General features: G+C 64.7%; 203 protein-coding genes, 1 tRNA gene and 2 pseudogenes (1 of these 206 cut by a window edge). 69 read left to right on the forward strand and 137 right to left on the reverse strand.

The features are described 5' to 3' along the window. A partial coding sequence (locus K323_RS24190) for a cation-translocating P-type ATPase (RefSeq protein WP_022884064.1) occupies positions 1 to 2,578 on the forward strand: 2,578 nt, incomplete at its 5' end. 244 nt (positions 2,579 to 2,822) lie between these two features. On the opposite strand, the gene K323_RS0104350 is transcribed toward K323_RS24190, so the two are convergent. Beyond that, positions 2,823 to 3,173: a carboxymuconolactone decarboxylase family protein gene (locus K323_RS0104350; protein WP_022884065.1), complete on the reverse strand. Its 351-nt coding sequence runs from the start codon at positions 3,171 to 3,173 to the stop codon at positions 2,823 to 2,825. Positions 3,174 to 3,338: 165 nt separating this feature from the next. Between K323_RS0104350 and K323_RS0104355 the strand changes: the two genes are divergently transcribed. Continuing rightward, a complete protein-coding gene (locus tag K323_RS0104355; RefSeq protein WP_022884066.1) occupies positions 3,339 to 3,662 on the forward strand; it encodes a nuclear transport factor 2 family protein in 324 nt (107 codons plus the stop codon). A 326-nt stretch (positions 3,663 to 3,988) separates the two neighbouring features. On the opposite strand, the gene K323_RS0104365 is transcribed toward K323_RS0104355, so the two are convergent. Then, positions 3,989 to 4,885 carry an alpha/beta fold hydrolase gene (locus K323_RS0104365; RefSeq protein ID WP_245570921.1) on the reverse strand — a complete coding sequence of 299 codons (897 nt, stop codon included), beginning with the start codon at positions 4,883 to 4,885 and terminating at the stop codon, positions 3,989 to 3,991. A 272-nt stretch (positions 4,886 to 5,157) separates the two neighbouring features. Between K323_RS0104365 and acnA the strand changes: the two genes are divergently transcribed. The 4 genes from acnA to K323_RS24200 all read left to right on the forward strand — a co-directional run bounded on the left by acnA (position 5,158) and on the right by K323_RS24200 (position 10,201). Beyond that, positions 5,158 to 7,947 carry an aconitate hydratase gene (gene acnA / locus K323_RS0104370; protein WP_022884069.1) on the forward strand — a complete coding sequence of 930 codons (2,790 nt, stop codon included), beginning with the start codon at positions 5,158 to 5,160 and terminating at the stop codon, positions 7,945 to 7,947. A 79-nt stretch (positions 7,948 to 8,026) separates the two neighbouring features. Beyond that, positions 8,027 to 8,662, forward strand: coding sequence for a molybdenum cofactor guanylyltransferase (gene mobA, locus K323_RS24195; RefSeq protein ID WP_022884070.1), 636 nt, complete (start codon positions 8,027 to 8,029; stop codon positions 8,660 to 8,662). A 43-nt stretch (positions 8,663 to 8,705) separates the two neighbouring features. Continuing rightward, positions 8,706 to 9,020 (forward strand): DUF6457 domain-containing protein, encoded by a 315-nt coding sequence (locus tag K323_RS0104380; RefSeq protein WP_022884071.1) that lies wholly within the window; start codon positions 8,706 to 8,708, stop codon positions 9,018 to 9,020. Further along, positions 9,017 to 10,201 carry a molybdopterin molybdotransferase MoeA gene (locus K323_RS24200; RefSeq protein WP_033372459.1) on the forward strand — a complete coding sequence of 395 codons (1,185 nt, stop codon included), beginning with the start codon at positions 9,017 to 9,019 and terminating at the stop codon, positions 10,199 to 10,201. The genes K323_RS0104380 and K323_RS24200 overlap by 4 nt, the downstream gene beginning before the upstream one ends. Positions 10,202 to 10,272: 71 nt before the next feature. Here the strand turns inward: K323_RS24200 and K323_RS28380 are convergent, their stop codons facing one another. After that, positions 10,273 to 11,091, reverse strand: a complete 819-nt coding sequence (locus K323_RS28380) for an MFS transporter (RefSeq protein ID WP_022884073.1) — start codon at positions 11,089 to 11,091, stop codon at positions 10,273 to 10,275. 169 nt (positions 11,092 to 11,260) lie between these two features. Next, entirely contained in the window at positions 11,261 to 11,404 is a 144-nt protein-coding gene (locus K323_RS30185; protein ID WP_157509347.1) for a hypothetical protein, read from the reverse strand. 397 nt (positions 11,405 to 11,801) lie between these two features. On the opposite strand from K323_RS30185, the gene fdhA reads away from it, so the two are divergent. Next, positions 11,802 to 13,016, forward strand: coding sequence for a formaldehyde dehydrogenase, glutathione-independent (gene fdhA / locus K323_RS0104400; protein WP_022884075.1), 1,215 nt, complete (start codon positions 11,802 to 11,804; stop codon positions 13,014 to 13,016). Positions 13,017 to 13,241: 225 nt separating this feature from the next. Here the strand turns inward: fdhA and K323_RS0104405 are convergent, their stop codons facing one another. Beyond that, complete coding sequence (locus tag K323_RS0104405; protein WP_022884076.1) at positions 13,242 to 15,584, reverse strand: FdhF/YdeP family oxidoreductase; 2,343 nt, start codon at positions 15,582 to 15,584, stop codon at positions 13,242 to 13,244. After that, the gene (fdhD, locus tag K323_RS0104410; RefSeq protein ID WP_022884077.1) at positions 15,581 to 16,444 is read right to left on the reverse strand and encodes a formate dehydrogenase accessory sulfurtransferase FdhD; all 864 of its coding nucleotides are present in this window, start codon (positions 16,442 to 16,444) and stop codon (positions 15,581 to 15,583) included. Before fdhD ends, K323_RS0104405 begins: the two co-directional genes overlap by 4 nt. 251 nt (positions 16,445 to 16,695) lie before the next feature. Between fdhD and K323_RS29300 the strand changes: the two genes are divergently transcribed. From K323_RS29300 to K323_RS0104430, 4 genes are all read left to right on the forward strand, one after another. After that, on the forward strand, positions 16,696 to 16,986 hold the full coding sequence (locus K323_RS29300) for an FmdB family zinc ribbon protein (protein WP_084697019.1): 291 nt from the start codon (positions 16,696 to 16,698) through the stop codon (positions 16,984 to 16,986). Positions 16,987 to 17,019: 33 nt separating this feature from the next. Next, complete coding sequence (gene fmdA, locus K323_RS0104420) at positions 17,020 to 18,276, forward strand: formamidase (RefSeq protein ID WP_022884079.1); 1,257 nt, start codon at positions 17,020 to 17,022, stop codon at positions 18,274 to 18,276. A 192-nt stretch (positions 18,277 to 18,468) separates the two neighbouring features. Beyond that, positions 18,469 to 19,656: a ThiF family adenylyltransferase gene (locus K323_RS0104425; protein WP_022884080.1), complete on the forward strand. Its 1,188-nt coding sequence runs from the start codon at positions 18,469 to 18,471 to the stop codon at positions 19,654 to 19,656. A 36-nt stretch (positions 19,657 to 19,692) separates the two neighbouring features. After that, a complete protein-coding gene (locus tag K323_RS0104430) occupies positions 19,693 to 20,169 on the forward strand; it encodes a molybdenum cofactor biosynthesis protein MoaE (protein WP_022884081.1) in 477 nt (158 codons plus the stop codon). A 49-nt stretch (positions 20,170 to 20,218) separates the two neighbouring features. On the opposite strand, the gene K323_RS0104435 is transcribed toward K323_RS0104430, so the two are convergent. The 6 genes from K323_RS0104435 to K323_RS0104460 form a co-directional block, all read right to left on the reverse strand. Further along, positions 20,219 to 20,467 (reverse strand): MoaD/ThiS family protein, encoded by a 249-nt coding sequence (locus K323_RS0104435; RefSeq protein WP_211219817.1) that lies wholly within the window; start codon positions 20,465 to 20,467, stop codon positions 20,219 to 20,221. Positions 20,468 to 20,492: 25 nt separating this feature from the next. Next, the gene (moaA, locus tag K323_RS0104440) at positions 20,493 to 21,611 is read right to left on the reverse strand and encodes a GTP 3',8-cyclase MoaA (protein WP_022884083.1); all 1,119 of its coding nucleotides are present in this window, start codon (positions 21,609 to 21,611) and stop codon (positions 20,493 to 20,495) included. A 57-nt stretch (positions 21,612 to 21,668) separates the two neighbouring features. Further along, complete coding sequence (locus tag K323_RS0104445; protein WP_022884084.1) at positions 21,669 to 22,892, reverse strand: sulfate/molybdate ABC transporter ATP-binding protein; 1,224 nt, start codon at positions 22,890 to 22,892, stop codon at positions 21,669 to 21,671. Continuing rightward, positions 22,889 to 23,722: an ABC transporter permease gene (locus K323_RS0104450; protein ID WP_022884085.1), complete on the reverse strand. Its 834-nt coding sequence runs from the start codon at positions 23,720 to 23,722 to the stop codon at positions 22,889 to 22,891. The genes K323_RS0104445 and K323_RS0104450 overlap by 4 nt, the downstream gene beginning before the upstream one ends. A gap of 62 nt (positions 23,723 to 23,784) precedes the next feature. Next, positions 23,785 to 24,585, reverse strand: a complete 801-nt coding sequence (modA, locus tag K323_RS0104455; protein ID WP_051147214.1) for a molybdate ABC transporter substrate-binding protein — start codon at positions 24,583 to 24,585, stop codon at positions 23,785 to 23,787. A gap of 11 nt (positions 24,586 to 24,596) precedes the next feature. After that, on the reverse strand, positions 24,597 to 25,001 hold the full coding sequence (locus tag K323_RS0104460; protein WP_022884087.1) for a TOBE domain-containing protein: 405 nt from the start codon (positions 24,999 to 25,001) through the stop codon (positions 24,597 to 24,599). 246 nt (positions 25,002 to 25,247) lie between these two features. On the opposite strand from K323_RS0104460, the gene K323_RS0104465 reads away from it, so the two are divergent. Both K323_RS0104465 and moaC read left to right on the forward strand, forming a co-directional pair. Continuing rightward, the gene (locus K323_RS0104465) at positions 25,248 to 26,525 is read left to right on the forward strand and encodes a molybdopterin molybdotransferase MoeA (protein WP_022884088.1); all 1,278 of its coding nucleotides are present in this window, start codon (positions 25,248 to 25,250) and stop codon (positions 26,523 to 26,525) included. Further along, the gene (moaC, locus tag K323_RS0104470) at positions 26,522 to 27,016 is read left to right on the forward strand and encodes a cyclic pyranopterin monophosphate synthase MoaC (protein ID WP_022884089.1); all 495 of its coding nucleotides are present in this window, start codon (positions 26,522 to 26,524) and stop codon (positions 27,014 to 27,016) included. Before K323_RS0104465 ends, moaC begins: the two co-directional genes overlap by 4 nt. 54 nt (positions 27,017 to 27,070) lie before the next feature. On the opposite strand, the gene K323_RS0104475 is transcribed toward moaC, so the two are convergent. From K323_RS0104475 to gdhA, 10 genes are all read right to left on the reverse strand, one after another. After that, a complete protein-coding gene (locus K323_RS0104475) occupies positions 27,071 to 27,577 on the reverse strand; it encodes a MogA/MoaB family molybdenum cofactor biosynthesis protein (protein WP_022884090.1) in 507 nt (168 codons plus the stop codon). 55 nt (positions 27,578 to 27,632) lie between these two features. Then, on the reverse strand, positions 27,633 to 28,406 hold the full coding sequence (locus K323_RS0104480; RefSeq protein ID WP_022884091.1) for an ABC transporter ATP-binding protein: 774 nt from the start codon (positions 28,404 to 28,406) through the stop codon (positions 27,633 to 27,635). Further along, a complete protein-coding gene (locus K323_RS24210) occupies positions 28,403 to 30,205 on the reverse strand; it encodes a branched-chain amino acid ABC transporter ATP-binding protein/permease (protein WP_022884092.1) in 1,803 nt (600 codons plus the stop codon). The genes K323_RS0104480 and K323_RS24210 overlap by 4 nt, the downstream gene beginning before the upstream one ends. Before the next feature lie 2 nt (positions 30,206 to 30,207). Further along, positions 30,208 to 31,083 (reverse strand): branched-chain amino acid ABC transporter permease, encoded by an 876-nt coding sequence (locus K323_RS0104490; protein WP_022884093.1) that lies wholly within the window; start codon positions 31,081 to 31,083, stop codon positions 30,208 to 30,210. An 88-nt stretch (positions 31,084 to 31,171) separates the two neighbouring features. After that, positions 31,172 to 32,350 carry an ABC transporter substrate-binding protein gene (locus tag K323_RS0104495; RefSeq protein WP_026851220.1) on the reverse strand — a complete coding sequence of 393 codons (1,179 nt, stop codon included), beginning with the start codon at positions 32,348 to 32,350 and terminating at the stop codon, positions 31,172 to 31,174. A 199-nt stretch (positions 32,351 to 32,549) separates the two neighbouring features. Next, entirely contained in the window at positions 32,550 to 32,891 is a 342-nt protein-coding gene (locus K323_RS0104500; RefSeq protein WP_342662998.1) for a hypothetical protein, read from the reverse strand. 130 nt (positions 32,892 to 33,021) lie between these two features. Beyond that, a complete protein-coding gene (locus tag K323_RS0104505) occupies positions 33,022 to 33,393 on the reverse strand; it encodes an FKBP-type peptidyl-prolyl cis-trans isomerase (RefSeq protein ID WP_022884096.1) in 372 nt (123 codons plus the stop codon). Positions 33,394 to 33,627: 234 nt separating this feature from the next. Further along, positions 33,628 to 34,836 (reverse strand): PrsW family intramembrane metalloprotease, encoded by a 1,209-nt coding sequence (locus K323_RS24215; protein ID WP_022884097.1) that lies wholly within the window; start codon positions 34,834 to 34,836, stop codon positions 33,628 to 33,630. Positions 34,837 to 34,853: 17 nt separating this feature from the next. After that, positions 34,854 to 36,248, reverse strand: coding sequence for an FAD-binding oxidoreductase (locus K323_RS0104515; RefSeq protein ID WP_022884098.1), 1,395 nt, complete (start codon positions 36,246 to 36,248; stop codon positions 34,854 to 34,856). Positions 36,249 to 36,265: 17 nt separating this feature from the next. Further along, a complete protein-coding gene (gene gdhA, locus K323_RS0104520; RefSeq protein WP_022884099.1) occupies positions 36,266 to 37,627 on the reverse strand; it encodes an NADP-specific glutamate dehydrogenase in 1,362 nt (453 codons plus the stop codon). 99 nt (positions 37,628 to 37,726) lie between these two features. Here gdhA and K323_RS0104525 point away from each other — a divergent pair, with 99 nt between their 5' ends. Both K323_RS0104525 and K323_RS0104530 read left to right on the forward strand, forming a co-directional pair. Beyond that, on the forward strand, positions 37,727 to 39,373 hold the full coding sequence (locus tag K323_RS0104525) for a DNA-3-methyladenine glycosylase 2 family protein (RefSeq protein ID WP_022884100.1): 1,647 nt from the start codon (positions 37,727 to 37,729) through the stop codon (positions 39,371 to 39,373). A gap of 67 nt (positions 39,374 to 39,440) precedes the next feature. Continuing rightward, a complete protein-coding gene (locus K323_RS0104530; protein ID WP_022884101.1) occupies positions 39,441 to 40,316 on the forward strand; it encodes a fumarylacetoacetate hydrolase family protein in 876 nt (291 codons plus the stop codon). Between the two features lie 50 nt (positions 40,317 to 40,366). Here the strand turns inward: K323_RS0104530 and K323_RS0104535 are convergent, their stop codons facing one another. After that, positions 40,367 to 41,803, reverse strand: a complete 1,437-nt coding sequence (locus tag K323_RS0104535; RefSeq protein WP_026851221.1) for an aspartate ammonia-lyase — start codon at positions 41,801 to 41,803, stop codon at positions 40,367 to 40,369. 357 nt (positions 41,804 to 42,160) lie between these two features. Between K323_RS0104535 and K323_RS0104540 the strand changes: the two genes are divergently transcribed. Both K323_RS0104540 and K323_RS0104545 read left to right on the forward strand, forming a co-directional pair. Beyond that, positions 42,161 to 43,147: a LacI family DNA-binding transcriptional regulator gene (locus K323_RS0104540; protein WP_026851222.1), complete on the forward strand. Its 987-nt coding sequence runs from the start codon at positions 42,161 to 42,163 to the stop codon at positions 43,145 to 43,147. Positions 43,148 to 43,232: 85 nt separating this feature from the next. Further along, entirely contained in the window at positions 43,233 to 44,873 is a 1,641-nt protein-coding gene (locus K323_RS0104545) for a fucose isomerase (protein ID WP_022884104.1), read from the forward strand. A gap of 55 nt (positions 44,874 to 44,928) precedes the next feature. Here K323_RS0104545 and K323_RS24220 read toward each other — a convergent pair whose 3' ends face one another. The 4 genes from K323_RS24220 to K323_RS0104565 form a co-directional block, all read right to left on the reverse strand. Continuing rightward, positions 44,929 to 46,722, reverse strand: coding sequence for an aminotransferase class V-fold PLP-dependent enzyme (locus K323_RS24220; protein ID WP_051147215.1), 1,794 nt, complete (start codon positions 46,720 to 46,722; stop codon positions 44,929 to 44,931). 91 nt (positions 46,723 to 46,813) lie between these two features. Then, positions 46,814 to 47,029 carry a hypothetical protein gene (locus K323_RS24225; protein WP_022884106.1) on the reverse strand — a complete coding sequence of 72 codons (216 nt, stop codon included), beginning with the start codon at positions 47,027 to 47,029 and terminating at the stop codon, positions 46,814 to 46,816. A gap of 261 nt (positions 47,030 to 47,290) precedes the next feature. Beyond that, a complete protein-coding gene (locus tag K323_RS0104560) occupies positions 47,291 to 48,772 on the reverse strand; it encodes an NCS2 family permease (protein ID WP_425402262.1) in 1,482 nt (493 codons plus the stop codon). Between the two features lie 91 nt (positions 48,773 to 48,863). After that, positions 48,864 to 50,447, reverse strand: coding sequence for a carboxylesterase/lipase family protein (locus K323_RS0104565; RefSeq protein ID WP_022884108.1), 1,584 nt, complete (start codon positions 50,445 to 50,447; stop codon positions 48,864 to 48,866). 243 nt (positions 50,448 to 50,690) lie between these two features. Here K323_RS0104565 and K323_RS24230 point away from each other — a divergent pair, with 243 nt between their 5' ends. Continuing rightward, on the forward strand, positions 50,691 to 51,209 hold the full coding sequence (locus tag K323_RS24230) for a YdcF family protein (protein WP_245570928.1): 519 nt from the start codon (positions 50,691 to 50,693) through the stop codon (positions 51,207 to 51,209). A 14-nt stretch (positions 51,210 to 51,223) separates the two neighbouring features. On the opposite strand, the gene K323_RS0104575 is transcribed toward K323_RS24230, so the two are convergent. From K323_RS0104575 to K323_RS24240, 5 genes are all read right to left on the reverse strand, one after another. Further along, entirely contained in the window at positions 51,224 to 51,832 is a 609-nt protein-coding gene (locus tag K323_RS0104575) for a class I SAM-dependent methyltransferase (RefSeq protein WP_026851227.1), read from the reverse strand. A 101-nt stretch (positions 51,833 to 51,933) separates the two neighbouring features. Beyond that, positions 51,934 to 53,385, reverse strand: a complete 1,452-nt coding sequence (locus tag K323_RS24235) for an HNH endonuclease signature motif containing protein (RefSeq protein WP_022884111.1) — start codon at positions 53,383 to 53,385, stop codon at positions 51,934 to 51,936. Between the two features lie 67 nt (positions 53,386 to 53,452). Further along, entirely contained in the window at positions 53,453 to 53,791 is a 339-nt protein-coding gene (locus K323_RS0104585; protein WP_022884112.1) for a hypothetical protein, read from the reverse strand. Beyond that, the gene (locus tag K323_RS0104590) at positions 53,788 to 54,993 is read right to left on the reverse strand and encodes an inorganic phosphate transporter (protein ID WP_022884113.1); all 1,206 of its coding nucleotides are present in this window, start codon (positions 54,991 to 54,993) and stop codon (positions 53,788 to 53,790) included. The genes K323_RS0104585 and K323_RS0104590 overlap by 4 nt, the downstream gene beginning before the upstream one ends. 133 nt (positions 54,994 to 55,126) lie before the next feature. Then, positions 55,127 to 55,600 carry an 8-oxo-dGTP diphosphatase gene (locus tag K323_RS24240; protein ID WP_022884114.1) on the reverse strand — a complete coding sequence of 158 codons (474 nt, stop codon included), beginning with the start codon at positions 55,598 to 55,600 and terminating at the stop codon, positions 55,127 to 55,129. A 60-nt stretch (positions 55,601 to 55,660) separates the two neighbouring features. On the opposite strand from K323_RS24240, the gene K323_RS0104600 reads away from it, so the two are divergent. Next, positions 55,661 to 55,915: a mycoredoxin gene (locus tag K323_RS0104600; RefSeq protein ID WP_022884115.1), complete on the forward strand. Its 255-nt coding sequence runs from the start codon at positions 55,661 to 55,663 to the stop codon at positions 55,913 to 55,915. A gap of 35 nt (positions 55,916 to 55,950) precedes the next feature. Here the strand turns inward: K323_RS0104600 and K323_RS0104605 are convergent, their stop codons facing one another. The 7 genes from K323_RS0104605 to K323_RS0104635 all read right to left on the reverse strand — a co-directional run bounded on the left by K323_RS0104605 (position 55,951) and on the right by K323_RS0104635 (position 63,547). Next, positions 55,951 to 56,979: a 6-phosphofructokinase gene (locus K323_RS0104605; protein WP_022884116.1), complete on the reverse strand. Its 1,029-nt coding sequence runs from the start codon at positions 56,977 to 56,979 to the stop codon at positions 55,951 to 55,953. Between the two features lie 93 nt (positions 56,980 to 57,072). Then, positions 57,073 to 59,256, reverse strand: a complete 2,184-nt coding sequence (locus K323_RS0104610; protein WP_022884117.1) for a DEAD/DEAH box helicase — start codon at positions 59,254 to 59,256, stop codon at positions 57,073 to 57,075. 310 nt (positions 59,257 to 59,566) lie between these two features. After that, complete coding sequence (locus tag K323_RS0104615) at positions 59,567 to 59,929, reverse strand: DUF6804 family protein (protein WP_022884118.1); 363 nt, start codon at positions 59,927 to 59,929, stop codon at positions 59,567 to 59,569. Beyond that, complete coding sequence (locus tag K323_RS0104620) at positions 59,929 to 61,797, reverse strand: DUF2207 domain-containing protein (RefSeq protein ID WP_022884119.1); 1,869 nt, start codon at positions 61,795 to 61,797, stop codon at positions 59,929 to 59,931. Before K323_RS0104620 ends, K323_RS0104615 begins: the two co-directional genes overlap by 1 nt. Before the next feature lie 77 nt (positions 61,798 to 61,874). Beyond that, a complete protein-coding gene (locus K323_RS0104625) occupies positions 61,875 to 62,183 on the reverse strand; it encodes a hypothetical protein (RefSeq protein WP_022884120.1) in 309 nt (102 codons plus the stop codon). Positions 62,184 to 62,186: 3 nt separating this feature from the next. Continuing rightward, positions 62,187 to 63,185 carry a cation diffusion facilitator family transporter gene (locus tag K323_RS0104630; protein WP_022884121.1) on the reverse strand — a complete coding sequence of 333 codons (999 nt, stop codon included), beginning with the start codon at positions 63,183 to 63,185 and terminating at the stop codon, positions 62,187 to 62,189. After that, entirely contained in the window at positions 63,182 to 63,547 is a 366-nt protein-coding gene (locus K323_RS0104635) for an ArsR/SmtB family transcription factor (RefSeq protein ID WP_022884122.1), read from the reverse strand. The genes K323_RS0104630 and K323_RS0104635 overlap by 4 nt, the downstream gene beginning before the upstream one ends. Before the next feature lie 260 nt (positions 63,548 to 63,807). Here K323_RS0104635 and K323_RS28385 point away from each other — a divergent pair, with 260 nt between their 5' ends. Beyond that, on the forward strand, positions 63,808 to 64,455 hold the full coding sequence (locus K323_RS28385) for a molybdopterin-dependent oxidoreductase (protein ID WP_022884123.1): 648 nt from the start codon (positions 63,808 to 63,810) through the stop codon (positions 64,453 to 64,455). Continuing rightward, complete coding sequence (locus K323_RS24250) at positions 64,452 to 66,608, forward strand: heavy metal translocating P-type ATPase (protein ID WP_022884124.1); 2,157 nt, start codon at positions 64,452 to 64,454, stop codon at positions 66,606 to 66,608. Before K323_RS28385 ends, K323_RS24250 begins: the two co-directional genes overlap by 4 nt. 33 nt (positions 66,609 to 66,641) lie before the next feature. On the opposite strand, the gene K323_RS0104650 is transcribed toward K323_RS24250, so the two are convergent. From K323_RS0104650 to K323_RS24265, 8 genes are all read right to left on the reverse strand, one after another. After that, positions 66,642 to 67,601, reverse strand: coding sequence for a F510_1955 family glycosylhydrolase (locus K323_RS0104650; RefSeq protein ID WP_022884125.1), 960 nt, complete (start codon positions 67,599 to 67,601; stop codon positions 66,642 to 66,644). Further along, entirely contained in the window at positions 67,594 to 68,856 is a 1,263-nt protein-coding gene (locus K323_RS0104655; RefSeq protein WP_022884126.1) for a peptidoglycan DD-metalloendopeptidase family protein, read from the reverse strand. The genes K323_RS0104650 and K323_RS0104655 overlap by 8 nt, the downstream gene beginning before the upstream one ends. Next, on the reverse strand, positions 68,853 to 69,512 hold the full coding sequence (locus K323_RS30650) for a M23 family metallopeptidase (protein ID WP_211219818.1): 660 nt from the start codon (positions 69,510 to 69,512) through the stop codon (positions 68,853 to 68,855). Before K323_RS30650 ends, K323_RS0104655 begins: the two co-directional genes overlap by 4 nt. A 370-nt stretch (positions 69,513 to 69,882) precedes the next feature. After that, entirely contained in the window at positions 69,883 to 70,443 is a 561-nt protein-coding gene (locus K323_RS0104665) for a DUF305 domain-containing protein (protein ID WP_425402259.1), read from the reverse strand. A gap of 919 nt (positions 70,444 to 71,362) precedes the next feature. Then, entirely contained in the window at positions 71,363 to 71,926 is a 564-nt protein-coding gene (locus K323_RS0104680; protein WP_022884131.1) for a hypothetical protein, read from the reverse strand. Positions 71,927 to 72,033: 107 nt separating this feature from the next. Next, positions 72,034 to 72,630 (reverse strand): DUF305 domain-containing protein, encoded by a 597-nt coding sequence (locus tag K323_RS0104685; protein WP_051147218.1) that lies wholly within the window; start codon positions 72,628 to 72,630, stop codon positions 72,034 to 72,036. Positions 72,631 to 72,684: 54 nt separating this feature from the next. After that, on the reverse strand, positions 72,685 to 74,985 hold the full coding sequence (locus K323_RS0104690) for a heavy metal translocating P-type ATPase (protein ID WP_022884133.1): 2,301 nt from the start codon (positions 74,983 to 74,985) through the stop codon (positions 72,685 to 72,687). Beyond that, on the reverse strand, positions 74,982 to 75,305 hold the full coding sequence (locus tag K323_RS24265; protein ID WP_022884134.1) for a heavy-metal-associated domain-containing protein: 324 nt from the start codon (positions 75,303 to 75,305) through the stop codon (positions 74,982 to 74,984). Before K323_RS24265 ends, K323_RS0104690 begins: the two co-directional genes overlap by 4 nt. 145 nt (positions 75,306 to 75,450) lie before the next feature. Between K323_RS24265 and K323_RS0104700 the strand changes: the two genes are divergently transcribed. Then, a complete protein-coding gene (locus K323_RS0104700; RefSeq protein WP_022884135.1) occupies positions 75,451 to 75,771 on the forward strand; it encodes a metal-sensitive transcriptional regulator in 321 nt (106 codons plus the stop codon). A 189-nt stretch (positions 75,772 to 75,960) separates the two neighbouring features. Here K323_RS0104700 and K323_RS0104705 read toward each other — a convergent pair whose 3' ends face one another. The 7 genes from K323_RS0104705 to K323_RS0104735 form a co-directional block, all read right to left on the reverse strand. Continuing rightward, on the reverse strand, positions 75,961 to 76,497 hold the full coding sequence (locus K323_RS0104705) for a DinB family protein (protein ID WP_169515604.1): 537 nt from the start codon (positions 76,495 to 76,497) through the stop codon (positions 75,961 to 75,963). 94 nt (positions 76,498 to 76,591) lie between these two features. Beyond that, positions 76,592 to 77,194 (reverse strand): P-loop NTPase family protein, encoded by a 603-nt coding sequence (locus K323_RS0104710; protein ID WP_022884137.1) that lies wholly within the window; start codon positions 77,192 to 77,194, stop codon positions 76,592 to 76,594. Between the two features lie 98 nt (positions 77,195 to 77,292). Then, positions 77,293 to 77,853, reverse strand: a complete 561-nt coding sequence (locus K323_RS0104715; RefSeq protein WP_022884138.1) for a GDSL-type esterase/lipase family protein — start codon at positions 77,851 to 77,853, stop codon at positions 77,293 to 77,295. A gap of 85 nt (positions 77,854 to 77,938) precedes the next feature. Further along, positions 77,939 to 78,802, reverse strand: coding sequence for an aldehyde dehydrogenase family protein (locus tag K323_RS0104720; RefSeq protein ID WP_022884139.1), 864 nt, complete (start codon positions 78,800 to 78,802; stop codon positions 77,939 to 77,941). Beyond that, a complete protein-coding gene (locus K323_RS24270) occupies positions 78,799 to 80,343 on the reverse strand; it encodes an aldehyde dehydrogenase family protein (protein WP_022884140.1) in 1,545 nt (514 codons plus the stop codon). The genes K323_RS0104720 and K323_RS24270 overlap by 4 nt, the downstream gene beginning before the upstream one ends. 9 nt (positions 80,344 to 80,352) lie before the next feature. Beyond that, positions 80,353 to 81,360, reverse strand: a complete 1,008-nt coding sequence (deoC, locus tag K323_RS0104730; RefSeq protein ID WP_022884141.1) for a deoxyribose-phosphate aldolase — start codon at positions 81,358 to 81,360, stop codon at positions 80,353 to 80,355. 25 nt (positions 81,361 to 81,385) lie between these two features. Continuing rightward, positions 81,386 to 82,336, reverse strand: a complete 951-nt coding sequence (locus K323_RS0104735) for a sugar-binding transcriptional regulator (RefSeq protein ID WP_022884142.1) — start codon at positions 82,334 to 82,336, stop codon at positions 81,386 to 81,388. A gap of 124 nt (positions 82,337 to 82,460) precedes the next feature. Here K323_RS0104735 and K323_RS0104740 point away from each other — a divergent pair, with 124 nt between their 5' ends. Continuing rightward, positions 82,461 to 83,435 (forward strand): ROK family protein, encoded by a 975-nt coding sequence (locus K323_RS0104740; protein WP_022884143.1) that lies wholly within the window; start codon positions 82,461 to 82,463, stop codon positions 83,433 to 83,435. Between the two features lie 31 nt (positions 83,436 to 83,466). Here K323_RS0104740 and K323_RS0104745 read toward each other — a convergent pair whose 3' ends face one another. Continuing rightward, positions 83,467 to 84,690: an MFS transporter gene (locus tag K323_RS0104745; protein ID WP_022884144.1), complete on the reverse strand. Its 1,224-nt coding sequence runs from the start codon at positions 84,688 to 84,690 to the stop codon at positions 83,467 to 83,469. Positions 84,691 to 84,713: 23 nt separating this feature from the next. Between K323_RS0104745 and K323_RS0104750 the strand changes: the two genes are divergently transcribed. Beyond that, positions 84,714 to 85,385 (forward strand): maleylpyruvate isomerase family mycothiol-dependent enzyme, encoded by a 672-nt coding sequence (locus tag K323_RS0104750; protein WP_022884145.1) that lies wholly within the window; start codon positions 84,714 to 84,716, stop codon positions 85,383 to 85,385. A gap of 50 nt (positions 85,386 to 85,435) precedes the next feature. On the opposite strand, the gene K323_RS24275 is transcribed toward K323_RS0104750, so the two are convergent. From K323_RS24275 to K323_RS0104780, 6 genes are all read right to left on the reverse strand, one after another. Further along, complete coding sequence (locus K323_RS24275) at positions 85,436 to 87,640, reverse strand: transglycosylase domain-containing protein (RefSeq protein ID WP_022884146.1); 2,205 nt, start codon at positions 87,638 to 87,640, stop codon at positions 85,436 to 85,438. 111 nt (positions 87,641 to 87,751) lie between these two features. Continuing rightward, positions 87,752 to 88,681: a bifunctional riboflavin kinase/FAD synthetase gene (locus K323_RS0104760; RefSeq protein WP_026851235.1), complete on the reverse strand. Its 930-nt coding sequence runs from the start codon at positions 88,679 to 88,681 to the stop codon at positions 87,752 to 87,754. Further along, a complete protein-coding gene (locus K323_RS0104765) occupies positions 88,678 to 89,130 on the reverse strand; it encodes a hypothetical protein (protein ID WP_022884148.1) in 453 nt (150 codons plus the stop codon). The genes K323_RS0104760 and K323_RS0104765 overlap by 4 nt, the downstream gene beginning before the upstream one ends. A 60-nt stretch (positions 89,131 to 89,190) precedes the next feature. Continuing rightward, the gene (locus K323_RS0104770; RefSeq protein ID WP_022884149.1) at positions 89,191 to 89,559 is read right to left on the reverse strand and encodes a hypothetical protein; all 369 of its coding nucleotides are present in this window, start codon (positions 89,557 to 89,559) and stop codon (positions 89,191 to 89,193) included. Continuing rightward, entirely contained in the window at positions 89,556 to 90,569 is a 1,014-nt protein-coding gene (gene truB / locus K323_RS24280) for a tRNA pseudouridine(55) synthase TruB (protein ID WP_022884150.1), read from the reverse strand. The genes K323_RS0104770 and truB overlap by 4 nt, the downstream gene beginning before the upstream one ends. Beyond that, entirely contained in the window at positions 90,566 to 91,207 is a 642-nt protein-coding gene (locus tag K323_RS0104780) for a TetR/AcrR family transcriptional regulator (protein WP_022884151.1), read from the reverse strand. Before K323_RS0104780 ends, truB begins: the two co-directional genes overlap by 4 nt. 71 nt (positions 91,208 to 91,278) lie before the next feature. Here K323_RS0104780 and K323_RS0104785 point away from each other — a divergent pair, with 71 nt between their 5' ends. Together K323_RS0104785 and K323_RS0104790 are read left to right on the forward strand one after the other, a co-directional pair. Continuing rightward, complete coding sequence (locus tag K323_RS0104785) at positions 91,279 to 92,739, forward strand: DHA2 family efflux MFS transporter permease subunit (RefSeq protein ID WP_026851238.1); 1,461 nt, start codon at positions 91,279 to 91,281, stop codon at positions 92,737 to 92,739. A 46-nt stretch (positions 92,740 to 92,785) separates the two neighbouring features. Then, positions 92,786 to 93,787 carry a ketopantoate reductase family protein gene (locus K323_RS0104790; protein WP_022884153.1) on the forward strand — a complete coding sequence of 334 codons (1,002 nt, stop codon included), beginning with the start codon at positions 92,786 to 92,788 and terminating at the stop codon, positions 93,785 to 93,787. Between the two features lie 40 nt (positions 93,788 to 93,827). Here K323_RS0104790 and K323_RS0104795 read toward each other — a convergent pair whose 3' ends face one another. Further along, positions 93,828 to 94,052 carry a dihydrofolate reductase family protein gene (locus tag K323_RS0104795; RefSeq protein WP_022884154.1) on the reverse strand — a complete coding sequence of 75 codons (225 nt, stop codon included), beginning with the start codon at positions 94,050 to 94,052 and terminating at the stop codon, positions 93,828 to 93,830. Next, positions 94,053 to 94,655 carry a nucleoside/nucleotide kinase family protein gene (locus K323_RS0104800; RefSeq protein ID WP_022884155.1) on the reverse strand — a complete coding sequence of 201 codons (603 nt, stop codon included), beginning with the start codon at positions 94,653 to 94,655 and terminating at the stop codon, positions 94,053 to 94,055. A 92-nt stretch (positions 94,656 to 94,747) separates the two neighbouring features. Here K323_RS0104800 and K323_RS0104805 point away from each other — a divergent pair, with 92 nt between their 5' ends. Both K323_RS0104805 and K323_RS0104810 read left to right on the forward strand, forming a co-directional pair. Continuing rightward, complete coding sequence (locus K323_RS0104805; RefSeq protein ID WP_022884156.1) at positions 94,748 to 95,647, forward strand: HhH-GPD family protein; 900 nt, start codon at positions 94,748 to 94,750, stop codon at positions 95,645 to 95,647. 65 nt (positions 95,648 to 95,712) lie between these two features. Further along, entirely contained in the window at positions 95,713 to 96,975 is a 1,263-nt protein-coding gene (locus K323_RS0104810; RefSeq protein WP_022884157.1) for an FAD-binding protein, read from the forward strand. Between the two features lie 7 nt (positions 96,976 to 96,982). Here the strand turns inward: K323_RS0104810 and K323_RS30190 are convergent, their stop codons facing one another. After that, positions 96,983 to 97,756 (reverse strand): aggregation-promoting factor C-terminal-like domain-containing protein, encoded by a 774-nt coding sequence (locus K323_RS30190; RefSeq protein WP_022884158.1) that lies wholly within the window; start codon positions 97,754 to 97,756, stop codon positions 96,983 to 96,985. A gap of 307 nt (positions 97,757 to 98,063) precedes the next feature. On the opposite strand from K323_RS30190, the gene K323_RS0104820 reads away from it, so the two are divergent. Then, positions 98,064 to 99,074: an LLM class flavin-dependent oxidoreductase gene (locus tag K323_RS0104820; RefSeq protein ID WP_026851240.1), complete on the forward strand. Its 1,011-nt coding sequence runs from the start codon at positions 98,064 to 98,066 to the stop codon at positions 99,072 to 99,074. A gap of 13 nt (positions 99,075 to 99,087) precedes the next feature. Here the strand turns inward: K323_RS0104820 and K323_RS28750 are convergent, their stop codons facing one another. The 4 genes from K323_RS28750 to K323_RS24290 form a co-directional block, all read right to left on the reverse strand. After that, the gene (locus K323_RS28750) at positions 99,088 to 99,459 is read right to left on the reverse strand and encodes a hypothetical protein (RefSeq protein WP_051147203.1); all 372 of its coding nucleotides are present in this window, start codon (positions 99,457 to 99,459) and stop codon (positions 99,088 to 99,090) included. Between the two features lie 255 nt (positions 99,460 to 99,714). Beyond that, positions 99,715 to 101,178: an adenylate/guanylate cyclase domain-containing protein gene (locus K323_RS0104830; RefSeq protein ID WP_084697021.1), complete on the reverse strand. Its 1,464-nt coding sequence runs from the start codon at positions 101,176 to 101,178 to the stop codon at positions 99,715 to 99,717. After that, complete coding sequence (locus tag K323_RS0104835; protein WP_022884161.1) at positions 101,162 to 102,862, reverse strand: NAD(P)/FAD-dependent oxidoreductase; 1,701 nt, start codon at positions 102,860 to 102,862, stop codon at positions 101,162 to 101,164. The genes K323_RS0104830 and K323_RS0104835 overlap by 17 nt, the downstream gene beginning before the upstream one ends. A 395-nt stretch (positions 102,863 to 103,257) precedes the next feature. Next, complete coding sequence (locus K323_RS24290) at positions 103,258 to 104,334, reverse strand: medium chain dehydrogenase/reductase family protein (protein ID WP_022884162.1); 1,077 nt, start codon at positions 104,332 to 104,334, stop codon at positions 103,258 to 103,260. Positions 104,335 to 104,446: 112 nt separating this feature from the next. Here K323_RS24290 and K323_RS0104850 point away from each other — a divergent pair, with 112 nt between their 5' ends. Together K323_RS0104850 and K323_RS30655 are read left to right on the forward strand one after the other, a co-directional pair. Further along, positions 104,447 to 105,100, forward strand: coding sequence for a TetR/AcrR family transcriptional regulator (locus K323_RS0104850; RefSeq protein WP_026851242.1), 654 nt, complete (start codon positions 104,447 to 104,449; stop codon positions 105,098 to 105,100). After that, on the forward strand, positions 105,034 to 105,339 hold the full coding sequence (locus tag K323_RS30655) for a type II toxin-antitoxin system prevent-host-death family antitoxin (protein WP_022884164.1): 306 nt from the start codon (positions 105,034 to 105,036) through the stop codon (positions 105,337 to 105,339). The genes K323_RS0104850 and K323_RS30655 overlap by 67 nt, the downstream gene beginning before the upstream one ends. 107 nt (positions 105,340 to 105,446) lie before the next feature. Here the strand turns inward: K323_RS30655 and K323_RS0104860 are convergent, their stop codons facing one another. Continuing rightward, positions 105,447 to 106,418 carry an HNH endonuclease signature motif containing protein gene (locus K323_RS0104860; RefSeq protein WP_022884165.1) on the reverse strand — a complete coding sequence of 324 codons (972 nt, stop codon included), beginning with the start codon at positions 106,416 to 106,418 and terminating at the stop codon, positions 105,447 to 105,449. A 1,194-nt stretch (positions 106,419 to 107,612) separates the two neighbouring features. Here K323_RS0104860 and K323_RS28390 point away from each other — a divergent pair. Both K323_RS28390 and K323_RS30735 read left to right on the forward strand, forming a co-directional pair. Then, a pseudogene (locus K323_RS28390) lies at positions 107,613 to 108,622 on the forward strand (RNB domain-containing ribonuclease); the annotation flags it as partial. A 150-nt stretch (positions 108,623 to 108,772) separates the two neighbouring features. Next, positions 108,773 to 109,069, forward strand: coding sequence for a hypothetical protein (locus K323_RS30735; protein WP_342662999.1), 297 nt, complete (start codon positions 108,773 to 108,775; stop codon positions 109,067 to 109,069). A gap of 40 nt (positions 109,070 to 109,109) precedes the next feature. Here the strand turns inward: K323_RS30735 and rbfA are convergent, their stop codons facing one another. From rbfA to nusA, 4 genes are all read right to left on the reverse strand, one after another. After that, entirely contained in the window at positions 109,110 to 109,613 is a 504-nt protein-coding gene (gene rbfA, locus K323_RS0104875; RefSeq protein ID WP_022884167.1) for a 30S ribosome-binding factor RbfA, read from the reverse strand. Positions 109,614 to 109,706: 93 nt separating this feature from the next. Further along, positions 109,707 to 112,595: a translation initiation factor IF-2 gene (gene infB / locus K323_RS0104880; protein ID WP_022884168.1), complete on the reverse strand. Its 2,889-nt coding sequence runs from the start codon at positions 112,593 to 112,595 to the stop codon at positions 109,707 to 109,709. A gap of 76 nt (positions 112,596 to 112,671) precedes the next feature. Next, positions 112,672 to 112,941, reverse strand: coding sequence for a YlxR family protein (locus tag K323_RS29310; RefSeq protein WP_084697024.1), 270 nt, complete (start codon positions 112,939 to 112,941; stop codon positions 112,672 to 112,674). Positions 112,942 to 112,948: 7 nt separating this feature from the next. Then, positions 112,949 to 113,959: a transcription termination factor NusA gene (gene nusA / locus K323_RS0104885; protein WP_022884169.1), complete on the reverse strand. Its 1,011-nt coding sequence runs from the start codon at positions 113,957 to 113,959 to the stop codon at positions 112,949 to 112,951. Between the two features lie 111 nt (positions 113,960 to 114,070). On the opposite strand from nusA, the gene K323_RS24305 reads away from it, so the two are divergent. Beyond that, complete coding sequence (locus K323_RS24305; protein WP_022884170.1) at positions 114,071 to 114,913, forward strand: DUF1206 domain-containing protein; 843 nt, start codon at positions 114,071 to 114,073, stop codon at positions 114,911 to 114,913. A gap of 191 nt (positions 114,914 to 115,104) precedes the next feature. Further along, positions 115,105 to 117,621: a LamG-like jellyroll fold domain-containing protein gene (locus K323_RS24310; RefSeq protein ID WP_022884171.1), complete on the forward strand. Its 2,517-nt coding sequence runs from the start codon at positions 115,105 to 115,107 to the stop codon at positions 117,619 to 117,621. 124 nt (positions 117,622 to 117,745) lie between these two features. Here K323_RS24310 and K323_RS0104900 read toward each other — a convergent pair whose 3' ends face one another. The 4 genes from K323_RS0104900 to ispG all read right to left on the reverse strand — a co-directional run bounded on the left by K323_RS0104900 (position 117,746) and on the right by ispG (position 122,200). Further along, positions 117,746 to 119,509 carry a proline--tRNA ligase gene (locus tag K323_RS0104900; RefSeq protein WP_022884172.1) on the reverse strand — a complete coding sequence of 588 codons (1,764 nt, stop codon included), beginning with the start codon at positions 119,507 to 119,509 and terminating at the stop codon, positions 117,746 to 117,748. Between the two features lie 9 nt (positions 119,510 to 119,518). Beyond that, positions 119,519 to 119,983 (reverse strand): SRPBCC family protein, encoded by a 465-nt coding sequence (locus K323_RS0104905; RefSeq protein ID WP_022884173.1) that lies wholly within the window; start codon positions 119,981 to 119,983, stop codon positions 119,519 to 119,521. Positions 119,984 to 120,047: 64 nt separating this feature from the next. Beyond that, positions 120,048 to 120,923 (reverse strand): helix-turn-helix domain-containing protein, encoded by an 876-nt coding sequence (locus K323_RS28755; RefSeq protein ID WP_022884174.1) that lies wholly within the window; start codon positions 120,921 to 120,923, stop codon positions 120,048 to 120,050. Positions 120,924 to 121,039: 116 nt separating this feature from the next. Continuing rightward, positions 121,040 to 122,200 (reverse strand): flavodoxin-dependent (E)-4-hydroxy-3-methylbut-2-enyl-diphosphate synthase, encoded by a 1,161-nt coding sequence (gene ispG / locus K323_RS0104915; RefSeq protein WP_022884175.1) that lies wholly within the window; start codon positions 122,198 to 122,200, stop codon positions 121,040 to 121,042. Between the two features lie 242 nt (positions 122,201 to 122,442). On the opposite strand from ispG, the gene K323_RS0104920 reads away from it, so the two are divergent. Next, positions 122,443 to 123,627 (forward strand): acetyl-CoA C-acetyltransferase, encoded by a 1,185-nt coding sequence (locus K323_RS0104920; protein WP_026851243.1) that lies wholly within the window; start codon positions 122,443 to 122,445, stop codon positions 123,625 to 123,627. Positions 123,628 to 123,780: 153 nt separating this feature from the next. Here K323_RS0104920 and K323_RS0104925 read toward each other — a convergent pair whose 3' ends face one another. Then, positions 123,781 to 124,509, reverse strand: coding sequence for a hypothetical protein (locus K323_RS0104925; RefSeq protein WP_022884177.1), 729 nt, complete (start codon positions 124,507 to 124,509; stop codon positions 123,781 to 123,783). 265 nt (positions 124,510 to 124,774) lie between these two features. Between K323_RS0104925 and K323_RS0104935 the strand changes: the two genes are divergently transcribed. Continuing rightward, entirely contained in the window at positions 124,775 to 127,528 is a 2,754-nt protein-coding gene (locus K323_RS0104935; protein ID WP_084697027.1) for a helix-turn-helix transcriptional regulator, read from the forward strand. Positions 127,529 to 127,664: 136 nt separating this feature from the next. Continuing rightward, complete coding sequence (locus K323_RS0104940; RefSeq protein WP_157509348.1) at positions 127,665 to 128,261, forward strand: hypothetical protein; 597 nt, start codon at positions 127,665 to 127,667, stop codon at positions 128,259 to 128,261. 189 nt (positions 128,262 to 128,450) lie between these two features. Here the strand turns inward: K323_RS0104940 and K323_RS0104945 are convergent, their stop codons facing one another. From K323_RS0104945 to K323_RS0104960, 4 genes are all read right to left on the reverse strand, one after another. Continuing rightward, a complete protein-coding gene (locus tag K323_RS0104945; RefSeq protein ID WP_022884180.1) occupies positions 128,451 to 128,807 on the reverse strand; it encodes an SHOCT domain-containing protein in 357 nt (118 codons plus the stop codon). Between the two features lie 157 nt (positions 128,808 to 128,964). Continuing rightward, positions 128,965 to 129,639 carry a response regulator transcription factor gene (locus tag K323_RS0104950; protein ID WP_022884181.1) on the reverse strand — a complete coding sequence of 225 codons (675 nt, stop codon included), beginning with the start codon at positions 129,637 to 129,639 and terminating at the stop codon, positions 128,965 to 128,967. 10 nt (positions 129,640 to 129,649) lie between these two features. After that, the gene (locus K323_RS24320) at positions 129,650 to 130,936 is read right to left on the reverse strand and encodes a sensor histidine kinase (RefSeq protein ID WP_022884182.1); all 1,287 of its coding nucleotides are present in this window, start codon (positions 130,934 to 130,936) and stop codon (positions 129,650 to 129,652) included. Positions 130,937 to 131,018: 82 nt separating this feature from the next. Beyond that, positions 131,019 to 132,398: a M50 family metallopeptidase gene (locus K323_RS0104960; RefSeq protein WP_022884183.1), complete on the reverse strand. Its 1,380-nt coding sequence runs from the start codon at positions 132,396 to 132,398 to the stop codon at positions 131,019 to 131,021. Between the two features lie 134 nt (positions 132,399 to 132,532). Here K323_RS0104960 and K323_RS0104965 point away from each other — a divergent pair, with 134 nt between their 5' ends. Together K323_RS0104965 and K323_RS0104970 are read left to right on the forward strand one after the other, a co-directional pair. After that, entirely contained in the window at positions 132,533 to 133,900 is a 1,368-nt protein-coding gene (locus tag K323_RS0104965; protein WP_425402263.1) for a serine/threonine-protein kinase, read from the forward strand. After that, positions 133,897 to 134,439: a hypothetical protein gene (locus K323_RS0104970; protein ID WP_022884185.1), complete on the forward strand. Its 543-nt coding sequence runs from the start codon at positions 133,897 to 133,899 to the stop codon at positions 134,437 to 134,439. The genes K323_RS0104965 and K323_RS0104970 overlap by 4 nt, the downstream gene beginning before the upstream one ends. 142 nt (positions 134,440 to 134,581) lie before the next feature. Here the strand turns inward: K323_RS0104970 and dxr are convergent, their stop codons facing one another. Further along, positions 134,582 to 135,661: a 1-deoxy-D-xylulose-5-phosphate reductoisomerase gene (gene dxr / locus K323_RS0104975; protein ID WP_022884186.1), complete on the reverse strand. Its 1,080-nt coding sequence runs from the start codon at positions 135,659 to 135,661 to the stop codon at positions 134,582 to 134,584. 103 nt (positions 135,662 to 135,764) lie between these two features. On the opposite strand from dxr, the gene K323_RS0104980 reads away from it, so the two are divergent. Together K323_RS0104980 and K323_RS0104985 are read left to right on the forward strand one after the other, a co-directional pair. Continuing rightward, a complete protein-coding gene (locus tag K323_RS0104980; protein WP_022884187.1) occupies positions 135,765 to 139,727 on the forward strand; it encodes a Pls/PosA family non-ribosomal peptide synthetase in 3,963 nt (1,320 codons plus the stop codon). Then, positions 139,724 to 141,067, forward strand: a complete 1,344-nt coding sequence (locus K323_RS0104985) for a M1 family metallopeptidase (RefSeq protein ID WP_084697044.1) — start codon at positions 139,724 to 139,726, stop codon at positions 141,065 to 141,067. The genes K323_RS0104980 and K323_RS0104985 overlap by 4 nt, the downstream gene beginning before the upstream one ends. Positions 141,068 to 141,121: 54 nt before the next feature. On the opposite strand, the gene K323_RS28760 is transcribed toward K323_RS0104985, so the two are convergent. After that, positions 141,122 to 141,772 carry a 4'-phosphopantetheinyl transferase family protein gene (locus tag K323_RS28760; protein ID WP_022884189.1) on the reverse strand — a complete coding sequence of 217 codons (651 nt, stop codon included), beginning with the start codon at positions 141,770 to 141,772 and terminating at the stop codon, positions 141,122 to 141,124. A gap of 178 nt (positions 141,773 to 141,950) precedes the next feature. On the opposite strand from K323_RS28760, the gene K323_RS0104995 reads away from it, so the two are divergent. Further along, positions 141,951 to 142,634, forward strand: coding sequence for a lysophospholipid acyltransferase family protein (locus K323_RS0104995; protein WP_245570930.1), 684 nt, complete (start codon positions 141,951 to 141,953; stop codon positions 142,632 to 142,634). A gap of 52 nt (positions 142,635 to 142,686) precedes the next feature. Beyond that, positions 142,687 to 144,015 (forward strand): 4-aminobutyrate--2-oxoglutarate transaminase, encoded by a 1,329-nt coding sequence (gene gabT / locus K323_RS0105000; RefSeq protein WP_022884191.1) that lies wholly within the window; start codon positions 142,687 to 142,689, stop codon positions 144,013 to 144,015. Positions 144,016 to 144,097: 82 nt separating this feature from the next. Here gabT (K323_RS0105000) and K323_RS0105005 read toward each other — a convergent pair whose 3' ends face one another. Then, positions 144,098 to 144,592 carry a CGNR zinc finger domain-containing protein gene (locus K323_RS0105005; RefSeq protein ID WP_245570923.1) on the reverse strand — a complete coding sequence of 165 codons (495 nt, stop codon included), beginning with the start codon at positions 144,590 to 144,592 and terminating at the stop codon, positions 144,098 to 144,100. A 113-nt stretch (positions 144,593 to 144,705) separates the two neighbouring features. Between K323_RS0105005 and K323_RS29735 the strand changes: the two genes are divergently transcribed. Continuing rightward, on the forward strand, positions 144,706 to 144,957 hold the full coding sequence (locus K323_RS29735) for a hypothetical protein (protein ID WP_022884193.1): 252 nt from the start codon (positions 144,706 to 144,708) through the stop codon (positions 144,955 to 144,957). Between the two features lie 190 nt (positions 144,958 to 145,147). Beyond that, the gene (locus K323_RS29740) at positions 145,148 to 145,576 is read left to right on the forward strand and encodes a DapH/DapD/GlmU-related protein (protein ID WP_022884194.1); all 429 of its coding nucleotides are present in this window, start codon (positions 145,148 to 145,150) and stop codon (positions 145,574 to 145,576) included. A gap of 4 nt (positions 145,577 to 145,580) precedes the next feature. On the opposite strand, the gene K323_RS0105020 is transcribed toward K323_RS29740, so the two are convergent. Next, positions 145,581 to 146,054 (reverse strand): OsmC family protein, encoded by a 474-nt coding sequence (locus K323_RS0105020; RefSeq protein WP_022884195.1) that lies wholly within the window; start codon positions 146,052 to 146,054, stop codon positions 145,581 to 145,583. A gap of 92 nt (positions 146,055 to 146,146) precedes the next feature. Here K323_RS0105020 and gabT (K323_RS0105025) point away from each other — a divergent pair, with 92 nt between their 5' ends. Then, positions 146,147 to 147,562, forward strand: coding sequence for a 4-aminobutyrate--2-oxoglutarate transaminase (gabT, locus tag K323_RS0105025; RefSeq protein WP_022884196.1), 1,416 nt, complete (start codon positions 146,147 to 146,149; stop codon positions 147,560 to 147,562). 9 nt (positions 147,563 to 147,571) lie between these two features. Continuing rightward, entirely contained in the window at positions 147,572 to 148,618 is a 1,047-nt protein-coding gene (locus K323_RS0105030; protein ID WP_425402260.1) for an asparaginase, read from the forward strand. 15 nt (positions 148,619 to 148,633) lie between these two features. Here K323_RS0105030 and K323_RS0105035 read toward each other — a convergent pair whose 3' ends face one another. The 4 genes from K323_RS0105035 to K323_RS0105050 all read right to left on the reverse strand — a co-directional run bounded on the left by K323_RS0105035 (position 148,634) and on the right by K323_RS0105050 (position 152,859). Beyond that, positions 148,634 to 149,413: an ABC transporter permease gene (locus K323_RS0105035; protein WP_026851250.1), complete on the reverse strand. Its 780-nt coding sequence runs from the start codon at positions 149,411 to 149,413 to the stop codon at positions 148,634 to 148,636. A gap of 104 nt (positions 149,414 to 149,517) precedes the next feature. Continuing rightward, positions 149,518 to 150,432, reverse strand: coding sequence for an ABC transporter permease (locus K323_RS0105040; protein WP_022884199.1), 915 nt, complete (start codon positions 150,430 to 150,432; stop codon positions 149,518 to 149,520). 1 nt (position 150,433) lies between these two features. After that, complete coding sequence (locus tag K323_RS0105045) at positions 150,434 to 151,645, reverse strand: ABC transporter ATP-binding protein (protein ID WP_026851251.1); 1,212 nt, start codon at positions 151,643 to 151,645, stop codon at positions 150,434 to 150,436. Between the two features lie 2 nt (positions 151,646 to 151,647). Next, positions 151,648 to 152,859, reverse strand: a complete 1,212-nt coding sequence (locus tag K323_RS0105050; protein WP_022884201.1) for an ABC transporter substrate-binding protein — start codon at positions 152,857 to 152,859, stop codon at positions 151,648 to 151,650. 248 nt (positions 152,860 to 153,107) lie between these two features. Here K323_RS0105050 and ald point away from each other — a divergent pair, with 248 nt between their 5' ends. Beyond that, a complete protein-coding gene (gene ald / locus K323_RS0105055) occupies positions 153,108 to 154,223 on the forward strand; it encodes an alanine dehydrogenase (protein WP_022884202.1) in 1,116 nt (371 codons plus the stop codon). Between the two features lie 50 nt (positions 154,224 to 154,273). On the opposite strand, the gene K323_RS0105060 is transcribed toward ald, so the two are convergent. From K323_RS0105060 to K323_RS28770, 9 genes are all read right to left on the reverse strand, one after another. After that, positions 154,274 to 157,192, reverse strand: coding sequence for an FtsK/SpoIIIE domain-containing protein (locus K323_RS0105060; protein ID WP_022884203.1), 2,919 nt, complete (start codon positions 157,190 to 157,192; stop codon positions 154,274 to 154,276). Between the two features lie 429 nt (positions 157,193 to 157,621). Further along, complete coding sequence (locus K323_RS28765; protein WP_026851252.1) at positions 157,622 to 158,299, reverse strand: FHA domain-containing protein; 678 nt, start codon at positions 158,297 to 158,299, stop codon at positions 157,622 to 157,624. Next, positions 158,296 to 160,716 carry a transglutaminase-like domain-containing protein gene (locus K323_RS24340; protein WP_022884205.1) on the reverse strand — a complete coding sequence of 807 codons (2,421 nt, stop codon included), beginning with the start codon at positions 160,714 to 160,716 and terminating at the stop codon, positions 158,296 to 158,298. Before K323_RS24340 ends, K323_RS28765 begins: the two co-directional genes overlap by 4 nt. Further along, on the reverse strand, positions 160,713 to 162,017 hold the full coding sequence (locus tag K323_RS0105075) for a DUF58 domain-containing protein (RefSeq protein WP_022884206.1): 1,305 nt from the start codon (positions 162,015 to 162,017) through the stop codon (positions 160,713 to 160,715). Before K323_RS0105075 ends, K323_RS24340 begins: the two co-directional genes overlap by 4 nt. Further along, entirely contained in the window at positions 162,014 to 162,985 is a 972-nt protein-coding gene (locus K323_RS0105080) for an AAA family ATPase (RefSeq protein WP_022884207.1), read from the reverse strand. The genes K323_RS0105075 and K323_RS0105080 overlap by 4 nt, the downstream gene beginning before the upstream one ends. A gap of 53 nt (positions 162,986 to 163,038) precedes the next feature. Next, the gene (locus tag K323_RS24345; RefSeq protein ID WP_022884208.1) at positions 163,039 to 168,924 is read right to left on the reverse strand and encodes an Ig-like domain-containing protein; all 5,886 of its coding nucleotides are present in this window, start codon (positions 168,922 to 168,924) and stop codon (positions 163,039 to 163,041) included. Continuing rightward, positions 168,921 to 170,354 carry a serine/threonine-protein kinase gene (locus K323_RS0105090; RefSeq protein ID WP_022884209.1) on the reverse strand — a complete coding sequence of 478 codons (1,434 nt, stop codon included), beginning with the start codon at positions 170,352 to 170,354 and terminating at the stop codon, positions 168,921 to 168,923. Before K323_RS0105090 ends, K323_RS24345 begins: the two co-directional genes overlap by 4 nt. 124 nt (positions 170,355 to 170,478) lie before the next feature. Beyond that, complete coding sequence (locus K323_RS24350) at positions 170,479 to 171,300, reverse strand: PP2C family protein-serine/threonine phosphatase (protein ID WP_022884210.1); 822 nt, start codon at positions 171,298 to 171,300, stop codon at positions 170,479 to 170,481. Continuing rightward, a complete protein-coding gene (locus K323_RS28770) occupies positions 171,297 to 172,388 on the reverse strand; it encodes an FHA domain-containing protein (RefSeq protein WP_022884211.1) in 1,092 nt (363 codons plus the stop codon). Before K323_RS28770 ends, K323_RS24350 begins: the two co-directional genes overlap by 4 nt. Positions 172,389 to 172,629: 241 nt before the next feature. On the opposite strand from K323_RS28770, the gene K323_RS0105105 reads away from it, so the two are divergent. Together K323_RS0105105 and K323_RS0105110 are read left to right on the forward strand one after the other, a co-directional pair. Beyond that, entirely contained in the window at positions 172,630 to 173,109 is a 480-nt protein-coding gene (locus tag K323_RS0105105; RefSeq protein ID WP_022884212.1) for an Lrp/AsnC family transcriptional regulator, read from the forward strand. Positions 173,110 to 173,111: 2 nt separating this feature from the next. Continuing rightward, the gene (locus tag K323_RS0105110; protein WP_022884213.1) at positions 173,112 to 174,575 is read left to right on the forward strand and encodes an aspartate aminotransferase family protein; all 1,464 of its coding nucleotides are present in this window, start codon (positions 173,112 to 173,114) and stop codon (positions 174,573 to 174,575) included. 95 nt (positions 174,576 to 174,670) lie between these two features. Here K323_RS0105110 and K323_RS0105115 read toward each other — a convergent pair whose 3' ends face one another. The 6 genes from K323_RS0105115 to K323_RS0105140 form a co-directional block, all read right to left on the reverse strand. After that, positions 174,671 to 175,873 (reverse strand): DUF4192 domain-containing protein, encoded by a 1,203-nt coding sequence (locus tag K323_RS0105115; RefSeq protein WP_022884214.1) that lies wholly within the window; start codon positions 175,871 to 175,873, stop codon positions 174,671 to 174,673. A gap of 246 nt (positions 175,874 to 176,119) precedes the next feature. After that, positions 176,120 to 178,096 (reverse strand): ABC transporter ATP-binding protein, encoded by a 1,977-nt coding sequence (locus K323_RS24360; RefSeq protein WP_022884215.1) that lies wholly within the window; start codon positions 178,094 to 178,096, stop codon positions 176,120 to 176,122. Next, positions 178,093 to 179,826 carry an ABC transporter ATP-binding protein gene (locus K323_RS0105125; protein ID WP_022884216.1) on the reverse strand — a complete coding sequence of 578 codons (1,734 nt, stop codon included), beginning with the start codon at positions 179,824 to 179,826 and terminating at the stop codon, positions 178,093 to 178,095. Before K323_RS0105125 ends, K323_RS24360 begins: the two co-directional genes overlap by 4 nt. Positions 179,827 to 179,835: 9 nt before the next feature. Beyond that, positions 179,836 to 180,459, reverse strand: coding sequence for a TetR/AcrR family transcriptional regulator (locus K323_RS24365; RefSeq protein ID WP_022884217.1), 624 nt, complete (start codon positions 180,457 to 180,459; stop codon positions 179,836 to 179,838). A gap of 54 nt (positions 180,460 to 180,513) precedes the next feature. Then, positions 180,514 to 181,476, reverse strand: coding sequence for an aldo/keto reductase (locus K323_RS0105135; protein WP_026851255.1), 963 nt, complete (start codon positions 181,474 to 181,476; stop codon positions 180,514 to 180,516). A 49-nt stretch (positions 181,477 to 181,525) separates the two neighbouring features. Beyond that, positions 181,526 to 182,524: a malate dehydrogenase gene (locus K323_RS0105140; protein WP_022884219.1), complete on the reverse strand. Its 999-nt coding sequence runs from the start codon at positions 182,522 to 182,524 to the stop codon at positions 181,526 to 181,528. 246 nt (positions 182,525 to 182,770) lie between these two features. Here K323_RS0105140 and K323_RS0105145 point away from each other — a divergent pair, with 246 nt between their 5' ends. Continuing rightward, positions 182,771 to 183,268 carry a methylated-DNA--[protein]-cysteine S-methyltransferase gene (locus tag K323_RS0105145; protein ID WP_026851256.1) on the forward strand — a complete coding sequence of 166 codons (498 nt, stop codon included), beginning with the start codon at positions 182,771 to 182,773 and terminating at the stop codon, positions 183,266 to 183,268. 126 nt (positions 183,269 to 183,394) lie between these two features. Here the strand turns inward: K323_RS0105145 and K323_RS0105150 are convergent, their stop codons facing one another. From K323_RS0105150 to K323_RS0105210, 13 genes are all read right to left on the reverse strand, one after another. After that, a complete protein-coding gene (locus tag K323_RS0105150) occupies positions 183,395 to 184,159 on the reverse strand; it encodes a YaaA family protein (protein WP_022884221.1) in 765 nt (254 codons plus the stop codon). A 19-nt stretch (positions 184,160 to 184,178) separates the two neighbouring features. Beyond that, positions 184,179 to 184,442 carry a F0F1 ATP synthase subunit epsilon gene (locus K323_RS0105155; protein WP_022884222.1) on the reverse strand — a complete coding sequence of 88 codons (264 nt, stop codon included), beginning with the start codon at positions 184,440 to 184,442 and terminating at the stop codon, positions 184,179 to 184,181. 2 nt (positions 184,443 to 184,444) lie between these two features. Beyond that, positions 184,445 to 185,908 carry a F0F1 ATP synthase subunit beta gene (gene atpD, locus K323_RS0105160; RefSeq protein WP_022884223.1) on the reverse strand — a complete coding sequence of 488 codons (1,464 nt, stop codon included), beginning with the start codon at positions 185,906 to 185,908 and terminating at the stop codon, positions 184,445 to 184,447. Positions 185,909 to 185,925: 17 nt separating this feature from the next. Further along, positions 185,926 to 186,828 carry a F0F1 ATP synthase subunit gamma gene (locus K323_RS0105165; protein ID WP_022884224.1) on the reverse strand — a complete coding sequence of 301 codons (903 nt, stop codon included), beginning with the start codon at positions 186,826 to 186,828 and terminating at the stop codon, positions 185,926 to 185,928. 74 nt (positions 186,829 to 186,902) lie between these two features. Beyond that, positions 186,903 to 188,540, reverse strand: coding sequence for a F0F1 ATP synthase subunit alpha (gene atpA, locus K323_RS0105170; protein ID WP_026851257.1), 1,638 nt, complete (start codon positions 188,538 to 188,540; stop codon positions 186,903 to 186,905). 78 nt (positions 188,541 to 188,618) lie between these two features. Then, positions 188,619 to 189,416: a F0F1 ATP synthase subunit delta gene (locus tag K323_RS0105175; protein WP_022884226.1), complete on the reverse strand. Its 798-nt coding sequence runs from the start codon at positions 189,414 to 189,416 to the stop codon at positions 188,619 to 188,621. 6 nt (positions 189,417 to 189,422) lie between these two features. Beyond that, a complete protein-coding gene (locus K323_RS0105180) occupies positions 189,423 to 189,986 on the reverse strand; it encodes a F0F1 ATP synthase subunit B (RefSeq protein WP_022884227.1) in 564 nt (187 codons plus the stop codon). A gap of 32 nt (positions 189,987 to 190,018) precedes the next feature. Further along, complete coding sequence (gene atpE / locus K323_RS0105185; RefSeq protein WP_022884228.1) at positions 190,019 to 190,252, reverse strand: ATP synthase F0 subunit C; 234 nt, start codon at positions 190,250 to 190,252, stop codon at positions 190,019 to 190,021. A gap of 50 nt (positions 190,253 to 190,302) precedes the next feature. Beyond that, positions 190,303 to 191,100, reverse strand: coding sequence for a F0F1 ATP synthase subunit A (gene atpB, locus K323_RS0105190; RefSeq protein ID WP_022884229.1), 798 nt, complete (start codon positions 191,098 to 191,100; stop codon positions 190,303 to 190,305). 166 nt (positions 191,101 to 191,266) lie between these two features. Then, complete coding sequence (locus tag K323_RS24370) at positions 191,267 to 191,767, reverse strand: Cg1360 family ATP-synthase-associated protein (RefSeq protein WP_051147206.1); 501 nt, start codon at positions 191,765 to 191,767, stop codon at positions 191,267 to 191,269. Then, positions 191,764 to 193,017, reverse strand: coding sequence for an MraY family glycosyltransferase (locus K323_RS0105200; protein WP_022884230.1), 1,254 nt, complete (start codon positions 193,015 to 193,017; stop codon positions 191,764 to 191,766). The genes K323_RS24370 and K323_RS0105200 overlap by 4 nt, the downstream gene beginning before the upstream one ends. Then, a complete protein-coding gene (locus K323_RS24375) occupies positions 193,014 to 193,832 on the reverse strand; it encodes an L-threonylcarbamoyladenylate synthase (protein WP_022884231.1) in 819 nt (272 codons plus the stop codon). The genes K323_RS0105200 and K323_RS24375 overlap by 4 nt, the downstream gene beginning before the upstream one ends. A gap of 56 nt (positions 193,833 to 193,888) precedes the next feature. After that, on the reverse strand, positions 193,889 to 194,845 hold the full coding sequence (locus K323_RS0105210) for a TetR/AcrR family transcriptional regulator (protein ID WP_022884232.1): 957 nt from the start codon (positions 194,843 to 194,845) through the stop codon (positions 193,889 to 193,891). 189 nt (positions 194,846 to 195,034) lie between these two features. Between K323_RS0105210 and K323_RS0105215 the strand changes: the two genes are divergently transcribed. Beyond that, positions 195,035 to 195,937 carry an ATP-binding cassette domain-containing protein gene (locus K323_RS0105215; RefSeq protein ID WP_022884233.1) on the forward strand — a complete coding sequence of 301 codons (903 nt, stop codon included), beginning with the start codon at positions 195,035 to 195,037 and terminating at the stop codon, positions 195,935 to 195,937. Beyond that, a complete protein-coding gene (locus tag K323_RS0105220) occupies positions 195,934 to 196,722 on the forward strand; it encodes an ABC transporter permease (protein WP_022884234.1) in 789 nt (262 codons plus the stop codon). The genes K323_RS0105215 and K323_RS0105220 overlap by 4 nt, the downstream gene beginning before the upstream one ends. A gap of 183 nt (positions 196,723 to 196,905) precedes the next feature. Here K323_RS0105220 and prmC read toward each other — a convergent pair whose 3' ends face one another. Continuing rightward, positions 196,906 to 197,823, reverse strand: a complete 918-nt coding sequence (gene prmC / locus K323_RS0105225) for a peptide chain release factor N(5)-glutamine methyltransferase (protein WP_425402261.1) — start codon at positions 197,821 to 197,823, stop codon at positions 196,906 to 196,908. Positions 197,824 to 197,908: 85 nt separating this feature from the next. On the opposite strand from prmC, the gene cysK reads away from it, so the two are divergent. The 4 genes from cysK to K323_RS0105245 all read left to right on the forward strand — a co-directional run bounded on the left by cysK (position 197,909) and on the right by K323_RS0105245 (position 200,452). Next, the gene (gene cysK, locus K323_RS0105230) at positions 197,909 to 198,847 is read left to right on the forward strand and encodes a cysteine synthase A (RefSeq protein ID WP_022884236.1); all 939 of its coding nucleotides are present in this window, start codon (positions 197,909 to 197,911) and stop codon (positions 198,845 to 198,847) included. A gap of 30 nt (positions 198,848 to 198,877) precedes the next feature. Then, entirely contained in the window at positions 198,878 to 199,495 is a 618-nt protein-coding gene (gene epsC, locus K323_RS24380; RefSeq protein ID WP_022884237.1) for a serine O-acetyltransferase EpsC, read from the forward strand. 217 nt (positions 199,496 to 199,712) lie between these two features. Continuing rightward, complete coding sequence (gene clpS / locus K323_RS0105240) at positions 199,713 to 199,937, forward strand: ATP-dependent Clp protease adapter ClpS (protein WP_157509357.1); 225 nt, start codon at positions 199,713 to 199,715, stop codon at positions 199,935 to 199,937. Continuing rightward, positions 199,934 to 200,452, forward strand: coding sequence for a DUF2017 domain-containing protein (locus K323_RS0105245; protein ID WP_022884239.1), 519 nt, complete (start codon positions 199,934 to 199,936; stop codon positions 200,450 to 200,452). The genes clpS and K323_RS0105245 overlap by 4 nt, the downstream gene beginning before the upstream one ends. A 157-nt stretch (positions 200,453 to 200,609) precedes the next feature. On the opposite strand, the gene prfA is transcribed toward K323_RS0105245, so the two are convergent. The 7 genes from prfA to K323_RS0105280 all read right to left on the reverse strand — a co-directional run bounded on the left by prfA (position 200,610) and on the right by K323_RS0105280 (position 210,172). Then, the gene (gene prfA / locus K323_RS0105250) at positions 200,610 to 201,689 is read right to left on the reverse strand and encodes a peptide chain release factor 1 (protein ID WP_022884240.1); all 1,080 of its coding nucleotides are present in this window, start codon (positions 201,687 to 201,689) and stop codon (positions 200,610 to 200,612) included. After that, the gene (rho, locus tag K323_RS0105255; RefSeq protein ID WP_026851261.1) at positions 201,689 to 204,115 is read right to left on the reverse strand and encodes a transcription termination factor Rho; all 2,427 of its coding nucleotides are present in this window, start codon (positions 204,113 to 204,115) and stop codon (positions 201,689 to 201,691) included. Before rho ends, prfA begins: the two co-directional genes overlap by 1 nt. A 178-nt stretch (positions 204,116 to 204,293) precedes the next feature. Continuing rightward, the gene (thrB, locus tag K323_RS0105260; protein WP_022884242.1) at positions 204,294 to 205,256 is read right to left on the reverse strand and encodes a homoserine kinase; all 963 of its coding nucleotides are present in this window, start codon (positions 205,254 to 205,256) and stop codon (positions 204,294 to 204,296) included. After that, the gene (gene thrC / locus K323_RS0105265) at positions 205,253 to 206,371 is read right to left on the reverse strand and encodes a threonine synthase (protein WP_022884243.1); all 1,119 of its coding nucleotides are present in this window, start codon (positions 206,369 to 206,371) and stop codon (positions 205,253 to 205,255) included. The genes thrB and thrC overlap by 4 nt, the downstream gene beginning before the upstream one ends. Next, positions 206,371 to 207,708 carry a homoserine dehydrogenase gene (locus K323_RS0105270; protein ID WP_022884244.1) on the reverse strand — a complete coding sequence of 446 codons (1,338 nt, stop codon included), beginning with the start codon at positions 207,706 to 207,708 and terminating at the stop codon, positions 206,371 to 206,373. Before K323_RS0105270 ends, thrC begins: the two co-directional genes overlap by 1 nt. After that, the gene (gene lysA / locus K323_RS24385) at positions 207,705 to 209,147 is read right to left on the reverse strand and encodes a diaminopimelate decarboxylase (RefSeq protein ID WP_051147223.1); all 1,443 of its coding nucleotides are present in this window, start codon (positions 209,145 to 209,147) and stop codon (positions 207,705 to 207,707) included. The genes K323_RS0105270 and lysA overlap by 4 nt, the downstream gene beginning before the upstream one ends. Before the next feature lie 335 nt (positions 209,148 to 209,482). Further along, on the reverse strand, positions 209,483 to 210,172 hold the full coding sequence (locus K323_RS0105280) for a FadR/GntR family transcriptional regulator (RefSeq protein WP_022884246.1): 690 nt from the start codon (positions 210,170 to 210,172) through the stop codon (positions 209,483 to 209,485). Between the two features lie 201 nt (positions 210,173 to 210,373). On the opposite strand from K323_RS0105280, the gene K323_RS0105290 reads away from it, so the two are divergent. From K323_RS0105290 to K323_RS0105305, 4 genes are read left to right on the forward strand one after another with little or no spacing between them, the layout of a single operon-like run. Further along, the gene (locus tag K323_RS0105290) at positions 210,374 to 211,603 is read left to right on the forward strand and encodes an aminotransferase class V-fold PLP-dependent enzyme (RefSeq protein WP_022884248.1); all 1,230 of its coding nucleotides are present in this window, start codon (positions 210,374 to 210,376) and stop codon (positions 211,601 to 211,603) included. Positions 211,604 to 211,644: 41 nt separating this feature from the next. Further along, positions 211,645 to 212,943, forward strand: a complete 1,299-nt coding sequence (locus tag K323_RS0105295) for an ABC transporter substrate-binding protein (RefSeq protein ID WP_022884249.1) — start codon at positions 211,645 to 211,647, stop codon at positions 212,941 to 212,943. Between the two features lie 12 nt (positions 212,944 to 212,955). Beyond that, positions 212,956 to 213,936 (forward strand): carbohydrate ABC transporter permease, encoded by a 981-nt coding sequence (locus K323_RS24390; RefSeq protein WP_022884250.1) that lies wholly within the window; start codon positions 212,956 to 212,958, stop codon positions 213,934 to 213,936. After that, positions 213,933 to 214,769: a carbohydrate ABC transporter permease gene (locus K323_RS0105305; RefSeq protein WP_022884251.1), complete on the forward strand. Its 837-nt coding sequence runs from the start codon at positions 213,933 to 213,935 to the stop codon at positions 214,767 to 214,769. The genes K323_RS24390 and K323_RS0105305 overlap by 4 nt, the downstream gene beginning before the upstream one ends. A 41-nt stretch (positions 214,770 to 214,810) precedes the next feature. Here the strand turns inward: K323_RS0105305 and K323_RS0105310 are convergent, their stop codons facing one another. The 3 genes from K323_RS0105310 to argS form a co-directional block, all read right to left on the reverse strand. Beyond that, entirely contained in the window at positions 214,811 to 215,116 is a 306-nt protein-coding gene (locus K323_RS0105310; protein ID WP_026851265.1) for a hypothetical protein, read from the reverse strand. Between the two features lie 70 nt (positions 215,117 to 215,186). Continuing rightward, positions 215,187 to 215,939 carry an LmeA family phospholipid-binding protein gene (locus K323_RS24395; protein ID WP_022884253.1) on the reverse strand — a complete coding sequence of 251 codons (753 nt, stop codon included), beginning with the start codon at positions 215,937 to 215,939 and terminating at the stop codon, positions 215,187 to 215,189. A gap of 1 nt (position 215,940) precedes the next feature. Then, entirely contained in the window at positions 215,941 to 217,617 is a 1,677-nt protein-coding gene (gene argS / locus K323_RS0105320; protein ID WP_022884254.1) for an arginine--tRNA ligase, read from the reverse strand. Positions 217,618 to 217,660: 43 nt separating this feature from the next. Between argS and K323_RS29745 the strand changes: the two genes are divergently transcribed. The 3 genes from K323_RS29745 (at position 217,661) to K323_RS0105335 (ending at position 219,721) form a co-directional block, all read left to right on the forward strand. Further along, a complete protein-coding gene (locus tag K323_RS29745) occupies positions 217,661 to 218,278 on the forward strand; it encodes an iron ABC transporter ATP-binding protein (protein WP_157509349.1) in 618 nt (205 codons plus the stop codon). Positions 218,279 to 218,415: 137 nt separating this feature from the next. After that, positions 218,416 to 218,487, forward strand: a tRNA-Arg gene (locus K323_RS0105330). A gap of 136 nt (positions 218,488 to 218,623) precedes the next feature. Beyond that, positions 218,624 to 219,721: a GntR family transcriptional regulator gene (locus tag K323_RS0105335; protein ID WP_022884257.1), complete on the forward strand. Its 1,098-nt coding sequence runs from the start codon at positions 218,624 to 218,626 to the stop codon at positions 219,719 to 219,721. Positions 219,722 to 219,770: 49 nt separating this feature from the next. Here the strand turns inward: K323_RS0105335 and K323_RS0105340 are convergent, their stop codons facing one another. The 6 genes from K323_RS0105340 to K323_RS29750 form a co-directional block, all read right to left on the reverse strand. Next, a complete protein-coding gene (locus K323_RS0105340) occupies positions 219,771 to 220,829 on the reverse strand; it encodes a glycoside hydrolase family 76 protein (protein WP_022884258.1) in 1,059 nt (352 codons plus the stop codon). A gap of 85 nt (positions 220,830 to 220,914) precedes the next feature. Next, positions 220,915 to 222,180 (reverse strand): ABC transporter substrate-binding protein, encoded by a 1,266-nt coding sequence (locus K323_RS0105345; RefSeq protein WP_026851268.1) that lies wholly within the window; start codon positions 222,178 to 222,180, stop codon positions 220,915 to 220,917. Positions 222,181 to 222,266: 86 nt separating this feature from the next. Beyond that, positions 222,267 to 223,133 (reverse strand): carbohydrate ABC transporter permease, encoded by an 867-nt coding sequence (locus tag K323_RS0105350; RefSeq protein ID WP_026851269.1) that lies wholly within the window; start codon positions 223,131 to 223,133, stop codon positions 222,267 to 222,269. A gap of 41 nt (positions 223,134 to 223,174) precedes the next feature. Beyond that, positions 223,175 to 224,164, reverse strand: coding sequence for a carbohydrate ABC transporter permease (locus tag K323_RS0105355; protein WP_022884261.1), 990 nt, complete (start codon positions 224,162 to 224,164; stop codon positions 223,175 to 223,177). After that, a complete protein-coding gene (locus tag K323_RS30660; RefSeq protein WP_022884262.1) occupies positions 224,161 to 224,514 on the reverse strand; it encodes a glycoside hydrolase family 125 protein in 354 nt (117 codons plus the stop codon). Before K323_RS30660 ends, K323_RS0105355 begins: the two co-directional genes overlap by 4 nt. Positions 224,515 to 224,723: 209 nt before the next feature. Continuing rightward, entirely contained in the window at positions 224,724 to 225,602 is an 879-nt protein-coding gene (locus K323_RS29750) for a helix-turn-helix transcriptional regulator (RefSeq protein WP_022884263.1), read from the reverse strand. A gap of 111 nt (positions 225,603 to 225,713) precedes the next feature. On the opposite strand from K323_RS29750, the gene K323_RS24405 reads away from it, so the two are divergent. From K323_RS24405 to K323_RS0105380, 4 genes and pseudogenes are all read left to right on the forward strand, one after another. Then, positions 225,714 to 228,365 (forward strand): alpha-L-rhamnosidase, encoded by a 2,652-nt coding sequence (locus K323_RS24405; protein WP_022884264.1) that lies wholly within the window; start codon positions 225,714 to 225,716, stop codon positions 228,363 to 228,365. 83 nt (positions 228,366 to 228,448) lie between these two features. Next, a complete protein-coding gene (locus tag K323_RS30825) occupies positions 228,449 to 228,661 on the forward strand; it encodes a type 2 periplasmic-binding domain-containing protein (protein ID WP_425402264.1) in 213 nt (70 codons plus the stop codon). Continuing rightward, positions 228,654 to 228,770: pseudogene (locus K323_RS29320) on the forward strand (CGNR zinc finger domain-containing protein); the annotation flags it as partial. The gene K323_RS30825 and the pseudogene K323_RS29320, both read left to right, overlap by 8 nt. A 30-nt stretch (positions 228,771 to 228,800) precedes the next feature. Continuing rightward, entirely contained in the window at positions 228,801 to 229,196 is a 396-nt protein-coding gene (locus K323_RS0105380) for a RidA family protein (RefSeq protein ID WP_022884266.1), read from the forward strand. A 163-nt stretch (positions 229,197 to 229,359) separates the two neighbouring features. Here K323_RS0105380 and zapE read toward each other — a convergent pair whose 3' ends face one another. Further along, positions 229,360 to 229,863 carry an AFG1/ZapE family ATPase gene (gene zapE, locus K323_RS24410; protein WP_022884267.1) on the reverse strand — a complete coding sequence of 168 codons (504 nt, stop codon included), beginning with the start codon at positions 229,861 to 229,863 and terminating at the stop codon, positions 229,360 to 229,362. 68 nt (positions 229,864 to 229,931) lie between these two features. Beyond that, positions 229,932 to 230,686, reverse strand: partial view of a D-alanyl-D-alanine carboxypeptidase/D-alanyl-D-alanine endopeptidase gene (gene dacB, locus K323_RS24415; RefSeq protein ID WP_022884268.1) — the final stretch only. 877 nt of this gene lie beyond the right edge of the window; 755 of the gene's 1,632 nt are visible here — the last part of the coding sequence; its start codon lies off the right edge, out of view — the gene reads right to left on this strand; the stop codon is at positions 229,932 to 229,934.

The following is a 230,686-nucleotide window of genomic DNA, read 5'->3' on the forward strand; positions in this document are numbered from 1 at the left end:
TGTCTCTCTCGTCGCGTGGGTCGTCGAAGGGGCAGAGGGTGCGCCCGTCGACGCCATCGTGATCGCCGCGATCGTCGTCCTCAATGGGATTCTTGGCTACACACAGGAGGCGAAGGCCGAAGATGCCGTAGTCGCGCTCGGCACGATGTCCGCCGCGGCATCAACCGTCTTGCGAAGCGGCGAGCTGAAGACCGTGCCGTCCGCCCAGTTGGTGCGAGGCGACGTGCTCGTCCTCGGCGAAGGCGACGCCGTCGGTGCGGATGCCCGACTGCTCACTGCGAGTGCACTGCGCATCCAGGAGGCATCGCTGACCGGTGAGAGCGAGGCGGTCACCAAGAATCCAGCGACGCTGACGGAGCCGGCGCCGCTCGGCGACCGGGTGAACATGGTCTACAAGGCCACCTCCGTCGCCCAGGGCGTCGGGCGTGCGGCCATCACGGGGGTCGGGATGTCGACCGAGGTGGGGGCGATCGCCGAGATGCTCGACGCGACCGTCGAAGAGCCCACTCCGCTGCAGAACGAGATCAACCGCATCGGCAAGATGCTCGGCGTCATCGTCGTGATCGTCGCTCTGGTGGTGATGATCACCATCATCCTGGTCGAGGGCATCACGGCGCCGAGCGATCTGGTCGTCGTGCTACTGCTCGGAGTCTCACTCGCCGTGGCCGCGGTGCCAGAGGGGCTCCCCACGATGCTCTCGGTCGTACTCGCGATCGGCGTGCAGCGCATGGCGAAACGCAACGCCGTCGTGAAGAAGCTCAGCTCGGTGGAGGCGCTCGGCTCCGCATCGGTGATCTGTACCGACAAGACCGGCACCCTGACCCGCAATGAGATGACGATCGAACGCGTGGTTACCTCCTCCGGGCGAGCCGACGTCACCGGTGTCGGATACCGTCCCACGGGTTCGGTGCTGAGCGATGGTGAGGAGCTCCCCGGCGACCAGCGCTATGAGGTGCAACTGGTGCTCGGCGCGGGATCTCTCGCGAACAATGCCCAGCTCACCGAACACGACGGCGAGTGGCACATCCAGGGGGATCCGACGGAGGCCGCGTTCCTCGTGGCGGCCCGCAAGCTCGAGGGCACGACGGGACACATCGACCGTTTCGAGCGGCGGGCCGAGATCCCGTTCACCTCTGAGCGGAAGATGATGTCGACGCTGCATCAGGAGAAGACCGACCGAAGCCTCCTCCTGTTCAGTAAGGGCGCCCCCGACGTGCTGCTGAGCAGCTGCACCCTGCTTCAGGTGGGCGAGAAAACGGTTCCGCTCACCGAAAGGCTCCGGCAGCAGGCGATCGATGAGGTGGAGGCCCTGTCGGCGGAGGCCTTCCGCACGCTCGGTGTCGCATACCGGGTGCAGAACACCGCCGACTCCTCGGCCGACGTCGACGAGTCGCTCGAGCACGACCTGGTGTACGCCGGTGTCGTCGGAATCATCGATCCGCCGAGAGCTGAGGCCGCCGAGGCGATCTCCGAAGCGCACCGCGCGGGCATCCGCGTCATCATGATCACCGGTGACCATCCGGCCACCGCCGCAAGGATCGCCGCCGACCTCGGGATTATCGGGCCGTCGGCACGTGCGGTGACCGGAGCCGAACTCGACACGCTCGATGACCACCAACTGCGGAACGTCACGCGTGAGGTATCCGTGTACGCCCGCGTGTCGCCCCGGCACAAGCTGCGTCTCGTCGACGCGCTGCAGGCCGACCAGCAGATCGTGTCGATGACCGGTGACGGGGTGAACGACGCTCCCGCACTCAGGTCCGCCGACATCGGCGTCGCGATGGGCATCACCGGCACCGAGGTCACCAAAGAGGCCGCGCGCATGATCCTCGCCGATGACAACTTCGCCACCATCGTCGCGGCGGTCCGTCAAGGCCGGGTGATCTTCGACAACATCAAAAAGTTTCTGCGCTACCTGCTGTCATCGAATGTCGGCGAGGTGCTCACGGTGTTCCTGGGCGTCGTTTTCGCCGGTGTGATCGGCCTCACGGACGCGAGCAGCGACGCGCTCGTCCTGCCGCTGCTCGCGACCCAGATCCTGTGGATCAATCTGATCACCGACTCCACCCCCGCGCTCGCGATGGGCGTCGACCCCGAGGTTGACGACGTGATGGCGCGGAAGCCGCGCAAACTGACCGACCGGGCGATCGACGCGCGCATGTGGGGCGGGATCCTCTCCATCGGCCTCGTGATGGCATTGGCGACGCTGTTCACCATCGATCTGTTCCTCCCCGGCGGTCTCGTCGAGGGCAACGACACGCTCGAAGTTGCACGCACGGCCGGATTCACCACCCTCGTCTTCGCCCAGCTGTTCAACGCGCTGAATGCCCGTTCGGAGACGACCAGCGCGTTCCGGATGCTGTTCGCGAACAAGTGGCTCTGGGGCGCCATCGCGCTGGGTGTCCTGCTGCAGATCGCCGTCGTCGAGGTGCCGTTCCTGCAGGTGGCCTTCGGAACCACGTCCATGGATCTCGCCCACTGGGGCACATGCGTGGCACTCGGATCAGTCGTGCTCTGGTACGACGAGATCCGCAAGGTCCTTCTGCGCGCACTCGCGAGGCGCCGCGGGGAGGTATAACGGTGCTAGTCGGTGGGTGGAGGTGTCCCCGGGGCGATCGGACCCTTCACCGGCTCGTCCCGGATTAGTCCGGGGAGCCGTCCGGAGTCCAGCCGCGGCCGGGCGAGTAACGGGCTGGCTTCATGTTCCGGATGAAGGCGTGAGCGCACAATGGGCTATGCATGTGAGCGAATGCGGCAGGCGGCAGGCGGCGGACGGCGGACGGCGGACGGCGGACGGCGGACGATCTCACCGAGCGGGAGACTCACGTCGTCGGGTGCTGGTGCTCACCCTCGCCCAGAGCATGCAGGGCCAGGATCGAGTGGGCATACGCGCCACCGGCGCGCATCTCTGCCGCAACCCAGATGGCCTCCATGATTTCCTCTGGGCTGGCACCCTTTCGCGTGGCCTGCTTGGTGTGGCCATCGATGCAGTACGGGCACTGGGTCACGTGGGCAACGGCAACGGCAATCAGCTGCTTCGTCTTCTGGTCGAGTGCGCCCTCCGCGAAGACTTGGCGGCTGAAATGCTCGAAAGCTTCATGGGTTTCAGGAGCGAGCTCTTTGCGTCGTCTGGTCAGGTCTGGCGTTCGTGAGGGATAAACGGATTCAGGCAACGAAGACCTCCTTGACGGATGCGGCAGCTCCAGCGCCGACCTCTCCACCATAGGCCCGCAAGGGAGGGCAACCAGGAACGTTTCCGCATGGCTGCGAACTATCGTGGTGCTCACGAGGGCGGTCTACGCCCACCGTTCCCATGACAGGTCAGGAGAAATCACGACATGGATACGCCGATTCCCACTCCCGTATCGGAACTTCTCGACGCGAGCAACGCCGGTGACATCGAGCGATTTCTGAAGTCGTTCACCGACGACGGGTTTGTCGACGACTGGGGACGAGTGTTCTCTGGTCACGAGGGGATTCGCGGCTGGTCTGACGCCGAGTTCATCGGCAAGAGCGTCACGCTGCAGGTGACAAATGTGACGACAAACGCAGACACGACAATCGTCAGCGCTGAGGTCGGCGGCTCAGGGTTCAACGGCCCGAGCACTTTCACCTTCGTCGCTGCCGACGACGGCGTCCGCAGCATGTCGATCACCGCCTGATATCGCAAACGGGATCCTGCTCTGCAAACGAGACCACCTCCGGTTACACAACCAAGGCTGGACCATCGAACGACGAGGCAACAACGAATACCAGCTCATCCCACCCAAAGAAATCGACCCCGACCAGACACCGATCCGGCTCCGGAGCAAAGCAGGCCGTAATCTCGGCAACCCGATCAAACCGCGAGATCCCGAAGCACAGGAGAACTCCGCCTAAAACGGGTTTCGCAGGCACCCTCAGCCGATTTCGAGACGCGGCCTCGTTCCTCGGTCGCTCCTCAATCAGCGGGATTGACCGCTGTTCCAGGTGGACTGATGAGGGTGTGTCAACTGGTGTGTGAGCGGAGAGTGCATATCGCGTCGACAAACTCTGCGGGCGCTTCTTGCGGAACGTTGTGGCCGGCGTCAACGAGGCGATGCTCGATCAGATGAGGGAAGTGCTGTCGGTGGGCTTCCAACGTCTGTGGTTCGTCAAGCGGGTCGGCGGTTGCGTCGAGGATGACGGTGGGAACGATGATTGGCGGCTGTCCGGCGATCACACGTTCGTTCGCCTCGTGCGCCGGATCACCCGCAACCAGACCGTACCTATGCCGGTATGAGTGCACGACGGTAGCCGCGAAGTCGGGATTGTCGAAGGACGCAGCGGTGCGTTCGAATGTCTCATCGGAAACTGCCCAGGTAGGAGACCATTCATCCCACAACTGCCTCGTGAGTTCGCGCCGGAAACGACTCAATCCTGCGCGACCCCGCTCGCTGTGAAAATACCACTGATACCAGTTGCGACTCTCACTAGAGGGCTCATCTGGGGTGCTGGACATCACGGCGATGTCGTGAACGTTGTAGCCGACAACGGAGACGAGTCCCGATACAAGCTCTGGCCAGAGCATCGAAGTCACACATGCCGCGCGACCACCCCAGTCGTATCCCGCCACGATAGGCCGTTCGAGTTTTAGCCCACCGATAAGGTCTCTGAGGTCCTGAGCGAACGCGGCCTGCTGCCCCGAGCGGAAGGTCTCCTCTGTCAGATAGCGAGTGCTGCCGAAACCGCGCATGTACGGAACCACCACGTCAGCTCCGGCTTCTGCGAGACTAACCGCGACATCCTCATAGCACCGGGGATCGTAGGGAAACCCATGGAGAAGTACGACAGGCCATCCCTCGGTCGCTCCATATCGCTCATAGGCGATATCGAGCTGACCACTGCGAACTGTTCCGAGTTCCACCACCCGCTCACTCTACCGGCGCAGTAGCTATGGGAATCCGGCGTTGCAGTCGGTCCAGCGGACTTCGAGACGCGGCCTCGTGCCTCGGTCGATCCCTAACCAACGGAGGGAGGGAGCGGTGCGCCCCACAACTCCGATGATTGACGTTGCGCTTTTGACCCCCACCTCTACCAATGCGATGGGAATGTTTGACAGTCCTGGGTTTCCGGCAGACGATGGGCTTGTACCTGATCTTGCGGTACCTGATCCGGCGTGTCCGGTGGAGGTAAACCATGTTGAACAGTTTCGGTGCTCGCGATTCACTCACAGTCGGCCGAGACAGGTATGAAATCTTTCGACTCGATAGGGTGCCCGGCTCCAGTCGGTTGCCGTACAGCCTGAAGATCTTGCTCGAGAATCTGCTCCGCAAGGAAGATGGCACCTTGGTGACCGCCGACCAGGTGCGCGCTGTCGCGAACTGGGATCCGGCCGCAGAGCACGGCGCAGAGATCCAGTACACGCCGGCACGCGTGCTCTTGCAGGACTTCACGGGCGTTCCCTGTGTCGTCGACCTCGTCGCCATGCGTGATGCGATGGTCTCCTTCGGCGGCGACCCCCAGAAGATCAATCCGTTGATCCCGTCTGAACTTGTCATCGACCACTCCGTGATCGCCGACGAGTTCGGCACCCCGCGCGCATTCCGCGTCAACGCCGAACTGGAATTCAGTCGCAACCAGGAGCGCTATCAACTGCTGCGCTGGGGCCAGCAGGCATTCGACGACTTCCTCGTCGTTCCGCCTGACACCGGCATCTGCCACCAGGTCAATCTCGAATATCTGGCCAGGGTCGTCTTCACCCGCGAGCACGACGGAGCCACCCAGGCGTATCCAGACACACTCGTCGGCACCGACTCCCACACTCCGATGGTCAATGGGCTCGGAGTGCTCGGCTGGGGCGTCGGCGGCATCGAAGCAGAAGCCGCCATGCTCGGGCAACCGATGAGCATGCTGGTTCCGCCGGTGCTCGGCATGAAACTTACCGGCGAGCTCCGGGAAGGAGTAACCGCGACCGACCTCGTCCTCACCGTCGCACAACTCCTCCGCCAGACCGGCGTCGTCGGCAAGTTCGTCGAGTTCTACGGACCCGGAGTCGGCAACGTCCCGTTGGCCAACCGCGCCACGCTCGGCAATATGAGCCCCGAGTACGGCTCCACCTGCGCGATCTTCCCCATCGACGACGAGACCCTTCGGTACCTGCGGCTCACCGGTCGCGAGGAGAAGCAGGTGCAACTCGTCGAGGCCTACGCGAAAGAACAGGGCCTCTGGCACGATCCAGACCACGAACCGGACTATTCGCAAACCCTGGAACTCGACCTGGCATCCGTCGTGCCCTCGATCGCCGGCCCGAAACGACCACAGGATCGGATCCCGTTGTCCCATGCCCGCAGCGTCATCGGGTCAATCCTCACCGATGGTTCGCTGGCTCCGGACGAACTCATCGGTCTCGATGAAGCCTCTGCGGAATCCTTCCCGGCCAGCGACCCGATCGCGTTTGGGAAAGTCGGCGTCAGCGAGAAACCGATCGACCGCTCGGAAAGCGAGCCAGACCGCGTCTGGCCTTCGAACCCGGCGGAGGTGACCCTCGCCGACGGACGCACCACCACTGTCGACAACGGAGACGTTGTCATCGCTGCCATCACCTCGTGCACAAACACGTCTAACCCTTCTGTCATGATCGGTGCCGGCCTGATGGCAAAGAAGGCCATCGAGCGCGGCCTGATGTCCCAGCCCTGGGTGAAGACCTCGCTTGCACCCGGCTCTCGTGTGGTGACGGACTACTACGATCGGGCCGGCCTCACCCCCTACCTCAACCAGCTCGGTTTCGACCTCGTCGGCTACGGCTGCACCACCTGCATCGGCAACTCCGGCCCTCTGATCGGGCCGGTCAGTACCGCCGTCACCGAACACAACCTCACCGTCTGCTCTGTGCTCAGTGGCAACCGCAATTTCGAGGGCCGCATCCACGCCGAGACCGAGATGAACTTCCTCGCCTCTCCCCCGCTGGTCATCGCCTACGCGCTCACTGGCACGATGAACACCGACCTGATGACGGATGCCCTGGGTCACGATCCGGCCGGACTTCCGGTGTACCTCCGCGACATCTGGCCGAGCACAGAAGAAGTGGAACGGGTGATCAGCGAAGTCCTCGAAGCCGAGATGTTCGAGGACGGGTACGCCAACGTCTTCGACGGCGACGACAACTGGCGCGGCCTGGACATTCCAAGCGGTGACATCTTCGCCTGGGACGACAACTCCACCTATATCCGTCGGGCACCGTACTTCGAGGGCATGCCGCGGGATCCAGAACCGCTCAAGGACATCTCCGGCGCCCGCGTGCTCGCGCTACTCGGCGACTCTGTCACCACCGACCACATTTCGCCCGCCGGAGCGATCAAGCGTGACTCACCCGCCGGGCGCTATCTCGTCGACCATGGCGTCGAACCGGCCGACTTCAACTCCTACGGATCCAGGCGAGGAAACCACGAGGTGATGATCCGTGGCACGTTTGCCAACATCCGCCTGCGTAACCAGCTGGTTCCCGGCATCGAGGGAGGGTTCACCCGTCACCTGCCGGGCGGCGAGCAGATGACGATCTTCGACGCGTCGAATGCCTACGCGGTCGACGACGTTCCCCTCCTGGTCATCGCCGGTGCAGAGTACGGCTCCGGTTCGTCACGCGACTGGGCGGCCAAAGGCACACTGCTGCTCGGCGTGAAGGCGGTGCTCGCAACCTCCTTTGAACGCATCCACCGTTCCAACCTGATCGGAATGGGTGTGCTGCCAATCCAGTTTCCTGCCGGCCAGTCGGCCGAATCGCTCGGCCTGACCGGCGAGGAGGTGTACTCGGTGACCGGCCTCGAAGGCACAGCCGATATCCCCGACCGCGTCACAGTGACGGCGGAGCACGAGGGGCGCACCCAGCAGTTCGACGCGATCGTTCGGATCGATACCCCGGCGGAGGCTGCCTACTTCCGCCACGGCGGCATCCTGCAATACGTGCTGCGCCAGCTCCTGGAACGTTGACCTTTCTCGTGGGGGTTGAAGACTCGGGATTGCGGGGCGAGGGAGCGCCGGTGAGGGGCGTGCTCAGTAGGATGAAAGAGTGCTGATAGACGCGATCGTCCTGGCTGGAGGACGATCGTCGAGGCTCGGATCGGTACCCAAGGCAGGGTTGATTTACCAGGAGCAGTCGCTTCTCAGCCGAACGGTGGCGGCAACGGCAGGAGCGGCACGGCAGACCGTGGTGGTCGGCGACGTCGGCCCCGTTGACCTCCCGCTAGGGGTTCTCGTCACCCGGGAGAACCCGCCGTTCAGCGGCCCTGTGTCCGGCATTGGAGCCGGACTGGACGCGCTCGCCACGCATGACGCCCGGCCGAGCGATTACCTGCTGGTCCTTGCGTGCGACATGCCCGCCGTCGAGTCGGCAGTGCGATGCCTGTTTGAGAACCTGACCGGCGACGCCGACGGATTCATTGCGATCGACGAAAACCAGCGGCTGCAGCCGCTGGCGGCGGTGTATCGCACCGAATCACTCGCCGGGGCGCTTGTGAGCAGCCGCCGATCCGGGGGACTGGGCGGCCTGCCGGTCTTCCGGCTGATCGCCGACCTCAGACTGACACCAGTCGACGTACCCGCCGGGTCAACGGATGACGTGGATACCTGGGCAGACGCGGAGCGATTCGGCATCCGGTCGCCACACGTCCACACACTGGTCGACGTTGAGCCAGTGAATGAATGAACCACTCAGTGAATCCACTCAGTGATTTGAATAAGGAGAGAAAATGACCGAACGCGAAGAAGAGGACCAGATTCTGACTGAGTGGGTTCGTCGACTCGTCGACGCGCTCCAGATCCTGGAGCTGGATGTGGACCAGAAGGCGATCCTCGGACTCGCCGGAAAGGCGGCCCACTCCGTTCTCCGACCTGCCGCGCCACTCACGACATTCGTCGTGGGCTACGCTGCCGGCATCGCAGCGGGCGGAGGGACCGACCCTCAGGCTGCCGTGCGCAAGGCGACCGATACGGCACTCCAGTTGGTCAAGGACGGGGCGGAGAATACCCCGAGCGACAAGGGATGGACGAGCACCGGGCAGTGAATGAACACCCCATCACCCTGATCGCCGCCGACTGGCACCAGGCGCACCTCCTCTGTCACGAGATCGCGACCGCACTCCCCTCAGAACAGGTGACCCTCGACAAAGCGGTCGGGCGAACACTCGCCACTGATCTCGTTGCCCTGTGCGATGTGCCGCACTATGCCTCGTCCGCCATGGACGGATGGGCGGTGGCCGGGCCAGGTCCGTGGCGTCTGGTCGACGCGCCAACACTGGCCAACGGTCAGGCATCACCGATCGTGACCGGCGGCCTCGTTCCCCGCGGGGCATACTCCATTGTGCGGAGCGAGCACGGCACCATCACGGACGGGCCATCACCGACACTGGACCTCCTACCCGATGCTCCGCCCGGCACTCCGTTCGCAGGCCGCAACATCCGCACCGTCGGAGAGGAAGTCGAGCGGTTAGACGTCGTAATCCGGGCCGGCACCGTGTTGAACCCCGCCCACATCGCCGTGGCCGCCGTCTGCGGCCACAACGTCTTGGCGGTACGGCGTGTTCCCCAGGTCAGGCTGGTGCTCACCGGCGATGAGGTCGTCACCTCCGGCGTGCCTGCGCCCGGTTTTGTTCGCGACACCTTCGGACCGCAACTGCCTGCCCTGATTGCGCTGCTTGGCGGAGAAGTGACGTCGACCAGGCGAATCGGCGACGACCTGCAGGCATCCCTCGATGCGATCGGAGACGACGCTGATAGTGCAGACCTCATCATCACAACGGGTGGAACCAGCCGTTCTCGGGTCGATCATTTGCACCCGACCCTGGCAGCGTTGGGAGCGACCCTTCTCGTCGATGGCGTCAACATGCGACCTGGGGGTCCCAGTCTGGTCGCACGGCTGCCGGATGGTCGGTTCCTTATCGGGCTACCGGGCAATCCCCTGTCCGCGATGACCGGGATGCTGTCGCTCGTCCGGCCCCTGCTGGCCGGACTTCTCGGGCGAGTTGCGCCGGAACTCGGCCGGTCGACCCTCGGTCACGAATTGTCCCCGGCCAGCGGTCGCAGCCGCCTGATTCCGTACCGGAACGTCGACGGTCTCGCCGTGCAAAGCGAGTGGCTCGGGTCCGGCATGTTGCGAGGACTGGCCGAGGCCGACGGCATCCTGATCTGCCCACCGGCCGGTGCACACACCGGGGACGAACTCGAGACCCTTCCGCTCGCCTGGTAGGACAAGCACACGCCGAGAGGGCGGTGGAATCCGGAGTTCCGGATCCCACCGCACTCTCTTGGTTGTGAAAGTCAGCTCACCGTGTCGCCGACGGCAACGTCGCCGACCGCATCCCGGCTTGTTGCTGTGGTGGCGCCTGCCTTCGGACGAGGCATCCTGGTGATCACCGGCAGTATCAGCGCAACGAGTGCGATGATTCCGACAACGGTGTAGCCGAGCGTGTACGACTTGTCAGGCCCGATCAGCGCAGCGATGATCGGTGGTCCGATCAGCCCGCCGAGGCTCCAGCCGATGATCATGAGGCCGTAGATCGCACCGGCGTGCTTCACCCCGAAGAAGTCGCCCGCGGTCGCCCGCATGGTGCCGAACCCGACACCGTAGCAGAGGTAGATCACTGCCGCGAGGATGAAGAACAGGATGGCGTTACTGGCGTGAGGGATGATCAGCAGGCAGACGCCCTGCAGGCCGAGCATCAGGCCGAAAGCCGTCATCCTCCCAGTCTTTCCCGACACCCAGGCCCAGAAGATGCGTCCGCCGCCATTGAACAGTGCCAGAACGCCGACGAGCGCTGCGGCACCCGCCACACTGTAGCCGGCGATGTCGATGGCGCTGGAGTTCGCCTGGGCAATCAGCGCAATGCCGACCGTCACATTGAGTGTCATGATGCCCGCCAACAGGTACCACTGCGGTGTGCGCAGCGCCTCCTTCTCGGTGAACTGCTTGTAACTGTCCTGAGCGCGCCCGCTGGTCGCCGGTACCCAGCCCGGAACACTGTACCCGGCGGGTGGGTTCCGGAAGAACGCGGCACCGATCAGCGACAGCACCAGATAACCGATGCCGAAGGGCAGGAACGCGCGGTTCGGCTCCGTCGGTGTTCCCCGATCAGCCACTGCGCGACCGGTGCCGTCAAAACCGCACCGAATCCGAAGCCAGAACCCGCAAGTCCGGTGATAAGACCGCGCTTGTCTGGGAACGTTGATCGCAACATATTGGACATCGTGCACATGATTTTCGGGAATGCCGACCTTTCGAGGACGCGCAGACACTTCTTGTCGCCGATCAGTACGGCGTCATCGCCCCGACCAGTTGCGTCGCACGGTCCACGATTGCTCTCGCGGCAGGAATCGCCTGATCCACCTCATCGACGCTAGCCGAGGGGCGGTCGATGTCGGGGTACTGGGTATCGTTTCGGAGTCGGCGCATCCAATCGAATTCGCGGATTTCTGTCTGGATTGGTGGTGGCCGCGACGGGCGCGACGGATGCCGCGGAGGCAGCGCGGCGGCTGGCTCGAGCGGCCGCAGGCGCCCTGCGACCGACCGAACGACCGACCGCGGGGCCCTGAGCGTCGTGGTGCGCCTCGGCCAGGACGAATGCCTCGTGCGGCCCCCGGCGGCGAACCGACGCCCGTTCCCGGCGACGTCCCCCACCCAGACGGAGGTGGCCGAACTGCTGATATCGGTGGCCGAGGTGACCGACGCAGGTCTCGGCCCCCACACATGATTGTTATCCAATCGTAATGGTGCTAGCGTCCAGCTAAAGGGTCGTTCCACGTGCTACCTCTCTGTTGCCAGGCTGCGGCCAAAGGAAAGAGGAAGAATAATGCCAGGAAACAAAGCGGTTGCCTACAAGGGTCCGGGGAAAGTCGCAATCGTCGACATCGACTACCCCACCTTCGAACTGAAAGACGGCCCGGGTGTTGATCCCGCGAATATCGGCCGCAAGGTACCGCACGGGGTCATCCTCAAAACGGTCGCGACGAATATTTGCGGATCCGACCAGCACATGGTGCGCGGCCGCACCACCGCCCCGGTCGACCTTGTCCTGGGTCATGAGATCACCGGTGAGGTCGTCGAGGTGGGCTCGGATGTGGAATTCATCAAGGTCGGGGATCTCGTCTCGGTCCCGTTCAACATCTCATGTGGCCGGTGCCGCAATTGCAAGGAACGCAAGACCGGAATCTGCCTGAACGTCAACCCCGCGGGCTACGGCAGCGCGTTCGGGTATGTCGACATGGGCGGCTGGGTGGGTGGTCAGGCCGAATACGTCCTCGCGCCCTACGCGGACTGGAACCTGCTAAAGTTCCCGGACAAGGATCAGGCGCTGGAGAAGATCATGGATCTGACCATGCTCTCCGACATCTTCCCCACCGGATTCCACGGCTGTGTTTCCGCCGGGGTGACGGTCGGCTCCACCGTCTACATCGCCGGCGCCGGCCCGGTCGGGTTGGCAGCGGCGACGAGTGCGCAATTGCTCGGCGCCTCGGCGGTCATCGTCGGTGACATGAACGAGAAGCGCCTAGCGCAGGCTCGCAGCTTCGGCTGCGAGACGATTGACCTCACCAAGGGCGGCCCCGGAGAACAAATCGAGCAGATCCTCGGATCGCCAACCGTTGACTGCGCGGTGGATGCCGTCGGCTTCGAAGCGAAGGGACACGGCGCAGGTGCCGCCGAAGCACCGGCGACGGTCCTCAACTCAATAATGGATATCACCAACGCGGGCGGCTCCTTGGGAATCATCGGCCTCTACGTCACGGGTGACCCGGGCGCTGCCGACGAAGCCGCGAAGAAGGGCTCGCTCTCACTGAGTCTGGGCACCGGCTGGGCAAAGTCGCTGGCCTTCACGACCGGACAATGCCCGGTAATGAAGTACCACCGCGGACTGATGAATGCGATCCTGCGGGACAAGGTACACATTTCGGACAATGTGAATGGGCAGGCGATTCCGCTGGAGGAGGCGCCGAACGGCTACGCCGATTTCGACTCCGGCGCTTCGGTCAAGTACGTGCTGAACCCGAACGGGTACATCGCGGCCTGACTCGGTGGCTCGCGGGTGACAGTGGCAGCGCGGGACTCCGTCGCGCCACTGTCACCTTCGCCGGGCGGTCATTACTGAAAATGACATCCTGTGGCTTTCGCCAAAAGATGGCCATGTCCTTTCGTCTTTCGATAGCGGTGCCGCCGCCGACCGGCATGTCATAAGGGGAAGGCCTTGCGGGCGCGGGCGAGTGTTTATCGTCGTCACGCTCGTGTTCTGAAACGCTCAGACGAGCACGGCGGCTCCTGCCTCGTCGGAAACGGGCGCATTCCGGGCAACCCGCGACGGTTCAAGCCTGATCACGACAGACTTCGACGCCGGGGTGTTGCTGCCTTCCGCGGTGGAGTCGAGCGCCACCAGCTCGTTCGCTTCCGGGAAGTACGCGGCGGCGCATCCCCTGGCCGTCGGATACGACACGACGCGCCACTTTCTCAAAACACGTTCAATTCCGTCCGTGAACTCGCTGTGCACATCGACCAGCTCCCCGTCGACAAGACCGAGTTCGACGAGGTCATCTGGGTTGACGAAGATCACTTCGCGACCCTTCTTGATGCCGCGGTAGCGGTCGTTCAGGCTGTAGATGGTGGTGTTGAACTGATCGTGCGAGCGCAAGGTCTGCAAGAGCAGCCGTCCCTCTGGGCGCTCGATGTACTCAAGGTCGTTCACGGTGAGCATGGCCTTGCCTGTCGCCGTCGGGAACGTGCGGGAGTCACGGGGACCATTCGCCAATACGAACCCACCGTCCTGGCGGACTCGCACGTTGAAGTCCGTGAACCCCTCGACGACATGCTCGATGTGGTCACGGATGAGGTCGTAATTGCGCTCGAAACCTGTCCAGTCCACAGCCACCTTGTCACCGAGCACCGCCCGCGCAAGCCGTGTGACGATCGCGATCTCTGACAAAAGGTTGGGAGCGACAGGGGGAATCCGGCCGTGCGAGGCGTGCACCGCACAGACGGAGTCCTCAACGGAGACGAACTGCTCTCCAGTGACCTGCAGATCGATCTCGCTCCGCCCCATGGTGGGCAGGATCAGTGCCTCCTCACCCACAACTGCATGAGATCGGTTCAGCTTGGTGGAGATCTGCACGGTCATCTCGGTGGTCTGCATCGCGGCTTCGGCGACGGCGGTGTCGGAGATCGCCGCAACCAGATTGCCACCGAGGGCGATCCAGACCTTGATCCTCCCGTCCCGCATGCCACGGATGCCGTCAACACTGTCAACGCCGTCCTTCCGAGGCGGGTCGAAGCCGAACTCGGCCTGCAGTGCGTCGAGGAACGCCGGCGGCATCTTCTCCCAGACACCCATGGTTCGGTCGCCCTGCACGTTGCTGTGGCCGCGGATCGGGGACGCTCCCGCTCCCGGTCGGCCGATGTTGCCACGCAACAGGAGCAGGTTGATGATCTCCTTGATCGTCGGCACAGCCTTCTTGTGCTGCGTCAGGCCCATCGCCCAGGTGATGATGACTTTGTCCGCTTTCAGGTACCTGCTGGCCAGCTCGTCGATCTCAGCAGTCGTCAATCCCGTTGCCTCGAGCACGGTGCTCTCTTCGAGGCTCGAAAGATGCACCTTCAGCTCTTCGAGGCCCTGGCAATGTTCATCGAGGAACGTGTGGTCCAGCACCGTTCCCTGGTTCGCCGCCTCTGCCTCCAACACCCGCTTCGAGAGTGCCTGCATGAGTGCCATGTCGCCACCGAGGCGGATCTGCAGGTACTGGTCGGCCAGCCCGGTGCCGTTGCCGATGATTCCGCGCACACGCTGCGGGTTCTTGTATCGCAGCAGGCCGGCCTCCGGCAGCGGGTTGACAGCGACGATCTCGGTGCCGGCATCCTTCGCCTCCTCCAGTGCGGTCAGCATCCGCGGGTGGTTGGTACCCGGGTTCTGACCCATGATGATGATCAGGTCGGCCTTGGCGAAGTCCTTGTATGCGATGGTGCTCTTGCCGATGCCGAGGGTCTGGCCCATCGCAAGGCCAGTCGACTCGTGGCACATATTGGAGCAGTCAGGCAGGTTGTTTGTGCCGAACGCCCGCACGAACAATTGGTAGATGAACGCCGTCTCGTTGGCGGTGCGCCCGCTGGTGTAGAACGCCGCTTCATCTGGCGAGGCCAGGCCATTCAGCTTCGCAGCGATGATCCCGAACGCCCGCTCCCAGCTGACCGGCTGGTAGTAGTTCTCGCCGGGCGCCTTCCACACCGGTTCGGTGAGACGACCCTGCATGCCGAGCCAATACTCGGACTTCTTCAGCAGATCGTTGATCGAGTGCGATGCCCAGAAACTCGTCGGGACCGTGAGCTGGGTCGCTTCCCAGGTCAGCGCCTTGGCGCCGTTCTCGCAGAACTCGAGCGCCTTGCGATGGTCGGGGTCCGGCCATGCACAGCTCATGCAGTCGAAGCCGTCTTTCTGGTTCATCGCAGTGAGGGTCTTCAGCGATCTGCTGATGCCCATCTCTTTGAATGCCGGACCCATCGAATGGAGGATCCCCGGAATGCCTGCCGCCGAGGTCTGCGGCTTCGTGATCTCTATTTCGCTGTCATCAACATCCTGAATCGGGGCCTTGCTGGTCATGCTGCACTGCCTTCCTTAACCCGTTCCTTCGTTCCGGTGACGCGTTCGTCACCGGCATAGATCACCATCGAAGACCCGCGGAGAAAACCAACGAGGGTCATTCCGGCGTCGGTCGCCAGCTCTGCAGCCAGTGATGACGGCGCCGAGACTGCCGCCAGCATCGGGATGCCCGCCATAATCGCCTTCTGGGTGAGCTCAAAGCTCGCCCGGCCGGAGACCATCAGAACCGTGCCACGAAGTGGCAGCCGGTTCTCCTTGAGCGCCCAGCCGACAACTTTGTCAACTGCGTTGTGACGGCCGACGTCTTCCCTGAGAACAAACATTTCTCCGGTTTCGCCGTCGAACAGGGCAGCGGCGTGCAGGCCACCGGTCTTCTCGAATACAGCCTGTTCCTCGCGAAGACGGTCGGGCAACCCGGTGAGCAGAGCCGGATCGATGCGAAGCGGATCATCGCGAACCTCGTAGACGGACTGGGTTCGAACTGCGTCGATGCTGGCCTTGCCACACAGCCCGCACGAGCTCGTGGTGTAGAACGAACGCTCCAGGCTGGGGTCGGGAGCTGCGACCCCTGGAGCGAGGGTCACATCGAGCACATTATAGGTGTTCAACCCTTCGGCTGTGGCCCCGGCGCAGTATCTGGCGGCGGCAAAATCGGACCCACGACTGATCACTCCCTCTGACACCAGGAACCCGGCCGCCAGGTCGAAATCATGGCCGGGAGTGCGCATCGTCACGGCCAGCGAACGGCCTCCGACCCGAATCTCCAGGGGCTCTTCCACAGTCAGGACGTCTTCTCGCACGACAGAGGAATCGCCCACTGTGAGGCGGGTGACTCTGCGCCGAGCCGTGATTCTGGTCATTTCTCAGGCCTATCAGCTGGAACTCGGCAAAGCAAGACGGTTAGGGGTTTCAGATTCCTGCTTTAGTTGACCGGTTTCGATTACCTGGGTTTCGCTTGCCCGCTCGCCGGCAGCTCAGACGTGCCTGCCTGCGCCTGCCTGCGCCTGCCTGCGCCTGCCTGTTGACACTCCCAGACGCGTCTGGCTAGTGTGTGGTTCATGTTCTTCCTGCTGGGCGAGATGGGCAAGAAAACCGTGGCCAGCTGATCGCCATGCCGACCTATTCCTTCCGGTGCGCTGATGGCGACGAGTTCGACGCCCGCTTCAGTATCGTCGACGTGCCGGCTTCCACCACCTGTCCGCACTGCGGGCAGCCAGCGAAGCGGATGCCCAGCGCGCCGTACGTGAGCAGAGCAGGCAGTTCCGCGTACGGCCTGATCGACAGGAGCGCGAGCAGCGCACACGAACCGGAGGTCGTGAGCGGCACACTGCCCGGCGCACCGCGACGCGCGGGCGGGAGGTACACCACCAACCCGCTGCACCAGAAGCTTCCCAGGACGTAACCAGCTGACCGCATTGCCATCAAAGGAGAGAACATGCCTGACGTCATCTTCCCGCTCGATTCCACGAAGAAGTTCGAAGATCAGGAGAAGCTCGGCCACAACAGGTGGCATCCCGAGATTCCTCCCGTCGCCGTCGTCAAGCCCGGCGAGTCCTTTCGCGTCGACTGCCGCGAATGGTTCGACGGCGCTATCGTCAACGACGACTCCGCCGACGACATCCTGAACGCACCGCTGCTGACCGTGCACAAGCTGAGCGGTCCGTTCGGCGTGGAAGGCGCACGCCCGGGCGACCTGCTCATCGTCGATATCCTCGATGTCGGACCGATCCCGCAGGAGGACTCCGGACCTCTTGCCGGCCAGGGCTGGGGATACACCGGAATCTTCGCCCGCAACAACGGCGGCGGGTTCCTGACCGACCAGTTCCCTGACGCCTACAAGGCGATCTGGGACTTCAACGGACAGATCGCAACCTCGCGGCACGTGCCCGGCGTCTCGTTCGCCGGACTCATCCACCCCGGGCTGATGGGCACCGCACCCTCGGCCGAGCTATTGGCGAAGTGGAACAAGCGCGAGGGCGACCTGATCGCCACGGACCCACACCGGGTACCGCCTCTGGCGTTGCCGCCGGAGCCGCAGTATGCCGTGCTCGGCGGTGTTCCCGACGCGGAATTCGACCGTGTTGCCGGCGAAGCCGCGCGCACCGCGCCCCCTCGCGAGAACGGCGGCAACCAGGACATCAAGAACCTGTCGAAGGGCAGCAGGATCTTCTATCCGGTGTTCGTCGACGGCGCCAACCTCTCGCTCGGCGACCTGCATTTCTCGCAGGGTGACGGCGAGATCACCTTCTGCGGTGCCATCGAGATGGGCGGGTTCATCGACCTGCGCGTGGACATCATCAAGGGCGGGATGGATACCTACGGCGTGCACGAGAACGCCATCTTCATGCCCGGCAATGTCGACCCGCAATTCAGTGAGTGGATCGCATTCTCGGGAACGTCGGTGACGCTGGAGGGCGAACAGCGGTACCTGGACTCGCACCTGTCGTACCAGCGCGCCTGCTTGCACGCGATCGACTACCTGACCAAGTTCGGCTACAGCCCAGAGCAGGGCTACCTGATGCTGGGCGCAGTGCCGATCGAGGGCAGGCTGTCGGGGGTGGTCGACATCCCGAACTCGTGCTCCACGGTCTACATCCCGACGTCGATCTTCGACTTCGACGTGCGCCCATCGGCGAGCGGCCCCACGCAGATCAACCCCGGGATCGGAGCACCCCACTCGGCAAACGCGTAACATTCCCCGCATGCCCGACCTGTGCGACGGTCACTTCGCGTGAGAAGTCACCGCGTCAGTCACCGCGCGATCTGACAACTCTCGCTCAATCCGGGCGCGTCTGTGATGCCCGCCCGTGGAGCCGAAAGCAGTGCCAGGTTGTGAGGATAAGCTGGCCGTACGCTCTGACACGGGGCAGCATTGGAGGGTTCGATGGAGTCGACTCGGCCCGGTCTGATCGGTGAACACGGTGCGATCGTTGGACCAGGTGCAATCGTTGGAGCGGGCTTGCCCCTCACGCCTGACCGGCTGACCCGGTACAGTCGGCAGTTGTTCCTGCCGGGTTTCGGCGTCGACGCGCAGCGTCGGCTCGCAAACGCACGAGTGCTGGTGGTGGGGGCCGGCGGGCTCGGAAGTGCGAGCATCCCGTATCTCGCGTCGGCCGGCGTCGGGACGATCGGCATCATCGACACGGATGTGGTCGAACTCTCGAACCTGCATCGTCAGATCGCCCACGGCGTTGACGATCTCGGGCGGAGCAAGGTCGATTCGATTGCGGATTCAATCGCCGCCATCGACCCCGAGATCGAGGTGGTCGCTCATCGAGTCAGGCTGGAACCCGGTAACGCGGCCGACCTGCTGGCCGGATACGACCTGGTGATGGACGGCAGCGATAATTTCCAGACCCGCTACCTGACCAACGATGCGGCGGCAGAGGCCGGAATGCCGCTGGTCTGGGGCGCGATTCTGCGTTTCGCCGGCCAGGTGGGCGTGGCGTGGGCCGGCGTCGGACCGACCTACCGCGACCTGTTCCCGGCCGAACCAGACCCGGATGACGTGCTCTCGTGCTCGGTCGGCGGAGTCCTTCCGACGGTGTGTGCGGTGATCGGATCGATCATGGCGACCGAGGCGATCAAGCTCATCACGGGAGTCGGCGAACCACTCCTCGGCCGGGTCACCACCTACGACGCGTTGAGTGGCCGGTTCCGCGAGCTGGAGTATCAGGAGATTCCCGATGAGGCACGCACCGTAGCTGAAGGCGCAACGCACGCCCCGCGTTCCGCCTCGCGCGGCCGGCCGCAACCGGGAGCGGTCACACCGGTCGAACTCGCCGATCGCTTTGCGGCCGGCGGACCGATGCAACTCATCGATGTGCGAGAACCGTTCGAAGCCGAAATCGCCAGCATCCCAGGTGCAGAGCTCATCCCGCTCGCATCGCTCGACGGATCGCTCGAGCGGATCTCCCGGGACGTTCCCGTTGTCGTCTTCTGCCACCACGGCAGCAGGGCCAACCGGGCGATGGCGGTGCTCGAACGCAACGGCTACCGAAATGCAGAGCTGCTCGAGGGAGGAATCGACGCGTATGCCCGGCTCGTCGCCCCGGCCCTGGCACGATACTGAATCATCACCTCAACACTGAAGACGACCACGCAGTTGATGACCACACCGAAGACGACCACACAGGAGCTGATCGAACTGACCGAACTCGTCCCCCGTAGTTCCGCCACCGCAACGGCGCAGGTCACTGGCGAACCGATCGATGAGGCCGCTCTCTGCCGGGCCGTTCTCACCACGGCCAGCGGTGCCCTGGTCATCTTTTCAGGAATCGTCAGGGACCACGACCAGGAGCGCAGCGTCCGGTCGCTTGACTATCAGGCACATCCAGACGCCGAACTCCTGCTCACCCAGCTCTGCGAACGGTTCGCCGCTGAGTCTGGCCTTCGGATGGCCGCAGCGCACCGGGTCGGGGCACTGCAGGTCGGCGATGTTGCACTGTACGTCGTTGTCGCATCGTCACACCGCAAGGAGGCCTTCGACACTGCTGAGCAGCTGGTCGAGGAGATCAAACACACCATTCCGATCTGGAAACGGCAGCACTTCACCGACGGCGTCTCGGAGTGGGTCGGGCTCTGAACGGGCGGAATCTGAGCGGCTCAGGCCCTGAACCGGTGGATTCTGGGCACTATCCGCCGGCGAACGGCGGGAGAACGTCGACATTTCCCGAGATCGGGAAGGCGGCATCTCGGCGAACCACCTTGTCGATGAGGAACGATCCAGAGGCCAGAACCGTCTGCATCGCCGGGCCGTAGCGTTCTTCGAGAAGCTGCTTCAGAGTGCCCAGGGTTGCCCCCGCGCCCAGTGTCAGCTGTTCCTCCTCACGACCCGCGGCATCCGCTGCCGCCGCAAAATACCTGATGCGAACGCTTGTCATTTCCGTCACCTCATCCCACGCAATCTCATCCACCAATGTATGACATCTCAATCTTCTTCCCGCCGGACTGCCGCAGCTCGCGGGTCTTCGCGCTGCGCAAATCTGAGTAACGGTCGCCGCGGTTCCGCCAGATCGCTCCCAGCGCCTGGGCGAGTTCGTCATCGGTGCAGCCGGTGCGCATCAGCGCGCGCAGGTCATTGCCCTCCGTAGCGAAGAGGCAGGTGAACAACCGTCCTTCTGTGGACACCCGCACGCGCGTGCAGGACTGGCAGAACGATCTAGTCACGCTGGAGATCACGCCGATCTCTCCGCCGCCATCGCGATAACGCCAGCGCACGGACGTCTCACCGTCATAGTTGGGCACGACCTCCTCAAGCGGAAGTTCCGCGTTGATGCGACGGATGACCTCAGAAGACGGCACCACCTCATCCATCTTCCAGCCGTTGCTCGAGCCGACGTCCATGAACTCGATGAACCGCAGGATGTATGGTGAGCCCTTGAAATGCCTGGCCATCTGAACGATGTCCTGGTCGTTCTGGCCCCGCTTGAGCACCATGTTGATCTTGATCGGGCCGAGTCCGACGGCGTGCGCGACATCAATGCCGTTCAGAACCTTCGCGACGGGGAACCGCACATCGTTCATGGCCTGGAAGGTGGCTTCGTCGAGCGAGTCGAGCGATACCGTCACCCGCTTGAGACCGGCATCCTTCAGCGCCTGCGCCTTGTATGCGAGGGCCGATCCATTCGTCGTGAGGGCGATGTCGATCTCGCGTCCGTCTGGCGTGCGCAAGTCAGCGAGCATCGATACGAGTTCTTCCAGGCCTTTTCTCAGGAGGGGTTCGCCGCCGGTCAGTCGGATTTTCTCCACGCCGTTCGCAATCGCGATCCGCGCGAGTCGGGTGATCTCTTCGAAACTGAGCAGTTCATCGCGCTGCAAGAACGCGTAGTCCCGGCCGAAGATCTCCTTTGGCATGCAGTACACGCACCGGAAGTTGCACCGGTCGGTGACTGAGATCCTCAGGTCTCGAAGCGGGCGGTTCAGCGTGTCGACGAACAGTTCCGAATCAATTCCAGCGTGGCCAGTACTGCCTGAGACCGCCGGCAGGATCGGCGGCAGCGCGGAGAGGACGTCGGACTCGGTCATGTCCTCACACTATGCCGAGCGGATGGGAAGACCAACCGGCCCGAGTCGCGAGGCAGGTTACCGGGTGCCCAGGATCGTCACGTCGGCGGGATCGACGCTGAGCCAGACCTCTGTTCCCTCCTCGAGTCCCAGTTCTGAAACACGCGCCGGGGGCAATTCAACGGTGACGCCCTGGTCATCCGCCAGACGACAGGCGATTCCGCCGGAGGACGGTTCGAGAACCGCGATCGTCGATCGCCAACAGTTCGCCGAACCTCGTTCGAGAACAGTGGCTGACGACTCGTCCGGCGGGTGTGTGGAAAGACGCACCGAAGACGGCCTGAAGATCGCTGCGGCCGGCGTTCCGCGGTCAGCAGCGTCGACGGGCGCGGCATGGGCGTGCGGCGCCTGCGTCTGGTCACCCGGGACCCGATCTTGAGGGCTCCGTTCATTCGGGTGTGAACCCTCGAACCTCCTGCCGTCTGGGAGGCGCACTCCATCGGCATCCGCAACGCCGGATACCAAATTGACGCCGGCCAGGGCAGCGGCAAAACGGTTGCGGGGTTGTCCGAGAACGCGGTCTTTCTGGCCTTCGTCGACGATCGTGCCCTCGTGCAGGATGGCGACCCGGTCGGCCAGCACGATCGCGTCGAGCACATCGTGCGTCACCAACAGTGTCGCGATTCCCTGGTCGGCAAGTCGTTCCCGCAGCAACCGTCGCATCATGGGCGCCGTCTCCACATCGAGGGCAGCCATCGGTTCGTCCAGGAGAAGCACGTCGGGTCGGGCCGCGAGTGCCCGCGCCAGCGCCACCCGTTGCTGCTGCCCGCCGGAGAGCTGAGACGGCTTCCGGCCCTCGAATCCGGCCAGGCCGACGGCACCCAGCCAGTCGGCTGCGTCACGCCGTGCCGCGGTTCGCCCGACACCGGCTGAACGGCGCCCGAACGCGATATTGTCCAGCGAGTCGAGATGCGGGAACAACAGCGGATCCTGGCCGAGCAGCCCCACTCCTCGCTTTTCCGGCACGACGGCAAGCGTTCGGGTTCCCGGTGCCACTCTGGTCAGAGTTCGACCGGCGACCGAAACTGACCCGCTGTGTGGAACGATCAACCCGGCGATCGCGGCCAGCATCGTCGACTTTCCTGAGCCGTTCGGGCCGAGCAACGCCAGCACCTCCCCCGGTTCGACGTGAACAGCGGCGTCGAGCGTGAACTCACCGCGGCGAATGAGCAGGTTCGCCTCGAGTGAGCCAGACACCAGCGAGCCAGACACCGCCGATCCAGACACAGTCCCGCCCGTCACAGCGCGACATCCGTTCGCCAGGTGCGCAGGAAAAGCAGGATGACGATGGCGACGACGATCAGGAGCAGCGAGAGGGCGATGGCCGAGTCCTGGCTCACCCCGGCGCCGTTGAACGCCGTGTAGATGGCCAGGGGCATCGTGCGGGTCACGCCGGCGGCATTGCCGGCGAACAACGCAGTGGCACCGAACTCGCCGATCGCCCTGGCAAAACAGAGCACTGTTCCGGCCAGCAACCCCGGCATCGCCAGGGGAACGGTGATGCGCCGGAACACCGTCCATCGTGAAGCACCCAGTGTTGCCGCAACCGTTTCATACTGTGTGCCTGCCGTGCGAAGCGATCCCTCGAGGGTGATCACCAGGAACGGCATCGCCACAAACGCCTGCGCGATGACAACGGCGGCCGTTGTGAACGGGATACCGAAGCCGAAGCCTACGTCGAGGACACTGCCGATGAGACCGTTGCGACCGAGCAGGTAGAGCAGGGCGATACCACCCACCAGAGGTGGAAGCACGAGCGGCAGGGTGGTCAGCGCCCGCAGAATACCGGCGATCCTGGGACGACTCCTCGCGATGAGCAACGCGAGCGGGATGCCGAGAACAAGGCAGATGATCGTTGCGGTGACCCCGGTTCGCAGCGAAAGCCACAGCGCCTGGACCGCCTCCGGCGAGGTGATCGCTGCAGGGAGCTCTGCCCAGTCCACGCGCCAGAACAGGCCGATGATCGGCAGGATCAGGAACGCGAGCCCCACGATCGCGAACACCAACAGCGGTCGGGGGATGGTGCCGGCTCGCTGGTTGGTGCCGGCTCGCTGGGTCTGGCGGGGTTCCATCGTCGTTGGCGGCGCCGACGGTGACGATGCTGTCGGTGACGATGCTGTCGGACGCGACGGGATCACGGACTTCCGAAACCGAAGCTGCCGAGGAGCTTCTGACCGGCGTCGGAGAGCACGAAGTCAACGAACGCCTGTGCCGCTTCCGGGTTTTCGGCACTGGCGGCGACGCCGATCGTGTAGTTGTTGATCGCCCTCTCTGCGCCCTCGATATCCACGCCGTCAACGGCGCCGGCAGCTGCCGAGACATCGGTCTTGTAGACAAGTCCGGCATCGGCCTCGCCCGCACCGACCTTGGTGAGCACCCCCTTCACGTTCTGTTCCTCGCTGGCCGGCGTCAACGGGATGCCGTCAAGGTCGAGCAGCTCCTGCGATGCTGCGCCACACGGGACTTCCGGTGCGCACAGCACGACGAGCAGACCGTCGCGAGTCAGGTCGGTCAGGCCGGTGATCTTTTCGGGGTTGTCTGGCGCAATCGCGATCTGGAGCGTATTAGTCACAAAGATCGAAGAATCGCCGGAGAGTTCACCGGCGCCTGCGACATCCGCCATCGTGCTCTCGTTCGCCGCGGCGAACACGTCTGCGCTCGCGCCTTCGATCAACTGAGTCGCCAGCGTGGACGAACCGTCGTAGACGATGGGGTGAACGGTCACCTTCGGATTCTCTGCGGTGAAGGCCTCGGCGAGTTCGTCGAACGACGCCGTCAGGGATGCCGCGGCGAAAATGGTCAGCTCGCCACTCACCCCGGTTGCCAGGGGCGTGGACTCCGCCAGATCAGGGTCTTCCGTGCTGCAGCCGCTGATTGCGATGACTGCCGCGACACCGACAACAGTTGCGACAACGCGAGTCAGTTTCTGCTTCACGAGACCCTTGTTCACTTGTGCTCCCTGGGTACTTCGACGACCACCATGGTGGCTTTCACCGAAGCAACAGCGAGGGAACCGACTTCGAGACGGAGGTCGCGCACCGCTTCGCTGGACATCAGCGACACGATCCTGTGCGGCCCGCACTGGATCTCGACCTGCGCCATCACGGTATCGAGCACGATGTCGGTGACCAGCCCGACAAAGCGGTTGCGCGCACTGCTTCCGACGCCAGACGGATCATCGGGCGCCACGGCGATGGATTTGGCTCGTGCAGCCAGCTCTGCACCGTCGATGACCTGTCGACCGGTGTCGTCTCGCGCCGAAGCGAGTACTCCTGATCCAACCCAGCGGCGAATCGTGTCGTCGCTGACACCCAGGAGGCTTGCTGCTTCGCTGATCCTGAATTGCGCCATGTGCAGGACTCTATCACCGCAGATGCGGTGTCAGCCTGGACTCTGCCCCGCAAATAATGGACCACGCCTGCCAGGGCATTCGCACCGACGGCAGCGGTACGCCGCTCTCGAACGTTGCCAACTCAGGAGATCCCGTGGAATGCGCGCTTCCACCCGCAGAAACATGCAGCTGAATGACGCACCGTGACGAGATCTCCTGAATAAGCCCCCAGCCAGAGCACTCATTCCGTCAGTAGAATCGGCAGCATGACAGCAGGTTCGCCGAGCATCTCAGCCGACGAGCACCTCGCCGCCATTCTCGCCGCAACCAGCATGCTTGCCCCCCAGAGCGTCCCGCTCGATCTGGCACTGGGGCGAGTTCTGGCCTCCGACGTTCTTGCTCAGGTCGATGTGCCATCCTTCGACAATTCCAGCATGGACGGCTACGCCGTACGACTGGCCGATGTGGCCACCGCGAGCACGGACAACCCGGTCACGCTCGACGTGGTCGCCGATCTGGCGGCCGGCACCCAGGACGACCCCCTGATCCGTGCAGGACAGTGCGCCCGCATCATGACCGGAGCCCCGACCCCGGGCAATGCCGAGGCGATCGTGCCGATCGAAGACACCGACAGGGGCACAGACCGCGTCGTCATTCACGTCGCGCCCGCTCCGGCCGCGTTCATCCGGCGCGCGGGCAGCGATACCCGCGCCGGTGATCCCGTGCTCACTGCAGGCATCCGTCTGACCGCTCGCCACCTCGCCGCGGCGGCGGCCAGCGGTTCAGACTCACTCACGGTGCACCTGGCTCCGCGCGTGGGAATCCTCTCGACCGGCAGTGAGCTGGCTGCCCCGGGTGGCCGGCTGCACCGTGGCCAGATCCACGATTCGAATTCCACCCTGCTCGCGGCCGCCGTCGCAGAGGCGGGCGGAATTCCTGTCGTACTCGGCCGGGTGGCAGACGACGAAGCAGAATTCCATAGTGTTCTCACCCGGCATGCAGCCGATGTCGATGCCTTCCTGCTTTCCGGTGGTGTGAGCGTCGGTGCGTACGACGTGGTCAAGGCCGTACTGTCGAAGCTGGGTTCTGTGCAGTTCAGCTCGGTGCGCATGCAGCCGGGCAAACCGCAGGGATTCGGGCGGTGGAGTGACGGAACCCCGATCTTCGCGCTCCCGGGCAATCCGGTCAGCGCATTCGTCTCGTTCGAGGTCTTCGTACGCCCGGCGCTGCGTGCCATGCAGGGATATCTGGCGCTGCAGCGACCCGTCACTGTGGCCATTGCCGAGAGTGGATGGTCGTGTCCGCCAGGACGACGCCAGTACATGCCGGTCACAGTGACCACGGTTGTGTCGCGCGCCGACCTGACGGATGCCGATGGCCCGGATGCCGACGGCCAGCTTCTGGCCCGACCCGCCGCATCAGGTGGTTCCGGCTCCCACCTCGCAACCGGGCTGGCAGCGGCAGACGGCCTCGCGATCATCGACGAAACTGTGGACGAGGTGCGCGCGGGCGAGGCGATCACTGTCATGCTGGTGGAATCATGAGCGAACAGCCTTTCACCCACCTGAACTCCGCCGGCCAGGCCCACATGGTCGATGTGACCGCCAAAGTGCCCACCGTGCGCGAAGCGACGGCCACCGGCTTCGTTCGCTGCGGCGCCGAGGTCATCGATGTGCTGCGCTCTGGCACCGCCCCCAAGGGCGATGTGCTCGCCGTTGCGAGGATCGCCGGAATCCAGGCGGCAAAGCGCACGGCAGAACTTCTCCCGCTCGCACACATCATCGGGGTGCATGGCGCCAGCGTCGACCTCGAGATCGAGAATGACGGGGTGCGCGTGGTGGCGACCGTGCGCACGGCAGACCGCACCGGCATCGAGATGGAAGCGCGCACCGCCGTTGCCGTCGCTGCACTCGCCATCGTCGACATGGTCAAGGGCATGGATCAGTCTGTCGAGATCACCGGCATCCGTCTGCTGTCGAAGTCAGGCGGTCGCTCAGGCACCTGGACTGCGGCCGACTGGCATCCCATCGACTGAGCGCAGCCACACTCGCGTCGAATTGCCTCTAGTCGAATTGCCGCTATCGGCGACTCAGTGGTCGGCGCCGTCCAACTGGTCGATGAGGTGCGGCACCAGCGGGGCGACGACGGCAAGCCCCTGCTCGACGGCCCGCACAGAGCCGGGCAGGTTGATGACCAGGGCGTTTGGCGGGTCTCCGGCGATACCCGCCAGTCCCCTGCCCAGCACGGCCATTCGGCTGTGCTTCTCACCCTCTCGCCGCAGGAGTTCCGCTATGCCAGGCAACTCCCGCACGATCAGGGGCCTGGTCGCCTCTGGGGTGAGATCCCGCGGACTGACGCCTGTTCCGCCACTCGTGATCACCAGGCGAGCCCCCGAGGCGAGAGCTTCTGTGATCGCAGTCCGCACGCTCCCGATGCCGTCGGGAACCACTGCCACCGGCCCTACCTCGAACCCCGCTTCCGCAAGCAACTGGGCGGCACGCGGACCAGACTCGTCTGGCCGTTCGCCCGTCGAGCTCCGATCGGAGACGGTGATGACGCTGGCCGGAATCCGACTGTGCGACTGCGAGTGGCTCACCGTGTCTCCTCTGCTTGAGCGGCTGATTTCTGCTTGAGCGGTTGGTTCCGTGTTCCTAGCTGATCCCGAGGTAGGCCTCGATGACCCGCTCATCGGCGAGCAGCTCTCGCGCCGGCCCCGAGTGAGTGATCGCGCCGGTCTCGACAACATAGCCGTAGTCCGCTGCGGCGAGAGCGCGCCGGGCGTTCTGCTCGACGAGGATGACCGTGGTTCCGCCAGCCCTGATCTCGGCGATGACCGCAAACACTTCATCGACGATCTTCGGCGCGAGCCCCATCGATGGCTCGTCGAGGAGCAGCACTTCCGGCTCTGCGACGAGGGCGCGGGCGATCGCCAGCATCTGCTGCTCGCCTCCCGACAACGCACCGGCCTGCAGCTTCCTTCGTTCGTGCAACACCGGGAAGCGCTCGTACACCCGCGCCACGCTCGCCGCGAGGGTGCTTCCCCTGTGCCACCCGCCCAGGCTCAGGTTCTCGGCAACACTCAGTGTTCCGAGGATCTCACGCCCCTCCGGAACCTGCACGAGTCCCGCCTTGACCAGCTTGTGCGCTGGGTCGCGCGTCACGTCCTCCCCCTTGAAACGGATGACACCGCCGCGCGGCCGAAGGAGGCCAGACACGGCATTCAGGATCGACGTCTTCCCCGCCCCGTTCGCGCCGACCAGCGTGACCAGTGCACCGGCCGGAACCTCGAACGACACATTTCGCACGGCATCCACCCGGCCATAACTGACGCTCAGGTTCTCGACGCTCAGTATCGGCTGACCCGCTATCGGCTCACTCGGTATCGGCTGACCCGCTATCGGCTCGCCCGCTATCGGCTCACTCATTTCTCGCCCTCCGTGCTGCCACCGAGACCTGTGCTGCCACCGAGATCAGCACTGCCACCAGCACCAGCGCTGCCCTCGAGATCGCCGGCCAGGTTCTGCGCCGCCTCTGAAACCGCCTCAGAAACCGACTCGCCGTCTGCAGCCGAACCGAGGTAGGCCTCGAGCACCTGGGCGTCACGCGCGATATCAGCCGGTATGCCGGATGCGATCACCTCGCCGAAGTTCAGCACCGTGATCCGGTCGCAGGTCTCCAGCATCATCCGTACGTTGTGCTCGATGACCAGCACGGCGATGCCATCGCCCGCGAGCGAGACGATGAGGTCGGAGAGCGTGCGCGCTTCGACGTGATTCATGCCGGCCGCAGGCTCGTCGAGAACGAGCAAAGTTGGATGCGACGCCAGGGCGCGAGCAATCTCCAAACGACGCTGATCACCGTACGACAGGTCGCCTGCCGCGTTGGCCGCTTTGTCGCCGAGCCCGACACGCACCAGCTGGGCAGAGGCCATCGCAACGGACTCTCGCTCCCATCGCCTGGCTGACGGAAGAAAGAGCAGTCGTCGCAGGAGCGTGTCGTGGCCGATGCGGTACCCACCGACGAGCACGTTCTCCAGGGCGGAGAGCCGGTTGAACAGCTTGATCTGCTGGAAGGTTCGCGCGACACCGTTCTGGGCAAGGCGGTGTGCCTTCGTGCGAGCAGTCAGTGGCGTTCCCAGCACCGTACCCGTGCCGCTCGTGGGGGCAGTGAGCCCGGTCACCATATTCACCAGCGTGGTCTTTCCCGCACCGTTCGGCCCGATCAGGCCCACGATCTCTCCCGCGCCGACACTCAGGTCTACGCCTTGCACCGCGTGCACGCCGCCATACGACTTCGACAGCCCACGGATGCCGACAACCTCAGTTCCCCGTGGCGGCAAGGGCGGCAGGGTCGGGAGCGCGGCCGGGTCGGTGATGAGCTTCTTCGCCGACTTCCGCCTCGGGATGAGCCCAGAGAGACCGCCGGGCAGGAACAGGATCACCACGAGCAGCAGGATGCCGGAGATGGTCGGCCGGATCCACCCGGCGTCGATGCCGAGAGAACGCTGCACCTCGGGGATCACCGACAGGAAGATCGACCCGAAGATCGGGCCGACGAACAGGTTCACGCCACCGACGACCGCGGTCACCAGCCCATCGACGGCCGCGGTGAATGAGAACTCGTTCGGGTCGGCGAAGCGGGAGAAGTAGGCGAGCAGCACCCCGTAGAGTCCGGCGACCGCACCGGCGATGACAAAGGAGGTCATGCGGTACTTGGCGACATCGATGCCCATGGTGCGGGCAGCGAGTTCGTCTTCGCGGATGGCATCGAGTGCGCGGCCGAGCCTCGAGCCCGACAGGCGCCAGAACCAGAACGCCACGATGGCGAGGGCGATCAATGCGATCTCTGGGCCGACCAGCTTGGGGAAGCTCATCCCCTGCGCCCCGTTGGTCCAGGACTGGTTGATCAGGAAGATCCGCACCATTTCCGCGAACGCGAGTGTGGCGATGGCGAGGAACACCCCGCGGAGCCGAATGACCGGCAGACCGAGAATGAACGCCGCGAGCATGCCGACACACATGCCGAACACGACTCCGACCAGAAGGGGCGGGATGAACCCGAACAGGGGCTCCTCCGGGACCACGAGGGCCGAGGTGAATGCAGCCAGTGAGGCCAGGCCGAGCTGGGCGAGGCTCAGTTGCCCGGCCAGCACGACCGCATAGAAGCTGTACGCCAGAATCGCCGTCAGCGCGACCAGGGTGATGAGGGCTGAGTATTCGAACACGTCTAGACCTCCCGCACCTTCCGGGCACCGAACAGCCCTTGTGGGCGCAGGATCAGGATCAGGAAGAGCAGGCCGAATGCCACCATGTCCCGCCAGGAACTGCCGACGGTGTTGACCGCGTAGACCTCGGCGAGGCCAAGGATCAGCCCGCCGATGAGGGCGCCTGGCAATGACCCCATGCCACCGACAATGATCACGGCGAGCGCCTTCAGCTCAACGGCGTGCCCCATGCCGAGTTGGGCCGCGTTCACGTTGAGCGTGAACAGCACGCCGGCAACCGCACCGAGCGCGGAAGAGATGGCGAAGGTGGTGCTGCTGATCCGCCCGACATTCAGACCGAGAACGGATGCCGCATGCGGGTTCTCTGCGATGGTGCGCATCCCCCGCCCCAGCTTCGATTTCGCAACCAGCCAGGTCAGCACCACCATCAATCCAACGCTGATCACCAGGATGATCACCTGCAACAGCGACACCGTCGCTCCAAGCAATTCGAACCGCGCGCTCGGGAACGCGTCTGGTGGGAACCGCCTGGTGTCCGCGCCGTACAGAGCCTGCAGCACGGAGAGGATGATGGCGCCGAACGCGATCGACGAGATCAGTCCGGCGAAGTGGGCGTCGTGCCGCCCGCCGAGCGGCCGGAAGGCGATCCGTTCGATCAGGATCCCGAGAACCGCACCCACGATCAGTACCAGCGGTATGGCCAGCCAGATCGAGATTCCGAACCTGGTGACCAGTTCAATCCCAACTAATGCACCCGCGGAGAACACGGCGGCGTGGGCAAGGTTCAACTGGTCGAGGATGCCGAATACCAGCGTGAAACCGATGGCGAACAGCGCGTAGATCGAGCCGAGGAAGATCCCGTCCATGAACAGTTGCATAGTGTCGTCTCTGAGATTGTGGCATCCGGTGTAGGAGCCGGTGCTGCACACTCGCAGCACCGGCTGGGCATGAAACGGGCCCTGCCGCCTACTTCAGGATAGTGAACTTGCCGTTCTCGACGACCTGCACCAGAGCCTCGTGCACGGCATCGCGGTTCTCGTCGATGGAGATTTCGCCGAGGACAGTCGGCAGGTCGGAGATTCCACTGAGGTTCTCCTTGATGTCGTCGCGTTCACCGGAGCAGCCGGCACGGACTGCCGAGTCGATGACCTGCATTCCGGCGTACGCCTGTGCGGCGAACTGGTCTGGTGCTGCGTCGTACTTGGCGGTATACGCGTCGATGAAGGTGACGTTCTGCTCGTTCTCGGAAGCCGAGTTCCAGGCCGCACCGACGATTACACCCTCTGATGCGTCTCCTGCACCGCTGATCAGGGCGGGCGAGTTGAACCCGTTTCCGCCGATGATCGGCGTTTCGATACCGATCTCACGGGCCTGGCTCACCAGCGGCACCGCGGCCTCGACCAGCCCGGAGACGACGATCGCATCCGCATCCGCGCCCTTGACCTTGTCGAGCAGTGCGTGGAAGTCAGTGTCCGACTTGGAGAAGGTGAGGGTGTCGACGACCTCAACGCCCTCATCATCGAGCGCGGCGGCGAAGGCCTGGTATCCCGACTCCGTGAAAGCGTCGTCGTTGCTGTACATCACGACGACCTTCTTCAAGCCGAGGCTTTCGGTGGCCGCCTTGACGGTCTGTGGGATGACAGCCTCCTCGGTGAGCGAGTCACGGAAGATGTAGTCGCCGATCTCCGTGATGCCCTCTGCGGTGTTCGAGACACCGAGCACCGGCGTCTTGCCGTCCTGTGCGACCGGGTTTGTCTGCTTGGCGGTGTTGGAGAGGGTCGGGCCGACGATGATGCTGGCCCCGTCATTGACAAACCCTTCGAAGACCTGGATGGCCTGCTTCGGATCGGTCTGGTCGTCTTCGACCGTGAGCTTGTACGTCACTCCACCGACCTCGTTCAGATCGGCGACGGCAAGCTCCAGTGCATTTTTCTGGCCTGCGCCGTACTGGGCTGCCGCCCCGGTGAGGCTGAATGCCGCGGCAATGGGGACCTCGGTGTCGATGGTGCAGTCCGCTCCAGTGCCGGTACCGGTGAGGCCACCCTCTGCGGTGTCGTCACCCGATCCGGATCCCGCGCTGCAGCCGCTCATCGCGAGCATCAATGCGGATGCGCAGACAACAGTAGAGAGTAGTTTTCGTCTCATGGGGACCTCCTGGACCGGTGCGAAGATCGCCGCACAGGATCGGTTGCGCCGGAAGCGCGCCGAATTGCTGACCACTGTTTGCTGATCAGTGTTTGCTGAACACTGTGCGGGAATGGCGCAAAGTTATCACACGGCACTCGTCTGGGGGTCACCGACAAGCTGATCGATATCGATCCGGTATGCGCGGGCCAACCCGACTTCAGCGGCCGGGGTCGTCGATCACGGATGCTGCGGAATGCGCCATCAGCGCGAGCACGGCCGCAGCGTAGGCATCCGCTGGCTCCCCTGCGGTGAACTCCGATGCGTCAATCTCCGATGCGACGAAGGGGGCGGTCGAACCACCGAATTCGCACTCAACGCTGTACTGACCGTCACCTGCCGTGGTCAGCGACCGGAACGCATCCCCCAGCAACGTGCGCAGTTGCTCCTCGCGCGGCAGCCAGAGGGCGTCTTCCAACGCCAGCGAGTCCAGCGCCCATTCGGTCGTCCCGTTGAACCCGAGGATGGTACCGGTATCGAACTCATGGGGCTCAATGGTCATGTCACTGACCGTGAACACATCGCTATCGAACCCTGGACGCTCTATCCGAAAGGCGTCTCCGGAGGCCGGTTGCCAGCGCAGGCCGGCCTCCTGGAGAGCTCTCGCGCGATCGGTGGAGATCACTGTCGGCTCAGCTGACACCGAGCAGGTCGATAACGAAGATCAGGGTCTTGCCGGAGAGGCGGTGGCCGCCACCGGCCGGTCCGTACGCCAGGTGCGGCGGCACCGTCAGTTTGCGACGGCCGCCGACCTTCATGCCGGGGATGCCCTGCTGCCAGCCCGCAATAAGCGAGCCGAGCGGGAAGTTGATCGACTGGCCACGGTTCCACGACGAGTCGAACTCTTCACCTGAGTCGTATTCAACCCCGAGGTAGTGCACGTCGACGGTGGCACCTGGTGTCGCTTCCGCTCCTTCGCCGACGACGATGTCTTCAACCTCGAGCGCCTCGGGCGCCGGGCCCTCAGGGAAGTCGAGTTCTGGCTTTGCATTCAGATCAGTCATGCGTCCATCAAAGCGGATCGGAAGCCGGAACGCACAGTTCGAGATTCCTCCTTGCGCGAACAGTGCACGCGGCGCATGCTGTTACCAGAGCAGAACTCGTCAGACCAAACTCGTCGCTCCGGGAGAGTCGTAGGCAGTGCCACACCACCGGGCGGCGGGTTTTTTTGTGCCCGCACAAGACCCGGCAACCGGTCAGCACAGCGTCGACTCACCACCGCACAACTCACCACTGCATCAACCCACCACCGCGGCACGGTCGGCCATCAGCCGAGCCAGGAGCTGCGATTCATCGGCGCGGTCGACGTGACCGGCCGAGCCGTTCAACATCCGTTGACGTGCGAACGCCAGCCGCGTGGCATCCGCGATGAACCGGCGCATCGCCGTCTTCTTCTCCCTGGACTGGGCGGATGCCCACGCCCTGGCCTGGCGCCGCCCACCCGGTGTCGCGAGCATGCCGACCTCTGCCGGGGTGAACCAGCCTGCCGCCGCATACTCACCAAGCCTGGCCGCCGTCACGCGTGCCTCCTGCCTGCGCAGCATCGTGACCACAACGATGGCACCCACGAACAGCGGAATCTGTACCACCAGGTAGTAGACGATGAGCGTCGCATCAGCGGCGAACATCGAAAAGGCACCGTTCCACAACGCGTGCAGCAGAACGGCGGGAACGAGTCCGGCCAGGAAGTAACCGACCGCTCCGAACGCGCCGGTACGTCTCGCCGCCAGCCCGAGGGCGATCCCGATGCAGGTGGTAAACATGACGTGCGCGAACGGCGAGAACACGCCACGCACCAGGAAGGTCAGGCCGAGGGTCTCAAAGCCGCCCTCGATCATTGCCACACCGAAATACTGGATGTTCTCTGTGAATGCGAACCCTGCGGCGATCGTCGCTGCGTAGACAACGCCGTCAACCGGTCCGTCGAAGTGCCTGCGTATCGCCCAGAACAGCACAAGGATGCCAAAGCCCTTCGCGCCTTCCTCGACGAGCGGCGCCTGTACGACCGCCGCGAGCAGGTCGTTGCCGGTGAAGGCTCCGCCACTCGCTGCAATCGTGAGCTGCACGCCGAGGTCGAAGATGAGCGCCGTGGCAACCGAAACGCCGGCGCCCCAGAGGAAAGCGAACCAGAGCGCGGGGCGCGGCTCAGGGTCCCAGCGGTCGATCCAGCGAACGGCCAGCAGTACAGCGGTAAGCGGGATGAGAGCGAGGAAGAGGCAGAACAGCAAGCCTCCGGCACCGAGGAAGGTGGCGAGGTAGACCAGCACAAGCAACAGCGCCAGGCTCCCGACGATGATGCCGACGATCGCGATTACCACCGCACCACCACTCGGCCGGCGCACCTGTTCGGTCCAGACCGGAGACACCGGGCGAGAGACCGGCTGGGGCTGCTGTGACTCGGGCTGCTGTGACTGGGGCTGCTGTGGCGAACCGTGTTCGATCGTCATGACCAACAGGATAAGCGTCAGGACGCGAACATCGTGCCCGGTCCGAGTATGCCCTTCGGATCGAAGACCGCTTTCAGCCTGCGCTGCAGGTCAAAACCGGTGTCGCCCAGTTCCTCGGCAAGCCAGCGCTGCTTCAGAACACCGACTCCATGTTCTCCGGTGAGGGTGCCGCCGAGCTCGAGTGCGGCGTGGAAGAGTTCGTTCGCTGCCGCCCACACCGCCTCCGGCACGATCGGATCGTCCACCGCTCGATGAGGGTCGGCCTTGATGACAAAGTTGGGGTGCAGATTGCCGTCGCCGGCGTGCGCGACCGTCGGGATGACGATGCCAGTGCGTTCGCTGATACCGGAGATGATCTCGAACATCTCCGCCATTCGCGAGCGCGGCACGCAGACATCCTCGATCAGCACCTCGCCGTGTGCGGTGAGAGCCGGGTGAAACGCGCGGCGGATCGCAAGGAGGCTCTCCCCCGATGCCGCGTCGTCAGACAGTTCGACGATGCCTCCGGCGGCACGAAGCACCTCTGCTGCTCGCTCGGCGTGCACCAGTGCCGCGTCACCGTCCAGTTGCACAAGGAGGAACGCACCCTGTGTCAGTGGCAGCGTCGACGACGCTTCTGGTCCGAGATAGTCCGCGATGATCGCGACGGAGACCGCGTCGATGAGCTCCATGACGGCGGGACGCAGCCGACCGGCGGTCACCGCAGCGGATGCTGCCGCGGCCGCCGCGATATCCGGGAACACCGCCCCGACGGTGACTGTGTCGCCCGTCGGTAGTGCGAGCGTGCGCACGGTGGCCTCGACGATGACGCCGAGCGTGCCCTCTGAGCCGGTGAGCAGCGCGGTGAGATCGTAACCGGTGACACCCTTCACCGTGCGGTGCCCGGTCTTGAGGATGCTTCCGTCTGCAAGGACCACGGTGAGCGCAAGCACGGCCTCGCGGGTCACTCCGTACTTCGCGCACAGGAGCCCGCCGGCGTTGGTGGCGATGTTTCCGCCCACCGTTGAGATTGCCTTGCTGGCCGGATCCGGGGCGAACCAGAGCCCGTGCTCCGCAAGCGCATCATTCAGGTCTTGGTTGATCACGCCCGGCTCAACGACCGCCAATTCGTCTTCTGGCCGAATCTCTAGGATGCGGTTCATGCCTGCAACGCTCAGGACAATCGAGCCGTCGCTGCCACACGCTCCCCCGGCGACTCCTGTTCCCGCACCGCGGGTCACGACCGGCACCCCGAACTCGCTCGCAATGCGCAGCGTGGCCTGCACGTCGGCAACGCCCCTCGCGCGAACGATGGCGAGCGGCGTGCCATCGGCCACCCATCCCGATCGGTCAACCCTGCTGGCCGCCAATTCGTCTGGGTCGACGCTGACGGCGGGTCCGAGTTCGGCGTGGAGACGGTTCAATGCGTTCATGGGTCCATTCCCGCGGTCTAGATGACGCCGAGCGCCAGCATCGCGTCGGCGACCCTGGTGAAGCCGGAGATGTTGGCACCGAGCACGTAGTTGCCCGGCTCGCCATACTCTTCGGCGGTCGTTGCACAGCTCTCGTGGATGCCGCGCATGATCTCAGCGAGGCGCGCCTCTGTGTGCTCGAAGCTCCAGGAGTCGCGAGAGGCATTCTGCTGCATCTCCAGCGCCGAGGTGGCGACGCCCCCCGCGTTGGCCGCCTTCCCTGGGGCGAAGAGCACGGATGCCTCGGTCAACACGCGCACCGCGTCCGGGGTGCACGGCATGTTCGCACCTTCGGCAACGGCCAGCACTCCGTTGGCGGCGAGCACCCGGGCATCCGCCTCGTGCAGTTCGTTCTGGGTGGCGCAGGGCAGAGCAACGTCGATCTTGGTCTCGGCCGCTATCGACCAGATCGACCCGCCTTCCCGGTACTCAGACTCCGCACCGCGCAGTTCTGAATACTCAGCGAGTCGGCCGCGGCGGTTCTCCTTCACCTCGCGCAGTAGCTCGATGTCGATGCCATTGGCGTCGTAGACGACGCCGGCAGAGTCTGAGCATGCGACCACGGTGCCGCCGAGTTCATGCACCTTTTCAATGGCGTAGATAGCCACGTTTCCCGACCCGGACACCAACACGCGGGCGCCGTCGAAACTGTGACCTCGTGTAGCAAGCATCTGTTCAGCGAAGAAGACGGTGCCGTATCCGGTGGCTTCCGTTCGCGCCCGCGAGCCACCCCAGCCCACGCCCTTGCCGGTCAACACACCGGACTCGTAGCGGTTGGTGATGCGCTTGTACTGCCCGAACAGGTAGCCGATCTCTCGTCCACCGACGCCGATATCGCCGGCAGGAACGTCGCGATACTCCCCGATGTGGCGGTACAACTCGGTCATGAACGACTGGCAGAACCGCATCACCTCCGCCTCGGACTTGCCCTTCGGGTCGAAGTCGCTGCCGCCCTTGCCCCCGCCGATGGGCATGCCGGTGAGCGCGTTCTTGAAGATCTGCTCGAATCCGAGGAACTTCACCGTGCCGAGCGTCACCGACGGGTGAAATCGCAGGCCGCCCTTGAATGGGCCGAGCGCAGAATTGAACTCGACCCGGAATCCGCGATTGATCTGCACGCGCCCCGCGTCATCTGTCCACGGCACCCGAAAGATGATCTGGCGCTCCGGCTCACAGATGCGCTGGAGGATCGACGCCTCCGCATATTGCGGGTGCCTGACCACAACGCGTCCGAGCGATTCGAACACCTCTCGTGCGGCCTGGTGGAACTCGATCTCGCCGGCATTCCGGCGCAGTACCTCGTCGAAAACGGGTTGGATCGCGGGGTCAAGCGTGCTCATATCGCAACTTCCTGAAGTGGTCACAAGCGTCCAGACTATCGCCCCAGTGATGTCCGATTTCCGCTATCTCCCGAGGCGTCCACATGACAGGCTGAGGTCATGAAAGCGCGACAGAATCCCCAGACGCTCCGTCGTGGAAGCGACGACCCCGTCTTCGCACAGCGCTATCTCGCCGTCTCATCCCGCGATGCCCGCTTCGACGGCCAGTTCATCACCGGGGTGCATTCGACCGGGATCTACTGCCGACCCAGCTGTCCGGCGCTCACCCCGAAACCCGACAACGTCTCGTTCTACCTCACAGCTGCAGCGGCACATGAAGCGGGGCTGCGGGCCTGCAAGCGCTGTCTTCCCGACGCCGTCCCAGGGTCGCCGGAGTGGGACATCCGTGACGACATCGTCGGCCGTGCCATGCGGTTGATCGCAGACGGGACGGTGGAACGAGTCGGTGTGGTCGGTCTCGCAAGCCGGTTGGGCTACACGCCACGGCACCTCACCCGCATCCTCGTCGCAGAACTGGGTGCCGGCCCGCTGGCCCTGGCCAGGGCACACCGGGCCCAGTCGGCCCGGACACTACTGATCGGAACGGACCTGCCAGTGGCCGACATCGCCTTCGCCGCGGGCTTCGGGAGCGTTCGGCAGTTCAATGACACGATTGCCCTGGTCTACGAACGCACTCCGTCCCAGTTGCGACGCGCTCGCTCAAGCGACCCCGCGGACAGGTCGGGAAGCGCTGGCGAGACGGGCAGATCGGCGACCAGCACCCCACCGGGTGTCGCAGGCCCCCAGGCAGCCGCATACGACGCTACGGGTGCGGGTGTGGGGACCGGCATCACCCTGCAGCTTCCGGCGCGTGCGCCTTTCGACGGGGCAGGTGTGCTGCGTTTCCTCACGACGCGCGCGATCGTCGGCGTCGAGACGGGAACGGCGACACGATACTCGCGAACACTGCGACTGCCGAACGGGGTCGCCGTGATCGACGTGAGCCTCGCGGGCACAATGGATGTCCCTTCCGTGCTCTGCACGGTGCGGCTGAGCGATCTCGGCGACCTTGCGCCGCTCGTGAGCAGGGTGCGCAGGCTGCTTGACCTCGACGCCGATGCGGCCGCGATCTCGCTCGCCCTCGGCGGCGACCCGCACCTGGCCGACTCTGTCGGCGCGAACCCCGGCATGCGCGTGCCGGGGAGCCTCGATGCGCACGAGACCCTGTTCCGGGCACTCATCGGCCAGCAAGTGTCTGTTGCGGCAGCACGCACGGCACTCGGACGCCTGGCGGCCGCTCTCGGCGATCCGCTGCTAGGAAGTCCGGTCACAGGAAGCACCGGAACGGATGCGCTGACTCTCCTGTTCCCCACCGCGGAACGCATCGCGGCCCACGGCAGGGACGTATTGCGGGGCCCGTCGGCCAGGATCAACGCCATCGTCGGGGCTGCGGAAGCACTGGCCACCGGGGCACTTGTCCTCGACGTCGGAGAATCGAGGGCGGAGCTGGAGGCGAAGCTCACCGCACTGCCGGGGATCGGACCGTGGACGGCCGGCTACGTCGCCATGCGCGTACTCGGCAGCCCCGACATTCTGCTCACCAGTGACCTCGCGCTCCGCCAGGGTGCCGGCAGGCTCGGGCTGCCCTCTGACGCAAAACTCCTGGCGGCCAGGGGAAGCGGCTGGGCTCCGTGGCGCAGCTATGCCGGGATGCACTTGTGGAGGGCGGCCGGCGCACCACGGCGCCCATCCATCGATTCCCTCTAAGAGAATACGGCGCCGGTTGTGGCCGATCGACAACCGATGGCAACCGCGCGCCGGATAGCCTAGAGAGGTGAAGTTTGCGCATCTCAGGGTCGAAGGCCAGTCCGTTGCTCGCCTTGCTCTGGTGCAGGAGGATGCGGCACTCTTTCTCGACGAGGTGATGGACGACGCGCCTCGCGACCTTCAGGACCTCATCGAAAAGGGCCAGGAGGAAGTCGACCGGGTACGGGCTTTCGGACTCGGTGCGATACAGGGCGGCGCCAGTCTCACGCAGATCGATGAGCTGCGGCACGCGTCCGCGGTCCTCCGACCACCGCAGATCATCGCGATCGGTGCCAATTACGCCGCCCACGCCTCCGAGTTGAAGCTCCGGTCAGAAACCGCAGCGACAGTGTTCTCGCTCTGGCCGAACTCGCTCACCGGGCATGGGTCAACGGTCACCTGGCCGAGCGACCTGGCAACACAGGTTGACTATGAAGCCGAGCTCGGTGTCATCATCGGTCGCCCTGCCCGCCGGGTGAGCGTCGCAAATGCACTCGACTACGTCTTTGGCTACACCATCGTGAACGACATCACCGCTCGCGACCTGCAGTTCTCAGAAGCCCAGTGGTCACGGTGTAAATCCTTCGACGGCTTCACTCCGACCGGGCCGGTGGTCGTCACTGCTGACGAGATCGGTGACCCACAGGATCTCTGGCTGACCACCCATGTTGACGGGCGCATCCTGCAGGACGCGTCGAGCGGCGACATGGTTCGCACCGTCGCCGAGATCATCGCCTTCCTCTCGACCACGTCGACGCTGCTTCCCGGAACACTGATCTCCACCGGAAGCCCGGGGGGCGCCGGCTATAGCCGCAAGCCGCAGGTCTTTCTCCGAGACGGGTCGACGGTCACCGTCTCGATCGACAAGATCGGATTCCTCACCTCAAACTGCCGCGAGATCTGACCTGCCGGGTAGAAAGCGCAAGCCAGAACCCGATCCGCTCGGAGCGTCGACTACTCGATGATCGGAATGGCGCTCGTTGCCGCGTCGACTTCCACGCCAGAGAGCCGGGCAGGCTCGAGTTCGCGCATGACGCTCTCGCGGCTCATCAGCTTTGCCTCGACGACCAGGTCCGCCACATCTCTCCCGGTCAGGAGCGCGGTTTTCGCGAGGGCAGCCGCCGCGGAATAGCCGATGTGAGGGATGAGCGCGGTGATCACCCCGACGCTCGATGAGACCATGCCGCGCAGCCTGTCTTCGTTCGCCGTGATGCCGTCGATACAGTTGACGCGCAGTGTCCACATGGCCTGGGTCATCCAGGCGAGACTCTGGAGCAGCGAGTGCGCGATCACCGGCTCGAACGCGTTGAGCTGCAGTTGCCCGCCTTCCGCGGCCATGGTGACCGTGACATCCGACCCGGCGACGGCGAACGCGACCTGGTTGACCACCTCGGGGATGACCGGGTTCACCTTGCCTGGCATGATGCTCGACCCGGCCTGCTTCGGCGGCAGGTTGATCTCGCCGAACCCCGTCTGTGGACCCGAAGAGAGCAGCCGGAGGTCGTTGCAGATCTTGGAGAGCTTGATCGCGCTGCGCTTGAGGTTCGCGCTGAACGACATGAACCCGCCGGCGTCGCTCGTCGACTCGATGAGATCTGGCGCTGTCTCCAGTTTGAGGCCGGTGATCTCATTCAGATGACGGATGGCGGCTGCCGCGTATCCGGTGTCCGCCGTGATGCCGGTGCCGATCGCGGTCGCGCCCAGGTTGATCTCTGCGAGGAGCCAGACCGTCTCGGTCAGGCGGTCGTAGTCTTCGCCGAGGGTCGTCGCGAACCCGTGGAATTCCTGGCCGAGTGTCATCGGCACGGCATCCTGCATCTGGGTTCGACCGACCTTGAGAATCTGGCGGAACTCGACGGCCTTGGCTGAGAACGAGCCCTGCAGGGCCTTGAGTTCGCGCAGCAGGTGCTGGAGTGAGAACGTCAGTGCGATCTTGATCGCGGTCGGGTAGGTGTCGTTGGTGGACTGGCTGCGGTTGACGTGGTCGAGCGGGCTCAGGATGTCGTAGCGGCCTTTTTCATAGCCGGCCTTCTCCAGCGCGAGGTTGCAGATGACCTCGTTCGCGTTCATGTTCGTGGACGTGCCTGCGCCGCCCTGAATGACGCCCACCACAAACTCGTCGTGGTACCTGCCGTCGATGATCTCCTGGCAGGCGGCATCGATCCAGCCCGCCTTTTCGCGGGAGAGTGCGCCGATTTCCTGGTTCGCCCGTGCGCAGGCCTGCTTTACAGAGGCGAGAGCCACGATGAAGTCCGGGTAAACGGAGATCGGGCGCTTGGCGATCGGGAAGTTGTCCATCGCACGCTGCGTGTGGACGCCCCAATAGGCGTTTTCGGGAACCTCGAGGGGTCCAAGTGAATCGCTCTCAGTGCGGAATCCCGGTGGAGTCACAGATTCGCCTTCCTTTCCCTGGTCGATGGTGGAGCCGTTCGGCTCGACACGCGTTGACGGGTTTTCGGACACGCTGGTTGACACTGAGGCTCCATTGCCGTGGGGAGGACGAGCTCGTGGCTCCTTACCACCCAACTCTATCGCGGAGACTGCGCACGCAACCGGGTCCCGACGCAAGGAACAAGCGCTGCCACCGGCACCGACGCAGGAAAACTGCCTCCATCGGCGTAGGACGCTCGCAGGTCGCTGACGCTACAGTGGCGAGACGGCGCGTATCGGCGCCAGGCTTGCTCCGCGCCGGTAAGGTCGCCCCATCAGCGCACGCTGACTGCCCACTGAGTGTTCGCCGAGGACAGCATGTCAACGATTTACGAGGTCGCGGCCCTGGCCGGCGTCTCCCCCGCGACCGTTTCACGAGTGTTGAACGGCGTCAACGTCTCTGCCGAGAAGTCCAGGTTGGTGCGCGATGCCGCAGGGAAGCTCGCGTTCACCCCCAACCGCACCGCCCGCTCGTTGCGGAAGCAAAGCTCTGAAGTAATCGCGCTGGTGATCCCAGACATCGAGAATCCGTTCTTCACGTCGATGGCGCGCGGCGTCGAAGACGTCGCCCAGGCAGCCGGCTACTCCGTCGTCCTGTGCAACACCGACGAAGACCCGGATAAAGAGGCCAGTTATCTGTCCATCGCCGTGTCCGAGAATATGGCCGGCATCATCCTGGCCGCGGCAAGCGACCACGTCGACCTCGCTCCGCTCTTGCGCCGGGGCCGCCCCGTGGTCGCAGTCGACCGCGGCCCGCACGGTTTCGACCTGGACGCCGTCATGGTGGACAACATCGCCGGCGGCCGCGAAGCGACGCAGGCGCTCTACGACCAGGGCTTCTCCCGGATTGCGTGCATCACCGGTCCAAGCGACGTCGAAACGGCGCAACGCCGCGAACACGGCTGGCGGCAGGTGGTCATCGCCAACGGCGGTCACGACGAGCGCTATCTCAAGCATGCCAACTTCCGCGTTGACGGCGGCCGAGCCGCAATGGACGAACTGCTCGCCCTGGAAACTCCGCCCGACGCCGTCTTCGTCGCCAACAACCTGATGAGCGTCGGCGCGCTCCAGGTGCTGTTCGAACGCGGTCTCACCACCGAGAACGTCGGAATGGCCAGCTTCGGTGACCTGCCGTTCTCCACTCTCGCTCCGCGGGGAGTGACCATCATCCACCTCCCCGCCCGCCACCTCGGCGTCACCGCCGCACGGCTCCTCATCGAACGTATCAACGGCGACGACCAACCGGCGCGCACCATTGTGCTGCGCAATGAGATCTCCGCTCCGACAAGCGTCGGCAGCGCCTGATTCCGCGCTCCTCCGCTTGAACTTGAAATCGATTTCTGGCAATCTGGACCCATATCCGGCACGCCCCATAAGGAGCAAACACCGCATGACCACCAGCTACACCCTGCCATCCACGCGCAGCGTCGTCACCGCGCCTGCGCAGACGGTATTCACTGTTGCCAGCGGCGACCTGCGCCTCCCGGCGAACGTGCAGTGCTGGCCGACCCAGCAACGGCTCGAGGCCGACCTGGGTGCGGCCGTCACGAACCTCGGCTGGCAGGTGCAGCGTGGCCACGGCGTGAACGAGACCACCGGTCACGGCTTCATCGACAGCCAGCGGGCCGGCATCGAAGTGTTCAAGCACATCCCAGCCGAGGCCCCGCTGATTGTGGTCGAGGCCGTCTGGCAGTACAGCCACCACGTGCTTGCCGGGCTCCGCACCCACAAAGGACCGATTCTCGTGGTCGCGAACTGGGCGGGTGACTTCCCCGGACTGGTTGGACTCCTGAATCTCACCGGCAGCCTGACCAAGGCCGGCGTGACGTATTCGGCTCTGTGGAGCAAGGACTTCACCGACGACTGGGCCCGCGAGAAGCTCGCCGAATGGCTGTCGACCGGCACCATCGAGCACGATGAGAGCCACGTGCGCGACCTTCCGGCGCTCGACTCGGCCAGCCCAGAGGTCGAACTCGGCGTGGCGCTCGCCCAGCAGCTCCAGCAGGACAAGGCCATCATCGGCATCTTCGACGAGGGCTGCATGGGCATGTACAACGCGATCATCGACGACGAGCTGTTGAACCCGCTCGGCATCTACAAGGAGCGCCTGTCGCAGAGCGCCCTGTACGCCGAGATGCTGAACGTGAGCGACGCAGAGGCGAACGAGGTCAGGTCCTGGCTCGACGCTGCGGGTTTCACCTTCCACTTCGGAACCGACGAGACCACAGAACTCACCGAAGACCAGGTGCACAGCCAGTTCAAGATGTACATCGCAGCGGTGCGCATCTCCGACGACTACGGACTCGACGCCGTCGGCATCCAGTACCAGCAGGGCCTGAAGAACCTGGTTCCGGCCAGCGACCTCGCCGAAGGCCTGCTGAACAACGTGCAGCGCCCGCCGGTTCTCTCCCGCGACGGCAGCCGTGAACTGTACGCCGGGCAGGCACTCCCCCACTTCAATGAGGTAGACGAAGGCGTTGCCATCGACGCGCTGGTGACCAACCGCATCTGGAACGCGATGGGACTCGACCCGGCCAACACGCTCCACGACGTGCGCTGGGGTGAAGAGTACGACGGCGAGTTCGTCTGGGTGTTCGAGATCTCAGGCTCCGTTCCCGCCTCACACAACGGTGGATACGACAAGAGCTACAGCATGCGCCAGCCGCCGATGTTCTTCCCACTCGGCGGTGGCACCCTCTCCGGCGTTTCGAAGCCGGGCGAGATCGTCTGGTCGCGCGTGTTCATCATGGACGGTGTGCTGCACGTGGACCTCGGTCGCGGCCACGTCGCCGACCTTCCAGCAGAAGAGACCCAACGCCGCCTCGATGCGACCGACCCTCAGTGGCCGATCATGCACGCGGTGCTGAACGGCGTGTCGCGTGACCAGCTGATGGCTCGCCACAAGGCGAACCACGCGCAGGTCGTCTATGCACCGGATGCCGCCACCGCCGACAAGGCACTGCTCGCGAAGGCTGCGCTGTTCAACGAGCTCGGCGTGATCGTGCACCTCTGCGGAGACGTCGCGATCTAGGCGCAATCTCGCAAGAAGCACCCGCGAGTGCGGGCGAATCGTCGGTTTGAGAGCGTCAAACCGACGATTTGGCCGCACTCGTGAGCGTCGTGGCGGCGGTCGACACGAGGCACTCCGGCGGCAGATCGAACCAGCGCAGGTGCTCGAAGTCCTCTCCGAGTTCGGCGAGAAGCCTCTGCGAATCCTGCTCCAGCTCATGTGCGCCGTCGGATGCATTCTCGAATAGGGTTCGCGCTGCCGCAATGGCGTCGGAATAGGCGGATGCCCGAGCGCGGTCGTCATGGCGCGGGAAGCGCAGCATGCCGTTCGCGTCGTACGACAGCTGGCCGAGCCGGAGTGGTGGTTCCACCGGACCTGCCCGGTGCCGCCACAAACCGGATGCCGGATCGAAGTGGTAGTCGGGCAGCAGCCGCCAGCCGTGCTCGGCGACCATCGTGACGGCCTCGACGATGTACCGGAACACCTCATCGCTGATGAAGTAGTTGAAGTTCACCCGCACCCACCCCGGCTTGATGCCCTCGCAGCCGTTCAGAATCTCACGTTCAAACTCGCGGGAACGCTCGAGGTCGATGCCGAGCAACCGGTGCCCGTATGGACCGGCGCACGAACAACCGCCCCTGCTCTGGATGCCGAACACGTCGTTCAGGATCGCGACGACGGCATTGTGGTGCAGGTAGTCGCCGTTCGGGCGCTTCACCACGAACGAGACGATCGACAACCGCTCTGCGTCAGGGTTTCCGAGCACCTGGATGGAGGGATGCGCCGACCACGCACCGACCGCGCGGCGAAGGAAATCGTTCTCGTGCTCCTGGATCGTGTGAACCGAGACGGCGTCCTTGAGCGCGAACACCAGCCCGGCCCGGATGGACTCGATGATCGCCGGGGTGCCCGCTTCTTCACGATGCTCCGGGTTGGCGAGATAACGATGGTGATCTGGGTTGACGTAACTCACCGTGCCGCCGCCGACGACATCCGGAATCGCGTTGTGCATCAGCTTGCGGCTGACCACCAGCACACCGGGTGTCCCAGGGCCCCCGATGAACTTGTGCGGGGAGAGGAAGATCGCGTCCTTGCGCTCATGCAGCGCACCATCGCGCGGGTTCATCTCCATGCCAACGTAGGGCGCCGCCGCTGCGAAGTCCCAGAACGCCAGGGCGCCGTGCTCGTGCAGCAGACGGGTGATGCCGTGCGTGTCGCTCAGGATTCCGGTGACGTTGCTCGCCGCGCTGAACGAACCGATCTTCAGCGGTCGGTCGGCATACACGCTGAGTTCATGGGCGAGCTGTGCCTGGTCGATGTGGCCGTCTGAGTCTTCGTGAATCGTCACGACGTCGGCGATCGACTCCCTCCACGGCAGCTCGTTGCTGTGGTGTTCGTACGGCCCGATGAATACCACGGGCCTTTCGCGGGTGGGGATCAGGGCATCAAGATGATACTTCTCGTCAAGCTCGCTTGGCAGCCGCAGGCCGAGGATGCCGACCAGTTTGTCGATCGCACCGGTCGAACCGCTGCCGGTGAAGATGACCATCGTGTCGTCGTCACCGTTGACCGCACGACGGATGATGTCACGCGCGTCTTCGCGCAGCCTGGTCGTCTGCAGGCCGGTTCCACTGCTCTCGGAGTGCGTGTTTGCGTAGCGCGGAAGCACCTCGTCTCGAATGAAATCCTCGATGAAGCTGAGCGCACGGCCACTCGCCGTGTAATCCGCGTAGGTGACCGGCCTCGTGCCGTACGGACCGTCCATGAGACGGTCGTCACCGATCACGCAATCCCGGATGCGCGCGAGGAGCGCCGGCTCGCCCAGCGAGGCTGCGCGGGCGGGAATCACGCACTCGGTGATCTGCCGCATGGTGCCGATGCTAGTGCATGCGAGCGACAGAAACGAGGCTGCAGGCATGGAAGTGCCCCTCCCCCAGGAGGGAGGGGCGCTTCGGTTTCTGTCACCAGAAGAAAGCGAACGGGAGGAACGGCAGTGCTGCAATACCGGCGATGACCGCGATCAGGGCGATGATGATCGATCCAGCGAGCATCACAGCGTTCAGCACGATGCCCCAGATGGCCATGGTTCGACTGTGCGGCTCGCGACCGATGGCCAGGATCCCGGTGATGAGGCCGGCAATCGGGGCGAAGAACGTCCAGCCGGCGAAGATCGACACCAGGCCGAGAACAAGACTGGTGATGCTGAGGGGGCTGCTCGGTGTTGCAGCCTGAGGGGTTGGTGGCGGTGCCGGCGCCAGTGCCTGCGCGGGGGCCGGGGCGGGGCGGTGGTTGACATGATGCGGTCTCCGTATTCATCTGGACGGCCGCGTCTGCGACCAGAATCAACGTTACGGATTGTCGCCAGCCGAGGATATGGGGATATCCCCCGGATCAGCGCGGGGGCATCCGCCCTGCCGTCTGCCCGTATGCTCGCCCGGCTAGCCGGCCAGCAGCACCTCGATCGGGCCGCGCACGAAGTAGACCAAGAATCCAGCCGCCACGATCCAGAGGAGGGGGCTGATGGCCTTCGCCTTGCCAGAGAACGACCGCACGAGCACCCAGCTGATGAAGCCGGCACCGATTCCGTTGGCGATCGAGTAGGTCAGCGGCATGATCACGATGGTGAGGAACACCGGCAGCACGATCGAGAACTCGCCGAAGTCGATGTGGCGGATCTGCGAGACCATCAGCGCACCGACGATCACGAGCGCGGAAGCCGCCACCTCGAGCGGAACGATCTGGGTGAGCGGGGTGAAGAACATCGCCGCCAGGAACAGCACACCGGTGACCACGTTCGCGAAACCGGTGCGTGCGCCCTCGCCGATTCCGGCACCGGATTCGATGAAGACGGTGTTCGATGAAGCGGATGCCGCGCCGCCGACGACCGCACCGACGCCCTCAACGATGAGCGCAGACTTCAGCCTCGGGAAATTGCCCTTCTTGTCCGAGAGTCCGGCCTCGTTCGCCAGCCCGGTCATGGTGCCCATGGCATCGAAGAAGTTCGTGAAGACCAGCGTGAATACCAGCATCACGGCCGCGAGCACGCCGATCCGTTCGAATGCGCCGAAGCTGACCTGGCCGATGAGCCCGAAGTCGGGTGCAGCGACGAGTGAGGTCGGCAGAACCGGGGCGTTGAGGTTCCAGCCTGCCGGGTTGGTGCCGAGCGACGGTCCCACCTTGAAGATGGCTTCGAGGATGACCGCGATGACGGTTGTCGCGACGATGCCGATCAGCAGTGCAGCCTTGACCTTGCGTGCGAGCAGGATGCCGGTGAGGATCAGGCCGATCACGAAGACCGTCGTCGGCAGGGTGACGACGGAACCGTTGTCACCGAGCTGTACGGGAGGGGATGCGGCACCACTCGATCGCACGAAGCCGGAATCGACGAGTCCGATGAAGGCGATGAAGAAGCCGATGCCGACGGTGATGGCGATCTTCAGCTGCTGCGGAACGGCGTCGAAGATCATGGCACGCAGTCCGGTCGACGACAGCAGCACGATGATCAGTCCGTTGATCAGCACGAGCCCCATGGCCTCTGGCCAGGTGATCTGGCCGACGACGCTGGCAGCGAGGAAGGAGTTGATTCCGAGTCCGGCAGCGAACCCGAACGGAAGCCTGGCAATGACACCGAAGAGGATCGTCATCACTCCGGCGGTCAGCGCCGTGACCGCGGCGACCTGGGCGTTGGGCAGCCAGCCTCCTGCGACATCGAGCGTTGCCTGGTCTGCGCTGAAACCGCCGAGGATGAGCGGGTTCAGAATGACGATATACGCCATCGTGACAAACGTCACCACCCCGCCGCGGATCTCGCGGGACCAGCTCGACCCTCTTCCGGTGATCTCGAAGTATCGGTCGAAACGGCCCTTCAGGCCTGACTTCGGCGAACGCGCGGACGTGGTGGTGTCTGTGCTGGAAATGATCTGCTCCCCCGGGCCGTTGGGCCGATTCTCAGGCGACCAGTCTACGGGCTGCGTGGCGGAGTCCGGCGGCGAGTTCAGTTCCGTGGCGAAGTCAGACGTGCGGAACGAAGCGACCCCACGCCCGGCGGCGGTCGCCCAGCGGGTCGGCTTCCACCCGGTCGATGACGTCGATGATGAGCGTCAGCCGCCTGGCTTCGTCGTAACGCGGCCATGCGGCATCCGGTTTCCCTTGCCTGGCGAAGTTCAGCCACCAGCGCTGCATCCTCGCGCCGACGGCCTGGAAGGCACGGCGTCCGCCGAGCAGGGTCATCCCTCGCCCGGTCACGCCGTTCAGCCGGTCGAACAACGGGAACAGTTCGATTCCGTGGGTCGCGTCCAGCCCCATCAGCCGTACCAGGAGCGGGGCGGCGTCAAAACGATAGAAGTACACCGGCGCATACCGGGAATGACGCTCACCCACCTTCACGCTCGGGTACCAGAACGAGTAGTCGCCGCCGAAATCGAGGGCGGCCTGTCGCTCCGGAATGCCCGGGTATTGCGCCTTGATCGCCTTCTTGGCCTTCTTTTTGGTGTTGGCGAAGATCGCGCGGATGCGGACGGGCGTTGTTGCCAGGATGGCGATCCGCCCATTGAACAGGGAACCCTCGCGTGCATTGGTGCCGATGATCAGTGGAACCCGGTGAGCGCGTCCGTCGCGGAACGCGTCGAGCGGACGCTCCGGCAGGAAGTCCCCGTCGATGACCGGGGACAGCGGAATGGTGCCTGGGTCGGCATCCGGAGCTCGACGGGTGAGCACGGTGGTCGCCTCGGCGAGTGTCGAAGGGGCAGCGGTCAAGAGGAGTTCGACCGGCGAACTGTGTTGTGTCCCGGTCATTTCGCCCACGATCCCGCCCAGGATTCCTGTGTACTCCGAGGCCCATTTGGCCGCGAGTTCCCTGGGGTAGACCGCGTTCGGCGGGGCGCTCTGGGCAATCGCAGCGTGGAACAGGCCAGCCGCCGCCGGAACCGTCATCAGCGTGGTGACGGCGTTGCCGCCGGCCGACTCACCAAACAGGGTGACGTCGTTCGGATTGCCACCGAATGCCCGGATGTTGTCGCGCACCCAGTGCAGGGCGGCCACTTGGTCGCGAAGTCCGAGGTTGCTCTCGAATGGGCGCTTCGGGGTCGAATACTGCGTGAAGTCGAGGTACCCGAGTGCACCGAGACGGTAGTTGATGCTGACGTAGACCACTCCGCCCGCGCGCACCAAGCCCTCGCCCTGGCGCGGGACCTCCTGGGAGGATCCGACACTGTATGCCCCACCGTGGATGAAGACCATGACCGGCCGCAGACCGTCGACATCCGTTGGCGCGGTAGTCGGTTCGGGCATCGGCTCGTCCGGTGCGATCACATTGAGGTTCAGGCAGTCTTCGCCCTGTGGAATGCGCGGGTGCGCCCCGATGAACTGGCCGCGGCGACTCTGCGGGGCGACGGTTCCAAAGCGGCTGGCGTCGTGGATTCCGTCCCATGCTTCAACGGGCGTCGGTGCCCGGAACCGGAGCGGACCAACGGGGGCCGCGGCGTATGGGATGCCCCGCCAGGCACGTATTCCACGTTCGGCAACGCCACGAACAACGCCGCCGGCCACCTGCACATCGAGGGCTTCCGGAATCGCGGTCTGGGTGAGTCGGGACACTGTTGCATCCTAATTGCTTCGATTGGGCAGAACCGGGCCGCCAACCCTGTGAGCTCTACCTCGGTGGCATTCGATCTCCAGCGGCGCGGAAAACTCTCTTCTCGCTGCTGGAACGCCATTTCGAAGGCCGCTCCCCCAGGATGTTAGTTTCGTCTGATGCGAAGACTGCTGATCTTGGTCGGGTCGATCACCGGGATTCTCCTCTGGAGTGAGTTTGTGCACTGGCGATCCTCCCGGCGACGCATGGGAGGCCTACAGGGAAGCGGCGGCCGTGAAGCGGTACTTGTGCTCGGGTATAAGAATCGTGGGACACGCGCGAACTACATCAATCGCTTCCGAGTGCGGGCTGCGCTCCGCTCACAAGATTGTGATGCCCAAGAGAGCGTTCTGGTGTTGTGCGGCGGGTCTGTGGCCGGCGAGATCGCCGAAGCGGACCTGTTGGCACGTTACGCCCGTTTTGAGTTGGGCTATACGGGGCCAATTCTCACGGAGCCGGACAGTCGCACGACGTGGGAGAACATCCAGAATGCGATCCCGTTGATTGAGGAATTCGACGTCATCAAGATTGTGTCCAACTCGCTCCACGCCGAGAAGGCGCGCGCGTACGTGTGGAAGCTTCGTCCCGACCTGGCCCAGCGGCTCGTCGCCGCGAAGGAATATCGGTTCGGCGAGATGACTTTTGTCAAACCCGTCGCGGCGCTCATCGGTCTGGAGAACCTTCGAGGCATTGAGTCCGCGCCCGAAACCGGGCCCAGAGCGTGACGATCATTGTGGGCTCACCGGGTAACAGGCTTGGACCACGTGATTGAGTAGCGCCACAGTGCATGCCGGCGAAAACGGGCACCAGGTAGCAGCTCGGCGGCCAGGCGCCGCATCGCGGTATAAGACTCGGGAGGTGGCCACACCTTCGGCGAGGGATGCTCCCAATAGCCCCGCGTCGCAGAAAGTGCGCGATGAGTGACCAGACCCGCAATCTCGAATGGCAGGTCTCGCACCGTGCCGGCGTGCGCGAGTCCAAGGATCGCCAGCGCGCCTCCGGGCCTAAGCAGGGCACGCATCCGGTTCAACGCCGCCGACGCATCCATGTGATGCAGGGTTGCCACTGAGACGACGAAGTCGAACGACTCAGGCTGGAAGGGGTATTCAAGGAAATCACCGAGTATGTACTCGACCCGCAGGGCCCCATCTTGACGCCTGGCCTCGTCGATGCTCGGCTGGTCAGAGTCGATGCCGATGACGGTGGGTACGATGCCCGCCAGAGCGCGGGTCAGTGCGCCCTCCCCGCAGCCGACGTCAAGGGCCGACCGAGCATTCGCCGGAATCGTGCGCAACAGGGCAGAGTGATAGTGGCTGTTGTGGTTCCACTGTTCAACAGTCTCGGCCATGATCACGATCTTGCCATGTGACCACTCACCGGCTGCCGGCGCGCGGGCATCCAGCGGGCGGCTCCGTATTGATAACTACGCCGCTAAATCCCTGTGGCGAACTAGAAGGGCGGGTTGTCGGGGAGGACTGCTTTCATGGGTTCGATCGCGGGTGTCGTGATCGCGGTGGCTCCCAGCGGGGATGTCCATTCGAGGATGCTGCCCGGTTTCTGGGTCAGCTTCCATGCGGTGAGGTGTTTCAGCAGATGGTGCGGGCGGCAGAGATTTGAGAGGTTGGATTCGTCGGTCGGCCCGCCGAACTGCGCATCCCTCGTGTGATCGATGTCGGTCTCCGACGCGGGTCGGCCGCAGCCGGGATACCGGCAGGTGCCATCTCGCAACGTGAGCCAGTCGCGGAGGTCTTTCGGGGGCCGGTACCTGTCTTTGCCGAAGGAGAGAACGATCCCCGTCTCCGGGTGGGTCAGGATCCGGGTGAACCACGGCGCCTTCGCCGCGAGACCCCTGGCAGTGTCTGGGTCGATGGGACCATACCCCTCCAATTGCCCGGGCTCATCGCTCTGGCCCATCAGCGTGAACACCGGGACGGTCACGAACACCGTCGGGCGGATACCCCAGTCCGGAACACCCGCCTGACGCTTCCCACCACCGTTCTTCCCGCCGGTCTTACCGTCCTTGTGCTTCCGGCCGGACTGCCGGTACGCACCATCCTTCAGTTCGCTCTCGGGGATGCCGTCCATCAACAGGGCGGCGGCAACATCCGAGCGCAACTGCGTCAACGTGCGGGCCTCACCCGGGTGCTGCATACTCGTTGCGATGCCCGTGACGCGGCGGTAGATCGCCTGCGCGTCGGTGACGGGCAGGTACTGGTGCAACCACGCCATCCCGTCGAGGTCGGGTTCGAGCACGAACCGGCGCTCGGCGGCCGCTTTCTTCGCCCGTTCCTTGATGGAGTCGGGGTGGAGGCGTTCCCTGGCTTTGACCGCCGCATGACGGAACCGTGCCACCGGCACCCGATACGCAACATCCAACACCGCATCCTCGAACTCGGCACGAGCCTCTTCCGGGAGCGTGCCGGCCTGGTCAATGATGACCTGCGCGTGCGAATACGAGATCAACCCCAACTCCAGCGCCTCCAGCGTGCGAGGCAACTCATGCACCAAAACCCGGCTCTCCGCAATACGCTTCGCCGTCGCGGTCTCCGACAGAGTCAACTGCACCGCCAATTCCGAGGCAAACACCCGCACATTCCACGCGGCACGTTCGGAATCGGTCAGCGGGGCGTTCGAGTCAACGAACACGTCAGACGTCTCAGACCACACCCTCGCCCGATCGATCTTCCGCGCCATACCGGCAGCCCGGATCGCGGCCTCCGACCAGTCCTCTACCACGTCGTCGACGAACACGCGGAGCCGGTCAGCGTACCCATCCGGGAGAACGTCCCGACGGTACGCCAACGACACCAGATCATCAAGATCACCAACATCCGGAGGCGCATCACCCCACTCCGGATGACACCCCCACGGACCCTGCACTTCCAAATCGTCTTCGTCCATGACCACAGTCAACAACACACCACCGACACTCCCGTCAGCCGCCACGGCGTGCCCGCGGCGGCGTGGGTCAGCTGCCGCCGTGGAGGGCGGGGATGACCAGGTAGACACCGTAGAGAACCGCGCCGGCACACAGCACAAAGCACACGTACGCGCTGATCAGCGCAAGTCGTTTCTGGCCCGGCGAGAGGGGGTTCGCCTTCGCGGCCTTCCGGGCCCGCTTCGCCTCCTTCTGCGCCTGCTTCTGCGTGAGGATCGTGATCGCACCGGTGAACTCAGCCGGTTCAACAACCGGGATGCGACCGGCGGTCGTCATCAGCCGCAGCCCGAACGCGTAGAGGCTCACAACAATCGCTGCAGCGACGAGCGACGCGACAGCGACAACAAGGAATGCGGCCCAGTCGATCACAGTGCCACCTTCTTACGGTCCTGGCGCGGTGGCTTCCTGGGCGTCTTCCGAATCTTGACGACGCGACCGGCGTCATCAATGTCGTTGATGTTCAGCGCGTTATGGTGCGAGACCTTCTCACGCCGCGACCACCAGAAGATACCGGCGATCACGACTGCTCCGATCACTGCGTCCAAGATGATGCCAATCGGCCCGATGTGCGCCAAACCCGCCGCGAACGCTCCCATGATCGCCGACGCAGGCAGTGTGAGAACCCAGCCGAGCGCGATCTTCCCCGCCATTCCCCAACGCACCGATGAACCGCGGCGACCGAGCCCCGAACCGATTACTGAACCTGATGCAACCTGCGTCGTAGAGAGCGCGAAGCCGAGGTGGCTCGAGGCGAGAATCGTCGCTGCTGTGCTGGTCTCCGCCGCAAAACCCTGGGCAGGTTTGACCTCGGTCAGTCCGCGGCCCATGGTACGGATGATGCGCCAGCCACCGGTGTATGTTCCGATCGCAATAGCCATGGCGCACGCCGCGATCACCCAGAACTCCGGGCCACTCCCGACGGCCTGGAAACCACCGGCGATCAGTGTCAGCGTGATAACGCCCATCGTCTTCTGAGCATCGTTGGTGCCGTGCGCGAGGGCGACGAGCGAAGACGAGAAGATCTGCGCGTAGCGGAACCCACCGCGCCCGTCTGGTTTGCCGATCTCCCTGCGCGTGATCGCGTAGGCAATCTTCGTGGCCGCGAACGCCACAATTCCAGCGATCAATGGAGCGATCAGGGCCGGAAGGATGACCTTCTCGACAACAACGCCGTAGTCAACGGCTCCGAATCCGGCACCGATGATTGCCGCACCGATCAGGCCGCCGAACAGCGCGTGGCTCGAGCTGGACGGCAACCCGCGCAGCCAGGTGATGAGGTTCCAGACGATCGCACCGATCAGGCCGGCGAAGATCAGCTCAGGAGTGATGCTGACGCTGTCTGCACCGTCGCCCTCCTTGATGATGCCGCCCGACACCGTTCTGGCGACCTCGGTCGAGAGAAAGGCGCCGACCAGGTTGAGGACCGCAGCGACAGCGACAGCGACCTTCGGACGCATGGCGCCGGTCGCGATCGGAGTTGCCATCGCATTCGCCGTGTCGTGGAATCCGTTGGTGAAGTCGAAAATGAGTGCCAGTACGATGACCAGCACGACGATGAGGGTGAAATCCACCGGCGTCTTTCTCTATGTGGTGAGCAACCGGAAGCAACCCGTCCCGGCGTTCAATCGAATTTCATGAGCCGTTAATCGGACCCGTCTGATCCTGACACCCACGGGGAGCAAGGTCAACTCAGCCGATATGAATTCAACCGCGGGCAACCACAGACCGCAGGTCTTCGCCGAAGGTGAACCTCTCGAGCACCGGACTGCCGGTCAGCACCCCTGGCAACCAGTGTTTCGCGTCGTCCCACATCTCGTCGACGGGCAGTTCTGCAACGTCAAACCACCGCGGATCCAATTCATCCGATTCGCGCGGCGTGCCCCTCCAGCGCGTGCAGACGAAGACGTTCGACACCTGACTCCAGGCCTCGCGGTGCGGAAACAGGTAGGTCAGCACACCGAGAGGCACGAGATCGGATGCCGCGACCACCAGACCGGACTCCTCCTCGATCTCGCGCACTGCAGCATCCACCGCCGTCTCTCCTCGTTCGAGCTTTCCTCCCAGACCGACGATGTTTCCTTGGCCGAGGCCCTTCTTCTTGCGCCCCAGGAGGACCTCAGATCGCCCATCGGGCGTTACGCGCATGAGATAACACACGCAGACCTGAGGCAGAACCATGTTTTCATCGTAGCCAAGCGACTGGCGAATGCGCCCACTCACCGGAGATAGTCTGAAGGTATGGACTTTGTGCCCGGCTCCGGAACCATCACCATGTTCACCACCACGTGGTGCGGCTACTGCTCGCGCCTCAAGTCCCAGCTGGACCGTGCGGGGATCGGTTACCGCGAGATCAATGTCGAGGAAGTCGACGGAACGTCTGAGCTCGTGATGAGCCTGAACAACGGCAACCGCACGGTACCCACCGTGCTGTTCCCCGACGGCTCGGCCGCCACGAACCCGTCACTCGCACAGGTGCAGGCAAAGCTCGCCTGACCCCGCGCGCGCCTGACTCAGCCGAAGAGCATGACTCAGCCGAAGAGGACAGCGGCCTCGTCGTAGCGTGCCTGTGGCACCGTCTTCAATCCACCGGTTGCGTCGGCGATGCTGACGATGTTGATGTCTGTGCCGGTGAGCGAGACCATTGAGCCCCACTGCTCTGCATAGATTGCATCGATGGCGGCCATGCCGAGGCGGGTGGCCAGCACGCGGTCGTAGGCCGACGGCGCCCCGCCACGCTGAGTGTGACCCAGAACAGTGGCCCTCGACTCGATTCCGGTACGCGCTTCGATCTCCGGTGCGATGAGCTCGCTGATGCCACCGAGCCGCGGGCGATTGAACGCGTCGAGTCCTTTGTGCGAGTGCGCCTCCTCCATGCCAGAGAGGAGAAAGCCCTCCGACACGACGATCACCGGCGCCCTTCCGCGATCCCGCACGTGCTCGACCCACTCGCAGATCTGCTCGATCGTCTTTGGCTGCTCCGGAATCAGAATGGCGTGGGCGCCGCCGGCCATGCCGGAGTGCAGGGCGATCCAGCCGACGTGGCGGCCCATGACCTCCACCACCATGCACCGACCATGCGAGTCAGCTGTGGTTCGCAACCGGTCGATGGCCTCTGTGGCGATCTCCACTGCCGTATCGAACCCGAACGAATAGTCCGTGGCGGCCAGGTCGTTGTCTATGGTCTTCGGCACACCAACGATGCGAAGTCCGGCATCCGTCAGCCGACGCGCCGCGGCGAGTGTGCCCTCGCCGCCGATCGCGATGACCGCATCGATGCCCTCGCCATCGAGTGTGCGCTGGATGTTCTCCGGGCCGCCGTTTTCGCCTTCAAACGGGTTGGTTCGTGAGCTGCCGAGGATGGTGCCGCCCTGGCGGGAGAGGCCACGAACGCTATGGCGGTCGAGCGTCATGAAGTCGCCGTCGACCAGTCCTTTCCAGCCATTATGGATGCCGACGAACTCAGCGTCGTGCACGCGCACGCCCTTGAGCACGGCGCCTCGGATCACGGCGTTCAGGCCGGGACAGTCGCCGCCGCTGGTGAGGATACCGATCTTCATCTGCTGACGCTCCTTCATGCTTACGAAACCATGACGGCGCCGTTACCGTCTACACATCATGGTGGGCAGAGGACCTCCGGCTCAAATCAACGGCTACAGTTGGCCGTCGAGTGCCTGCGTGAGCAGGTAGACCAGGGCGCTGGCCTGTACAGAATCCGCGGTACCGATCTCCTCTTCAGAACCGTCGAGGGCCCGCGCAGCGAGTCCCTGTTTACTGCCGATCAGATCGGCGATCCGAGCGTCGATGGTGTGCGCGGCGATGATGCGCCATGCCGTGACGGGCTCGTCCTGCCCAATGCGGTGCACCCGGTCGATCGCCTGCGTCTGCTCCGCTGCCGTCCAGCTGAGCTCGGCGAGCACCACGTTCGACGCGGCCTGCAGGTTGACGCCGACACCCGCTGCGGTGAGCGAGCAGACGGCGACGGCGACTTCCGGGTCGTTGTTGAAGGCGTCGATCGCGGCCTGGCGTTCGATGGCGGACTGGTCGCCGCGCAGCGAGACCGTGCGCAGCTCGCGCTTCGCGAAGGTTTCCTCCGCGGAGTCCATGACGTCGATGTGCTTCGCGAAGAACACCACCTTGCCAACCGAACGGGCGAGCTGCGCCGCGTAGTCCGCCGCCAAACCGGCCTTGGCCTGACCGATCTTCCGCACCATCGTGAAGACGTTCTCGCCGGTGGTCTGACCCTTCGACTCCTCGAGTTCGGCGTGAGCGACGGCGCGGATGAACGCAGAGCGCTGATCCTCGTCTGGCACCATCGGCGTCGAACCGGTCGAGCGGGCCGCGACGAGAGCGTTGTAGCGGGTGACCAAACGGGCGCCGAGTTCGCGCTCTGCCTGCCGGATGGAACGACCAAGGTCATCGTCGAGTTCGACCGGAAGGTCGGCGATTCGCTTGGCCGGCAGGTCGACGGCCACATCGACCTTGCGCCGGCGCACGATACCGAGGTCGATCACGGCGGCACGCGCCGCGGTGTAGAAGCCGGCGTCGGCGGGCGTGAGTCCCGTCTCCTCCAGTCGCTGCATGAGCTTCGGTGTCGGCCGGTCGCCCTCGATCCAGCCGAGGAACTGCCAGATCGCCCGGAAATCGTCGACATCGTTGATCAGTGGCGTTCCGGTGAGGGCCATCAGGAGCGGGTTGCCGCCCGGAGTGCGACGGCGGATCTGTTCGGCCAGCGACAGCACGTGCTTCGAGCGTTGCGACTGCAGGTTTTTGATAAAGTGCGCTTCGTCGACAACCATCCCCTTGAAACCGAGAGTGCCGAGCCAGGTCAGGTGGCGGTCGAGCACGTCGTAGTTCACGACCACAACGTCGGCGAAGGCATCGAGGGTTTTTCCGTCGCCGTGGATGACGGTCGCCCTGCGGTGCGGGGTCCAGAGTTCCACCTCGCGCGCCCAGTTCATCTTGACGACATTCGGCACGACAGCGAGCAGTGGGTAAGCGCCGGTGACGGATGCCGCGAGCAGGCTCTGGGCCGTCTTGCCGAGACCGGGTTCGTCTGCAAGCAGATAGCTGCGGTGGCCAAGTCTGGCACTCTCGATGAATCGCGCCTGGTGACGCATAAGATCCATGCCCGACGGAGACAACCGGTCGATGGTGGGCTCCTCCGGCAGGTCCATACTGGCCGCCTGGCCACCAGAGCCGTACTCGAAGGACTTGAACAAAGGGCCGAGCAGTTCCCAGTTGGCGAGTCGCCTGGCGGGAGCGGACTGCGGGGCGACCGCAGCGCTGAAGTCGGGCGCCAGGAAGGGGTTCGCCAACTGCCTGGCCTTGACCGACTGGGGAATGACCTGGTTCTGGGAGATCTCCAGCACCGGTTCGGGGGCACGGGTGATAATGAGTTCGTCTGGGCTGAGCTCTGCGCCGGACTCCAGCAGCCAGTCGCGGCGGAAGCGCTGCGCGACGGTTGACACCGAGGCATCCGGTTCGAGCAGGGTGATCAGGCTGGTGTCGCGCGCGGCGGTCTTCGCGAGGATCTGGGCAATGCCGTCGAGGCGCTTGAGCAGTTCGACGCGGTCGGCGTCTGGGACATCCGTGCCGGCCTTCACCCTGGCGCGCTCTTCGCGCATGAGCAGCGCGATGACCTGGAACTTGGTGCGGTTCGTCGGTCCGAGCTTGCCCTTGCCCTGTGCCTTGGCCTCGACCTCACGCACCTTGCGGGCGAGGATAGGGATAATCGGCGCATCGTCGTCGCGCGAACGCGATCGCTGACGCGTGCGATTCTTCTCCGTCGAACCCCTGCTGGCCGATCCTGACGCCTGATGGCGGGTGTATGGCATTCTTCTCCACTAGCCGCGGCCGGTTGACCGCTCTCGTCGGCGGCATCCGTGGACAGTCTCCGATGCGCCGTTTCGATCAAGACGCCGAACCCTGAATCGAGCATCGCGGATCTCAGAACGATGGAACGCTGTCCTGCGATTCACGGTCGAGACGGTGACCGGGTTCATCTGGCGCGGTACCAGTGTACTCCGCGACGGGCCAGGACAACGCCCTCCGCTCCCTCACCGGCTGGGCACCCGAAAATTCACTGGGCACCCACAATTTCAGGTGCCCAGCGCAAGACCGGGTGCCCAGGCCGGGTGACAAGATTCAGCGAGGTCGGCGCGACCCGACCGGCACCTTCGTCAGCACGCCGGTCACGACGAACAGCAGCACTGCGATGAACTGCGCGGACACCCATCCCTGGCCATGCAGCTCGATGACGAAGACCGGGTTCCACAGCACGGCGATCGGCACCATCGCGATCAGCCACCACCAGGCTTTCGCCTGAATCACAAAGACGCACATGATGACCGCGAGAATGCTGACGATGTAGCGGATGACGGTGAAACCGTCGACGTCGAGCAGCGCGAGGCCGGCCAGAAGCGCGATCGCGCCCAGTAGTCCTGGCGCGAGTGCCGGCCTGGTGAATCCTGGGTCTGTCTGCGTCTTCTTCTTCTGCGTGGCCATCATCAGACTCCGCCTCCCCCGCCGCCGCCGCCACCGCCACCGACGGATCCGCCACCGCTGAAGCCGGAGCTTGACGAGCTGGTCGCCGTACCAGACCATGAGCTCGATGTGCTGGCCGAGAACGTACTGATACCCGCGGCGAACATTCCGGCGTTGAACGCCGTCGAACCCGAGTACCACTCCGGCTCAGCACCGCTGGCGGCGTAATAGTCGCCGAGCACGCCTGCCCACTTCTTCTCCTGGCCGAACAGCACGGCGTACGGCAACACCTTCTCATAGAGTTTCAGCACCTGCACCGGGTTCTGCGTGTCGACAACGGCGGCAGGGTCCCCAGCGACGGATGCCGCAGGATCGGGCCGGTAAGGCGAACGCAGTGCGCCTTCCGGGCTCTGCAGCACGCGAATCCGATCGGCTTCCGCCAGTTCGATATACAGTTTGAGGCCCTTCAGGTAGTCGCGGAGTTCGGCCCCGGCCGCGGTCAGCGGCCGGATGCTGGCGAGCATGGACACGGCGATGCCGGCCGAGAGAATGGAGCCGATCAGCGTCAGCAGAGGCCAGACACCTCCGATCTCGTTGCCGAGCGCGATGACGCTGGCGATGAATCCGACAATGCCGGCGAAAATCGCAATCACCACTAGCAGGACGCGCAGCGCGCCGCCCTTCTTCTCCCGCAGACCGTCGGCGTACAGGCGAGACTTCGCCGCCGTCAGCTGCTTGTGGAGTGCTTTCGAGAGCGACGCATTCTTCTTCTTGAGGTCGCGCCTGGTACCCGGTTGGAGGGAGGGAAAGAGGGCGCGCAGAATCGCGAGCTCTGTCTGGTCGAGGCCGTCGTCGTGCACAAATTCGAGCAGGTAGTGGTTCTTGTCCTCGGCTTCCAGCACGCGCACGTTGCCCCGAACGGCGAAGCTGAGGAACTGGGCGGCCATCGCCTTGCCAGGCCTCGCCGAGACGTCTCCGGCCTGAAGCAGGTTGACGCCCTTCGGCGCTTGATATTCGGCGATGATGGTCGGGCGGCCTGGCTGGTTGCGCCACCTGGTGACCCTGGCGATGCCGGCGACAACTGCCGCGGCGAGCGCCGCGAGAGCTCCACCGAGCCCGATGCTCGGAAACGGGCTCGCGGCGAACGAGTCGTCACGCGGAACGAATGTGCCCTCCTCGAAACCGACCACCATGGTCAGGCCCTCGTGAGGCGCAAGATCGGTGGCGGTCGCGTCGACACGCCAGCCGTCGGCATCCGTCTCACTGTTCAGACCGTCGCACTCGGTTGCCGAGGCCTCTGTACCCTGGAAGCAGGTCACATCACCGGTGAGTTTCGGCGCGATGGCCGCGTGGACCTGCAGCGTTGCAGACACCTCGCCGAACGGCTGGTCCCAGCCGGTTCCGTTGACCTCCCAGTAGAACTCTTCATCGTCGGTGTCATCGGGGAAGAGTGTGACGTTCTCCTGCGAGTAGGTGATGACGTAGGTCTGGGCGCCGTGAACGTAGTCGTCTGCAGCAATCGTGACCAGGAGGAATCCGTCTTCCTCCTCCGTCTCGAAGCTGCGTGCTGCGCCGTTCTCGTCGGTCACGCTCTCGATATCGAGGCCGGTCGGATGGCCGTCATAGTGCGTCGGAATTGCGCGACGGATGCCGCGGTTCTGGTCGATCTCTGGGAACCGCGCGACGATGGTTTCCGTCGTTTCCATGGTCGAGCGCCCGTCGGGCGTGATCGCGAGTCGGTAGTCGGCGTGCATCGAGTCGAAGGTGAAATCGCTGGTGTCCTGCGCCACCTGAATCGGCTGGGTGGCCATGGCAGCCCCCGGCGCGGCCAGCCCGAGAACTGCGATTCCCGCGATGACCACTACGGCGAGGAGGTGAACCGGTCTGGGCATCCAACAACCCTATCGAGCGGTGACCTGTCTCGTCTTCTCGTCACATCGAATAGATCAGGAACACCATTGCGGGGCAGTCAGCCGCGGCTTTCAAAGGCCGCTGTCAACTGCTCGATTGTGGGAAGACCAGCCAGGCCACTGGGTGTCAGGTAGATTCTGCAGGCCAGGTCGTTCGTCCGCCCCTCTGTTGGAAACAGATCGATACCGTCGACGGTGATCGTGGGAGACCCTGAGAATGGAACGCCCGCCGCTTCGCCCGGCGTCCGCAGCAGCATGGCCACGACGGTCACATCGTCATGACCCGTGGCACGCAACGCCGCCGTCACTCGACGGGTTGCATCTTCCCAGTTCGGGCAGTCTTCTATGTGCAGGACTTCGACTCTCATGATTCAATTCTCCCTCGTGGTGCGACGTGCGACTAGCTGTGGACTCAGCTGCACAAGGCCGACGCTGGGTAGTGCGCTGCGGAGGGCGTCATCCGCTTCGCGCTCAAGCAGTTGGAAGCTCCCGACCGACATACTCGAATCGATCGCCACCCGGGCGCTGACCGATAGGCGATGACCGGTCCAACGAAGACGCACGACGTCAACGCGCTCCACACCGGGCCGGGTTTCGAGAGCCTTCTCCGCCGAGGCCACGAGTTCCGGGTCGACCGCATCGAGCAACCGGCGGCCGATGTCGCGAGCCGTTCCCCAGAGCAGGATCACGATCGCTGCGGTGATCACGAGTCCGACGATCGGGTCGGAAAGCGGGAATCCGAGCCAGACGCCGATGGCACCGGCGACGACAGCCAGGGACGTGAACCCGTCTGTGCGGGCGTGAATGCCATCGGCCACGAGTGCAGCAGACCCGATGCGACGCCCGACGCGGATGCGGTAGACAGCCACAAGTTCGTTTCCAGCGAAGCCGATGATCCCGGCCGCGAGTACCCAGCCCAGGTTTGTAATCGGTTGTGGGTTGATGAGCCGGGCAATCGACTCATAGCCGGCGAGGATCGCCGACAGGGCGATCATGGCGACAATAAATAGCCCGGCCAGGTCTTCAGCACGACCATAACCGTAGGTGTAACGTCGGGTAGCCGCTCGGCGCCCCAACACAAAAGCGATCCAGAGGGGTACCGCCGTGAGGGCGTCGGAGAAGTTATGGATCGTGTCCGCCAGGAGCGCCACGGAACCGCTGACGAGCACGACCAGGAGTTGGAGTGCGGCGGTCGCGCCGAGCACGACCAGGCTGATCTTGACCGCGCGAATCCCCTGTCCGCTAGATTCCATCGCGTCATCGATCGAATCCGCCGCGTCGTGGCTGTGCGGCATGAAGAGACCGTGCAAGAAACCTCTGACTCCCGTCGGATGGGAGTGGACGTGGTCGCTCTCCGCGCCCTTGCTCATGACGCGACTGCGGAGTCACCGTGGTGATGCCGCGGCAGACCTCCCAACGAGTGCTCGGCCTGGAAGATGGCGTCGGTCACCAGCTGGCTCGCGTGCTCGTTTCCCAGTCGATAGAACACGCGCGTACCTTGCTGGCGCGTGGCAACGATGCGTGCAAGCCGGAGCTTTGCCAGATGCTGAGATACGGATGCCGGCGTCTTGTCCAGGATGTCGGCCAGATGGTTCACCGAGAGTTCTTCATCACGCAGAGCAAGAACGATGCGCACGCGCGTGGCGTCGGCGAGCATCGCGAACACCTCGACGGCGAGTTCCACGTATTGGCTGTCGGGGTCTCGTCCACAAACCTGCTTATCTGCATCCATACGCAGATTATTGCATAAATCCTGCAGTTTGCGGCATGCCGATCCGCTCGTGTCATCGGTGACGAACAACTAACGGGTCGAAAAGTTCGGCGTCGGGAGAGTCTGGTCATGAATTCAAATACCGCCACCGTGCCTGCTCGAACCAAACGACCGTGCAAGCGGCTCTGGGGGCTCGCTGCCGTCGTCGGCGTCGTAAGCGCTGCGGCAGTTCTCGCGGTAGCCGAACTCGTCGCACTTGTCGTCGCAAGGATGGCAGTCCGGTGCTGGCCGTCGGATCCTTCGTCGTCGACATCGTTCCACGATGGGCTAAGGAGTTCGCCATCGCGACGTTCGGCGCAAACGACAAGGTCTTCCTCTTGGGATCCATCGGCCTCGCGGTGGTCATTGCGGCGGCCATTGCCGGAGTGTTGGAGTTCATCAAGCCACCGATTGGAGTTGTGACCCTGGTTCTGACCGGAGCGCTGTCGGTGGCGGCGATTTTTACCGTCGCCGTCGCGGTGGCGTCCGCGGTGGTGGGAATCGGGTCGCGGGTCATCTCTGCGGCAACATCGTCACCGTACGGCATCCGTGACGCACTAAGGCTTCCCGCACCGCAATCCACGGTGACGGTGCCGCCCGGCGCCGACCTGGACATCCCTGTTATCTCGTCGCTATTCACTCCGAACGCGGACTTCTACCGGGTGGACATCGCCCTCACTGTGCCGTCGATCCACCCAGCAGAGTGGAGCCTCAAGGTCAGCGGGATGGTGGATCACGAGGTGACGCTGAGTTTTCAGGATCTCCTCGATCTCGTGGTCGATGAATACGTCATCACGTCAACGTGTGTCTCCAGCGGTTGGCAGCGCGCGCTGATTCGCGTGAAATCGAACTTGACGTATACCCATAGGGGGTATACTCTAAGCGTATGAGCGAGTCACATCACAAGCACGGCACAACCCACGAGCACGAGTCGATGAATCACGCGGCGATGGGCCAGGATGGCATGGGCTCAGAGACAGATCACGCGGGTCACGGCGGTCATTCTGGTCATGAGGGTCACGGCGGTCACGGCGACCATGTTGGCCAGTTCCGCCGCCTGTTCTGGATCATGCTGGTCATCGCCGTCCCGGTCATCGTGTTCAGCGGCATGTTCGCGATGATCCTGGGCTATTCGCTCCCCGACGTTCCGCTGATCTCGTGGATTTCGCCTGTGCTCGGCACCGTTATGTACATCTGGGGAGGTCGTCCATTCCTCACCGGTGCCGTGTCCGAGTTGCGGTCCCGTAAACCGGGCATGATGCTCTTGATCGGACTCGCGATCACTGTTGCGTTCCTGGCCTCCTGGGGCGCGAACCTCGGCATCCTCGACCATGAACTCGACTTTTGGTGGGAGCTTGCGCTCCTGATCGTGATCATGCTGCTCGGCCACTGGATCGAGATGCGATCACTGGCACAGACATCCACTGCCCTGGAGTCCCTGGCGGCACTTATCCCCGACGAGGCCGAGCGCATCGACGGCAGAGAGATCGTCGTCGTCTCCCCCTCCGAACTCGCAGTCGGCGATGTTGTCATCGTGCGGCCCGGCGGACGGGTGCCGGCGGATGGCGAGGTGACCGAGGGGACAGCGGATGTCGACGAGTCGATGATCACCGGAGAATCCCGGCCGGTCAGCCGAGGTCCCGGAGACCACGTTGTCGCCGGCACCGTCGCAACCGACACCGCCATCCGCGTGCGTGTGAGCGCGGTCGGCGATGACACCGCCCTCGCCGGCATCCAGCGCCTTGTCACCGAAGCGCAGAACTCGTCATCTCGCGCGCAGCGCATCGCCGACACGGCCGCCGGTTGGCTGTTCTGGTTCGCGCTCGGCGCCGGCGTACTCACCGCGGTCGCCTGGACACTGCTCGGCAACCCGGATGACGCCGTCATCAGAACAATCACCGTGCTGGTGATCGCCTGCCCGCACGCCCTCGGCCTCGCTATCCCCCTGGTGGTCTCGATCGCGACCGAACGAGCCGCGAAGGGCGGCGTGTTGATCAAGGACCGCCTGGCGCTGGAGAGCATGCGGACCGTGGATACCGTGTTGTTCGACAAGACCGGCACCCTGACGAAGGGCGAGCCGGTTGTCTCCAGGATCACCGTTGCCGGCGCCGCTTCGGAGGAAGAGGTTCTCGCTCTGGCCGCCGCGGTCGAGGGCGACAGCGAACATCCCCTTGCCAAGGCGATCGTGGCGGCGGCGAAAGCTCGAGGCGTGACGGTCCCGAGGGCCTCCGGATTCCAGGCATCGACCGCTGTCGGCGTGACCGCCACGGTCGATGGCAAGGACGTCAGCGTCGGCGGCCCGAGCATGCTCCAAAACCACGGCGCACGCCCGCTCGAGGCGAGCGAGACGTGGAAGGAGGATGGTGCGATCATCCTGCACGTTCTGTCGAATGGCGAAGTAATCGGGGCGTTCGGCCTGGCAGACGAAGTGCGGGAGGAATCCCACCAGGCGGTCGACGCGCTACACGCGCTCGACATCCAGGTCGTGATGATCACAGGCGACGCCGAGGCCGTCGCCCAGTCGGTTGCGGCCGAGTTAGGCATCGACCGCGTCTTCGCCGGCGTGCACCCGGAGGACAAGGCCGAAAAGGTCGCGGAGTTGCAGCGCGAGGGCCGCAAGGTCGCGATGGTCGGAGACGGCGTCAATGACGCTCCTGCGTTGGCCCAGGCAGATGTCGGCATCGCGATCGGGGCGGGTACGGATGTCGCCATCGCGTCGGCGGGTGTCATCCTCGCCAGCGACGACCCACGATCCGTTCTCTCCGTGATCGAGCTCTCCCGCGCGAGCTACCGCAAGATGAAGCAGAACCTCTGGTGGGCGGCTGGATACAACCTGATCTCGGTCCCCCTCGCGGCCGGCGTGCTGGCACCGATCGGTTTCGTGCTTCCGATGGCGGTGGGGGCGCTGCTCATGTCCGCCTCGACGATCGTCGTTGCGCTCAACGCCCAACTGCTCAGGCGCCTGGACCTCCGCCCGGAGACCAGCACGAAAGCGGCACTCGCCGCCTCCCCCGCCGCGGACAGGGAGCCAGCCCGCGTGTAAGCAACTGGAATGAGTGCCTGGCCCCGAGACCGGTCACTTCGGAACGAGTACGGTGCCCGTTGCACCGAGGTCGTCGCTGGCGACGATTCCTCGCGCATCTGCGATGAGGATCCATGGTGTGCTTCCGACGACGTATCCGAGCGCCTCCGGCGTTCCTTCGGTCTGACCAGTCATCGACCAGGTGCCAGCCTCGATGCTTGTGCTCCAGATAGCCCCCTGCGTGTCGATGCCCACCATGTTCCCGCTCTCGGCGTCGCCGGCGGCGATGAGGAACAGGGCGGGAGCCGCGGACACCGGTTCAAAGGAGCGCCCGGTGTCGTTACTCACGAGGAGGCCGTCAGCTGTCGTCGCGTAGAGGCGATCCGGATTGGCACGATCGGCTGCCAGATCCCGCAATTGTATGGATGCCCGGGCCGTCCATGTCGCGCCGTCGTCGTCGCTCACCTGGATCATGCCACCAGTCGCGTCGTAGCCGTAAATGCGAAGCGCGCCATCCGGCAGAGTTACCGCGTCGAGATCGTGGAAGTCGGTTTCACCACGAAGCGAGAGTGTCCCCCAGGTTTTCGCGCCATCGGTACTGGAGATCAGTCCCAGATTCGGCGGGTTCAGGTCCGGTTGCTCGACAGGGTCGGGATGACCCGATGCCAGGAGAAGTCCGGGTGCTGCGACGGTGAATCCCATCGTGTCCTGAGCGCGACCGGCGATCTGGACCCGATTCACCCCGGAGTCACGCTCCGCGCCGTCCAGATAGTCCTCTGGCAGTTGACCGGTGGGGACGAGCCAGACACCGTTGTGCGTTGCCGCGTACGTCTCACCGGTGGTCGGGTCGGCGCCCAGGCCATGAGTGTGCCCGAAATCGGCGGCTCCGTTTGCTTCCAAAGATTCAGGAGCGCCAGGTACGGCGGCGCATCCTGCAAGAACGATCAGAACAGCTCCAGCTAGGACGATCACCATACTGCTGCGTCGGTCTTGTGCTTCTGTACTTTTAGCCAAGGGTGACTCCTCGTGCGCTCATGAACGGTTGTGGGTCGATGCGGGCGCCGTCGACCCGCACTTCGAAATGAGAATGGCAGCCGCTTGATGCGCCAGTCGTGCCGACGAGAGCAATGTTTGCGCCCGCATCGACGTATTGGCCTTCGTTGACGAGGATGCTGCTGTTGTGCGCATATCCGGTTTGGACGCCGTTTCCGTGGTCGACAAGTACCCAGTTTCCGTAGGTGCCGAGCCAGCCGGCATAGATGACGGTGCCACCCGTTGCGGCGTAGATTGCGCGGCCGCATCCGGCGGCGATATCGGTGCCGTAGTGGAAATTCCCCACCCCGGCAACAGGCTTGTCCGGGCGTGGACCGAAACGATCGCTGATCCAGCCCGACACGGGCAGCGCCCAACCCTGGTCGCTGAGCTGCCCCGAGTCCAGTCCGCCGTCTCCCCCGCCACCGCCAGCAGCGGCTGCCGCTGCAGCTTCGGCCGCGAGGCGAGCTTGTTCGCCCTTCTCGAAGTCGGCTTCCGTGGCGGCACGGTTCTCCGTGAGTACTGCCAGTTGCGCGTGCAGGGTGGTCGAGTACTGCTGCTGTTCTGCGAGCTTCGCTTCGACCGCGGCGCGGGCGGCGATCGCTTCAGTCAGGGCCGCTTCGGCCTTCTTCGCCAGCCCTCCGAGCACCTCCTTCGCCACTTTCGCCTGGTCGGTTATCGCGGTTGCCGAGTTCCGGTCGGTGGCGGCCTTTTCATAGATCAGGCTTGTGCGTTCGGTGAGCTTGCTCATGGAGCCCAGCTTGGAGAGCAGGTCGTCCGCGTTCTTTCCCTCGAGGAAAAGGGTCATCGAGAGATCGGTGCCTCCTGATCGGGCGAGCATGGATGCCAGTCGTCCGGCCTGCGCCCCAGACGCGTCGGCACGAGCTGAAGCCTCATCCGCTTGTCCCTGGAGCAGGGTGGCGCGGTAGGTGGCCTCATCGAAGGCGCCCTGCGCGCGCTCGTACTCGGAGCCTCGGCGAGCAGCGAGTGCCTGAGCGGTGGCAACCTCACCGGTCAACCCTGCGATGAGGTTTGTTAGCTCGGTGATCTGCGTCTGCTTGGACGCTTCGTTCGACCGTGCGTTCTCCACATCAGACCATGACGGATACTCCGCGGCCGCCGCAGGCTGAGTTATCCCGAGGGTGCCGATGAGAGCGAGTGCCGCGACCACGGCCCACCACACCCTCTTGTCGGCGTTCCGTGTTCCACGTTGCGATCGCGATGTGTTGCGTCTCATTCTGGGCGAACCCTTTCTGTCAGCCATACGAAGGGATCTGTGGGTGTTGTGCCGTCGAGCAGGACTTCGAAGTGGAGGTGAGGACCGGTACTTTGACCGGTGTTACCGACGTTGCCCACCACTTGTCCGACTTTGACGGGTTGGCCGACCTCGAGGGTGAGGGAGCCTTCGCTCATGTGGGCGTAGACGCTGCTGACGAGTTCGCCGTCGACCATGTGGTCGATGACGACGTAGACGCCGAGTCCGCCATCGTCGGTTTCTGATACTTCTCGCACCACTCCGTCAGCGATGGCTTGAATCGGCGAGTCCACGCCCGGGTTCATGTCGATGCCTTTATGGAACGTGGAGCACCCGCCGCACGGTGCACTGCGCGGACCGAAGTCCGTGGTGATCGGCACTCCGGTGAGGAACGGCCACTGGATCGCACCCAGATAGTTGACGTATGTGGCGGCGGTCTGGGTGTACGCGGCGCGGGTCGGCACCTTCTCGATCGTGTATCCGTCGCGCTGGACGGCCACCGATGCACCGGTGCCGACCGTCAGGGTCTGAGCCGGATCGCTGGGGGAGTCACTCGCAGTCACCATGCGGGGGGCGTCGGGGTTCACGGCCAGGGCCGGTAAGGAAACGCTGATGGTCAGGAGTGCGACGAAACTCATTGCCACGGCCGCGAATGCGCGTTGCCGCGCGTGAGGCTGCTTCGTTCTCTTGGCCATGTGTGACCGGCGTGATCGGGTTGCAGGTGCTCGCCGCGGGCGGGCGCGACGACCGTGGGTTACGGCAGCGCGTAGTTCTCGGCGGGTCGGCAGCGATGAGGCGACGCTGGCGGGGATGTTTTCATCCATTCGCGTCCTCCGCCGGTGTGCAGGGAGCGATGGAGGTTGTTGCGACGTTTCTGATGGGTCTTCCTTACGATCAGGCCAGTCATGGCCAGGGCAAGTGAGGTGGGTGGGGACGCTCTAGGCACAGAAAGGGGTCCCCACCCGGGAGCGCGGCAAATGGGGGACGCCGACTCCGGCTTGGGATGGCCTACAGGGAGGCGAGGAGATCTTTCATGACGTCAATCTCTTCGGTCTGCGTCGTGACGATCTGCTCTGCCATCACTTTCGCGTCCGAGTTCTGACCGCCGTCCAGTTCGGTCTGTGCCATGTCGATGGCGCCCTGGTGATGAACCATCATCTGCTCCAGGAACAACGTGCTCGCCTGGGCGCCCGATGCGTTATCGAGGGCTTTCATGTCGTCGTCGGACATCATGCCGTCCATGCCGTCGTCCATCCCGGACATGCCGCTGTCGTCGGACCCCCAGTCGGTGAGCCATTCCTGAAGCTGTTTGATCTCCGGTTCCTGTGCCGCCTTGATTTCGGTGGCGAGGTCGAGAACCTTCTGGTCGATTCCATCCTTGGCCAGGATGACGTCACTCATTTCGACGGCTTGTTCATGGTGCGGGATCATCATTTGCGCGAACATCACATCGGCCGCATTGAACGGAGCCGTTGCGCTCGGCGCCGTGGTTGTCTCTTCGGTACTACCGCCCATGTCCATGCCGGGCATGTTGCCGGTGCAGGCGCTGAGGGTGAGGGCTGTTGCCACTGCGGCAGTGGCCAGAAGGTATTTGCGTGGTCTGAGCATCGTTCTTTCCGTTCATCGTCAATCGTTACGAACCGATTCGCCGCTGAGCGCGACGAAGCCACGCGCGAACTGAGGCGCGTGGGCGAAGATTCGGTCTAGGTGCGACTGATGGAAAGGACGGTCAGATTCGGGCGATGAATGCCCGATGGGGTGCGAAAGAGTGAAAGGACTGTGCGACCGCCCGCGTCGAGAAGGCGACGATACAGTGCCGGTCGGCTGGCGAGGACGACTATGGAAGCGAGAACAAGCAACACGACGCACATCATCGCCATGAGAGCGCAATCTACCAGGCAGTTTTCACCGCAAGTGACCAAACCGTCGTGCGCGTGCGTTATAGCAGCCACGGTGGCAAGACCAGCGACGGCAACCGTTTCCTGAAGGCCCGGGGAGCCATCGTGGCCGCCATGAGCAGATGCGGTCGTAGCGGGAAGCGGTTCGCTGGCCGCGCTTCCTGTGCCTGCTGAATGCATGGCTAAGAGCCCGAGCAGCATGGCAACGGCAGCCACCACCGCAATGAGGGTCGAGAGGACAACATGCTTCCGGGAATGGCCCGCGAACGGGGTCCTACTCAGATTCATGTCACCTCAATTCGATGCCGGAATGGCGTACTCGCCGGGCAGATACCCCCACACAGTACCTTATTGCCCTCGACTCCGCCTGAAGAAACGCTGCCCTCGCCGTCGGAAGGACCGCAAGCCCCAGTGACTCAGTGCATCCCAGCGCTGACCTCGGCGGCTATCTCATCGACACGAACCGCGGGCTCTGGCATGCCGACCAGGTCGTCCTCGCCATAGGCCCATAACACCTTCAGCGGGCTCTTGAATGTTCGCGCGGATTCTTGACACGGAAGACGGATGCAGGGGGCGACGGCATGATGCAACTAGGGAAGGCGCAAGACTTCCCTACGCGTCTCAGCCGACGTTGAATCAATCCACATGATCTCGACCTCCTTGAGCGTCACTGTGAGGCGGTTGGAGACGTTGAACACGAACGTCGCACCTGGGGCAAGGGTCGGGTGTTCACGATGTGCGACGAGCAGATTCTGCATGCCTGCCGGATATCCATTCACCGTCACCGAGCGGGCCTCAATTGTTCCTGTGTTCCTGAGCCTGTAGCTACCGGCGACCGTTCTCTCCTCGAGCGACCAGGTCACGGCATCCGGTTCAAGCAATGACTGAAGCTCGGCCGGCAATGCAGCGGCAAGAAGCGTGTCGGGCCTCGAATCGCCACTACGTCTTGCCATGAACTCGACTGCCTCTGCAATTCGCTCCGTCGCGGATGCGCTCTTTTCAAGCGCTGCGGCGGCATCGCTTCTCGCGTCGCCGGCTGCCGCCTCGGCCTCTATTGAGCGTCGGTCGGCCGCGAGAGCCCGGATGAAACCAACGGCTCCTCCCGCAAGCCCAAGGCCGGCAATGATTACGCTCAAGATCTCGTACGACGTCATAGCCGAATCCTATTGACAGAAGCCCTGCTTGCGTACGCGCCGGTCCGGGTCGGCCCAGCCAAGCCACACCCAGGATGGTCAAGGGATACCGCGCTCTTTGAGAGCGCTCAGAGGCTGGCGAGGATATCCTTCATGACGCCGATCTCCTCGGTCTGCGTCGTAACGATGGCCGCGGCCATCGCCTTCGCGTCCTCATTCTGTCCGTCGTCAAGCTCTGTCTGCGCCATCTCGATGGCGCCCTCGTGATGCACGGTCATCTGTTCGAGGAACAGTCTGCTCGCTTCTGCTCCAGACGCTTTCTCGAGGGCGTCCATGTCGTCGTCGGACATCATGCCGTCCATTCCGTGGTCCATCCCTGACCTGCCCCCCTCGTCGGCTCCCCAGGCGGCGAGCCAATCCCTGAGCTGCACGATCTCCGGCTCCTGGGCCGCCTTGATTTCAGTAGCCAGGTCACGGATGCGCTGGTCGACGCCGTCTTTCGCCAGCAGCATGTCGCTCATTTCCACCGCCTGCTCGTGGTGGGGGATCATCATCTGCGCAAACGTGACGTCAGCGGCGTTCGACGCGACTGTGACGCTCGACTCATCGGTCGGCGAAGCTGTTTCGTCCATGTCCATGCCGGACATTCCACCGCTGCAGGCGCTGAGTGTCAGAGCTGTGGCCAGTGCCGCCACCCCGAGGAAGTGGTTACGTAGTCTTCGCATTGTTTTTTGCATTGTTTCGTCCAATCATCGATGGAATCACGTGGTGTGCCGGGGTCAGCTGACCGCCGCGACGGGCTCGGGAGCCTTGGTCGTGAACGCTTGCTCTGCTCCGGTCATGGTGAGGCTGCGGAACCGGCGCAGTCGCAGGCTGTTGCTGACCACGAAGACCGATGACAGTGCCATGGCGGCGCCGGCGATCAGAGGGTTCAGCAGCCCGAGCATCGCAAGCGGGATCGCGGCGATGTTGTAGGCGAATGCCCAGAACAGGTTGGTCTTGATCGTGGACAGGGTGCGACGGGCCAGACGGATGGCGTCGGCTGCGGCCATAAGGTCACTCCTGACCAAGGTCAGGTCGCTGGCCTCGATGGCGACATCCGTTCCGGTTCCCATCGCGATGCCGAGGTCGGCCGTGGCCAGGGCGACGGCGTCATTCACACCGTCGCCGACCATGGCAACGACGCGGCCCTCTGCCTGGAGGGCACGGATCACATCCGCTTTCTCGGCGGGCAGCACCTCGGCGCTCACATCGTCGATCCCCACCTCCGCGGCGACGGCCATCGCCGCACGCGCGTTGTCACCAGTCAGTAGCACCGGACGAAGCCCGAGCTCCCTGAAGTGCCTGACTGCTTCTGCGCTGCTGGCTTTGACGACGTCGGAGACCGCGAGAATGCCTCGCGGCTGTCCGTCCCAGGCGACCGCGACGGCGGTCTGCCCGCGCTCCTCGAGATTGACAAGTGCACTCTGCAGTTCGGCGGGCAGGCCAATGCTCCACTGCTCGGCCAGCCATCGCGCCCGTCCGACGAGCACGAGGTGCCCGTCGACGACGGCCTGCACACCGAAACCCTGCTCGGAATCGAATGACTCCAGAGGAAGAAGGGAGCCGATCCGATCCGTCGCCCCCGCAACGATCGCGGCGGCGATCGGGTGCTCAGAACCGGACTCGGCTGAACCGGCAAGTCGAAGCAGTTCCTCCTCCGCCACACCGGCGACGGGTACGACTGCGGCAAGACTCATCCGTCCCGTCGTCACGGTCCCGGTCTTGTCGAGCACGATGGTATCCACCCGACGGGTCGATTCCAGGATCTGCGGCCCTTTGATCAGGATGCCCAGCTGGGCGCCCCGTCCGGTGCCGACGAGCAGTGCGGTCGGAGTGGCGAGACCCAGGGCACACGGACAGGCGATGATGAGTGTGGCGACCGCCGCGGTGAACGCAATCTCTGGGCCGGAGCCGATGAGCAGCCATACTGCGAGTGTGGCGAGCGAGAGCCCGATCACAATCGGCACGAAGATCGCCGAAATGAGGTCGGCGAGGCGCTGCACCTCGGCCTTCCCGGTTTGCGCTTGCTCGACGAGGCGGCCCATTTGGGCGAGTTCGGTGTCAGAGCCCACTCTCATCGCCCGTACGACGAGACGCCCGCCCGAGTTAAGGGTCGCGCCGATCACCCCATCGCCCGGCCCAACTTCGACGGGAACGGATTCGCCAGTGAGCATACTCGCGTCGATGGCGGAGTTGCCTTCGACGACCTCGCCGTCGGTCGCGATCTTCTCGCCCGGGCGTACGACGAACAGGTCTCCGACGGCAAGCGACCCGATCGGAACGCGGGTTTCGACTCCGTCACGCAGTAGCGTCGCCTCTTTGGCCCCGAGCTCCAGCAGTGCTTTCAAAGCGCCGAGGGAGTGTGTCTTCGCTCGCGCTTCGAAATAGCGACCCGCCAGGATGAACACCGTGACCGCTGCTGCGACCTCAAGGTAAATCTCGTCCGCGCCGCCGCCAGGGGCGACCGTGAAGCTGAATGACATCGTCATGCCCGGCATCCCGGCCATTCCGAAGAACAGCGCGTAGAGCGACCAGCCCAGCGCAGCCAGCACCCCGACGCTGATCAGTGTGTCCATTGTCGCTGCGCCATGACGGGCGTTGACCCAGGCGACTCGGTGGAACGGCCACGCTCCCCACACCGCAACCGGCGCAGCCAGGGTGAGGGCCAGCCACTGCCAGTTCGTGAACTGCAGCACGGGAATCATCGACAGCGCGACAACGGGCACCGCCAGCACGGCGGAGACCAGAAGCCGCCGGCGAAGGCTCGACACCTCACCATCCGTCTCGTGGTTTTCATCCTCCCTCGGCTGTTCGTTCACAGCCGGCCGCGGGCGCTCCGCCGTGTACCCGGTCGCCTCGATCGTCGCGATCGTCTCGTCGATCGTGGTCCCCTCAGGGACGAACACGCTGGCCTTCTCTGTCGCGTAGTTCACCGATGCCTCAACACCTGGCATTCGATTGAGTTTCTTTTCGATCCGCGCCGCGCACGACGCGCACGTCATGCCGCCAACAACAAGCTCGACCTGTGTTCCGCTCATCGTGGCTCATCAACCAACTGGTAGCCCGCTTCGTCGATCGCCGCGGCAACCGTCTTCCGGTCAAGCAGGTCCGCACTGGACACGGTCACTCGCGAGGCGCCATCGGCCACCAGCTGTACGTCGACGGCCTTGACGCCCGCGATGCGGTTGACTTCCTCAGTGACACTGTTCACGCAGTGCGAGCAGGTCATGCCTGTCACCGTGTATGTGCTGGTGGCCAGCCCCGTTTCTGACTGGGCTGCCTCAGGGGCGGTCGAGTGGGAGTTGCAGGAGCAGGAGACGTCGTTCAGGCCGAGTTCGTTCTTTTCCGTGGTGCACATGTGTCTTGCTCTCTTTCAGGTCAACGAATGGCGGTTGCTCAGGCACACTTGTACCCTAGGGGGGTATAGTAGATAACGCAAGTCCAGGATAGGCATTCCGCCAACGGGTATCCTGAGCCTTCACGCACCAGAGAACGGAACAACGATGAGCGAGAGAACTGACGTGGCCGGCACGCACGATGGCCCGCACGGCTACATCTCGAACAAAGACGACTACCTCAAGCGCCTGCGCCGGATCGAAGGACAGGCCCGTGGCCTCCAGGGAATGGTCGACGACGAGAAGTACTGCATCGACATCCTGACCCAGGTATCGGCGATGACCAGTGCGCTGCAGTCAGTCGCACTCGGCCTCCTGAACGACCACCTAAGCCACTGTGTCGTCGATGCGGCAGCCGCCGGTGGCGCTGAAGCCGACCTCAAGATCAAGGAAGCGTCTGACGCGATCGCCCGCCTCGTTCGCTCGTGACCTCAGTTCCCAACTGTTCAGGCGCCTCGACCTCCCCCCGCTCCGGTTGACGTCGCGGAGAGGCCCGCTGACTCACTCATCGATTCAGCAATCGTGCGGCGAGCAGCACCACGGCGACTACGAGCAGCACAGTGAGCTCTGAGAACTCCTCACAATCACGTGGCCGCTTGACATTCGACGGGACGGAGGTTACTCGCTCGGCTCCTCCCCCGTGCTGCCGTCTGCCTGCTCGCGCAAGAGATCGATATGCCCGAGGTGGCGCGCGGTCTCTTCGATCAGGTGTAGAAGGATCCATCGCAGAGACAAATCGCGCTGCACCGAAACGACGTCGAGAGAGCTCGCAGCTGTCACTACCGCGTCGCACAGGCGGGATTCGGCAGCGTACTCAGCGAGCAGGCCGACCATGGTCGCGCACGCCGGCATCCTCCATTCGGCGTCGGGATCTTCCTCGGTCCAGTCGTAGACGAGTTCTTGCTGGCCGGCGAAGACGCCACGCAGCCACGAACGCTCCACGTTCGTGAGGTGGCGTACCAGACCGTGCAGACTCATGCCCGTCGCGGTCGCGACCGAGCTCAGCACCTCGTCCGGTGCGCCCCGCAATTTCCAACCGACCAGGTCACGTTGACGCTGCAGTACTCCCAGCATCGCCGTGCGCTCGTCGCCGTGGTGAGCTGCCTCGGTGATCCCGAAGCGCGTGCCGTTCGAGGTTCCGCTTCCGTCGTCCATGACACACATCATTGCAGCCGTTTCGGCGACTCGCATCTGCTTTCGATGGCCGTCGGAGCACTGCTGATGTCTGCTTCGACCATCGTTGTTGCCCTCAATGCCCAGCTGCTGAGGCGCCTCGACCTTCGCCCGTGCTCCCGCTGACGTCACGGAGGGGGCCGCCAACCCAATCGTCGATTTGCCGCTGCGTTCGCAGGCGAACGACCTGCAGATCGGGGTACGAGACCGCCGCCGCCGGAACCAGCACCCGATACTTCCGACGCGTGGAAATCGCCCAACGGATGATTCCTTCCGGTTGGGTGAGCGCGTGCCATACTCCCGGCTCCACGTTCCCGTTCCAGAGCACCGACTTCTGTCGTGCTCGTCTCACGGTCCGCCAAACGATTCTCCACAAGACGATCCGAAACGAGAGATCGAGCCATACGAGCGTGTCTGCTCGCGACGCGAGCAGATCGCGCACTGCGTGATATTGCCACTCGGTCACCCACCCGGGGGTGGAGACCAACGACTCAACCTCTGCCTCGAACGTCTCCCGCTTCGTCCAGGATGGTCCGTGGTACAGCGCGTCAAGTTCGACGTACTGCACGCCGAGTTCGTGCGCGATGCGCGCCGCAAGCGTGCTCTTCCCCGCGCCGCTGACCCCGGCGATAAGCGATCGCCGAGGATTCAGTGGGATGGCATCCTTCGAACTGAGCATCAGCCAACTGTATTACGAACCGCGCACCGGAACCGAGATCTCGCCTCTTGCTGAACATGGGGCACGCGTTCCGGTAGCTGGCACTGCCCTGCTCGCGATCAGGCGCGCTGGATGGGAATGGAACTCGACGACGGCGGCCGTTCGAAGAGCATCTCGATCGCGGTCTTGAGTTCCGTGGTCCAGGCGCCATAACCCGCATCGGTCAGATGCAGGCGGTCTTCGGTGTAGTCCGCAATAAGCTCGCCGTCGCTTTGGGCCATCGCCGGCCAGAGATCGAGGTATCGAGCTCGCTGCGTTGGCGCGAATTGCCAGAGGTGGCGGTTGATCGAACGGATCGTTTCGGCGTAGTCGCGCTCACGCGGCATCACCGATTGAATAAGGATCAGCACATCGGGCAGCTGCCTGCGCAACTCCCACAGGATGGTCTCGATGTTCCTCACGATGTATTCATCTGAGCGGTGCCGGCCGAGGTCGTTGGTTCCGATCTGCAGCGATATCGCGTCTGGTTGCAATTCGACAATCGACTCCAGACGGGCGATCACCCGATCGGACGTGTCACCGCTGACGCCGAAGTTGTGCACCCCATATTCCTGGAACCACTCTTCCCAGCGACCATTAGCAGTGAGGCCGTCCCCGACAAATGCGATTGATCCAGACATGGTGGCCTCCCTCCCCCATCATGCCTCGTAACGGGTTCATCGGCCAGTCTTCACAGGCGATGAGCAGCCGTTCCGGCAGCACGATCTAGATCAGGGCCTTGGTGTGCCACACCGTCTTGGTCTCGGTGAACCCGGTGATCCGGTCGAGAGACGGTGTGGCTGCGTCCGGACCGTTCTCCGGTGGAAATACGCGCTTGAGGGTGTCCGCCGCAATGATCTGCAAGTCGACCCAGTCGAGCGCCCCGGCCCCGACGAGGTCAAGCGCATTGACATCCGCGTGTCCGGCCAGCCAGGGCGCGATCTCAGCGGGAGAGCCGGTCAGCACGTTCACGACCCCACCGGGGACGTCACTGGTGGCCAGCACCTCAGACAGACTGATCGCCGAGAGCGGCATGGTCTCATTTGCGATGACCACCACCGTGTTGCCGGCAACGAGCGCCGGGGCGATCGCGCTCACAAAACCGACCAGCGACCCCGCGCCCTGTGGGGCGACGATGGCGACAACACCGGTCGGCTCAGGCACCGAGATGTTGAAGTAGGGCCCGGCGACGGGGTTGGCGTTGCCCGCGACCTGCACGTACTTGTCGGCCCAGCCCGCGTACCAGACCCAGCGGTCGATGGCCTCGTTCACCTGTGCGGATGCCGCCGCCGCGTTCAGGCCCTCCGACTGCACGATCTCGTCGATGAACTGCGCGCGCCGACCTTCGAGCAGCTCGGCGATGCGATAGAGCACCTGGCCGCGGTTGTATGCGGTACTGCCTGCCCAACCGCTGATCGCAGCTCTGGCAGCCACCACAGCATCGCGGGCGTCCTTGCGGGAGGCCTTGGCGGCGTTGGCAATGAAGTCGCCCCTCTTCGAGACAACCTCGTAGACGCGTCCAGACTCACTGCGCGGAAACTTTCCGCCGATGTAGAGCTTGTAGGTCTTGGGAACGGCGAGGCGGGTCACTTGGCGGCCTTCTTTCGTGCGACGGGCTTGCTCTTCGATTGTGCACGGGTGACGGATGCCTGCGGCTTGGCAGCAGGCGCCGCGACCGAACGCTGTCCTGGCCGGTTCCCCGGCTTCAGGTAGGCGGCAAGCCCCTGACGCCCGCCCTCGCGGCCGTACCCGGACTCCTTGTAGCCGCCGAAGGGGCTGGCCGGGTCGAACCGGTTGAAGGTGTTCGCCCAGATCACGCCGGCGCGCAGCTTGTCGGCGACAGCAAGGATGCGGCTTCCCTTGTCGCTCCAGATGCCGGCCGACAGCCCATATGGCGTGTTGTTCGCCTTGGCGATCGCCTCTGCCGGGGTTCGGAAAGTGAGCACGGAGAGCACAGGGCCGAAGATCTCGTCCCTGGCGATGCGGTGGCTGGTGGAGACATTGGTGAAGATCGTCGGCGCGAACCAGAACCCGTCTTCCGGGATGGCACACTCGGCAGTCCACCGTTCTGCACCCTCGTTCTCGCCGATGTCGGAGAGTTCACGAATGCGCGCCAGCTGCTCTGCGCTGTTGATCGCACCGATATCGGTGTTCTTGTCGAGCGGGTCGCCCAGACGCAGGGTGGAGAGCCGCTCCTTGAGACGGTCGACGACGTCGTCGTGGATCGATTCCTGCACCAGCAGGCGACTCCCGGCGCAGCAGACGTGGCCCTGGTTGAAGAAGATGCCGTTGACGATGCCCTCGATGGCCTGGTCGATCGGGGCGTCGTCGAAGACGATGTTCGCCGCCTTTCCGCCGAGCTCGAGGGTGACCTTCTTGTCTGTGCCCGCCACCGAACGGGCGATCGCACGCCCGACCGACGTCGAACCGGTGAACGCCACTTTGTTCACATCCGGGTGATTCACCAGCGCCTGGCCAGTGTCACCCGCGCCGGTGATGATGTTGACGACACCGGGCGGCAGGTCTGCCTGCTGCACGATCTCGGCGAACAGCAGGGCAGTGAGCGGGGTCGTCTCGGCTGGCTTCAGTACGACAGTATTGCCCGCGGCGAGCGCCGGCGCTATCTTCCAGGCCAGCATCAGCAGCGGGAAGTTCCACGGGATCACCTGCGCGGCGACGCCGAGTGAGGCGGGGCCCGGCCCGAGACCCGCGTGGTCGAGCTTGTCGGCCCAGCCCGCGTAGTAGAAGAACCAGGCGGCGACCAGCGGCACGTCGACGTCGCGGCTCTCCTTGATCGGCTTGCCGTTGTCGAGGCTTTCGGCGACCGCGAGCTCCCTGGCGCGCTCCTGTACCAGGCGGGCGATGCGGAACAGGTACTTGCCCCTGTCGCTCCCGGAGAGCCTGGACCAGGATCCGTCGTATGCACGGCGGGCGGCGGCGACCGCTGCATCGACATCCGCCTCGTTGGCGTTGCTGATCATCGCGATCTGCTTCTCGGTGGCCGGGGAGATGGTCTGGAACGGCGCGCCGCGACCGGCAGTGAATTCGCCGTCGATGAAGAGGCCGTAGTCGCTTCGCAGATTCAGGATTGCCTGAGACTCCGGCGCCGGTGCGTATTCGAGAAAGCTCATGGGGTGGTCCTAGTCAATCGTCACGTAGTCTGGGCCGGAGTATCGGCCGGTGGTCAGTTTCTGCCGCTGCAGCAACACGTCGTTCAGCAGACTCGATGCACCGAACCGGAACAGGCTCGGCACCAGCCATTCCTCGCCGACGGTCTCGGCGACGGTCACCAGGTATTTGATGGCGTCTTTCGAGGTGCGGATGCCGCCGGCCGGCTTGACGCCGATCTTCTCGCCGGTCAGGCGGTGCCAGTCGCGCACCACTTCGAGCATCGACAGGGTCACCGGCAGTGTTGCAGCCGGCGAAACCTTTCCCGTCGACGTCTTGATGAAGTCGCCCCCGGCAAGAATGGCCAGCCAGGAGGCGCGGCGCACGTTGTCGTAGGTGTTCAGCTCGCCGGTCTCGAGGATCACCTTGAGGTGAGCGACGCTGCCGTCTGGACGCACGCAGGCCGACTTCACGGCGACGATCTCGTCGAAGACCTGCCCGTACCGGCCGGATAGGAACGCCCCGCGGTCGATGACCATGTCGATCTCGTCTGCCCCGGCTGCCACGGCGTCGGCGGTGTCGGCCAGTTTGACCGCGAGCGAGGCCCGGCCACTCGGGAAGGCGGTGGCCACGGCAGCGACGTTGACGCCCTCATCCGTGCCGGCCGAATGAGCAGCACCGAGCGCGGCGACCGCGTACGGAACCATGTCGCCGTACACGCACACGGCGGCTACGCGCGGGCACTCAGGGTCGCCAGGATCTGGTGTGAGCGCTTTCGCGACCAGGGAGCGCACCTTGCCAGGCGTGTCGGCGCCCTCGAGCGTGGTGAGGTCGATGAGTCCGATGATGGTGTCGATCGCGCGAGCCTTGGAGGTGGTTTTGATCGAACGGGTGCCCAGCGCTGCGGCACGCTGCTCAAGACCGACCGCGTCGATACCGGGGATGCCGTGCAGGTAACGCCGCAGGTTCGCGTCGGTGGCTTCGCCGCCGAGGAGCGAGAGTGTGCGCTCCCTGGTAGCCAGCTGGGTGCTGATGGTCATGGGATGTCCTTGGGATCGAGGTCTGTCACGGTGAGTCGTCGAGAATGGCATTTGCGGTGTCTTCGTCTGTCACCAGGACGGTGCAGAGTCCGCTGCCGACGATTGCCCTGGCGACCGGGTGTTTGCTGCGGCCGGAAATGACGGCGATGGCCGTCGTGGCCGCACGCAACTGGTCGAGACGGATGCCGACGGTGCGCTCATCGAGGGCGGGATCGACGATGTTGCCGTTGCTGTCGATGTATCGGCCGACGATGTCGCCGACCGCGCCCTTTCGCACCAGTTCGGTGACCTGGTCTGGATGCAGATAGCCACTGTCGACGTGTGCAGAGTTCTCATCTGCCTGACCCGCGCTGTAGAGAAAGGCGGACGCGCCGGAGGCCATCTCGAGTACGGCCGCGACGGCGCGGTCGGACTCGATGGCGCGCTTGGTCTCCAGCCGCTCCAGGATGGCGGGGCTCGGGAGCAGGGTGGCTGCGCCTCCCGCCTTCTGCGCGATCGTGACGGCAGTTGTGGCCGCCGTGCCCGGGCGCTTGTTCAGGCTGACCCCTCCGTTGATCTGCACCACATTCACCCCGGACGCCCAGCCAGGGGCAAGGTGCACTGACACGTCGTGCAGCGTACGACCCCAGCTGATGCCGAGCGTGCGCGGGATCGGGCGCAAGCTGGTCAGGTAGTCGGCCGCCGCCTGCGCCGTGCGTGACTGCAGCTCGTCATCGCCTGATACGCCGGCGGTGGAGACGACAATGGCGTCGGTCAGACCGGTTGCGTCGCGCAGCCGCCGCTCGACAGGCAAACGCCTGGCGCGGGGATGCACGATCTCGATGCGGATGAAACCGTTGGCCTTGGCCTGCGCGAGCAGACGGCCGACCTTCCACCGGGTGAGTCGCAGGACCCCGCCGATCTCGTCTTGGGTCTTGTTCTCTTCGTAGTAAAGCTCGGCGGCGCGGATGGAGAGCAGTTCATCGGTTTCGATCACCGGTCGTGTCTCCTTTCCGTACCCGTCCAGCCTAGATCGCTGCGCTACGAAGTTCAACGGGTGTTGCATTTCTCGCTCATATGAGCAGTCGCAACCGGAATGCTGCGCCGAATAGGCTCGGTACATGCAGATCAGCACGACGTCCTCCACCGACCTCCCCCGATCGGGACCGGGTTCGCTCGTCCTCGCACTGGACGTCGGCGGTACAAAGGCAGAAGCCGCGCTTGTCGACGACCGGGGCACAGTACTCCCCGGCAGCAGGCACCGGGCCCCAACGGGCCGCACGGCGTCAAGCGATGACCTGGCGGCGAGCGTGACCGACGTCGTCAATCGAGCGCTGGGGGCGCTCCCCGCCGATGTCGCGCTCGCCGGTGTCGGCGTCGGCTGCGCCGGCCCGATCACCGTGGCCGCCGGCACCGTGTCGCCGCTCAATCTCGAGGTGTGGCGCCAGTACCCGCTGCTCAAGCTGGTGCAGGGCCTGGTTCCGGATGCGAGGGTGCGGCTACGCATGGACGGCCTGTGCATCACGCTGGCCGAACACTGGGTGGGTGCCGGCCAGGGCACTGACAGCATGATGGGCATGATCGTCTCCACCGGGGTCGGCGGGGGCCTCATCCTCGGCGGCCGGACCGTCTCCGGCCCGAGCGGCAATGCCGGCCACATCGGCCATGTGGAAATCGGCGGCTTTGATGATCCGTGCGCGTGCGGCGGGCGTGGCTGCCTGGAAGCCGTCGGGTCGGGTCCGAACACGGTGGCGTGGGCCAGACGGCAGGGCTTCACCGGCACGTCAGGGGAAGACCTCGCTGCCGCATACGCTTCCGGAGACGAGATCGCTCAGAGGGCAGTCGAACGCAGCGGCCGGGCGATCGGCCGCGCCATCGCATCCGCCACCAACCTGGTCGACCTCGACGTCGTTGCCATCGGCGGCGGCTTCTCGCATGTGTCACCCGACCTGTTCGATTTCATCAGGGAGAGCGTGGCAGAACGTTCGGCGTTCGAATTCGCCACCCGGGTGCGCGTTCTGCCGTCTTCGCTCTCGGGGGAAGGGCCGCTCATCGGCGCGGCCGCACTCATCCATCGCGCCGAGCTGGTGCCCTGAGGCCGGCAATTCGGCACGTTCAACCGCAGCGTCAGGGGCGCTTCGCGAGATCGTCTTCGAGCAGGTGTGGGCGCGAGATGACAAAACCAGCGATCGTCACGATGAGTGCGGTCGCGAGCAGGAACAGAAGCGGCCCCGCCCACGCACCCGTCGCTTCGTGGAGCAGTCCGACGATCAGCGGCCCGAGCGCGCCGATCGTGTAGCCGACACTCTGCACAAAACCACTCAGCGCAACAGAACCGGCGTGGGTGCGGGTGCGCAGGTTGATCAGTACCAGTGCGAGCGGGAACAAGAGCGGCCCGAGCCCGGCGAACGCCACCCAGAGCCAGGTCGCCGTGCCGGGCGCGAGGAGGAGCCCGAGGTCGCCGAGCACAAACGCGGCCACACCCACGTAGACGAGCAGGCCGATGTTCTTCATCCGCGACGCGAGCACCGGGATGATGAGGGCCGCCGGGATGCCCATCGCCGCGTACAGCGAGAGCAGGGCCCCGGCGTGGCCGGCCTCCAGGCCCGCGGTCTGGATGAGCAGCTGCGGCAGCCACGCGAACATGGCGTAGGCATTCAGCGATGACACGGAGAACACGATCGCGAGCGCCCAGGCTATGGATGAACCCCAGATCCGACCGAGGATCGCGGGTTCTGCCTCCTCCACCTTCGGCGTCGGCACGCTCGACGTTCGGTGGCGCACCAGCATCGTGACCCACGGCACCAGTGACAATACGGCCAGGACCGCCCACATTCCAAGTGCCACCCGCCATCCGCTCGCATCGGCGACGGGAACGGCCACCAGGGGCGGCACCAGGGTGCTGAACGCCAGCACGGTCGCGTAGAGCGACGTGATGAGGCCGATCCGGTCGGGGAAGTACTTCTTCACCAGCGGAGGAAGCAACACGTTGCCCGCACCGAGGCCGGCGAACGTCACAACGCTTCCAACCAGAAGCCAGATCACCGACGGTGACACTCCGCGAGTGACGTGCCCGACCAGGATGGCGACCATCGAGACAATGAGCACACTCTCCAGCCCGATGCGCCTGGTGAACACCGGTGTCAGGATTCCGAAGATCGCAAAACACACGGGTGGGAGCATGCCCAGCACGCCGAGAACGAGGGTATCGAGCGGAATGTCGACGCTGATCTCGGTGACGATCGGCGAGAGTCCGGCGACCGCCGTGCGCAGGTTGGCGGCAACGAGAATGATGCCAAGCAGGGCAAGGGTTCGTCCTGCCCAGAGTCGTTGGGCAGGGCTTGTGGTCACCGGTCAAGTCTAGGCTGGGGTACATGGCCGACTATGCCAGGCACCTCCCCCTCAGCCAGCGCCAGGAGTCCGACGAATCCGGTGTCTCCACCGACTGGCGCGAGCCTGTTTCACAGACGCTGGCCAGGGCGGCCGACCTGCTCGCCGCGCTCACGCCGGAGCAGTGGGAGTCCCCCAGCCTGTGCGCCGGTTGGAGTGTGCGCGATGTCGCCGGCCACCTGGCCTGGCGGGTCGGGAGCTCCAACCGGCAGCTGCTCGGCAGTGGCGCACGCACGTACTTCGGTTCCATCGTGACCGACGGACTGAATCCGAACCGGACCATCGACGCACTGAGCCGGGCAGCAGCAGAGGCATCGCCCGCAGAGTTGGTCGCGCGCCTTCGCCAGATCGCCGTCGACAAGGCGGCCGGTGACGGCCGGCACGGCATCGGCGAACTCACCGAAGTCGTCGTGCACGGGTATGACCTGGCCCAGCCGCTGGGCCTCGCGCTGCCGGTCGGGTGGGCCGCCTCCGGCGCCGTAGCCCTGCGACGGAGTCTCATGTCGCCCCTCACGGTCAGGGTCGTCCTCACCAAACGCACGCTGGTGGCGACGGATGCCGGCTGGCGCGTCGGCCACGGACCGGAACTCACCGGCACTGCCGAGGCGATCGTGCTCTACCTGTTCGGTCGCCGTAGCCTCGCCGACCTCGCCTGACACAGCGGATCGCCGAGCACAGACAGCGTCGCCCAGGCAGCGTCAGTCCGTCAGTCCCCGAGCGCAGTGACCGGCGGAGGAGTCGCGGGCGACGGCGCAGAGGGTGCAGCCGGCGCAATCTCCAGGAAGTCGCCTCCCCCGTACTTGGCGTTGGCCACCGACATGACGGCCGGCCACATCCGGTGCCTGGCGGTTGCGGCCTGTCCACTGTCGAAAAAAGTTCCTCGCTGGTTCTGGTCGCCGGTGACGCTGACGACGGCAATAACGGTGGCGACCTCGGTGCTCGCACCACTCATCCAGGTGTCCTTGTTTCCGTCTGTCGTTCCGGTCTTGCCGATCATCGGTACGCGAGGGTCTGTTGCACTGTTCGACTGCGAACCGGTGCCGCCGGTCATGACGCGCCGCATCCCGTAGACCATCCCGGCGGCTACCGCCGGGTCGACCGACTGGTTGCAGGTGCTCTGGGGGATGGGAAGCTCCGCCCCATCCGGCCCGACGATCTTGTCGATGGCGATCGGTGAACAGGTGACTCCCCCGTTGGCGATCCCGGCAAAGGCCACGGTCATGCTCAGCGGAGCGACTTCGTTCGTTCCAAGCACAGTCGCGGCGCTCTGCAGAAGTGGGTTGTGGTCTGCACGGTGCATCCCGAACGCCTCTGCTGTCTTTCGAATGCCGCAGAGGTCGAGTTGCTTGGCCATCCCGACGAAGCCGGTGTTGATCGAGCCGATCGTCGCCTCGAGCGCACTGTAGTTGGCTCCGGCCTCATTCGCGTCGTTCTTCGGATCCCAGCCCGGATACACCTGGGGCCCCTCGCAGCTGTCGCGGAAGACACCCCAGTTGGACTTTCTGCGTGAGTCGACGCGCTCGTTCAGCGAGTGACCTTCGTTCAGCCACTGGGCAAGAGTGAACACCTTGTAGGTGGATCCAGGCTGAAAGCCGCTCGAAAAGCCTTCGTCAAAATCGGTGTTGTAGTTGATTCCGGTGAAGTTCGCACCGGTGGCCTGAACGGTCGGATCCTGGCTGTAGTCCTTGTTCTGCACCATCGCGAGCACTCGGCCTGTACCGACCTGCACGCTCGAAATGACGCCGCCGACGTCCCAGCCGGGGAACGTCTTCGGAACGTTCTCCGCCATGGTCGACGCGGCCGCGTTCTGCACGTCGAGGTCGAGCGACGTGTACACGTCGAAACCGCCGCGCCGGAAATTCAGCATACGGGTCTGGGCATCCTCACCGAACGTCTCGTCGTTCTGCAGGATGTGGGTGACGTAGTCGCAGAAGAAGGCGTTGGCCGCGGCCGTCTGGCAGCCGGTGCTCGGCTCATGGATCACCGGCTCGACGGGAACAGCGACGGCCGCGTCGTATTCCTCCTGCAGGATCTTCCGGTTCTTGAGCATCTCGCTCAAGATGTAGTTGCGCCGCTGGGTATTGGCCGCGTAACCGTTCGCCACGCCGTTGGTTTCACTGTCTGGCTTGTCGAGCTGGAACTTGTACGGATTGTTCACGATCGCCATCAGGCTGGCGGCCTGCGGCAGGGTGAGCGCAGCCGCGCTCGTGGAGAAGTAATAGTCCGCCGCCGCTTCGATTCCGTAGACGGTGCCACCGAAACCGGTGATGTTCAGGTAGCCGCGCAGGATGTCGTCTTTGCTGAACTTCTTCTCAACGCCGATCGCGAGGCGCATCTCCTTGAGCTTGCGGTCTGGCTTGGTCTCGGTCGCGGCGTCGTAACAGTCGTCGTGCTGGTACTCATCAATGATCAGTTCGCACTTCTGCACCAGGACGTTCTTCACGTACTGCTGGGTGATCGACGACCCACCCTGCGTCTCGCCTTCCGCGACCGTCTTCAAGGTCGCTCTCAGGGTGCCCTGGAGGTCGACCCCGCCGTGTTCGTAGAATCGGGGGTCTTCGCCGGCGACGGCGGCATCCTTCACGAACTGGCTGATCTGGTTCCAGCCGACCTCCACCCGGTTCTGGTCGTAGAACGACGCGAGAAGCACCGGGCTGCCATCACTCGCAGTGGCATAGATGTTGCTCTTCTGCGAGAGCGGCTCGATCTGGAGGTAATCAGGAAGACTCTCGAACACGTGGATGGTGTTTGTCGCGGTGATTCCGGTGACGGCGAGCACCGGAGTGACCGCGACCGTCACCAGCAGGCCCGCTGCCGCGCTCGCAGCCGCAAGCCCTAACAGACTTCCGATCACTCCCCCGAATGATCGCCGCCTCGTCACCGCTGAATTTCCTGTGTCGTTGAAATCCATGACCCCCTCCTCGGTCTCGCTAACTTCGGAGCCGCGAACCGATTCCTGCCACAGAATTCAGGCTAGATCATCGTGTCGGCAGGCGCGAGTCCTGGCGCCCAATCGTGACTTTCAGAGCAGAATCGCGCGCGCTGTGACCACGTCGGCTGCAATCTGCTCGATCAGCGGGTCGATCCCGGTGAAGGCCACCATGCCCCGGATGCGCTCAGCGAACGACACATCGACGACGTGGTCGTACAGATCGATTTCGCGGTCGAGGACGTAGGCCTCCACCTGCTTGTTCGGCACCCCTTCGAAGGTGGGATTGTTGCCAACGGAAATCGCTGCCGGGTAGCGCACACCGGCATCCGTCAGCCAGCCCGCGTACACGCCGTCTGCCGGGATGAGCCCTTGGGACTCAGGAGACAGATTGGCGGTCGGGAAGCCGAGTTCACGGCCACGGGCTGCGCCGCGCACGACTACCCCGCGCACGGTGGGGATGTGGCCGAGCAGTTCGGCGGCTGCCCGCACATCGCCGGCCCCCAGCAGCTCCCTGATCCAGGTGGACGACACCCTTCTTGTGCCGTCTGGCATCACGTCGTCGACGAGAGTGACGACGAAGCCATGCCGGGATCCCAGCTGCCTGAGTACTTCAACGTCGCCCGCACCCTTGTGGCCGAAACGGAAGTCTCGTCCGACCAGGACCCGGCCGACGTGCAAGGCGTCAACCAGGATGTTCTGCACGAACTCCTCTGGCGTCAGCGATGCCAGCTCGCGGGTGAAGGCGAGCACCACTGCTGCGTCGATTCCGGTCTCGGCCAACAGCTCGGCCTTCTGTTCGATACTGACGAGCGAACTTGGGCACCGGTCGGGATTCAACAGCGCCAGCGGATTGCGATCAAACGTCACGACAACGGATGCCAGGCCGTCACGCTCGGCGAGGATGCGAAGTTCTGCGATCACCGCGCGATGCCCGGCGTGTACCCCGTCGAATTTGCCGATGGTGACGGCGGAGGGCGGCCAGTCGGCAGGAACTGCCTCGATGCCCTCGAACGTCTTCACGATGCGCTCTCGCTCGGCCCGGTTGGCCGGTGCCTCGACAACCACCACATTCCGAGGATAGGCAGCACAAGCGGGATGAACAGGTAACCACGGCCGTATACCGACCAGACCGTGTCGTGCGGGAAGAGTGCTGGGTCGACCAGGCTCAATGTGCCGATGACCAGCACTCCCAGCATCTCGAAGCCGATGGTGATCCAGGCCACCCGGTACCAGGCGGTGCTGGGCCGCATGAGCGCGACCGTCGCGACGATATAGACGACGGCGGCGAGCGCCGACAGCGTGTACGCCAGCGGTGCTTCATCGAATTTGCCGACGATCTGCACAAACGAGCGACCGGTCGCCGCAAGGGCGAGCACTCCATACACGGCAATCAGGAGTCGGCCGATGCCGGTCACCCTGGTTCCCCGGCTCTTCTTGGTTACCCGGTTCTTCTTGGTTCCCTGGCTCATTACAGTCTGTCCACTCATCGCCGTGCAATTATCGCAGTATCCGTAGGGGACGAAACACGCTCAGGCGCCCTGCACCGTCCAGATCTGCAGCATCCTGTACAGCATCACCCCGACGGACAGGCAGGCGACCCCAAGGATGACACTGCTCCATTTGCTTCGCTCGACGAGCGCCCAGAAGCCAGCGCCGACCGGCAGCAGGATCGCGCTGATCAGGTAGGTGTAGAACTCGAGCAGACTGCCGGTGGGGTGGTTTCCGACGGCCGGCGCGATCAGGGCGATGATGAGCTGCACGATGAGCAGCACCTCCACCAGCGCAGTTGCCCCCATGGTCAGGTCGCTGGGCTTCCGCCCGGCCAGTCCGAGTGCCAGACAGAGTAGCCCGCCGAGAACCGCGACGGCCAGCTGCACCCAGGTGAACCACTCGATCATGGGGTGGCTCCGGTTTCGTCTGGACTGGTGTCAACTGGGCTGATTGCATCGGGCGGGAAATTCACCAGGACCCTGCCGATGCCGCCCTTCCGCTCAATCAGTCCAACCAGCCTGCCGTCCGGGTCGATGGCGGCGATCGGGCCGGCGGAGCGTGGCTCGGCGGGGTCAGGATCCGGGCCGAACGCAAGTCGTTTGCCGTGCATGAGATCGATAGCCTGCTCCCGGCTCAGATCCAGGCGCGGGAACAACCGGTCGGCCGCATCCGCCGGGGTGATCATCGCCGCCGCAAGGCCGTCTTCCGGGAGTTCGGCAAGTGTGGCGAGCGTCGCCGCGGAATCGACCAGGAACGGACCGATCCTGGTGCGCCGAAGGCTGGTGAGGTGACCGCCGACGCCGAGCGCCGCACCGAGATCCCTGGCGAGTGCGCGAATGTAGGTTCCAGACGAGCAGACGACGCGCACCTCGAGATCGAGGTAGCCGTCGGCCTGCGCCACCGACACGAGATCGAACGCGCTCACCGTCACCCGGCGAGCGGCCAGCTCAACGTCCTCACCCGCGCGCACCCTGGCGTACGCACGCTTACCGTCGACCTTGATGGCGCTCACGGCACTGGGTCGCTGGTCGATCTCGCCGGTCAGCGCGGTGATGCCGTGCGCGATCGCCGCGGCTGAGAGGTCGGCGACGGATGCCGCGGGCGCGCGCTCAGAAAGCTCGCCCTCTGCGTCATCCGTCGTCGTCGACGCACCGAGCCGGATCGTGGCCAGATATTCCTTGTCGAGTCCGACGATGTAGGTGAGCAGCCTGGTGGAGCTATTCACACCGAGGATCAGCAGGCCGGTCGCCATCGGGTCTAGCGTGCCGGCGTGGCCGACCTTGCGGGTGCCGACGATGCGGCGGGTGCGGGCGACGACATCGTGGCTGGTCCAGCCCTGCTCCTTGTCGACAAGAACCAGGCCGCTCACGACGCCCTCGCCTGAGCCGCGGGCACCGGCGCCTTTCGCAACGCTCACGACCGGTTCTCCGGAGCCGTCGAAACATGAAGCACAAGGTCGAGTTTGGTGCCAAGGGCGGCCGTCAGCAACTCGCACGCTGCGTCGTCCTCTTGGTAAAGGTCCGGCAGTCGCAGGGCGAGGAGCGTGTTCATCAGCATCCCGTGGGCAAGGAAATCTGCTGTCTGCTCCGCTTCGAAGCCGGCCTCTTCGCGGAGGAGCCGGTAGATCGAGAGAAAACCGCTCCTCGCCTTCGCTCCGATGACCGGGTCGTGGCCCGTGATGAACGCTTGCATCAACGACATCAGGATGCCCTTGTCTTCAATCAGATCGACGTATGCGGCGCCGAGCCGAGGAGCGAGGAACTCCTCTCTCTCCAGCCCCTCGGGAACCGGCTCGGCGAGCACCGCACGAAACGAGATGTCGAGCTTGTCAAGCGCCCGCTGCAGCACCTCGAGGAAGAGATTCTCTTTCGTGCCGAACATGCGAACGACGTACGGCTGGCTGATGCCGGCTGCCTGGGCAACCTGGTCTGTTGTTGCACCGGAGTATCCGCGTTCGCCGAACACCCTGCTCGCGGCGGCGAGAATCTGCTCGCGGCGCAAAGCAGCCGGAATCCGCTCGGCGACGGCCGGCTTCTCGGGAATTTTCTCAATCACACTTGACAGGTTATCAGTCGATAACTAGTCTTTCGACTTGTAATCATTCAATTACAACCTAAGGATTTCGTGTGACCTCCCTCTCACAACGCCGCGTGCCAGTCTGGCTGGCTGTCGTCGCCGCCTCGCTCCCGATGTTCATGGCGACCCTCGACAACCTCGTCGTCACCAGCGCCCTTCCCGTCATCAGCCAGGACCTGTCGGCGTCCATCGAAGACCTGCAGTGGGTGATGAACGCCTACGCCCTGAGCTTTGCGACCTTCATGCTGATGGCCGTTGCCCTCGGCGACCGGTTCGGCCGCCGCCGCGTGTTCCTGGCCGGCATCGCCCTCTTCACGTTCGCCTCCGCCCTCTGCGCCGTCGCTGTCGAGCCCTGGATGCTCATCGGGGCCAGAGCCCTCCAGGGCGTTGGCGCCGCGGCGCTCATGCCGCTATCACTGACTCTCCTCGTCGGCTCGGTCAGTGACCGCCTGCGGCCGGCCGCCATCGGCATCTGGGGTGGCATCTCCGGTCTCGGCGTTGCACTTGGACCGCTCATCGGCGGAGCAGTGGTGGAGGGGTGGAACTGGCAGGCCATCTTCTGGCTCAATGTGCCGCTCGGCATCGTCTCGGTGCCGCTGGTCGTACTCGCCTTGCCGAACAGCTTCGGAACACGGGTTCGCGCTGACGTCGTCGGGCTCGTGCTTGCCGGCTTCGGTGTGCTCGGCCTGGTCTACGGCATCGTTCGGGGAAACGATGCAGGCTGGGACAGCGCAGAGGTTCTGGCCACCCTCGTCGGCGGCGGCATCCTGCTGGTGCTGTTTGTACTCTGGGAGATGCGCACCAGCGCTCCGTTGCTGCCCCTTCGGCTGTTCCGTGATCGAAGCTTCACCGTGGCGAACCTTGTCGGAATCACGTTCAGCTTCGGTATCTTCGGTGCCGTCTTCATCCTCATCCAGTTCCTGCAGATCGTGCAGGGGCACTCGCCACTCGAGGCCGGGCTGATGACCATGCCGTGGACGCTGGCCCCGATGGTTGTCGCGCCCCTCACCGGTTTTCTCAGCCCGCGCACTGGCACTCGCCTGCCCATCGTGGTCGGGCTGGTGTTCATGGCCGTCTCCATGGCGTGGCTTGCGCTGGTCATGACGGCGACCGTTCCGTATGCCGATCTGGTTATCCCGTTCATCCTCGCCGGTGTCGGCATGGGCATGGTGTTCGCTCCGAGTTCGACGGCGGTGCTCGTCAATATGGCCCCGGCGGACCACGCGAAGGCCTCCGGAACCAACTCCACGCTGCGAGAGATCGGTGTTGCCCTCGGTATCGCGGTACTCACGGCCGTCTTCGCCGGAGCCGGCGGTGAGTTGACTCCGACCGGCTATGTCGATGCATCGATTCCGGCGATCTTCACCGCGACCGGCATCCTGGCCGTGGCCGCCCTGATCGCACTCGCGTTGCCCTCCGGTCGACGTTCGGCCGCAATCCACGGCACGGAAGCCGAGCAGGTTGTTGCCGCCCTCGCCAACGCGGAGCCGGAACCGGTCAGTGCCCGTTAGATGCGCGGTGCACGTTCGAACGCCCGGTGCGATCTAGGCTGGAGCGATGCAGATCGCGATCATCGGGGCGGGGGCCCTCGGCGGCACCTTCGCGGCACTCCTGGAGAAGGCCGGGCACGAGATCACGGTGACTGCCCGCGGTACCGGACTGGCAGTGATTCGCGAGAACGGCATCCGTCTCACCGGCGGTTTCGGAGAGGTGCACGCCAGGCCGGCAGCGCTCGAGCGGCTGGTCGAGCGGCCGGACCTGGCCCTGGTCTGCACCAAGGCGCAGGATGCCGAAACCGCGCTGGCCGCCAACGCTCGGCTGCTCGATGGGTCACCGGTGATCGTCGTGCAGAACGGCCTCGATGGTGTGGCGACCGCTGGGCGACTCCTCCCCGCGTCAGAATGCTTCGGCGCGCTGTCGATCGTTGCTGCGAATTACACGGAGCCGGGGCAGGTCAGGGTCACGACGGCGGCGCCGACATACATCGGGCGGGGAAGCGGTGCGGTCGACGACGAGACGCTGCGCTGGCAGGCCGTGCTGGATGCCGCGCTCCCCACTGTCGCCATCGGCAACTTCGTCGGCGCCCAGTGGACCAAGCTCATCGTGAACATGCTGAACTCGCTCCCGGCCATCACCGGTCTGACGGTGCAACAGTGCGTCGATCATGCTGGACTCCGCCGGATCATGACGGCGAGCATGCGGGAAGCGGTGCGGGTCGGCGTGGCCAGGGGTGTGCGATTCGGTTCGCTGCAGGCGCTTGGCGACCGGCGGCTGCGGTCTTTCGCCCACTTGCCGCTCTGGGCAGGCCAGGTGTTGCCTGGGCTGATGCGGGTACGCATGGGCAACGTGCCGAACCTCGGCTCGACCCTGCAGAGCGTGAAGCGCGGTCAACTGACAGAGGTCGACTTCCTGAACGGCGCGATCGTGCGCGAGGCCACCCTGGCCGGCTTCGGTGCGCCGGTGAACGCACTGCTGGTCGAACTCGTTCACGAGGTGGAGGCTTCTGGCTTCCTCTCCCCCGGCTCAGTCATTGACCGGGCGGCCCCGGTCATCCGCTGACTGGCGAGAGTGACACGCCGGCGAATGTGGCATACCTGCCTCAGGAAGCCTGCGGGATCGGTTGGTATGTCGCCATCAGCACTCCAGTCGCGGTTGACGTGCTGCCAACCAGCTGCAATCGGTGCGCCTCGTCGTCCGGACCGAACAATCGGTGACCCGAGCCGAGCACAAGCGGATGAATCATGAGGAACAGCTCGTCCACGAGGCCGTATGGCAGCAGGGAGCGGATGAGCTGACCGCTGCCCATGATGACGAGGTTCCGCATTCAGCAACTGTCGGTGAACAGGCGGTGCGGGGCATCCGGATCTGAGTTGTCGATGAGCGCAGAGACCAGCGCGTTCGGGGTCTCTTCCGCGAGATACAGGCGGTCGGCCTCCGACTCGGCTTCCGCCGCCAGGAGGATGCTGTATGACCACAGGCCGCGCAATTCGCGCCGGTTGGCGAATTCGCCATCGACGATGAGCGTGGCAGCGTCTGGCGCGGTGAGCCAGGTCGGTTCGATCCAGGTATCGCTGTCTGGGTTGAAGACCTTCATGACAAAACCGGTGCTGCCGCCCATCCGGAACGGTTCGACCAGCACCCTGCGTAGTGCCGAATAGTCGTAGCCGTGGCGAAACAGGCGCTCCTCGGATTCCGGACCGAACTTGGCCTGCTCGGCACGCGACCGTTGAAAATAGCGCAACGATGCGCGGAACTCTGGGTGCTCCCGCTCGTCGAAGACAGCGGCCAGATCATCGGCGAACTCTGCACGGCCGGCAGAATCCGGCCCGTCGACAGAGACGATGGCGCGACCGCGCCCGTAGTTGTGGAGGATCTCCGTGGCGAGGGAGCGAAGAAATTCGATGCGCGGGGTCGAGACGAGCTTCATGAATCGAGACTAGTCCGCATGCCCACATCACGGAGCGGGCGACCGCCCCTTAACGACGCGAGCACACCGCGCGAACGCCTAGGTTGGACAGGATGACTGCCATAGCTCCTCCAGCCGATACTGCCGGCATTGCGCCCGCGATCACCGCCTGGTTCCGTGCGAACGGGCGCGACCTGCCCTGGCGACGGGACGGCTTTTCCGCCTGGGGAACCCTGGTCAGCGAGTTCATGCTCCAGCAGACTCCGGTCAGCCGAGTGGTGCCACGACTGGAGGAGTGGCTGGAGCGCTGGCCGACTCCTGTGGCCCTCGCCGCGGTCCCGGCCGGTGAAGCGGTGCGGGCCTGGGCGAGCCTTGGCTACCCGAGGCGTGCGCTCTGGCTGCACGCCGCTGCGGTGGAGATCACCGAGCGACACGGCGGGGTCGTGCCGGAAGACGTCGACGCGCTCCTCGCGCTGTCGGGGGTCGGGGACTACACCGCGCGTGCGGTGGCGGTCTTCGCCTACGGCCGCCGGCATCCGGTGGTCGACACCAACACCAGGCGGGTCATCGCGCGCGCAGTCGCCGGCCAGGCCGACCCCGCACCGCCCGGCCGTGTGCGGGACCTCGAAGCGATGAGCACGCTCCTGCCAGTTGACGCGACTGAGGCAGCCGCGTTCAACGCGGGAATCATGGAGCTGGGAGCCCTGGTCTGTGTCGCACGGAACCCCCGCTGCGCTGAGTGCCCCATCCGGAATGTGTGCGCCTGGCGCACGGCGGGTTACCCGGCGTATTCCGGGCCGCGGAAGAAAGTGCAAAAGAAGTACGCGGGCAGCGACCGCCAGGTGCGCGGACTCATCCTCGCCGAGCTACGGTCAACGCATCATCCGGTGACGGATCTCGAGATCGCCGGTTTGTGGCAGGATGCCGCGCAGCTGGGTCGCGCAATGACCGGGCTCCTGGCCGACGGCCTGGCCGTGATGGTCGAACCGGGTTCATACACGCTGCCAGACTGAATCTGGCGAAATATCATCCGCCGGAAGGCCAACGCGGCCGAGGCCAACAACGGGAGAACGGGCACATGAAGAACTGGGCAGGCAACCTCGAGTACACGGCGGCCGAACATCGCCAGCCGCGCACGATAGACGAACTGGCGGAGATCGTCGTGTCGAGCCCGAGGGTGAAGGCGCTGGGTTCCCGGCACTCCTTTAACGATGCGGCCGACACGAGTGGCGTTCTCGTTTCCCTCGGCAATCTTCCCGGTGAAGTCGAGATCGACGAATCGAACGGCGTGGTGCGTGTCCCAGCGGGTCACACCTACGCCGACGTCGGTTCGGCACTGCAGTCGAACGGCTTCGCCCTCCATAACCTGGCATCGCTCCCGCACATCTCCGTCGCCGGCGCCGTGCAGACCGGGACCCACGGTTCCGGGGTGGCGAACGGGTCGCTGGCATCTGCAGTTCGAGCGTTCGACATCGTTCGGGCCTCCGGTGAGACAGAGACGCTGCAGGCCGGAGGCCGGGACTTCGACGCATCCGTCGTCGGACTCGGTGCACTCGGAATCGTCACCAGCGTGACACTCGCCATCGAACCGACCTTTGAGGTCGCCCAGCACGTGCACGAGGGCATGCCGTGGGATGCCGCGCTCGCAAACTGGCCTGCCGTCACCGGAAGCGCATACAGCGTGAGCGTGTTCACCACCTTCCAGGGCGAGAACACCCACCAGATCTGGGTGAAACACCGGGTCGACGACGAGGCTCACTTCGACCTTGCAACTCTGGGCGGGCGCGAGTCGCTGGTTCCGCTGCATCCGTTGCCCGATGTGCTTCCTGATGCCCTGACCGGCGAGCACAGCACCACCGTGCAGCTCAGGCAGCCTGGACCGTGGAATGAGCGATTGCCGCACTTCAGGTCGGAGTTCCAACCAAGCCACGGCGACGAGATCCAGTCGGAATACTTGGTTCCGGCCGATCAGGCGGTTCACGCGATCGAAGCGCTCCGCGGGATCAGTGACCTGATTGCACCGCTGCTCTACATTTCAGAACTGCGCACGGTCGCCGCCGATGCGGCGTGGCTCAGCCCGAGCCAGGGCCGCGACAGCCTCGCGATCCACTTCACCTGGCAGCAGCGGCCCGCCGAGATCTTTGCGGTGCTCCCCCGAATCGAGGAAGCGCTTGCGCCGTTCGATCCGAGGCCGCACTGGGGCAAGGTGTCGGTGATGCCGCGCGAGCGTCTACGCCTCGCCTACCCGCGCCTCGACGACTTCGCGGCCCTGGCCGGCAGGGTCGACCCGCTCGGCAAGTTTCGCAATGCGTTCCTGGAGCGGTCGGTTTTCGCGGCGTGAGCGCCCGTCAGTACCAGTTCATCGAGCTGGAGTGACCCCACGCTGAACACGGGGTTCCGTAGCCGCCTGCGATGTACCCGAGGCCCCAGCTGATCTGCGTTGCTGCGCTGGTCGCCCAGTCTGGGCCGGCGCTGGCCATCTTGCTGCCCGGAAGTGCCTGCGGGATTCCCGTTGCACCGCTCGACGCGTTCATCGCCGACACCGACCAGCCGGATTCCTTCTGCCACAGCTGGTCGAGGCAGGAGAATTCGCTCTCACCCCAGCCGTACTGCGAAGCGGCCATCTCCCTGGCGATCGCGCGAGCGCCGTCTGGCGTGTTCGCTGCCCGCAGCGCTTCGGCGGCTGCTGCCGCAGCTTCTGCCGCGAGGCGGTCGGTCTCGGCAGCCGCCACCTGGGTGTCGCGAGTTGCCGCTTCAGTCTCTACAGTGAGGGAGCGCACTTCAAAGGCGCTGAGGCTCGAGTAGTGAGCGAGCGAGGCAACGGATGTCTGAAGTCGCGTTGCGTCGACCTTGTTCGCCACCGCCGCGAGCACCTGGTTCGCCTCACCGAGGGTTCGCTCGGCACGGTGATCTGCGCGCGCCTTGGCGATCACCGGGTATGCGGTGAGCTGTTCGCGATTGAAACTGCCGGCCTGGGAGAGCTCATCGGTGGCGGCAACGCTCTCGGCACGAGAGGCGTTGGCCTGCACGATGAAGACGGTCGCGACCAGCATTGCGGCTACGGCAACAGCCACGACGGCAATCAGTCGAGCGCGCGTGAAGATTCGTGATGCGGTGGGCATGCGTGGATTCCTTTGGGTAAGCGGAGTCGTCATGCCGCCGGCACAGGCCCGCTCCGGGCACGGTGGTTCTCAGTGCTGATGAGACCCTGGGAATGAGACACACGGGAGCATGACGGTGACAGTCAATGTCGGTGTGCGGCAACCTGGCCGCACCGGCGGATCCGAGGGCGCGATGCCCGACCGAATAATCCGCAGCGACCAGCATCCCCCGCCAACCTGAGCGAAGCATCCGTTTTCTCTGTGCAGCGCGTGTGTACTGCTTTCTGGTGCCGGGAATACCGTCGAGCGGATCGGCGCTGACTCTGGCATGAAACGAATCGGCTTTCTCAGCTTCGGCCACTGGCAGGAAGTGCCGGGTTCGCTCGTTCGAAGCGGTGCCGATGCCCTGCTGCAGAGCGTCGAACTGGCCGTGAGCGCTGAGGAGGTCGGCGTTGACGGCGCCTACTTCAGGGTGCATCACTTTGCCAGGCAGCTGGCTTCCCCCTTCCCGCTCCTGGCCGCGATCGCGGCTCGCACCAGCAGGATCGAGATCGGTACCGGCGTCATCGACATGCGCTACGAGAATCCGCTGTATATGGCGGAAGAAGCGGCCGCAACGGACCTCCTCAGCGGTGGCAGGTTGCAGCTCGGTGTGAGTCGCGGATCACCCGAGACCGCCCTGCGTGGCTTCGAATCGTTCGGCCACGTGCCGGAGGACGGCACGACGGATGCCGACATGGCGCGAGCACACACCGAGTTGTTCCGGGCCGCAATCAGCGGCGCCGGCGTCGCGCAGGCCGACCCGAAGATGACCGGTTCGACCGGAGCATTGATGATCCAGCCGCAGTCCCCCGGCTTGACAGACCGGATCTGGTGGGGCGCAGGCAGCCGTGCGACCGCCGTGTGGACAGCTGAGCAGGGTATGAACCTGATGAGTTCCACCCTCCTCACCGAAGACACCGGCGTGCCCTTTGATGAGTTGCAGGCCGAGCAGATCGCGATGTTCCGCGAGGCGTGGACGACGGCTGGTCACCAGCGCGAGCCGCGTGTTTCGGTGAGCCGCAGCATCCTGCCGATCATCGACGACGAGACTCGGCACTATTTCGGCCTGCGCGCCCAGGCCGATGCACAGGACCAGGTCGGCTTCCTCGACGGTGGCCTGGCGCGGTTCGGACGAAGCTACATCGGCGAACCAGACGTAATCGCCGCCGAACTCGCCCAGGATGCCGCGATTCGGGCTGCTGACACCGTGCTCGTCACCGTGCCGAACCAGCTCGGTGTCGACTTCAACACCCGCGTTCTCGAATCGATCGTGCGCGACATCGCGCCGTCCCTGTGATGGAAACCGAACTTCAAAACAGGCCTCCGTCCACGCTATCGAATCCAGTTGCCAGAATGTCAGGTGTATCGTCAAGCGAACCTGCTTCAAGGCCCGTTCCCGTCAGATAGATGAGCGAAAGCTCGCAGCCGATCGCGTAACCGGCGAACACCGCGAAGAGGGTACTGCCGGCATCAAGGTTGGAGTTCCTGTCCGCGAATGCGCGTGCAAGTCGCCCCTGGCCCCGCAGACTGATCGTGGTCGCGACCTTCGCGAGCTCTACCGGGGTGTCATCGACTGGACGCTCAGACGCGTCCGCCGCCCGCCCCACCAGCGCGCCGAACGCACTGACACGTTGCGCTGGGGTGAGCTTCTCGAAAGCATCTTGATGGATCTCGTCGATCACCTCAGGCGGGGCGCTTTGCAACAACAGCTCGTACTCTTCGCCGTCTGATCGATCAGGAGAGGGCTCGGTCGTAGCTGTAGAACGCGGTTGGGGCACATTGCGGCCAAATATTTGCATAGAACAACCATGCGCGAGGCCGGAGAATCGCGACCCAGTGGAGCACCCCGGTTCGTACACGGGTGTTATGCGCAACACTCACTCGTCGTATCTCGCAACCTCAGGGCAGGATCTGCGCCCCCGTCGCTTTTCGGCGATTCACGTCCGCTGCGGGAAGCGGGCATCGGGTGGCGCTTCAATCGCCAACAGCTGGTGAGCATCGACCGGCTCGACACGGCCCTTCACCGGCAGCGAGCCGAGCGGCCTGGTGATGGCTCCCAGCACACCATCCAGCGCCGCGTCGCTGATGGCCACGCCGCCGACCGGAGCGAGCCCTTCGAGCCGAGAGGCCACGTTCACGACATCGCCGATCGCGGTATAGGTGCGACCACCACCGGTGCCGAGGATGCCGACTGCCGCGATTCCGGAATTGATCCCGGCGCGGAACCGCGGCCAGTCCGGGTGCGCATCGGCAACGGCGGTTGTCGCCGCCTGGAGTGCGAGCGCCGCACCCGCCGCTCTTCGTGGATGATCTGGCTGGTCACCACGCGTGTTGAAGGTGACCATCACCGCATCGCCGACGATCCGGTCGATCTCACCGCCGAAGCGTTCAACGACCGGCGGGATGGCTTCGGAGAAATAGACGTTGAGCATGTCGGTCACCTGCTGGGGGCCGTGCTTCTCCGAGAACGCGGTAAACCCCTCAAGGTCCGCGAAGACCACAGAGATCTGGCGCTCTGCGGATGCCGTCTCCGGCAGGTACAGCCCTGCCCAGCGCTCTTCGCGCCACGACCGCTGGGCGAACACGGCAATCACAACAAACGCGGCCAGCATCAGGAGATGCCACTCCCACCACGAGGCGTGCCAGTTCCGTCCCCAGATGATCGCGATCTCCGCCTCCGCGAGCAGGGTGAAAGCGGCGGCCATGGCGAGAGGGAGGGGCGACGCTGGATTCCGCGGCTGCCGCAGGTAGCGCAGCACCGCAAAGGCATAGAGCAGCAGCCCGGCAACGGATGGAACGATCAACGGCCCTGACGCGCGTTCCACGACAGTGTCCCTATCCAATGGTCCGATCCGCAGGAGTGAGAGCACACCCCACGCGACCATAACGGCGACCAGTCCCCACAGCAGCCATGCACCGTGCCGTACGACCGCCCTCGCGCGCCGTTCACGGAGCCTGAGACTCGACAGTGCGGCGAAAACAGCGGCGACGAACAGCCCGAGGGGGGTGGCCAGCACAAAGCCGGGGTTGGGCGAGTCGAGCAGCACGTGCGGGGTTGCCAGGGCGTGCAGCGCGAGGAAGCCCGCGGCGGCCAGGAAGGACAGCGAGACCAGGAAGAGTCTGGCGTCGCCGCGTCGCCTGGCAGCTGCGCCCGTCGTCCAGGCGAGGACGGCATTGATTGCGCCGATGGCGAGCACCAGCCAGAAGTGCGACGGATGGTGCTCCCACGCTCCGTCGAGGTCGGGCTGGACGATGAGGAGGATAAACCCGGCAAGCGGGGCGAGCAGCAGCGCGGCCACGATGGCGAGCCGGCCGCGACTGATGCGCCCGGCACTCGGACCGGTGTCGGTTTCCCACGTCGCCCCGGCATCCGTCATTGCAGTGTCACCTGTGCGCCGCATTCAGGAAGGAATGCACTGCCGACACGACAACGGAACCTTCCCCAACCGCTGAGGCCACCCGCTTCACTGACCCGCGACGCACGTCTCCGACCGCGAAGATGCCGGCCACCGATGTTTCCAGCGCGCCGGGCAGGCGCTCGTGCGGCCAGGCGCGGTGACCCCCTTCCTCGAGTACGTCGTTCCCGGTGAGGATGTATCCCCAGCGGTCGCGCAGCACCGACTCCGGCAGCCACTCCGTGTGCGGGGCTGCCCCGATCAACACGAAGAGCGCATCGCTCTGTTCGTTCCGCTCTGCCTCTGTGCTGTGATCGCGAAGCACCAGGTGATCGAGGTGATCCCCATGACCGCCGCCGACAACTTCGACGCTCGTCACAACGCGAACGCCTGCGGCCTCCAGCTGGTCGATGAGGTACTTCGACATGCTGTCCGCCAGCGTCTTGCCACGCACCAGCAGGCTGACCCGCTCCGCATAGCGTGCGAGATGGAGCGCCGCCTGGCCCGCAGAGTTCCCACCGCCAACAACGTGCACGGTCCGCCCGGCCTGTGCAGCTGCCTCGACCGCAGATGCGCCGTAGAAGACGAATACGCCGACATACGCCGCAAGATCGGCCACGGTGAGCCTGCGATACGAGACCCCGACGGCAATCACGACGGATCTGGCCCGTACCTGTTCTCCCGGGGCGACGGTGAGGAGGAATCCGCCGTCGGAGGACTGGATGCCGACGGCCTCTCGCGAATGAACGAAGCCCGCGCCGAACACCCAGGCCTGCTGATAGGCGCGTGCAGCCAGTTCCGAGCCCGATATGCCGCGGGAAAAGCCGAGATAATTGCGGATCAGCGAACTGGAACCCGCCTGACCGCCGATCGATTCGCGTTCCACGACGAGCGAGCGGAGCCCTTCAGATGCTGCATAGACGGCTGCTGCGAGGCCGGCCGGCCCTGCGCCGACGATCGCGACGTCCACCTCTTCGTCGGCTGGGAGCTCAGTGGTCAAGCCGTATGCCCTGGCGAGCTCGGCGTCTCTCGGGTCACTGATGATTCGCCCGTCGAGGAGTCGCACCAGTGGAACCCCCGCATAGGCGACTCCCGACTCGGCAAGCATCCGCCGGCCCCCTTCGGTCTCCGGGGAAGCGTATGCGTGCGGGACTCCTCCCCTGGCCAGGCGGCTTCGCAGCTCGTGCGTGCGCGGCTGGGTATCGTCGCCGATGACGGTGACCTCGCGCGGGCGGTCTCCGATTGCGCGCTCCCATTCGAGAAGGAACTCAGTCACCGTGCGGTGGAAGTATTCGTCTGGCGAGTGCCATGGGCGGATGACGTAGTAGTCGATGCGACCAGCAGCCATCAGTTGCAGCACGCTGCCGGTTGTTGCCCGATCCCCCCAGAAGCCCCATTCGATCAAGGCCCCGCGTCGCACGTCGGGGAACAGGCGGCGCGCTTCGGCGAAGAGTGCTCCATCGTCGCTCATGCCGGTTGGCTGGTCGGCCAGGAGCAATGCGACCTTCTCGCCATGCTCTGCCGAGTCCCGCAGCGCCGTGGTCGCCTGCAGGGCGCTGCCGGCACTGGCGATGCGGTAGTCGGCGGAATAACGCCGCTCCAGTTCCTCCGCGACGCTGTTCCTCGCATCCGCGATGGCGCAGCAGACGAGGATGACGGGTCGTTGTCCCGATTGCTCCGCCGCATCCATACCGGCCTCCGTACTGCACGTACACCGCGCACACGGAACACAGACCGCGTACGCCAGGGTAAGCCTGCCGGCCACCCCCACAACCGGGCCGTTCAGGCCATGAGTGTACTCCTCGCCGCGCACGGAGGCCAGAAAGGCGAGCGCATCGCACGCTGGTGCAATGGCGATTCCCGCGGCAAGCGTTCAGACCACATCGGCAATCGACGCGCTTTCGGTCGCACTGGCCGCGATACCCGATCTGACCTGAGAATGAAACGAATGTGATTATTCCTCACCGGCGGTGTCGTCGCGGTGTTCATCTGATCGGCGTTCAACACGACGGCGGTCGGTCTCGTGTGCGTCGCGCAGGAAGCCAAAGCAATCACATGCCCTGCTCAGCGCGGGCACTGACGTCGTCACCCTGGTTCCGAGCTAGACCTGTAGCGCGCGTTCGGCGCATGAGGCGGTGGGACAAGGATGACCTTGCCGACGACTGTGCGAGACTCCGCAAGCGCCAACGCCGTCGCCGCATCGGTGAGCGGGATCTCCGCGGCGATCTGCGGCGTGAGATGGCCGTCGGCCAGCAAGCGCAGCACCCGCGTGAGGTCCTCGCTGAGCCGCCGCTGCCGCGCCACCAGCCGGTGGCGGCCGGCCCAGAAGTTGTAGAAGTGGGCGCTCTTGCCGTTGGGCAGGAAATTCCACGCCGTGATCTGCGCGAACAGCTTGAGCAGGGGCATCCTTGAGTTGCCCACATCGTTCTTCGTCGCCGCGCTGCCGTACGAGACCAGGGTGCCGCCTCGGCGCAGGAGCCGCCACGACTGCGTCAGACCAGCGCCGCCGACGTGGTCGAACACCGCGTCAACGCCATCCGGCGCGATCTCGCGGATCCGGGCGTACATGTTCGGGTCTCGGTAGTCGACAGGCTGTGCACCCAGTTCACGCACGGCCGCGTGGTGCTGCGACGACGCCGTGCCGATCACGGAGATTCCGGCATGCCTGGCCAGCTGAACGAGCGTGGAGCCGACACCACCGTTAGCGCCAAGCACCACGATGATCCCTCCAGAACGCACCCCTGCCATGCGATGCAGCATCTGCCAGGCGGTGATCCCGTTGACGACCACGGTCGCCGCAGCTGCCGCGTCAGTCCCGTCCGGCACTGGCAGCAATTCTGCGGCATCGACCAGCAGATGGCTTGCCCACGCACCGGTCTTGGTCACCGCGGCAAACTGGCGTCCTGTCGTTCCGCTATCCACATCGCTACCGATTGCGACCACCGTACCCACCAGGTCGTAACCCGGCACGAAGGGGAACGCCGGCTGGTCGTAGTACTTGCCGCGGCGCATCTGTTGCTCGGCGAACGAGACACCGGTGGCATCCATCCGCAGGACAACCTGCCCCGCGGCAGGCGCCGGGAGATCGCGAGTCCTAATTTGCATCCCGCTCGGCTCAACAATGCCGGGTAGGACGATCTCTGTGGTGACGATGGCAGTCATTGTGGTGCATCCCTTCACGCCATACTAAATGCTTACATGCGTAACGTTACAGCCATAAGCTTATGGTAGCAAGGCCGTGGAACCAATGACCTTTGATGTGTAAGGTGAGCACATGGAGAGCACCACAGTGGCGGGATTCAAACCGGTCCGCGCACGAAATCCGCGCGGCGAAGGGGGCCGTCTGCGCGGGGAGATCATCGCTGCAGCGATCGAACTGCTCGACGAGTCCCGGGACGAACGTGCCGTCACGCTGCGTTCGGTCGCCCGGCGGATAGGGATAGCCGCCCCATCGATCTATCCCCACTTTCCTGACCAGCCGGCAATCATGCTCGCCGTGGTTCAGCAAGAGTTCACCGCGTTGGAGGCCGGCCTGCGCTCCTCCGCCGAAAGGGCCGGCGATGGTCCGAGTCAACGACTACGTGCCGTCTGCGACACGTATCTCGAGTTCGCCCAATCCCACCCGGAGCGCTACCGCACCATGTTCGGTGGCCTGTGGGTGCCGGACCTCAGCAGCAGCTCCCTCACTGAAAAGGACATGGTCACGCTCGGCGATTCGGCTATGCAGGTATTTGTTGAGGCGCTCGGTGACTGCGTCGCCGCTGGACAGTCAGCCAGCACAGAGGTTCCAGCTGACGCGGTCGCACTGTGGGTGGGTCTGCACGGGCTCGCCCATCAGCGCGCCGTGTCCCCCTCCTTCCCGTGGCCGGACGACATCGCCGATCGCATCATCAACGCTCTCGCACACCTGAACGGTGCCGACGTCTGAGTTCTCGCAGCATCCAGCAGGTCAACGATGACCACGCTCCGGTTGAGGTTGTGTCGAAGCATCACAACGCCGTCCTCATCTCCAAGGACGACTACGATGCGATCACCGAGACCGCCTACCTGTTACGGAACGCGAAGGGCCCAGAACGGCTACTCGCGGCGCTCGACGCGGCGAACCGCCTCGTCTACCTCGTGACTGACACGCACACCGTCGCGTTGCAGGCGCGCGACCACTGCTGAGCGCCGACTTACTCGCTGTTAATGCGAATCAGCCGGGATTGCGAACCGGATCACCGTTGAGCGCGCCTTCAGCACCTTTCGGCGGTGTAGTTTAAGGCGGATGTCGGTTAGAAGGGGGCCGCCTCGGTGGTGACCGTCAGGCCGGTCGGTGTCGTGATGGAGACTCGACCGTTCGGAAGACGTTCGTACTCGATTCGGCTGAGGTTCTTGCGACGGTTGCTCTTTTCGCACAGTGGGAACAGGTTGTCTTCATTGGTGGCGCCGTTCTCGCGCACCCACTCTTCGAGGTGGTCGACATCCGTGTCGTCGACGGCCCGGGTGCAGGTGGGGTCGATGCAGTTCTCGAAGCGGAACGCGATCCAGTCTTTTTGTGCCTGGGTGGGGCGGTAGCGTTCACGGTCGTAGGTGAGTTTCTCACCGGTGAACGGGTTCGTGGCCACTCGCCGGAACGAGGGTGCCTCCGCGAACAGTCGGGCTGCCGTGTCGCGATCGATGGTGCCATATCCGCGCAGTTCGATCGGGTCGTCTCCTCCGCCGATCATCGACAGCAGCGGCACAAGCAGCACGGGCCGCACTTTCGCGGCCGTTGGCGTGCCGTCACCCGCGAGCCACGCCGCGGCAAGATCTGCACGAATCTGGTCACGTGAACGCCAGTTGGAATCTCCGACGGTGGTCTTCTTCTGTTCTGCGCGGGAGGTCGCGTTGAGGCGGGACACGATACGAACAGCATCAGGCGCCGACAGAAGTGCGTGGACCCACGCCATGCCGTTTTCTGCCGGCTCCATCCACACGCCCCGACCGGCGAATGCGCGAGCGTGTCGGGCTTCGGCGGGTTCGTCGAACAGCTTCTCCTTCACCCGCCTGGCACGTGCCCGGAACGCGGCCGGAGTGAGGGGTCCGGCCGGGTCGGTGAGTTGCTCGGCGAGCTGCTCATCGAAGAGTCGCACTGCGGTGTCGTCGTCCCAGCCGCTCAGCAGGTCGAGCGCTGCGCCGATATGCGCCGTCGTGGTCTCACCCGCCGCGAATACGGCGCGCAGCCGGGGCAGCCGGTCTTCGAGCAACTGCGCCCGGTGGGCCACCGTCGCACCTGACCTGCGGAGAGCTGAAGCCGCAGGCCCGCATCGAACGCCGCGGATTCCTCGGCCAGTTCAAGGGCATCCCGTTGACTGAGACTCCGCGGTCGCAGATACACGTGCGGGTTCGCCCGCGCGAGCCGCATCAGCTCAGCCAGCGAAGCCCACAACCGTGCCTGTGCCCGACTGGTCTCGGTCTGCGCAACCTTGGCTTCATCGAGGCGATCGAGGATCAAATCGAACCCGGTCGCTACGGTCTTGCCGGGGGTCAACATGGCGGGACGCTCTCATACAGACACTTCTCGTGCAGGGATTGCGAATGCATCCTGACTCCAGATCTCATCTCGGCACGAGTGATTCTGATATGCCCACACTAGCACACCCATTCGATTTCCATCTATACTTTCAGAGCAAACACCCGAAGATACGTGACCAGTACAGCGCAGTGCTCCAGAATACGCAGCGGATCGATGCGGTCGCCCTGCGCCGGCGACCGCTCACCGCGCGAGCCGCACTGTAAAGCTCCGATCCATTTCGAGGAGAACTCCGAACCAGCTCGGTGTCGACTTCAACACCCGCGTTCTCGAATCGATCGTGCGCGACATCGCTCCTGCGCTGGGTGGCTTCGGAGCGCACGACTAACGACTCGAACGCGGGCGAGCGGACAACACAGCCCGAAGTGTCTTCACCCACCATGTCCGTCGTGCCCGAACGCTCCGAGGAGCTTCGGTCGCCCGCTCTGCCTGATCGAAGCACTCCTCGATGAGCGCGTCGTGCAAAGGACGGAAAACCAGAGGCCACGACACGATTGCCCATCCTCTCGGCATCATTCTCAGCTCGTGGCGCAGGAGTGTCGAACCAGAGGAACAGACCTCGGCGTAGAAAGAGTGATAGCCGTCGAATCCACTGGGACCGGTAAAGCGGAATTGTACGTATCGCGACGGTCGATATGCCACAACAACATAGCGAATCGGCCCGTGACCACCGGCGGCGCCGATGCCGAGGGGACCATTTAAGCGCATTGCCGGCCACGTACTCCGTGGCCAGAGCCGATCGTTGCCGGCTGACAAGGAGTCGATCAGTGCTCCGATTTCATCAACCGTGGCCCCGATCTGCCGCGTGTGCACGTTATGAACCACATCGCCACCCTACTTGTGCTCGAGGGTCGGCCCGAAAGCGAGCGCGCCGTACGCTGGGGGAATGGCGAATCCCACGGTGAGCGTTCAGACCGAATCGGCAGGCGACACTCTTGCGCTCGCACTGGCAGCGATACCAGAGAAGTATTCGCTCTCCCGTGAGTTTCCGCCTGAAGTCCTGAACGAGGCCGAATCGACTGCGGCCGACGTTCAGCTGCCGGAGACGGATCGCACGGACCTCCCGTTTCTGACCATCGACCCACCGGGGTCGACCGACCTCGACCAGGCCATGTACATCGAGAAGCACGAAGGCGGCTTCCTGGTCTACTACGCCATCGCGGATGTCCCTTCCTTCGTCACGCCTGGCGGCGCCCTGGACGTCGAGGCGCGTCAGCGCGGGCAGACGATCTACGCGCCAGACGAACGCATCCGCTTCATCCACCGGTGATCAGCGAGGGAGCCGGATCGCTCCTGCCTGGCGAGTTACGAGGTGCGTTTGTCTGGGAGCTCACCCTCGACGCGTCCGGCACCGTGACCCGGAAGACCGTTGCCCGCGCACGCATGCGCAGTACACAACGCCTCGACTACGAGACCGCTGGGCGTTCGATCGATGACGGCACCGCAGACCAGACCCTGATGCTGCTGAAAGAGGTAGGGCTGGCCCGTATCGAACTCGAGAGAGAACGCGGCGGGGCAAGTCTGAACATTCCGAGCGTCGAGATTGAAGAGGAAGGCGACAGCTACAGGCTGGTTCGGCGACGCCCGCTCCCCGTCGAGGACTGGAACGCCCAGATCTCCCTGATGACCGGGATGGCCGCTGCCGACATGATGCTCGGTGCCAAAGTCGGAATCCTGCGCACGATGCCGGCACCAGACGAGAAGACGCTCAAGCGCTTCCGTCGCCAGGCGACCGCGCTCGGCCACGAGTGGCCGAATGGCCTCGCTTACGGCGAATACCTCCGCAGCCTCGACGTCACCAATCCCCGCGAGCTGGCCATCATGCACGCTGCAGGCTCCCTGTTCCGCGGTGCCGGGTACACGGCATTCGACGGCTCGGTGCCGGAGGAATCCGTGCAGGCTGCCGTCGCGGCACCATACGCGCACGTGACAGCGCCGCTCCGGCGGCTTGTCGACCGTTTCACGCTCGTCGCCTGCGAGGCGATCGCGGCCGGATCATCCGTTCCCGACTGGGTACGCCAGGCGCTGCCGGAGCTACCTTCGATCATGGCAACGTCAGACCAGACAGCGGGAAACGTCGAGCGCGCTGCGCTGAACACCGTCGAAGCCGCCGTTCTCAGCACACGCGTCGGCGATGTATTCGATGCGACAGTGATCTCGGCGGGAGACGAGAAGGGTCAGATCCAGCTGACCGATCCGGCCGTTTCCGCTTCGTGCGACGGTGTTCTTGAAGCAGGAGCACACGTGCACGCCCGCCTGGTCGAAGCGGATATCGCCACGGCCACCGTGCGTTTCGAACTCGCAGGATTCGAACAGACAGGCGCCAGGCCGCCGTCGGAGTGACCAGGCCGCCGTCGGAGTGACCTGGCCGCCGGCTGGGCTGTCAGTGCCTTTTGGTGCGACCGTCGCCCGTGTCGTCGAAGCCCGCTGCGTCTTCTTCTGCTGCCAGATCGTCGTCGTCACCAAACTCGCGCGGCTTGACGTACGGGTCGGCATCGCCCGCGTACACTGCCGTGCTCGCCAGGGTTCCCACTGCGGTGTCGCGCTCGTGCGCCTCGCGCAGAAGTTCCTCGATGTGCTTCGCGTTCTCGGGGATGGCGTCGGCGATGAACTCGAGCGACGGCGTCAGCCTGGCGGTGATGTTCTTACCGACCTCACTGCGTAGCATCCCGGTCGCCGCCTTGAGTGCTGCAGCACTGTCATCGCGCTCCTGCTCCGATCCGTAGACCGTGTAGAAGACCGACGCATGCTGCAGGTCACCGGTGACTTTGACATCCGTTATTGTGACGAAACCGAGTCGCGGGTCGCGGAGGCCCCGCTCAAGACGCTTGGCCACGATGACCTTGATGCGGTCCGCCATCTTCCTGGCGCGTGCCGGATCCACCATGACTGAACTCCTGTTCTTGTATGTTGGTCGGGCCCGTCAAGACCCAAATGAGCGATCTCGACAGGCTCGATCAACGGTAATGCCGACCGAGAGTTAGACTCGCGGCTTTTCTTTCAGCTCGATAGTTTCGATCTCATCACCGATCTCGATGTCGTTGAACTTGCCGAGGCCGATACCGGCTTCGAAGTCCGTGCGAACCTCGGTGACGTCGTCCTTGAATCGACGCAGCGACTCGATGGCCAGGGCATCCCCCACCACAACGCCGTCGCGGATGACCCGCGCCTTGGCGTTTCTGGTGATGGTCCCAGAGCGCACGATGACACCGGCGATGTTTCCGAACTTGGAAGAACGGAACACCTCGCGGATCTCGGCGATACCGCTCTGTACCTCTTCGTACTCTGGCTTGAGCATTCCGGTGAGGGAGTTCTCAATGTCTTCGAGTGCCGAGTAGATGACGGAATAGAACCGCACGTCGACGCCTTCGCGAGCTGCGCGCTCGCGCGCCTTCGTGTCTGGCCGAACGTTGAATCCGATGATGATGGCGTTGTCGACGGTGGCGAGGTTGACGTCGCTCTCCGTGACAGCACCAACACCGCGGTGGATGATGCGCAGCTGCACCGAATCGTCGACCTCGATCTTGAGGAGCGACTCTTCCAGTGCCTCGACGGCACCGGACACGTCGCCCTTGATGATGAGGTTGAGCGATTCGACCTTGCCCTCTTCGAGGGCGCGGGTGAAGTCCTCGAGGCTGATGCGCTTGCGAGCCTTGGCCAGCAGCGCGTTACGCTCTGCGGCTTCACGCTTCTCGGCGATCTGGCGGGCGGTGCGGTCTTCCTCGATGACGAGGAAGGTGTCACCGGCGCGCGGAACGCTGGAGAGCCCCTGCACCTGAACCGGACGAGACGGAAGCGCCTCGGCGACGGCGACGCCGTTCTCGTCAGCCATGGCGCGAACGCGGCCGTACGCCGTTCCCGCAACGATGGCGTCTCCGACGCGGAGCGTTCCTGACTGGATGAGCACGGTCGCAACCGCACCACGGCCCTTGTCGAGCTTGGCCTCAATGGCAACGCCACGAGCATCCTTGTCGGGGTTCGCCCGCATGTCGAGTCCGGCGTCAGCGGTCAGCAACACGGCGTCGAGGAGTTCCTGGATGCCGACATTGTTGCGCGCGGACACGTCGACGAACATGACGTCTCCACCGTATTCTTCGGCCACAAGACCGAACTCGGTGAGCTGCTGGCGCACCCGCTGCGGGTTGGCGTCTGGCTTGTCGATCTTGTTCACCGCGACCACGATCGGCACGTTGGCCGCCTGAGCGTGGTTGAGTGCCTCAATCGTCTGCGGCATGATGCCGTCGTCTGCCGCCACCACGAGGATCGCAATGTCGGTGACCTGCGCACCACGTGCTCGCATGGCGGTGAACGCCTCGTGACCCGGTGTGTCGATGAAGGTGATGGGACGTTCAATGCCCTCATGCTCTGCGACGACCTGGTAGGCACCGATGTGCTGCGTAATGCCGCCAGCTTCGCCTTCGACCACCTTGGAATTACGGATGGCGTCGAGCAGTCGGGTCTTACCGTGGTCGACGTGACCCATGACAGTGACGACCGGCGGGCGAGCCTGAAGCTGCTCGTCGGTTTCTTCTGCAAGTTCTTCATCGATGTCGATGTCGAAGCCGAGCAGCAGTTCGCGGTCCTCGTCTTCTGGGGACACCATCTGGATCTTGTAGCCGAGTTCGTCACCGAGGATGCCGAAAGTCGCCTCGTCGAGGGACTCCGTCGCCGTCGCCATCTCACCGAGGTGGAACAGCACAGTGACGAGGTTTCCGGGGCTGGCATCGATCTTGTCGGCGAAGTCCGTGATCGAAGCACCGCGGCGCAGGGTAACGATCGTTCCGCCGTCTCCGCGGGGGACGCTGACGCCACCCAGCGACGGGGCTTCGCGCAGTTCGAATTCCTGCCTCTTCGTGCGCTTCGACTTGCGAGCCTTGCTCTTACCGCCACCGCGACCGAAAGCACCGGCTGTGCCGCCACCAGGACCGCGACCGCGACCGCCGCCGCCGGCAGGCCGGGGAGCGCCGAAGCCGGGGGTGCCGCCTGGGGCTCCCGGACGGAAGCTCGGACGTGCGCCGCCACCCTGGGTCGGGCTCGGGTTGTTTCCGGCGCCGGGGCGTTGGAATCCGCCCGGACGCTGGCCGAAGCCGTTTGGACGCTGGCCCTGGCCAGGTCCGCCCGGACGCGGGGCTCCTGGACGAGGTGCTGCGGGGCGAGGGATGTTGCTGGGGTTGGGACGCTGGCCCATGCCCTGCGCGCTGGCGAACGGGTTGTTTCCCGGACGCGGTGTCGCTGGACGCTGGCCCATGCCCTGGTTGCTGGCGAACGGGTTGTTACCTGGACGCGGTGCACCAGGTCGCGGCACACCTGCGCCCTGCTGCGCGGCGTCGGTCTTCTCCGGCGCACCTGCGGCAGGGACATCAGCGACGGGTGCGTCTGGGCCAGTGGCGGCAGTGGCGGCAGTGGCGGCAGCCTTCTCAGCTGCCGCGGCCCTTTCGTGAGCCTGTGCTTGAGCCTGGCGCTCTGCGACCGTCAGCGGCGCGGCCAGCGCGGCAGCGGCATCCGTCGCCTGATCGGTATCCGACTCCGGCTCTGCAGGCACTTCGGCCTGTACGGGCTCGTCTACCGGCTTTGCGGGGCCGGGCCTGGCACCTGGCTTGGCCGCACCGGGCTTCGCGGGGCTTGAGTTGCCAGCGCTCGCTGTGCCGGTCGGTGCCTTCTCGGCAGCCGCCGGCGCGTCGGCCTTGGCCTGCGCTGCGCTGGCACCATCTGCTTCGATGGCGGCACGGAGCCGCCTCGCAACGGGGGGCTCAACACTCGAGGACGGTCCTTTGACGAACTCGCCCATTTCTTTCAATTTCGCAAGGGCTACCTTGCTGTCTACACCGAGTTCGCTCGCGATCTCGTGTACGCGTGGTTTCGCAGCCACAATTCTCCTGTTCCGGGCCTGCACCCGGAAAGGGGCAGGCCGTTAGTAACGGACGGGTCTCATTTCGAGCCGCTCATTAGTTATCCATTAGCCAATTCAGCCTGTTCTCTAGTGGTTTCGTGTCGAGGTTTCCGGTCGCGGATCCGGTCACACGAAGTGCACGCCCGAAAGCGCGTCGCCGCACCGCGTCCTGAAAGCACGACACGGTCGGATGCAACCACGCACCTCGTCCGGGCAGAGTGGCGGTTTCATCCACCACAAGTTCTGATTCCCGGGCTACAACCCTCAGAAGTGAGGACCGCGGAGCGCGTGAACGGCATCCAATGCACGTTCTAACGGGTTCCATGGTACCCCTATTCCGCGTCCTCCAGAATGCTGTCCGGCTGGATGTCGATTTTTGCGCCGGTCAGCTTGGCGGCGAGGCGGGCATTCTGGCCCTCCTTGCCGATGGCGAGCGAAAGCTGGTAATCAGGCACGAGAGCCCGCACCGCTTTGATCGATTCGTCAATGATGTAGGCGCTGGTCACCTTCGCCGGTGACAGAGCGCTCGCAACGAAGGTCGGCAGGTCTTCCGAGAAATCGACGATGTCGATCTTCTCATTGTTGAGCTCTGCCGTGACCGAGCGAACCCGCTGGCCGAGCTCGCCGATGCACGCACCCTTGGCGTTCACCCCCGGTTCCGTCGCACGCACGGCGATCTTCGTGCGGTGGCCGGCCTCGCGGGCAAGCGACACGATCTCGACGACGCCGCTTGCGATCTCGGGAACCTCGAGGGCGAACAGCTTGCGAACCAGCGACGGGTGGGTACGGGACACCGTGATCTGCGGGCCCTTCAGGCCCTTGCTCACGCTGGTCACATACACCCGAATGCGCGAGCCGTGATCATAGCTCTCGCCTGGAACCTGCTCTTCTGGGGGAAGGATCGCTTCGATCGTGCCGAGGTCGACGTGGATCATCCGCGGGTTCGGCCCTTGCTGAATGACGCCGGCGACGATGTCGCCCTCACGGCTGCGGAACTCGCCGAGCACCGCGTCGTCAGCGAGGTCGCGCAGGCGCTGGTTGATGACCTGCTTTGCGGCAAAGGCGGCGATGCGGCCGAAGTCGCTCGGCTCGTCAATGGCTTCGCCGATGACGTTGCCGTCTTCGTCGTGCTCTGGAACGTAGATGGAGACGTGACCGGTCTTGCGGTCGAGTTCCACCCGTGCGTCTGGATCTTCGTCAACGGCCTGCTTCATGTGCTCGCCCGGGTGGGTGTGCTTGAGATAGGCGGTCAGGATTGCCTGCTCGATGATCTGCGCGAGTTCCTCGAACGGGATCTCTTTCTCGCGCTCCATCAGCCGCAACATACTGAGGTCGATGTCCATGGCCGGCCTCCTCTATTCAGATAGTGCCGCCGCGAAAATCACGCGACGGGCTCAATCTCTCAAGATACCCGAATACGGACGATCCGGCTGCACCCGGGATACGCTGAGGCCGTGAATGCCCAATCACCGAACGACAGTGCAGAGTCGGCAAAGGAGTCGGCAAAGGATGCCGCCAGGAGCGCCGAGCGCTCCGCTCCGGTGCGTGCGCTGGCCAGGGGCGGCGTGGCGGTGGTCGGTCTCCTGCACATCATCATCGGTGCGATCGCGATCAGCGTCGCGACCGGGGCTGGCGGCGGGGAAGCAGATCAGTCCGGCGCGTTGCACCAATTGGCCAAGACCCCTGGCGGAACCATCGTGCTCTGGAGCGTGGTGATCGGCATGCTGGCCCTCATCGTGTGGCAGCTGCTCGAGGTGTTCCTCATGCCGATCACGGATGAGAAACGCAAGTGGGCCAAGCGTGTCGTCGAATTCGGCAAGGCCGTCGCTTACGTCATCATCGGATTCACCGCGTTCACGTTCGCGCGCGGTTCGTATGCCAGTTCGGAGGATGCCACCCAGGCGGCCAGCGCTCTGCTGCTCTCTGCGCCTGGTGGTGTGATCCTCCTCGCCGTCATCGGTGTGGTCGTGATCATCACCGGCGGCAGTTTTGTGTTCCGCGGCATCTCTACCAACTTCACCAGCGACATCCGGGTTCCCCCATCGCCTTACGGAGCCGTGGTCGTCACACTCGGTGTGATCGGTTATGTCGCGAAGGGGCTCATCATCGGGGTGGCCGGAGCAATGGTCGTGTATGCCGCGTTCACCACAGATTCGGACAAAGCTGCCGGACTCGACGGCGCCATCAAGTCGATAGCCGGATTGCCGTTCGGCAACGTGATCCTCTTCGCGACCGGCGTCGGGCTGATCGCGTACGGCGTGTTTTTCCTCGTTCGCGCGCGGCTCGTGCGGCTCTGACCCTGCGCTGGCATTCTTCAGCGCGGCACCGCGCGGCACCGCGCAGCACCGCAGCACGCCGGTGTTGGTCTGCCGTTGGCCGTGCCGTAACCGTTCGTTAGCGGAGTTTCCTCCTGGCCATCACGAGCCACTGCCAGCGTCAGCGGTACGTCCACTCGAACAGAATCGACTCGAACAGAATGGGAAGCCCAGTGCCTCGAAGACTCATCCGGACATCCGCCATCGTTATCACCTGCGCCTCGCTCTCCCTCGGGATCACTGTGCCAGGCGCGCAGGCCGTTCCGGTGGCGACCGGAGCCGACGCGGCCGATCTTGCCTCGCGATTCACGCTTGCGGTACTCCCCGATACGCAGTTCTACTCCCGGTATGCGACAGAGGAGACCGGAAACCAGTTCGGGAGTCAGTTCGGATCTGAACCCTTCTCCAGCCAGACCCGCTGGCTCGCTGATCACGACGACGACCTGAAGATCCCGTTTGTCACCCACCTCGGCGACGTGGTCGACCAGGTCGACCACCCACAGCAATGGGCGATCGCCGATACCGCGATGAGCAAGCTTGAAGACGGCGGAGTGCCGTACTCGATCCTTGCAGGCAACCACGATGTGCTGGACAGCAACGATTACCTCTACGACGACCAGTATGACCTCGCGAACGAGCCATACCTGCAGACCTTCAGCGCAGAGCGAGCGGCGGCGCAGTCCACCTTCGGCGGACGCGATGCAACCGGAATGAACGAATTCCACATCTTCGAAGCGGAGGGACAGCAGTACCTCGTACTCGCGCTGGCCTGGCGTGCGTCTGACGCCACCCTCGCGTGGGCGAACCAGGTACTGGCCGACCACCCGACGCTGCCGGCCATCCTCACCACTCACCAGGTCATCGACATCGAGCCAGACGGAATCACTCCGAAGGAGACCGAGTACGGCCTGCGGCTCTGGGACGGCCTCATCCGTGGCAACGACCAGATCTTCCTCACGCTGAACGGGCACTTCCACGGCGCCTCTCGCCTCGACAAGATCAACGACGCCGGGCACACGGTGACCGAGATGGTCATCGACTACCAGATGGCATACATGGGCGGCAACGGATATCTGAGCCTGTTCGAGTTCGACCTGACCAACAACGCCATCTCCGTCGAAACGGTGTCGCCGTGGGTCATCGAGAAGCCAGTGGAGACCTTGACCTCGTACGACCAGGCAATCCTCACGGGCCCCCACCAGCAGTTCACGATGCCGATCGACTTCCAGGCGAGATTCGCAGGGTTCAACCCGGACTTCGCGGCCGGATCCGCGGATGAACCGTCGCTGTCGCAGGAAGCGCGCGACCTGATACTCGCCGATTACACCGAGCCCACCCCCGTCGAAACCGAAGCGCCGGGCAACCGGGCTGACTTCATCGAACCGGAAGGCACCCTTGCGCACTGGCGCTTCGGCGACCAGCTTGACGGCGGTGCGGTTACGACGGTCGCCGAGGGCGGCATTGTTGAAGACGTGGTGGGCGAGAACGACCTGACCCGGGCATCCGTCGCCGACTCGGGCTCCCCCACCGCAGAGGTCGGAGATGTCACCTTCTCGCCTGACCACGCGAACCTCTCGTCAGACGGAGGCAGCATCTGCTTTGCCGACTCCGACCGCAACACCGGCCGGTTCAGCTACCTGTCGACGGATCCGACAGCACCGGTCAACGACGTCTCGTTCGACGACGGCTACACCATCGAGTCGTTCCTGAAACTCGACGCTGACTGGTCGGCGGAGAACAATCAGTGGATGATGGCGCTCATCCGCGGCGGAAACCGCAACGAGATGCCCGGCGTGCCATACGACCAGTGGGGCAACGGCGGGCCGGCTGTATTGGGTGTCTCCAATCTCAAGGAGGTGCAGTTCAGCGTCATCCCGAACCAGCCCGAGCTCGGCGACCGGGTGAACTGGTCAGGCGAGATCCAGGTCGACACCTGGATCCACGTGGCGGTCGTTAACGATCCGGATGCCCGCACCACAACTCTCTATGTCGAGGGGGCGCCCGTGCTGCGGAACGCCTTCGACACCGTCGGCCAAAGCTTCGTGGAGGATGCGCCTTGGTTCCTCGGCGCAGGCATGGACAACAACGCCGTGAACGGCGGCTGGCACGGCTGCATCGGCGAGACTCGCATCGTCGACCGTCCGCTGGAGAGCACAGAGTGGATGACCGCGCGTGCAGACCTCAGCACCCTGGCGATCGATGCCCCTGCCGGGACCGTTACCGCGGACACCAGCGTGTCTGCCGTGACCGGAACGGGGCTCGCCGGTGCCGACGTGACACTGGGCGGAGCACTCTCCGGCAGCACATCTGTCGCGGAGAACGGCACCTGGAGCGTTGACCTCGGCGCACCACTGGCGGCTGGCGACTATGCCTTCACCGCACGGCAGTCGCTCGGTGAGCGGTCGGCAGAGCCGGTGACGGGAGCGTTCAGCATCCTGGCACCGACAGTGCCACCGGTACCGACCGATCCCGGCGGGCCGGGTAGCGGGTCTGGCAGCGGGGACGGCAGCGGGGGCGGCACTGATCCGGCCGGTGCCGCGCCGTCTGACGATGGCTCGCTCGCCCACACTGGCGTCGACATCGGCTTGTTTGCCCCGCTGGGCGCAGTGCTCCTGCTGATCGGCGGCGCACTTGCCCTGCTGGTGTCACGACTGACGGAGCGCCGCAGAAGGGCGCGTGCCGCGGCCTAGCGGAAGCTCCACCGGCATCCGTTCGCGGCCCGCATTGTTTCGTGGCCCGCATTGTGGAGCTGGGCCCGTGATAAAACACGGGCCCCGTTCCATTTCGCGGGCGGCGAGCGCGCGGTTGGCTCGGTTAGCCCAGACGCGCGGCGATCTCGGCGACCGGCACCTGCTCGCGTTCGCCGGTGCGGCGGTCCCAGAACTCGACGATGCCGTCGGCAGCACCGCGGCCAACAATGACGATCTTCGGCACGCCGATCAGTTCAGCGTCGCCGAACTTGACGCCCGGCGATACCTTGGGCCGGTCGTCGTAGAGCACGTCGCGCCCCGTGCCCTCAATGGCCAGGGCGACGGACTCCGCCGTGTCGAAGACAACCTGTTCGCGTCCGGTGGCGATCACGTGCACGTCGAACGGCGACACCTCAGGCGGCCAGATCAGGCCCTTCTCGTCGTTGTTCAGCTCGGCGATGATCGCGAGGATGCGCGTGACGCCAATGCCGTACGAACCCATGGTCACCGTGACCAGCTTGCCGTTCGGGTCGAGCACCTTGAGTCCGAGCGCCTCGGCGTACTTGCGCCCGAGCTGGAAGACGTGGCCGATCTCCATGCCGCGAGCCAGTTCCACCGGGCCAGAGCCGTCTGGCGCCGGGTCACCGAAACGCACTTCTGCCGCTTCAACGGTGCCGTCTGCCTGAAAGTCTCGCCCTGCGACCAGCCCGAACACGTGCCGGCCGTGCTCGTTGGCGCCCGTGATCCAGCCGGTACCGTCGACGACGCGCGGGTCGACCAGATAACGGATGCCGGTGGCCGACTTCTCGCCGAGTACCGCTCCGGCGGCGGACCACGGCCCGATGTAGCCCTTGACCAGCCCGGGGTGGCGGGCGAAGTCGGTCTCGTTCGCTGCCTCGATCTCTGCTGGGGCGAATGCCACCTCCACGCGCTTGAGGTCGACCTCGCGGTCGCCGGGGAGGCCGATGACGACCAGTTCACGGGTGCCGTCAGGCTGCATCAGTGTGAGCACCACGTTCTTGAGGGTGTCTGCAGCGGTCCACGCGCGGCCGTCTGGCCGTGGGTGGGCGCTGTTGGCGCGGTCGACGAGGGTCTGGATGGTGGGGGTGTCTGGCGTGTCGAGGACCTCGGCGCCGGTCAGGTTCGTCCAATCGCGCGCCGGGGGCGCAATCGTCGTGAACGCCTCGACGTTGGCAGCGTAGCCGCCGGCCGAGCGCACGAAGGTGTCTTCGCCGACGGGGGTCGGGTGTAGGAACTCTTCGCTCTTCGAGCCGCCCATGGCGCCGGCATCCGCCTTGACGATCACGTATTCGAGGCCGAGCCGGGTGAAGATGCGTTCGTAGGCGTCACGCTGGGCCTGGTAGCTCTCGTCGAGTCCGGCATCCGTGTAATCGAACGAGTACGCGTCTTTCATGGTGAATTCGCGACCACGCAGGAGGCCGGCGCGAGGGCGCGCTTCGTCGCGGTACTTGTCCTGGATCTGGTAGATCGACAGCGGCAGGTCTTTGTAGCTGTTGTAGAGGTCTTTCACGAGCAGCGTGAAGACCTCCTCGTGTGTCGGTGCGAGGAGCATGTCAGAGCCCTTGCGGTCCTGCAGACGGAAAAGGGCGTCTCCGTACTCGTCCCAGCGACCGGAGAGCTCATACGGTTCGCGCGGCAGCAGAGCCGGGAAGTGCACCTCGTGGGCGCCGGCGTTCGTCATCTCCTCGCGGACGACGGTCTCGATCTTCGCCTTGACCCGCAGGCCGATCGGCAGCCAGGCGAAGACGCCCGGCGCCTGGCGACGGATGTATCCGGCCCGCACGAGCAGGCGGTGGCTGGTGACCTCGGCATCTGAGGGGTCTTCGCGGAGGGTACGGAGGAAGTAGTTCGAAAGGCGTGTGGGCACTCATCTACTTTAGAGCGCGTGTGGCCGTGGCCGGTCAATCCCCTGTTCCCGTGCGCCGCGCTCAACGAATTCCTTGAAGCGGGCGAGCTGTGTGCCGTCGGCTTTGGAGATCGCCGACCGAATCACCGGGCCGAGCAATTTCATCGCGCCCGCGGTCATCACGTCCGCCGTCAGGATCACCCGGCTGGTCGCATCCGTCAGCGTTTCGACTCGATACACATAGTCGGCCGTCACGCCGCCCTGAACCGATCGCAACGTCATCGACCGGCCGGGGTCGAGCTCGGTGATCGTGCTGGTGTTCTCCTTGCCCCTGGTGTGTAAGGTCACGACCGCGCCGGGAACCAGGTCGCCGGAGAGGGTCATCGAGTCGATCCCCGGGATCCAGACCGGCGCGTTCGCCAGGTCGGTCAACGCCGCCCAGGCCTTTTCGCCGGCCACCGAAACGGTCTCTTCTGTCGTGAATGCTTCAGTCATGTGGGAACCGTACGCGTGGGCGAGCCCGCGCGCATTGGACGAATTTCACACGTCGCTCGAAAATTCACACGTCGGGGTGCTGGCCGTCTCGGCGACGACTGAGGTCTGGCACAAATCCGGGCTCGGCATCGCCGTGCAGGTATCCCTGCCGTTGTGCAGACAGGTATTCCGTCGGGGTCACGCCCGTGAAACGCTTGAAATCGCGAATGAGATGCGCCTGGTCGAACCAGCCGAGTTCTGCGGCGAGGCCGGTCCAGGTCACCGTGCCGAATACATCGATCGATTCGACCAGCCGACGCAGGCGCAGGATGCGGCCGAGCGTGCGCGGCCCGATGCCGACGACCCGGCCGAACTCACGATCGAGGTGGCCGTGCGAGATTCCGAGCGTCGCCGCGATATCGACGGTCGAGGTTGCCGGGTTCTCCTTGAGGGTGGTCAGCGCGAGCTCGCACCGGTCGAGCGCAGGTTCTGACTCGTTGAGATCGACGCGGAGGCGATTGTCGATCCAGTCGATGGCGCGTTCAACATCGATGGATCCCACGAGGCTGGCCCTGGCCGTCTCAAAGGCGGGCCAGACGGATGCCGCGACCACGCGACCTCGGAGGGGTGCGGGGACGAAGCCGAGTGCCGCCTTCGCGCCGATGGCCGTCGTGACGATGCCGAAGCAGCGGGTGACTCCAGACGGCGCATTGACGATCGGCTCGTCGTGTGGACCGATGACAAAGCCACGTTCCGCCTCGTACGACTCCCCCGCACCGTTTCGCGGCGTCTGCACGATGGGGTCTCCGAGCACGATGCCGAGCACCGTTGAGCCGGTCGGTGCGATTCGCTCGCTGCCGAAGTCTGACAGGCCGTTCGCGTACCAGATCGACTCGACGTAGCGGCGCAACCGTCCCGTCGGTTCTCTGTGCCGATAGTCGAATGCCGTGCGTTCAGCCACACTTCCAGTGTGGCGACCCGGCGCCAAAGTAGGAAGGGTGCGTCACAACACGTCGATTAATCCTCGTTTGGCGCGCTTCATGCCAATTGATCCTCGTTTGGCAACCGCATCGCGGCTCAGTGGGCGCCGACGGTGACCTTCGGCTCGCCGGTGCTGGTGTCGCTCGCCGGCATCTCTGCGGCGATGCGGTTCGCCTCTTCGATGAGGGTGGCCACGATCTCCGACTCCGGAACGGTCTTGATGACCTGGCCCTTGACGAAGATCTGGCCCTTGCCGTTGCCGGAGGCAACGCCGAGGTCGGCCTCCCGAGCCTCGCCTGGTCCATTGACGACACACCCCATGACGGCCACTCGCAGCGGCACCGTCATGCCCTCAAGGCCATCCGTCACGTCGTTCGCAAGCTTGTAGACGTCAACCTGCGCACGCCCGCAGCTCGGGCAGGAGACGATCTCGAGCTTGCGCTCACGCAGGTTCAGAGATTGCAGGATCTGCAGGCCGACCTTGATCTCCTCCACCGGCGGCGCAGACAACGAGACCCTGATGGTGTCGCCGATGCCCTCGGAGAGCAGGATGCCGAACGCCGTCGCGCTCTTGATGGTGCCCTGGAATGACGGACCGGCCTCCGTGACGCCCAGGTGAAGCGGCCAGTCGCCGCGTTCTGCGAGCATCCGGTAGGCCTTGACCATCACGATCGGGTCGTTGTGCTTGACCGAGATCTTGAAGTCGTGGAAGTCGTGTTCCTCGAACAGGCTGGCTTCCCAGACAGCGCTCTCGACGAGTGCCTCGGCTGTCGCCTTGCCGTACTTCTGCAGCAGGCTCGGCTCGAGCGAACCCGCGTTCACGCCGATGCGCAGCGACACGTCTGCGGCTTTGGCTGCTGCAGCGATCTTGCCGATCTGGTCGTCGAACTTGCGGATGTTGCCGGGGTTGACGCGCACTGCCGCGCAGCCGGCGTCAATCGCAGCGAACACGTAGTTTGGCTGGAAGTGGATGTCGGCGATCACCGGGATCTGGCTCTTCTTGGCGATGATCGGCAGCGCCTCAGCATCGTCCCTGCTCGGCACCGCGACGCGCACAATGTCGCATCCGGATGCCGTCAGTTCGGCGATCTGCTGAAGCGTCGCGTTGATGTTGGGAGTCGGCGTCGTCGTCATCGACTGGACACTGATCTGGGCGCCGCCGCCGACCAGGACCTTGCCGACTTTGATCTGACGGGACTTTCGTCTGGGAGCGAGTACCTCAGGTACTTTGGGCATCCCCAAGTTGATTGCAGCCACGTGGTCAGCTTACGCGCCGCGGACGAACGGATGCTGAGTGCCCCTCGCCGCCGGATGCCCCGTGACTGCCGAACACCCGCCGGTTGTCGCCGATTGCGCCCAGCGACGCCGTTCTACCGACGATTGTGGGCGCGAACGGCGATTGCGGGCAACGAAACGGCGTCGACACCGAACTAGGCTGGATGCACGATCTTCCGGCCGGACGGGCCTTCTACGGATCCACACCAGACAAAGGAGTCGCCATGAGCGCACACGACGTCGTCATCATCGCCGGTTCACGCACCCCACAGGGTCGCATCAACGGGCAGTTGTCCTCCCTCACCGCCGTTCAGCTCGGAGCGGCCGCAATCGCCGGCGCGCTTGACCGGGCCGGCGTCGCGCCAGACCAGGTGGACACCGTGCTGATGGGACAGGTACTCCAGGCAGGCTGCGGCCAGAACCCGGCCAGGCAGAGCGCGATCGCCGCAGGTATCCCGTGGAATGTTCCGGCGATGACGCTCAACAAGGTCTGCCTCTCTGGACTCGCGGCCGTGGTTGACGCAGCCAGGCTCATCCGTCTCGGTGAAGCTACCGTGGTTGTCGCCGGCGGCCAGGAGTCGATGTCGAAAGCGCCGCACCTGCTGTCGGGCTCCCGTCAGGGCTGGGCATACGGCAGCGTGACCGCGCTGGACCACGCCGCACACGACGGGCTGACGGATGCCTTCGACGGGTTGTCGATGGGCCTCTCGACCGAGCAGATCAACGGCAAGCTCGGCATCGACCGCATGAGACAGGATGAGATCGCGGCCGGGTCGCACCAGCGCGCCGCCGCTGCGCAGTCGGCTGGCCTGTTCGATGACGAGATCACACCGATCAGCGTCCCTCAGCGAAAGGGCGACCCGCTAGTGATCAGCAGCGACGAGGGGGTGCGCGGGGACAGCACAACGGACACCCTCGGGCGACTGCGCCCGGCGTTCTCGAAAGAGGGCACCATCACGGCGGGAAATTCCTCGCCGCTCTCCGATGGAGCCAGTGCGGTTGTGGTGGCGAGCCGCGCCTGGGCCGAAGAGAACGGGCTCGCCTGGCTGGCCGTCGTCGAAGCGTCAGGGCACGTGGCCGGGCCGGACAATTCCCTGCATTCTCAGCCGTCGAACGCCATCGCTGCGGCGCTCGCCAGAGCGGGCTGGCAGGCAGGCGACCTCGACCTGGTCGAGATCAACGAGGCCTTCGCCGCTGTCGCCCTGCAGTCGAGTCAGGACCTCAGCATCTCACGCGAGAAAGTGAACATCCACGGCGGTGCGATCGCGATCGGGCACCCGATCGGTGCATCCGGCGCACGACTGGCACTGCACGCCGCCCTCGAACTGGCCAGGCGCGGCAGCGGAAAGGCCGCCGTGTCGCTCTGCGGTGGCGGCGGCCAGGGTGAGGCCCTGCTTCTCTCGCGTTAGGCATCCGCTCGCCGTGGTCGTGGCGTGCAGCCCGTTGGCGCCCAAACACGCCCAGAACCGCCGTTCGTGCCGAGAATCGCTGGAACAGCGGCGATTCCCGGCATTTGCGGCGATCCTCGGCACAGCGGCCGCTGTACGTCTGCCTCTGTCGTCTCAGACGCCGTAGTTCTTTGCCGGCGCGAGGATGACGACGACGGTGGCCGGCGAACCCTCCAGCCGAACGAACACCGAATGCGTCAGGTCCGTCCCCTCGCTGCTCGTCGCCACCGAGAGCTCATCGTAGGTTCCGTCCAGCACAGGGGCACCGGAGACCGTGAACGACTGGAGCGTACCTGGAACCAGTGCCTGGACCTCTGTCTCTGAGAGCCCGACCGCCACAAGTTCAGCGGTCGACACCGACAGCCCGCCGGCGCTCGGCCCCTCCACCCGCACGTACCAGTCAGGTTCGAGTGGTGCATCCACCGGAGGGTCGACGTCGTTCAGCGTGAGGCCGTCCCACACATAATTGGTACCCGGCGGGGTCTCGATACCTCCCGGGTGCCCGATCACGATGGGCGGTGCTCCTGTGGCGGTGGTGATCCTCGCAACAACGTCGGCGATCGGGTCGAAATACCCCATCGACTCGAGGATGTCTCCTGTGCCATTTGTGATCTGCAGTCCGTCGGAGCGCACCAGGATCGTCGTCGGCGCGAGCAGCGGATCCGCGGACGGGGTCGCGGTCGCCGACGATGTGCCCGGCGTCTCCGTGGGCGTCGCCGAACCGATCACCGGCTCGGCATCGATGCCGTCGGCGGAGCCCGCGGGCATGCACCCAGCGAAACTGAGCGCGATCACCACGCTAAACGCGGCAACCAGGACGAGCGGCGTTCTTCGGTTGTCCATGTGTCCCCCTTGAGTTGCCGAGCTAGGTCGATTGTGCACCCTTGCGAACGGAGGTGCGAACGGCAACACCGCCGGCAAGGATCAGACCGAGAGCGAGAGCCATCAGCCGACCGTCTTCGCCGTTACGACACGCAATTCCAGTTGAATCCTGCTCGAACGGGTGCCACCGCGGCATCCGTGGGCCACACTGGGGTGTACCGGAGGGCACGACAAGGCAGTCGGGCACAAGTCAGTCCGCAACTGGGCAAGTCTGGGGGAAGCACACGTGAGCGAACCGCGCGTCCAACTCCTGGCGCGAATGATTTCCGTGGCGGCGGGAACGCGGACGGGCGCCCCAGTCGTACTGGGGATCAGGGCTGGGATCGGATTCGGAAAGACCTGGCTTCTCGACCGGCTTGCCGAGCAGCTGCCGCCGGACACGCTGGTACTGCGCTGTGTCGGCCACCCCGCAGAGACAGAGCTGCCGTATGCCGCCGTGCATGCGCTCATCTCGCCACTGCTCGGCCGACTGGGCGAGCTTCCGGTGAGGCAGGCGGAAGCCGTCACCGCAGCCCTGGCGATTGATCCCGGTACACCAAGGGACCCACTTGCTCTGTCTGCCGGGCTCCATGGCCTCATCACGCTGGGGGCGGAATCCCGCCCGGTTATCGTCCTGGTCGACGACCTGCAATGGCTCGACGAGCCCTCACGGCTCGCGCTGACCTTCGCAGCGCGACGATTACGCGCTGACGCCGTATTCATGGTGTTCGCGGGACGCCCGGGTGACGACCGCCCATGGCCGGTCGTCGAAGAACACGTGATAAACCTTTGGCCCGTTTCTGAGAGCGAAAGTCGTGGCATCCTTGCGGCCGCATACCCTGACCTCAGTGCGGCAGCTGCCAGGGAGTTGTCCGATCGAGCGGGCGGGCTCCCTTTGGCCCTGGTCCAGCTTCCGGCCGAGTTGAACCAGGCTCAGCGAAGTGGCGAAGAACCGCTGCCGACAGCACTACGGCTTGGCACACGGCTCGAACAGTTCTATTCGACCAGGATGCGGCATATGGGCCAGGCAGGTCGCGTGGCGCTGGCACTTGCAAGCCTCGAGGAACTCGACCTGGCCAGCCTGAAGGCCGCGCTCGCTGAGCTCGGCGGCGACCTCACCCTTCTGGCCGAAGCCGAGCGCAGTGGTTTGCTGCAGATCGACGAGTCCGGCTGTCGCTTCTCCCACCCGACCGTTCGCTCCGCGGCTCAAGCGGCTGTGGGCTACTCGGATATCCAGGCCGCCCGCCGCGCAATCCTTGCTGTCCTGCCAAAGGATTCGCCCAGGCGAGCCCGACATCTGGATGCCCTGGCGGATGGAATCAATGAAGAGGCAGCTACCGCTCTCGACTCGGCCGCTGCCGACGCCTGGTCGCGCTCCGCTTTCTCCCAGGCAGCATCGGCGTGGGAGCGTTCAGCCGCTCGAACCAGCGACAGGGAGCGATCCACCCTCAGGCTCGGGCAGGCAGTCGAGGCACACCTGCGGGCAGGATCGGGCGCTCCTCTGGTGGGGCTCCTCCAGCGACTCGCTTCCGATGCAGACAGTCCGGAGGAAGAAGCAAAGTGGCTGTCGCTGCTCCAGGTGACCGGGCTGCACAGCGATCTGGCAACCGGCGCACCCGATCGGGAACGGCAGCTGGCAGCGCACCTGGCTCCGACACAACCGTCCGCCGCGTCAACCCTGCTCACAACGTGTGCGTTGACCATGGCCATATCCGGTTGGTTCGGCCTGGCCCGAGAAATGATCGACGAACTGCGAACGCTGCTGCCCGATTACGAGTTCCCGGCGGCAGAGGCGCTCGTGCACGACATCGTCGACGTACTGACCGGTCGACCTGGCTCCGGTGCGATCCTGCGATCGGACTGGTCGGATGAGTTGTCAGACGCTGAAGTGAGTTCTCCGGCAACGCCCGTTTCACCGGCGACGACGATTCTCGCCTGGATGGGTGAGAGTGATGACGCCCTCCGCATCATTGACCGAGTGCGAACGGTGCTGCACGCACGGGGACAGGTCAGCCTGCTCGGACTCTCCCTCGGCCAGCGCGCCGTCATCCTCGACGCCCGTGGAGAGTGGGCAGAGGCCGCGGCCAGCTACCAGAGTGCGGTAGAACTGATCCTGGCCGGGGATTTCACCGGACCGCTGCCGCACCTGAGGCTGCGCCATGCCTGGCTGCTCGCAGCTCGGGGTGAGCACGAACGCGCACGAGAGATTGTTTCCGAAATGAAAAGGAGCGCACAGTTCGAGCTCCCCATCCATCGGCATCTGACCCTCTGCGTGGAAGGTCAGCTCGAACTCGGAGCGGGCAACGCTGCCGCTGCGGCCGCACGATTGACAGAGGCGGCGGCGTGCGAGCGGGAGATGGGGTTGGTCGAACCGGCATTCCTGGGGAGATTCGCCGATTATTTCGATGCCATGTGGCGCCTGGATCGTCACGCTGAAGCGGTGTCGGAGCTCGACGACTTTGAGCAGCGCGCCCACAACGCCGACCGGATCTCGTCACTCGCGATCGCCGCACGGTGCAGGGCCATCGCCGGTGACGCAGCGGGCGCCGATGCCGCCTTCAGCCACGCGCTGGATCTGCACGCGGCATCCGGCGATCCGTTCCAGACCGCGAGGACGCACCTGGCCTTCGGTCAAAGCCTGCGCCGCCGCCGGCGCAAAGCGGAGGCCATTGGTGAGCTGCATTTGGCCAAGCAGATGTTCGAACGGCTCGGCGCCACCCCCTGGCTGGCCATCGTGATCGCCGAACTGACGGCATGCGGTGAGCGACGCGCGCACGATGCCGGGGCCGCTGGGCCACTCAGCGAGCTCACTCCGCGTGAACTCGAGGTCGCACTCACAGTTGCGGCCGGTGCCAGCAACCCGGAAGCGGCCGCCCGGCTGTTCATCTCACGCCGTACCGTCGAATACCATCTCGCCGGCGTGTTCCGGAAGCTCGGCGTGACCTCTCGCACCGGGCTCTCCGAGGCGGTGCGTTCCGCCGAGTCACCCGGGTCCGCCTGACCTGCGCTCGTGGAGTGCCGTCTGGTGTCCTCCTGCGCCGAAACCCCGAAGAAACGTGGCAAGCCCCACGTACTGGTGAGGGTCACGGATGACCGGAGCCGCCGCATCCGATTGGCTGGTTCAGTGGAGGGAACCGATGAAACGAACACTCGTATTTCTAGTCCTTATCGGTGTTGCATTGACCGGTTGCTCAGCCGGCGCCGGTTCCGAGAAGTCTGCGCAGACGAAACCGTCCGCCGCGTCAGATGACGGTAAGTCAGATGAGACTGAACCGGTGGAAGCCGAGCCCGCTGACGAACCGGCCGCCGAACCGGCCAAGACGGATGGGTGCCTTGGCATTTCTCCCGACGCCCTGACCCAGCTGGTCGGGTCCGATCTCGGCGAAGCACAGAAAGGGTCGACCAACGTCACCGTCAACGAGATCAAATGGACCGCCGACCGGTGCGAATGGGGCGACAGGGACACCCTGGAAGTAATTGTGAGCTCGGCAGACAAGGCCGCATTCCCTGATTCAGCCGTATTCTGTGAGCTGTCAGGGCTCGATCCTGAGCCGGTCAGTGGTATCGGCGAGGCTGCTTCGTGGGACTTCATGGAGATCAACGGCGCGTCAGGAAAACTTGTCGTATGCACCCAGGACCGCTGGGTGAGCATCCGCATGCGAGCCCCGACCGCTGATACCGCTGCGTTCCGGGACCAGTCGATAGAACTCGCCCGCCTCGCGCTCGCCGCGTGAAGCCAGTCGACGCCAGTCGACGCCACGCCGAGAATCGCCGTTCACACCGGGAATCGCTGTAGGAGCGGCGATTCGAGGCGTGAACAGCGATTCTGGGCGAGCGAGTCAGGCGGGCGGGCGGGCGGGCGAGTCAGGCTAGCGAGTCGGGCGAGCGAGCGGAGCGGGATCGCTGCCCCGTGCCCGGCGGGACTACTTGGGCGGAATCTGGGTGTCCGGGCGATTGGCCCGCAGCACCTCGAGCCTGGCACGGTACTCGACCTCGTTGATGTCGCCCTGCGCGAAGCGCTCGGCCAGGGTCTTCTCGGCGCTGCGGGAATCCGCCTGGGCCTGAGCATGCCAGCCGCCAGGGCCACCGTAGTACTCGCCCGCTACGGCACGACGGCGCCAACGGCGACCGAAGACGGCAAAGAGGGTCACGAAGACGGCGATCCAGAACAGCGGGATCAGCAGGAAGAGCCAGCCACCTCCGCCTCCGCCACCCCAGCCCCAGCCGTTGTGGGTGGCCAGGCTGGTGGTTGCGGCGGTGAGTAATGCACTGGAAATCATGGGGAGTCCAATCGTGGTGTGTCGGTTCGGCTCCGTCTGGAACCGATACCTCCACACTTCCGTCTGGCACGCCGCCGCGAATCTGCCCACGGGAGGCATTCCGCGTACTCCCCCGGGAGCAGTCTCGCCTAAGAGACGCCTCCCTACAGGCTGGCCTTCACTGGCCGGCCTTCACCAGGCCGGCCTCGTACGCAACGATGACCAGCTGCACTCGGTCCCTGGCCGAAAGCTTCGACATGATGCGCGACACGTGGGTCTTCGCGGTCAGCGGGCTCAGGAACAACCGCGCACCGATCTCGGCGTTCGTCAAGCCGCGCCCGACGAGCCCGAGCACCTCCCGTTCGCGGTCGGTGAGCGCATCGAGCGACGGCTTCCGCGCATCGTCCGCCATCCCAGACGCCATCAGTCCGCTTGCCATCCGCTCCAGCAACCGTCTGGTGACACCGGGAGAAAGCAACCCGTCGCCGGCGGCAACAACGCGCACCGCACGGATGAGTTCTGCCGGCTCCGTATCTTTCACCAGGAAGCCGCTCGCCCCCGCTCGAATCGCCCGCGCCACGTACTCGTCGAGCTCGAACGTCGTGACGATCACGATGTGCGTGCCCGACAGTCCGGGGTCGGCGACGATCTGCTCTGTCGCCCAGAGCCCGTCGCCGTCCGGCATCCGGATGTCCATCAGCACCACATCGGGCCGGTGCCTGGCAACCGCATCCACGGCTTCGCGCCCCGTCGCCGCCTGCGCGGCCACCTCGATGTCGGGCTCAGAGCCGAAGAGCGCGGCAAAACCAGCCCTGATCAGCTGCTGGTCATCAGCGATGACGATCTTGATCATGCTCTGCGCCTCATCTCGTGGCAGGCCTCAGCGGCAGGCGGGCATCCACCCGAAAGCCGTGCTCGTCAGACCGAGTGAAACGCACGCTTCCACCGAGCAGTTCTGCGCGCTCGCGCATTCCGAGCAAGCCCCCGCCGGGAACGAACTCGCCGTGTCCCGCTGACGGCAGTCCGTCATCCGTCACCGTCAACAGGTAGCTGCCCCGGTCGACGCCGAGATAAACGGATGCGGTGGCCGCCTGGGCGTGCCGCAAGACGTTGGTGAGCGCCTCCTGGCAGATCCGATAGAGCGCGAGCTGGGTGGCGGCCGGCACTGCGGCTTCTGCGTGCAGCGCATTGACGTCGTCGATGCTCAGCCCTTGGGCACGGAAGGACTCGATCAGCGCCGGCAGCCCTGCCAGGTCGGGCTCTGGCATCAGCGGAGGTGCGCCGGAGCCCCTGCCGTCAGTACTGTCCGACGTGTCGGAGCGGAGGATCCCGAGGACCATCCGCACCTCCTGCAGAGCGTTCTTACTCGTGCTTTTGATGCTCGCAAGGGCCTCTGCCGCCTTGTCTGGCTGGCTCTCGATCAGGTGCAGTCCGACTCCGGCCTGCACGTTGATCTGGGAGAGCGAGTGGGCCAGCACGTCGTGGAGCTCCCTGGCGATTCGCACGCGTTCGCGCTGTTCGGCGCTCATGCGCCGCTGGTCCATGGCACGTCGCGCTTCCTGGATGCGATCGCTGCGGCGCCGCAGCGTCTCGCCGATCCCCATCAGAATGACCAGTCCGAGGGTGGTGAGCGCGACACGAAGCGGGTGGTAGAACACTCCGTAGAGACTCGCGAGGGCGACGGTCGCCACCCAGGCGCCGGCGACGGATGCGTACACCCAGATCCGTGCGCCACGCACGATCGCGAGGACGATGGCGAACGCCGCCGCCGCGTACGGGAAGCCGATGTCGGGTTGCACCAGGAGCACGATGGCGATCAGAAGCGCGTTGACGGCCGCAACCGGGCCGGGATGGCGCCGTGCGGCGATCAGCGTGAGGGGGCCGGCGATCGCCAGCGCAAGAACGAGGATTCCCGTTCCTGACCAGTCGAATCCGGACCAGCCCTGTTCAGACCAGTCCTGTTGAAACCAGCCCTGTTCAGACCTGCCCTGTTCTGACTGGACTCGGCCGCGCCAGAGTTGGAACAGCACAGCCGGCACCTGCAGGAGGAATGAGATGGCGACGGGAAGCCACAGCCGAACCCCAGGCGGCATGCCGCGGCCGGGCACGCGCTGGCCCCATGCCGCGTCGCTTGCCCAGGGTGGTGCCATCCCTCGATGCTACTTCCCGGCCGGGCACCGCCGCGTCCACCGCCGGGAGCACGCGTCTACTCCCGAGGGAGTAGACGCTGCCTCAGCCCAAGAGGCTGATGGGCTTCACGATGTCGGCGTAGATGAGCAGCAGGCTCATGCCACCGAGCACAATCACGACGGCGAAGGTCACCGGCATCAGCTTGGCCGTGTCGACCGGCCCAGGCGAGGGCTTCTTGAACAGCTTCGCCCACGCCTTGCGGATGCCTTCCCACAGTGCCCCGGCGACATGGCCACCGTCGAGCGGCATCAGTGGAATGAGGTTGAACACGAGGAGGGCGATGTTGACAGAGGCGAGCAGGCTGAGCATGCTCGCCACCTTCTCCACCACAGGGATGGTGTCGATGCTCGCGATCTCTCCCGCCAGCCGGCCGACGCCCACCACGCTGATGGGACCGTTCGGGTCGCGTTCCCCCGGACCGAACGCCGCGTTGGCGACGTCGATCAAGCGCTGCGGCAGGTTGAGGATGATGTGGACGACCCCGACGATGTTCTCCCCCACCAACGGGAGAACAGCGGATGCCGGCTGCCGAACGAGTTCGCCAGCGGCACCGATCCCGACAAAACCGACCTCGGTAGTGACCTGGTTACCCTCAGCATCCTTCACGATCTGGCCGTCGGCATCCGTCGCGTAACGCTCACTCAGCTTCGGCGTGACGACCAGCGACAGGTCCGTGCCGCCCCGCTCCACCACAACGTCGAGCGGCGTGCCAGGCGATTCGCGGATGATCTCGGTCGACTGAGCCCAGCTGTCGATGGCCGTGCCGTTGATGCTGACCAGGCGATCGCCTGGCTTCAGGCCGGCAGCGGCCCCGGGTGATTCCTCGTCGCCGGCCGCACAGGTCTGCCGCTCACTGGTCGCCGACAGCACACATTCGTTGACGCTGCCGAGGGTCGTCGACACCTGAGCGGTGCCGAAACCCATCAGCAGGATTGCGAACAGCACCACAGCGATGACGAGGTTCATGAACGGTCCGCCGAGCATGACGATGACGCGTTTCCAGACCGGAAGCCGATAGAAGGCGCGGTGGTCTTCTCCGTGGCCGATCGTTTCTGCGCTGGCCTGGCGGGCATCCTCGACCATGGTCGCCAGGGCGCCTGGCTTCTTTTCAGGAGCCCCCTCCTGCACCAGGGTCTGGAAGAAGCCGGTGCTGGCCTCGCGCGCCGCGCCGCCCGGTTTGGCAGGCGCGAACATGCCGATCATCGAGATGTAGCCGCCGAGCGGGATGGCCTTCACGCCGTATTCGGTCTCACCCTTGTGTCGTGACCACAAGGTCGGCCCGAAGCCGATCATGTACTGCGTGACCTTCACCCCGAAGAGTTTGGCCGGAACCAGGTGTCCGATTTCGTGCAGGCCGATCGACAGGGCGAGACCGACGATGACGACGGCGACGCCCAGGATGAACAGCAGCACAGATTCCACAGGGACAGATTAGTCGCATCAAGCTGCGAACCGGCTGGCTACAGGCTATGCGCTTATGCTGGGGCCAATGCCCACTTTCCCGAGGAGGACTCGCCCTGTCAACAGCGAATGAGACCGGACCGATCGGCACTCTGCTGGCCGATCGCTTCCGTGTCGACCGGTTGGTCGGCACGGGCGGGATGGCGGCTGTCTACCAGGCAACGGATACGCTGCTTGGCCGCTCTGTCGCCGTCAAGCTGTTCCGCGCAGACTCAGGCGAAGGGGCAGACCCCGAGCGGCAGCGCGGCGAGGTCACCGTACTTGCCAGTCTCAACCACTTCGCGCTCGTCACGCTCTTCGATGCCGGAATCACCTCGATGAACGGATCGCCGCGTTCCTTCATCGTGATGGAGTACGTCGACGGGTCAGACCTCCGCAGCAAGATCGCGTCAGGCCCGCTTTCCCCAGCGGAAGTCGCGGCCATCGGTGCGGATATTTCAGAGGCCCTTCACTACGTGCATGGCAGGGAAATCATCCACCGTGACGTCAAGCCGGCGAACGTGTTGCTCGCACACGGCGGCATGCACGGCCGCACCACTCACGCCAAGCTCGCGGATTTCGGCATCGCACGCCTCGTCGACGGCAGCAGGCTGACCGCAACCGGCACGCTGCTCGGCACCGCGAACTACCTGAGCCCTGAGCAGGCGCTCGGTTCGGCGATCGGCCCGTCGTCGGATGTCTACTCACTCGGTCTGGTGCTCCTGGAGTGCCTCACCGCAGAACGCAGCTACCCGGGCACCGCAGTGGAGTCGGCGATGGCGAGGCTCCAACGCCAACCGGAGATTCCGGATTCACTCGGCTCAGGCTGGGCAGACGTGCTTGAACGGATGACGCGTCGCGAGCCAGACGAACGGCCGAGCGCCGAGGTCGCCGCGGAGATACTCCGTGGCCTGGCTGCTGGCGTACCCGTGGCGACGGCATCGCCCGGACCGATGACCGGGGCGACCAAGCCGCTTCCTGTCAGCGCAGATTCGGTCGGCGCAGATTCGGTCGGCGCAGATTCGGTCGGCGCAGATTCGGTCGGCGCAGATGTGGTCGGCGCAGGGCAGGCGCCACACTCTACTGACCCCGCTGATCCCACGGCGCCGACCGTCATGCTCGGTGCGATGGCGCCCGCGGACACCGGTATGGCGCCCGCCGCCGGACGGGGCGCCAACGGGGTAGGCGACAGTCGTGGCGGCGACTGGACCGGGACAGCAGCCACGGGAATGGTCACACCGACCTCCACTGGCACACCGATCCCCACTGGCAATACGGCCACTACTGGTCGCCGATCGGCCAGGCGCAGCACGCGCATACTCCTCTGGCTTCTTGCGCTCGTTGTCGTCGCCATTGCCGTCGTGACCGTGTTGTTCGTGCTGCGCCCGACTGCCCCAGAGACACAGCCGCCACCGAGTTATCCGGCGGTCGACGGTCCACTCGGCGAACATCTGCAACAGCTCCAGGAGAGTGTGAACCCATGAGCACGTTCCGCTACCGCATTACCGCTGTCGGCGCCGGGATCCTTCTCATCGCCGCATCCCTCACTGGCTGCGCTCCGACTCCGCCAGCGCTGCAAGCCCAGGCAGCCGAACAGCTCAGGGCCGGTGTGCTCGCGGTCACGACGGCTGCCGCTGCCGGCGATTACGCGGGCGCGCAAACGGCGCTCGGTTCTGTTCAGGCCGACCTGCTTGGGGCCGCGGCGGCCGAGGAGGTGACGTCGGCTCGATCGGCGGAAATCCAGGCCGCCATCAACCTGGTTGGTGCCGATCTGGCGGCGGCCATTGCCGCGGTCACGCCGCCTCCCGCTCCCCCGTCGGACGACGACGATTCCGAGGAGGATGAAGGGAACGGGAACAACGGCAACGGCAAGGGCAACAACGGCAACGGGAATGGCAACGGTGGAAACACGTCGACGCCTGCGCCGCCGCCTGAACCGACGGAAGAACCCACGACGGAACCCACCGAACCGCCGGCGTCCGAGAACCCGGGCGCGGAACCGACGCCCGAAAGCGACGACTGAACGCGTCGCCTGAACGCGTCGCCTGGGCACAACGGCCTCGAATTCCTCGCCGAGCCGTGAGCTGAGCACCTTCTCAGCGCTGGGAAGGTGCTCAGCTCATGGTTCGGCGCAGAGTATCGCGCGGTGCAGGGGCCGCGGGTGGTCAGGAAGCGAGCAGCGCGTCAGCCCTCGTGCGCGCCCACTCTTCGGCGGCGGCGAGCGACTCCAGGCTGAGCGCACCCTCCTGCTCGTGCGCGTCTACCACGCGCCGCACGGTGTCGACGATGGTGAGGAACGGGATGCGCCCGGCGTGGAAGGCGGCAACCGCCTGCTCGTTGGCGGCGTTGAAGACCGCCGGGTATGTGCCGCCGGCCCTTCCGACCTGCTTCGCGAGCGCGACAGCCGGGAATGCAACATCGTCGAGCGGCTCGAAGGTCCATTCCTGAGGAGTGGTCCAGTCGATCGGGTTGCCGACCGCTCCGATGCGATTCGGCCAGTCCAGCCCGAGCGAGATCGGCAGGCGCATGTCGGGCGGCGACGCCTGAGCGATGGTGGACCCGTCGATGAATTCGACCATCGAGTGCACCAGCGACTGCGGGTGCACCACCACGTCGATGCGGTCGTAATCGACGTCGAAGAGCAGGTGCGCCTCGATCACCTCGAGCCCCTTGTTCACCATGGTGGCCGAATTGGTCGTGACGACCAGCCCCATGTCCCAGGTGGGGTGCGCGAGCGCCTGCGCCGGGGTGACATCCGTCATCTGGTCACGGCTGCGCCCTCGAAACGGGCCGCCGGATGCCGTGACAACGAGGCGCCGCACTTCGCGTGGCGTACCGGAGCGCAGCGCCTGGGCGATGGCGGAGTGTTCTGAGTCGACCGGCACGATCTGCCCGGGTGCCGCCAGGGAGGTCACGAGGTCGCCGCCGACGATCAGCGATTCCTTGTTCGCCAGAGCCAGGGTGCGGCCGGCCTTCAGCGCTGCCAACGTCGGACCAAGCCCGACAGACCCGGTGATGCCGTTCAGGACGACATCGGCTTCGACGTCTCGAACCAGTTGCTCAGCCTCTTCCGCCCCGAGCGCCGTGTGCTCAACCCCGAACCGTTCAGCCTGATCGCCCAGGAGTTCGCGGTTTCGCCCTGCGGACAGGCCGACCACGTCGAAACGCGTTGGGTTGGCCCTGATCACGTCGAGGGCTTGTGTTCCGATGGAGCCGGTCGAGCCGAGAATAATGACTGTGCGCACGCTCCCATGCTAGGCGCAACGACAGAACGGCCGTCGTTCACCCGCTGTACATTGAAGCCGCGTAGGCTCCCGCGAGTCCTGCTGTCACGAGAAGATAGGCCATATGACCCCGCACGACCCCGGACTTCTCCTCGCAGGTTCGAGAGCGGCAGAGCCGCGCACCCTCGTCGACATCCTGCGCGCGAGTGCCGCGGCCGATCCGCAGGCATCCGCCTTGGCGGACACCGACGGCGCACTGAGCTATCGCGAGCTTCTTCGGCTGGTGAATTCGGCTGCAGCACAGCTCAGCCTCGCCGGTGTTCGCAGGGGCGACCGGGTGGGGATCCGAATTCCCTCTGGTACCAGGACGCTGTATATCTCGATCCTCGCCACCCTGGTCGCCGGGGCGAGCTATGTGCCCGTGGATGCAGACGATCCAGACGAACGGGCGGAGCTGGTCTTTGGAGAAGCGGATGTTGTCGGCGTGATCGGCGCAGACGGCGTATTGGTGCCACGAACCAGGGCCGATGACGGGCCGCTGGTGCAGCGGGATCCGCCCACCAGCGGCATCCCGACGCTCGGCACTCCGACCGGCACCTTTCCCGTTGTCGACCTGCCCCGGCCAGATGACGACGCCTGGGTGATCTTCACCTCAGGGTCGACGGGCACGCCAAAGGGTGTCGCGGTCACCCACCGTTCTGCGGCGGCTTTCGTCGACGCTGAAACCCGGTTGTTCCTGACAGACGATCCGATCGGCCCTGGCGACAGGGTGCTGGCGGGCCTGTCCGTCGCCTTCGACGCTTCCTGCGAGGAGATGTGGCTCGCCTGGAGGAACGGTGCCTGCCTGGTTCCTGCACCACGATCACTCGTCCACTCTGGAGTCGACCTCGGCCCGTGGCTGATCGCGCACGGCATCACGGTGGTCTCAACAGTCCCCACACTCGCCGGGCTGTGGCCCGTTGAATCGCTGGAACTCGTTCGACTTCTCATCTTCGGAGGCGAAGCCGTGCCGCCTGAGCTCGCCGAACGCCTTGCCGTCGAGGGGCGGGAGGTGTGGAACACCTACGGGCCGACAGAGGCCACCGTCGTCGCCTGCGCCGCCGTGCTCACGGGCGCGCCTCCCGTGCGCATCGGACTGCCGCTGGACGGCTGGGACCTGGCCGTCGTCGATGCGGCCGGCCAGCCGGTTGCTGAGGGCGAGGTCGGCGAGCTGATCATCGGCGGCGTCGGACTCGCCCGCTACCTCGATCCGGAGAAGGATGCCGAGAAGTACGCGGCGATGCCGACCCTCGGCTGGGACCGCGCCTATCGATCAGGTGACCTGGTGAGGTTCGAGGCCGCTGGCCTGGTTTTCATCGGGCGCGCAGACGACCAGGTCAAACTGGGCGGCCGTCGCATCGAGCTCGGTGAGATCGACGCCGCTCTCGGTGCGCTCGCCGGGGTCGGTGGCAGCGCCGCGGTTGTGCAGACCACGCCGGCCGGAAACCAGATCCTGGTCGGGTACATCGCGCCGACCGATCCTGCCGCCGAATTCGATACGGATGCCGCGATGGTCACGCTTCGCTTGGAACTCCCCGCCGCCCTGGTGCCGCTGCTTGCCGTCGTCGACACCATTCCGACACGCACCTCTGGCAAGGTCGACAGGGCTGCCCTGCCGTGGCCGCTGCCTTCCGCAGTCGCTGCCGGCGACGCCGCCGGCCTTCGTGAAAACCTCAGTGACACCGCTGCCTGGCTCGCCGAACACTGGACCGGAATCCTCGGTTCACCGGTGACCGGCGAAGACGACGATTTCTTCGCTCACGGCGGCGGTTCGCTCACGGCTGCCCAACTCGTCTCCGCCATCCGCACCAGGTTCCCTGACACCCGAGTCTCCGACATCTACGACCACCCGCGCATCGGGGCGCTGGCCACCGAGCTCGATTCCCGCGCCCCTGAACCGGAGCAGGAACCGCGCGTCGTCTCCCCCACACCGATGCGCACCCAAATCGTGCAGACCCTCCTCGGAATTCCGTTGCACATCCTGGTCGGTCTGCGCTGGACCGTGTACCTGCTCACAGCCAACAATGTGCTCTCCCTGTTCACACCGGTGCCGTGGGCGCCGACCGTGCCGTGGTGGTGGATTCTGGCGGGATTTGTTCTGTTCATCACCCCGCCCGGCCGCATGGCGGTATCCGTTGTCGCGGCGCGGCTGCTCCTCGGCGGGCTGACACCCGGTGATTACCCGCGAGGCGGGAGTGTGCACCTGCGCCTCTGGCTGGCCGAACAGGTCGCGCACCTGGTCGGCGCCACCAATCTCGCCGGCGCTCCCTGGATCAGCTACTACGCGCGTGCGCTCGGAGCCCGAATCGGCCGCGGCGTCGACCTGCATTCCCTGCCGCCGATCACCGGCATGCTCAAGATCGGAAGCGGCGCCTCGATCGAGCCTGAGGTCGATCTCGCCGGGTACTGGATCGACGGCGACGTGCTGCGCCTCGGTTCTGTGCAGATCGGCGCAGAAGCCACCGTCGGCTCGCGCAGCACCCTCCTGCCGGGAACCAGGGTGGGCAAGGGTGCGGAGATCGCTGCGGGCTCCGCCGTGCACGGACGGGTTCCGGCCGGCCAGCTCTGGGCCGGTTCGCCCGCCGAGCGCATCGGCAAAGCCAAACACGACTGGCCCCTTGAACGCCCGCCGCAGGCTTCACACTGGCTGATTGCCTACGGTGTGGGCTCTGTTGTGCTGTCGATCCTGCCGCTGATCGCTGTCCTGGCCGCTGTACTCGTCATCTGGCCGGGCCTGTCGGCAGCGTCCACACTGGGTGAAGCTGCGCTCCACGCCCTCATTTGGCTCCCCCTGGCGGTGGCGGCCGGCGGTGTGCTGTACGCGCTGCTCGTTGTGGCGTCCGTTCGCCTGCTGGGCATCGGCATCCGCCCAGGCCAGTACCCGGTTCGCAGCCGCATCGGCTGGCAGGTCTGGGCAACGGAGCGCCTGCTCGATTCCGCCCGCACGGTGCTCTTCCCGTTCTACGCCAGCCTGTTCACCCCGGTCTGGCTCCGGCTGCTCGGGGCGAAGGTCGGCAAGGGTGTCGAAGCGTCCACTGTGCTGCTGCTCCCCTCGATGACCACGATCGGCGACTACGCCTTCCTCGCAGACGACACCATGATCGGCTCGTATGAGCTTGGTCACGGGTGGCTGCGCATCGACGAGGCGAAGGTCGGGCGGCGAGCGTTCCTTGGCAACTCCGGAATGACCGGGCCGGGCCGGTCGGTGCCGAAGAACGGCCTGGTCGCGGTACTCTCCGCCACACCGCGCAAGGCGAAGTCCGGCTCGTCGTGGCTCGGAAATCCTCCGGTGCGCCTCCGCAGGGCGGTCGCGGAGTTCGACGAAACCCGAACCTTCAAGCCTCCGATCAGGCTCAAAGCAGCCCGGTTGCTCTGGGAACTGTGCCGGTTCGTTCCCGTTGTCGTCACCGCCGCCATCGGCCTCGGCGTTCTGGTCTGCCTGCAGTGGATGATCGGCGCCTGGGGGGTCGGCTGGGCGATCGCCGCCTCCGGGATCGTCCTTCTCGCGGCGGGCGCAGTGGCCGCGGGTGCGACGACCGTGATGAAGTGGACGCTGGTCGGGCGGATCGCGGTGCGCGAGCATCCGCTGTGGTCGTCGTTCGTCTGGCGAAACGAGGTATCGGATGCCTTCGTCGAGCTGGTTGCAGCGCCCTGGTTCGCCGTAGCCGCGACCGGCACACCCGCCCTCGCCTGGTGGCTGCGTTCCCTCGGCGCCCGAATCGGTCGCGGAGTGTGGAGCGAGTCATACTGGCTTCCCGAAGCCGACCTGATCACGCTCGGCGACGGCGCAACAGTGAACCGGGGCTCTGTCGTGCAGACCCATCTGTTCCACGACCGGGTCATGCAACTCGACACCGTTGAGCTGGCAGCGGGCGGAACGCTCGGCCCGCACAGCGTCATCCTTCCGGCAGCGGCCATCGGTGCGGGCGCCAGCGTCGGCCCGGCGTCGCTGGTGATGCGCGGAGAGGTGGTGCCCCCTTCGAGCCGGTGGGCAGGAAACCCGATTGCGCCGTGGAAGCACGAACCGTGGAATACAGTGGCGAGGTGAAGGCACGCGATCTCATCCCCGAATCCGGTGGAGCGAGTGCCGGCGATGACTATCTCCCCGGCAGTGGGAACAGCGGGTATTCGGTGTCGCACTACGCGCTCGAACTCGACTACCGGATGGCGAGCAACCGACTCACCGGCACGGCCGTCATCACCGCGACCGCGTCGCAGCCGCTCGGTCGGTTCAGCCTCGATCTCACCGGGCTGGTTGCAAGCAAGGTTTCCGTCGACGGGGTGCGGGTGGCGAAAGTAGTCCAGAATACGCAGAAACTCACGATCACCCCCGCCAGGCCGATCGAAGCCGGCGCGTCGTTCATCGTCTCGGTGCGGTACGGCGGCTCCCCCGGTCCGCGAAGAAGCCGGTGGGGAGAGGTCGGCTGGGAGGAACTCGCGGAGGGTGTCATCGTCGCCGGTCAGCCGTGCGGGGCGCCCACCTGGTTTCCCTGCAACGATCATCCTGGCGACAAGGCCACCATGCAGCTCGCGATGACCACCGATTCCCCCTACCGAGTTGTCGCCAACGGCACGCTGGTGTCGCGCACGGTGAGGTCGAGCCGAACCCGTTGGGTCTTCGAGACCACTGAGCCGATGGCCACCTATCTCGCGACAGTGCAGATCGGTTATTACCAGTCGTATGCCCTGCCGCCGGCGCGGATTCCGCAGTATGCGTACATCCCAGAGGATCTCGCCGCCGACTTCGGCGCCGACTTCGGCGGCCAGTCGGCGATGATCGAGGTCTTTGAGAAGCTGTTCGGCGAGTTCCCGTTCAGCGAGTACACCGTGGTGGTGACGGATGACGACCTCGAGATTCCGCTTGAGGCGCACGGTCTGTCTGTCTTCGGTCGCAACCACGTCGACGGGCACCAGGGCGAGGTGCGACTGATCGCGCATGAGCTCGCCCACTCGTGGTTCGGCAACAGCCTCACGGCGGCATCCTGGAAGCACATCTGGCTGCATGAAGGGTTCGCCTGCTACGCCGAGTGGCTGTGGTCTGAGGCGTCTGGTTCGACGAGCGCCGCGCATCTGGCCGAGCACCACTGGACACGGCTGAATGCACTCCCCCAGGACTTCGCGATTGGCGACCCGGGCCCGGATCTCATGTTCGACGACCGGCTATACAAACGAGGTGCACTCACCCTGCACGCGCTCAGGGTGACGATCCGCGACGAGGCGTTCTTCGAGTTGCTGAGAAAGTGGACATTCGAGCACCGCCATGGTTCGGTGACCACCGAGCAGTTCCTTGCCCATGTCAGCGAGTCATCCGACCGGCCAACCGGTCCCCTGCTCGCGGCGTGGCTGTTCGACACCGCGCTGCCCAAATTGCCGCCCAGACGTCGGTAACACTGCCGTCGGTGACACTGCCGTCGGTGACACTGCCGTCGGTGACACTGCCGATCACACGGTCGTGATTCGGATGCGGTACGGCCCCGCATCGAGGATGGCAAGTGCTCCGACGATCCCGCGTGGGAGGTCGAGCATTTCGATCTGCGGCGGCTGGTCAAGCTGCAACGCGACAGGCCACCTGACGAGTCGTACAACTTCGCTGTTCGCGTGCGCAGCGAAGGTGACGGCCAGTTCGGCCGGATCAATGTTCAGCCCCCAGCCAGTGGCCTTCAGTATCGCCTCCTTGACGGTCCAGAGCCTGGCAAGTCGGTCGTTCCTGGCTCCTTCGGGCAGAACGTCCAACGCGGCTTGTTCCAGCGGATGCAGGAGCGCGGCGGCCAGGGGCGCCTTGGCGACGAGGTCTGGGTGTTCGATGTCGAGGCCGATCGGGCCGGCTCTCGTGCCCCCCACCGCAACCCCCACGGCGACCAAGCCGGACGTCCGGCTGAGGCTCGTGTGAACTCCAGCACCGGATTCGACGCCGTCGGCGGTCATGATCCTGACCGACGGCTTGCCGTGTTCCTGGCTGCCGCACCGCAGACAGCGGCGAACGATCTTCACCGCGGCCGGGTCGCAGCCGGTCGCCACGGCGACGGCTTCGGCGAGCGCAGTCTCACCATCGGCAGGGCCGGCCGTCAGAACGATCAGAATGTCACCTGGCACCTGCCCATCATGCCTGCTTCGTATGCCGCGGCTGACATGCCGCCTGAACATACCAACGGATGCATATAACCGGCGCTACAGTCGTACGGTGACAGATTCCCTCGAAGACGGCAATGATGCCGGTGCGGCAGAAGCTCCAAAACGGCCGGGATTCGTCTACTTCCTGGGCTACGGGATCATGGCGCCGATTGCACGGTTGGTCTTCAGGCCAACGATCACCGGCCGGGAGAACATCCCGAAGAACGGCCCGGTCATCCTCGCGAGCAATCATCTGTCGTTCATCGACAGTCTGGTGATTCCCCTCACGGCGCCCCGTCGGGTGCAGTTCCTGGCCAAGAGCACCTACTTCACCGGAACCGGCCCACGGGGCTGGGTGTCCCGCAACTTCTTCACTGCCATCGGCGCTATCGGTGTCGAGCGCGGGGCCGGACAAGCGGCCCAGGTGGCGCTGGACGCCGGCAGACGCGTGCTCGAGTCTGACGGCGCATTCGCGATCTACCCAGAGGGCACGCGCTCGCTCGACGGTCGCCTCTACAGAGGGCGCACCGGAGTGGCCTGGCTTGCCCTCACCACGGGAGCCGTGGTCGTGCCCGTCGGACTCATCGGCACCCAGGAGATCCAGCCGGTCGGCGCGAAGGTCCCGCGCATCCGCAAGGTCACCGTGGCGTTCGGTGAGCCGATCGACGTCAGCGTGCACGGGTCGGCCGAGTCCGGGAAGGCCAGGCGCCTGGCCACGGATGAGATCATGGCCGCGATCCACGCGCTGAGCGGCCAGGAACTGGCCGGCGTCTACAACGAGGCCCCGCCGCAGGGAGCCCTGCAGAAGATCGCCGACCGGGTCTTCCCGCGCGAACGCCGCTGAGTCTGAGGGTGAGCGTGGGTGACGCTCAGGATGCGCGACGTAAGCTGAAGCCATGACTCGTGAGTTCTCCGTCCCCCAGAAGCGCAAGCTCGTCACCGAACTGCCGGGTCCGGCATCCGTCGCCCTGCAGGAGCGCCGCGTACGCGCCGTTTCGCGCGGCGCCGGCACACTGGCCAATATCTATATGGATCACGGTGCGGGCGCCATCCTGGTCGATGTCGACGGCAACCAGCTCATCGATCTCGGCTCCGGCATCGGGGTCATGACCGTCGGCCACGCGCATCCGGATGTCGCTGCCGCAGCAGCAGCGCAGGCCGCGAAGCTCACGCATACCCTGTTCACCGTCACGCCGTACGAGAACTACGTGCGAGTGGCCGAGAAGCTGGCGGAGATCACACCAGGTGACTTCGAGAAACACTCGATTCTCGTCAACTCAGGATCCGAAGCGGTGGAGAACGCGGTGAAGATCGCCCGCAAATACACCGGGCGGCGCGCCATCGTCAGCCTCGACCACGCCTTCCACGGTCGCACCAATCTGACTATGGGAATGACCTACCGGCCCTGGCCGGAGCGGGCAGGCATGGGCCCCGTGCCCGCAGAGCTGTACAGCGTCCCGATCAGCTATCCATACCGCGACGGCCTCAGCGGCGAGGAGGCGGCAGAGAAGACGATCGATTACATCAACACCCACATCGGCGCGAGCGAGATCGCCGCGTTCTTCGTTGAGCCGATCCAGGGCGACGGTGGCATCATCATCCCAGCGCCCGGCTACTTCTCGCGGCTCAGCGAATTCTGCACAGAGAACGGCATCGTCTTCGTCGCCGACGAGATCCAGGCGGGCCTCGCCCGAACGGGCGCGTGGTACTCGATAGAACACCACGGCGTGGTGCCAGACCTGGTCACCTCGGCCAAGGGCATCGCCGGCGGCTTCCCGCTCGCGGCCGTCACCGGCCGGGCGGAGATCATGGATGCCGTGCAGCCGGGAGGCATCGGCGGCACGTTCGGCGGCAACCCGGTGTCGACGGCCGCGGCCCTCGCCGTGTTCGACATCATCGAACGCGAAGGACTCATTGCCGAGGCCCAGCGCATCGAGAAGACACTCCTGGCGCGCATCGGCGACTGGCCAGACCGGTTCTCCGTCGTCGGTGACGTGCGAGGCAAGGGCGCGATGTTCGGCGTCGAGCTGGTGCAGCCTGGCACGAAGAAACCGAACCCTGAGGCTCTGAGCGCGGTGCTCAAGCACGCGACGAGCAACGGTGTCATTCCGCTTGATGCCGGCAGTTGGGACTCCGTACTGCGGATCATGCCGCCGCTCGTCATCTCGGACGAACTGATCGACGACGCGGCATCCGTCATCGAAGAGGCGCTCGCTACCTTCTGAGCGCCCAACCAGGCCGTCGAACCGTGGCAGATCGACCTTCCCGATGCCCGGGAACGTCGATTTCCCACGGTTCGGTGCAGTTTCAGGCCTGCTTGGAGCGGAAACTGCGGGCCTTCGCGCGGTTGCCGCAGACCTCCATGCTGCACCACGCGCGGGATCCGTTGCGGGACAAGTCGTAATATGCCTCGCGGCAGGTGTCGGCCTGGCAGAGCTTCACTCTGCTGATCCGGCCCTGGATGCTCAGTACGACGGTTGCGGCGAGCGCGGCCTCCGCCGCCGTCTCTGAGCTGAGGCACACTCCGCCCGAATCGCACGACGCGCGCAGGGAGACGCTGGGGAGCTGCGGCTGGCCGCCGGTCACCAGCAGCCGGAGGGCGTCGCGAGTCTTGCGCGCCTCATCGAGATCCCCGGCGCTGAGCCCGTGTCGGCTTGCCCAGGCGTCGAGCCCGGCCTGGGTCGCCAACTCGTCGGTAGCCGAGTCGGTGTCGAGGGTGTTCAGGAAGTCGACGAGGAGGTCCTCGTCGCGCTCCTGCGTCAACATCCGGCCATCGCTCGAACTCTTTCCGCCACTTTCCATATAACCATTGTAACCGCTTGAGTGGTTACGATAGGTTATAACCAGTAAAACCGATACACCAGTTACGGCGGCGACGACAAAGCAGACGTGACACCAACGCAGGTGAAGGAATCATGGAATTCTCCGACTACGCCATCCTGAAACTCAACGAAGCGCGCATTGCGGATGCAGAGCGTGCGATCTCCCGCCGCCGCTCGCGGCAGCGGGATGACCCGGCTCCGGCCAGGGCGCGTGACGGCCGCTGGGCGGCTGCCATCCATCGGCTGGCGAACAGTCCGGTTGCACCAGAACGCAGCGCACCGCCCGCCGCTGCGACGGGCAGGACCTCCACCGGCCAGGCAACACTCGGGTGCGCGCCGGCCTGAGTCGAGCCTGACTGGTGCCGGCTGGACTGATGCGGGCCGGGCTGATGTGGGCCGGGCTGATGTGGGCCGGGCTGAACCGAGCGCGATTGATGCGAGCCTCGCCAGACCGGCGCGCTGCGCTGACAGCGAAATAGTGCTGATCGTGGCTGATTTCCGGTATGGAAATCGGCCACGATACGTTTCAGGGGATATGAGCAGGATTTTCGAAGAATGGGAAGAGAGCGACGGCACTGTTGTCAAGTACCGCCGTCATTCCAACGGCAAGGGGCGGATCGCGCCGGGCGCGCAGGTCGACGAGAGCGCGTATGTGGATGCGAGCGCCTACATCGAAGCTGGCGCCAGGGTGGGAAGCCGCGCCAGAATCAGCGCTGGAAGCTGGATCGGCAATGACGTCTCACTGTCGGCCGATGTTGTCGTCGGGAGTAACGTGCGCATCGGCGACCGCACGACAGTAGGGCGCGGTGCGCAGTTCGGCAGTCACACTCGCATCGGTGAAGACTCACAGATCGGTGCGAACGCGCGAGTTCCCGGCGACGTGCAACTGCCCGCCGGCAGCATCGTCAGAGGATCGGGCCTCCAGGATCACCAGCCGGGCAGCCGGTTCGCCAAGGCCGCATAACCACTCAGTCGCTGGCGACAACGGTCTCCGGTTCGTGACCGACAGGGAAATTGACGGATGCCGCGATGAAGCAGTTGCGCTCCGCCTCCTCGTGCAGCGACTGGGCCAACGCAACCTGCGAAGCATCCGTTATCGTGACGCGTGGACGCAGGGTGGCCGACGTGAAACGCCCGCCGGAGCCCGCCTGCTCCATGACGCCCACCGCGTCATCCGTGTAGTCGGTGACCGTGATGCCGTTGGTGACGGCCGCATGCAGGTACGACAACATGTGGCACTGGCTCAGCGCCGCGAGCAGCATCTCCTCCGGGTTCCAGCGTTCTGCGTCACCGTGGAAGGTCGGATCGGCTGAGCCTTCGATGGCGGGTTTGCCCGTCGCCTCGATGCGATGTTCGCGGCCGTACTCCCGGTAGTGGCTGGTTCCGGTACCCCGGTTTCCCGTCCAGGTGACGCGGACGGCGTAATCGTGTGCAGCTTTCATGAGCTCTCCTTCACAATGCGCAGCTTTGAATACGATTCTCGCAGGAAACCGCTTCGCGTCGACCCCAGAGCGATCGGTAAACTGGGGAGACCATGACTGACACCCTCAACGCCGCTGCATCCACCAACACCGCCTCGTCCACCAACACCGCCTCCCCCGCCGCCACCCCCGCACCGGTCTACACGGTGCCCCAGGAACGGCGCGTCGTGACCAGTGTCCCAGGACCGAAGTCCGTCGAACTGCAGAAGCGACGACTGGAGAGCGTGTCGACTGGAGTGAGTTCCGTGCTGCCCGTCTACATCGCTTCGGCGAACGGGGCGATCCTGGTCGACGTCGACGGCAACCAATTCATTGACCTCGGCGCCGGAATCGGTGTGACCACGATCGGTCACACCGAGGCGAGCGTCGTCGAAGCCGCCGTCGGACAGGTGCAGGACTTCATCCACACCCTCTTCACGATCACGCCATACGAAGAGTACATCCGGGTCGCCGAGCTGCTCGCAGAGCACACCCCTGGCGATTTCCCGAAGAAGTCCGTGCTCATCAACTCGGGTGCAGAAGCCGTCGAGAACGGCGTCAAGATCGCCCGCAAATACACTGGGCGCCGTGCCGTTGCCGTGCTCGACCACGCCTACCACGGGCGCACGAACCTGACGATGGCGATGAACCACAAAGCCGCGCCATACGCGACCGGCTTCGGGCCACTCGCCGGTGACGTCTACCATGCACCGAGTTCCTACCCGTATCACGACGGACTGAGCGGTGCGGATGCCGCGCAGCGCACCATCGAGTACCTCGAGAAGTCGGTCGGAGCCACCGACCTCGCCTGCCTGGTCGTCGAGCCGATCCAGGGCGAGGGCGGCTTCATGGTTCCGGCTGAGGGCTACCTGCCCGCGCTGCAGGAGTGGTGCACGGCCAACGGCGTGGTGATGATCGCCGACGAGATCCAGAGCGGCATGGCGCGCACCGGCGCCTACTACGCCAGTGAGCACTTCGGCTGGACGCCCGACCTGGTTCTGACCGCGAAGGGCATCGCCGGCGGCCTGCCGCTTGCCGCCGTCACCGGCCGTGCCGAGATCATGGACGCAGCCCAGCCCGGTGGCCTCGGCGGAACGTTCGGCGGCAACCCAGTGGCCTGCGCGGCGGCCGTCGCCGTCTTCGAGTCGATCGAGAGCAACAACCTGCTCGTCGAGGGCCGCCGCATCGGGGACTCACTCCGCAGCGGTCTTGAGCAGCTGCAGCACAAGCACGACATCATCGGCGACATCCGCGGCATCGGCGCCATGATCGCGATCGAGCTCGTGCAGCCGGGCACCGGCGACACGTCGAAGGAACCGAACGCCGCGGCTGTCACCGCCATCGCGGAGTATGCCGCCCAGCACGGCGTGCTGTTGCTGACCGCAGGCACCTACGGCAACGTGCTTCGCTTCCTTCCGAGCCTCGCTCTCAGCGACGACCTGATCGCGGATGCGCTCTCGGTCATCGACGACGCTATCGCGGCTCTCTAGATCGTGTCGATGAACACCGGCGGGGCGAATGCCGGGTCGATGGGTAGCGCATCCGCACACGCCGTGGCGGGGACTTTCGCCGTCACTGAGGCCGTCGAACTCGCCGTCGTGGAGCGCGGCGGGTTCGTCGAATCGAGGCATTCAGGCTCCGCCGTTGTGCTCACCGGTGAAGGTGAAGTGCTGCGCACGCTCGGCAACGCAACTGCGCCGGTGTTTCCGCGCTCGGCCATGAAACCGTTCCAAGCGATCGCCGTGATGACGAGCGGTGTGACGCTGCGCGGTGAGGATGCGGCCATTGCGTCCGCGAGCCACACCGGCACGCAGAAACATGTCGCGCTCGCCCAGGGCCTCCTCGCCCGTGCGGGCATCCCGGCATCGGCCCTCGCCTGCCCAACCGACTGGCCGGGCGACCGCGCGTCCAGGGACGCACTCGTGCGCCTCGGCGCCGGCGCAGAGTCGATCTACATGAACTGCTCTGGCAAGCACGCCGCGATGCTCCTGGCGTGCGCGGCGAACGACTGGCCGCTCGAGGGATATCTCGACCCGCAGCATCCGTTGCAGAAGCGCATTCTCGACGTGCTCGAGCGATTTACCGGCGAACGTCCCTCTGCGACAGCGATCGACGGATGCGGCGCGCCGGTTCACGCGATCTCGCTCACCGGTCTCGCCAGGGGCATCGCCCGCGTCGCGATGTCGCGGTCGAACTCTCCGTTCGCGATCTACCGCGAGGCCGGCTTTCTCGCCGAGGCTGTCCGGGAGAACGGCTGGGTTGTCGCCGGGCCGGGGCAGAGCGACACGATCCTCATCGAACGCCTCGGCCTGTTCGCCAAATGTGGTGCAGAAGGCGTCATGGTCGCCTCCGCTTCAGATGGCACGACGGTCGCACTCAAGATGCTCGATGGCAACCTGCGCGCCGCCCATACTGTGGCGCTCAGCCTGCTCGCCGACGCGGGAGCCGTGCCACGTGCCGACATCGAGGCGATCGCCGGCGAACTCGACCTCGCCGTGCTCGGGGGCGGGCATCCGGTCGGACAGATCCGCGCCAGCTACATCTGACCTGCGGGGTTCCCGTCAGCGACGGGCCAGCCGCTTGGCGCGCGCAGCCGACGAGACCTGCGCGGCGACAACGATTACCAGCGCGAGGATGAATACCGCTGAGGCGACCACGTTCGCCTCGGCCGGAATGCCCCGCGACGCCGAGACGTAGACGTACTTCGGGAAGGTCATCACGGAGCCGGAGTTGAAATTCGTGATGATGAAGTCGTCAAAACTGAGTGCGAACGACAACAGGGCGGCGGCGAGCACACCCGGCAGCAGAAGCGGGAAGGTGATCCGCCAGAACACCTGCTGCGGCGCACCGTAGAGGTCCCTGCCCGCCTCTTCGAGCGCTGGATCGAGGCTGGCGACCCTCGCTTTGACGGTCACGACCACAAAACTGATGCAGAACATGGTGTGGGCGATGATGATCGTGATCATGTCCTTCGGTACCCCGACCGCCAGGAACTGTGCGGCCAGGCCGGCGCCGAGCACCACCTCTGGAGTCGCCATCGGGAGGAACAGCAGGAGACTGATCGCCGAGCGCGCCTTGAACCGGTAGCGCACCAGCGCGATGGCGATCATGGTTCCGAGAGTGGTGGCGATCACGGTCGCGACCACCCCGATCAGCATGCTGTTGCCAAACGCCTCGCAGACTGCGCCATTTTGCACGGCGCACACGTTCAGCCACTTGTCGAGGGTGAACCCGCGCCAGGCGATGTTCGACTTGATCGAATCGTTGAACGAGAACACGAAGGTGTAAATGATCGGGATGAGCAGGAAGATGAAGGCGAGAATCACATAGAGCGGCAACAGCCACGAGCCGAGCGTGACGCGTGTGCGACGTGGGCGCGGCGGCGTCGGCCGCTGTTCGGTTTCGACGAGTCCGCCGACGACGGCACCCGCCTGCGCCTCGCCGCTCACAGCAGGTCCTCCGTTCCGCTGCGTTTCACGTAGATGCTCACCATGATGAGGATCACCGCCATCAGGATGATCGACAGCGCCGCCGCCGCGGGATAGTTGAGCAGAACGAGGAAGTTCGCCTCGATCACGTTGCCCATCATCTGCGTGTCAGGCCCGCCGAGGAAGTCCCTGCTGGCGTTGATGTAGTCGCCCGCCGCCGGGATGAAGGTCAGCAGCGTACCGGCGACGATGCCCGGCATCGACAGCGGCACCGTCACTTTGCGGAAGACCGTGAACGGCCCGGCATACAGGTCGCTGCCCGCCTCGAGGTAGCGAGTGTCCAGGCGTTCGAGCGCCGAGTAGAGCGGCAGGGTCATGAACGGGATGAAGTTGTACGTGAGCCCGAAGATCACGGCAACCGGGGTCCCGGTGAAGTGGGCGTCCGGGGCCAACAGGGAGAGCGCCTTGAGGGAGGTGATCACCACCGACTCGTCGGAGAGGATCTGCTTCCAGGCGAGGGTGCGAAGGAGGAAGCTGATGAAGAACGGGGCGATCACCAGCACCAGCATCAGGCTCTGCAGCAGAGGCCAGCGGCGGGCTTTGACCCCGATGAAGTACGCCAGGGGGTAGCTGAACAGAAGAGCGAACACCGTCGCTGCCAGGGCGTACCCGAACGAGCGCAGAATGTGCGGCAGGTAGTCGTCGATCACGGTGACGTAGTTCTGCCAGTTGAACGCGTAGTCGTACTGGCCGATGTCGCCGAACTCCCGCGGCGCCTGCAGCGAGGTGAGCAGCAGCGAGATCAGCGGCGTGAGGAAAAATAACACCAGGTACAGGATGCCGGGCAGCAGCAGGAAGAGGGCCATCCGGCTGCGTCGCCGCGGTGCAGCTTCTACCGGTGCGGCCTGCGTGGCGAACGCGGCGAAGGCCATGTCAGCCTTCCTCGAGCTCCGAGATCAAGGCATCCCGTTTCTGGGCGGCGATACTCCTGGTGTCGGTGTCTGCGGGGAACTTCGGCGCCTCAGCGTTGACGTCTGCCGGGTCGTCCTCCAGCCCGAAACCGTGCTCGATGTTCCAGCTCAGCCAGACCTCTGTGCCCTCTTGAGCGACGGGGCCGAATGCCATGTTCTGGGCGAACACCACCATGGTGCCGACTCCAGGGACGGCGACGAGGTACTGGGTGCTCACGCCGCTGAACGACACGTCGATCACCCGGCCGGGCCCAACGAGGTTGCGCGCGGCATCCGTCACCGGCTTATCGAGGTGCAGGCTCACCTTTTCGGGGCGCACGCCGATCGTGACGTCGCCGGTGTGCCGATGTGCCCGTGGCAGCGCAACAATGATGGGCTGCCCATTGATGTCAACGGAGATGGCCTCGCTTGTGGTGCCGGCGACCTGGCCGGTGAAGAGGTTCGACTGGCCCAGGAAGTTCGCGACGAATGCAGTCTTCGGCAGTTCGTAGAGCTGCTCAGGCGCGCCCAGTTGCTCGATCCTGCCCTTGTTCATCACGGCGACGGTATCGGCCATGGTCATGGCTTCCTCCTGGTCGTGGGTGACGTGCAGGAAGGTGAGGCCCACCTCCTCCTGGATGGACTTCAACTCCAGCTGCATCTGTCTGCGCAGCTTCAGGTCGAGTGCCCCGAGTGGTTCATCGAGCAGCAGGAGCGCTGGACGGTTGACGATCGCCCTGGCGAGGGCGACGCGCTGTTGCTGTCCTCCTGAGAGTTGCTGCGGTTTGCGCTGGGCGAGGTGGTCGAGTTCGACCAGCCTGAGCGCTTCGTGCGCCTTGCCTGACGGATCGGGGATCCGACGTCTCCGGAGTCCGAATGCGACGTTCTCGATGATCGACATGTGCGGGAAGAGTGCGTAACTCTGGAATACGGTGTTCACCGGTCGCTGGTGCGGCTTCTGCCCGGTGACGTCTGCACCGCCGATCAGGATGCGTCCGGCCGTCGGTTCTTCGAGCCCAGCGACCAGCCGGAGCGTCGTGGTCTTTCCGCAACCGGACGGCCCGAGCAGGGCAAAGAACGATCCGGCCGGAATCGTGAGGTCAAGGTTCTCGATGGCCGTGAAACCGGGGAAGCGCTTCTGAATGCCGACCAGTTCAAGGTCGGCTCCGCGTTCCGCGAATGCACCGGCAGGCATCCTCATGCCCCCAGCAGTACGCTCTGGAACTCGGCGTTGTATTTCTGCTCCTCAGCACCGGTGAGCGCGCGGAACACGTGGGCCTGCGCGAGCGTCTCGGCGTTCGGGAAGATCAGCTGGTTCTCGGCGAGTTCGGGGTCGATGGCCATGGCCGCTTCCTTTGCGCCTTCGACGGGAGTGATGAAGTTCACCCAGGCCGCCACCTCTGCTGCGACCTCCGGCTCGTAGTAATAGTTGATCAGCGCTTCGGCGTTGGCCTTACGGGGAGACCCGATCGGCACGAGGAAGTTATCGTTCCACAAGGTTCCACCCGCGGAGGGAAGCGCGAACTGCCACTTGTCGCCAGCTTCGGCGTTCAGCACCGTGATGTCGCCAGACCAGCAGATCGCCGCCAGGGTGTCTTCGTTCTTGAGGTCTTCCAGGTAGGAGTTGCCCTTGATGTTGCGCACCTGACCGTCGTCGACCTGCTTGGCGAAGACGTCGTTCGCTGCGGTGAAGTCCTCGTCGCCCCAGTCACCGGAGATGTCAACGCCGTTCTGGAGCATGAGCAGCCCGATCGTGTCGCGCATCTCGGAGAGGACGCCGACTCTGCCTTTGAGTGCTGGGTCCCAGAGGTCGTCGACGGAGGTGATGCCGCCCGGCACCTTCTCGGTGTTCCAGCAGACACCGGCGAATCCGCCCTGCCAGGGCACCGAGTACTCTCGCCCTGGGTCGAAGTCGACGTCGACCAGACTCGGAGTGAGATTGGCCAGGTTCGGGATATTCGAGTGGTCGAGTTTCTGGGTGTAGCCGAAGCGGATCCAACGGGAGACCATCCAGTCGGTGAGACAGACGAGGTCTGCACCGATCTCCTTGCCGAGCGCCAGTTGGTCTTTCACCTTCCCGTAATAGGTGTTGTTGTCGTCGACCGCCACATCGTAGTTGACCTCGATTCCAGTCTCCTCCGTGAAGGCCACCAGTGTCGGGTATGCGCCGGCATCGTCTTCGTCGATGTATGCCGCCCAGTTGGCCCACGTCAGGGTCTTGTCGCTCTCCGACTTGTCTGTCGCAGCCACCGGTTTTGCGCTGGAGCCGGAGCCGCAGGCGGCGAGGGCAAGCGCTGCAGCGCCCGCACCGGCGCCCGCCAGAACAGAGCGACGGGCGACCTGGGCCGCTCCCGCCCGACGGATGAGCTGCAAGATCTTGGGATCTGTAGGCAGTGGCCGTGACTTCATGGGCGGGTCTCCCTGTCAATTCGTAACGGAGCGGGGCTCGGTGTCATCAATCGCCGTCGCAACTTTGTGAGTGATTGATACTTGCACAATGCTCGCCGCCAGCACACCCCCGAGTGGCCAAATCGTTAACTTTCGGTACGATTCATGTCGGAATCAGTACCTCGCCCGGGCATCGGCCTCTGAAAACAGCAGTTATCCCCCTGTAGGCTGGCCTCTTGGACAGTGTTGTCCTCGTCCGAAGGAGCCCGATGAGAATTGCAATCCCCACAGAGGTCAAGAACAACGAGTTCAGAGTGGCGATCACCCCGGCCGGCGTACACGACCTGGTAGCGAACGGGCACGAGGTTCTGGTTCAGTCCGGAGCAGGTCTCGGATCTTCCCTCACCGATGAAAGCTACGAAGCGGCCGGCGCCACGATCCTCCCCGATGCCCAGGCGATCTGGGCGAGTGCGGAGCTCCTGCTCAAGGTGAAAGAGCCCATCGAGAGCGAATACGGCTACTTTCGCGACGATCTTGTGCTCTTCACCTACCTCCACCTGGCGGCCGCGCCGAAGCTCACCACCGCGTTGACGGATGCCGGTGTCACGGCGATCGCGTATGAGACCGTTCAGCTGCCCTCACGTGCGCTCCCCCTGCTTGCCCCAATGAGCGAGGTGGCCGGTCGGCTCGCCCCTATCGTGGGCGCGAATGCGATGCTGAAGCCCAACGGTGGGCCTGGCCTGCTGGTTCCCGGCGTTCCTGGCACGCATCCGGCGAAGATCACGGTGCTCGGCGGAGGGGTGGCAGGCACTGCGGCAATGCAGGTCGCGCTTGGCCTCGGAGCAGAGGTCACCGTTCTCGACACCAATCTGTTTCGTCTCCGGGAGCTCGATGCCCTGCACTTCGGCAGGGTCAAGACGATCGCGTCGAACAGCTTCGAGATCGACAAGGCCGTCGTCGACTCCGACATGGTGATCGGCTCCGTGCTCATCCCGGGGGCAAAGGCTCCGAAACTGGTCAGCAACGAGCTGGTGTCCCGGATGCGCCCCGGCAGTGTGCTCGTGGACATCGCCGTCGACCAGGGCGGGTGCTTCGCCGATTCTCACGCCACCACGCACGCCGACCCGACGTTCACCGTGCACAGCTCGCTGTTCTATTGTGTGGCGAACATGCCGGGGGCGGTTCCGCACACCTCAACCTACGCGCTCACCAATGCGACGCTCCCGTACGTGCGCTCGGTTGCCGGGCGTGGCTGGAAAGAGGCACTCAGGGTCGACGCGTCCCTGGCGCTCGGGCTCAATACCTTCGGCGGTGACGTCGTGAACAGCGCGGTTGCCACAGCCCACGGGCTGGAACACCGCGAGCTGGCGGACATCCTGAACTAGAGCCCTCACGACATCCGGCTCCCAGTCAGCCGGTGCAGGGTTCAGCGCGGTCAGAGTTCAGCGCGAATGGCGGTCCCGTCCGGCTGCAGCAACCACACTTTGTCGCCTCCTCGAGACAGTGGTGGTGGCAGTTCTCTTCGTCTGCTGATTGATCGGTAGTCGGCGAGGCTGCACCCATCGAACACGATGCCACAGCTGCGTCGAAGCGTACCCAGCAGCGTCCAGTTCGCCTGCCAGGCATCCGGGTCGCCGAGGAAGACAGTGTCAACGGATGCCTGCGGCACGTCGATCTGCACGCGGGCGTCCCCTGGTGCGCTGAGATCGACCACGGCACGATCCGGCCAGCGAGAAGCCAGTCGATCCAGGGTGCGGACCGGAGCTGATGTCACGACGACGAGGGGTCCGGTGTCACGGGGCAGAGCGAGCTGCGCGGGCGACGCGCCGATCGACACTGGTTCGAGCTCGGGCCCCAGGAGCTGGAAGCGCAGTCCGTCCCAGCTTCCTCCGCCAGGCGGCATCGCCGGGTCGAACAGCTCTGGGAGGCCTCCCGCGGCGAGGTGTTCATCTCGGTTCGGCACACCGAGGAGCATCCGGCGGGGGAAGAGCGCTGCGATGGGCTTGACCGCGCTGGTCAGGCGCTGCACGGTGACGACCATGGCGTGGGCGCCCCTCCCCCGCAGCAGTCCAGCCAGCAGGTCGGCTGCCGCGAGCTGGTAATCGAGATCCCACTGCGCGTAGGCGGCGTCGAAGTCGTCGAGGAGCAGAAGTTCAAGCCGTGCAGAAGAACCCAAACGTGCGGATTGTGCACGAACCAGCGTGTCCCACACCTCCTCCGGGCCAGATACGATCTGCAGTCCAGACACGATCTCCGGGCCAGACACGATGCTTTCGCCGGCCTCGCCCACCGCGTGGCACTGCGACGCCAGCGAACGCACCAGTCCGCTCTTTCCGGAGCCTGCGCCACCGATGACGAGCAGGTGCCCGTCGCTGGCAGGGTCCCAACGGGCCACCCGGTAGCGCTGATGCTCTGGGTCGTCGATGATCCCGAGTCGGAAGCCGGCCTCGTCGCGATCAGCAGATCCCCCGACAGCTCCCCCGACAGTGCGCTCGACAGCATCCACGGCTGCGACGTCTGCCGCAGTGATCGTCGCGGGGAGCGGGTCAAGCCAGGGTCTGCGAACGAGTGCGCCGACCGGTGTCTGGTCAGCGACATGACGGATGTCGGCGGTCGTGCAGGTGGCGACCTGGAAGGCAGTCAGGCCACCGACTCCATTCTCGATAATGCACCGACCCGGCGTCGACGCAGAGATCGCAGCCGCGTCATCCGCACCGATGACGGCCTGGCTGTCTGCGCGGTTGTTGACCCGAAGTGAGATGCGCAGGCTGCAGTTGGCGAGCAGCGCATCGCGCACCACTCCGGCCGGTCGCTGGGTGCACAGGATCAGGTGTATCCCGAGCGATCGACCGCGTGCTGCGATATCGACGAACAGCGTATGCAGCTGGGGGAATGTGTCGAGCATTGCCTGGAATTCGTCGACTACAATTACCAGGCGCGGAAGCGCACCGGCCAACTGCGGATCACTGACATCGCGGGCGCCGGCATCCCGGAACACGCGCTCGCGGAACCGGATTTCAGCCTTCAGGCTTGCCAGCGCCCGTGCGGCCTCCCCCTCTGCGAGGTCGGTGATGAGGCCGACGCAGTGCGGAAGGACGCGCAGGGCGGAGAACGCTGCGCCGCCTTTGAAGTCGACGAGGAGGAAGGTGACCTGTGACGGCGGCAGGGTGCTCGCCAGCGCGGTGATCCAGGTCACCAGCAGCTCGCTCTTTCCGCTGCCGGTCGTGCCTCCGACGACGGCGTGTGGGCCGGAAGCTGCGAGGTCGACGGTGACAGCACCGTGCAGTCCGACTCCGATGACGCAGGCGAGCGAGGTGGCTGTCTGCCGCTGTGACCTGTCGACAGGCGGATCGACGGTCGCCGGCCGTAACGCGGCGAAGGGAATCGATGCCGGCAGTGCTTCGGCGTAGCCCAGCAACCCTGCCTCGGCGGCCTGCCGGTGCAGCCGTTCGGCAAATCGCGCAGCCTCAGCACTTCCGATCAGGTCGGGCGTGAGCCGAAGGCCGGCTTCATAATGTGGTGAGCGCACGACCTCGGCAGCCCGTGAACCGTGCAGCTGCAGTATCGTCGCGCAACCGGCCGGAAGGCCGGCGACACTGTGAGAGAGCGCGATGACGGGCTGGCCGGGCAGAAGGGGCCCGCCACCGTTCAGATCTCGTTCGACGACGGCGATCTGCTGTCCCGCCGGCTCCTGGCCGTTATAGGGAAGTGCGCCGACCCAGGCCCACGATGCCCCGTGCACCTCGAACGATAGCCGGCCAGGGGGCACGGCTCGCGCGAGTTGAATCAGGATGCCACGCGCCACTCCGCGGGTGAGCTCTGAGGGTCCGACGATTCCGATTCCTGCCCCGGCATCGGCAATGATGGGAGCATCGTTCAGCGTTGTCGCCTGCGCCCAGAGTTCCGGCTCGTCATCCGGGCGACCGCCTTCGAGTCGAATCGACGAACGGATGCTTCCGCTTCCGATCGAGACGGAGGTTCCGGAACCCGGCGGCCACGGCGGAGAATCGACGTCGGTTTCGGCCACAATCCGCGACGCTCGTGGCTGGCGTTGCCACGCGGCCGATCGCTCTGCGGAATGGCGTTCCGCCACGGATGTCCACGCTGCGTCGAGGGCGTGCTGGTACTCGGCGGCATCTTTCTTTTGGTTCCTACGGTTGGATCGACGCCCGTCGAGCAGGCTCGCGACGGCGATGACAGGGCCAAGTGCTGCAAACAGCAGGACGAACGCCGATCCGGTGATTGCCCAAATCACACCAGAGACCACCAGCGGCGCAACGCTGGCGATCACCGGGAAAGGCGCGGGAGCGGGGTCGGCTGGCCGGGTGGGCAGCCTGACCGGTTCGTCGATCATGGTCACGGTTTCGAGTAGACCAGAACTCTCACGCGGGGCGGAGCGGGAGAACTCAATCGGTGGATGAATCGTCTCGCCGCCCTTCTGTGGAGGGCGGGACGGTGCCTCGCCGCTGAGCAGGCCGCTATTCGCCCAAAAGAAGGTTGAAAGAACTAGTCGAACATACTTTCGGATGTGGGAAGCTTGCGGCATGGATCGCCGGCGAGATCGCCCGGCGGTCGTTCCGGGAGCTGGGGTATGGGCCTGGCTGCCCACTCATCACCCGAGCCCGAGGCTCCGACCGTCAGAAACAAGCCGGCTGAGTCGCCCGGGAGAACTCTGCCCAGGCCCGTGTTTTAGAGGGACTTCGGTTCCACAGGCCGGGCCGCCGGATTTCTGAGACTCTCGCTGGCGCTCGCTCCGGGGCCAGCAGAGATCCGGGCGCGTGAGTCAGGTGACGACGAAGAACTGGTCCGCGATCTCCACCCGCGAACCGCGCGGTACCAGATAGCGTCGCCCCGGCTCACACCGCAGCGACGTTCCGTCACTCCGGCGCACGACGGTGCCGTTTCCGGAAAACCGGTCGCTGACCCAGAGCTCGCCGTCGTGCTGGCCGAACTCCAGATGGCTCTTCGACACCGACATCCCGACATCGGCGACCTGGATGAGGTGATCGAAGTACTCGGTCGGCTGCGGGAGCGGACGTCGCCCGATCAGGCCAGACCCTGTCACCGACACAGTCTCGCCAGTGCTGAACTGCAGCACGAACGTCTCACCTGCCGGCCCAGACGCGACCGGCACGACGGCGGGCGTCGCCACGGGAACATCCGGCACCTGAACATCCTGTACTGGAACGCCCGCCACCTCGACGCCTGGCACTGGCGCAGCCGGAACCTGAGCGCCCGGCAGCGGCGCCTCTGATGCCGGCACATCGAACGTCGGCGTCGGCACCGGTACCTCCACTGGCACCGAGATGAAAGCCGGTGGCAGCGGCAGGATGATCGTCGTGTCAGACGGACGCGGGTCTGGGCGCTTCCTCGTCAGCGGAGTCGCCGTCGTAGAGCTGCCGCACTCGCCGCAGAACATCGCACCGACCGGTAGTTCAGACTGACAAATCCGGCACTTCACGGCCGCGCTCCTTCTCCGCCGGTACCGGCACTGTCTTCACCTGCACTGTGTTCACCGGCACCGTGTTCACCGAGTCTGCCTGCGCTCGGACTTCGGGTAACGGAACCACCGGCATCTCCAGCGTACCCACGGAACGAGCGCAGCGAGAGCCGCGCCCGGAGGCGCTGGACGCGCGTGCGTCCTTCGCCGAACGACCGGCGCAACTCGTCCACCGTGCGCCACACTTCGTCGGCGTCCGCTCCGGTTCCTCCCTCCGGCGAGAATACGGCACGATCGACAACGGATGCCAGTACCAGCGGCCGCATACCGCCGGCGGCTTCTGCAAACTCGGTTCGTGTCGCGGCGGCGGGCGCTTCGATGCCGTAGTCGACGGCGGTGTCCGCGAACTCTCTCCACCCACCGCTGATGCGACGCCCGGTGTCCGACTCCGTGGAGCGGAGTCTCCTGCGCCGCACCTTGGCGGCGATGACCGCCAGGAACGGCGCGAGCAGGATAGCCAGTGCGAGAATCGACCAGCCGGCGACGACGAGGGCTGTGCCGAGGAATGCCAGCCACGGATTCGGTGGCGCAGGCGGATCCTTCTGTGTGTTCTCCGGCGGAGTCAGGTCGCGTTCAGGGAGCGGGTCCTCGGCGGGGGGCGGCACGACAGATTGCGGCCTGGCCACAACGGTGGGGTCGTCGGGCTCCTTCGCCGGAACATCTCGCACGGGTGGTGTCGGGTCGATGGCCAGCCAGCCCGCCCCTGCGGCCTGGACTTCGATCCAGGCACTGATGTCTGCACCGGTCATCGTGACAGGGGCGTCTCCCGCTGCATCTGGTGCGAAGCCGATGACGACCCTCGCCGGAAATCCGAGCTCGCGGGCGATCAGTGCGGCGGCCACTGAATACTGTTCCTCGTCGCCGAGCATCGGCCGTTCCGCGAACAACTGGGCAATGCGGTCGGCACCGTGTCCTGATCTGCTGACCGGTTCGTGGTCACCACCGTGGCTGATGTACCCCTCGGCGCGGAGTCCGTCGATGGCGGCCTGGAGCTGAACGCCGGGAGGGTCATCGGCGTTGACGTACCGTGCCACGGCGTCACTGACGCCGGCAGGCAGGATCCCGATCTCCGGTACGGTCGCCGTCCCCGGCCGCAGGCGAGAGAGATCATCTGGCGCAGTGGGGACGACCGACTCGCTCTTGTAGCGATCCCCAGCGTGCAGTCCGCCGAGCACAGCCGCCGTGCCGCTGTTGTCGTTGTAGTAGAAGGAATCCTGTCGCGCTTCGGCGGAGTCCCCCGTGAACTCAATGCTCTGCAGCTGGCCGATGCCGGGAACCCAGGCGCCGGAGTATCCGTCGACGGTGACATCAACGCGCACCGTGATCCCGTCCACTCCGCTCTGGTCGAGTCGGTACGGCAGGCGCGTGAACGAACCGGACGCACTGTCGACCTCCTCACTGCCGACTGCGTAGACGACCCCGTCGTAGCTGTCGAGCGTCGCTATACGCAGTCGCGCTCCGGCCGGCAGCCCGTCAACCGTGAGCAGGGGCTCATCGGCAGACCCTGACTGCAGGTAGGCGCGAAAGCCGCTGAGGGGACTCGGGTAGTCTCGCGGGTCGAACGGCTGTTGAACCCTCGCACGCACCACGTCTCGCTGCGCCTGCGCCGGAAGCGCAATCGCCCCTGCAGCACCTGCCGCGAGTGCGATGGCGATGATGATGGCGGCACTGACGAGCGACCGGGCAGCGGCAAGCCGTCGATCGGCCGGCGATTCGATCGTGCCGGGAGACTGCTGCATGGTCATTCGCACTGCAATGCGCCGCTTCTGCCAGCGCAACCACAACAGCCAGGAGAGTACGCCGACGAGCAGGGCGAGGCCGACCTCCACCGGAAATGATGCCTCGGTTGGGCCGAGTGCGATGCCGGCCAGGAACACCGCGATGGGCGCCAGTACCGCCAACTCGCCGTGCTGTGAACGCACGGCGATCGACAGTCCGATCACCGTCGAAACAAGCACCAGGATGAGAAGGGGCACCAGCAGGGACTGGTAGTCACCGACCGGAAGCACGATCGTCACCAGCTGCTTCCAGCTGAGAGCGCTCGCGGCGATCAGCTCGACAATTCCGTCAGCGGACGGCAAGACCTTCCCTATCGCGAGCCCGGGGATAGCGAGCGGAACGCCCACGAGCAGGTAACCACCGACGGTCGCCGCAACGCTCGCCCACCCCGGCCAGCCCCAGGCCGCGCCGAGGATGGCAATCAGCGCGCCGAGCGCGAAAGCCGCAGCCACCACGACGACAAACTGGCTGCTCTGGTACACCGGCCAGAAGGTCCAGGCCGCGACCATTGTCGTCACGGCCAGGGCGATGGTGTTCCCCACGACCAGACCCCCGTTGTGCCTGCGCCTGGCCTTGCGTTGCGTGCGGCGTCCGGTCATGCCGCGCTCCGCCTGGCGAGACTCTTCTGGAGGTCTTCCAGGAAGCCGATGGTGAGCACGCTCAGTTCGGCGACCCGGTTCATGCGGGGAACTGCTTCCGGCTCGCAGACCACCGCAACAACCTCGACGCCCGATGGGAACCGGGTCGAGGCGGCACGGAGCTGAGTGAGGGTCGTCGCCGAACCGCACACCAGGAACGCCACGGAGATACCACCGACGCTCTCCGCCGCCACGCTCGCCAGCCCGGTGAGCGGGAGGGCAGCGTTCGAAAGGTCGACGATGCTCAGGTCGTCTAGGAGCCGAGTGCGCGTCACTGTGCTGAGCTGCTGCATCGTGTGCACCTGGCGCCTGGCGAATTCCGGAGTGAGCGCGCTGGCCACTACCGACACCGTCCTGGCATCGCGGATCGCGCGCACACCGAGCGAACCGGTGACGCTCACAGCCAACTCGAACTCGTCATCCGTCACGTAGTCAGACTCGGCCAGGCTCAGCGCAACCATCAGGTGGCTTCGACGGGACTCCTCGAACTGCCGCACCATGTACCGGCCGGTCTTCGCCGTGCTCTTCCAGTGGATCGTGCGCCGCTCATCCCCCGGCATGTACTCGCGCAGGGCGTGGAACGAGACGTCGCTCGGGGTGAGGTCCCTGGTCGGAATCCCCTCAAGGTCGCGGATGAACCCCGTGCTCATGCTCGGAATCGGAATGGTGCGCGGGTGCACGTACAACGAGATCCGCTCTGCCCAGACGCGTTCCTTGCGAAACAGCCCGATCGGGTCGCCGCGAACTGTTCGCACCGGTCCGATTCCAATCACACCGCGCCGGCGCGTCGGCACGATGAACACGTCTTCGAACTCTGCCCCGTGCCGCAGGCTCGGCATGAGGAACTCCGCAAGCCCGGTGCCGATCGGAACTTCGACCTTCACACCCGGCAGCCGGCCTTTGGTCGGGTTCACCACACTCACCTGGCCGAGAACCCTGTCGCCGACGACGGCCCTGGTCTCCGGCAGGGACAAACGGATGCTGTACGCGTTGCGCCCGATCAGGTAAAGCACCGTCGCGAGAACAAGGACCAGCCCGGCCCAGGCGATCGCAACGAGTTCGAGCCAGCCGAGCGTGTACCCGAGCACAAACGACACCACGACGGCGGCGAGCACGCTCCAGCCCATCCCCGTGACAACTGACCCGACAACGCGCGCACCGGTGGTGACCAGCGTCCTGGCTGAGCGCCAGGCTCGCACGCAACGAACGACGGCGTCGGCCAGGAAGCCGTCGCCGCCAGAGGTCGCCGCAGCCTGGCTCACACCTGGGGCCGTTCATTCGGCGGCGGGGTCTCGAGCAGGATCTGGGCGATGACACTCGATGCGGTGACCCCGTCGAACTCAGCCTCAGCGTCGAGAACCAGCCGGTGAGCGAGAACAGGCTCAGCCAACGCCTTGACGTCGTCTGGGATGACGTAGTGCCTGCCGTTTGCCGCTGCGAGCGTCTTCGCCGTCCGCACCAGGGCGAGTGCGCCGCGCACGCTGGCGCCGAGCCTCGTCTCCCGTGCAACGCGGGTTGCCTCGATGAGCCTCGACACGTAGTCGTTGATCGCGGCGTCGACGAACACCGTGCGAGCAAGCGCTGCCAGTTCGACGACCGACTCGGCGGAGATCACCGCGGGCACGACAACATCGTGGGCGCGTTGATCGGCTCCCTCGAGAATTCGGATGGTCGACGAGTGGTCAGGGTATCCGATCGAAGCCTTCATGATGAAACGGTCGAGTTGCGCCTCAGGCAGGCGGTAGGTGCCCGCCTGTTCGATCGGGTTCTGGGTGGCGATCACCATGAACGGTGCCGCCACCGGGTGAGTCACGCCATCAGCGGTGACCTGGCCCTCCTCCATCACCTCGAGTAGTGCCGCCTGGGTCTTCGGGCTCGCGCGGTTGATCTCGTCGGCGAGCACGATGTTCGCGAACACCGGTCCACGGTGAAACTCGAACGCCCCGGTCGACTGGTCGTAGATGCTCACTCCGGTGATGTCGCCAGGGAGGAGGTCAGGCGTGAACTGCACGCGGTTGCCGATCCCCCGCACGCTCTGGGCCATGGCTCTGGCCAGCGAGGTCTTCCCCGTGCCTGGCACATCTTCGAGAAGCAGGTGACCCTCGCTGAGCAGCGCGGTGAACGACAGTCGGATGACGTGCTGCTTGCCCAGCAGCACCTGGTCGACCCCGCGCACCAGCCGTTCGAAGACGTCGGCGAACTGGGTGGCCTGCTCTGGGGTCATCATCATTGCGCGGTATCTCTCGTCTCGCTGGGTCCGTCGAGTGCGTACGTCGGCCGGGGTTACTTGTCGTAGTCGAAGGACTGACCGTCGACGGTTACGCTCAGCCGTACTGTACCCGTTGTCGGGTACGGTCCTGGCACGGTGCAGGTCGTGGCGCCGTCAACGGCGGTACCGACAGCATCCGGCGCATCCAGCGCGAAGCACCGGTAGTCGGCGACCATCCCTGGATTGGCGGGCCCGTTGGTCCAGCTGACGACTCCCGTTGCAGGGTCGTACGCGACTCCGGTCACCGTCAGGTCGACTGAGGCCTCGTCTGCGGTGAACGTGGTCCAGTCCCCACAGCTTCCCCAGAAGGTGCAGCCGCGCAGTTGGAACTGGGCAGCGGCACCGAACGGCAGTCCGAGGATCTCCCGTGGCCAGCCGCTACCGCTGAACTGCGCGCCATCACCGGTGTCGGCCACCTTGCGAATGCGGTAGCTGCTGAAACCTCCGGAGACGCCGGTCACCTGGTAGTCCCACGCCTGGCCCCTGTTTGCCATGCTGCCTTCGACGCCTTCCACCGGTCCGGGCGCGGGGCGGAGGACAACCCGTTCGGTGACCGGGGAGTTCACACAGGCCGCGCCGTTGTAACCCCAGACGACGAAGTAGTAGGTGGCGCCGGTCGTCGTAAGATTCGTGAACTTGTAGCTTGTCGTATCCCCGGAGACAGTCGCCTGTTCCTCGACCGCACCACCTATGGTCGGCGCTTTCACGGTCCCAGGCGCAGGTGTGCCGACCGCGCACGCCTGCGGGCCGGTCGGCACCTGACCGCTCGACAGCCGTTGCACGTAATAGCCTCCGACGGCGTTGCCATTGGGGTCGAACCGATCCCACGACACCGTTACGGTGCCGTCGCCCGCGTTGCTGTCCGCCCAGATTCGTGCGGCGCGCGGGGCACCGTACGGTATGCCATTCGCGTCTGCGTGGTTCCAGGCGGCGAGCGCCGGGTACGCGTCGTTCATCGGTGTGACGGAAACCGGCACTTCGGTGCCGTTGGACAGTCCGCCGACATCGATGCTGCAGGATGCCGCGGTGCACGACGGGCCACTGGCGGCGACCTGCTGTTCTGCACCGTTCACGATGACCTGGTACCTGCGTACCGCAGTACCCGCCCCGGCAACCGCGACGGTGTCCCAACTCACCCGGAGCGCGCCGTCGAGTGGAGCCGCCTTCATGCCGGTGGGTGCGGCCGGCACAACGTCAGACCAAACCGGACTGCCCAGCGTCGTCGGCGCAGACAGACCGATGGCGTTGCGGGCGGCAACGGACACGGTCACGGCGTTGTCCTGGCCATTGCCCCGGGTGGTTATGGTGCAGGTCGTCGACTGGCAGACTGTGGTGCCGACCGGGTTGCCTGACATGCCCCGCAGCGTGACCTCGTACCCGCTGATCGGCGAGTTGTTGTAGGCGCCGGGGTTGAACGCCAGAGTGAGCGTGCCGTCCCCGAAGCCGGTCATTCGCAGTCCGGTCACCGGGTCCGGCTTGTCCTGCACAGAGATGCGCACCGTGCCCCATGCGTATCGGTCCGGGTCCCCGGTGGCATCTGCAACCTGGTATTGCAGGTTGGTGTCAACGGCCGGCGCGTCGTCGGCCACCCGAACGGAGAGGGTGCTGTTGTCGGCGCTCGGCGTGATCGCGACACCCGCAGGCAGCGAGGCGCTGTCAAGGCCTCGCACTGCTACCACGGAGAGAGGGACAGCTGGGAACGGGTTCGTTGCGCCGTCATTGGCGAGTACGTCAACCGGGGTGCTCTGGCCTCGCGGTGCAATGGCCGTGTCGGCCGCTGGTACTGCCAGGGGTCGCGTTGAGGCGACGACGCGCAGGTCTATGCGCCCCGCCCTGCCATCGCCTGCGTCGTCGGAAACGCCGATGGTCAGGGCGCTCTGTGACCCCTTCCGCGTTCCCGCCACTGCCTTGATGGTCAGCTTCTGCCCGTCGAGCGACCAGGTGAACCCTTCGGGCTTCGGCTCGAGAACCTGATATCGCAGGGCCGCCAGGTCGTCGGGGTACGGGTAGGTTGTGAGCTTGACCAGGTCGAGCACCCGCTCCCCGTCTGGCTGAACCTCGATGAGTGCCCCGCCGAATGCCGGGGGCTGGTTGTCGCGCGGAGTGACCTCGATCGGCAGGACGATCGTTGCCGTCCTGGCATCCTTCGCGTCGGCCGATGCGCCGTCAGTGACTTCAAACGAGATGGATGCCGGTCCGAAATACTTGTCGGCACTGGCGAAGACCAGCGTTCCGGCATCCTTCACCAGCGACGTTCCGTCTGCGTGCGTCGCCCGCACAATGCTGGCGTCGGTCAGGCGCACCTTCTTGCCAGACGCCGCAACGACAAAGTCGTTGACCGCGATGGTGAGCGTCGACCCGCTCGGAATCCGAAGATCCTTGGCATCCTTCTTCAGTTGCGGAAGGGCATCATCGAAGCCGGGAACCCAGATGAAGGCGTAGGAGACCACCGAAGCGTCGTCTGGGTGGCTGACGGCGAACGGAACGATCTGGCTCTCATCTGCGATGGTCACCCTGACCCGCCCTGCTGCCGTGATGGACGCCCGTTCGCGATATCCGGGCAGCACCGACAGTTCGAGGCTGGACGACGGGCCGTCGGCAAAGAAGACATTGGCGAGTACGTCGACGTCGATAGTCTTGCGGTCCAGGATGTCGGAGAGCCCGAGCACGGTGTCGTGGGCATCTGGCCTGGCCAACGGCGCATCCGCGCTCGCCACCACCGTGAGGAAGTTCGAACTCGTGCCTCCACGCTCGTTCTGGATCTCGTAGATGAAGCCGTAACGGCCTTCGGTTTTCGGCACGCTGACCTTGACGGCGTCGCCGTCAACCGAAGCAGTGCCATCGGAGGCAGAGCCGTCGGATCCTGCGGCTTCCACCTCCGTCACCACCAGTTCGCCGCCGTCCGGGTCTGAGTCGTTCCCGAGCACGCGCACCCAGACAGTCCCGCCTGGCCGGGCCAGAACCTCGTCTGGTGCGGCGACGGGGTTGCGTGCTCCGTCCTGCCTGGGGCTGATTCCCACCCTGACCGTACCGCTCGCCCTGGCACCGAGGCCGTCGATGACCGTGTAGGTGAACGAGTCGGTTCCTGCGGAGTACTCGCCAGGCTGGTAGGTGATCGAATCAGTACCGACCTCAGTGACAGCGCCCTTCTCCGGGTTGGTTTCCTGGCCCAGGAGCTTCACGGAGTCCCCGTCTGGATCGATCCCGGCCAACGGAATCGGAATGCGCACCTTCTCACCTGCCAGCACCCGCGCCGTCACGGCCTTCGGCGCCGGCGGATTGTTCGACGCGGCATCGATCTCCCGCACCGAGATCTGCACCTGGGCGCTGGCGAACTGGCCGTCCGGCGCATCCACGCGGTAGACGGCCGTGAAATTGCCCGGTTTGTCGGGAGCGAGATAGCGCAGCACCGTACCGGAGGTGAACAGCAGTCCGGAACCCGGTTCTGGTTCTGTCGTCAGTGTCGAGTGCAGCGACAGCGCCTCACCGTCCGGGTGCTCGTCGTTGGCCAGCACCGGGATATCAATGGCATCCCCCATTCGTACCGTCACCGTGTCAGCCGTGGCGATCGGGGCCTGGCTCTCCGGCCGCTCGGGGATCTCGATCAGGGTGACGATGCCATCCGCCTCGGCGAAGCCGTTGCTCACCCGGTACCCGAACGAGGTGGTTCCCGTCTCGAGCGGCCTCGTCAGCGTCACCCGGATCAACCGCTGGTCGAGGATCTCGACACGGATGCCGCCCGCTGCAGAGACATCGGTGGTTCCGGTGACGAGGAGAACACCACCGGCGGGGTCGAAGTCCGTAGCCAGTACGTCGACGAGCGTGGCGCGCTGGCCGCGCACGAATGCCGTGTGCGGAACGGTGATCGGGGTGCTGTTGGCGTCGGGCACAGGTGCGACATCTACCCTGACCTGGCCGGCGGCCGTGGCCTCTCCGTCCGTGACGGCGTACTCCACGTAATACACGCCTGGGGCCGGTGCAAGGAATCGGAAGGTGCCCTGGTTGAAGTTGGGGGCGATCGTGACGTCGGGCTTGGACGGGACGCTGCTGAGCTTCAGGGGGGCCGATCCGCCGTGCGCGTGTTCGAGCGGGGACACCGTCACCTCGGTTCCCGCCGTCGCGGTGGCCAGGAACGACTCCGCAATGATCGGCACGGAACCAGCAGGGCGGACGGTCACGACGAGCGACCCCGAGCCGATGTCGGTGCCGTCGGAGACGACGAGTCCCACGTGTCGTTCCTCCTCGGCGGCGCCCATGTCGGTAAAAACGACAGAGCCCTCAGGGGTGTAGACGACCTGGTCGGCGCCCGACGCCGCAGCAGACGCCAGATAGTACGGGTCGCCGTCCGGGTCGACCCAGTCTCCGAGTACATCGGTGTCGACCCGCCCATCGCTCTGCACGCTCGCGTGCGTGGCGCGAGCCTGGGCCGGCGGGGAATTCTCATCGTCTCCACGCACCGTGACGGCCACGGTTGCGGTTGCCTCCCCGCCGCGCCCGTCGGTGATGGTGTAGGTGAACGACACGATTCCGGATGCCGACGCCGGCAGTTTCAGCTGCAGCTGCTGGCCATCACCGACGACTTCAAGGCTTCCCTGTTCGGCTGGAAGAGCGTCAGTGCCGGCGATGCCCAGCACATCATTGTTCGCGTCGTAGTCGTTCAGCAGCACAGGGAGCACGGTCGACCTGCCTGGTCTGGCCCCGAATTCGTCGGCTTCGGCAACCGGCGGTTGCTGCGCCTTCTCCAGCTCTGGCGGAATGTCGTCGCGGTTCTCTTCGACCTGTTCCTCATCCTGGTCGGCGTCGATCAGCTCGGCCCAATTGTCGATGAGCTGATTGTTCTGCTGCACGGCCCAGGCATCGCCGGTATGGGCGTCGTTGAGCACCAGCGCCTCGCCGTTGACGCGGAATTCGAGTCTCGCGTCGCCCGCAACCGAATCGAGCGTCGCCACGTCGCTGCTCGACTCAGCTCCCCGGCAGGATCGCCAGGCACCGGCATCCGTCCACGCGGCGTACGAGCACTTCTCAAGCACAACAGGTGCGGCCGGTTCTCCATCTCGGTCGGAGACGATCACTTCCGGCGGCGAACCAGACAGGCTCACGTCGACCAACCCACCGCGGTGCGCGATCAACACGTGACCGACCACGCTGCTCGGCTGCTGGAGGACGGGGTCGCTTCCTGGGCCGATGAGGCCGGAGACGTCCTGGTCACCGCCCGGGTAGTACAGCATGCCGGTCGTGACGTTCAGCAGAACCCAGTCGTCTCCCGTGCTCGACAGCTGATATTCGTCGTCGGCCGAGCCGGCCTTCACGTCGGTCGTGTCGGAGACGGTGTCGCCTTCGCCCGTGTCGAAGCGCGAGAGTATCCCGGTCGACGGGGTGAACGACGAGTAAATGCCGGTCGCACCCAGACTTGCGACGGAACCACTGCCGAGGGAGAGGTCTGGTTCTGACGCGCTGTCGAAGGTCTCCAGCTGTTGCACTGGAAGGGTCCAGACGTTGCCATCTGAGGCGATGACCGCCCTGTCGTCCGCCAGCATCACCGCGGGGTCATCTGGGGGAAGGGGAACACTCGCCGCGATTTCAGCCGTGGCAGGATCAATGATGTCGATGGCGCTGTTGCCACGATCGATGACAACAACACTGTGGCCGTCCTGCACCACATCGAGTGCCGTGCTCCCGGCCGCGACGACGGTGTTGAGTTCGTTGACCTCAGTATTGGCCCGCCCAAGCACCTGGCGAACTTCGTTCGTCACCCAGACGGCGGCGTCACCCAGGTCCACCCGCTGCGCGGTGTACCCGCCGGAGGTGAGTGCAACCGAAGCGACCACCGCCACCACGGCGCTCACACTGGTCGCCGTGATGAATCCCGACCGATGGGCCCTGAACCATTGTCGGATCACTGACTGCCGGCCTCCGGCGTCTCGACACACTTCTCACCGCTCGGCGCCCCGGTCTTGCCTGCACGGTTGACGGCCACGGTGATGCAGACACGGGAAACGTCTGCGGCGTCGATGCTGAACTCGCGGGCGCGCTGGATACTGCTCGCCCCGTCTGGCAGTGTGACCACATAACTGTCGTCCGCAGCGACACCGGGGTCCGGCCAGGTGAATACAACTGTGTCACCCGATGCGACGCCCTCAATATTGTTGACGGCAGGGATCGGTCCGGCGCTGGCGCGAACAAAGAGGAACACCGCGGTCGCCGCGATGACAACAACGAGCACGGCCGCGGCAAGCAGGCTCCGGGTCGCGGCGGTGCGCCGAGGCTTCGTCCTCGTGCGAGTGAGCGAATTGCTTCCAGGCGCCGAACCGCCGAGCATGCTCCGTCCGCGCGAAGACCCTGCCCCTCCTGCTGCTTGGGCCGGTTTCCGCCTGCGTCGCTGAACATGGGGGTCAATCGAGTTCATGCCGGTGATGCGGGTCTTGTCATCCGCATCCGCTGGGGTGTGGTTCGCCCAGTCGGCCATCGCGACCTCGAGCTGCGTCTGGGGGAGATCGAGTTCCGCCTCGACGGACTGCAGCTCCCTGATCAGCTCGAGAACGCTGCGCGGACGGGCGTCCGGACGCCTGGACATCGCCCTGGTCAGGATCAGTTCGAGGCGCGCCGGCACATCCGCCCGTCCGATCGGCGGTACCCGGGCTTTGACGATGCGGGACATCAGCTCCGCAGAGGTGTTCTGGCTGCCAGCCTCCTCGAAGGGCGAACGCCCAGCGAGGAGGGAGTACAGGGTGGCGGCGATCGACCAGACTTCTGCCGCGACCGAACCGGAGACCTCTTCAAGCAGCACCTCCGGCGCCGACCAGGGTATCGACAGCCCAACCGCCTCTGCGTTGTCTGCTTCGCTGAGGGTCGCCGCGATGCCGAAGTCGGAGAGCACCGGATGCCCATAGGCCGTCACCAGGATGTTCGAGGGTTTGATGTCGCGGTGAAGCACACCGCCGCGGTGTGCCGTCTCGACCGCGCTGGCGATCCTGATCCCGATGCGGAGCACGTCCGGCACCGCGAGCGGTTCGGTGCGGTATTGCTGACTGAGCGTTGACGAGCAGTACTCCATGACCAGGTACGGCCGACCGTCCGCCGAGACACTCGCCTGGAAGACCGTCAGGATCGCCGGGTGCGAACTGAGCTGGGCCATCAGATTCGCCTCGGCCTGGAACAGCTGCCTGACCTGGTCGTTGACGACTTCGGCCAGCAGCACCTTCACCGCAACCTGCCGCCGTGGCATGTTCTGCTCGAACAGGAAGACGTCGGCGAAGCCGCCGGAACCGAGTGCCCGCACGTAGGAGAAGCCCGGCAGGTTCGGGGGCGCTGACGGCAGTCTTCTGGTCACTGCCGCCTCCCCGTTCGTCGATACAAGTGGTTCAAACGAATGCTGACGGTCCGTAACGGGTGCACCGAACGCGTCCCGACAATTGTAAGCAGGTCACCAGCGCGTTTCGGTCCGGTATGGCTGGTTAACCCAGCTCCTCTGCCCCCAAGACGGGGGCCAAATCGTCGCCCACGGCGAGCACGTCGAGAACGATGACGGTGACGTTATCGCGCCCGCCGTTCTCGAGCGCAGCATCGACGAGCGCGTGAGCCGCTGCATCCGCCGACGCGTTGGACAGCAGGAAATGACGGATGCCGTACGGCGTCAGTTCTTTGGTGAGACCGTCGGAGCAGATGAGGATGCGCATGCCCGGTCGCGCGGGGATGATACGAAAGTCTGGAACCGGTGGCTCGTGGAAACCGACGGCCCGCGTAATCACGTTGCCGTCTGGGTGCACATCGGCTTCTTCCCTCGTGATTCGGCCGGCGTCGACGAGTTCCTGAACAACGGAGTGGTCGGTGGTCACCTGCTCGAGAACGCCGGACGTGAGCTGGTAGACGCGGGAGTCGCCGATGTTGAAGATGACCCACTGGGCAGTCCCTGACACCACGGACAGCGCCACGCCCGTGACGGTGGTGCCGGTTCCGAGGTCGGTGACCCCCGCGCCAGCTGCCATGTCGTCGACGGCGTGACCCAGCGCCTCCGTGATCATCGGCGCGTCAAGGCCGGGGCGTTCAGCCCATTCAGCCAGTCGTGCGACGACGGCGGAGCTGGCTACGTCGCCCGCCGAATGCCCGCCCATACCATCGGCAACCGCGAACAGTGGAGGGAGGGCGACGACGCTGTCTTCGTTGACCGCACGACGATGGCCCGTCTCGCTGAGCGCCGCCCAAGCGAGACTCACCGGCTGTGCTGGTGTACCGAGATCGACGGTGAAACCGGTCGAACTCTGACCGATCTGCGTCACTGTGCCTGCCTTACGCTCGCGGGGAGGATCTCGATGATATTACCGTCCCCGATGTCGACGGTCGTACCGGGCACCACAACGAGCGACTGGCCGGGCGCCAGTCGTGTGGTGCGTCCGCCCGGCGGACTGACCATCGTGCCGTTCGTCGAGTCGAGGTCGGTGACGACCACTGCATCCCCCTCCTGACGGATCTCGACGTGGGTCGACGAGACGGCAGCCGTCGGTGAAGCAACGCTCAGTAGCCTAGGCAGCCGCCCACCGGTGATCCGCGGCGATCGCGGATTGCGGCCGAGGTAGTAGACAGAATCAAGCTGGCGTTCTTCGCCGGAGAGGCGGAAACCGTAACGCGGCGACGGAGACGGTGGCCCTGGCGGAGCAGGCGCTCGCCGGCGCTCACGCGAGGTGCCGATGCCGTTTCCCGCGCCTTCGCCCGCTGCCGCAGCCGGCGGATGCGATCCCGTCTGGTTTCGGTGCCGGCGGCGCAGGATCACCGTGTCATCGGCATCCGCCGTCGGAACCCGGAGGATGGTATCGCCCTCCGCCTCTGCCCGTCGGGGAACGTTCAGTACAGTGTCGTCGATGCCTGGTTCCGGCCAGGACCAGTAGAGCGTGCCGGCCGGCACCGCTCCGATTCCGATTGCCGTGCCGCCCTCTCGCCAGCGCCCATCTGCACCGGCGGCTTCGTCGGCTTCGGCGGCGCCGATCACGACCCCGATGACCGATTGGAAGTCGGACAACAGCCACGGTCGGATGCCGCCAGCGGAGAATCGCCGCGAGCCGCCGACAGAGTACACGTCGACAGCGATATCGCCTCGAACCACCACAGAGACCATCACTTCGGTGGATGAATCGGTCTCGCCCCGCACCAGGACGGCGAAACTCTCGACCTCGCCCTGACCGGCCAGCGGCAGCAGGGAGAGCAGCGCCTCGATCCCGACCGACGACTCACGCACCAGGGCGGTGAGCGCGGCCACGACCGATTGTGTCGTGTCGTGCGGAACAGCGACCAGGAAGCTCCGCCCGACGATGAAGGTCCACGCTGGAGACACGCCAGGAAAGACGGCACAGGCAACGCGACCCGAGGTCATCCAGCCTCCTTGCCGGTTGTGATGCTGTCGTTTATGATGCCCGTTTACGATGCCCGTGTGGCCCTCGAAGCCCCGCATCGACAAGTCTTTACCGTACTCGGATTCCTACTGGCCGTCGTACGGACCCACCCTGGCCGACGTTCGTGTGGTGATCCACAAACACCTGTGGATTCCGCAGCATTTTGCTTCACTTGCTACGGAATCACTTGCAAGAACCATGTTTGACTGTCACAATCGATAAATGAGTGCACCGGTACGCAGCCTGACAAAACCCGTGGCGCTCGATGACGTTTCAAAGAAGATCATCGAGCAGCTGCAGGTCGACGGACGGCGTTCCTATGCCGAGATCGGCAAGGCCGTCGGGCTGAGCGAGGCAGCGGTGCGCCAGCGGGTGCAGAAGCTGACGGATGCCGGTGTGATGCAGGTCGTCGCCGTCACCGACCCGATGCAATTGGGTTTCTACCGGCAGGCGATGATCGGGATCCGCGCGTCGGGTGACACCAGGGTGTTGGCCGACAGCCTGGCTGCCCTTGACGCCGTCGACTACGTGGTGCTCACGGCAGGGACGTTCGACATTCTGGCCGAAGTCGTCTGTGAGGACGACGACGAACTGATCGCCCTGCTCAACTCCGAGATCCGAAACCTCGATGGAGTTCTCTCCACCGAAACGTTTGTCTATCTCAAACTCCACAAACAGCTCTACAACTGGGGAACACGGTAATCATGACCATTTCAGAACAGGCCGTCATGGCGACGAAGCCACCCGCAGTATCCGGCGGCATCGGTGCCCCCGGCGCCTACAGCGAAGCTGACAACGCCCGCATGCAACAGCAGGCGAAAGACCACCTCTGGATGCATTTCAGTCGCCAGTCGGTGCTCGAATCCGGCGCGGGCGTGCCGATCATCACCAAGGGCAGCGGCCACCACATCTGGGACTCGAACGGCAAGAAGTACATCGACGGCCTCAGCGGCCTGTTTGTTGTCAATGCCGGCCACGGCAGGAAGCGGCTCGCCGAGGTCGCCGCGAAGCAGGCGGAGGAGCTGGCCTTCTTCCCGATCTGGTCGTATGCCCACCCGAGTGCCATCGAGCTCGCAGACCGGCTTGCCGGCTACGCCCCAGGCGACCTGAACCGGGTGTTCTTCTCCACCGGCGGCGGTGAAGCCGTTGAGACCGCGTTCAAGCTCGCGAAGTACTACTGGAAGCTTCAGGGCAGACCGACGAAGCACAAGGTCATCTCCCGTGCTGTCGCCTACCACGGCACTCCTCAAGGGGCACTGGCCATCACCGGCATCCCCGCCATGAAGGAGATGTTCGAGCCGGTCACCCCGGGCGGATTCCGGGTGCCGAACACCAACTTCTACCGTGCAGACGAAATGGGGTCGGGCCTCGGCGACGACCTCGAAGCATTCGGGCTGTGGGCGGCCAACCGCATTGAGGAGATGATCGAGTTCGAAGGCCCGGAGACCGTTGCCGCGATCTTCCTGGAACCGGTGCAGAACTCGGGTGGCTGCTTCCCGCCGCCTCCCGGCTATTTCCAGCGGGTGCGCGAGATCTGCGACAAGTACGACGTGCTGCTCGTCGCGGATGAGGTGATCACCGCGTTCGGGCGCATCGGCAACATGTTCGCATCGACGACCTTCGGCTTCCAGCCAGACATGATCACCTGCGCCAAGGGCATGACCAGCGGGTACTCCCCCATCGGGGCGACCATCGTGAGTGACCGCATCTACGAGCCGTTCAAGCACGGCGACATCGCTTTTTACCACGGCTACACCTTCGGCGGCCACCCGGTCTCGTCGGCTGTGGCGCTGGCCAACCTCGATATCTTCGAGGAGGAGAAGCTCAACGAGAATGTGCGCGAGAACTCGCCGGTGTTCCGGGCGGAGCTCGAAAAGCTACTCGACCTGCCCATTGTCGGAGACGTGCGCGGTGAGGGGTATTTCTTCGGTATCGAACTGGTGAAAGACAAAGGCACGAAGGAGACGTTCAACGACGAGGAGTCGGAGCGACTGTTGCGCGGCTTCCTCTCCAAGGCGCTCTTCGATGCCGGCCTGTACTGTCGCGCAGATGATCGCGGAGACCCGGTGGTACAACTCGCGCCACCGCTGACCATCGGTCCAGCCGAGATCCGCGAGATCGGCGATATCCTGCACGGCGTGCTCTCCGAGGCCACCAAGCATCTCTAGGCCCCGGCGCGGGAGTCTCCGGAGCGGTTACCCGAGCCGCCCGGGGGTGCCGTGCCGCAGCCGTTTGTCACGAGTCGGTTGTCACGAGTCAGATGTCACGAGTCAGTTGGCACCGCGTAGGCCCAATCGGGCAGGTGACCCGTGCTGAACATAGTGTTCAGCAGGATCGCCATGCTGTAGGTCGGATCCTCGGCGAGCGCTTTGTCGACGAACATTCCACCGACCGAGCCGCGACCGAGTGCCCACGAGAGCCAGGCAAGCATGCAGAGCGGTGCGGGCCGCGCGGCGCGTGGCGAGAGCGCGATAATCTTCTTCAGCACGTCGATTGCGTGCTGGATCCGCTCCGGGTCCGGCCGCTCGTTGCTCCACCCCACCATGCGGTCGGCCATTCGAACTCCACCGATTCCCTTCGGTGACTCCTGCTCGGAGCTTCTGAGGCGTAGCTCCTCTGCAATGACGATCTCATCCATGCTGAGCCCGGTCGCCCGTTGTATTGCGGCATAGCGCACGTTGACGTCGTAGGTCTCTTCGCCGACCTCGCGCCCGAACGCGATCTGCAGCATGATTTGGTCCCGAATCGGAGGCTCCTGCACGAGAAAGAGCAGGCCGGCAGCTTCGTCCGGGTCGAGCTCAGCGGAATCCCAACCGAACAGGGCCTCCGCGATGTCGATCGAATCGAGGACACCGGTCGCGTCGAGGAGGCCCTGGTCTGCGCCCGGTTCCCACGCCAGACGCTGGTAACGGCGGAGAGCTCGACCGAATTGCTCTTTCGCCGCCCGTTCAACACGTGGAAGCTCAGCGCCGTCGCGCAGGGTGGCCAGTTCTGTGGAGGTATCGCACTGAGGCAAAAGCAGGGCGGCCGACGTCTCGATCTCAGCGAGCGGACGCCCCTGGCTCGGGCACTCCGGGTCGTCGTATGACCCCCATCCGTCCGCGGCGACGCACAACACGTCTTTGACGCGGAATCCCGACAACTCAGCGCGTCGTGCGAGAGTCTCGGCGAACCGGCGCCCTGGCAGTCCGCCCGGCGACACGAACGGATCGCCGGTGTACGCGACGACAACCACGCCGTCGACGCGCGGAATCTTGCAGATCGTGCCGATGAGCGTGGTGGCGATGCATTTGTGCACCTTCTCTGGAGCGGTATCGACTGGCATATTGAAACGCAGGGCGCCGCAGGTGCGGTTGCCGCGGAACGCGACGAGCACCATGCTCTGCTCCGGAAGGAATCCGAGGAGCTGCGGAACGAGGGCCAGGAAGTCCTGGGGTCGTGCTGTCTTCACGATGGTCGGTTGCATGCGCCAACTCTGGCGTGGCCGGCTAGCCCGGTGTTCCCAGAACGTCGATTCTGGGGATAACTCCACTGGTCGCCCCCTGTGTATAACTCCGGTCCGAGAGCGCTCGCCCGACCGAAGTCCAACTCGAGAATCGCCGTTTGCGCCCACTGACGCCGCTGTAGCGGCGATTCTGGGCGCAAATGGCGATTCTCGGGGGCGGGGCGGCGCTGCGCGGGCGGGGACGAGGACGAGCGCGCGCGGCGCGCGCTACACCTCGTCGGTGACAGGGGCGGCGAACTGCGCGTTGTAGAGGTCGAAGTACGCGCCCTCCGCAGCAAGCAGCTCAGCATGGGTTCCCTGCTCCACGATCTGGCCCGACTCCATCACCAGGATGAGGTCGGCATCACGGATCGTCGACAGCCGGTGCGCGATCACGAAGCTCGTGCGGTCGGCGCGGAGAGCTTTCATCGCCTGCTGCACCAGCACCTCGGTGCGGGTGTCGACCGAACTCGTCGCCTCATCCAGGATGAGCACGCTCGGCTGCGCGAGGAATGCGCGCGCGATGGTGAGGAGCTGCTTCTCCCCAGCGCTCACATTGCCCCCCTCGTCACCCAGTACCGTGTCGTAGCCGTCTGGCAGCGAGTGCACGAAGCGGTCGACATAGGTGGCGCGCGCCGCCTCAAGAATGTCCTCCTCAGAGGCATCCGGTCGCCCGTAAGCGATGTTCTCGCGAATGGTGCCGTCGAACAGCCAGGTGTCCTGCAGCACCATCCCCATGCGCGAGCGCAGGTCAAGGCGCGTCATCTCTGCCACATTCACGCCGTCGAGCGTGATGCGTCCTGAATCGAGCTCGTAGAACCGCATCATCAGGTTGACCAGGGTCGTCTTACCCGCGCCGGTCGGCCCGACGATGGCGATCGTCTGGCCTGGCTCCGCGACCAGGTTGAGGTCGTCGATCAGCGGCTTGTCCGGCGTGTAACGGAACGAGACATCCTCGAATACCAGGCGACCGTGCGACTGAATCGGACTCTCGGCCGGGTCGGGGTCAGCGCCCTGCTCTGGGGCGTCGAGCAGCTCAAAGACGCGCTCAGCGGATGCCACGCCAGACTGAAGCAGGTTGGCCATCGACCCGAGCTGGGCGAGCGGCTGCGTGAACTGCCTGGAGTACTGGATGAACGCCTGCACATCTCCGAGTTGCATCGCGCCGGTTGCGACCTGGAGCCCGCCGACGACGGCGATGGCCACGTAAACGAGATTGCCGATGAAGGTCATCGCCGGCATGATCATGCCGCTGACGAACTGCGCACCGAAGCTCGCCTTGTACAGCTCGTCGTTCTTCTGCCTGAACCGTTCCTCAACCTCGCGCTGGCGGCCGAACACCTTCACCAGCGCGTGGCCGGTGAACGTCTCTTCAATCTGGGCGTTGAGGGTTCCGGTGTGGGTCCATTGCGCAACAAAGAGCTTCTGTGATCTCTTGGCGATCACCGTCGTTATCACCAGGGTGAGCGGCACGGTGACCAGCGCGATCAGCGCGAGGAGCGGCGAGAGGATGAACATCATCACAATCACGCCCACGACGGTCAGCAACGAGGTGACGGCCTGCGCAAGGGTCTGCTGGAGGCTCTGCGAGATGTTGTCGACGTCGTTCGTCACACGACTGAGCAGCTCACCGCGCTGCATCGTGTCGAAGTAGCGAAGCGGAAGCCGGTTGACCTTGGCCTCGACATCCTCGCGCAGGCGGTACACGGTGCGCTGGACGACGCTGTTGAGCACATAGGCCTGCATCCAGCTGAAAACGGATGCCAGGATGTACAGCGCCAACACCCAGAACAACACGCTGGAGAGCGCTCCGAAATCGATGCCGAAACCGGGAGTCAATGGCATCCCGCTGAGCAGGTCTGCCCTCGCATCGTCACCAGACGCCCTGAGCTGGTCGATGATCTCACTCTTGCTGACGCCGGCCGGGAGGGTCTTCGAGATGACCCCGGAGAAGATCAGGTTCGTTCCCTCACCGAGCAGCTTCGGCCCAAGCACGGAGAACGTCACACTGATCACGGCGAGTGCCAGCACGAGGGTCAGCCACAGTCGCTCCGGACGAAGTTGTCCGAGCAGCCGCTTGGCGCTCGGCAAGAAGTTCATCGCCTTCTCTGCCGGAGCGCTCATGCCGCCGAACGGTCCACCGCCCCGCGGCCCGCGCGCGGCCGGCGCAGCTGCCGGTGTCTTGGTTTCGTTCGACTCACTCATGCTGCTTCCTCCGCCGTGAGCTGGGATGACACGATCTCCTGGTAGGTCGAACTGCTTTCGAGCAGCTCTGCATGGGTTCCGCTGGCAACGATGCGGCCGTCTTCGAGCACCAGGATCTGGTCGGCATCGATGATGGTCGCCACCCGCTGGGCGACGATGACCATCGTGGCGTCACCGGTGCTGCGCCGAAGCGCCTGCCGCAGCCGGGCATCCGTCGCCGTGTCGAGCGCGGAGAACGAATCGTCGAAGAGGTAGAGCTCGGGACGTTTCACCAGCGCCCTGGCGATGGCGATGCGCTGGCGCTGGCCGCCGGACACATTGGTGCCACCCTGCGAGATCGGGGCGTCGAGGCCGCCTTCCATTTCCTCGACGAATCCCTTCGCCTGGGCGATGGTGAGCGCCTGCCAGAGGTCGTCTTCCGTGGCATCCGGCTTTCCGTACTGCAGGTTGCTGCGCACGGTTCCAGAGAACAGGTACGGTTTCTGCGGAACCAGTCCGATGTGTCCCCAGAGCAGGTCGGGGTGCAACTCGCGCACGTCGACGCCGTCGAAGAGCACGGACCCGCTGGTGGCATCGAACAGGCGCGGCAGGAGATTCACCAGGGTGGACTTGCCGGAGCCGGTGCTACCGATGATGGCAGTGGTCTGCCCGCTCCTGGCGATGAAGCTGATATTGCTGAGCACCGGCTGTTCCGCTCCCGGGTAGGCGAAGCCGACATCGAGCAATTCGATCTCGCCACGGCCTGTCGTCTCTGTGACCGGGTTGACCGGTGGGTGCACGCTGGATTCGGTATCCAGCACTTCGCTGATTCGGTCGGCACACACCGCAGCACGCGGAATCATGACCGCCATGAAGGTGGCCATCATCACCGCCATCAGGATCTGCATGAGGTAACTGAGGAAGGCGATCAGCGTTCCGACCTCCATCGAGCCGTCCTCGATGCGGAAAGCGCCGAACCAGATCACGGCAACACTCGAAACGTTGAGCACGAGCATCACGACGGGGAACATCAGTGCCATCAGGCGGCCGGCACGCAGCGCGACATCCGTCACGTCTTCATTGGCGAGCGCGAACCTGGCGGTCTCGACGTCCTCCCGCACAAAGGCACGCACCACACGGATGCCGGTGAGCTGCTCACGCAGGACCCGGTTGACGGTGTCGATGCGGGTCTGCAGTTTGCGAAAGAGCGGAACCATGCGCACAACGATCAGCCCGACCGCGATGAGAAGGACAGGCACGCTGACCGCGATGAGCCACGAGAGTTCGAGGTCCTGCTGCATGGCCATGATGACGCCGCCGATGCACAGGATGGGCGCGGAGACCATCAGCGTGGCGCTCGTCAGAACCAGCATCTGCACCTGTTGTACGTCGTTGGTGGAGCGGGTGATCAGCGACGGAGCGCCGAAGCGAGTGACCTCCTGTTCGGAGAACTCCCCCACCCTGGCGAAGACGGCGCTGCGCAGGTCGCGGCCGAGCGCCATCGCGGCCTTTGCGCCGAAATACACGGCGATGATGGCACAGATGATCTGCGCCAGGGTGATGACGAGCATGATCATGCCCGTCGACATGATGTAGCCGGTGTCACCCTTGGCGACGCCCTGGTCGATGATGTCAGCGTTCAGCGTCGGCAGGTATAGCGAGGCGATCGACTGCAGGAGCTGGAAGACGACGACCGCCACCAGCAGCGGCCAGTACGGTCTCAGGTAACGCACGAGCAATGTCCAGAGCACGTGATTCTCCTAGTTCGTGGGTGAGTCTGTGGAGACGGAGATGGTCGTTTCGGCTGGGCGGCCCGCGATGCCGTAGAGGATGATTGAGGTGATTTCATCCGTGCTGATCTCCGCGTCGTTCAGGTGGGGAACGGATGCCGCGAGCGTCACCATGCGGATGACCTGGGCAGCCCGCTCCGGACTGACACTCAGCCGTTCGAGGTCTGGCGCAAGGGCTCGCGCCATGATTTCGCCGAACTCGCGCCGCTCTTCTTGCGGGGGCGGGCCACCTCGCCTGCCGAGCGCCATCATGAGGTTGAACACCAAGGTGAACCTCTCCTGCAAGAGGGCGACGATCGTGCGGATGCGTTCCTCGAGGGGCATGTCGAGGTCGACTTCCCGAAGCCCGGCACGAAAGGGTTCGGGGTCGAGGCGGCGCTCGACGGCGGCGTTGATGAGCTCTTCTTTGGTGCCGAAGGCCCGGAAGATGGTGCCCTCTGCGATGCCCGCGCACTCGGCGATCTGCCGCGTCGTCACCGCCTGCCCGTGTTCGAGCAGCAACGGAGTAATGGCGTCAAGAATCATGTCCTGGCGGTCTTCGACCGAGAGTGGACTCGCTCGTCCTGCTTTTTCGCTCACCGTGGTTTTGCTCACCGAAGCAATCTACCGGAGTGAGCGCTCACTCACAAGTGGATTCGTGGCACAACTTCAGGCGAAGAGGTCAGAGATCCAGGCAACGTCGTCAGGTGTCGGGTGCCAGGCGGTCGCGGCATCCGCGTTCGCCACGATCTGCTCTGGCCGGGTCGCTCCGGCGATCACGCTGGTCAGGCCGGGCTGGGCGAGCAGCCAGGCGAACGTCGCTGCGAGCATGGTGACTCCCCGCTCAGCGCAGAAAGCCTCGTATCGTTCGATGAGGTCCCACGGAGCCTGCTCCAGCAGGTGAGAACGTGACCGCATGATGCGGCTGTCCGCCGGCCCGCCGTCGCGTGTGAACTTGCCGGTGAACAACCCGTTGTAGAGCGGGAAGAACGGCAAGAAGCCCAGACCGTATGCGTTCACCGCCGGCAGCACCTCGTCTTCAGCATCGCGCACAAGCAGGCTGTATTCGTTCTGCGAGGAGATGAACTTCGGATGCCCGTGCAGTCGCGCCGTGAATTCGGCCTCCGCAATCTGCCAGCCGGCCAGGTTCGAGTGACCGATGTAGCGAATCTTGCCCTCAGTGATCAGGTCGTCCAGTGTGGCGAGCGTCTCCTCGATCGGGGTGTTCTCGTCTGGCCGGTGCAGCTGGTACAGGTCGATCCAGTCGGTCTGCAGGCGTGTCAGCGAGGCCTCGACGGCCAGCCTGATGTAGCGGCGGGAGCCCCTGGCATTCCAGTCCGGACCGTTGGACCCTGCCATGTCCATTCCGAACTTCGTGGCGAGCACGATCCGGTCGCGCTTGCCCTTCAGCGCGTTGCCCATCAGGGTTTCGCTGAGGCCGCGCTCTGCCCCGTAGATGTCCGCGGTGTCGAGCAGGGTCACCCCGGCGTCGACGGCGGCATCGATCACCGCATTGGTGCCATCCTGCGTCTCGGTTGCCGTTCCCAGGCGGCCGAAATTGTTGCACCCGAGCCCGATCGACGAGACGATGAGCCCGGAGTTACCGAGCCTCTGAAAATCGATGTCTGCCATCACCCCAGACTATTCCGCGCGAGCCAGTGGCACGGACTATTGCGCCCGACTACCTGGTGGCAGGCTCCAGCAGACCGAGCCCGCGTACAGCTTCGCGTTCCTCGATCAGTTCCGCGACGGATGCGTCGATCCGTTCGCGCGAGAATGCGCCGATCTCGAGGTCGTCGACGATCTCCCAGCGGCCGCCTACCGATCGCACAGGGAAAGACGAGATGAGACCTTCAGGGACCCCGTACGATCCGTCAGACACCACTCCGGCCGACGTCCAGTCGTCGCCCGTGCCGTTCACCCAGTCGAAGACGTGGTCGATCGCGGCGCTCGCTGCGGATGCGGCAGACGACGAACCGCGCGCCGCGATGATCTCCGCGCCGCGCTTCGCGACCCGGGGAATGAAATCGGTGGACAGCCAGTCCTCGTCGACGAGATCCGTCACCGGTGTTCCTCGAACGGTGGAGTGGAAGACGTCAGGGTACTGGCTGGCAGAGTGGTTTCCCCAGATGGTGACCCCACGCACCTCGTCGACGGAAGCGTCGACCTTCGCGGCCAGCTGGCCGACGGCGCGATTGTGATCGAGCCTGGTCATCGCGGTGAACCGCTCTGCCGTAATGTCGGGGGCGTTGGCGCTCGCGATCAGCGCATTGGTGTTCGCGGGGTTCCCGACGACGAGCACCCGAACATCGGATGCCGCCCCGGCGTTCAACGCCGCGCCCTGCGGAGCAAAGATGGCGCCATTGGCCTCCAGCAGGTCGGCACGCTCCATACCTGGCCCCCGCGGGCGCGAGCCCACCAGGAGCGCGACGTTTGTTCCGTCGAAGGCGGTGGCCGCGTCATCCGTCACCTGCACCTCACCCAGGAGGGCGAACGCACTGTCTTGCAGTTCGAGCGCAGTGCCTTCTGCTGCTGCGATCCCCTGCGGAATCTCAAGGAGCCGGAGGTTGACCGTTACGTCTGGGCCGAGCATGGCTCCTGAGGCGATCCGGAAGAGGAGCGCGTAGCCGATTTGGCCTCCCGCGCCGGTGACAGTGATGTTCACGGGTTCTTTGGGCACCAACCCAGCCTACGAGCTGTGCCACGAAAGTAGGAAAACTGATCACGAGAGGGCAGTTCTTTCCTCGTTTCAGCGCTCTGAGCACGATTCTTCCTACGTACAGCCAGCGGACCGGGCGATCCCCGCCCCGCTGTTCCACCCTCCTCCACTGTCCCACCCTCCTCCACAGGGGCGGTTGACGATGAGTTGTGCACCGATGCCGGGATTCTGCCGCAACGGGTAAGCGCGCGTGGTTACAGTCGCCTCATGACCAGTACAGCCACCGCCCTGATGCGGATTCCCAGCCCTGTTGGGCAGCTCGAGATCACGGCAGATTCTGATGCCATCCTCTCGCTCACGATCGAACAGAACGGCCGACTCCCTTTTGACGGCGCTCCAGAGAAACCAGCGACGCTGCTTCGGCGAGCCCACAAACAACTCGACGCGTATTTCGCCGGCAGGCGGAAGACCTTCGACCTGCCGCTGCGATTCGAGACCGGGACTGAGTTCCAACACAGCGTCTGGAACCGACTCGCCGAGATCGAGTTCGGAGAAGCGGTGTCGTATGGCTCGCTCGGCCAGGACATCGGCCGAGCAGGTGCAGGGCGCGCCGTCGGGAGCGCGGTCCGCGCCAATCCGCTTCCACTCCTGGTCGGCTGCCACCGGGTGCTCTCCTCTGACGGGCGCATCACCGGCTACAGCGGCGGCAACGGCATCCCGACCAAAGCCTGGCTGCTCGACCACGAGGGCATCGCACATCGCTGACCGGGCTGGATGCTGACCGGACTCGATGCTGACCGGCTCGCTGCTGACCGGGCTCGGTTGCGAATCGGCCTCGGTTCGCGCATCGGCCTCAGTTCGCGCATCGGCCTCACACGGATCAGCGGGAGATCACCGAGCAGCGATGATCTCCTCCACCACCAGCTCGAGTTCACCATCGGCAGAGCGACGGAGTATGAAACCGGCGCCGTCTGCCCACTCCAGGAGTTCGGGGGCGGAGGAGAAATCCACTCCGTTCTGAACTATCGCGCGAGTGAACTCGCCCTTCGACTTCTTATTGAAGTGGTTGAGCGCTCGGGTACGGCCATCGGCGGCCTCTGTAACCACACGAAGGTAGTACGACCCCGCTCGCGCGGGCGCTGCACCGAACGACACATATGCCTCGGAACGGAAATCCAGCACGAGCCCATCGGAGCCCGCCAGGACTTTGCTGATCGAATCGCCCCAGTGCTTACCGAGTGAAATCTCCGGAAGACGCGAGTTGTGCGACATGCGGTATGCGGGCAGCGGATCCAGCGCACCGATCGGCCCGAAGAGGGCGGAGTGCACCACCACGTGGGCACCGGCGAACTCGCGCTCAGACTCGCTCAGTCCCGGCGCATCGAGCGCGTCGTAGAGCACACCCGTGTACCTGTCGATGGCCGGCATCGTGCCGGAGGTGGTCAACGCACGGTTGCGAGCAATCTCGCCGCGCTGCGTCCGCCCCAGTTTCAGGGCGGCGGCAGCGGCATCCGCGTCGCGTGAGAGCGCCTTCAACGCACGCACCAGCGCGCGACGACGCGAATTCAGCTGAGGATACGCCAGCGCATGAAAATCGAGCGGCGCTCCGTCGCCGCCGTCGCGCTTTGTCTCAGACGGAGGAAGCAGTACCAGCACTGCAGTACCAGTCCTGACGCTAAACGAGCTCTGCTTTGCGCGCCACGATCGTCACGGTGTCGTTCTCAACCGAGAGGAACCCATCCGCCGCCTCGGCGACGATCTTCTCGCCGCCGACGAGCGTCACCCGCACCTGGCCACTGGCCAGGATCGCGAGCATCGGCTCGTGGCCGGCGAGAATACCGATCTCGCCCTCCGTCGTGCGGGCGATCACCATGGTCGCGTCGCCGGAGAACACTTCGTGGTCCGCCGACACCACGCTGACGTTGAGGGCCGAAGCCATGGTTAGCCGTTCTCCTTCTGGATCTGCGCCCACTTCTCTTCGACGTCGGAGATAGCCCCGACGTTGAAGAAGGCCTGAACGGCCACGTGGTCGAAGTCTCCGTTGGCGATGGCCGTGAACGACTCGATGGTGTCCTTCAGCGGAACCGTCGAACCCTCGACACCGGTGAACTTCTTCGCCATGTAGGTGTTCTGCGACAGGAACTGCTGGATGCGACGGGCACGGGAGACCGTGACCTTGTCTTCCTCAGACAGTTCGTCAACACCGAGGATCGCGATGATCTCCTGCAGTTCCTTGTTCTTCTGCAGGATCTGCTTGACGCGCACTGCCGTGTTGTAGTGATCCTCGCCCAGGTAGCGGGGGTCGAGGATGCGGCTGGTCGAGGTCAACGGGTCGACCGCGGGGTACAGACCCTGCGATGCGATCTCACGCGAGAGTTCCGTCGTGGCGTCGAGGTGGGCGAAGGTGGTCGCCGGTGCCGGGTCTGTGTAGTCGTCAGCAGGAACGTAAATGGCCTGCAGCGAGGTGATGGAGTGGCCACGGGTCGAGGTGATGCGCTCCTGGAGAACGCCCATCTCGTCGGCGAGGTTCGGCTGGTACCCGACAGCGGACGGCATGCGGCCCAGCAGGGTCGACACCTCAGAACCGGCCTGGGTGAAGCGGAAGATGTTGTCGATGAAGAGCAACACGTCCTGCTTCTGCACGTCGCGGAAGTACTCAGCCATGGTCAGGGCAGAGAGGGCGACGCGCAGACGCGTGCCTGGCGGCTCGTCCATCTGGCCGAATACCAGGGCCGTCTTGTCGAAGACCCCGGCCTCTTCCATCTCGGCGATGAGGTCGTTTCCCTCACGGGTACGCTCACCGACACCGGCGAACACCGACACACCACCGTGGTTCTGGGCGACGCGCTGGATCATCTCCTGGATGAGCACGGTCTTGCCGACACCGGCACCACCGAAGAGGCCGATCTTTCCACCGAGCACGTACGGCGTCAGGAGGTCGATGACCTTGATTCCGGTCTCGAACAGCTGAGTCTTGGACTCGAGCTGGTCGAATGCAGGGGGCTTGCGGTGGATCGGCCAGCGCTCGGTGATCTCGATGGTCTCGCCCGGCTCGGCGTTGAGCACCTCACCGATGACATTGAAAACGCGGCCCTTGGTCACGTCTCCGACGGGAACCGTGATCGGTGAACCCGTGTCGCGTACTTCCTGGCCACGGACGAGGCCGTCCGTCGGCTTCAGGGCGATGGCACGCACCAGGTCGTCACCGAGGTGCTGCGCGACCTCGAGCGTGATCTCGTTCGACTCCTCGCCGATCGTGATCGTGGTCTTCAGGGCGTTGTAGATGCCGGGGATCGAGTCGTGGGGGAACTCGATGTCGACGACAGGGCCGGTGACGCGTGCGATACGGCCAACGGCACCTGCGGCATCCTCTGCCTGGACTGGCGCGATTGCGGTGTCAGTCATTGCTCTCTCTTCTCTGCTTAGTTCTTGGCGGATGAGAGCGCGTCGGCTCCACCCACGATCTCGGAAATCTGCTGGGTGATCTCTGCCTGGCGCGCGTTGTTCGACAGTCGCGTGTAGGTGGTGATCAGCTTGTCGGCGTTGTCACTGGCCGACTTCATTGCCTTCTGCGTCGCCGCGTGCTTGGAAGCGGCCGACTGAAGCATGGCGTTGAAGATCCGGCTCTCGATGTACACCGGAAGCAGGGAGTCAAGCACTTCCTCAACACCTGGCTCAAACTCGTACAGCGGCAGGATGGCGTTCTCGCCCGGTTCCTCGACACCCTCGACGACTTCGAGTGGCAGCAGACGCACGACCTCTGGGGTCTGTGTCATCATGCTGACGTAGCGGTTGTACACCACGTGGATCTCGTCAACACCGCCATCAGATGCGTCCCTGAGGAACGACTCGAGCAGCGCTTCGCTGATCTCCTGCGCCGTCTCGAACTGCGGCGCATCCGTTCCACCGATCCAGGTGCGTTCTGAGGCACGCTTGCGGAACGTGAAGTAGCCGACCGCACGACGCCCGATCAGGAAGTACGTGACGTCTTTGCCCTGGCTGCGGAGCAGTGTTGCCAGTTCTTCTGACTCACGTAGTACCTGCGAGTTGAAGGCCCCGGCGAGTCCGCGGTCAGATGCGAAGATGACGATCGCAGCCCTGTCGATCTTCTCCGGCTCCGTGGTGAGCACGTGCTCAACGTTCGAGTAGGTCGCCACGGCCGACACGGCGCGGGTGATCGCGCGCGAGTACGGGGTGGAGGCCGAGACCCGCGCCAGCGCCTTCTGGATGCGCGAGGCGGAAATCAGCTCCATGGCCCGAGTGATCTTCTTGGTCGTCTGGGCAGATTTGATCTTCTGCCGGTAGACCCGAAGTTGCGCTCCCATGTTTCTCTTCCTGTGTTAGTCGGTAGTCGAGCCGGTCGTGACGGGCTCAATCGCGTGATCGAGCCCGCCCTGACCTAGCGCTTCTGCTTGACGATCTTTTCCTGGTTGACGTCTTCGACGGCGATGGCCTCGAACTTCTCGCTGCCGACGGAGGCGAGCGGCTTGCCCTCGCCCGTCTGGAACTCCAGCTTGAACTTGTCGACCTCGGCATCAAGCGAGGCGATGAGGTCGTCGCCGAGCTTGCTCGTCTCGCGGATCTTCGTCAGCACGTCGGTGTTACGGGCGAGGTGGTCGAGAAGCTCACGCTCGAAGCGCAGGATGTCTTCGACCGGAACCTCGTCGAGCTTTCCCTTGGTGCCTGCCCAGATCGACACGACCTGGTCTTCGACCGGGTACGGCGAGTACTGCGGCTGCTTGAGCAGCTCGGTCAGGCGCGCGCCACGGGCGAGCTGGCGGCGGCTGGCCGGGTCGAGGTCTGAGGCGAACATCGAGAAGGCCTCGAGCGAGCGGTACTGGGCCAGCTCGAGCTTCAGGGTTCCTGACACCGACTTGATCGACTTCAGCTGGGCGTCGCCACCGACTCGCGACACCGAGATTCCGACGTCGACCGCCGGACGCTGGTTGGCGTTGAACAGGTCGGACTGCAGGAAGATCTGGCCGTCGGTGATCGAGATCACGTTGGTCGGGATGTAGGCGGACACGTCGTTCGCCTTGGTCTCGATGATCGGCAGGCCGGTCATCGAACCGGCCCCGAGCTCGTCGGAGAGCTTCGCGCAACGCTCGAGAAGGCGGGAGTGCAGGTAGAACACGTCGCCCGGGTATGCCTCGCGACCCGGTGGGCGGCGCAGCAGCAGCGAAACGGCGCGGTAGGCCTCTGCCTGCTTCGACAGGTCGTCGAACACGATCAGAACGTGCTTGCCCGCGTACATCCAGTGCTGGCCGATGGCCGAACCGGTGTATGGGGCGAGGTACTTGAAGCCGGCGGGGTCTGAGGCCGGTGCAGCAACAATGGTGGTGTACTCCATCGCTCCCGCGTCTTCCAGCGCGCCCTTGACCGAGGCGATGGTCGAGCCCTTCTGGCCGATGGCGACATAGATGCAGCGCACCTGCTTGTTGGTGTCGCCGGACTCCCAGTTGGCCTTCTGGTTGATGATGGTGTCGATCGCGATCGCGGTCTTGCCGGTCTGGCGGTCGCCGATGATCAGCTGGCGCTGTCCGCGGCCGATCGGGATCATCGCATCGATGGCCTTGATGCCGGTCTGAAGGGGTTCGTGCACGCTCTTGCGCTGCATGACGCCTGGAGCCTGGAGTTCGAGTGCGCGGCGGCCTTCTGCCGTGATCTCGCCGAGGCCGTCGATCGGTACGCCGAGGGGGTCAACCACGCGGCCGAGGAAAGCATCCCCCACGGGTACGGAGAGCACCTCACCGGTGCGCTGTACTTCCATGCCTTCGACGATGCCGGCGAATTCACCGAGGACCACAACGCCGATCTCGTCTTCGTCGAGGTTCTGGGCCAGGCCCAGGGTGCCATCGGCGAACTTGATGAGCTCGTTGGCCATCACGCCGGGGAGGCCCTCAACGTGTGCGATGCCGTCACCGGCCGTCGTCACGTAACCGACCTCTGTCGTGGCGGTCTTGTTCGGCTCATAGGACTTCACGAAGTCCTGGAGAGCATCACGGATCTCATCGGGGCTGATCGTTAGTTCTGCCATCATCTTCCCTTTTCTGTACGGGCTGTACAGTTTCTGTCTGTTTCGGGACGGTGTCCCGGGGTTTTCGGTCCGGCTGGGTCAGCCGGCAAGCTGGAGTCGCAGGTCGTTCAGTCTGGTGGCGATGCTGCCATCGATCACGTCGTCGCCGATCTGCACGCGAACGCCGCCGACCAGCTCAGGGTCAATGACCAGGTTGACGGTGAGGTCACGTCCGTAGCGCCCGGCCAGACTCTTCTTCAGCCGGTCGAGCTGTGCAGGAACGAGGGGGCTGGCAGAGATGACCGTGGCGATCACTGTTCCGCCCTGGTCTGCGACGACGGATGCCGCGTGCCGCAGCAGTTCGCCGATGCGTCGGCCTCGTGGCAACTGCACCAGGTGTCGCACGATCTGGATGGTCTGCTGCGAGACCTTCCCTTCGAGCAGGCTGTTCACGAGAGAGACCTTGGCAGCGTTCTCGCCGAGCTTGCTGGCGAGGGCGAGTTCAAGTTCTGCATCAGACGAGACGGCAGCGCCGAACGCGAACAGCTCGTCCTCGATCGAGACGTTCCTCGGTGCGGAAACCGCAGTGACGCGCAGACCGAGGTCTTCGATCCCGGCGAGAACGTCGTCCTGGTTCGACCAGCTCGCCGCGGCAACCGCCTGGAGCAGGTCGAGTGCGACCGGCGACGTTGCTCCGCCGAACACCCTGGCGACCAGGGTCGACTTGGCTGCGGCATCCACCGAAGGATCGGCGATAGCCGTGAGCAACTGCGACGAGTTGCTGATGACCCGTCCGGCGTTGAAGAGGTCTTCACCGGTGGCCAGGTCAACGGCGCTGATGCGGTCGGCTAGTGCCGCCCGTGTCGATGCCAGTGCTTCCCTGGTTGCGCTTCCCATGCTGTTCTAGCTCTTCCCGGCGCTCGGAGCAACCTGCTCCGACGCCTCGAGGTCCGCGAGGAAGCGGTCGACGATCGCGCTCGAGCGTGCGTCGTCGGTCAGACTCTCGCCGATGACGCCGGACGCCAGGTCGATCGCCAGTGTGCCGACCTCGCTGCGAAGCGACACGACAGCCGACTGCCGCTCAGCCTCGATCTGGGCCTGGGCACTTGCGGTGATACGTGCGGCTTCGGTTGAGGCCTGTTCCTTCTGCTCCGCGACGATCTTGGCGCCGTCGACGCGAGCCTGCTCGCGGATCGACCCGGCTTCTGCGCGCGCGTCGGCGAGCTGGGCCGTGTACTCCTCGAGAGCAGCCTCTGCCTTGCGCTGCGCTTCGTCGGCCTTGGCGATGTTGCCTTCGATGGCCTCGGCGCGAGCGTCGAGGAGAGCCTGCATCTTCGGAAGCGCATACTTCCAGAAGAAGAACAGGATGACGACGAAGCAGACCGCGGACCAGATGATGTCATAGACGGCCGGGAGGAGAGGATTGTGCGTCTCCTCGGCGGCAGCTGCAATCACTGTGTTGATCATGGTGCCTCCTTACGTGAGAGAGAAAAGGAGGGTTAGACCATGAAGAAGTAGGTGGCGATACCGATGAACGCGAGCGCCTCGGTGAAAGCGATACCGATGTACATCAGAACCTGCAGGCGGCCGGCCAGCTCAGGCTGGCGAGCAACACCTTCCACCGTCTTGCCGACGACGATACCAATACCGATACCGGGGCCGATGGCTGCGAGACCGTAGCCGACCGTCGCGATGTTTCCGTTGATTTCCGCGAGAACGGTTGTTGCGTCCACGTGTGTTTCCTTCCGTGATGAGCGAATCCGGCAAGTGCCGAGTTCGTTGTTTAGTGTTCCTCAGTCAGCGCGAGCTGAATGTAGACGGTCGTGAGAATGGCGAAGACGTAGGCCTGCAGCACGGCGATCAGTACTTCGAACAGCGTGAAGATGAATCCGAAGATCAGGGTTCCGGCACCGAACAGCTTGAACGGCCCGTCGACGGTGAAGAAGAAGAACTGGGTTCCGGCGAAGAACAGCACCAGCAGGAGGTGACCGACGATCATGTTCATCATCAGTCGGAGCGTCAGCGTGACCGGCCGAATGATGAAGGTGGAGAGGAACTCGATCGGCGTCACGATGACGTACAGCGCCGGCGGGACACCGGGAGGGAAAAGCGAGTTGCGGAAGAAGGCGCCTGCGTGCTTCTTCACACCGGCGTAGATGAACGCGATATAGGCGACAACGGCCAGCACCAGGGGAACACCGATGACCGATGTTCCGGCGATGTTGAGCCCGGGGATGACACCGGTGAGGTTCATGAACAGCACCATGAAGAACACGGTGGTGATCAGCGGCAGGAACCGCTTGCCGTCCTTTTTGCCGAGGAGGTCTTCCGCCATGCTCACTCTGGTGAAGTCCAGGCCCATCTCGACCAGGCTCTGCATGCGGGTCGGGATCACCTTCATCCGCCGGGTTCCCACCCAGAACAACACCAGAAGCACGGCGACGGCAAGGAAGCGGATCAGGATGATGCGGTTGATCTCAAAAGGTGTGTCCGCGAAGAAGATGACTTCGGGGAAGAATTCGTTGATGGTGGGACCATGGAAGCCGCCGTCGTCGTTAGCGGACGGGACCAGCAGGTTCACAGCGTTTTCTAGCAGCGCTATCTCCTGTTTCGGGGCGGCGAGCCAAGCTCTCCGGGCGACGAACGTATGGCTGGTTTACGACGCGAATATAGCAAGTGCAAACCAGGGGGGAATCTCTACTTACTGTAGCAATAAACGCGCCCCAGCGCCGAATCGGAGGCCGAATTCAGTCGTCGTGCGGCGCGGAAGGCAGGGTGACGTCGCTCACGTAGGAAACCCGGCTCTTCACGATGACGATCATGTCGACAATCAACGAACCGATGATGCCGGCGACGATGGTCAGGAACAGCACAAGCGGGTTCAGCCACTGCGCATCCTGCAGGATCATGAGCAACACCAGGAACACCACGAACTTGACCAGCCAGCCGCCCATCACGATGGCGAAGAAGGCACCGATCGCGCTGGCTCGACCTGCGTAGCGGTTGGCCGCCAGGATGCTGAGCGCAGTGATGCCCATGAAACCGACCGCCATGGCTGTGCCGATCAGCGCGCTGACGATGCCCTCTCCGCCGGCGAAGATGCCGCCGAGGACGGCGCCGACAACGGCGATAGCCAGGGCGAGGAGACCGCCGTATACCAAGGTGCGCTTGAGGACCGGCACGGATGTCGGTTGTGCCGACCGGGAGTCGGACGCTGACCCATGCGTGGAATCTGGGGCGGTGCTCATTGCTTCTCCTCTGTACCGGTGCCGGCACGGTGGTCGGTGGTGGTTACGGCGGCCTCATCGAGCGGATCGAGCGCCGAAGTCTCGGCGCCGTCATCCGTCGCAGCCGGCTGGAGCTGGCTTGCCGCCTCGACCACCTTGCGGCGGCTGAGCGGAGCGAGGGTGACGATGGTGAGGATGAGGAGGGAAGCGACCAGGAAGATCGTGGCGTACCAGGTGGGAAGCTGGAAATACACCGGCAGCAGGAAGTAGAGCAGGCAGCCGACGGACGCGGCGGCCGTCCAGCCGTAGAAGATCAGCACGGCGTGCAGATGGGAGTGTCCCATGTCGAGCAGCCGGTGGTGCAGATGCTTCCGGTCTGCGCTGAACGGCGACTTGCCTGCACGCACCCTCCGGAAGACCGCGAGACCGAAGTCGAGCAGCGGAATGATCAGGATCGCCACCGGGAGCAGAATCGGGATGAAGGCGGGGAACAGCTGCGACCGGCCGATGGCGGCCGGGTCGACCTGGCCGGTGATGGCGATGGCGGATGTCGCCATCAGCAGCCCGACGAGGAGGGCGCCTGCGTCACCCATGAACAGCTTCGCCGGGTGCCAGTTGAGCGGGAGGAAACCCACACAGGCGCCGACCAGGATCGCCGCGATCAGCGACGCAAGATTGAAGTAGTTCGTCGGTGAGGTGTCACGCACCAGCAGGTAGCTGTAAAGGAAGAAGACTCCGTTGGCGATCAAAGCGACGCCGGTGACGAGGCCGTCGAGGCCATCGATGAAGTTGATCATGTTCATCACGATGACGATGGCGAACACCGTGATCACGATCGACATCCAGCCGCTGCCGACCGTCACCCCACCGATGGGCAGCGAGTAGATCTGGACCCCCTGCCAGGCGACCAGCCCTGCGGCAATGAACTGGCCGGCCAGTTTGGTCATCCAGTCCAGGTCCCAGATATCGTCGGCGACACCGAGCAGCACGATGAGCAGCGCCGCCCCGAGAATGGCGAGGATCTGCTGCGGGTTCGCGAACACCAGGCGCAAAGGCGCGAACTGCGATGCGACGAGGTAGGAGACGCCGAAGGCCGCGAGGATGCCGATGAACATCGCGATGCCACCGAGCCTCGGCGTCGGCCGGGTGTGCACGTCGCGTTCGCGGATCTTGGGGTACAGCCGGTATTTGTGGCTGACTTTGAGCACGACGATCGACAAGCCGAAGGTGACGATCGCCGAGACGAGGGCGAGGAGGACGAAGAGGGTCATGGCGTGGCGGTGGCGCCTTCGTCCGTGGGTTCGGCCGCGGCATCCGTCTGGCTCTCGTTTGCCGTGCTCTCGTTTGCCGTGCTTCCGTTTGCCTGGGTCGCGGAGATCCCTGCCTCGGCGTCATTCTCCGCAGCGAGCGCGTCGCCGATCACCGCTTCAATGCGGGCGCGCGTGATGACGCCGTTCCGAACAATGCGTAGCTTGCCTCCGTTGGTGGCGAACTCGGTCGCATCCACGATTGTCGACGAAGTGTCGCCAGGGCGATCGCCGACGGATTCGTACCCAAGGCCGGCCACTCCCCCGTCGAGGTATACAGCGACGTTGGAGCCGAGCATCTTCTCCGCGCCCGCCGCATCGATGGCAGAGGGGGAACCTGTGACGTTCGCCGAAGACACGGCAAGGGGGCCGGTTTCAGACAGGAGATCGAGGGCGATCTTGTTGTCTGGCATGCGGAGGGCGACCGTGCCGCGAGTCTCGCCGAGGTCCCATGCCAGGGACGGCTGGGCCTTGAGAAGCACGGTGAGTCCGCCTGGCCAGAACTCGGCGACCAGGTCTCGCACCGGCTGCGGGATGTCCTGAGCGAGCGCGTCGAGTGTGGGGATGCCGGGGATGAGAACCGGCGGTGGCGACTGACGGTCACGACCCTTGGCGTCGAGGAGCTTCTGCACAGCCTCGGGGCTGAACGCGTCTGCGGCAATGCCGTAGACCGTGTCGGTGGGGATGACGACGAGCGCACCCCTGCCGATTGCCGAGCGTGCGAGTCTCATGCCGGCCGTGTATTCCTCGTCGACCGAGCAGTCATAGATGCGTCTCATCGGGGCCGATTCTAGTGCAGCGGGCTGACTGCTCCCTGAGGCACAGCCGTGTCCGGCTAGCTCTTCGCTCGCGCCTTCGCCTCGGCCTCTGCGGCCTTCCTCGCCCGCTCCCTGGCCTTCGCTATGAGGTCGGACTCACGCTTCTCTGCCTCACGCAGCCGCGAATGGGCCTCGCGCCGAGCCTTCGACGCCTCACGCAGCGTGCGGTCACGCGGATAGTCGTCGTCGGCATCCGTGACCGGCGCCTGCTCGGTGGCATCCCTGTTCGGCAGCGCATCGATGTAGGCGGCAACCCCGTCGAGCGCCCGTTGGATCGCGAAGGCAAACGGATCTTCACCCTCGGCGCCGAACACCCCGTCGACGACGGCCCGGTGAAGCGACGGGAAGGCGCTCTCGGTGACGAACGAGCGCATCAGCGCATCTTCGCGCTGTTCGACTTCTCTGACGGACAGGTTCTGCTCTCGTATTGAAATCTCGTAACCTCGCTCGATCCCTCCCTGCCAGCGCGCCATGCCACTCAGCATGATCATCGTCGCAACACGCTCCCCCGAACTCAGCGGGGACTCAGCGAGTGCCTCTATTCCCGCGTCGAGCCAGGCAAGATTGTTCGGAGTCACCGGCGCCCCGGTGATCGGGATATCGAGCAGCCACGGATGGGCACGGTAGATGCCACGGTTCCCGTTCCACCAGAGCAGCAGGTTCTGGCGCCACCCAGCGGCCTCTGCGAAGTCCAGAGTGGGAACGCCGATTCCCTCGTCCTGCATGATCAGGAGCAGGTCTTCCTTGGCGGTGACGTAGCGGTAAAGAGACATCGTCGTGAAGCCGAGGTCCGACGCCACCCGGCTCATCGACACCGCTCCGAGGCCTTCGGCGTCGGCGATGGCCATCGCCGCGTCAACGATCCGCTCAATGCTGAGTTCTCGCTTCGGGCCGCGCTGCGGATTCGCCTTGACGCCCCAGGCGATCGCGACCCCTCGTGGCAGTCCTGCCGGAAAGTCGTCGTCTGCCTGCATGTCATCTCCCGAATCTGCTCTGTCGTAATCTGCGCTGTCGCCTTGACGGCGAACCAAGAACTGTGTATTACTTAAACCGTCCGGTGTGCACCATAAACAGTTTGCGCCGTACACATCCAGTCTACAAAATAAACCGCCCACAGGAACCCTCCACAGGAACACCGTGGATCCACACAGAAAGGACACGACATGAACACGGCAATCGATATTCGCGGACTCCGCAAGTCATTCGGTTCGCAGACGGTGCTTGGCGGCATCGACCTCAGCGTCGCGGCCGGCAGCATCTTCGCGCTGCTCGGGCCGAACGGCGCAGGCAAGACGACGTTGATCAACATCCTGGCTACCCTCTCCCTGCCAGACGCAGGCACGGCCTCCGTTGCCGGGCACGACGTTGTGCGGGACGCACGCGGTGTGCGCGGGGCGATCAGTCTCACCGGCCAGTATGCAGCGGTCGACGAGGTGCTGACGGGCGAGGAGGTCCTGCGCATGATGGCCAGGCTGAACGGCTACACCCCGGTTGCAGGCCGCACCAGGAGCTCGGAACTCCTGGCACGCTTCGAACTCACGGATGCCGCGCGCAAGTTGGTCAAGACCTACTCCGGCGGCATGCGCCGCCGCCTCGACCTGGCGATCAGCCTGCTCGCGAACCCGGCGGTGATCTTCCTCGACGAACCGACAACAGGCCTCGATACCCGGAGCCGGCAGTCACTCTGGGAGATCATCAACGGCCTCGCGGCCGGGGGAACAACCGTCTTCTTGACCACACAGTACCTCGAGGAAGCCGACGTGCTCGCCGACCGGATCGGCGTGATCAACGAGGGCGTCATCGTGGCGGAGGGCACAGCCGCGGAACTGAAGGCCCGCATCGGAGGAGACGTCGTCGAACTCCGTGACGCCTCGGACGAGCTTGTTCGGGAGATCCCTACCGATGGGACCGTGCACGGACTCCGCGCTGCCATCGATCAGCTCGATGCCCTCGCCGTGCCCGGCACCCATGTCAGCATCCGCAAGCCGAGCCTCGACGATGTCTTCCTCGCGCTCACGGCGCACGATTCCCAGCTCGAATCGAATCTGGAAGGGGCCCGCTCGTGACCGTCACGCTCGCACCAAAACGCCCAGCCACCGTCCTGACGACCAACGCCGTCTTCGTCGGCCGCAGCATCCGTCACACCCTCCGCAATGTCGACGCATTGATCATGGCCATGGTGCTGCCTGTGATGCTCATGCTGCTCTTCGTCTTCGTCTTCGGGGGCGCGATCGAGCCGGGTGGCGACTACGTGAACTATGTGGTGCCCGGTATCATCCTGCTCTGCGCGGGATTCGGTGCGGCGTCGACCGCGGTGGACGTGGCCGGTGACATGACGAACGGGATCATCGATCGCTTCCGCACGATGCCGATCCAGGGTTCCGCCGTGCTGACCGGGCACGTGGTTGCCTCACTGCTGCGCAACCTGCTCGCAACCGGCGTGGTCATCGTCGTCGCATTGCTGGTCGGGTTCCGACCGACTGCGAACCCTCTTGAATGGCTGGCAGCGATCGCGATGGTGGCGCTCTATATTCTCGCCATCACCGCACTGTACGTGGCCATCGGACTCGCCGCTCGCAGTGCAGAAGCGGCGAACGGATTCGGATTCATCCTGCTGTTCCTGCCGTACCTGTCGAGTGCGTTCGTGCCGACCAGCACCATGCCGAGCTGGCTGCAGTGGATCTCGGACAACCAGCCGATCACCCCGGTGATCGAGTCGATCCGCAGCCTCCTCACGGGCACCGAAATGGGCAACAGCGGCATCCTCGCACTGGGCTGGTGTGTGCTGATCATCGTCATCGCCGCGGTCTGGGGCACGACGCTGTTCCGCCGCAAAGCCGCCCGGCGGTAGGTGCATGACAGACGGGATGCGCGGTCGGCGCGCCATCGTCGACTGCGCCTTCCGCCATGCGCCAGATACGCGCGCATGCGCCATGCGCGCATGGCGCATGAGCGCGTTGTTGGCGCGCGGCAGTGGATCGTCGAACGGCTGGCCGATGTCCCCGACACGTGCGCGGCACTCTACCCGCGGGGGTCAGGGGCGGACGGCGGTGGTCGCCCTGTCGCGCGTGGTGTAGTCGCGGTGGGTGGCGCTCGCTCGCCAGCCGTCGGCGTCGAGCAGTGCGCGAATCTCGGCGCCCTGCAGCTCCCCGTGCTCGATCACGAGGGCACCACCCGGCCGCAGCAGGCGGAGTGCCCTCTCGGATACCTGGCGAACGACATCCAGGCCGTCTGCCCCGCCGTACAGGGCGTGTGCGGGGTCGAACAGCCGAACTTCGGGGTCGCGCGGAATGGCGTCAGCCGGAATGTACGGCGGATTCGAGATGACCACCGCCACCGTGCCGTCCAGTTCTGGCAGGGCCTCGGCGAGGTCGCCGAACACGAGCGTGGCGTTGCCTGCGGCAACGGTCTCGAAGTTGCGCGTCGTCCACTCGAATGCTTCTTCCGAATTCTCCACAGCGAAAACGCGTGCGCGCGGCACCTCCGTGGCCATGGCGAGGGCGATAGCGCCGCTGCCGGTTCCGAGGTCCACGCCGATCGGCTCTGGGTCGGGCATGGAGTGCAACGCATCGATCGCAAGCTGTGCCACCTGTTCAGTCTCTGGGCGCGGCACGAACACACCAGGACCGACCGAGAGCACGAGGGAACGAAACGGAGCGGTGCCGGTGATGTGCTGGAGGGGCTCACGCAGAGCCCGGCGCCGGACGAGCTCGAGGATCGCCGCCGCGTCCTCACTGCCGAGCGCATCGCCGCGGATCGCCGCGGCCTGCACCTGCCCCCTGCTCGATCCGTGCACATGGCCGATCAACAGGTCGACGTCGACCTCTGCATCAGCGATTCCGGCCAGCAAGAGGGTCTCGGTGGCCGTAGCTCGTAGCTGCTCCACCGACTGTGGTGGCAGGGGCGACTGTGACGGCAGGGGCGATGGCAGGTCAGAATCGGAGGAAGTCACATAGGGGAATGTAACCTACTCGCCAGAGAGGTCAGCTGGCCCTAGGCTGAACGCGTTCCCTGACTCCGCAGCGAAAGGCTCTCCGATGCCCGAACAGATCTACCCGGATATCACGGCGGCGGTCGGCCGCACTCCCCTCGTGAGGCTCAACCGCGTCACCGACGGGGCGGCAGCGACCGTGCTGGCAAAGCTGGAGTTCTACAATCCGGCCGGAAGCGTGAAGGACCGAATCGGCGTCGCCATCGTCGACGCCGCAGAGGCATCGGGAGAACTCACGCCTGGCGGCACCATCGTCGAGGCCACCAGCGGCAACACGGGGATAGCCCTCGCCCTTGTCGGCGCGGCGCGCGGGTACAAGGTTGTGCTCACCATGCCGGAGACCGCGAGCAAGGAACGGCGCGTGCTGCTGCGCGCGTACGGTGCCGAGCTCGTGCTCACACCGGGCTCAGACGGAATACGCGGCGCGGTGGAGAAGGCGGAGGAGATCGCCGCCGTCACCGACGGCGCCATTCTCGCGCGTCAGTTCCAGAACGAAGCGAACCCGGCCATCCACAAGGCCACCACCGGGGTCGAGATCTGGGACGACACCGACGGCGCCGTCGACGTGCTGGTGGCCGGCGTCGGCACAGGCGGTACGATCACCGGCGCGGGGCAGCTGCTGAAGGAACGCAAACCTGGCGTGCGCGTCGTCGCTGTCGAGCCGATCGACTCCCCCATTCTTACTGGCGGACAGCCAGGTCCCCATAAGATCCAGGGCCTCGGTGCGAACTTCGTGCCAGACGTGCTCGACCGTGAGGTGTACGACGCGGTCATCGACGTGACCCTCGACGACGCGCTCCGAACCGCACGCCGGCTGGCAACGGACGAAGGAATCCTGGCCGGCATCTCCGGCGGCGCTGCCGTCTGGGCGGCAGCCTTGGAAGCGAAACGCCCGGAAAACGCCGGGAAGACGATCGTCGTCGTCGTGCCGGACTTCGGGGAGCGCTACATCTCAACATTGCTCTACGACGACCTGCTCGACTAAGCCGGGCGACGGTTCTGCTCTACTAGTCCTATGGGAGTCTTTTCACGCATCCGTGAGGATATGACAACGGCGCGTGCGCATGACCCGGCCGCCCGCAGTCGCCCCGAGGTGTTCTTCGCATACAGCGGGCTGCATGCCGTCTGGGGATACCGCGTCGCACATCGACTGTGGTTGGCAGGGTTCAGGCTGCCGGCGCGGCTGCTCTCGCAGTTCGTGCGGTTTCTGACCGGCATTGAAATCCACCCCGGCGCGCGCATTGGCCGGCGATTGTTCATCGACCACGGCATGGGGGTCGTGATCGGCGAAACGGCAGAAATCGGCGACGATGTGATGCTCTACCACGGGGTCACGCTCGGTGGAAAGAGCCGTCACGGTCACGCACGCGGCACCAAACGGCATCCGACCCTGGCCGACGGAGTGACGGTTGGAGCGGGCGCCAAGATACTCGGCCCCGTCGTGATCGGTGCGTGGAGCACGGTCGGCGCCAACGCCGTGGTTACCAGGGATGCTCCACCGAACTCCCTGCTGCTCGGCGTGCCGGCGCGCCGAAGTCCGGCCACGGCAGAGTCCGTCGATGCCGCACGTGGCCTCGAGCACCCCGAGCATCCCGAACCCCCTGCCGACAGTGACCTTTCCGGCCCTGAGTGACCGGCGGAACGGGCACTCTCGACCGGAAAGGTCACTGTGAGTGTGTGCTGCGGGCGGCTGCGGGCTCGATGCACGTGGATACGCACAAGATGCGCGTGTCGGCGGAGCGTGTCAGGCTTGAGGGGTGGCATACATTGACGCAGGTCAGACACTCGACCGTCCGGATACCGCGCAGCGCTCCGACACTCGAGAGGCGCCCTCCCTCGACAACCCGTGGATGGTCGTGGTCTGGAACGACCCGGTGAACCTGATGTCGTATGTCGTGCACGTGTTCCGCAGCTACTTCGGCTTCTCGAAGGAGAAGGCGAAACGGCTGATGCTGCAGGTGCACAACGACGGACGCTGCGTGGTCGCCAGCGGCAATCGAGAACAGATGGAGCGTCACGTCGAGGCCATGCACGAATACGGACTGTGGGCGACTCTGGCGAAGACAGACGCATGAGTTCCTTCACGCGCACCGGCCCAGATGCCTTTCTGGCGGAGTTTTCGCGGCCGGAAGGTCTGATCCTGGCCAGTCTCGCGGAGCAACTGGTGGGCATGTTGTCACATGACACGGTGCCAGAACACACGGTGTCGGATCAGGCAGACCCGGCGCTCCACCGGCTGTTTCCCGATGCCTACCCCGACGACCCGGAAGCGGCGGCCGAGTTTCGCCGCTTCACGATCGAAGGACTGGCTGAGCGCAAGCTACAAGGCGCCCAAGCGCTGATGGATGCCGTCATAGCGAACCCCGCCACCACAGGGCCGGGCGGCGCACGGGCGATCACGTTGAGCACACAGGACACCGAACGGTGGTTGCGCACCCTCACCGACCTGCGTTTGACCATCGCGACTCGGCTCTCCATCACGGCTGACGACGAGGTCGGCCGAACAGACGAGGCAGCAGAACCGATGCAGGAGATCTACTTCTGGCTCGGCGCACTGCAGGAATCGCTCGTGAACGCCCTGGACGCGTGACCCGCCCCGCCGCGCTGCGCGCCGCTGCCGCTCTCCCCGCTCGCCGGCACGTGGCCGCCGAGAATCGCCGTTTGCGCCCAGAATCGCCGTTGGAACGGCGATTCTGGGCGCAAAGGGCGACGATCGAGAGCGGACGTCTTCCGTGAAGGACGCGGTTCTACTCGTGGTCGCCGATTTCGGCGAGGCGAGACTCCTCATCGGCCAGGATGCAGGACACGATGACGGGCTCAAGTGCGCCGTTCATCACGGCGTCGAGGTTGTACGCCTTGTAGCCGGTGCGGTGGTCGGCGACCCGGTTCTCCGGGAAGTTGTACGTGCGGATGCGCTCTGACCGGTCCATGGTGCGGATCTGGCTCTTGCGCACGGCCGACGCTTCAGCGTCGAGTTCCTCCTGCTGGCGTGCAAGCACCCTGGCGCGCAGCACGCGCATGCCGGCCTCCCGGTTCTGCAGCTGGCTCTTCTCGTTCTGCATGGCCACAACGATGCCGGTCGGAAGGTGGGTGATGCGCACGGCGGAGTCGGTGGTGTTGACCGACTGGCCGCCGGGGCCGCTCGAACGGTAGACGTCGATCTTGAGGTCGTTGGGGTGGATCTCCACCTCTTCTGGCTCGTCCACCTCGGGGAAGACCAGCACGCCGGCCGCCGAGGTGTGGATGCGCCCCTGCGACTCGGTCGCAGGCACCCGCTGCACGCGGTGCACGCCGCCCTCGTACTTCAGGTGCGCCCAGACTCCCTCAGCGGGATCGCTCGAGTGTCCCTTGATCGCCAGCTGAACATCCTTGATGCCGCCAAGATCACTCGAAGTCTGCTCGATGATCTCGGTCTTCCACTTCTTCGACTCCGCGTAATGCAGGTACATGCGCAACAGGTCGGAGGCGAACAGCGCAGACTCTGCGCCGCCCTCCCCCATCTTGATCTCCATGATCACGTCGCGGCTGTCGTTGGGGTCCCGCGGGATCAGCAGTCGACGAAGCTTCTCGGCCGACGCGTCGAACTTCTCCTCGAGCCCTGGGATCTCCTCAGCAAAGGTCTCGTCCTCGTCCGCCAGCTCACGAGCGGCGTCGAGGTCGTCGCCGATCTCTTTCCACTCGTTGTAGGCCGCGATAATGCGACTGAGCTCGGCGTAGCGACGATTGACCTTCTTCGAACGCGCCGGGTTCGAGTGCAACTCCGGGTCGGCCAACTGTCCCTGCAGGTCATCGTGCTCGGCCAGCAGGGTGGTGACGGACTCGAACATCAGTGACCCTTGTCTGACCCGTTCGGGGTCGGCATCGACTTCTGCACCTGCATCAGGAATTCGACGTTCGACGACGTCTCCTTGAGGCGTCCGAGGATCGCCTCGAGCGCCTGCTGCTCGCCGAGACCGGCGAGGGCACGACGCAGCTTCCAGGTGATCTTCACCTCGTCGTCGCTCATGAGCATTTCTTCACGACGGGTTCCGGATGCGTTCACATCGACAGCAGGGAAGATGCGCTTGTCTGCCAACTGGCGCGACAGACGGAGTTCCATGTTGCCGGTGCCCTTGAACTCCTCGAAGATGACCTCGTCCATCTTGGAGCCGGTCTCCACCAGCGCGGAGGCGAGGATCGTGAGCGAGCCACCGTTCTCGATGTTGCGGGCGGCTCCAAAGAAGCGCTTCGGCGGGTAGAGCGCCGAAGCGTCGACGCCACCGGAGAGGATGCGGCCGGAGGCTGGCGCGGCCAGGTTGTATGCCCGGCCGAGGCGGGTGATCGAGTCGAGCAGCACAACAACGTCGTGGCCCAGTTCGACCAGGCGCTTGGCGCGCTCGATCGCGAGTTCCGCAACAGTGGTGTGGTCTTCGGCCGGACGGTCGAAGGTCGAGGCGATGACCTCACCCTTCACCGTGCGCTGCATGTCTGTGACCTCTTCAGGGCGCTCGTCGACCAGCACAACCATGAGGTGGACCTCGGGGTTGTTGGTGCTGATCGCATTGGCGATCTGTTGCATCACGATCGTCTTGCCCGCCTTGGGCGGAGCGACGATGAGGCCGCGCTGGCCCTTTCCGATCGGGGAGACGAGGTCGATGATGCGCTGAGTGAGCTTGCCCGGTTCTGTCTCGAGCCGCAGGCGCTCCTGCGGGTAAAGCGGGGTCAGTTTCTGGAATTCGACGCGGGTGGCGGCTTCGTCGACGGTCAGACCGTTGATCGAATCGACCTTGACGATCGCGTTGTACTTCTGGCGGCCGCTGGAGTCTCCCTCACGCGGCTGGCGGATCGAGCCGACGACGGCATCACCCTTGCGCAGGTTGTACTTCTTGACCTGGCCGAGCGAGACGTACACGTCGCTGGCGCCCGGGAGGTAGCCGGAGGTGCGCACGAACGCGTAGTTGTCGAGTACGTCGAGGATGCCGGCGACCGGGATGAGCACGTCGTCGTCGGTCAGCTCCGGCTCGAAGTCGTCACCGACTCCTGAACCGCGACGCTTGCGGTCGCGGTAGCGGTTGCGGTTTCCGCGCCCACCCTGCTCGTCGTCCGGACCGTTCCGGTCCTGGCTGCGATCGCGGTCGTTGCGGTCGCCGCGCTCTTGGTTGCGCTCGTTGCGATTGTTCTGCTGGCGCTGCGACTGGCTTTGCTGGCCCTTGCCGTCGTCACTGCGCTCGTTCTGGTTGCGCTCGTTCTGGTTGCGCTCGCCCTGGCTACGCTCGTTCTGGCTACGCTCGTTCTGGTTGCGCTCGCCCCCGCGGCTGCGGTTACGGTTACGGCTCTGGCGCGGCTGTTCCTGATCGCTCTGGTCGTCCGAGTCGGCAGACGCGCTGTCATCCCGGGCCTGGCCCTGCTGCCGACCCTGTTGGGCCACCTGCTGCTGGTCGTCTAACTTCTGACCTGACTGCGCGTCGTCCGACTTCTGACCTGACTGCGCGTCGTCCGACTTCTGACCTGACTGCGCATCGGCCTTCTGGTCGGCGCCCTGCGCATCAGCGGCCTTCTGGTCGGCCGCTTTCTGTCCTTTGGTCGAATCAGCCCGACGATTGCCGCGACGTCCGCCCCGCGAACCAGGCTCGCTGGTGGCTTCGGTGGCGTCACTGGCTTCGGTGGCGTCGCTGGAATCGGTGACATCACTGCCGGCCGGTGATCCGGAATCGGCCTGGGGCTCTGCCTGCGCGTCTTTGGCGCCGCGGCGGCGCGATTGGCGCACCGGCTTCTCGGCCGGGACGTCAGATGCAGGAGCGTCGGACGCCGCGGCATCCGTTGTCGGCGATGTCGTGGGCGCCTCGGTAGCGGCAGGTGCCTCTGTGGGAAGGAGGGAGTCGAGTCCGGTTCCCTCCAGGGCGTTGACGTGAGCCACTGCCGGTGCCGCGGTGGCACTGGACGCACGGCGCGGCGCGCGCTTTCTGGGGGCGGTCTCGGTGACCGGGGCTGCTGCGGCAGCGGACTGCGCAGCCTCAGGCTGTGCTGCCTCGGTCTGTGCTGTTTCAGGCTGCGCTGCCTCGGATTCGGCTCCAGCAGCGCTGTCGGTCGAAGCGGCAGCCGACGACGATGAGCCGGACTGTGCATCATTGATTGCTTGCACGAGGTCTCCCTTACGAAGTTTGGATGCGCCCTGGATACCCAGTTCGCCGGCCAGAGCCTGAAGCTCGGCAACGCGGAGACTGGCAAGGTTTGATGAATCCGCGCCGGGAGCACGGAGGTTGACGTTAGTCACGAAGTTGGGTCCTTCCCCCTGGAGCATGATGTGCTGTACAGGAGAGCTGTTCGCAGCGTCTCACGCGCTGCGGGTGATCCGATCCGACGAAGACGCGGACAGGGGTGAACACACACAGTCACGCAATGATGGAGCGGGAGCCGTGAGTAGTTGGAATCGCACCGGAGAAAAGATTCGCTTATGAAGCGGTTTCTATCGGGTGCGTAATAACTGTAGCACCTTTGAAGTCCACGGCCAGCATGAGCGCCTGCCAGGGCGTTTCTGACGCTTCGGCGACCAATTCTGCGGCGATCAAACGACGCGCAGGGTCGTCGGCGAGCACCAGAATCGATGGACCCGCGCCGGAAACGACGGCGGCGAACTCTCGTTCACGCAGGAGCGAGACCAAGCGGCTGGTCTCCGGCATCGCGGCCGCACGATAAGTCTGGTGCAGCTTGTCTTCCGTTGCCGCGAGGAGCAGTTCAGGACTCTGGATGAGCGCGGCAATCAACAGGGCTGAGCGCGACACGTTGAAGACGGCGTCTTCATGGGGCACGGTGATCGGCTGGAGGCTCCGCGCCAGCGCGGTCGACATCACATGTTCCGGCACGAAGACCAGCGGAGACACTCCGCGGTGCACCATGAGCTTCTTGTAGCGCGGTCCTTCTGGCGTCGTCCAGGCGATCGTCAGCCCGCCGAAGAGCGCGGGAGCCACGTTGTCCGGATGCCCTTCGAGCTCGGTTGCCCGCGCGAGCAGGCCTTCAGCGTCGATGTCGACGATCCCGTCGAGCAGTCCCTTGGCCGCCATCACTCCTGAGACGATAGCCGCGCCTGAGGAGCCCATGCCCCTCCCGTGCGGGATGGCGTTGTGGGCGACGATGTTCAGGCCCGGGAACTCCTGGCCGTACGCGTCGAACGTGTGTTTGATGGCCCTGACCACGAGGTTCGACTCGTCCGTCGGCACTACGCCTTCGCCGACGCCGTGAACCTCGACGGTGACACCCGGCTCGTCTCGTACGGTGACCTCAAGCTGGTCGTAGTGTGCGAGCGCCAGGCCGAGGGTGTCGAAACCCGGCCCGAGGTTGGCGCTGGTGGCCGGCACCTGCACCGTGACCTGGCGGCCGACGAGTGAGGGTGCAGCCAGTCCTACGGCTGCAGTCATGCCCCGGCCAGCCCGAGCACGCCGGCGATCTCTGCGGTGTCGACAGGGACGATGGTCGGCTTCACGTCGGATCCGTCGGCGGTGCGAAGTGCCCACTGCGGGTCTTTCAGGCCGTGGCCGGTCACAGTGAGCACAACGGTGGCGCCGGCCGGGATGACCCCGGCGGCAGACTGCTCGAGCAGGCCGGCCACGCTGATCGCCGACGCAGGCTCAACGAAGATGCCGACTTCTGCCGAAAGGATGCGATGCGCCTCGAGGATCTTCTCGTCGGTGATTGCACCGAAGTAGCCGTCGCTGACCTGGTGTGCGTTCAGGGCGAGCTCCCACGACGCCGGGTTGCCGATGCGGATAGCGCTCGCGATGGTGTCTGGGTTATCGACGCGGTGGCCGAGCACGATCGGAGCACTGCCTGCGGCCTGGAAGCCGAACATCCGCGGGAGCTTTGTGGTCGCGCCCCGTTCGAGTTCCTCGCTGTACCCGCGGAAGTACGCAGTGTAGTTGCCGGCGTTGCCGACCGGCACGATGTGGAAGTCTGGCGCGTCTTCGAGCACCTCGACGACTTCGAACGCTGCGGTCTTCTGGCCCTCGATCCGGTCGGGGTTCACCGAGTTCACCAGGTGCACAGGGTAGTTCTCGGCCAGGTCGCGAGCGATGTCGAGACAGTCGTCGAAGTTGCCCTGCACCTGCAGCAGCTGTGCGTCGTGGGCGATGGCCTGGCTGAGCTTGCCCATGGCGATCTTGCCCTCGGGCACGAGCACGGCGGCGGTGATGCCGGCGTGGGTCGCGTAGGCGGCGGCCGATGCACTGGTGTTGCCTGTCGAGGCGCAGATGACCGCCTTCGCACCGTCTTCGATGGCCTTCGAGATCGCCATCGTCATTCCACGGTCTTTGAAGGAACCGGTGGGGTTCATCCCCTCGAACTTGACCCACACCTTCGCGCCGGTTCTGGCCGAGAGTGCCGGGGCCGGAATGAGCGGCGTGCCACCTTCACCGAGCGTGATGATCGGCGTGGCATCCGTGATGTTCAGACGGTCTGCGTACTCCCGCAGCACTCCACGCCACTGACGGGAAACGCGCTGCGGCGCAAGGGTGCCGGACTCTCGTTCGCTGGACATCAGACTCCTTCAACTCTTAAAACGGATGCAACGGTGATGACGGCTTCATTGGCGGCGAGATCGGCGACGGTGGCGGCGAGCGCGGCCTCCGTGGCCTCATGGGTTCCGATGACAAGGGTAGCCGTGGACGGAACAGGATCAGCACCGTCGACACCGGGCCGACCGGGATTGATCGACTGCTCGACGAGTTCGAGCGACACCCGATGGTCGCTGAAGACAGTGGCGATGCTGGCCAGCATACCCGGCGCGTCTGACACCTCCAGGGTGACGGCGTAGCGCGTCGTGACGCTGCCGATCTCGAGAATCGGCAGGTCGGCGTGGCTGGATGCGGCAAACCCAGGGCCACCGACGACGTGGCGCCTGGCGAGGGAGACCAGGTCGCCGAGCACGGCAGATGCGGTCTCCACTCCCCCGGCGCCTGCGCCGTAGAACATCAGGCTGCCGGCCGCTTCGGCTTCGACGAACACCGCATTGTTGGCGCCGTGGACGGCGGCGAGCGGGTGGCTGCGATGCACCATGGCGGGATAGACCCTGGCTGAGACGCCCTCTTCGCCGGTGGCGGCATCCGTCAGCCGTTCGCAGATCGCCAGCAGTTTGACCACGTAACCGGCCTTCCTGGCCGACTCGATCTGCTGCGGCGTGACCTGAGTGATGCCTTCACGGTAAACGGATGCGAGGGGCACAGTGGTGTGGAACGCCAGACTGGCCAGCAGGGCCGCCTTCTGCGCCGCGTCATACCCGCCGATGTCGGCGGTCGGGTCGGCTTCTGCGTAGCCGAGTTCCGTCGCGGTGGCGAGGGCCTCTTCGAGGGTGTCACCTTCTTCGTCCATGCGGTCGAGGATGAAGTTGGTGGTGCCGTTGACGATGCCGAGGATACGGTTCACGCGGTCACCGGCGAGGCTGTCTCGCAGCGGGCGCACGATCGGGATGGCGCCGGCGACAGCCGCCTCGTAGTTGAGCTGGGCGCCGACCTGGTCAGCGGCTTCGAACAGTTCCTGGCCGTGTTCGGCCAGGAGCGCCTTGTTGGCGGTGACGACGTCTGCACCGGAGTTGATCGCGGAGAGGATGTAGGTGCGAGCCGGCTCGATGCCTCCCATCAGCTCGATGACGACGTCGGCGCCGAGAATGAGCGACTCGGCGTCGGTGGTGAAGAGTTCGCGAGGCAGGTCGACGGTGCGTTCCGCGTCGACGTCGCGCACAAGGATGCCGACCAGGTCGAGAGCCGCTCCGACCCGGCCCGCGAGTTCGTCTCGCTGCTCGAGCAGCAGACGGGCCACCTGTGCGCCGACGGAGCCGCCGCCGAGGAGCGCCACGCGGAGGTTGCGGTATTCGATCATCGAGCGGTGTCCTTCTTTTCGGTGGTCGACTGGCCGCCGTCGGCGGCGTGCCGGGTCGACGTGAACCCGGTGTCTCGGGCGAGGAGGTCGGCGATGGTCTCGCCGCGCACCAGCACACGCGATTCGCCGTCTTTCACGGCCACGACCGGCGCACGTCCGAGGTAGTTGTAGTTGCTTGAGAGCGACCAGCAGTATGCCCCGGTGGCGGCAACGGCCAGCAGGTCGCCAGGGGCCACGTCGCCCGGCAGGTAGTCGGAGTCAACCACGATGTCGCCGCTTTCACAGTGCTTTCCGGCGATGCGCACCAACGCTGGGGTGGCATCCGTCACGCGGTTCGCAATGCGCACGGAGTAGTCGGCGCCGTACAGGGAGGTGCGGGCGTTGTCGCTCATGCCACCGTCGACGCTGACGTAGAGGCGGGATGCGCCGTTCACGTCGACAGACTTGATGGTGCCGGCCTCGTAGAGGGTGATACCGGCCGGTCCGATGATGGCGCGGCCGGGTTCGAACGCGAGGGCAGGCAACGGGATGTCGTGGGTGGCGCATTCCGTAGCAACGGCGTCAATGATGTGGGCGGCCAGGATGCCGGTCGGGGTGGGTTCGTCTGCACTGGTGTATGCGATACCGAAGCCGCCGCCGAGGTTGAGTTCTGGAACGGGGCCATCGGCCAGGAGCGCTGCGTGCACCGCAATCAGGCGGCTGGCGGCTTCGGCAAAGCCTTCCGCGCCGAATATCTGGGAGCCGATGTGGCCGTGGAGGCCGAGGAAGCGCAGGCCCGGCTCGCGGCGAATCGACGCGACAAGTGCCGGGGCGTCTTCGAGCACGATGCCGAACTTCTGGTCTTCGTGTGCGGTAGCGAGGAACTCGTGGGTGTGTGCGTGCACGCCACTGTTCACTCGCAGGCGCACGGCCTGCACGATTCCGTGCCGGGTGGCGGCTGCGGCGACGCGCTCGATCTCGATGGCGCTGTCGATGACGATGGTGCCGACGCCGACCCGGGTGGCGTCGTCGATCTCGGTGAGCGACTTGTTGTTGCCGTGGAAGCCGAGGCGTGACGGGTCGACTCCTGCCGCGAGGGCCACTTGGAGTTCGCCTCCGCTGCACACGTCGATGTTCAGTCCGTCGGCGATCATCCAGCGGGCGACCTCTGTGGAGAGGAATGCCTTTCCCGCGTAGTAGACGCGAGCGGTGGTGCCGATGCGGCGCGCCTCGGTCTCGAATGCGTGACGGAACTCAGTTGCGCGATCGCGCGCATCCGTTTCGTCGACGACGTAAAGCGGTGTGCCGTGTTCGGCGACAAGCGCGGAGGCGGTGACGCCGCCGATGGTGAGTTCGCCGGTCTCGGCGCGGTCGGCTGACGACGGCCAGAGTCCGGCGGAAAGGGCGTTCGCGTCGTGGGGCTCGCGAAGCCAGACTGGCGCGAGCGGATTGCCCTGCAGGGCGGCTCGGGGTGCGTGTTCAGGTGCGGGTGGAGTGGTGGCCACGGGTGAAAACCTCACGGGAAGATCGAGTGGGTGTCTCACTGTGTGGCGAGCGAACCCGGGTTGGTCCCTGAAGCCAGTGAAGAGAGTCGCCTGTCTGCTGTGGAGGCGGATACCAGAATTCTAGCGAACGCGGATTGCGCGTGCCGAATTGTGACGCAGGCGGATTCAGGATGGCGACCGGCTGCACGAGGCCTCAACGTGCAGGTTTCAGCGTAATGCGTGAAATATGCCGCCCGTGGCATAGACGGCCTCTTCGCTGGGTGAGGCGCCTTGAGTTCTCCTCTGCGTTGCTAGCGGTCGGTGACCGGAGGCCGGTAGTGCCGCAGCCAGACTTCGGTTTGGGCGACGTGGGCCGCAGCCGCGGCAGAGGCGGCCACCGGATCACGGCCGATGATCGCGCCGGCTATCGCTCTGTGCCCGAGATCGCTGATCCGTTTGAGCTCGGGGCCCTCCGGCAGTTCGAAGACCTGGTAGGCACGTGACCGGCCGCGGAAGACACCGAGCAGGGCCATCAATGTCGGGTTGCCGCCCAGCTGCGCGATGGCGGCATGAAAGCTCGCATCGAGCGAGGACGCCAGCTCGGGGTCGGATGTCGCTTCCATCTCCTCAATCAGCCGTGTGAGATCAGCTTCGGCGGCATCCGTCAACCGTGCTGCGGCCTGCGCTGCCGCGTGTGACTCCAGCACCCTCCGAAGTTCGTACATGTCCAGCAGGCCGGACAGCGGCAGCAGGTCGACGGTGAGCGCGAGCGAGCCGACGATTTCCTCCGGCCGCAGTTGCGATACATAGGTGCCCGAGCCATGCCGCGATTCGATCACGCCGAGGGCGGACAGCATCCGGACCGCCTCGCGAAGCGAGCCCCTCGACACACCGAGTTCGTCGCAGAGATCTGACTCAGGCGGGAACTTCGCCCCTGCCTCGAGTCGTCCGGAGGCGATCATGTGCCGCAGTCCGTGAAAGGCACTGTCAACCGCCGACATGGCGCGTCCTCTCGTTCGGTCTCGTTGGCACCACACTAGTGCCAACTTTGACGCGGATCAGAAAGTCATTAGATGACTTTTCGGCAGAAGACCTTTATGCTCGCTATCCACAGCTCTGAAACAACGTCGTCCTCGAAGTCATCGAATCTCTGTCGTCGTTTGTTCCGGCCCACACCCAGCAGATTGGACTCGAGCGGCCCCATGACCACAGCACTCATTACGGCACCAGCCGCCCTTACCTTGCCAGACGGGCGTCCGGCGCGGGCCGCGTGGAGCCTCGACACCGTCTCCGTGCACATCAACCACGGCTCGTTCGGCGCCGTGCCGCTGGTGGCCCAGGAACATCAGAACACGCTGCGCGCCGAGATGGATGCCGCACCGGTGGCGTGGTTTCCCACACTGCCCGGCCTGGTGAGGGAAGCGCGCACCAGCATTGCCCGATTCCTCGGCATCGACCCGTCGAGAACCGCCATGGTGCCCAATGCCAGCGCAGGGGCGAGCGTGGTCTATACAAGCCTGCCGGTGCGCACCGGCGTCGAGATAGTGGTCACCAATCACGGTTACGGGGCCGTCACCATGGGTGCGGAGCGGCTGGCCAGGCGGTGGGGCGGCACCGTTCGCACGGCGCACATCCCGTTGAACGCTACTGCGGCCGAGGCCCACGATGCCATCGTTGCAGAGTTCAGCGACTCGACCGGTCTGGTCGTCATAGACCAGATCACATCGCCAACCGCCAGGCTCCTGCCGGTCGACACCGTCTCCGCCGAGGCCAAGCGCCGCGGAATCCCGGTGTTCGTCGATGGCGCCCATGTGCCAGGTCTTTACGACCGGCCTCTGGATGGCGTCGACTGTGACTTCTGGGTCGGCAACCTGCACAAGTTCGGCTGTGCCCCGCGCGGCGCATCGGTGCTGGTCGGCCGGGGGCCACTCGCCGACGAACTGTACCCGCTCATTGACTCCTGGGGCGCTCCGTACCCGTTCCCTGAGCGCTTCGACACCCAGGGCACGCTTGACCAGACCAGCTACCTGGCTGCCCCCACATCGCTCTCCTTCATCGAGGAGACCTGGGGCTGGTCGAACGCCCGCCAATATATGACCGAGCTGGCCGATTACGCCGAGTCGATCATCGCGGAGGCCTTCACGGCCGCCACCGGCGACGACCACCTGGTCGATGCCGGTATGCCGGTGAACGCGTTGAGACTGGTCAGGCTGCCGCGGGGCCTGGCCGGCTCCCACCCCGAGGCCGACGCCCTCCGCGACCGTGCCGTCGACGAGCTCGGGCTCGAGGGAGCCTTCACGTGCTTTGACGGCGTCGGCTACTTCCGCTTGTCGACACACGTGTACAACACCCCTGCCGACTTCGAATATTTCGCCGAACGCTGCGTTCCAGCGCTCGGCGATTGGGCACGCGAAGCACTGCGCGCGTTGTAACCGACCCAGGAGAAGCACCACCCATCATGAAAAGAGGAATCGTGGCTCACAAGAAGTTGTTCACAGGTCTCGGCCTCGGCCTCGCGGCAGCGCTCGCGTTGACCGGGTGCACAGGCAGCTCCGACGACGGCACCGTCACCCTGCAGATGGTCGAGAGTCTGACGAACCCCGCGCGCACTGACGTGATCAAGGGCCTCATCTCGGACTTCGAGGCGGAGAACCCGGACATCAAGGTCGAGCTGATCTCCCCGCCGACCGACCAGGCAGACCAGAAGATCCAGCAGATGCTGCAGTCGGGCAGCGGGGTGGATGTGCTCGAAGTCAGGGACATCACCGTCGGCCCGTTCGCGACCAACGGGTGGCTGCACAACATGTCAGACGAGCTCGCGGACTGGTCGGGCTGGGAGAACCTGACTGATAACGCGGCGAAGTATGCGAAGAACGCCGACGGCGAAACCTTCTACGTGCCGTACGGCTTCTACGGCCTGAGCCTCTTCTACCGCACTGACCTGGTCGAGGAGGCTGGCTTCGACGGACCGCCGGCCAGCTGGGATGACCTGCTGGAGCAGGCCTCCGCGATCCAGGACCCGGGCAAGAACCAATTCGGTTACGCGTTCCGCGGCGGCACCAACGGCAATTCGAACGTCGTCGTCGCCATCGAGGCCTATTTGGCCGACCAGATCGATGAAGACAACGCCTTCAAACTCACCGATGGCAGCACCATCTTCGCCGCTCCGGAAGCGCGTGACGCACTGAAGACCTATTTCTCGATCTTCGAGGAAGCGTCTCCCCCGTCATCCGTCGCGTGGGGGTACCCCGAAATGGTGGAAGCCTTCTCCAACGGCTCCACCGCGTTCCTGCTCCAGGATCCGGAAGTCATCGCCACCGTCGGCCAGTCTGAGGCGATCGGCGCCGACCAGTGGAACACGGCTCCATTGCTCACGGGCCCGACCGGCAAAGCCATCCAGCCAATGGCCACCGCCGGCTGGGGCACCGCTGAGGCGAGCGAGCACAAGGAGGAGGCAGCCAAGTTGATCGCCTTCCTCTCCGAGGGTGAGGCATCCACCACCTTCGCCGAGCAGAACTCGCTGGTTCCGATCCTGAAGGATGCGGCAGAGAGCGAGTTCTACAAGACCGGCGCGTGGGCGAGCTACGTCACCATGAACGAGAACCCGGATACTTATATCACCGCCGTGCAGCCGCGTGACTCTGCCTGGTGGACCGAGTGGATCCAGAAGTCCGACTCCGAGCTCCAGCAGGTGCTGATCGGGCAGATGACGCAGGAGGAACTTCTCGAAAGCTGGGACGCGTACTGGGTCGAAAAATGGAAGAACGAGTAGGCCACGCACCTGATGCAACAAAAAGTCACTGATTCAGTGGAGCGCCCGTCGGCCGACGCGGGCGCTCCCGTTGCGCTGCACGGGAGCACCGCCACACGGCGGAGGCGCTCGTTCACCGTGCGGAAGGGACTCGCCATCCTCGCGTTCCTCGCCCCCGCAATCGTCTTCGTCACGGTGTTCATCTACTACCCGATGATCTCCGGAAGCCAGATGGCGTTTCGCAACTGGAACCTGACTAACCTCACGGATACCTCGTGGGTCGGATTGAAAAACTTCGAAGCGATCTTCGCCGACCCGGTCTTCTACACGGTGCTCTGGAACACCGTGGTCTGGGTCTTCGGCTCCATCATTCCGCAATTCGTCATCGGCTTCGCGATCGCACTCTGGCTTCGCCGGCGGTTCCGCTTTCGCGGCCTGTACCAGGCCCTCATCTTTTTTCCGTGGGCGATCTCCGGATTCTTGATCGGCATCCTGTTTCGCTGGATGTTCAACAGCGAATTCGGTGTGATCAACGATCTGCTCAGCAAGGTCGGACTGATCGATACGCCGATCCCCTGGCTCGCAGACCCCGGCTCTGCCATGGTCGCCGTCACAATCGCCAATGTCTGGTACGGCGTGACGTTCTTCGCCATCATGATTCTCGCTGCTCTACAGTCCGTGCCGGAGGAGCTCTTCGAGGCCGGATCCCTCGACGGAGCCGGCAAGGCCCGCATGCTGTTCCAGATCACGATCCCGTACATCCGTGTCACTCTCGGACTCACTGTGTTGCTGCGGGTGATCTGGATCTTCAACTTCCCAGACATCATCTGGGCCATGACCGGAGGCGGTCCTGCAAATCAGACCCACATCATGACGACCTGGATGATCAAGACGACTCAACGCGGCGACTACGGGCAAGCGTCGGCAATCGGACTCATCGTCGTGGCGATCCTCATCGTGTTCTCGGCGTTCTACCTGCTGGCCATGCGCGAGAAGAAGGAGGTGAACTCGTGATCAATCGGGAGACTATGCCGTCACGGATCATCCGCATCGTGTTCCTCGCCCTGTGGCTGGTCATCACGGTCTTTCCGCTGTACTGGATCGTGATCACGTCGCTGAAGACGCCGGGAGCGATCTTCAGTTATCCGCTGACGTACTGGCCGGAGGTGTTCTCCCTCGAGAACTACGTCGGTCTGTTCGAGAAGGCGCAGTTCGGGACCTACATCGGCAACAGCCTGCTGGTTGCGACGGTCGCGGCATCCGTCGCCACCCTGATCTCGATGCTCTCTGCCTACGTCCTGGCGCGCTTTGAGTTCCGGAGTAAGGGCGCCATCATGATGGCGTTCCTCGTCACCCAGATGATTCCAGCATTCATCGCGCTCGGACCCCTCTACCTGATGATGGTGGAACTGAATCTCGTTGACACGAAGTTCGGCCTGATGTTGATCTACATCGCGGTCTGCATTCCGTTCTGCACGATCATGTTGCGCGGCTTCTTCGCCAATGTGCCTGATGCGCTCGAAGAGGCGGCAATGATCGACGGATGCTCACGCATCGGCGCGCTTTTCAAGGTGATCGTACCGGTCATGAAGCCGGGTATCGTCGCGGCATTCATCTTCAACTTCGTGAACTGCTGGAACGAGCTCTTCCTATCGGTCACGCTGATGAACCGGGAGGAGAACAAGACGATCCCGACCGCTCTGAACGGCTTCATCTCCAGCTTCAACATCGACTGGGGTTCGATGTCTGCGGCTGCAGTGCTCACGATCATCCCGACCATGATTCTGTTCGCGTTCGCCAGCCGTTACATCGTGCAGGGCCTGACGGCCGGGGCGGTCAAGGGCTGACGAACAGGAACGCTTTCAGGTCAGGTTGCTTCAACGCCAAATCACGTCGTCGCTGCCAGTTCCGTCAATTCAACAGACTCCACCGTTTCGGCAATACAGGACTCGGGTGAGAACATCACCGTCGACCCGCTCCCTTCCCAGATGCGCCGCATCTTCGTCAGGAACACTTCCGCTTCCCTGACGCTGCCGAATTCGAGGTCGATCATGACGAAGTTCGGATTGCTGACGGACCGCTGCACTGTGTAGCGAATCACCCCAGAGTCTCGCCGCTTCGCCGGATCGGCGTCGAATGCTCGTTTCCAGCGCGCGAAGTCAGGAACGGGATGTTGAATTCGCAGGGTAACCACGATGACCTCCCTCACAAGATGAGTTGACCTCAGAATAGACCTGACGGCCAGGTTTTGTGATGCTTTTCGATCAGCCGCAGGTGCCGAACGTCGCGAGTGACGACTTGTCCAGCATCAGCGAGTCCGACTGGAGAGTGACACGCATCCGTTCCGGCGTTACGTCAAGACCGGTGACCTCAACGCCCTCCGGCAGGTATTGCGCGACACAGAGCGTGGGCGGATTCTCCGCCAGTATGCGCTCGAGCACGCCGCTGACGTCGAGACTTCCGAGTCCCGTTGTGACCTCCGCCGCGACCGGCAGGAAGACAACGGAATCACCCGCAGCGGTCGGTGTCGCCGTCGCGAGGTAGCCGACAGGAATACCGAACACATCGATCTCGCCCGAGTACGTCACCTGTCCGTCACCGAACGTCACCTCTGCGCTGTCGGGCACGCCCTGCGCAGCCAACAGTGCGTTGATCGATTCCGGCCCAGTCTCGATCGTGCCCTCCACGTCTCCGATCGCCTTCGCGGTGTTGGTCGGCACGCCGGTCGCCACCACATGCACCCGAGCGGTCACCCCGTTCGCCGACAGCTCAGGCGCTGTCAGTTCGACCCGTTCGAAGCTCCCGGCAAGGTACTGCCCGATCACCGAGAATCCGCCGATCGAAACATCGACGTCTCCGCTCACTCCTTCGGGCAGGTTGCTGGAGATCTGCTGCCTTGCCGCCGTCTCCGCTACACCGCGCAGGATCGAATCGACGATGAAATACGCGCCCACCAGGCCACCGACCAGCACCGCAACGACAATGAAGATCCCGATACCGCGGCGCCTGGAGGCCATGTCACATCCGTTCGGGTGCGGTCACGCCAACCAGGCCAAGACCGTTACGGATGACCTGGCCGGTCGCGTCATTCAGCCACAGTCGGGTGCGGTGCAGGTCTGTCACCGGCTCGTCGCCAAGCGGGATCACGCGACAGGTGTCGTACCAGCGGTGGTAGTAACCCGCCACCTCTTCGATATAGCGGGCGACGCGATGCGGCTCGCGCAGCTCAGCGGCCTGCGCAACGACGCGGGGGAACTCCTGCAACACCCCGAGGAGAGCCGACTCGCTGTCGTGCGTGAGCAACTCGGGGGCGAACGCGGTGCGCTCGACACCGGACGTCGCGGCATTCCGGGCAACGGACTGCGTGCGTGCGTGGGCGTACTGCACGTAGAACACTGGGTTCTCATTGGTGCGCTTGCCGAGCAGGTCGAGGTCGATGTCGAGCTGCGAATCACTGCTGGAGCGCACCAGGGAATAGCGCCCGGCATCCACCCCCACCGCGTCGACAAGGTCGTCGAGCGTGACAATCGTGCCCGCACGCTTCGACATGCGCACCGGCTCGCCGTCCCTGAGCAGGTTGACCATCTGCCCGATCAAAATCTGCAGGTTCACACCCGGCACGTCGCCGAAGGCTTCGACCATGGCCATCAGCCGGCCGATATAACCGTGGTGGTCTGCGCCGAGCATGATCAGGTTCTGGTCGAAACCGCGCTCACGCTTGTCGAGGTAGTAACCGAGGTCACCGGAGATGTACGCCGGTTCGCCGTTCGAACGGATGATGACCCGGTCGCGATCGTCACCGAAGGTGGTTGTGCGCAGCCAGATGGCGCCGTCCGCCTCGAAGATGTGCCCCTGTTCACGAAGCCGCTCGATCGCGCGCTCGACAGCACCGGAGGCGTGCAGCGAATCCTCGTGAAAGAACACGTCGAAGTCCACGCCGAAGCCGTGCAGTTTCGACTTGATCTCAGTGAACATCAGGTCGACTCCGATCGAACGGAAGACCTCTTGCTGTTCGTCACGCGGAAGCGAGGCGATGTCGCCGTCGTAGCGCCGCACCACCTGGGCCGCGATGTCGCCGATGTAGGCCCCGCCGTAGCCGTCTTCCGGTGTCGGTTCCCCGAGGTAGCTGGCGAGAACGCTGCGAGCGAAGCGATCGATCTGCGAACCGTGATCGTTGAAGTAGTACTCGCGCGTGACATCCGCCCCCTCTGCCTGCAGCACGCGGGCCAGGCTGTCGCCCACCGCCGCCCAGCGCACGCCGCCCATGTGGATGGGTCCGGTGGGATTGGCAGAGACGAACTCGAGGTTAATCTTGATGCCGTCGTACAAATGGCCGTTGCCGTATACCGAGCCGGCGTCGACGATGGTCTTCGCGAGTGCACCCGCGGCCGCGGCATCAAGGCGGATGTTGATGAAGCCCGGCCCGGCCACCTCGACGGATGCCACGCCGGGCACCTGCTCCAGGCCGGAGGCGAGCTCTGTGGCGATTTCACGGGGGTTCGACCCAAGCGGTTTGGCGATCTTCATCGCGATGCTGGACGCCCAGTCACCATGGTCGCGGTTCTTCGGGCGCTCGAGCGTGACGTCGTCCAGAGCGAGTCCGAGGGCTGTCCGCTCGTTTCCGTCCTGGCGTCGACGCTCGTCCAATGCTGCAACGAGGTCGAGAAGGGACTGGGAAAGTTCTGCAGGGGTCACACATTCAATCTTACGCAAGCGTCTGGGTTGATAAGGTCAACGCGTGACTCCACGCTCCCTTCCCCTGCTTGTGCGAGCCGGACTTGCCATCGTCGGCGGGTCTGTTGTTCTCGCCGGCCTTGCAGCCTGTTCATCGGATCCTGAGCCAGAGCCGGGACCTCACCAAACCGTGACGGCGGCGCCGAGCCAGGCTCCGGAGGAGACGCCGACTCCGACGCCAACTCCCGAGGCGACCGGTTCAACAGTCGCGCTCACCTGTGACGAGTTGTTGACCATGGACGACGTCTATGCGTTCAACCCGAATTTCGGTACCGCGCCTGACTACGTGCCGACGGCCGGTAGCGCGGTCGAGACGGCCGCCGGCTACAACGGCCTGGTCTGCGGCTGGAGCAACCAGACCAGCGGCGACCTGATCGAGTTCGCCGTTGTCGCACCCAACGATGTGCTGATGTCCCAGCGGAAGAACACTGCAGTCGCAGAGACCAAGGCCGTTCCGACCTACGGAGCTCCGCCGATCGAAGGATTCTTCTCGATCGCCGGCGGACCAGGTGTGGCGCAGGTCTTCACGGGCCCGTACTGGGTTGTCGCGCAGTCCCCCGCGTTCTTCGAGCCCGGTGACGCACAGACGCTGCTCACTGCGGCGGTTTCGCACCTCCCCTGACCCGCGGCGCTGACCCGCCGCGCTGACCCGCCGCGCGCCAATTACGCGCCCATGCGCCATGCGGGCGTGGCGCATCCGCGCGCAGCTGGCGCGTGGCTAGGCGCCCCGCGGATGCTGGTAACCTAGTCACTGCCCTGGCCCCCATAGCTCAGGGGATAGAGCACTGCCCTCCGGAGGCAGGGGCGCAGGTTCGAATCCTGCTGGGGGCACCTGATGTCACGTGACAGCCCCGTCCGGACTCCTGCCATCTAGTTCGGACAAATTATTCCGTCGTGCCAGTCCAGCGTGCCTCAAGGGCTCGACGCATGCTGATAGATTGATTATATTCATTCGGCGTGAGGGACCATGAACGATTCGTTGTACAAGCAGGTCTACGACAAGCTGCGTGAAGACATTGCTCGGCACAGATTCCCCGTCGGCGAGCGCCTGCCCTCCGCGGCCGAGTTAACGGCTGAACACAAGGTCAGCAGCATCACGCTCAAACGCGCGCTGGATCTGCTGCGCGACGACGGACTCATCATCCGCCGTCCCCGGATAGGAACAATCGTGGTGAGCGACATCGCCACGTCCACACCGGATACACTTGTCGATCGCCCCCTGATCGGCTGTGTCATCACGAGTTTTGACGACACCTTCGGCACTCAGGTTGTGAACGGCTTGCTGAGTGCGACCGAGTCGGCCGCCAATCTGGTTCTCAAGCGAAGCCTCGGTGATCCAGGTGTCGAGAACAGGATCGTTCTGGAGTTGATCGAGAGCGGAGCGCAAGCCTTGATCTTGCAACCCGGTTCGTCCGAATACGTGCCGCCCGCCGTACTCGAACTCATTACCCGTCGCTTTCCGGTCGTGATCCTTGACCGAGTGTTCGCCGGCGTACCGGTCTCGACGGTCTGTTCCAACAACATTGCCGGATCCAAAATGGCGACCGAGCATTTGATCACCCTCGGTCACACTCACATCGGTCTCGTCACAACCGCGAGCCGCGTGTCAACGGCCGAGGATCGACGCGATGGATTCCTGCACGCGCATGCGACCGCCCACATTCTGCACGATGACGGCAACGAATTCCGGGAGGTCCAGTCGACGACTCCGAACAGCGATGGACTAGTTGAAGACGACATCGCCAACCTCATGGGGTTCCTTTCGGCACACCCGGACCTCACCGGGTTCGTGACCTCTGAGTACAACATCGCGGTCATGCTCAAGGAGGCCGCCCGTCGTATAGGCAAGCGTGTGCCAGACGACATTTCGATTGTCTGCTTCGATCATCCAGACAGCGTCTATGACCCCTCGTATTTTCGATTCACCCACGTGCGCCAGCAGCAGCAGGAGATGGGAACGAAGGCCGTTGAACGGATCCTTGAACTATTCACCGATCCCGGCACCGTCAAAAAGGTCAGCCTGACGACGGAATTGGTTCTCGGTCAGTCGACTGCAGCCATCTAGCCGGCCCCGCGCACGCATTACGCAGCGCTGTGCAGCAGGGCCGGCTCCACTAGCCGACGTCGAGCCCGGCACGCACCTCAAGCGCCATCATCGCGCTGAGCTGTGTCGAGTATGAGATCTTGCCAGCGGGCTCCGTCGACCAATCGTTGCCCGGCAGCAGAAGGCCGTCGCGGATGCCGTTTGCCCACAGCGCATCCGTGCTGCTCTCGATAAATCGGGTGAGCGCGACCGCCGGATCCGACTGAGGATCGAGCTCACGCAGGAGCAATGCCATGTAGCGGTAGTACACCCCTTTGAACAGGCCCTCATCACCGCCGTCGCCCTCTTGGCGGAATACGCCATCCGCGCTGAGCTCTTCAATCGCCGTTATGGCTGTGCGGCAAGCCTGCTCACTATATTCGGATGCGCCGGTGAGCGACCCCAGTTCGAGACACGCTCCGATGTAGAGACCCTGGTTGTATGTGAACCGCCACTGGGTGTCGATACGTCCGTCTTTCTCCCGATTGATGCCGTCCTCGACGAAACCGGTGTCGGCTGCGACGAGGTTCTGCGTCAGCCACGCGTATGCCGTCTCCGCCAACTCGCGAAAGCGCTGTTCAGGGGTGTGCCGGAAGAGTCGGCAGGAAAGAATTATGAACGGCCCATTCGCGGGCGTGTTCTTGTAGTAGAGCTGCTGCTTTCGCCAGGCCAGGCTGTCTCCGAACTGGTCGTTCCAACCAAATTCAACAACGTGCTCCCAAATGGCGCGAGCATCGCTGAGATACCGCGACTCGCCCGTTGCGTCATACAGGCGCAGGATCGCCAGTGCATACCAGAGCATGTCGTCGAAGTAGTCGTTGAACAGTGTGTTCCCGTTGCGGTCGAAGATGTTCTGGTAGGCCCTTATCGCCTCCTGAAGCCGCTCTGGGTTGCCACTTCGCTCGTATGCGTCCAGCCGCACGTCGATGACGTGAGAGAGCCACCAGTAGTTGAACGTTGCGTTGTCCCCCGCCTCAGACGGATAGGTGTTGTTGAACAGTTGTGGTTCGCCGGTTCCGAAGAAGTGATCGAGACTGCGATGCCCGATGTCTGCCCGTGCAGACCAGGTGTTAGCCGATGTCGTACTCATTACTTCCGTTCTATGGATCGTTTGGGGCTGCGAATTCGAAGGGTGGCCGCCAGCTCACTGCCGGTTCGACCACCCTCCGTGATGACTACCGGTTCTCTGCGAGAATCTGGTCACCCTGTTCTTGGGCCTGCTTCAGCGCCTGTTCCGCGCTGAGCTCACCCGACATGAAGCTCTCGAGCGCCGGGATCAATGCCTTTGCTTCGACATCGGAGTATCCGGTGACGGTGGGGCGAACCTTCGCGAAGTCCAGCGCCTCAATGAACGCGGAATAATGTTCGTTCTCGAGGAAGTATGGGTCGTGGGCAGCCTCAATATTCGCCGGAATCCAGCCGGAGATCTTCGCGAAATCGACACCGTTCTCTGGCTGTGTCGTCCACCACTTCATGAACGCCCACGCGCCGTCTTCGTTCTTTGCTCCCTTTGGGATGACCAGTCCGAAACCGCCCATGCCCGCGCCCTGGTCGCCGCCCGGCCCTGCCACGGGTGCCGTAACGCCATATTCGAGTCCATCGACCTTGTCCAGGTCGGCAAGAGCCCACGGTCCGTCGTAGCCCATCGCCAGGTTGCCCTGTGCGAACGCATTGACTCCCTTGCCGAATCCCTGCTGGTACACCCCTGCATCAACAAGACTCGACCAGAAGTTCAGTACTTCCACTCCTTCTGGGCTGTTGAACGCCGTCTTGGTGCTGTCGGCGTTGAGCATCGTTCCGCCGGCCTGCCCAAGCCATCCGCTGAAGAGGCCCAGGTCGTCCAGCGAGAAGCCGGCGCGGGTGAGTTTGCCACCCTCCCTGAGCGTGACCTGCTCCGCGACGGATTTCAACTCGTCCCAATTCGTGGGCGGTTTGACGCCGGCCTCGTCAAAAACAGTCTTGTTATAGAACAACGATCTGTTGTCGACCAAGAGGGGCAAACCATAGAGCTTGTCGTCGACCTTCAGCTCGCCGAGCGCCTGCTCGTAGAACTGGTTGGTATCGACGCTGTCTTCTTTCACCTTGTCGTCAATACTGACCAGCGCACCCTTGGGCACGTAAAGCGAAGTGGCGAAACGATCCCACAGCACAACATCGGGAACCTCACCGCTCACCATGGCGGTCAGCAGCTTCTGCTCGACCAGCGCCTGAGGCACATAGGTGACGTCGTACTGGGTCTGGGAATCATTGAAGGCAGCAGCCTGTGCCTCGAGTTGGGCGACCTGCGCCGCATCCGTCCATGCACCCCAGAACGTCACCTTCTGATGGTCGCCTCCCCCCTCGCCACCACCGCTCGCGTCGGCAGCGGCACACGAACCCAGCCCCAACATGGCCACGGCGGCTATCGCCCCGATGCTTAATAGACGCGCAGATTTCTTCATTGAACTCTCTTTTCTGTGTTGTGGTTTCTTGGTGCGGACGCGGACGGTGATGCGAAATGACGGGCAGAGCGCGCCGTCGGGGTTGCTCATTTGCTTGAGGTGAATGAAACGCCCTGCACGATGTATCGCTGGGCAAAAGCAAAGATCACCAACACGGGAAGACTGGAGACGATGGTGCCGGCCATAAGTGGCCCGAAGTTTGTCGTGTGGTCGCCGATGAATGATGCCAACCCCACCTGAACGGTGAGCATCTCGGGGGTGTTGAGAACGATGAGAGGCCAGAGAAAACTGTTCCAGCCCGCTTGAAACGTCATGATGCCGAGGATCGCTAGGCCCGCGGCGACTTGTGGCAGGTAGATCTGCACAAAGATCCTGAATTCCCCCGCACCGTCGATGCGAGCTGCTTCGCCCATTTCATCCGGTAGCGATTCGAAGAACTGCTTCATGAAGAACACCGCGAGCGCGCCTGCTGCCCCGGGCAGGATGATCGCCCAATAGGAGTTGATGAACCCGACGCCGCCCTGGCCGAAGAGGTCGTTGCCGCCGGCGAGGGGAAAGTAGCGAAGCACAATGAACGATGGGATCATCGTGACGATTCCAGGAATCATCATTGACCCTAGGAAGACGCCGAACACAGCCTTGCGTCCGGTGAAATGCAGTTTCGCCAGCGCATAGCCTCCGAGGCTTCCGAAGAAGAGGTTGGTAGCTGTCCCTGCAATCGCCAATACGAAGGAGTTGAGCAGGTAGCGGGCGAATGGTGATTCAGTGAAGACGGCCACGTAGTTGGCTATCGTCGGGCTCTGCGGAATGAGGCTCAGGTATCCACCGAGGATCTCGGCCGCAGGCTTCAACGACGTTGACAGGGTCCAGATCAACGGCATCACCGTGACAAGGCTGATAAGGATGACGGCCACGTACCAGGCGACCCTGCCGATTCGTTGCCGCTTACTCATTGGGCGATGTTTGATTGCCTGCAAGACCGGCGCCGTGGTCGTCATTCCCGCTCCCCCTTCGGATTGGTGACTCTGGCATTGATCAGCGAAAAGACCATGATGATCAGGAACAACACGAACGAAATGGCAGAGGCATACCCCATCTGCAGAGCGCCAAAGCCCTTGTTGTAGATGTAGTAGACCAATGTCACGGTCGAATTGCCCGGGCCGCCCTTCGTGAGCAGGTATGCCTGATCGAACACCTGAAACGCGCCGATAAGCAGCAGCATCACTATGAGGAATGTCGTCTTCGCGATTCCGGGACGGGTCACGTTCCAGAAGTCCTGCCAGGCGTTGGCGCCGTCGAGCCTGGCCGCTTCATGGAGATCGGGAGAAACACCCTGAAGGGCGCCAAGGAAGATGATCATGTTTGCGCCAAACCCGGCCCACACGCTCATGACAACGATCGCGATCATCGCCCACTTGGAGTCGTACAGCCACGCAGGGCCATCGATCCCGAACCATCCGAGCATGACGTTGATCATTCCGTGCTGCGGATTCAGCAACCAGAACCAAATGGATGCTGTCGCAACCGTCGAGGAAACGACGGGAATGTAGAAGAGGGTTCTGAAGATGCGTGATGCCCTGCTGCTGCGGTGAAGGAGTAGAGCTGTTGAGAGTGCCACAACAAGCCCGAGCGGAACATAGAGCAGGGTGTAATAGGCCGTATTGCGCAGAGCAATCCAGAAGAACGGGTCCTGGATGAGGTTGACATAGTTGTCAATGCCAAGCCATTTCAGCTCACCGATAATCGAATAGTCGCTGAAGCTGAGCACGAATGCGATGACGACGGGAATCAAGAGGAAGGCGGCGAACAGCACGATCGGAATCGCAAGGAACACCCAGGCGCTGACCGACTGTTGACGCGCAATTGCCTTCGGCGGTCGGTGGTCGCCCCGGTCACGTTTGCGCCGGAGCGGACGACCGCCCTTCTCCTCGACAATCTGAGGAAGGACTTGCACCTCGACTGGGGTGTCGACGAGCGCGCTCATGCTTCTGCCTTCGCCGACCATGAGTCACGTTCGTGGCTGCGGAGCCCGGCCACATCCAACACCAGCTCGCAGAACATGGCGTTCGCCCACGAGAACCACCCCCGCGTGAATCGGGATGGATCGTCCTTGTCGAATGACTCATGCATCAGAAATGTTCCGGCATCCGTCGCCGCCAAAGTGCGCAGAATGGAGGCACGGGTTGCCAGATAGAGGGGGTCCTGCCGATCGCACCATCTCTTTGTGAGCGTGTCGGTGAAGCACGCTCGAAACGTGGCGGCGATTCGTTGACTCACACGCTGAGCGACCTCGGAACAGACGCGCTCAATAGTTTGCGGGTCGAACAGTGTCATGACGCTCCATTGCAGCTGGCGAGTGAATCGAGATTGAGTATATTCATACCTTCACAATGAGGTCAATATACATAATGCGATTTAGCCTCACAAAGGCGTGGTTTGAACCATTTTCGACGCCCCCGTGATGGCCAGCCCCCGGCACAGAACATATTTCACGGAATTAATATGTACTAATGCTCGCGGCGCTCCTGAAGCGCCTGCGACGCTCACAGCAGAGGCGCGCGTTGGCCGTATCTGCTCGGCGGAACACCGTATTGAACCTTGAACGCACGCGAGAAATACAACCGGTCGTCGAACCCGACCTCCTCCGCTATTTCGCCGATGCGTTTGTTGCTGGTGCGCAGCATGCGTGCCGCGTTGGCAAGCCGCTCGTGTCGGATCCAGCCGCCCGGGGATCGGCCGGCGTAACGGCGGAACTGCCGTTCCGCGGTCGACACACTGCAAGATCCGACCCGGGCGAGCACCTCGGTGGTGAGGGGCGTCCCGAGGTGCGACCGGACATATTCCTGCATCGCGATGAGACTCGTCGGGCTCGAGTCGTCCGAGCCACTCTCCGCTCGCAAAGCAGCGATCGTGCGGCCGATCAGCAGACCGAACGCCCGCATGCTCGCCTCGTCGGGGTCGCGTTCCGTGAACTGGTCGACGGCGGACTCACCGAGCCTGATCAGCCGCTGTGCCGCTGGCCCCGAATAGGTACGCTGGCGCGAGAACCCAGGCCACTCCACGTTGCGCCGAAACGGCGAGGCGTTCAGCGGATCCAGCTCGCCGTGGCCGGCCCGCGGCTCGATCGTTTCGCCGGGTGCATGCCACGGCACGAGATGGACCGCGCCGGTGAGGAAGGGATCGCGCCGGTCGGCGAGGTACCGAATGTCGTGACGCCATGGCAGGAGAAGTACCATTCCAGGTTCGAGATCGAAGGTTCCCTGCGCTGTGACAACGCGTCCACTCCCGGAAATGCCCCAGAGCATCATGCGGCTCCCGATGACACACACGGAGAAATCCTGCCCGGGACTGAACTGATAATGATTGGCGAGCACCACCACGGTGGATTCCACGAGACGGTTCAGTTCGCCGATCTGGTCCATATTTTGCACGTCAGACCCTCTCGGAATGCGCCAGGTATCCATATCGTAGCTCTGAGTGCACTCGACGCGGGCCCGTCCGCGCCCCCTGAATATGAAAGTGGCGAAAGCGCTATGACGACGAATAACGCCACAGACTTCGAGAGGGAGACGATTCTCGCCGACCTCAGGGTCGACCACCGCTCGGAGACGATCGGAATCGACTCCGAGCGACCGATCTTCTCCTGGATCGTCCGCACGAAGATTCCCGAGGCGACCCTCGACACCGCCAGAGTGCTCGTCGCCGAGGTCGACCCGGCGACGCAGACCGTCACCACGGTCTGGGACTCCGGACACACTGAGCACCGCCCGGGGACGCTGCCGGAACTGCGATACGACGGAGAGCCGCTGCGTTCCCTCGCACACTATGAATGGAGCGTCGAGGCCACGGTCGCGGATCATACGGTCACCGCTAAATCCTCCTTCGTCACGGGGCTCTTCGACAGGCACTGGCGGGACGCGCGCTGGATAGGCACCGGCTCGCGGCCGCAGATCGATGCCGTCGACGAGCGGGGCGACACGGGCGCGCGCGCCATGGCCCCAAGTGGCGTGCTTGCCGCCCCGTTGCTGCGGCACGAGTTCGCTCTGCCCTCATCCGTCGCATCCGCCCATCTCGTTGTCGCCGCCGGGGGATATGCCCGTGCCACGATCAACGGGGAGCCAGTGTCCGGCGACGTGCTCTCTCCCGGATTCACCGACTACGACTCGCGGGTGCAGTACGTAGTGAACGATGTCACCGCGTTGCTGCGGGAGGGCGCCAACGCGATCGGTCTGGAGCTCGGGCGGGGTTTCTACGGCATGACGAACCCCAATGCCTGGTCGTGGCAGAAGGCACCCTGGCACGATGAACCATGCGCGAGGGCGGTGTTGCGAGTACTGCTCGACACAGGGGAGACACGCGACATCGTGACGGACGAGACCTGGCTGGCCGTCGGCGGACCAACCATTCTCGACGACCTCTATGGCGGCGAGATCTACGACGCCCGGCGAGAAAGACCGGGGTTCGACCGTGTCGGCCACGACAGCTCAAACTGGTCGGCAGCGACAGCGGTCGGCGGGCCTCGGGGAGCACTCCACTCCCAGGCCCAGCAGCCGATCCGTGTTGTCGAGACCCTCGCCGCGACGGCGGTGACGGAGCCTCAGCCCGGCGTGTTCGTGGTCGCATTCCCCCGCGTAATAGCCGGGTGGGTGCGAGTGACCCTGCGAGGCCGGGCCGGTGATTGCCTCCAACTACGGTACGGCGAGCAACTGAATGACGACGGGATGCCGAACGCCGACGATACGAACGGATATTTCTCTGACGGATTTCAGACCGATACCGTCACACTTGCCGGCGGCAAAGACCCCGAGAGCTGGGAATCACGATTCTCCTATAAAGGGTTCCAGTACGTGCAGGTCACCGGATGGCCGGGCGGGGACACACCCACGCTCAGCGACATCGAAGCTCGCGTCGTCCACAGCGACGTGGCAGAGACCTCGATCTTCGACGCGTCGGAGCCCCTCTTGGCAGACATCCATCGCATCGTCGTCGACACGATGCTGAACAACCTCCACGGGCTGCCGACCGACACCCCCAAGTTCGAGAAGAACGGGTGGACCGGCGACGGTCTCGTCGGCGCCGACATGTTTCTGACCAACCTCGACTCGCGGGTGCTGCTCGACAAGTGGGTCGACGACATCGCCGATACGCGACACGACGGCGGTCCCCCCGCCCTGATCGCACCCAATGCCGGCTATTTCGGGGTCGACACCAGGGCACCGGTGTGGCACGCCGCCTACGTTCTCATCCCCTGGGAGCTCTACCGGCACACCGGCAGCGCTGACGTGCTCGACCGACACTACGAGGGAATGGCCGACTACGTGCGCTTCGAGACCAGCCGCTCCCCCGGCGGTATCGCCGACACCATCCTCGCCGATTGGGTCAGCCCCGACACAGATCCGGGCGGCGGCAACGCTCCCGAGGACACGAGGGTCTCGGCGACGGCATATCTCTTCCGGATGCTCGATGTCATGGCGCAGATCGCCGTCGTTCTCGATCGCCCTGTGGATGCTGAGTACTGGAGGTCCGAGACTGAGCGGGTTCGCACCGCTTTCATCGAGACCTTTGTCGACACCGGTGCCGGCGTTGTGCGCGGTGAAGGCGACAATGGCTATCGCCAGACCCACAACGCCCTCGCACTCGCATTCGAGATCCTGACCGACCATGAGCTGGCCGAGAGGGTTGCCGAGAACCTCGCGACGGATGTACGCGGCCGGGACCATCGGCTCGACACCGGGGCTATCGGCACGAAGTATCTGCTGCCAGTTCTGAGCGAGTGGGGGCACGCTGAAACCGCGTTGGCGGTAGCGATGCAGACCGGATTCCCCAGCTGGGGCTTCTGGCTGGAAAACGGCGCGACCTCCACCTGGGAGCACTGGAAGATTGCGTCGCGTTCACGTGGACACTACTTCCTCGGCACGATCGACGATTGGCTGACCGGATGGGTTGCAGGCCTCAGACCGGAAGCTCCCGGGTGGCGCGAGATCGTTGTTGCGCCCGCGCTCACCGAGTCGCTCGACCACGCCTCAGCTTCAGTGGAGACACCCTACGGTCGCGCGAGCGTCGCCTGGCGTCGTACCGACGGTAACGTGGCGATGCAGGTGGAGATCCCGGTCGGCGCCACGGGGATCGTGACTGTTCCCGGGCGTCCGTCGCGGCGGGTAGGCGCCGGCCGCTGGTCCTTCTGATGCATGAATCACGAGCCAGTTGACCCGAGCGCGGTGATCGAGTCGACTCCAGCGACGGCAGCGAAGCGCGCATCCTGCATCGGATCAACGAGTTTCTCGTTGCTGCCGCTGTTGTCTCCGCGAGCGGCTGCATCGCGCTGATGCCCCGATACACGACCGACCTTCACGACCACCCAGAACTGGTTCTCCGCCCGCTCTCCCATCCCGCGCTCGGCCGATACATCGACTGCCTCGCCCGACCAGAAACACTCGAGCGCGCCAACGTGAAAACAGTCCTATCGGAAACGGGTGCGTGAATGCTCGGCCGACGACTGCCGTCTGATCTTCTTCGACTCCTCCCGCGCTGGTAATCGTCGCTGGTGCTCGATGAAGCGCTGCGGGAACAGGCAGAAGGCACGGGCGCACTACCATCGCCAATCGACACAAGGAGAAATCATGACCCCCCTCATCCAGACCGTGGCTGTTCCCGGCCAGCCGCACTCGCCCGTTTTTGCGCCCGCGACGATCACCCCCGCAGGTTCGCTGGTATTCGTCGGCGGTCAAAACGGCACGGACAGCGAAGGAAGAATCTCAGCAGATTTTGCCGAGCAGACCAGGCAGGCAATGAGAAACGTTCTTGTTGCGCTCGACGCTGCAGGGACCGGACCGGAGCATGTCGCGAAACTCACCATCCACCTGGTCTCCGGAGTTGACGTTCACGCGGGTTATGCCGCCTCGAGCGAAGTGTGGGGCGAGCACCGCACTGCGATCACTGTCCTCATCGTCTCCGGCCTTGCGCGGCCCGACGCACTCGTAGAAATCGACGCCATCGCCGCACTCCCCGCGGGATAGGCAAGCCACCCGCGGAAGTCACGCGTACCAGCACGCTTAAGCTCACCGCTGCGCGGATGCTCTCGGACATTCAAACGACGACGCGACAAATATTCGAGGCCGAGCGGCGGTCGATCTGACGCCACACGGGGTCGCTCAGAGACGCGAGAGGAACTGGCAGGATCTAAGGATGACCCGACACCATCTCACTTGCAACCTGCGGTGGCAAGGACGATCCGTTGCCTGCGGTCAGGTCGCGACGGAACACGTGATCAAGCAGACGAGTAAGCAGGCGGGCGTCGCCTGAGTCGTGGACATGCAGCTCGTCAAAGAACAGCAGTTGGCTGTTGGCCGTCACATCGTCGATCGCTCGCTCTACGGCATCGCGTTCAGTGCGGTGGTCGTGGATGCTGCGGTGCAGCTTGTCGAAGAATCCGTGGAAGTGGACGCGGGTCTTTCGTGTGGTCGGGAGCGCGGCGTAGATTGCATCCGCCAGCCAGGATCTTCCCCGCCCGGACGGTCCGTAGACGTACAGGCTGCTGGCGGGCGATCGCAACGATCTCCGGTCAAGATTCGAGCCGAGGTCAGCCAGTCGGCCGAGGAGGAGCCGCTGCGCGGGATCGAGGGTGATGCCACCGCGAGCTGCCGACTCGTCGACAGCCGTGATCAATTTCCGATCGCCGCGCACGGTCCTAGCCTCACATACGGCACAGCCGAACGTTTCCCCATCGCTAGCAGATCGGTATCAGATCGGTGTCAGTAGGCCTGTTGGATCAGCGCAGCGACCTTGCCGACGTCGTCGTTCGCCTCGAAGACGCCTTCGATGCCGGGGTAGAAGCCCTGGGTCACGATGATGGTGAACGCCAGGTGCCGGCCGCTCTTGGTGTCCATGACGCCGCCGAGCGTCTTGGTGGCGAGCCGGAGTCGGCCGTTGAAGGCGTCGCTGCCCGCCAGCGTTCCGGTCTTCGCGAACACCTTGCCGGCCGCGGGACTGTCGGCCTGCACGTCGGCGAGTGATCCATCGACGCCCAGGATGGGCATGGTGGCGCGCCAGGCCTCGGCGTCGGGGCGCTCGGCCATGATGCTCTGGATTTCGACGGCGTTCTTCGGGGTGATGAAGTTGCCGTCGAGGCCCGACCCGTCGACGAGCGAAGCGCCGAGGGTATCGAGCCCGGCGTCGGCCCAGATGTCCTTGGCCAACGCCATGCCCTTGTTGCAGTCGGTCTGCCCGGCATCGGCCGCGAGCCGACAGATCAGGGCCTGCGCGCCGCGGTTGTAGCTGATCTTCATGACGTAGGTCACTTCTTCGGAGAGCGGGAGCGATTCCAACTCGGCGACTGTGGGAAGTGCCTCGACAGCGGCGGAGTCGGCGAGGGACTCCTCGGAGTTCGTCTTCACCGGATCGGCGGACACGGTGACGCCGGCCCGTGCGAGCGCCTCGATGAACGCCGTGCGGGCGAAGGTCGCTGGGTCATCGAGTTCATAGACCTTCAGCACCGGATCGCTGTCGG

The organism is Glaciibacter superstes DSM 21135, from assembly GCF_000421145.1.
Taxonomy (GTDB): Bacteria; Actinomycetota; Actinomycetes; order Actinomycetales; family Microbacteriaceae; genus Cryobacterium; species Cryobacterium superstes.

What these genes read in the sequence shown, in the direction of transcription:
- K323_RS0105110 (WP_022884213.1), top strand. Translation starts at nt 173,112, where the DNA reads ATGACCATTTCAGAACAGGCCGTCATGGCGACGAAGCCACCCGCAGTA.
- fdhD (WP_022884077.1), bottom strand. Translation starts at nt 16,444, where the DNA reads ATGACCAGAATCACGGCTCGGCGCAGAGTCACCCGCCTCACAGTGGGC.
- K323_RS24290 (WP_022884162.1), bottom strand. Translation starts at nt 104,334, where the DNA reads ATGACTGCCATCGTCACCACAGAGATCGTCCTACCCGGCATTGTTGAG.
- K323_RS0104920 (WP_026851243.1), top strand. Translation starts at nt 122,443, where the DNA reads ATGAGCGCACACGACGTCGTCATCATCGCCGGTTCACGCACCCCACAG.
- K323_RS0105105 (WP_022884212.1), top strand. Translation starts at nt 172,630, where the DNA reads ATGAGTGCACCGGTACGCAGCCTGACAAAACCCGTGGCGCTCGATGAC.
- K323_RS0104715 (WP_022884138.1), bottom strand. Translation starts at nt 77,853, where the DNA reads ATGTCTGGATCAATCGCATTTGTCGGGGACGGCCTCACTGCTAATGGT.
- K323_RS0105340 (WP_022884258.1), bottom strand. Translation starts at nt 220,829, where the DNA reads ATGAGTACGACATCGGCTAACACCTGGTCTGCACGGGCAGACATCGGG.
- K323_RS0105005 (WP_245570923.1), bottom strand. Translation starts at nt 144,592, where the DNA reads ATGGAAAGTGGCGGAAAGAGTTCGAGCGATGGCCGGATGTTGACGCAG.
- K323_RS30190 (WP_022884158.1), bottom strand. Translation starts at nt 97,756, where the DNA reads ATGCCCACCGCATCACGAATCTTCACGCGCGCTCGACTGATTGCCGTC.
- K323_RS0104805 (WP_022884156.1), top strand. Translation starts at nt 94,748, where the DNA reads ATGACTGCCATAGCTCCTCCAGCCGATACTGCCGGCATTGCGCCCGCG.
- K323_RS0105280 (WP_022884246.1), bottom strand. Translation starts at nt 210,172, where the DNA reads ATGTCGGCGGTTGACAGTGCCTTTCACGGACTGCGGCACATGATCGCC.
- epsC (WP_022884237.1), top strand. Translation starts at nt 198,878, where the DNA reads ATGGGAGTCTTTTCACGCATCCGTGAGGATATGACAACGGCGCGTGCG.
- K323_RS24270 (WP_022884140.1), bottom strand. Translation starts at nt 80,343, where the DNA reads ATGAGCTTTCTCGAATACGCACCGGCGCCGGAGTCTCAGGCAATCCTG.
- K323_RS24405 (WP_022884264.1), top strand. Translation starts at nt 225,714, where the DNA reads ATGACGACGAATAACGCCACAGACTTCGAGAGGGAGACGATTCTCGCC.
- K323_RS0105045 (WP_026851251.1), bottom strand. Translation starts at nt 151,645, where the DNA reads ATGCCTGCCGGTGCATTCGCGGAACGCGGAGCCGACCTTGAACTGGTC.
- moaA (WP_022884083.1), bottom strand. Translation starts at nt 21,611, where the DNA reads ATGACCGAGTCCGACGTCCTCTCCGCGCTGCCGCCGATCCTGCCGGCG.
- K323_RS0105060 (WP_022884203.1), bottom strand. Translation starts at nt 157,192, where the DNA reads ATGATCGACGAACCGGTCAGGCTGCCCACCCGGCCAGCCGACCCCGCT.
- K323_RS0105335 (WP_022884257.1), top strand. Translation starts at nt 218,624, where the DNA reads ATGAACGATTCGTTGTACAAGCAGGTCTACGACAAGCTGCGTGAAGAC.
- K323_RS0104940 (WP_157509348.1), top strand. Translation starts at nt 127,665, where the DNA reads ATGAAACGAACACTCGTATTTCTAGTCCTTATCGGTGTTGCATTGACC.
- K323_RS0105210 (WP_022884232.1), bottom strand. Translation starts at nt 194,845, where the DNA reads ATGCAGGCAGACGACGACTTTCCGGCAGGACTGCCACGAGGGGTCGCG.
- K323_RS0105380 (WP_022884266.1), top strand. Translation starts at nt 228,801, where the DNA reads ATGACCCCCCTCATCCAGACCGTGGCTGTTCCCGGCCAGCCGCACTCG.
- K323_RS0105215 (WP_022884233.1), top strand. Translation starts at nt 195,035, where the DNA reads ATGAACACGGCAATCGATATTCGCGGACTCCGCAAGTCATTCGGTTCG.
- K323_RS0105135 (WP_026851255.1), bottom strand. Translation starts at nt 181,476, where the DNA reads ATGGCAGACATCGATTTTCAGAGGCTCGGTAACTCCGGGCTCATCGTC.
- K323_RS0104540 (WP_026851222.1), top strand. Translation starts at nt 42,161, where the DNA reads ATGTCAACGATTTACGAGGTCGCGGCCCTGGCCGGCGTCTCCCCCGCG.
- K323_RS0104545 (WP_022884104.1), top strand. Translation starts at nt 43,233, where the DNA reads ATGACCACCAGCTACACCCTGCCATCCACGCGCAGCGTCGTCACCGCG.
- gdhA (WP_022884099.1), bottom strand. Translation starts at nt 37,627, where the DNA reads ATGAGCACGCTTGACCCCGCGATCCAACCCGTTTTCGACGAGGTACTG.
- K323_RS0104495 (WP_026851220.1), bottom strand. Translation starts at nt 32,350, where the DNA reads ATGAGACGAAAACTACTCTCTACTGTTGTCTGCGCATCCGCATTGATG.
- K323_RS30660 (WP_022884262.1), bottom strand. Translation starts at nt 224,514, where the DNA reads ATGACACTGTTCGACCCGCAAACTATTGAGCGCGTCTGTTCCGAGGTC.
- K323_RS0105175 (WP_022884226.1), bottom strand. Translation starts at nt 189,416, where the DNA reads ATGGGAAGCGCAACCAGGGAAGCACTGGCATCGACACGGGCGGCACTA.
- K323_RS0104980 (WP_022884187.1), top strand. Translation starts at nt 135,765, where the DNA reads ATGACCCCGCACGACCCCGGACTTCTCCTCGCAGGTTCGAGAGCGGCA.
- K323_RS0104620 (WP_022884119.1), bottom strand. Translation starts at nt 61,797, where the DNA reads ATGCCCAGACCGGTTCACCTCCTCGCCGTAGTGGTCATCGCGGGAATC.
- K323_RS0104710 (WP_022884137.1), bottom strand. Translation starts at nt 77,194, where the DNA reads ATGCTCAGTTCGAAGGATGCCATCCCACTGAATCCTCGGCGATCGCTT.
- K323_RS0104950 (WP_022884181.1), bottom strand. Translation starts at nt 129,639, where the DNA reads ATGATCAAGATCGTCATCGCTGATGACCAGCAGCTGATCAGGGCTGGT.
- gabT (WP_022884191.1), top strand. Translation starts at nt 142,687, where the DNA reads ATGACTCGTGAGTTCTCCGTCCCCCAGAAGCGCAAGCTCGTCACCGAA.
- K323_RS0104705 (WP_169515604.1), bottom strand. Translation starts at nt 76,497, where the DNA reads ATGGACGACGGAAGCGGAACCTCGAACGGCACGCGCTTCGGGATCACC.
- K323_RS0104635 (WP_022884122.1), bottom strand. Translation starts at nt 63,547, where the DNA reads ATGGATGCAGATAAGCAGGTTTGTGGACGAGACCCCGACAGCCAATAC.
- K323_RS0104450 (WP_022884085.1), bottom strand. Translation starts at nt 23,722, where the DNA reads ATGGAACCCCGCCAGACCCAGCGAGCCGGCACCAACCAGCGAGCCGGC.
- K323_RS0104700 (WP_022884135.1), top strand. Translation starts at nt 75,451, where the DNA reads ATGAGCGAGAGAACTGACGTGGCCGGCACGCACGATGGCCCGCACGGC.
- K323_RS0104630 (WP_022884121.1), bottom strand. Translation starts at nt 63,185, where the DNA reads ATGAGCAAGGGCGCGGAGAGCGACCACGTCCACTCCCATCCGACGGGA.
- clpS (WP_157509357.1), top strand. Translation starts at nt 199,713, where the DNA reads ATGGTCGTGGTCTGGAACGACCCGGTGAACCTGATGTCGTATGTCGTG.
- K323_RS0104820 (WP_026851240.1), top strand. Translation starts at nt 98,064, where the DNA reads ATGAAACGAATCGGCTTTCTCAGCTTCGGCCACTGGCAGGAAGTGCCG.
- K323_RS0105345 (WP_026851268.1), bottom strand. Translation starts at nt 222,180, where the DNA reads ATGAAGAAATCTGCGCGTCTATTAAGCATCGGGGCGATAGCCGCCGTG.
- K323_RS29735 (WP_022884193.1), top strand. Translation starts at nt 144,706, where the DNA reads ATGGAATTCTCCGACTACGCCATCCTGAAACTCAACGAAGCGCGCATT.
- atpA (WP_026851257.1), bottom strand. Translation starts at nt 188,540, where the DNA reads ATGGCAGAACTAACGATCAGCCCCGATGAGATCCGTGATGCTCTCCAG.
- fmdA (WP_022884079.1), top strand. Translation starts at nt 17,020, where the DNA reads ATGCCTGACGTCATCTTCCCGCTCGATTCCACGAAGAAGTTCGAAGAT.
- K323_RS24360 (WP_022884215.1), bottom strand. Translation starts at nt 178,096, where the DNA reads ATGAGTGAGTCGAACGAAACCAAGACACCGGCAGCTGCGCCGGCCGCG.
- K323_RS0105050 (WP_022884201.1), bottom strand. Translation starts at nt 152,859, where the DNA reads ATGAAGTCACGGCCACTGCCTACAGATCCCAAGATCTTGCAGCTCATC.
- K323_RS0104995 (WP_245570930.1), top strand. Translation starts at nt 141,951, where the DNA reads ATGGCGCCGATTGCACGGTTGGTCTTCAGGCCAACGATCACCGGCCGG.
- K323_RS0104800 (WP_022884155.1), bottom strand. Translation starts at nt 94,655, where the DNA reads ATGAAGCTCGTCTCGACCCCGCGCATCGAATTTCTTCGCTCCCTCGCC.
- gabT (WP_022884196.1), top strand. Translation starts at nt 146,147, where the DNA reads ATGACTGACACCCTCAACGCCGCTGCATCCACCAACACCGCCTCGTCC.
- K323_RS0104690 (WP_022884133.1), bottom strand. Translation starts at nt 74,985, where the DNA reads ATGAGCGGAACACAGGTCGAGCTTGTTGTTGGCGGCATGACGTGCGCG.
- K323_RS0104795 (WP_022884154.1), bottom strand. Translation starts at nt 94,052, where the DNA reads ATGCGGAACCTCGTCATCATGGGCAGCGGTCAGCTCATCCGCTCCCTG.
- K323_RS24375 (WP_022884231.1), bottom strand. Translation starts at nt 193,832, where the DNA reads ATGAGACGCATCTATGACTGCTCGGTCGACGAGGAATACACGGCCGGC.
- fdhA (WP_022884075.1), top strand. Translation starts at nt 11,802, where the DNA reads ATGCCAGGAAACAAAGCGGTTGCCTACAAGGGTCCGGGGAAAGTCGCA.
- K323_RS0104810 (WP_022884157.1), top strand. Translation starts at nt 95,713, where the DNA reads ATGAAGAACTGGGCAGGCAACCTCGAGTACACGGCGGCCGAACATCGC.
- K323_RS0105245 (WP_022884239.1), top strand. Translation starts at nt 199,934, where the DNA reads ATGAGTTCCTTCACGCGCACCGGCCCAGATGCCTTTCTGGCGGAGTTT.
- K323_RS0105180 (WP_022884227.1), bottom strand. Translation starts at nt 189,986, where the DNA reads ATGATCAACACAGTGATTGCAGCTGCCGCCGAGGAGACGCACAATCCT.
- deoC (WP_022884141.1), bottom strand. Translation starts at nt 81,360, where the DNA reads ATGACCATCAGCACCCAGCTGGCTACCAGGGAGCGCACACTCTCGCTC.
- K323_RS0104970 (WP_022884185.1), top strand. Translation starts at nt 133,897, where the DNA reads ATGAGCACGTTCCGCTACCGCATTACCGCTGTCGGCGCCGGGATCCTT.
- K323_RS0105145 (WP_026851256.1), top strand. Translation starts at nt 182,771, where the DNA reads ATGACCAGTACAGCCACCGCCCTGATGCGGATTCCCAGCCCTGTTGGG.
- K323_RS0105165 (WP_022884224.1), bottom strand. Translation starts at nt 186,828, where the DNA reads ATGGGAGCGCAACTTCGGGTCTACCGGCAGAAGATCAAATCTGCCCAG.
- K323_RS0104765 (WP_022884148.1), bottom strand. Translation starts at nt 89,130, where the DNA reads ATGAGCCAGGGAACCAAGAAGAACCGGGTAACCAAGAAGAGCCGGGGA.
- K323_RS30650 (WP_211219818.1), bottom strand. Translation starts at nt 69,512, where the DNA reads ATGAGTTTCGTCGCACTCCTGACCATCAGCGTTTCCTTACCGGCCCTG.
- K323_RS0104610 (WP_022884117.1), bottom strand. Translation starts at nt 59,256, where the DNA reads ATGCCATACACCCGCCATCAGGCGTCAGGATCGGCCAGCAGGGGTTCG.
- K323_RS29310 (WP_084697024.1), bottom strand. Translation starts at nt 112,941, where the DNA reads ATGGAACCCGTTAGAACGTGCATTGGATGCCGTTCACGCGCTCCGCGG.
- K323_RS24215 (WP_022884097.1), bottom strand. Translation starts at nt 34,836, where the DNA reads ATGACGATCGAACACGGTTCGCCACAGCAGCCCCAGTCACAGCAGCCC.
- K323_RS0104605 (WP_022884116.1), bottom strand. Translation starts at nt 56,979, where the DNA reads ATGAAGATCGGTATCCTCACCAGCGGCGGCGACTGTCCCGGCCTGAAC.
- K323_RS0104925 (WP_022884177.1), bottom strand. Translation starts at nt 124,509, where the DNA reads ATGGACAACCGAAGAACGCCGCTCGTCCTGGTTGCCGCGTTTAGCGTG.
- K323_RS0104835 (WP_022884161.1), bottom strand. Translation starts at nt 102,862, where the DNA reads ATGGATGCGGCGGAGCAATCGGGACAACGACCCGTCATCCTCGTCTGC.
- K323_RS0104490 (WP_022884093.1), bottom strand. Translation starts at nt 31,083, where the DNA reads ATGCAACTGTTCATGGACGGGATCTTCCTCGGCTCGATCTACGCGCTG.
- K323_RS0104830 (WP_084697021.1), bottom strand. Translation starts at nt 101,178, where the DNA reads ATGCGGCGCACAGGTGACACTGCAATGACGGATGCCGGGGCGACGTGG.
- K323_RS0105115 (WP_022884214.1), bottom strand. Translation starts at nt 175,873, where the DNA reads ATGCAACCGACCATCGTGAAGACAGCACGACCCCAGGACTTCCTGGCC.
- K323_RS0104430 (WP_022884081.1), top strand. Translation starts at nt 19,693, where the DNA reads ATGACCACACCGAAGACGACCACACAGGAGCTGATCGAACTGACCGAA.
- K323_RS24340 (WP_022884205.1), bottom strand. Translation starts at nt 160,716, where the DNA reads ATGACCGGACGCCGCACGCAACGCAAGGCCAGGCGCAGGCACAACGGG.
- K323_RS0104850 (WP_026851242.1), top strand. Translation starts at nt 104,447, where the DNA reads ATGGAGAGCACCACAGTGGCGGGATTCAAACCGGTCCGCGCACGAAAT.
- K323_RS0105080 (WP_022884207.1), bottom strand. Translation starts at nt 162,985, where the DNA reads ATGATGATGACCCCAGAGCAGGCCACCCAGTTCGCCGACGTCTTCGAA.
- K323_RS24250 (WP_022884124.1), top strand. Translation starts at nt 64,452, where the DNA reads ATGAGCGAGTCACATCACAAGCACGGCACAACCCACGAGCACGAGTCG.
- atpD (WP_022884223.1), bottom strand. Translation starts at nt 185,908, where the DNA reads ATGACTGACACCGCAATCGCGCCAGTCCAGGCAGAGGATGCCGCAGGT.
- K323_RS29300 (WP_084697019.1), top strand. Translation starts at nt 16,696, where the DNA reads ATGCCGACCTATTCCTTCCGGTGCGCTGATGGCGACGAGTTCGACGCC.
- K323_RS0105355 (WP_022884261.1), bottom strand. Translation starts at nt 224,164, where the DNA reads ATGAGCGCGCTCGTCGACACCCCAGTCGAGGTGCAAGTCCTTCCTCAG.
- prfA (WP_022884240.1), bottom strand. Translation starts at nt 201,689, where the DNA reads ATGTTCGAGTCCGTCACCACCCTGCTGGCCGAGCACGATGACCTGCAG.
- K323_RS0105270 (WP_022884244.1), bottom strand. Translation starts at nt 207,708, where the DNA reads ATGATCGAATACCGCAACCTCCGCGTGGCGCTCCTCGGCGGCGGCTCC.
- K323_RS0104480 (WP_022884091.1), bottom strand. Translation starts at nt 28,406, where the DNA reads ATGAGTGAGCCGATAGCGGGCGAGCCGATAGCGGGTCAGCCGATACCG.
- K323_RS30185 (WP_157509347.1), bottom strand. Translation starts at nt 11,404, where the DNA reads ATGCGCCGACTCCGAAACGATACCCAGTACCCCGACATCGACCGCCCC.
- K323_RS0104945 (WP_022884180.1), bottom strand. Translation starts at nt 128,807, where the DNA reads ATGATTTCCAGTGCATTACTCACCGCCGCAACCACCAGCCTGGCCACC.
- K323_RS0104435 (WP_211219817.1), bottom strand. Translation starts at nt 20,467, where the DNA reads ATGACAAGCGTTCGCATCAGGTATTTTGCGGCGGCAGCGGATGCCGCG.
- thrB (WP_022884242.1), bottom strand. Translation starts at nt 205,256, where the DNA reads ATGACTGCAGCCGTAGGACTGGCTGCACCCTCACTCGTCGGCCGCCAG.
- K323_RS24220 (WP_051147215.1), bottom strand. Translation starts at nt 46,722, where the DNA reads ATGCGGCAGATCACCGAGTGCGTGATTCCCGCCCGCGCAGCCTCGCTG.
- K323_RS0105290 (WP_022884248.1), top strand. Translation starts at nt 210,374, where the DNA reads ATGACCACAGCACTCATTACGGCACCAGCCGCCCTTACCTTGCCAGAC.
- K323_RS0104355 (WP_022884066.1), top strand. Translation starts at nt 3,339, where the DNA reads ATGGATACGCCGATTCCCACTCCCGTATCGGAACTTCTCGACGCGAGC.
- K323_RS0104460 (WP_022884087.1), bottom strand. Translation starts at nt 25,001, where the DNA reads ATGGCGCAATTCAGGATCAGCGAAGCAGCAAGCCTCCTGGGTGTCAGC.
- K323_RS24320 (WP_022884182.1), bottom strand. Translation starts at nt 130,936, where the DNA reads ATGGCACCACCCTGGGCAAGCGACGCGGCATGGGGCCAGCGCGTGCCC.
- K323_RS0104465 (WP_022884088.1), top strand. Translation starts at nt 25,248, where the DNA reads ATGACAGCAGGTTCGCCGAGCATCTCAGCCGACGAGCACCTCGCCGCC.
- K323_RS30735 (WP_342662999.1), top strand. Translation starts at nt 108,773, where the DNA reads ATGGCAACGTCAGACCAGACAGCGGGAAACGTCGAGCGCGCTGCGCTG.
- acnA (WP_022884069.1), top strand. Translation starts at nt 5,158, where the DNA reads ATGTTGAACAGTTTCGGTGCTCGCGATTCACTCACAGTCGGCCGAGAC.
- K323_RS24230 (WP_245570928.1), top strand. Translation starts at nt 50,691, where the DNA reads ATGGGAGGCCTACAGGGAAGCGGCGGCCGTGAAGCGGTACTTGTGCTC.
- K323_RS0105350 (WP_026851269.1), bottom strand. Translation starts at nt 223,133, where the DNA reads ATGAGTAAGCGGCAACGAATCGGCAGGGTCGCCTGGTACGTGGCCGTC.
- K323_RS0104770 (WP_022884149.1), bottom strand. Translation starts at nt 89,559, where the DNA reads ATGATCGAGTGGTTCACCTGGGTGCAGCTGGCCGTCGCGGTTCTCGGC.
- K323_RS24265 (WP_022884134.1), bottom strand. Translation starts at nt 75,305, where the DNA reads ATGTGCACCACGGAAAAGAACGAACTCGGCCTGAACGACGTCTCCTGC.
- cysK (WP_022884236.1), top strand. Translation starts at nt 197,909, where the DNA reads ATGCCCGAACAGATCTACCCGGATATCACGGCGGCGGTCGGCCGCACT.
- K323_RS0104680 (WP_022884131.1), bottom strand. Translation starts at nt 71,926, where the DNA reads ATGACGTCGTACGAGATCTTGAGCGTAATCATTGCCGGCCTTGGGCTT.
- K323_RS24395 (WP_022884253.1), bottom strand. Translation starts at nt 215,939, where the DNA reads ATGGCCTCCAGGCGCCGCGGTATCGGGATCTTCATTGTCGTTGCGGTG.
- K323_RS28770 (WP_022884211.1), bottom strand. Translation starts at nt 172,388, where the DNA reads ATGACCTCGGGTCGCGTTGCCTGTGCCGTCTTTCCTGGCGTGTCTCCA.
- K323_RS0104790 (WP_022884153.1), top strand. Translation starts at nt 92,786, where the DNA reads ATGCAGATCGCGATCATCGGGGCGGGGGCCCTCGGCGGCACCTTCGCG.
- ald (WP_022884202.1), top strand. Translation starts at nt 153,108, where the DNA reads ATGAGAATTGCAATCCCCACAGAGGTCAAGAACAACGAGTTCAGAGTG.
- K323_RS0104905 (WP_022884173.1), bottom strand. Translation starts at nt 119,983, where the DNA reads ATGACTGAAGCATTCACGACAGAAGAGACCGTTTCGGTGGCCGGCGAA.
- K323_RS0104615 (WP_022884118.1), bottom strand. Translation starts at nt 59,929, where the DNA reads ATGATGGCCACGCAGAAGAAGAAGACGCAGACAGACCCAGGATTCACC.
- nusA (WP_022884169.1), bottom strand. Translation starts at nt 113,959, where the DNA reads ATGGACATCGACCTCAGTATGTTGCGGCTGATGGAGCGCGAGAAAGAG.
- K323_RS0105020 (WP_022884195.1), bottom strand. Translation starts at nt 146,054, where the DNA reads ATGAAAGCTGCACACGATTACGCCGTCCGCGTCACCTGGACGGGAAAC.
- K323_RS0104425 (WP_022884080.1), top strand. Translation starts at nt 18,469, where the DNA reads ATGGAGTCGACTCGGCCCGGTCTGATCGGTGAACACGGTGCGATCGTT.
- K323_RS0105040 (WP_022884199.1), bottom strand. Translation starts at nt 150,432, where the DNA reads ATGGCCTTCGCCGCGTTCGCCACGCAGGCCGCACCGGTAGAAGCTGCA.
- K323_RS0104685 (WP_051147218.1), bottom strand. Translation starts at nt 72,630, where the DNA reads ATGCGAAGACTACGTAACCACTTCCTCGGGGTGGCGGCACTGGCCACA.
- K323_RS24370 (WP_051147206.1), bottom strand. Translation starts at nt 191,767, where the DNA reads ATGAGCACCGCCCCAGATTCCACGCATGGGTCAGCGTCCGACTCCCGG.
- K323_RS0104655 (WP_022884126.1), bottom strand. Translation starts at nt 68,856, where the DNA reads ATGAGACGCAACACATCGCGATCGCAACGTGGAACACGGAACGCCGAC.
- K323_RS0104525 (WP_022884100.1), top strand. Translation starts at nt 37,727, where the DNA reads ATGAAAGCGCGACAGAATCCCCAGACGCTCCGTCGTGGAAGCGACGAC.
- K323_RS29750 (WP_022884263.1), bottom strand. Translation starts at nt 225,602, where the DNA reads ATGGACCAGATCGGCGAACTGAACCGTCTCGTGGAATCCACCGTGGTG.
- K323_RS24390 (WP_022884250.1), top strand. Translation starts at nt 212,956, where the DNA reads ATGCAACAAAAAGTCACTGATTCAGTGGAGCGCCCGTCGGCCGACGCG.
- rbfA (WP_022884167.1), bottom strand. Translation starts at nt 109,613, where the DNA reads ATGGTGGATCCGGCACGCGCCAGGAAGATGGCGGACCGCATCAAGGTC.
- K323_RS0105200 (WP_022884230.1), bottom strand. Translation starts at nt 193,017, where the DNA reads ATGACCCTCTTCGTCCTCCTCGCCCTCGTCTCGGCGATCGTCACCTTC.
- K323_RS0104625 (WP_022884120.1), bottom strand. Translation starts at nt 62,183, where the DNA reads ATGAGAGTCGAAGTCCTGCACATAGAAGACTGCCCGAACTGGGAAGAT.
- K323_RS0104600 (WP_022884115.1), top strand. Translation starts at nt 55,661, where the DNA reads ATGGACTTTGTGCCCGGCTCCGGAACCATCACCATGTTCACCACCACG.
- K323_RS24235 (WP_022884111.1), bottom strand. Translation starts at nt 53,385, where the DNA reads ATGGACGAAGACGATTTGGAAGTGCAGGGTCCGTGGGGGTGTCATCCG.
- K323_RS0104500 (WP_342662998.1), bottom strand. Translation starts at nt 32,891, where the DNA reads ATGACCATTGAGCCCCATGAGTTCGATACCGGTACCATCCTCGGGTTC.
- K323_RS0105030 (WP_425402260.1), top strand. Translation starts at nt 147,572, where the DNA reads ATGAACACCGGCGGGGCGAATGCCGGGTCGATGGGTAGCGCATCCGCA.
- K323_RS0104740 (WP_022884143.1), top strand. Translation starts at nt 82,461, where the DNA reads ATGCAGATCAGCACGACGTCCTCCACCGACCTCCCCCGATCGGGACCG.
- K323_RS0104515 (WP_022884098.1), bottom strand. Translation starts at nt 36,248, where the DNA reads ATGAACGCATTGAACCGTCTCCACGCCGAACTCGGACCCGCCGTCAGC.
- K323_RS0104575 (WP_026851227.1), bottom strand. Translation starts at nt 51,832, where the DNA reads ATGGCCGAGACTGTTGAACAGTGGAACCACAACAGCCACTATCACTCT.
- K323_RS0104405 (WP_022884076.1), bottom strand. Translation starts at nt 15,584, where the DNA reads ATGACCAGCAAGGCCCCGATTCAGGATGTTGATGACAGCGAAATAGAG.
- K323_RS0104380 (WP_022884071.1), top strand. Translation starts at nt 8,706, where the DNA reads ATGACCGAACGCGAAGAAGAGGACCAGATTCTGACTGAGTGGGTTCGT.
- K323_RS0105155 (WP_022884222.1), bottom strand. Translation starts at nt 184,442, where the DNA reads ATGGCTTCGGCCCTCAACGTCAGCGTGGTGTCGGCGGACCACGAAGTG.
- K323_RS0104505 (WP_022884096.1), bottom strand. Translation starts at nt 33,393, where the DNA reads ATGACTGATCTGAATGCAAAGCCAGAACTCGACTTCCCTGAGGGCCCG.
- K323_RS29740 (WP_022884194.1), top strand. Translation starts at nt 145,148, where the DNA reads ATGAGCAGGATTTTCGAAGAATGGGAAGAGAGCGACGGCACTGTTGTC.
- thrC (WP_022884243.1), bottom strand. Translation starts at nt 206,371, where the DNA reads ATGTCCAGCGAACGAGAGTCCGGCACCCTTGCGCCGCAGCGCGTTTCC.
- K323_RS24240 (WP_022884114.1), bottom strand. Translation starts at nt 55,600, where the DNA reads ATGGTTCTGCCTCAGGTCTGCGTGTGTTATCTCATGCGCGTAACGCCC.
- K323_RS24275 (WP_022884146.1), bottom strand. Translation starts at nt 87,640, where the DNA reads ATGGATTTCAACGACACAGGAAATTCAGCGGTGACGAGGCGGCGATCA.
- moaC (WP_022884089.1), top strand. Translation starts at nt 26,522, where the DNA reads ATGAGCGAACAGCCTTTCACCCACCTGAACTCCGCCGGCCAGGCCCAC.
- K323_RS0104750 (WP_022884145.1), top strand. Translation starts at nt 84,714, where the DNA reads ATGGCCGACTATGCCAGGCACCTCCCCCTCAGCCAGCGCCAGGAGTCC.